Here is a 230,686-nt window from a genome sequence, read left to right as displayed (position 1 = left end):
TATTTGAAAATGGATATCATCAATTTTTTCTATTTTTTCAGGTATGAACGTACGTATACTGGCCGACAAGCACCTGTATCATGCAGAAAAAATGGCACCCACCAGTGCAGAGCTTTCCTTTTTTGAACCAGCTAACGGATTGCCTGCAGATGCGGCGGATTACGATGCATTACTGATTCGTACGGTGAGCAGGATCAATTCTGACACCCTGCCCGTTGCGGGCAACCTATCATTTATCGGAACGGCCACAGCCGGGTTCGACCACGTGGATCGGGAGCATCTGGAAAGAATCGGCGTTCGTTTTGCGCACTCTCCCGGATGTAACGCACGTGCGGTTGCCGAGTATGTTTTGACGGCAATTCTGAGATGGTCGCACATCCGTAAACAAACTACAGAAGATCTTCGTGTAGGCGTGGTGGGTTGCGGCAACACCGGCAGCGCTGTTATAGATCTGCTGTCGGCATTCGAAATAGGGTATGCAGCATACGACCCTCCCAGGGCAATATCGGAGCCCCATTTTGTCTCTGCATCAGAAGATGAGCTTCTATCGTGCAATATTCTGACATTTCACACGCCGCTTACATTAGCCGGACCACATTCCACCTTTCATATGTTAAGCAGCTCGTGGCTCCGAAGCCCCTTTCAGCTCATCATCAATGCCGCCAGGGGTGGGGTGGTAGATGAACGGGCACTTCTGGATGCGATTCACAGGGGTACTCTCAGGGATTGTGTTCTGGACGTCTGGGAACACGAACCGGCATTTTCCGACACTGTTGCACAATCGGCCTTTATTGCCACTCCCCATATAGCAGGCTATTCCCGGGAGGCTAAAACTGCTGCAACCCGAATGGTGCTCGAACAGCTCTGCGAACACTTTTCACTGGAAATGCCTGCTTCCGCAGAACCGGCCGTTCCGGACCACGCACTGCCTGTTTTTTCTGAAACTCCGGAGCTTGCCGATTTTTTATGGGAGATCAATAAGGTTGACTACTACGACAGCGAGCTCCGAAAGCTAAAGGAACATCCTGATGCCGTTAAATCTGACGGATTTAACCGCCTTCGCACATCCACACCCACACGCTTCGAGTATGCTACGCTGATTGCGCATTTTAAACGCCATGGTGTAAAGAACATTCCCGAAGAAGCAGAGCGACTGATAAAATAAACGGCAGAAAACACCTTTCAGAACAGGAGCCAGAAAAGAATAAGCACAATAAATACCCAGGCTGCAATTTGTGCAGATTTTGACTGTTCAGGAAATTCATATCCGCAAATCGGACATACCTGATCCCTGCTGTCCGTTTCCATCGCACAGCCGGGGCACTCTTTCGTATTTTGGGAAGTCTTAAACAATTTCTTCTGATTTCCGTACAGAGATACAACCGTTAATTAAAATACGATATTGTCATGAGTGGACAAGGATCAGCAGGAAACGTCATCGCAGCTCTAGCCAGTTTCTTCATCCCTGGATTGGGTCAGCTTTTGCAGGGCAGGCTCTTAATGGCCCTGGTCATGTTTGTTATGGCATCCGTACTTTGGATAGTTCTTTTGGGATGGATTATACATCTGTGGTCTATCCTGGATGCTGCCACATTCAGGCCCCGCTACAGGTAATGCAGGACAAAGCTTGCTGCGTTCTTCATAGACGGTAATCAAACATTTGAGGCTATGAATTTGTATTTTTAGCCTTCATCAATTTCAAAAAGGCTTTTGGTCTATCGTCCATGAATACACGTTTACTTAAAATCATTGGTCTCATCGCGATTCCTTTGATCATTCTATCGATTTCATCCAGCTGGATCTTTGAATGGATGTGGCTTTCCGAACTTGGCTACACCGAAATCTTCTGGACACTGAAAGGCACTCAGATCATCCTGGTACTTCTCTCTTTCCTGGTCGCTGCCGTCTACTTCATCTTCAATTTCAGATTTCTTGCCGGTCAACTGCAATATGCCAACCTGAGTGCATCCCCGCTGCAGGGATCAAATATCAACATCGGCAGCGATTTTGTTCTCAAACGTATTCGCCAGTTCTTTACGCTTGGCGCCCTGGTTTTCGCACTCTTTTTTGCGCTCAGCTTTTATCTTCGGTGGGATGAATCCCTGCGGTTTATCAGCAGCATGCCGGTTGGTGAGGCAGATCCGCTTTTTGGCAAGGACGTGGGATTTTACATGTTTCGCCTGCCATTCTGGGATATGATTCAGGGTTCACTCGTTTCCGTATCGTTTATTACCACGGCTCTTCTTGCGCTTGCCTATATCTTCTCAGGGCTTCTGATGGTCAAATCGCCAACATCATTTGATGCAAGATCATCCGTTCTCAATCACCTTAAGGTGAATATTGCCATATGGCTCCTCTTTCTGGCCTGGGGCTTCTGGCTTGCCCGCTACAAGCTGGTACTGAACACCGGAGGGCTTGTTTACGGCGCAACCTATACCGATGTAGCCATTCATCTGCCCGCGCTCTGGATTCTATTTGTGCTCACGCTGCTCATTGCAGTCGTAATGCTTGTGGGGTACAAGCTCAAGGCGAATAAGATTGTACCGATAGCAGCCGGACTGATCCTGATTGTGCTGGTTGTTGGAAGGGGCCTGCTGCCGGGAATGGTTCAGCAGTTTCAGGTTGTGCCAAACGAGCTTGAGCTCGAAACCCCTTACCTGGAATCCAATATTGAAATGACGCGGCTTGCATACAACCTCCATACTATTCGGGAAATTGATTATCAGGCAGAAGACACGCTTGGTATAGCGGATATCCGAAACAATCAGGATGCGGTTGACAATATCCGGCTGTGGGACCCCCGGCTGCTCATCAATACCTACAAGCAGCTTCAGGAAATCAGGTCGTACTATGAATTTTACAATGTGGACAACGACCGTTACACCGTAGACGGCAAAGTTACACAAATGATGCTTGCAGCAAGGGAAATTGCGCGGGAACTGCCCAGCCAGTCCGATACCTGGCAAAACCGGCATATGCAGTATACCCACGGATTCGGAATGGTGATGAGCCCTGTTACCGAAGCCAACAGCCAGGGCGAACCCAACATGATTGTGAGGAATATCCCCCCGGCCGCCGACTCACCTGAACTTGAAGTTGAAAACCCCGCGATCTACTATGGGGAAAACAGCTCGGGATACTATATTGTAAACACAGAGCTGGACGAACTCCACTATCCCGATGGCAATGAGAACGTCTATATCAATTACGACGGAACCGGCGGCATCCAGTTCAGCAGCTACTTCAGAAAACTGCTGTTTGCCTGGGAACTGGGAGACATCAACATACTGCTGACCGATGATATTCTTCCCGAGAGCCGGCTTCAGATCTGGCGCAGCGTTCAGGAGCGTGTCAACCGCATCACGCCCTTCCTGACACTTGATCGGGATCCCTATCTGGTGATGCAGGACGGACGCCTCTTCTGGATCCAGGACGCCTACACAACATCCTCATCCTTTCCCTATTCACAGCCGTACAACAACCGCTTTAACTATATCCGCAATTCGGTTAAAATTGTGATTGATGCATATAACGGATCTGTCGATTACTATATGATTGATGAGGAAGACCCCGTGCTGGAGGTGTACCGTTCTATTTTTCCTGATCTGTTCAAGCCCGCGTCAGAGATCCCGGCCGGCCTGGAAGAGCATTTTCGCTATCCGCAGGATCTTTTTGAAGTGCAGCTCGAAATATTCAACCGTTATCACATGACCCGTCCGCAGGTTTTTTACAACCAGGAGGATCTCTGGGAACGTCCCAATGAAAAGTACGGAGGGCGTCAGGTGATCATGGAGCCCTATTATGTACTGGCAAGGTTACCCGGTGAGGAGAAGCTTGAGTTTATGCTCATTTCGCCTCTCACTCCCGAAAACCGTGACAACATGATCTCATGGATTGCCGCAAAATCGGATCCGGGCAGTTACGGTGAGCTGGTTGTCTATCGTCTTCCAAAAGAGAGGCTGATCTATGGACCTGCACAGATCGATGCACGCATTGATCAGGATCCCGAAATCTCCAGACAGATCGCACTCTGGGATCAGCGCGGTTCGCGTGTGATCCGGGGTAACCTGATGGTAATACCGATTGAGGACTCCTTTCTTTATGTGGAGCCTGTATTTCTGCTTGCTGAAGGCGTAGATATTCCACAGCTTCAGCGGGTCATCGTATCAATTGGAGACAATATTTCCATGCAGCCCACCATTGAACAAGCCATTTTTGATATCTTTGGCCAGTCAGATGAATTTGTACTGCCGGGTGTTGAACCCATAGCTGCAGACTCCCTTACAGGCATTCAGTTGCCCGAACAGGCTGTATCAACCATAACCGCCCGGCAGCTGGAGGAGATTCAAACACTCTGGAGCGACATGCGCAGTGCACTTGAAGACGGCAACTGGACACGTTACGGTGAACTCCTGGCCGAACTGGACGAATTGATCAACAACCTTTGATACCGGTTACTGAAAGCAGAACTGTGGTGTGCTTCATTCTGCTTTCAATTCCGGTAGTCAGAACCGTTTCCGCATTTTTAGAACCCGATTCCGAAAAGCATATATAGATTGTCGGAATAGGGGTTGGCGATAACGGATCCGGACAGTGCAAGGGAAAAGAGGTCCGTCAGTGGCAGGTCTTTGCTTACAGTGATACCCGTATTAATTACAGCGGGGCCGTCTGTTGCATAGAGCGCGGATGCTGCAGGCGTTACACCCACAAACAGTTCCACATTGTTCACCGCATACCCAACCTCCGAGTAGATTGAATAGTCATCGTCGTTGGTGAAAAACATTCCTGTAAAGATGCTTATCGGAAATTTCTCAGTGCCGCCGTATCCTACACCGGCTTCCAGAAAGTGCGATGAAGCCTGAAAGTAGTTCCCTTCAGGAGCCTGCGGGAAGGTATAGTCGGTGAGCATCAACTGAAAACTGCCTGCATCGGTATCAAATGTGTAGGAAGCATAGAAGTCAACTTCTGTGCCTGCAGGATTCCCGTTTGTGGCAAATGCGGCCCAGGTTCCCAGCTCAAACCCTCCCGCTGAGTAGTTGATATCGGGCTGTATACTGGGTGAGTTACCAAAGTCGGCACCGCGCCATACATAACGGTTCACAAAATCGGCTCCCAGGCTTACCTGTGCATATGCCTCCTGGCCTGCAAGCGTGAAGAGCATTCCAAGGGCTAAAAGGGTTTTCAGTTTGTTGTTCATAGCAGTATATTTTATTGGTTTCTATTGGTTTTATCGATCAAGTTGGAAACTAAAAGAGCACCGGATTCCGCAATCCTCGGTGCTCTTTTTTTTCTTGTTATTCAACAAGTTCTTGTAGTCAGCTTTTATCGGCAGTTGCAGCCGCTTCGGTTTCAATTCCTGCAAAATAGGGGTAGGCACTGTTGCCGTGCTCAGAAATATCCAGTCCTGCAGCCTCCACTCCATCAGTCACCCTTACGCCTATGGCAAACTTGATCAGGCTGAACAGAGCGTAGGATAGAATAAAGGTGAACGTTATGACTGACAACGTACCAATAAGCTGGGTGAAGAAACTGTACTGAGGTACAAACAGGCCTACAGCCAGAGTTCCCCAGACTCCGCATATACCGTGAACCGATATTGCCCCGACCGGATCATCAACTTTCATGCGGTCGAAGAATGTGATGGCCAGAACCACCAGAACCCCTGCAATAGCTCCAACTGCCACCGCCGCGAGCGGTGAGATGACGTCTGCTCCGGCAGTGATGCCTACCAGGCCCGCCAGGATACCGTTAAGAGCCATCGGTGCGTCCAGGCTTCTGAATACGACCTGTGTGGTGAGCATTGATGCAATGGCACCGGCGCAGGCTGCGAGAGCCGTGGTAACAAAAACGTAGGATACGGTGGCCGGATCGGCACTCAGTACGGAACCTCCGTTAAAGCCAAACCACCCAAACCATAGAAGAAATACACCCACGGTTGCCAGCGGAATACTGTGGCCCGGTATAATGTTAACCCGTCCGCTGTCAAACTTTCCTTTTCTGGCGCCCAGTATCAGAACACAGGCCAGTCCCGCGAAACCGCCGACTGCATGTACCAGTGTTGATCCTGCAAAATCATAGAATCCAAGTTCCGACAGCCATCCGCCGCCCCACTGCCAGCTGCCCGTTATCGGGTAGATCAATGAAACAAGAATGGTTCCGAACAGCATGAACGAGATCAGCTTAACACGGCCTGTTACACAACCTGAAACGATAGTGGCCGCTGTTGCGGCAAACATAGCCTGGAAAATAAAATCACTCCAGATGGTCATATCCATGCCGTAACCTGAAGTAAGCATTCCCACAGGGTCGGATGCATCAAAACCGATGCCAAACCCTCCGAAGCCGAAGAACCCGTTAAAATCGCCCGGATACATAATCTGAAACCCTACAAATGCATAGGTCAGAATACCCATACAGAGAATAAAGACGTTCTTATAGATTACGTTCACCGAGTTTTTGGCCTGCGTGAGGCCGCTCTCAACAGAGGCAAAACCCAGGTGCATAATGAACACAAGCCCGGCGGCGATCAAAATCCAGAGGTTATCAATCATAAATTTTGGAAATCCCGGGGAGGCCATAAACTCTTCAACGGTAGCAAAACCGTCATTCTGCGATATTTCAGCTGTTTCGACGGCTATTGCCATATCAGAATTCGCCGCTTCAGCGAGTGGTTCCGAATGACCTGCGTAGGCTATATAGCCTGCAAAGAAAATAAGTGACGTAAAAAAAATGAGAGATTTAACGTTTCTGCTCATACTGGTTTTGGTTGGTTAAAATTAACGCCTAAAAATTGTATATATATAAAAGCCTTGTCAATACTATTTTAGGTTTATAATAATTATGACATAAATTATTTATACGAAAATGGAAAAGCGCTTTTACGAATGGGAGTAATTCACATCACAACCGTTCAATCAAAAATTTTTTTTTGGATACCATCATCATTTTGAGAGCGCATAAATGAAACTATCCCCTCAGAATGCTTTTCCTTATCTTATCCGCCTATACCACCATCTACCAGTCTCTTAAACTGATTAATCCCTATTTCGATGAATGATATTCGCGTTGTGGTAACCGGCATTGGCGCGGTTACGCCCCTTGGAAACAGTGCACAGGCAACCTGGAAAAATGCTGTAGAAGGATTTAGCGGAGCAGCCCCAATCACCAAGTTTAACCCCGAGAAGTTCAAGACGCATTTTGCTTGCGAGGTAAAGGATTTTGACCCGAAAAGCTGCCTCGACCGAAATGAGATCAAGCGTTCCGACCTGTTCACACAGTATGCTCTCTACGCCGCACATGAGGCATTTGGAGATTCAGGCCTGGATATGGACAGGCAGTCCCCCTTTGACGTTGGCGTAATCTGGGGTACGGGACAGGGTGGTATGGGTACCTTCGAGGATGAGATGAAAAGTTATTTTGAAAGTGATTATACGCCCAGGTTCAGCCCGTTTTTTGTACCCAGAATGATTCCGAACATGGCTTCAGGCATGATCTCCATGAAGTTTGGGCTGATGGGGGTCAACTATACCACGATTTCTGCTTGTGCCAGTTCCAATACGGCGATCATGGATGCATTCAACTACATCCGCATGGGCAAGGCCAAAGCTTTTATTGCGGGCGGCTCAGAAGCGCCGGTTACGGAAGCCACCATTGGCGGTTTTACGGCTATGAAAGCTATGAGTACTCGAAACGATTCACCCGCAACGGCATCCAGGCCGTTCGATCCCGAGCGCGACGGTTTTGTAATGGGAGAAGGCTCCTGTGCACTGGTTCTCGAAGAGTATGAGCATGCAAAAGCACGTGGGGCCACAATTTATGCGGAAGTATCGGGCGCCGCCATGACGGCCGATGCCTATCACCTTACGGCCACTCATCCGGAGGGCATTGGGGCTCTGCGCGGCATGAAGCTTGCTCTTCAGGAGGCCGGACTTGCTCCAGGCGACATCAGCGCCATCAATACTCATTCCACCTCAACCCCCGTCGGCGACATCAGTGAGATGATTGCAGTTGCAAACCTCTACAAGGAGAGCAGCAAACAGCCTGTGGTTACGGCATCCAAATCCATGACCGGACACCTGCTGGGCGCTGCCGGAGCGATGGAGGCCCTGTTGTCCATTATGAGTGTAAAAGAGGATGTACTTACACCGACCATCAATACACAGACCGTTGACCCTGAAATACCGGATGAAATCGACATCGTACTCGGCGAGGCACGTCAGACAAAAGTGAATGCCATGATGAGCAATAACTTCGGTTTCGGCGGACACAATGCGGTTGTGGTGTTCAGAAAAGTGTAGAGCTGGGTACAGGGTACAGAGTGCAGGGTGCAGGGTTCAAGGCAATCTGAGATCAGATTTCGCATACCGACAATCAGAGATCAGTGTGTTAACGTGTTAGAGTATTAAGGAAAAAAAGACATGATCAGTTGATTGTTTGGGCGGTTCCTCGGTTAACCCTGGGAATTCGCTGCCTTTTCACTTTTACCTTCTCCCTTTTGCCTTCTGTCTCTCATACTGTAATGCGGCGCAGGAAAATCTTTGTTCAATTTAGGAATTTAGAGCGCCGCACAAGTACCCCGTGCACTTGTCATCCCGACTGAGTGATCCGTCAGCCGACGGAGAACGAATGGAGGGATCCCCTCCCCCGGCATAGCAAAAAGTTTTGCCAAAGCTTGCCCCTGCGACAGGTATGGAGATGTCACCGTTCACTCTCCGCCCCGGACCGCTCGGGACGGATCGAGCAGTCGACATGACAAGCGCGGGGTGTTACAAAAGGGCGGCGCTCATGGTTTTTGGAAAGAACTTTACTCTTCCTGCGCCGCCAATGAGGGAGAAACCGGAAGAAACCAACGAACACAGAAACCGATAAAGTGCTGTTTCATTAACACCTTAACATACAAACACTTTAACACTTCCAATCCACAACTAACCAGTAACAACGAACAAGTGTCAACCCAACTCAATACTCCTTCCCCCTTTGATAAGTTTGCTGCATTCATAATATTGTAAGTACAGACATAACTCTAACCCAATAAATGTTATGAGTGCATCTCTAAACCTGGGCCGGTATGCCGGCATTAAGGTACAGATTCACTGGACCTTCTGGCTTCTTTTTCTATTCATCGGTTTTATGGTGTACAGTAACGATGGCACCCTGACGGAACTGCTCTGGAACTCGCTTTTTATATTTGCTCTCTTCTTCTGCGTTGTTTTACATGAATTTGGTCATGCCCTTACTGCAAGAAAGTTCGGAGTGGGCACGCGAAGCATTACCCTGCTGCCCATCGGGGGAGTTGCAAGCCTCAATGAGATGCCCGAAGATCCGATGCAGGAATTTGTGATTGCCATTGCGGGTCCGCTGGTAAATGTAGCGATCGCTCTCATACTCTACCTCTTCGTCCCCATCGACAATTTCCTGGTGGATGACCCGGAAGTGCTCGAAGAGCAGCTCAGCACCATCAATGCCGCCAACTTTCTATTTTATCTGTTCTCGGTGAACGTTGCCCTGGTCGTTTTCAATCTCATCCCGGCATTCCCGATGGATGGCGGCCGTATTTTCAGGGCCCTGCTTTCGACCCGGATGAGCCGTGTGCAGGCTACAAAAACAGCAGCCGGCCTGGGCAAATTTATGGCGCTTCTCTTTTTTCTCTTCGGGCTGTTTTTCAATATTATCCTCACCGTGATCGCTGTCTTCATCTACTTCGGGGCCCATTCCGAAAACATCATGATTCAGCAAATCAGTATCCTGAAGGGCAACGATATTCGTGATGCCATGATCACTGATTTCACAACCATGAAGCCCGGTGACACCCTGCAGGATGCTGTTGACCGGATTCTTGCCAGTACGGAACAGGACTTTATCATTGCCGAAAACGGCAAACCGGTCGGTATCCTGTTTATGAACGATATAGCGGAAGCCCTTCACAGCAACTCCCGCGATACGTCCATCGATGGTGTCATGAAGACGGACTTTGTGACCCTGGAAGCTGGCGACCCGCTGCCGGGCGTGTACAGACAGCTTCGCAGGGGTGACCGAAATTTCTTTCCCGTTGTTGACAATGGTGAGTTGGTGGGCGTGCTCGATATGAACAACATCAATGAATTTCTCACGCTTAGGGCTGCCTACGACTACTGAAAATAATTCAAAGCAATTCCCGGCGTCTAAAGCAGTCGACCGTATGATCGTTCACCAGTCCGCAGGCCTGCATGTACGCGTAGATGATGGTGCTTCCCACGAAATTGAATCCTCGCTTCCTGAGGTCTTTTGATATCCGGTCGGATACTTCCGTTTTTGCCGGAACTTCAGAGAGGCTTTTCCAGCAGTTGATGATCGGTTTATTATCCACAAATTGCCATATATAGGCGTCAAATGAGCCGAACCCGTCCTGAATTTTGAGGAACTCCCGTGCATTCCGAACCGCAGATTTTACCTTGAGCCGATTCCGTACGATGCCAGGATTCTGCAGCAGTTCCTCAATTTTGCTTTCGGTATAATCGGCCACAATAGCCGGATCAAATCCTGCAAACGCCTTCCGGTATCCGCTTCGTTTTTTAAGAATGGTGCTCCAGCTCAAACCGGCCTGTGCACCCTCCAGAATCAGGAACTCGAAATGGGTTCGGTCGTCATGCACCGGCACACCCCACTCTTCATCATGATAGGTAATGTACTCGTCGGAGGTATTAGCTGCCCATTTGCATCGACTTAGGTAATCACTACTCATTAAGTGGAAGTTAATGGTTAATTTGGATCATTAATTACACCATACTTAGATACCACAAAGCCTTCATATTGCTCGTTTTCCAGAATGTAGAACATGTTATCTTTTTCACTATAGAAAAAATCAATGTATCCAATTACGTTTCTGTCTCCGTCTATTAATGGATAGTTATAGCTCCTTACATGCACTAATTTTGCCTCCCGTAGTTTTAACTCTTCAATTTGTAAAAGACTATCATTGGCTAGTGACACAAAAATCCTTTCACCCGAAATAAATAATCCACCAACTCTCCCTGTTAAATCATTAACTCTCGAATCAATAAAATCACCAATTGACTCTTTATCATTTGTCTCATAATTGAGATTAGGAATTACTTCATCAAGCCGAAAAGATTTCTTCAGATCACCATTCTTGGTATAAATTTTATACTCGGGAAAAAACATAAAAACAACATGAAGCTCCCCATTTAATACAGCAGTAAAATTTTTTTGGATTATGGATGGTACAGGTTCTTTAAATTCTAAGAACTCACCAAAACCATGTTTAACGTTACCATCTGAATCATAGAGATGTAGCAATTCTTCATCTTCATAATCTGTACCAAACGGTAAAGAGTAGGAATGGCCGGTAACTAGTAAACCATTAAAGAATTGAAACTCCGTAGAATGACGTTCTTCCAGATTAAATGTATTTATTAACTCCCCATCTGAATGAAAAAGTGAAACCGTTAAATTGGTAAAATCAGTAACTAATAATGAATCACCTTTGGCATAGACATTCATGTTTCCCGAGAATTCACCGGGGCCCCTACCTCTTCTTCCGATTGATTTGACAAAATCACCATCAAGTGTGTATTGATGGACTATAGCAAGGCCTTGATCAGCTATATAGAAATATCTTTGCAAATCACTGGACACAGATCTGCTTCTTGTTATGTATGCTTCAGAACTACTGTGACCAATTGATTCAACAAATTCCAAATTACGCTGAATAGAATTTGTCTCTACCTGTGAAGAGCAACCTACAACAAAAGTAATTCCTAAAACAACAGCTAAATACCTGATTGGATAGGAAGATTTCATTAATGTGTACATCGCGATGAATCAAGTTTGATTCACATATTTAGCCTTCCAACCATTCACATCTTAATGATGCGACGGCTGAGGACAAAAAAATGTTGTAGAAACTGATAATAGCTCAATCCTGATAGGCGGCAATGGCTTCATCCAGTGTTTCGTACATGTCGAAAACCGTGAACAGCTTTGAAACTTTTAGAAGGCTTTTTATTCGGTCGGTGGCGCTGCAAAGCTTGAAGTCTCCGCCTTCTTTCCTTAACGAAATGAGCGATGAAATAAGAACTCCGAGTCCAGATGAATTCATAAAGTCCACCTCGCTCAGATCACCAATCAGGTTCGTCTCCCCTTTTTCAATCTGATCCTTAACCATTGCCTGGAAGTCGGCGCTTGCGGGACCCCCCATTAAATTCCCCTTTAAAGCTACTACAACACAGTTTTTCTTTTCAAGAGTAGAGTATTCCATAATTAATTTACCGGTTAGGTTTTGTTGAATAAATAGTACTATCTGTAATCCACAGCCTTATGGTACAGTATAATTAAAAAATGGTATGCAGGCACGGCATTGCAAATCATTTTGCAAACCGGAGTAAACCTCCCCCGGGGGTTTGGCCCATCTGCTGCAAACACCGATCTGGTAATTTACTTATGATTTATCCTTAAGCAGGTCGCGGATCTCCGTCAGAAGCACTTCCTGTGCGGGCGGCTGTGCCGGTTCAGCAGGTTTTTCATCTTCTTTTCGCTTCATTTTTTCAAATGTTTTGATCACCACAAAAATGGCGAATGCCACGATCAGAAAATTAACAATTTGCTGCACAAACACACCATAGTTGATGGTTACTGCGGCTGCACCGGCTGTGGCTTCCTGCAGGGTAATTCTGAACTCACTGAAATCAATACCGGCCAGTAATAGTCCGATTGGCGGCATAATCACGTCATCGACCAGAGAAGTAATGATGCGCCCAAAAGCTGCACCGACCACAACGGCCACGGCCAGATCAAGCACATTACCCCGCATCGCAAATTTTTTGAACTCTTCGAAAAAAGTCATCTTCATAAATACTCCAATCTGATTTGGTTTTAATCCCCGTGAGCCGAATATATTTATTTCAGATGGATTTACGAATTGGAAATACTACTGCTCACCGACACAGCCGGTTTGCTATCAGATACGTGAAATAGTCGCAATCACATTCCTTATTGAATACGACAATCATAGTTAAACCCGGCAGCAGACTTCAAATACTTTTCCTGCGCTCTTGCAGATTTCCGGCCTTGATGTAATTCGGTGTAAATAAGCTTAAATGGCCGATATGGGCGTGTAGTCTTTTCATACCCATTCTGATGCTGATCCAATCGTCTCTCAAGCTCGTCAGTCATCCCAACGTAGATATAGTTCCGGTTCAGACTTTTAATGGCATACACATGAATCATCATCCATAATAAAAAAAGCTCGTAATTTTTCAATTACGAGCTTTTTGTATGTGCCCTGGAATGGACCTGCCTGCCGTTCATAATTTGAAATAACCTGATTTCAGTCATTGATCAAAATATGACACCAGACTGAGTATTCCGTGCAGTCAGGCAGGCCTGCCTGCCGTTCATAATTATGAAAAAGCATGAACAACCATCTCACAATATAATTTAATAATCCATTCTTCCGTGCAGTCAGGCAGGGTCGAACCATCACGGCCGGTTTTTAATTTTTGATAAGTGAACGAAGAAATCGTTTCCCAGCAGCAGACTTCAAATACTTTTCCCGCGCTCTTGCAGATTTCCGGCCTTGATGTAATTCGGTGTAAATAAGCTTAAATGGCCGATATGGGCGTGTAGTCTTTTCATACCCATTCTGATGCTGATCCAATCGTCTCTCAAGCTCGTCAGTCATCCCAACGTAGATGTAGTTCCGGTTCAGACTTTTAATGGCATACACATGGATCATCATCCATAATAAAAAAAGCTCGTAATTTTTCAATTACGAGCTTTTTTGTATGTGCCCTGGAATGGAGTCGAACCATCACGGCCGTTAGGCCACACGCCCCTCAAGCGTGCGCGTCTACCAATTCCGCCACCAGGGCTTTTTGATATCGAGCTTATAAAGATAGCAGTTTTCCATTCGAAATGTAAAGAGACAGACTCCATTTTTTCACCGTAAAAAGGAATACAAACAGAATCACCTGAAACGGATTTAAGGATATCTTACTTTATATAATTCAGAAATCTTGAATATCCGTTAATTCATCCTTTTAATAACCGTAAGACCCGTGATGAAAATCATTATTCACCTCTTCCGTGCCTCCCGTGGCATACTTAATACAACCTCATAATTTTTAACGTTTATGACCAACCAGGACGTCGCCGCAAAACTTCGTGAAGTATACAACCTGATGCAGCTGGCCGGAGAAAATCGGTTCCGAGCCATTGCATTCGACCGTGCCGCACAGACAATCGAGGGACTCAACGATGACATCAATAAACATGTCGAAGAAGATACCCTGACCGGCATCAAGGGAATCGGCAAATCCATTGCGGAAGACATTAAAGCTTTTGCCGAAACCGGAACCATGCCCGTGTTGGAAGCGCTCAAAGAGCGCGTACCCAAAGGGCTCATCGAATGGCTGAATATTTCGGGACTGGGACCTAAAAATATTGTGAAAATCCACAAAGAACTGGAGATCACCGAACTCACCCAGCTTAAAGAGGCGTGCCAGAGCGGTGCGGTGGCCGATCTGCCCGGACTGGGACAAAAATCGGCCGATAAAATTCTCAAATCCATTGCATATCTGGAAAAGTACGGTGAACGGGCCCATCTGGATCAGGCACTCGAAATCGCAGAACCCGTCTTTGAATTCGTGAAAAACATCAAGGGGGTACAGCAGTGCGGGATTGCGGGGTCCCTGCGCCGGCGAAGGGAAACCATTGGTGACATCGATATTCTTGCAGCAGCAGATCAGAAAGATGCTGAATCGATTTTTGACGCATTTGTAAACCATGAACTGATCGTGGAAATTTTGGGACAAGGAGAAACCAAAAGCTCCGTGCGAACCGAAACGGGCCGACAGGTGGATCTCCGTATCGTAAAACCGGATCAATACGCCGCTGCCCTGATGTATTTCACCGGGAGCAAGGAGCACAATATTGTTCTTCGTCAGCGCGCCCGAGAGCGTGGAATGGCCCTGAATGAGTACGGCCTATTTAAACTAACCGAAGATGGCGATACCGATTTTGATCGGCCCGTGAAAACCGATTCTGAATCCGCCATTTACAAAAAACTGGATCTCCATTTTATCCCCCCGGAGCACAGGGAAGACCGCGGAGAGTTTGACTATTATGAACAGCATGAGTCAATGGATCTGGTCGAAGAAGAGAATATTAGGGGCGTTGTGCACGCGCACAGCACATGGAGCGATGGCAAGTATACCATCAGACAGATGGCGGAAGCCTGTATGGACCGCGGATATGAATATCTGGGACTTACCGACCACTCCAAAACGGCGGCCTATGCCGGCGGTCTTACCCTTGAAGATGTCAGAAAGCAGTGGGAAGAGATCGACGAACTGAACCGGGAGTATGAAGCAGATGGTAAAAACTTCAGAATCTTCAAGGGAATTGAATCCGACATTCTCAGCGACGGTTCGCTCGACTACCCCGACGAGATTCTGGCCGGCTTCGACTTTGTAATAGCCAGCGTGCACAGCGGTATGGAAATGCCCCTTGAGAAGATGATGCAGCGGTTCGAGGCAGCAATCAAGAATCCGTTTACGCGGATCGTGGGCCACCCGACCGGACGCCTGCTCCTCAAGCGCGAGGAAAGTAAGCTGGATCTCAATAAACTGATTGAACTGGCTGCAAAGCACAATACCGTGATCGAAATCAATGCCAATCCTTGGCGGCTCGATCTGGACTGGCGATACGGAAACAAGGCCGGTGAAACGGGTCTTATCACCTGCATTAACCCCGATGCGCACAGCACAGACGGAATCGATTATATCCGTTATGGTGTGATGATTGCCCGAAAAGCAAAATTCGAACCGGCACGGGTATTGAATACAAAGAGCAGGAAAGAGTTTGAGGAGTGGTGTAGGGACTCTTGAGAATTGAGTATTGAGTATTGAGTATTGAGATTTAAGACATGGTATGTCTGTCCTGCACCTTGCCTGAATCGCTTTCTAAACCATGACTCGATCCGGATTGAAAATATGCCTCAAGCAGACATACCATGTCTGTATTCGTAACGCCCCAATTACCATGACCCATGTTGAAAACAGCTTATTTTGAAGGGTGAGCTAAGGACAATCATCTGCCACGGCATCATGGTTTAAGACATGGTATGTCTGTCAGGAGCCGAACAACGCACCGGTTCGAAACCCCTATTCGAAGTTGATCGATGACATTGTATGGAACAGACATACCATGTCTGTAGAATCTAAATCCTTCTCAACACCCACGACTCAGGACTCACGACTATAATCCCTATATTCCCGAAAACCGGAATCCATCATCCTGCCACACAGCCACATGAGTCAATCCGAGAGCCTCACCTACACGTCTTATCTGAAAGTAAAGGAGCTTCTAAATCTTCAGAAGCCCGAGTCTAAACCCGCCGAGCACGATGAGATGCTTTTTATCGTCATTCACCAGGTGTATGAGCTTTGGTTCAAACAAATTCTTCATGAACTTGACAAGTTCAGGGCAGACTTGAAGTCAGGAAATACGTGGGGGGCTGCGAAAACGATGCGGCGGGTGCTTACCATTCTGAAAACCATGGTCTCCCAGGTGGATGTGCTTGAGACCATGACTCCTCTTGAGTTCAACAGTTTTCGCGGATTTCTACAGAATGCAAGCGGCTTTCAGTCCGTGCAGTTCCGAGAAATGGAGATCGTTTGCGGCATGCGTTCAAAGCATATCATTGACGTTCATAAAGACCAGCCCGACCTTCAGCAAAACCTGCTGAACCGCGAGAAGGAATACACGCTTTGGGAGAGTTTCTGTACATATCTTCAGCACAAAGAGTACAACGTGGAATGGCCGGAACGGGTAAATGATCAGGGGTTGGTTCATGAACCTTCGGAGTACAATCAAAAGCTGTTGGTCGACATCATGAACAACGATCCTGAAACGGCGCTTCTTTGCGAACTGATGATCGATTATGATGAAGGCCTCATGGAGTGGCGTTACCGTCACGTGAAAATGGTGGAACGCACAATCGGCACCAAGCGCGGGACAGGCGGGTCCGACGGAGCCAAATACCTGCGCCGAACGCTGAACAACCCTATTTTCCCTGATTTATGGGAGATCCGGTCGAAGTTTTAGCAGGGAAACTAAGTAGTGAGTAATGAGAAGGGGGTTGCTTGGGACTCAATAGAATCCCCTCTTGAGAGGGGACAGGTGGTTAAGCGTTCAGCGTACCACCAGGGGTGTGTAACCCGATCCCGGGGCATTGCGAACAAACCCCCTCTCAATACTCAATACTAAGAAATTCTCCCCAGAAGCCTTCCCAGAAACTTATTCCCGTATACTTTCCGGATGTGTCCCATATCGGCAATTACAATCAGTTCTTTGCGGCTCCTGGAAAAAGCCACGTTCAGCAGTCTGGGCACGCTCAGTCCGTTTTTCTCTTCATCAAGGGGGCGTACTGAGTAGTGGCGAACACCGCCCCGCTGTTTTTCGCCGCTCATAACCGTGTCAAAGATAATGTATTCCTTTTCCCGGCCCTGAAAGGTGTGGATGGTACCCACCTCCACATTTCGAACCCCGGCCTCATAAAGCCGGTTTCGCAGATCGTACACTACACTTCTAAACGGAACAATAATACCTACCTGTTCCATGAAAATGCCTTTCCCTTCCATGTTTTTAACCAATCGCTCAATAACCTCCTGATGAACCATGTTTACCGGCTTGAAGCCTCTTTCTCCCGATTTCTGTTCGAGATAGGGCCCGTACTTCGAGGTATCCACCAGGTGAAAGGCGCGATCGGAAAGCCGGTCGAGAGAACGGTTCTCAAGCTTTCCTGTTTTAAGGCGGCCTTCATAGAAAACCGTGCTGATTACATCAGCCAGGGAAGATTCGAGCCGGTATTGTGTATCGAAGAATGCGGTAAATTCCGGATGATCGTCATGCCACCGGAACAGTTCTTCACCCTTATCTGCAGCAGATACGGTTGTAAAAATGTCCTTTTCAAGAAAATCGCGCGCTTCTGTGTCTGCTGTAAGTGCAATGGGCGGAAGCTGCATAGGATCGCCCACCACGACCATATGCCATTTGGCATGTGATGCAAGCACCATCAGATAGGGAAGGCTTGCCATCGATCCTTCATCCACAACAACCGCATCAAACTCGATGTCGTGAAAAAGGTCTGATGTGCACACTTTTGCAAGTGTGGTAGCCACAAACTGCTTTTTCCAAAGCTCCGCACGGTCGTTAACCTGGTTCAGCTCATCCAGCTTATCCTCCAGAACTTCCAGGCCGCCCGCATCCTTAATCTTTTGATTGATCAGTTTCAGCTCAAGTTCCTGGTTGCTGGTAGGCTGTTTTCCATCGCGCAGCCTTTTTTCTACCTTGCGGAGAGCCTGCTCCCGGTTACTCATCAGTGAAATCCATTCACCGGCTTCCTGCTTTTTCCGATCACGGATCTGCTCAAGCTGTACATCGAATAGGTATACGTCCAGCTTCTCAGCATTGAGTGCGGCATCCCCAAAACGGGTTATTCGATGCTGCGGGACCTGGCAACCGATTTGCTGCATGGCGTCAAGCGCACTCAGCAAACCCACGTCCACGGCGCGGTTGGTATTGGACGCAAAAAGCACCTTTTTGCCCTGTTTCAGATAGTTGGCAATTATATATCCCAGTGTAGCGGTTTTTCCGGTTCCCGGAGGGCCCCAGATAAAAACGGTTCGGCGACTCATTGCCATATCTATGGCCTCTCGCTGAGCCTCGTTACGCAAGCCATCTTCCGCAATCTCTTTCGTAGCCGGTACAGTCTCGCCGGCCGGATCAAATAGCCTCTCAAGGCGTTTAAATTCACCGTTTTCATTTTCCTGCAGACTCATAATGCGTGAGAGTGTTCTCTTCAGTATGAAGTCGTTCTCCCACTCCACTTGCAGCTCGTCAATTCTATTGCCCGCATCCTCCGGGAAACGAAGTGTAACCACATTGTCCTCAAATGATAATGGATGAACCAGCCAGCTCTTTTCACCCGACCTGGCCTTGATCTCTTCAGCAAAACGGATGGCGGGCTGATGCGATTCAAAACGGTAATCAACCATGTCAGCCGGTCCTCCTTTAACCCTCTCCCCATTAAAAAGAATATCAGTGGAAGGCTTCTCTCTCACCGTTTCAATCTCTGCCTCGAGGGCTGAAATTGCGTTTTGAATCAGTTTTTTAATCTCTGGCATTTTGAATGAAGAGTGAAAAGGCAAATGGCAATTGGCAATTGGCAATTGGCAAAAGATAATGAAGCTTCAAACCGTTTTCATTACAGAATCTGAACGAGTGGTCAGTGGTCAGTGGTCAGTGGTCAGCAAGGGCAAAGCTTAAAAAACATCTGAGATTGCAAATCATTGTCTCCCGTTTCACGTCTGACGTTTGACGTCTCACTACTCAATACTAAAACACCTCACTGATCCCACAACTCCGACCGTATCATATCCGCACTCTTCTCAGAAAGGATATACTCCAGCCTGATTCGTTTTTTCTCGGGTACTTTCTCTTCCACAAGCCGTGCGCTTGCAGGTGTATACAGAATGAGATCCGTATTCCGCACAAATAGCGGCAGCGACTTGCCGTAGGTTGCGCCGGCCACAAAAGCACCCTCAAATTTCATGAGGGATTTAAGCTCATTGATAATTTTTGTAATCGATCCCTCCTCAGCCGTTACGAGCCCGATAGCTTCAATCGCAGCACGGTCCATGATGGACAGCAGTACGTCTGCATCATAATGAAAGACAACAGGCAGGATACGAATGGTGTCGGTCAGGCTGCGAAAGCCTCCAACAAGATGAATGGGCACAAATAGAGCGTCATAATTCACCGCTTCATCATATTCATCGGCAAGCAGCAGATCACTTTTTACCCCAACCTGTTTTTTGATGGAATCGGAAAGCAGTCTGGCAAGCTCTCTGGTTTCACCCACAGTTGCAATGCTCTGAATCCGGTCGGGCCATTCCATAAAACTCACCTGCTCTTCAAAAATCGCTTCTATCTCTGCCTCGTCAAGCCCATAGCCAATCAGCTCTTCAAGCAACGCCTGCATTTTTTCGGTACCCAATTCGATTCGTTCCGACTTATCCAGTTTTGTGCTTTGTCGGTTTACCACAAATCCGCGCCCCTGCTCTGACCGGATTAGCCCCTCAGCCGCAAGCTGGTGGTACGCTTTTCTCACAGTATGAAAACTTGCTCCAAGCTGTTTTCCCAGAACCCTGGTGGACGGAAGCAGTTCTCCAACCTGAAACTGTTTGGTGGAAATCATCAACCGGATACGGTCGGCGATATGTTTGGCAGAGTGCTGCATAGAGGCAGGTAAGGTAGGGCTTGAAAAGCTTATGTACCATCTTTTGAACAGCGAGAATGTCCAATTACGGCTCGACGTTTCCCAAAACGGGAAGCCTTGACGGTTCAGGACATATTTTCAGATATCCTTAGCACCTTTGCACCCCGTATGTCTCCATTTTTTACCTCCTGAAGAGCCTTATTGGCTGCCTCAAGCGGAAATTCCCGTACTTCCGGCCTGATGCCGTATTTTGCTGCAAGCCTCAGCATTTCCGACAGGTCCCTGCGCGTTACATTGGCAACCGATTTAATCTCTTTCTCCATCCAGAGATCGCGTTCATAGTTCAGGTTCTCCAGGTACTCTTTGTCGCCCGCCTCCTTCCGAATCGCATTAATCACAAGCCTTCCCCCGGGCTCCAGCGACTTCAGTGCCTCCACAACGGGTTTCCATGCAGGAGTGGTATCAATCACGGCATGCAGTTTTTCCGGCGGCTCCTCGTCCGTATCACCCGCCCATACCGCACCCAATTCCATTGCAAATTCGCGCTCTCGCGGATTCCGTGCAAAAACAAAGACCTCTGTGTCAGGATAATGGTGCTTTACAAGATTCAGCACCAGGTGGCCCGATGCTCCGAAACCGGTAAGGCCCAGCTTTTGTCCGTTTTCAATGCCCGTAAGCATAAGTGAGCGATACCCGATTGCCCCTGCACAGAGCAGGGGTGCGGCAGACTCATCCGACAAATCATCGGGAACCCGAACGGCATACTCTGCAGGAACGGTCATCTTTTCCGCATAGCCGCCATCTGCATCCCGGCCCGTTGCAATAAAGTTTTCGCACAAGTTTTCATTTCCGTTTCTGCAGTGCTCACACTCACCGCAGGCTGAATAGATCCACCCGACCCCTACGCGGTCGCCCTGAGAAAATCCGCTCACACCGCGGCCGGTTGTCAAAACCGTGCCTATCACCTGGTGTCCCGGTGTAACCGGCAGTTCCGGCGGCGGTGTACGGCCTTCAATTTCATCCAGCTCGGTATGGCATACCCCGCATACGGATACCTGAAGGAGAAGCTCACCGGCTTCCGGATGAGGATCCGGCACATCCTCCAGCCTGAGGGGTGAAGGCCGGTTATTCATTGTTCCGGTATGATGCAGGCGCATGGCTTTCATCTATCTATTCCTCCTCTTGTTATTGTAAACAGACTCTGCGTGTGATCAAATTTTCCAAATCAGCCTGAAAAATGTGCTGTTCCGTTTTCATGGATTCGGATAACGGTATTTTACCAAAAGGTTGTCTTCCCCATCCCGGACAAGCATGTGAATAAAATTTTCATCCGTAATAATTTTTCGGGGATAGTATTCCAGCGTGTACGTCTTCACATATCGGCCGGTCTCAGAACTGTACAGGTCAATATATTTGTAATCCTTATTCCCGTTGTGATAAGGAATCACATAAAGGTACTCTCCCTGTTGACTCACATCAATGGCTGAAAAGAGCGCATCATCGCTGAAGGTTACAATTCTGTTGTCACCCATGGTTCTCTCTTCATACTGATCTGAGGTATCAAAATTATCAATCGTTTTTCTGGAAAACAGAAGCTCCCCATTGATCGAATATTTTCTCAACAGAGGTTCTGAATAGCCGGAGAAATAAATGGATGATCCATTAGCTGAAAGATATCCGGGATACTTCATTACTTCACTGAACCCAAATTCGATCTCTTCAAAACCACTCATCGAATCCCTATACATGTCGTAAAAAGTGAATAGGTTATCCTGCTGATGGGCATCATAATTCAACAACATATCCTCACCCACATACACTAAGTTGTCTGGGGAAAAACGGGCCTCAATATCCCTGATGTGATTGCCATCCGTATCCGTCACAACGATCCTTCGCTGCCTTGGATCTCCTGCATAGAGATGTTTTTCACCCGCTGCGATAGATTGCAGCGATTGAAGTTCACCCGGACCGCTTCCCTCACGGAATAAAATTGTCTCCGGCTGCTGGAAGTTCTCTTTTGCCAATTTAATGATTGAGTAGGATCCGAAATCAATCAGGAAAAGATGTGTGCTATTTTGTTCAAGGGTGCCCGGTGAGTAGATGTCAAAATCCGAAAAGTTCAGGATATCAACCGGACTATCCAGCACTGTGACTATTCGTTCTGCCTGATCCTGGGGTTCCCCGTCTAGAAAATGCTGAAACTCCGGACGCTCTTCTGAGCAACCTGCCAGCAAAATGAAAAAAGAGACTGTAAAAAAATTTTTCATGTTATCGGGGACTTTTTTCAAAAAAGTACTATCTCTTTAGTAAAAGCATATTTTTTGGGGATTCCAAGGAGTCCGTGTCCGCGCCACCAATAGGTGCCACCGGTTACTTCGCCAATCTCTTCAGTTCACTCAAAAGCAGCAGCGCTTCAATGGGCGTCATTCTTTCCGGATCGCTGGCCTCCAGCTTGTTGATCAGGGTTTCAACGTTTGGATCCATCTGTGAACCGAACAGCGTCATCTGCGGCAGCTGGCCCTGGCTCTCTACCTGCTGCACCGTTTTACGGGCGGCATCTTTTTTCTTTGCAGTTTTTCCTATAGCACCGTTTCCGTCGTGGCTCACATCGAGACTGTGACTTTCAAGGTTGGCCAGTATCTCTTTTGCGCGGTTAATGACAACATCCGGCAGGCCCGCCATATTAGCCACCTGGATACCGTAGCTGTGATCTGCCCCTCCCCGAACCAGTTTCCTGAGAAAGATAACCTTCCCGTCATGTTCCTTTACCTGCACATTAAAATTCTTAATCCTCTCATAGCGGCTCTCCAGCTCATTCAGTTCATGGTAGTGTGTGGCAAACAGGGTTTTTGCAGCCACTTCGGGTTTATTATGGAGATATTCTGACAGAGACCATGCAATGCTGAGTCCGTCGAAAGTGCTGGTTCCACGCCCCACCTCATCAAGCAGAATCAGTGATTTTGGCGTTGCATTGTTGAGAATATTGGCCGCCTCGTTCATCTCCACCAGGAAGGTACTCTCACCGGCGGCCAGGTTATCTGACGCACCCACGCGCGTAAAGATTTTGTCTACAAGACCGATGGTTGCCTTGTCGGCCGGAACAAAGCACCCTATCTGCGCCATTAGCACCAGCAGGCCGGTCTGCCTCAGAATAATGCTTTTACCCGCCATATTGGGCCCTGTGATCATCAGGATCTGGTATTCGCTGTTATCCAGATGGATATTGTTGGGGATAAAGGGCTCACCGGGGGGAAGTGTCTTTTCAACTACGGGATGCCGGCCGCGCGATATATCGATTACATCCTCCTCATTCACGTCCGGACGCACATAGCTGTTGCGAAAAGCCACCTCTGCAAAGCTTTGAATGCAGTCGAGTTCTGCAAGGGCATGTGCGATCTGCTGTATATCATCGGTAAATTCGGACACATAGATGCGAAGCTCTTCAAAGAGTTCTCCTTCAAGCGTTTTGCTTCGGTCTTCGGCCGACAGCACCTTCTCCTCCACCTCTTTCAGCTCCGGCGTAATGTACCGCTCGGAGTTAACAAGCGTCTGTTTCCGGATAAAATGATCCGGAACTTTATCCTTATGGGTGTTGGTAACCTCAATGTAATATCCGAATACCTTATTGTATCCGATCTTGAGAGACGGAATTCCGGCCTCTTTTGCCAGTTTGTCCTTTATTTTTGCGATATAGGTCTTCCCGTTCCGCGCAATCTCCCGCAGCTCATCCAGATCCTCATGAAAACCATCGGCAAAAATACCCCCGTCGCGAATGCTCGCCGGAGGCTCTTCCACCAGTGCATGACTTATTCTCTCCTGGAGGTCCACCATCATTTTCAGCCTCTCATAAATGGAGCTGAGCAGCTGATTATCACTATTCCCGATCTGCATTTTTACTTTCGGAACCTGCTCCAGTGAAAGCTGCAGCTGCTTAAGGTCCCTGGCGTTTGTACGGCCAACGCTGATCCGGCTGATGAGCCTCTCCAGGTCTCCAATCTGCTGAAGTTCTTCCCGCAAATCCTCACGCCGCACATGATCTTTCACCAGCACATCCACAGCGTCGAGCCGCTCCTCAATCGGCCTGATCTGCTTTAGCGGACGCATAATCCATTTGCGAAGCAGGCGACCGCCCATCGCAGTACTTGTTTCATCCAGAATGGATACCAGGGTTCCGTCGGTACCTCCCTCCTGCATACTGGCAGTGAGCTCCAGGTTTCGTTTTGTGGAGCCATCGAGCGACATATAGTCTGCGTTTTCGTATGCATAAAGTCTTCGAAGGTGCCCCAGGGAAGATTTTTGTGTTTCCTGCATGTAGTGAAGAAGCGAACCCGCAGCCGTATGTGCGACCTCCAGCTCTTCCACGCCGTATCCTTTCAGCGAATGGGTTTTGAAGTGATCGGTGAGAAGTTTGTAGCCGTAATCTCCTTCGTACACCCAGTCGTCAATGAAGGTAGTATTGTAGGCATTCAGCTCATCGGACAGCTTATTCTTGTATTTTTTCTGCACCAGAATTTCGGAAGGCTGCAGCGACTGCAACAGGCTGTCAAGTTCGGGCCTGGATACCTGGCTTAGAGCAAACTCTCCGGTCGAGATATCTGAAAAAGAGATACCGGCCGTCCCCCCCGCCCAGTGTAGAGATACAATGTAATTGTTGCGCTTGTGCTGCAGCAACTTCTCAGAGAGCGTGATACCGGGGGTGGTGATTTCGGTTACCTCACGGTCCACAATTTTTTTACCGGCCTTTTTTGCAGTCTCGGGGTCTTCGGTCTGCTCACATATAGCAACCCGGAATCCCCGCTTAACCAGTTTGGGAAGGTAGGTATCGAGTGCATGATACGGAAAACCCGCAAGCGGTGTCTGATCTCCGCCATTGTTGCGTTTGGTAAGGGTGATGCCAAGTTCTTTGCTGATAAGTACGGCGTCATCCGCAAAGGTTTCATAAAAATCACCCACCCTGAACAGCAAAATGGTGCCCGGATGCTTCTCCTTGATCTCAAAATATTGCCGCATCAGCGGTGTCTGCTTCTTTTTCTTTGTCATGGCGCAGGCGGATACCTCAGAATTGTTCAATTACCCTGTTGATTGTAAAGGTATTGATTTCTCACCTTTTTTTAGAAAGCCGATTCAGTATAATGGATGAGACATGTATACAAAATTGGCTTTAACACTGCTTCCGTTTATTTTTACTTTTCATGATCGCTGATATTGACAAAAAGAAATTATCCCGATTCTGGAAGCTGGCGGGTGAGCTTGTGCTGGAAAAACATGTATTTTTCAATGCATCAGCGATTTCCTTTAATCTGTTTATTTGTGCCATCCCCTTCACGCTGATCCTGATTTCAATCCTGGGTTACATTCTATCTATTGAAGCCGCATTTGAGGAGCTGATCCGTTACGGCCGCGAACTCCTTCCAAGACTCAATTTTGAAACACAGTCGGGCGACCTGATTGAAGGTGCGGTAACGCTTGAAGATATTATTCTTCCGCTTGTGGGAGCCCGTCAAATCTTCGGAATTATCGGTCTTATCATTCTTCTGTTCTTCTCACAAGGCCTATTTCACACCATTAAACATGTGATTTTTGATGTTTTTGAAATTGAGGACCGGAAGCACCCGGCGATGGAGCTTATTCATAACTTTTTTGCTTTTGGCGTTATCGGAGGAGTGTTTCTCTTTTTTACCATGGCCATTTCCATTATTTCACTTTTTGCGTTCGACACGATTGTGATTCCTTATGCCGATATTGAGATTGAGCTGGGGTGGATATCCGACATGCTCACGTACGTGATTCCCGTTATTTTTGCCCCGCTGCTTTTCTATGCCATTTTCCGCTATATCAGTGAGCGCAGAATACACCCCCGCGTGGCCCTCGTGGGTGCGCTGACCTACACGCTCCTTTTTGAAATCGCGAAGTATGGAGTATCCGTTTATCTGGAATACGCACTTACTGCGTATAGATATTATTATCAGGGATACACCGTTATTGTAATCATCGGCATATGGGTTTTTTACTCGGCTGTACTGTTTGTGCTCACAGCCATTCTGGCAAGAGCCTACCAGGACACCTATCTGGAACCCGCGCCTGCGATTGAAAAGAACCCCTACACTGCTATTTCATAGAAAAGAAGCTATGTATGAGAAGTCCGGAGAATCTTTTGCCCGTTTCCTTCTATTCAAGATCTGACGTTACCCTGGTGAGCCGGGAACTGCTGGGAAAACGTCTCTGCACACTCATCGACGGTCATTTTACCTCGGGAATTATTATTGAAACGGAAGCTTACTGCGGGCGGGGCGACAAAGCATGCCACGCCAACAACGGAAAGCGCACACCGCGAACCGAGGTGATGTTCGGTAAACCGGGCCACGCGTATATCTATCTTTGCTACGGCATTCACCACCTGTTCAATGTTGTAACCAACCGGGAGGGGTTGGCGGATGCAGTTTTGGTGAGAGCTGTTCTACCGGAATCTGGTGTGGAACGGATGCAGCAGAGGCGTGGGGGCACAACTTTTAAGAATCTTACCAGCGGCCCCGGAAAATTCACGCAGGCACTTGGTATCACAACCCATTTCAATAAAACGTCTCTGTTTACTAAACCGGTATGGATTGAAGATACCCCCCTTATGATCTCTCCTTCCGACATTGCCCGTTCAAAACGCATTGGAATAGACTATGCCGAAGAAGACGCGCACCGGCCCTGGCGATACACTATTGATCCTGCCTCTCTAAAAGAGGAAGAGGAAGAGGAAGAGTAACAGACCCCAATACGCAGGCACCGACGGCATCCATGCTCTTGCATCATATAGCCCCATGTTAAACAATGGTTACACTTTCTTTACAGAAAGCTGAAACGATACAGGCCCGTATAGAATTATATTTCTCAAAACAATAAAGCTGGAACGGTCGATTCAATCTGATCGTTTAACATTGAAACAATTTCAACAAACTCTTAATTAGTCATGTACAATACAATTATACGAACCACCCTACTCGCCATTACATTTCTCTTCGCAGCCGCATATACCACTGTCGACAACAAAACGGCAGATGCTACGTCATGGGAAATTGACAAGGCCCACAGTGCTATAAACTTTACCATAAATCACTTTTTCACTCCGGTAGACGGAACTTTCCGGGATTATTCCGCAACGGTTAATTTTGACCCGGCAAACCTGGAAGAGAGCCGCATTGATGTAACCATTCCGGTATCCGGAATTGATACAAGGAATGAACGGCGCGACAACCACCTGATGTCGGAAGACTTTTTCAACGCTGCTCAATGGCCGAATATCCGTTTTGTGAGTAGTGAAATCGTAGAAGATGGTGAAGGTGGATTTATTGCAAAAGGGGAGATGACCATCCGCGATATTACCCGTGATTTCGAATTGCCCTTTGAACTTCTTGGCGTTATGGATCACCCGATGCAGGAGAATACCCGTGTAGCAGGTATCCGGGCCAGTGCTGAACTGATGCGGAACGACTATGGTGTAGGAACCGGCGACTGGGCGGCAACCGCAGTAGTGGGCAATCAGGTAAATATTCAGCTGAATCTTGAACTGACGACTGCTATCTGATTTCATTTTTTATCCCTTCTGGAAAAGCCCCGCCAAAACCGGGGCTTTTTCTTTTTTCTCCCCTCACACTTTTGCTCTTCATCCCTTATATTTGATATTCGAATGTATACAGCGGCGGCTATTCAGCCTTTCCCGCACATCGACCTTCAGAATGCAATAAGGCAATCAAATTTCATGAAACGTACTACTTTCTATCTCATATCAGGCTTTATCCTTTTTGCAGTGCTCTCAAGACTGCTCCCGCACGCGTACAATTTCACACCGCTCGGGGCTATTGCACTGTTCGGAATGGCCTATTTCAAGGATAAAAAATGGGCTTTGATCATCCCTCTTGCAGCCCTTTGGGCCAGCGACCTATTTCTAAACAATATGAGATATGCTGAATACTATGAAGGGTTTGCATGGTTCAGCAGCGGAGCACTCTTTATCTACGGCTCTTTTGCGATGATTGCAGTTCTGGGTTATTACCTGCTCCGAAAGGTCTCTTTTGGGCGTGTTTTGGGCGGTGCCCTTGGCGCATCCACCATCTTTTTCGTTATAAGTAATTTCGGAGTGTGGCTCAGCAGTCCGATGTACCCCCTCACTCTCGAGGGACTTGCAATGTGCTACACCGCAGCCGTTCCTTTCTTTCACTACACCTTAGCCGGAGACCTGATCTACTCAGGAGTGCTCTTTGGCGGTTTTGAATACATCACCCGCCGGTATCCCACACTGAGTCCCGTATTTCAGGACAGTTAATCAGCCAAACTCACTTGTGAGCAAACGAATCGTTATTATTGGTGCCACGTCGGGAATAGGCGAGGAGTTGGCACGCCAGGCCCGCAGGCGGGGGTACATTACAGGCGGCACCGGCCGAAGGGTTGAACGCCTGAGATCGCTGAAGGATGAACTTGGTGAGGATTTTCACCACGTGCAAATGGATGTAACCCGCTTTGAGGAAGCAAAAAAAGCTCTGCATGACCTGATTCAGGAGATGGGCGGCATGGATATTATTGTGCTGAATGCAGGCATTTCAAACTACCAGGCTTCCTCCGTCACCGGAATGGAGCAGAAAGTGATCGATGTAAACGTAAGCGGCTTTGTGCAGCTCTTCGGTGAAGCATTCCAGTATTTCAGAAAACAGGGACACGGCCAAATCGTGGGGGTATCGAGCATTGCAGGCCTCTTTGGATCTTCCCGCGCCGCACCCTACAGCGCTTCCAAGGCGTTTATCTCCACCTACATGCAGGCATACCGGCAGCGCAGCAACAAGATCCGGGAGGATATTGTTGTAACGGATGTGATTCCCGGATTCGTGGAGAGTGAAATGACGGAAGGGAAAAAAGGAATGTTCTGGGTTGCCAAAACGGAAAAAGCGGTAAGTCAGATGCTGGATGATATCGAAAAAAGAAAATCATACTCCTACATAACCAGAAGGTGGCGTCTTGTAGCCTGGCTGATCAAATTAACGCCAAACTGGATTCTGGACCGGATCTGATAAAAATGTATTGGGCTCAATTCATAAACGCCCAACAGGTGCTTGTCTTTATACAAAGATATAAAGAAGCAGCAGAACGAAAGGCAGCGTGAAGATCCAGTTGCCTGGGTAGTATGGTGAATAGCTTCTCTTCATGGGGTCTCCGTTTTAGTCACTGATATATCTACATCAAAAACTGCTGGATTGTTTCCGCCTGTCGTTTTTTAAAGGCAGAAACCTCAATTCTCTCACTGATCTATGATGGCAATCTATAAAACGGAAAGATACGTTTCACTTAGATTAAGCTAATGTAGATTAAATTGGGGCGTGTTCTGCCCCTCACCCCAGCCACCCCTCCCGGTCGAGATTCCGGTATTGAATAGCCTCTGCAATATGATTGGAGCGGATCTGTTCATTCCTGTCCAGGTCCGCAATGGTACGGGATACTTTTAATATTCTGTCGAATGCACGCGCCGAAAGACCGAAGCTATTCATTGCCTTTTTCAGCATATTCTCCCCGTCTGTATCGATTTTGCAGATCCTGCGCGCCATTTTGGTCGACATCTGTGCATTGCAGTATACATTCTCCATTCCCAGAAAGCGTCTTCCCTGAATTTCCCTCGCTTCAACAACCCGTTTCCGGATTATGGACGAGCTTTCACCCTTCGATTTGGAGGAAAGCTCATCAAAACTCACCTTTTCCACCTCCACGTGAAGGTCGATCCGGTCGAGCAGCGGACCGCTGATCTTTCCAAGATAACGCTGCATCTGTATTTGGGTTGCACCGTTCTGATCGTCTGCATCAAACCAGTCGCCCGTGGGAGAGGGATTCATTGATGCCACCAGCATAATTCTGCTGGGATAGCTTACGCTCATTCTCGCCCTGGAAATGCTCACGGATCCGTCTTCCAGCGGCTGACGCATCACCTCCAATGCACTCCTCTTGAATTCGGGTAGTTCATCCAGAAACAGTACCCCGTTGTGAGCCATGGATATTTCGCCCGGCATGGGTATGCTGCCGCCTCCCACCAGGGCTACGTCAGATACCGTATGATGGGGACTTCTGAAAGGCCGGTGGGTAACGAGGGATTTCCCGGGCTCCATAAGGCCTGCCACAGAGTGAATTTTCGTGGTTTCCAAAGCCTCATTGAGGGTAAGTGATGGTAATATGGTGGGAATGCGCCGGGCCATCATGGTTTTACCCGAACCAGGCGGGCCTACCATGATTACATTGTGTATAGTTTAATAATACTGAAAAAGCCGAAAAAGACTATTTATTGAGTTTTTTAGGGGATCCTAAGTCCGTTTATTTCTGAATAATTGACAGCCGAAAAAAGGGGGTTGGGCCTGTATAATACAGTAAGGAAACAACCAATAACCAAACCCCCAATACAATGGAAGGAACAAAATTCAATTATTATGAAGACCTCGATCGTTCTCAAAAATTGAGAATCTCAAAAATAGAACGTGATATTCAAAACGGTATCATAAATCTTAAGAAGGACTTTTTTGAGATTGGCAAGCTACTTGATGAAGCTAAAAGAATACTACCCCATGGTAGTTTTATGTCTTGGATTAAAACAACTTTTGCAGACGATCTGCCCTATACAACCGCCTACTTCTACATGCGAGTTTATAGGACCTTTAAAAACCGGACACGTATGTTAAACTGTCTTTCTATGAAAGATCTGCTTTTAATGACACGTAATGATTTCCCTGAGGATGCTCTTACAATTATGGACGAGCATGTTGAAGAAAACGGTTCAATTGATCGTAGGCAACTTGATGAGATAAGAAATTTCCATGATTTGATGATGGAAGGTACTGTAGGGGGAAACCAGTTCTTGAAAGAGGTTGAAAAAACAGTCAAAGATCGCAGGAAGCTGGATGAGGATAGCTTTATGAATCAGAATAAACATCGGATGAATATCAATGCCCGTCGGACAATGTATTTCGGGATTGGAGATATTCTTGAGAAATTGAATTCAGCCATTAAATCGGCCCGTGAAATGGCTTGGCTTATCCCGTTCGATCCTAACGATCCGGAGCACAAAAAGGTCATAAAATTCATCCAAAAGATTATTGAAAAACTCCAAGAATTAGAGAGAGAATTGTGCGGAGGAGAAGGGTTGTTTAAGCCAACATCAACGGAGGACGGTACTAAATATCTCTAAAAATTAGAGATTTCAATCTGAACATTAGAAGTTCCGTGGTTTTATAAAAAATACAAGTGAGAACTTTGTTTTTAATTTTCACAAATATTATGGTCTATGAAACTTAGACATAATCGTGAAAATATACATGGACACACTGAGAGTTGCACGGATTAAAAACGGTTGGAGTCAGGAAGACCTTGCAAGGGTATGCGGGGTTACCAATATGACCATCAGCAATATTGAAAGGGGGAAAACCATCCCCCAGGAAATAACCCGCAAGCGTATTGAATCCATCCTTGGACCCATTGACTGGCGGAAGACGGAAGACATGGCAATCATCATATCAAATGGTGTGTACCATGCGGAGTCCTAAACCCCCCAACTCGATCCTATACTGTGCAGTGCTGTTCGTGATCTTAACCCTATTGATAATCTTCTAGAAGGAGGTACATATGAACGATGGATTCAAACTTCAAATAATGCAATCCGGGTACGTAGAGCAACAGTCCAAACCCGAGGGCTCCGATCTGCTCCTGCCGGCTGGTATGCAGCTACAAACTCAGTCTGAGAGCCCGGATATGACCCGGAAAGAACCCGAAATGCTATACCCCTTAGGCATTAACCCTAAATAATGAATAGAACATGAGACGAACCAAGCATAAAGGTGATGACAGGCGATACCCGGAAGGAGTCCATCCTATCTATGACTCGGCACTACGGACGGCAATGTCTAAATCACCAGTTTTCAATAAATCCGTACGTAACCGGAGTTTCCGGGACAGCTCAATCCTGTCTAATCCCAAAGGAGCATTGGTAGAACTTGTGGGTAACCCCCTCCGTGATTACCACTACCTCTACAACGGGAAATGGAAACTGGCCCTTATTCCGGGTATGAAAAAGCAACTTTTAGAACTCCACAAACGGTTCAAAACATGGGCCAAGCAGCAAGTCAGGGATGGTAAGGTTCTGGAACCCCCAAAAGAGTGGCCTTTTGAATTACTCAAACTTAGGTTAGAGAGGGAAGCCATACTTGATGTCCGAATCCAAGAGGCCAATTACCTAAGGGAACTCATCGAAAAGGAGAAGGAGAAGAAAGCAAGGGAACGCAGTTCAATCATGCTTGAGTACGGCCCCATTGGCATGAGTGATAGAGATGGGGGGATTGACGGCCAGAAGATAAACAGGACGTCTAAGGGCGTACCCTTTATTGATGAACCAACCTCCCCCTACCACCTAATGACACTCTTTCACTACAAGCAAATGAGTGATGCTTGGAAGAAGGAACACGGACTCACTCGTCAGGCCCTAAACAATAGGCAACGAGAGTGGCATGAGGAACGGGTAAAGAAAGCAGAACAGGAAGGCACCCACGTTCCAGGCTATCCCGGGGGTGTGGATAGGAAAGGGCTTTGGCGCTGGGCGAAATTTGAATGTGAAGGATACCCCGAAAACCCCAACTGGCCTAAGGATGCCAAACCCGTAACAGAACTCCAAGAGGTCTGATAACACTCAATAAAGTGCACCCGTGTTTTTGACAGGACTGGGTTGCTTTTGTCTCCGAGGGACCACCTGACATAGTGGTTCCAATTTGTACAGGTCGGGGTTGGTATAACCTCGGCCTGTTTTTTCTACTGACACTGGTATTGGACAGGATAGGCAGTGCACGCCGAAAAGGTTGGTTGTTCTCCCCAACCCTTCCTTGTCCTTCATTAAAAGGGGAACAGTAACGCTGGAGAACACACATGAAACGCACTAAAAGAAGACCCAAATTTGACTGGTACAATGCAGTCATATCTGACGTCAAACGGCAGAAAAAAGATAGTGTCGAGAATAAGAAGCAAAAGCAGAAAGAATATTTTGCCAGTATCTATGATAGACCGAAAGAAGTACAGTTTAAGGACAAAGAGGAAATGAACATGGTAAAGCATATTTACCTTCCGAAACTTGATCAGGATTGGAATTTCGGTAGATATAAAAATGCAGTTGCAATCTATCCAGTTTTATGTTGCCGAGCCGATTTTAGGGACGATACTAAGTGGGTACGAATTTCTAGGGAGAACATTGGGAAACTTGCAGGTATATGGCCGGGTGCTGTTGACAAAGGAATCATACGTCTTGTAAATGTCATGTTTAATATAAAGGATGAGATTCCAGTTCCTTTTCTGCAGGTTCGAGAATGGAAGGATGGTAAACGTCGTGGTCATGAATATTTACCGGCATTCTACCGGTATGGATCTGAAAAACTCGACCCACATAAGTGGGCAACCGAATTTATAACCTTTCACTCCTGCATTATTGATAGCGGAGTTTGGGCCAAATTGAGCCGTAAAGCAAAGGCGTTGTATTGGGCTATGCGTTCAAAAGCATTTTTTGATCGCGATGCTTACCAGCAGATTGAAGGTATAAGGATTAAAACACTTGATGAGGTTTATGATAATGAGCTTTATAACTCTGAGACCCTAGAGTTGGACACTAAAAAGTACAGTGATCGAAAGTGGGACATTTGCAATACAACCCTCAAGGAGTTGTTCCAGTTGGCACGTACCCCCTATACAGACACAAGAGAAATAGTCAGTGAATTGGTGGACTTGGGACTGGTGGAAAGAGTCCATCAGACAAAACCAATTTTTAAAGTCTATTTGAGGCCTAAGTTTCTATATGATGGATAAACACATACTCGAAAACCAATTCCGTAATGTTCAAATCCCAATTCCGTAATCTTCATTTTCCAAATCCGTAAGGTCCAAATCCCAATTCCGTAATGCACGATTCCATAGATATACTATACACTCATATAAGCTTCGAAATAAGAACTTTTAAGATAGCGTAACGTCCTTCACTTCGTTTGGACAGCGCGATTTTTTAAACATGCAATAAATGGGAACTCTAACATGCAATGAATACCCCACTGGATACTCCGTCCACTCAGCCAAGTGCTACCTATGGACGTATCCCATGCAGTTTACACTGTGGGGTTCCCACTGGGCTGTTCCTCCACCTGCCTATACCAAAAGGGGAACCCCTTCACTACCAACCACCCACACCCAAACATGAATTAAACCCCCAAACAAATGCCACAAGTATGCCGGGTATGCAGTCACCCAGACACCAAAGACATTGAAAAGGACATCGTCGCCAACATCCCATACACCCAAATAGGTGAAAAGTACGGGTTGGACTACCAAGTCATCCGGCGCCATGCCCTTAACCACCTCCCTGAGAAACTGGTACGTACGGTCCAACAAGACGCCCAGCGCCATTCCGAGGGAATACTGGATGGGATAAAGTCCCTCCTGGACCGCACCAAAACCATCATGGACCAGGCCCAAGACAAAGGTTACGGGCGGCTGGAACTGGAGGCCATACGGGAAGCCCGTTCCACCTACGAACTATTGGCTAAGATTGCCGCCAAGCTACGGGAGTACCAAGACAGGGAAAAAGAGAGCGAGGGGTACCAAATGGAGCAGCAGATAAACGAGGGCCTACAGGCCTTGTCCACTACAGAGCTGAAGACCTACGTTGCCCTACAGGCCAAGATATACTCCGCCAGTCCTGACCACACGTTTACCCCACAAGTGCAGTCCTTCATAGACTCCCACATGGTTACCGGTGACTACACCGCAGAGGGAGTTGGTACCAATAGGGAGGGTGAGGGAGATAGAGAACCTGAGAAGACACGAATCCGCCTCAGGCAAGAAAATAATACCAAATCACAGGGGGCTGCCACCCCACCAACTGGCCCCGATTCCTTGGAACTGGAGGACTTTGACCTGTCCCTTGGCTCCCTGTCCGATGAAATACCCAGTGTGGAGACCGATCCGGCTTGGTTGCGGAAGGAGCGTTTGGGCCTTGGGTAAGTTACCCCTGCTTTGTTTATATGACCACGAGATTCCACGTCTCTCGTACTCCCTCCACTATCCCGTACACATACCCCACCTTACGACTTTGAGTTGCTTAAAATTTCGTCAAATAGGGATTATTCAAGTCTATTATTTTCAGACACTTGAATGTTGTATAAGATACATTATGTAAAGTTCGTTAGACGGAACCCTACGAATCATGCAGAAAACAAAGGTTATTACGATCAGGTGGGATAAATAAATTAGGTGATCCGCCCCATATGCCTAAATGACATTAAGTTTTAGAGGTGACGATATGGCGCAAAAGCATAAAAAAAGCGCATAATTCCTTCTAATATGGCAGGATTTAAGCGCTAGGTATAGTTTTTGCTGATACTTAAGAGGTAGGTAATCAATATCTACAGATGGCTTATTTGCTTGGCGGCTTAAGCCATGAAATATTCACATATAATCAATATTTATATGCATCAATTAAAATCTAACCAAAATACAACTAATACGCAAGGGGAGGCATCGTTCACCTCGAGCGTGTCTGGTGATTTAACTTCGCCGGAGTATGAAATGACCTTATCAGATGGTTCTGTAAGAGAAATCTACAGAACTGACGACGGTCAGAGGTTCTACCTCATAGAAAAACCGGTGGTACCTACCCGTATCATTGGTATTAAGGAAAAAGAAGAGGTGCAGATGCACCGAATTTATCTTCCGTAAACAACTATTCCCTGCTCACGTTAACTGTGGGTGGGGATTTTAAACTAAGGAAGCAGATTTTAATTTGGGTATAAACAAAAGGTTTTATTAAGATTTAGATACAATTAGATATAAAAAAATGGATACTGTATCTACAATCTTCATAGTATTGATCGTCCTTTACCTCTTGATGGTGTTTCTATTTCCAAAGAAGTCGCCCGAAGAAAAAAAGAAGTATTACGATGAGTCTAAGTCAAAAAAGTTTTATGAATGTAGTGTAGCAGGAGTACCGCACCATAGCGGTAAGGTTAGACCAGGTGATTATGTTGAACTTTTTCACGACCCAGGTAACGAGTACGATAAAAATGCAATTGAGGTTAGGAACCTTAAAGGGAAGATGGTTGGGTATATACCAAAAGATGAAAACAAGAAAGTTCTCAAGGTTTTAGAGAAGGAAGAACTTTTTGCGAAAGTACTATCCGTTTACAAGCGCCATACTGAAGTATTTATCGAAATTCGGCAGGTTGTACAATGAATTTGTTCAAACTATCTAAATATTCCTCTTAGTATCCCTTCCATCCTGATCATTTCCCAAATTTGAGGATCAAGTACCATGTACCCCAGTAATTCCGACCACTCCTCAAGTGTTATTCTCCCGTCTGCTGCTTGGGTGCAAAGATATGATAACCGGGCCTCCTCCATATAAGTAAGAACCAAAAAAGGACAATCCCTTACACAGTTTTTTCAGGGTCCGGGTAGTCTATAACAAAATTGTTACGTCCGTAACATTTCCGTTGTATCTTGGCAATCATCTTGTTTACTTGCTTATAAGACGAACTAAGTACCTACAAAACAGGTGCTTGAACAGATAACAAAACCTACCACGTTATGTCAAAAGCAAGAACCAATACCGCCAAAAAAACAACCAAAAAGAAAACTGCCAGCAGCAAAAAGCCTACCCCCAAGAAGAAACCCATGGCCGTACAGGCCCGGGAAATCCTTACTCCGCTGATCAAGAAAGGAGACAAAACCCGTAAGGAGTTGAAGAATGTGCTGATTAAGAAAGGAATCACGGAGGCCACGGCCAACGTCATCCTGTCGGATTCCAAAAACCCCAAGTACAACAAGTTTGAGAAGTTGGTACAGGAGGACAAGGAAGGAAAGTACTCATTCAAATAAACTGTCCCAGTAACCTGTGAATGGGTTACTGGCTCTTATCCATACCAACCAATCCCTAACGCCATGAAATACGTCGCATATTACAGGGTCAGTACCAAACACCAAGGAGCAGAGGGTAACGGTATAAAGGCCCAAGAGGAATCCGTCAACCAGTTCCTGAAAGGTAAAGCTGCCGAAGTCATTGACAGGTTCACGGAAGTAGAAAGCGGAACCAACGGCAACAGGCCGGTCCTTAAATCCGCAATCCAGTTGTGCAAGGATGAGGGGGCCACGTTATTGGTGGCCAAGCTGGACCGCCTGAGCAGGAACGTCAAATTCCTATTTACACTAAAGGAGGAACTGGACCAGGCCGGAGTCGGCTTCACCATCGTTGACCTGCCCGAGGCCAACAATACCATGGTGCTGGGAGTCATGGCCACTATGGCTCAGCATGAAGCAGAGATCATATCCAAACGTACCAAGGAAGGTATCCGCCAGTCTGAGAAGTACCAGTCCGGGGAATGGGGGAACCAGCAGGGCACGTTTCCCCCTGGGGCCCGGGAAAAGGCTTGGGCCGCTATTTCCCGTAAGGCCCGTACAGATACCAATACCCGCCATGCCTACCATTTCATTAGGCCCCTGCGGGAGGAGGGACAGAGTTACCAGTCCATCGCGGACAAGTTGAATGAGGAGGGATACCGTACCCGCAGAGGGAAGAAATTTCATTCGGCACAGGTTCGGAAGATTTGGTTGCGGTTTACCGATAGTGAGGGCCAGTCCAAGCCTTCCCTCAAACGCACTCCCTCCCTTCCTGAGATGCGGAAAGCGGCGGAGGAATTAAATGTGTACATGGGCCTGGAACCCCCCATTGATTCACAAGTTCTTCACAGGAAGCAGCTGCTGGCCAAACTCCGGGAGGCCAAGGAATTAATCATCCCCGGCCATGACGAGTTCACAGACCCCACCCAAGACGTGCTTGACAGACTGTGAGATTAGTGGCTCTCTGGCACGCAGAGCGGTTAACTCCATCCGGGGCCGGTGTTCGTATTACTAAATTATTCAAGTATTTTTAACTCCATATTAAACCTACCAGTCATGGAACCAATCAAACCCAAAGCGTACTCGTATATCCGGTTTTCCACACCCGAACAAGCGGAAGGAGATTCCGAGAGACGTCAAATTGAGGCCACCAACAAGTATTTAAAGCATCTAAAGGAAGAAGATGGTAAAGAATTTGAATTAGTCCCATTACGTGATCTTGGGGTTTCGGGTTATTCAGGTAAGCACATTAAACATGGTGAATTAGGTAAATTTCTTGACAAGATCGACAAAGGCCAGATACCCTCAGGTTCATTATTGATCATTGAATCTGTTGATAGGTTGACTCGACTAAAACAGTCCGAGGCCCAAAAATTGTTTATTCAGATTTTGGAAGCAGGTGTAACCATTGTTGTTCTGGATTCTACTGCCCAAGAAATAACCCTACATAAGTTTAACAATGACGCAGGTGTTATCTACAGGTTAGTTGGCGAAATACAACGAGCTTACACGGAGAGTAAACGGAAGTCTGAACTCATAACTGATAAACGGGAACAGGAAAGAAAGAGGGCGCGAGAAGGTAATGGAAAAATTTCTGGGATGACCCCAATGTGGTTAGAGAACAATAAAGATTGGGATGAGTCCAAGAGTCGTGATGAGAGATTTATTGTTAAGGATGAAAACTACAAAAATAAAAAAGGTGAGCCGGAGAATGTGGTTGGGGCTATCAGGTTAATGTTCCAAATGAAAGCAAACGGTAAAGGGACTTACCGCATTGAACGGGAGTTAAACCAAATGGAGGGCATTTACTTCCCAAAAGGTAAACGGAACAAATCCGGTAGATGGAGGAGAAGTACTATTAACAGGTACCTGAAAGACAGACGTGTTCTAGGTGAGTATCAGCCACACACAAATAGCTTCAAGGAAGATGGAACTAGAAAACGCGAACCTGTAGGTAAGCCCATCAAAAACTATTTCCCACCTATTATCGACAAGAAACTCTTTGATCGTGTCCAGTCAGTTTTTGAGATCAATCGTAAGAAGTCTGGGAGAGGAGGAGGAAAGACAGGTAAGGCCAAGAACCTGTTTGTCCATTTAGTCAAATGCGCTGCATGCGGGGATTCCATGCGGTACATTGACAAGGGGGATAACCGCCCAAAGCTCCGCTGTGATGATAATACCCGGAACTTAAACTGCACGGAAGACAGAAAGATCAGATACGATATAGTCGAACCCATTCTTCTACGCTACTGTAAAGGGCTTGATCCTTCAGACATACTACCAGGTAATGAGGCTAGAGAGACCGAACTTGTTACAGCCCAGAAAGAACTCCAAGAGGTGGACGGGGAGTTAACGCAGGTGGAGAAAGGACTCGAGAACCTTCTCGATAACATGGAACTTGGTGAGGAAGTTAAAAACAGATACAAAGAAAGGAAGGAGCAGAAGGAAGACTTAGAAAAAAGAAAATCCGACCTTGAATCCCGCATAAATGAATTAACCAATTCGGCCCAACACACCTCCCAGCGGTTAAAAGACATAAGTGATTTAATCGAGCGATTATCCAACGCAGAAGGACAAGAACGGATTAACCTACGTGTAGCATTGCGGAGTAAGTTGCAACGTCTTATCGACCAAATTCAAGTGGGGTTTTGGGTAGAAGAGGAGGAAGGTTATACCTATACCACCCTCGAAATACAATTCAGGGACGATGTACGAAGGACTTTGGTGATCATAAACGACCAACTGGATAGTGTACTTACCATCGAGGGTGGTGATGTTACCCTAGAGGACATCGCAAGGGAACGACAGAGAGTGGCCGACAGAAAAATCAAAATCCGCGCACAGAAAAGTAGCAGCTGACATTTTGACGGGTTTTAAACCATATATACTGTAATCAGGTTATGGCCTCCCGCTGCCGCCACCTCCAGTGCACGCTTTACGTTTTCCTGTCCGCGAACGTCCTCAAAGTCGAGCAGTTCCTGCTGGCCGTTTTTTTTGAACAGTGCCTTTGGATCTACATGCACAGGCTGCATGCTTTTCTCATTTTGCAGCCACTCCATTACCTGCTGGAGGGACTGAAATCCCATAACACATATTCCATCCACAACGGCTGCTTCATTTCCGTTTGCCTCCGGCACAAGCACATATTCCAGGCCGCGGTTTCTGGCTTCCACGGCCATCGGCAGCACACCTTTTACCGGACGCAGCTTTCCATCAAGCGCCAGTTCGCCCAATATCAATGATCGCTGCAGCTTGTCTGTTACAATCTGGTCTGAAACAGCCAGCAGGCTTACCGCAATGGGCAGATCAAAAGCACTTCCTTCTTTGGGCAGGTCTGCGGGTGCCATATTCACGGTAATCCGCCCCCGGGGAAAACGGGCTCCTGCATTTTTCAGAGCCGCATCGATCCGGTCTTTCGACTCGCTCACTGCACGGTCGGGCAGACCCACAAGAAAATATTTCGGCACGCCACCGCTCATGTGCACTTCCACTTCGATAAGACGCGCATCTACCCCGATGGTTGACGCGCAGTATACTCTTGACAGCATGATTTATTGAATCTTTATCTATCTCCTTTCGTAGTATGAACCATGAATACGAAATCCCTTACACATTTTTTTGAAAAAAGAGGTCATGACATGGAAAATTCCAGCAGAACGATAATGGAAGAAATTCAGGGTACCGTCAGTGAAATCATCTCCCAGATCCGGCGCCTCATCAGGGAAGGCAATGCACGCAGGGTGGTCGTTAAAAACAAGGATGGAAAGGTTCTGTTTCAGAGTCAGTTAACCGTCGGTGTAGCAGGAACCGCCTTTTTTGCATTCTACGCACCGGTTCTAACGGCCATTTCAACGCTTCTTCTTTACGCAAGCGACGTTCGCGTGTTTGTGGAAAAAGAGATCGATGAATCCACCGACGAGTATGAAGTGGAGGCGGAAATCATCGAAATTGATGAAGACGATGATGATACGGTTGAAAAAGAAGCAAAAGAGAAGGAGAAAAAAGAGTCGAAGTCAAAAAAATCCTCTTCAAAAAAGAAAGGGGAGGCCGATAAAACGGTAGGTAAAAAGAAGAAATCTTAAGATTTGGTTAATCCCGCTCGACTGACGATTGGAAGAATCCCCATCCACGAACGCCCCAATCAATCGACCGTCCGGCATCCGTCAGACAACTGATTGTTGCGTAATCTTAGCAGGGTTTCTTCCTTAGTCGTCGGACGAATAGGGGGCTACTTCCAGTGCTCCTGAGCGATTGCTTTCTCGTCTTTGTTATCAGCTAAATATCGCTCTGCATCAAGAGCAGCGCGGCAGCCGGTTCCCGCCGCAGTGACGGCCTGGCGATAGATCGGATCCATAGCGTCGCCGCTAGCAAAAATACCCGGGAGGTCGGTTTCGGTAGACTGACCTTTGGTTTTAATGTAGCCCACATCATCCATGGAGAGTACACCCTTGAACAGATCCGTATTCGGTTTGTGGCCAATCGCTATAAAAACACCCGTTACGTCCTCAAGCGTTGTGACCTCACCGGTTTTGTTGTTTTTAACTTTTACACCCTGAACGGCCTGCTCGCCCATTACTTCCTGGAGTTCAGAGTCCCACATAAACTCTATTTTCTCGTTTTCGAATGCACGGTTCTGCATCGCTTTGGAAGCGCGCAATTCATCCCTCCGATGAATCACGGTTACCTTGCTTGCAAACTTGGTGAGAAATGTTGCTTCCTCCATTGCCGTATCGCCACCACCCACAATAACAACATGTTCATTCCGGAAAAAAGCCCCATCGCACGTAGCACAGGCGCTTACTCCTTTTCCGCGTAGACGCTGTTCACTTGGCAGATCAAGCCACATTGCAGAAGCACCTGTCGCAATAATAATTGCATGAGCATAAACGGTCGCCTCTTCATCCACCGTAAGCTTGTATGGACGATTGTCAAAATCGATCCGGGTTACATATCCGTAGCGGCAGTCTGCACCGAAACGCTTTGCCTGTTGGCGGAAATCCTCCATCATTTTAGGACCCATAACGCCTTCCGGATAGCCCGGGTAGTTCTCTACGTCTGTGGTCTGCATCAGCTGTCCGCCGGGTTCAGGTCCCTCAAAAATAATTGGATTGAGATCCGCTCTGGCAGCATACAGCGCGGCAGTCAAACCTGCGGGTCCGCTGCCAACAATTACCACGTCGTATGTTTTTCCTTCAATATCTTTCATGTTCTGCAATTTTGTTTTTTTCTTATCGTGCTAAATTACGAAAATTTCCGCCCTGATACAGTTGATGTTCTTTATCAAATTGATAGAGAAACCGCGATTGAAATAAATGGATACTGTTGAATCGCTTTTCTGCCGGGATGGGTTGCAATTCATCTTTTTTTCGATAATTTAGTGCGAACAAAAGTTACGGAGGTATTCTCTTGATTGCATCAGTCTGTAAGGAAACAGAACAGCACGAAAAGCGGGTCGCCCTTACGCCGGAAGGGGTTGCAGCCCTGGTGAAGCTTGGAGTGGAAGTACACGTCGAAAGCGGCGCGGGCACAGCCTCGAGCTACACCGATCAGATGTACACAGAAGCCGGGGCCACTCTTTCGAACAGCAGGGACTCCCTTATATCAGGGTGCGATATTCTGCTGGCAGTTCAGGCACCTGCCGAGCCCGTTATACGGAAAATGAAAGCAGGCGCCACACTGGTATCGTTTATCTGGCCGCTTCAAAATGAAACATATGTGGAGCTTTTAAAACTTCAAAACATTACGGCACTGGCCATGGATACCATTCCCCGCATCAGTCGCGCTCAGTCGATGGATGCGCTCTCATCCATGAGCAACATTGCGGGATACAAGGCTGCCCTGATGGGTGCAAATCAACTTGATAGATATCTGCCCATGATGATGACCGCTGCCGGAACCATACCCCCGGCCAAGGTATTGGTACTGGGCGCCGGCGTTGCCGGTTTGCAGGCAATTGCAACAGCCAAAAGGCTGGGTGCCGTTGTAGAGGCTTTCGATATTCGCCCGGCCGTCAAGGAGCAGGTGGAAAGTCTTGGGGCTAAATTTGTCGATGTTCCGCTCGAGGAAGCATCAGAAACTGAAGGCGGATACGCAAAAGAACTATCGGAAAAAAACAAACAGAAGCAGCGCGAAGTTATTCATGATCATGTCCGCAAATCCGATATTGTTATCACAACAGCTCTTATTCCGGGAAGGCCGGCACCTTTACTGGTCACCAAAGCCATGGTTGAAGACATGAGCCCCGGCTCGGTTATCGTCGATATAGCTGCCGAACAGGGCGGAAATTGCGAAGTAACCAAACCCGGTGAGACGATTGTCCATCAAGGCGTCAGGATCGTGGCCCCATTTAACATACCCAGTTCACTGGCCTTTCATGCAAGCAAGCTTTACTCAAAAAACCTTATGTCTCTTTTGAGTCTTCTCATCAAGGAAGGTAAACCGGAATATAACTTTGAGGACCAAATCATCGTCAACGCGACCGTCACACATCAGGGTGAACTGGTTTCCCCGTTTGTGAAAGATAATTTAAACTAACTCATTAGCAGTCTGCCGGCAGATAAAACCCGGCAACTGATCAATACTGAATAAGATAGAAACCGAACCGCATGGAAGATCTCATTTTTAACCTGTTCATTTTTGTTCTGGCCTCCTTTGTAGGCTTTGAACTGATCTCCAAGGTACCCCCCACTCTGCATACGCCTCTGATGTCGGGCGCAAACGCCATCTCCGGCATCACGCTTATCGGTGCTCTCATCATTGCCGGCGGATCAGAAAGCGTCTACGCACAGTGGATTGGATTTGTGGCCATTGTTTTCGCCACCATTAACGTTGTGGGCGGATTTATGGTCACAGACCGCATGCTGGAGATGTTCAAAAAAAAGGAGGATGACAAATGAGTCAGTTTCTTCCCGATTTTATTCAAAGCTATATTCCCAACAGCATACAGCTGATCTATCTTATTGCTACCGGTTTCTTTATTGTAGGGATCAGACGTCTGGGGTCGCCTGCAACGGCACGATCAGGAAACCAGCTTGCCTCAATCGGTATGTTCATCGGGGTATTCGTAACCCTGTTCGACCGTGATATTATCTCTTTTGAGTTCATTATAGCAGGCGTCATACTGGGAGCCCTTCTGGGAGCATTTGCTGCAAAAAAAGTAAAAATGACCGCGATGCCCGAAATGGTGGCCGTTTTCAACGGATTTGGAGGCGGTGCATCCGCACTGGTTGCCTGGGGTGAGTTTAGCAGGCTCGAAACGGGGTCTTTCGAAGTGCAGGCACTGATTACAACCGGTCTCAGTATCCTGATCGGCTCCATTACATTTACCGGCTCCTTTATTGCATTCGGTAAGCTGAAAGGGTTCATCGGCGGCGGACGCATTGCTCTTCCCGGTCAGAATATTATCAATCTTGTGTTGACTGCAGCGGCCCTGGCCCTTGTGGGATGGTTTACGGTTGATCCGGAATATCAGCTGGTTTTCTGGAGCCTGTTCGGCCTCGCACTGCTTATCGGGGTTCTTACCGTATTGCCGATTGGAGGCGCGGATATGCCGGTTGTCATTTCACTGCTGAACTCATATTCCGGTATTGCTGCGTCCATGGCAGGTTTTGTTCTCGGAAACAACCTGCTCATTATCAGCGGTGCGCTGGTTGGTGCTGCAGGACTGATTCTTACCAACATTATGTGCCAGGCCATGAACCGCACGCTCTTCAATGTTCTGTTCGGAGCGTTTGGTGGTGATGAGGGCGGGCCCGGCCAGGACCTCGGCGATAAATCCGTTCAACAGACCTTTGCAGACGATGTCGCCATTCAGTGCTCCTATGCCAACAAGGTAATTGTTGTACCCGGCTATGGTCTTGCGGTGGCACAGGCACAGCATATCCTGAAAGAGGTAGCCAACCTGCTTGAGGAAAAGGGTGTTACCGTGAAGTATGGCATTCATCCGGTTGCGGGACGCATGCCGGGACACATGAACGTACTCCTTGCTGAAGCCGATGTGCCCTACGATCAGCTTTATGATATGGACGATATAAATCCGGAATTCAAATCTACCGACGTGGTTTTGATCATCGGGGCCAATGATGTGGTAAACCCTGCCGCAAAAACAAATCCGGGCAGTCCAATCTACGGAATGCCTATTCTGGATGTGGATGAGGCAAAGAGAACGATTGTGTTTAAAAGAAGTATGAACCCGGGATACGCAGGTATTGAAAACGAACTCTTCTACAGCGATAAGAACCAGATGTTTTTTGGGGATGCGAAGAAGTCGCTTCAGGACCTTGCGGTTGCCATAAAAGAGCTGGATTAAACAGCACATTCCGGCGGTCTTTGGTTTACTGAAGCGTTCAGCTCCAGGGATCCACCGCTTCCACAATCCACCCTTCCAGCGGATTTGCCGGGCATGCACTGCTGTAACGGTAATGCTCCGCTTTAACGACCCAACCCATGGCCACGGGTGCGTTCTGTATTCGCTGCGATGCGCTATCAATGCCGTCCTGTCTGAACAGGTGATTCCTCAGCACCTCCTTGTGCCAGATTCCTGACCCCGAAAGCTTTCCTCCGGGTTTATCATCCATCATAAGCGACACCATCCATGAAGATTGAAGATTCGGATTCCCATTTTTAAGCATCAGCATCACAGCTTTGGATGAAAACTCCATGAATGAATCGAGCACATCGCTTAGGTTACCCCATGCGGTATTGCCGATAATTAACAGCCGGTCGGGCAGAATGGCATAGTCGTATATCCGAAGTCCGCGGTTTTCACAGCTCCACTTAAGACCCGAGATCAACTTTTCTGCAATTACAGGCTGAACAAACAGGGGCACTTCGCGTGCCGTTCTCATTTCACTATACCATATGTCCTTCTGTCTTCGTCTTCGTTTCATGATCCCTCTCATTTTTTATTCCTCTTTGTTGTAAGAATCAAAAAACCCCAATCCCTTACAATGAATGATCCGGCGAACTTTTATTTACTTCCCGATTTGGGTATTATTGACCCGAATTTACTCTAACCTGAACACGCTGACAGAACCTGATTTATCATTATGAAAATTCATGAGTACCAAGCCAAAGAGCTTTTTAAAGAGTATGGAGTTGCTGTACCCGATGGTGTAGCCGCCACTTCAGTTGAAGAGGCTGTGGAAGCAGCCCGCGAAATGAAAGAAAGCGGTACGGACCTGTTTGTTGTAAAAGCCCAGATTCATGCCGGCGGCCGGGGAAAGGGCCGCACCAAAAAGAGCAATGCAAAGGGCGTCATTCTTTGTAAAACCATTGAAGAAGTACAAGATGCCGCTGAATCGCTGCTGGGAGATACCCTGGTAACTATACAAACCGGGGAAGAGGGTCAGGAGGTGAAAACCCTCTATGTAACGGATGGAGTGGACATTGAGAAAGAGTTTTATCTTGGAATTCTGCTCGATCGCGCAAAAAGCCAGAATGTGATTATGGTATCCACCGAAGGCGGTGTTGAAATTGAGACCGTTGCAGAGGAAACACCCGAGAAGATCGTAAAAGAGTGGGTGGAGCCGGGAATGGATCTGGCACCAAACCAGGCGCGCAGGCTGGCATTCGCCCTTGGCTTTGAGGGAGATGCTTTCAAAAAGGCCGTAAAGTTTATCAACAAGCTCTACAATTTTTATGTTGAAAAGGATGCCGACATGGTGGAGATTAACCCTCTCGTCTTAACACCCCAAGGAGACGTACTGGCACTGGACGCCAAAGTTACCTTCGACGGCAATGCGACCTATCGCCACAAGGATATTCAGGAGCTGCGCGATACATCCGAAGAAAATCCGATAGAACTGGAAGCCTCCAAATATGACCTGAACTACATCAAACTTGACGGGAATGTTGGTTGCATGGTGAACGGCGCCGGACTGGCAATGGCTACCATGGATATCATCAAGCTATCAGGCGGCGAGCCTGCAAACTTCCTCGATGTTGGCGGTGGGGCCAATGTGGAAACCGTAAAGAACGGATTCCGGATTATCCTCGAAGATCCCAACGTGCAAGCGATACTTATCAATATTTTCGGCGGCATTGTTCGCTGCGATCGGGTAGCCAATGGCGTGATTGAAGCAATCAAAGATCCTGAAATAGCCAAAAAAGTGGAAGACGTTCCCATTATTGTGCGACTGCAGGGAACCAACGCTGAAGAGGCCAAAGAGATTATTGACAACAGCGACCTGAATGTAATATCAGCCGTACTGCTCAAGGAAGCAGCGGAAGAGGTCTCCAAAGTGCTTGCAGCCTGACAGGGGAGCCTAACCTCGCACGGGTACAATACTCTAATATGTACCCGCCGGGTAGCGGCACACCCAAAAAATTGAACCAAACCAACGGCTTCAGAAAACAACAAAGCCCCGATCAATACCGGGGCTTTTTATATTTCTCACTTGCCTGACCACGACCACCGAACACCGGACGAAGTGGATGTTTAATTTCTTCGATTCTGTCTCCCGCCTTCATACAGAACCCGCGAACAGAAGCCGTACCCTAATTTATTCCAAACTCAACCGTAAAGCTTGAGCCTTCATTGCTCTCATAGTGAAGCTCTCCCTCAACCTGTTTCGTGAGCACCTCAATCAGCGTCATTCCCAGTGACTGCTGCTTCATCTCCTCAAAATTTTCCGGCAGGCCGATTCCATCGTCCTCAACCGTCAAAGCAGCTTTTTCTCCGTTAACCCTGAATACTACATTAATATTTCCGTCATCTCTGCCTTCAAAAGCATACTTATAACAGTTATTGATCATTTCGTTACAGATCAGGCCGATGGGAACCGCTCGTTTGATATTCACTGAGAGTGAATCCAGGTCCCGGTCAATGTTGACCTGTTTGTGGCCGGAATCGAATGTGAAATGAATCATGTTCAGCAAGTCGTCCAGGTAATCCGACAAATCCACCTCGGAAAATGTCTCATTCTCATAGAGTTTTTCGTGTACGAGCGCGATGGATTTAATTCTCGCCTGGATCTCATCGAAGCTTTTTTCAGAACCTGCATCCGGCGAATTCTTCTGCAGCTCTACAAGGCTTGAAACGATCGAAAGGTTATTTTTTACTCTGTGATGGATTTCGGAAAGAAGCGTCTCTTTCTCTTTGAGCGACTCATTCAATGAGTCAATTCTGTTTTTATCATCAGATATATCCCGCACATTTCCTACAATCGCAATTGGCTTGCCTTCTGATGATTTAAGAAGTGCACGCCTGTTGTTCACCCAGATATATTCACCACTCTTTTTCCGAAGTCTGAATTGAATATCCGTTTTAAGCTTATCTTCAGCATTTTCTTCACCGTAAGTAATAATATCCTCTCTGACCCGCTCCTGATCTTCAGGGTGTATCAGGCTCATAATAAAGGCCACTCCTCCGTTTTTCACCTTCTGAACATCGTACCCCAATATGCTTTTGGCCGATGGGGTCATATACCTGTATTTACCCGTTTTAATATCGAGCTGATAAATAATATCCCTGGAATGGCTCAGTACATTGCTGTAACGTTTTTTGGACGCATTCAGCTTCCTGTTCCGTCGGGCCATTTGAACGAGACGAACGGTGGTATAGCTGCCTGTAACGAGGAAAGCCAGAATTACTGCAAAGAAATTGACCCAGTATATTCGGGTACTCGTCCATTCCGCTGAATTGTGGATTGAGGCTGCAAAACCCGTTTCCGCGGCAGAAAGGCTTTCGTCGATCTCATATATCCGGCTGATATAGCGCTGCCGCATGGGTTCCGTCAGATCATCTGACGAGATTAGCTGAAATAGTTCTTCACCGGTTTGATTCAGAAACCCGATCACCACATCACCTTCTATCCAGTAATCAACGGCTCTTTGAAACTGAGGGAAGGTGGTGTAATTTTCATAGAACCAGATAAGATGCCTGATATTTTCCGGCTCATTCCCGGCTCTCAGAAAACTGTTTCTTATGAGGCCGTAGTCAGGGTTCTGAGCATTCAGTTCTGTACGGGCCATCCGGGCTCCTTCAATAACCTCAAGATGGTTCAGATAGGCCTGATATGCATCTAAATCGCCGCTCGAAGCATAGTTCACCAATGCAAGCGCAGCCTCTTTCTGAGCCTTGGTCCACTGGCTTTCACCGGCAGTGTATGCGCGTACGCCGGAATGCAGACGACTTCCAACATCATTGAGCACAAGTAATAACAGCGCCGCAATGATGAATAGAAGAATCAGCGCCAGCGTATGCCTGCTACTCCTATCCTTCAATCGTATCATTTAGTTAGCCAACTTATACAAAGCTATATTTACCCCGCATGGCAATCATTCTCTTACGTCTCTCGAAACTACCATGCCGTTTATTGACGCGCTGTGCACTCTGCTTCATACAACAGTCGCGTGCTACGCACTATCGGACAGTTCAATTCTCTATTTAATGAATATTTCTATGTGCCTGACCGACAGGCCAATCAAGTGTTTTAATATAAAATTAATTATGAGCAAACCTAAAAAATGGTTGATGAAAATTTTCTCATAATCGCCCATCAAATGATCATCTAAGCTGTTCTCCGAATACCAATTTAGCCATTTTTTCCCTCAATTCACGTAAATCCGGATACAAACCGGCGCCGTCTACGCCAACGTGCTGTCGGTTGGTGAGAAGGATATAAATACGCCCGCCATCAGGATTGGGATCCGCTACAAAATTGGTCCCCGTGAACCCGGTATGGCCGATTGCCCCTTGCGGAAGGGTTTCTGCATGCAGTGCGGAAGGTTCCATTGCCCACCCCAGTCCATTACCAAATTCGTCAGGTTCTGTAAACATACGGATGGTTTCTTCCTCAAAAATCGGGTCATTCGATCCCGAAACCGGGTTAATGACCGCTTGAAGCAGAAGCAGTAGATCTTCGGCAGTGGAAAAAAGCCCCGCATGGCCGGCCATTCCGCCGGCAGCGTGCCATGCATTCCCGTCACTCACTTCACCGCGCAAAGTATACGTCCTCCAATTTCTCCATGAATCCGGATCCACATCAATCCGATATCCAAAATCAGGCTCGTACACCATTTTGCGCTCAAAGGGGTTCCCGTGCGAGGTAGAAACGAGATCTTCCATTCCTTTATCAAGAGGATTGTAAACGGTTTTTTCAAGTCCAATCCGGCTGTAGACTCTGTCATACAGATACTCATCAAAGCTCATGCCGGTAATCGATTCTGCAATTTCAGCCAGCACAATAAAGCCCAGATCGCTATATCGCCTTGCTTCACCCGGTACCCCGGAGAGGGGCAACGAAAGAATCTCCTTTATAAGATCGTCTGAACCGGCAGCTCTGTAGTAGAGCGGATACCAGGGCATCAGCCCGGACGTGTGATTAAGGAGCTGCCTGACAGTGATTGTGCGGTGTTGCGGAGTATTGAAATCAGGCAGATACTGCGATACAGGGGCATCCGGATTGATCTTACCGTCTGTGTGCAGTGCCATAAAAGCATACGTTGTCGCAAAAACCTTGGTCAGTGAAGCCAGGTCAAACAGATGCCGGGTAGTCGTGCTGTCCGGACTGGGTACCACCCTCAGGCTCTCATCGTACAGGGTTGCGTACCCGTACGCTTTATGGTGAACAATTTCACCGGACTCTGCAATTAACAGAACAGCTCCTGTAAAAAGATCCTCGGAAAGCGCTGCCTGTATCAGTGAATCGGCCTCAGGGTAATCCGACCGCTCTTCTGAAGGCTGATTGGCACTGCACGAGATGAACAACGTGCAGCAGCAGATCCATAATGACAGGGTATATTTCGGGCTCATATCAGCTTGTACCGCTTGTATTAAGCCCCGCCTTCACCTCTTTGTAATAGTCCTCATAGCTGCTCACAATTTTGTCCATCGAAAACATTTCAGCCCGCTTTCTGGCTGCCTGAGCCATTCTGCCATGCAGCTCTTCATCTTTAAGTATGGCTGTGGCACGGCGGCCCAGGCAGTCCACATCACCCAATTCGCAAAGATATCCGGTTTCATCATGTACGTTGACTTCCGGCAAGCCTCCGATATTGGAGCTTACCACAGGCACACTGCAGCTCATTGCCTCCAGCGCGGCCAAACCGAACGTTTCACTGCCAGATGGGATCATAAACAGGTCTGAAATGGAGAGTACCTCCTCAACCTGCTCCTGTTTACCCAGAAACCGGACATGGTCGCAGGTACCCAGTTCCCTGCATTTCTGCTCTGCACGGGGTCGGTCGGGGCCATCACCCACCATGAGCAGCTTTGCCTTTACTCCGCTCTGCAGAACCTGGCTGAATGCGGAAATGACATCGGGTACGCGCTTCACTTCCCTGAAATTGGACACATGGGTAACCACTTTCTCGCCTTCCGGACAGATTGCCTTTTTAAAATGCTCTTTTTTGGATTTCTTGAAACGATTCAGATCGATAAAGTTGGGAATCACTTTGATATCCTTTTTGATATCAAAGTGCCGGTAGGTCTCCTTCTTCAGATATTCTGACACCGCTGTTACCCCGTCACTCTGATTAATAGAGAAATCGACCACCTGTTTATAACTGGGATCACTGCCAATAAGTGTGATGTCTGTACCGTGGAGAGTGGTTATTACCGGCACATGCGAAGCTTCATCCTTCAAAATTCTTTTTGCAAGATAAGCGCTTGTAGCATGGGGAATGGCATAGTGCACATGAAGCACATCCAGCTTCTCATAGTGTATCAGATTCACCATCAAATTTGCGAGCGCCAGGTCGTAAGGCGGATACTCAAACAACGGGTAGGAGCTCAAATCCACTTCATGAAACGTAATATCGGTCCGAAATGAATCAAGCCGTGCAGGGCGCGAGTAACTTAATATGTGAAGATTGTGGCCGCGGTCTGCAAGTCCTTTGGCAAGCTCTGTGGCTACCACGCCACTTCCGCCAAACGTGGGGTAACAAACAATACCGATATTCATTTTATTCATCTGATTTTTGCCAAATATACAAAACTGATCCGGGATGTCTCCACTCTGACAACCTGTGAACCTTTCTTCCCGTTCATTCACTCCCTGCCGGGTTCATCGTTTTAATCAGAAATACGCCCCGGATTAGGTGAAATTTCGCTTTTCCGTTATATTTATGGCCTGTTGAAACACTATTAATTTTATTTTTCCCCGACGTTATGGCAGGACATTCGAAATGGGCCAATATCAAGCATAAAAAAGCCCGTGAGGACGCAAAGCGAGCCAAAGCTTTCACCAAGCATATCCGGGAAATTACAGTGGCAGCCCGGGAGGGCGGAGGAGATCCAGACTCAAATCCCAGGTTGTCTCTCGCCATCGAAAACGCCAAATCGGTTAATTTACCCAAGGATAATATTGAGCGCGCCATCAAAAAGGGTACCGGAGAGCTCGATGACGGATCCGGAAATTATGAAGAGGTAACCTACGAAGGATACGGGCCGGGCGGCATTGCCTATTTCATTGAGGCAACCAGCAATAATCTGAACCGCACTGTGGGAGAAATACGACATATTTTTACAAAGCACGGCGGAAACCTGGGTACCGACGGGTCTGTTGGCTACCTCTTTGAGCAAAAAGGCTCTATCAAAGTCAAATCAGACGGACTGGATGATGAGGAATTTATGCTCGCTGCGATTGATGCAGGTGCCGAGGATGTGGTGAATGAAGAGGATTTTTTAGAGGTTATTACGACACGCGAAAATCTTATTTCCGTCAGAAAGAATCTTGAGTCGGCCGGTTTTGATATTGAAAGTGCCGAACTGGTCAGAATCCCCTCGACTGAAATTGCCGCTGACCCGGGTACCGCGCGTACAAATCTTAAAATGATGGATAAATTTGACGAGAATGATGATGTATCCAATATTTTCACCAATATGAAACTTGATGATGAGACACTCGCATTGCTGAATGACAATGACTGAGTTCTGTACATAATAACACCACAAACATACGCTCTGCGGGTTCCGTCCGTTACTCATCCTGTTCATCTCAAACAAATTCATACTTAGCCTGACATGAGAATTCCGGTCCTTATCTTTCTTTCTTTTTGGCTTATAGGTTTTGCGCCCAATGACGCCCGCAAGGCCAATGAGGCATATGAGAGGGGAGACTATGCAGAAGCCGCTGAACTCTACAGAAGCGCGATTGAACAGGATCCCGACAATCCACGCCTTTATTACAATCTGGGTAATGCGCTGGCACAGTCGGGAGATGTTGATGAGGCTGCCCGTGCATATGATCAGTACCGCAGCATGACCGAGGATGCAGCACAGGAGTCGCTTGCCGACTACAATCAGGGACGAATGCTTACCGATACCGAAAATTTCGATGAGGCACTGAACTATTTCAGGGAAGCCCTTAAAAAGAATCCCGATGACGAGGACGCCCGCTATAACTACGAGCTGGCCAGAAAGAAAATGGAACAGCAGCAGCAAGAGCAGCAGAATCAGGAGCAGAATCAGCAAAATGACGATCAGCAGCAGGATCAGCAGCAACAGCAAAACAATCAGGAACAGCAACAGGATCAGCAGCAAAACGAGCAACAGCAGAACAATCCAAACCAGGATCAGGAACAGCAACGGGATCAGCAGCAACAACAGCGACCCGAAGAACTAACCCGCGAGGAGGCTGAAAACCTGCTCGATGCCCTTGAAGAGCTCGAACGCGATCTGCTTGAGAATCAGAAAAAGGAATCAAGTCAAAGCAATACCCGAAATGAGAAAGACTGGTAGATCCATTTCATCCTTCGGTTATCGCCAAATACCCCTGCTGATACTCGCCCTTTTTTACGCGGCCGGAACGTTATTTGCGCAGGATAATGATTTTACCCTGGAAGCCACCATATCTGAGAACAAGATCTTTATCGGAGAGCAGTTCACGGTAAGCGTACAAATAGGCGGCTCATCCATGCGCGGAGTATCCCTTCCCCGGATACCGGAAATGGATGGCGTGGGCCTTTTATCTGCCACACCTTCCAGGAGCACCAGCGTGACGATTGTAAACGGGCGCACCACAACAAGCACCACGTATACGTTTTCGTTTGTGGCACGCAGCGAGGGCAGTTACACGGTACCGCCCATTTCAATTGATATTGACGGTGAAACCTACCAAACCGATCCGATTCCGTTCGATATACTGGAACGGGGCGATTTAACAGAAGAGGGTGGCCGACAATTGCCTGATATCTTCCTGGAGGTGGAACCCGATGTAACAAACCCCGTTCCCGGCCAGCAGATGGTTGCCAGCCTGGTACTCTATTTTAAGCAGGGTGTGGAGATCACATCTTTTCAGCCCTCATCCGGCTGGCGAACGGATGGTTTCTGGAAAGAAGAGCTTGAAAACATACGTCAGCCGCAGGCAGAATCCGTGATCCTGAACGGTGTGCGCTACAGAAAGGCAACCCTGCTGCGATACGCGCTCTTCCCCAGCCGCAGCGGTGAGCTGACGCTCTCAGCATTCCCGCTGAATGTGGGAATCCGCACACAGCCTTCACGTAACGATCCTTTTGGCAGCTTTTTCGGTTCCGGTGGGAATCAGCGCAGAATATCCATTGAATCCGAACCGGTAACCATAACCGTAGATCCTCTGGCATCACCGGCTTCCGGGCTGTCAATAAATGCAGTGGGTGATCTTACTGTTGAGCGGCGCATCAACAGATCAACTGTTGAAACGGGTGAAACCCTGGAGCTGATTACAACGATTGAAGGCACAGGGAATATCCCGCTGATCAGGCGGCCTGAATACAGCTTGCCCGACGGGTTCGACCTTTATACACCGCAGGAAACCACCGACATTCAGAGACGCGGGCTCAGCATCAGGGGAACCAAAACCTACACCGAACTGCTGGTTCCGCGTGCTCCAGGCCGTTTTGAACTTCCAGAAGAACGGATCGCTGTGTACGACCCCAACAGGGATCTTTATCGCTATACAACGCTTCCCTCCCTCTCTTTTGAAGTGCAGCCGGCTTCCGGTTCACCTATAGCGTCGAGCGGGCAGCGCATGCCGGATCTTCGTCCGGTACAGGGGCTCGCCGTATGGCAGAGGCAATCTTCCGGGGTATTTTACCTCACGCCGGTTTTCTGGATTCTCCTTCTTATACCGGCAGCAGCTATTCTGATTGGCCTCAGGCAAAAAAAATACTATCACCGTCTACAGTCCGACCGCTCATTCGCACGGTCGCAGAGCGCATATGATACTGCGCTTGACCGAATTGATTCAGCTAAAAATGCAGTTCAAAAGAATGAAGTAAAAGAGTGCTACAACCTGCAGCGCCATGCACTCGCCGGTTTCATCTCCGACAAGCTTGCCCTCCCCGAAGCAGGACTCTCAGATAAAGAGCTTATAGAGAACGTAAGGGAAACAACCGATGACCGCCAGCTGGCCAGATCGCTGCATACCATGCTTGAAAAGTGCGCTACCATCAGTTATGCGCCTATTTCTGACAGCGATGATCAGCTCGCTGATATTGAAAAAACAGAGCAGCTGCTGCTGGAACTGAAAAAAAAGCTTTAGGAAATGAAACACTTCTTCAAACTTGCTCTGCTCCTCTGGCTCGTTCCTGCCGCACTCTATTCACAACAAGCGCGATTTGATGAAGCAACTTTTCTGCTTGAGCAAAATGAATACCGCAAAGCGCTGGATATCTACAAAACGATTGCAGATGACGGATTTCAGTCGGGGAGTCTTTGGCTCAATATGGGAATTGCCTATACCGCACTCGACTCCCTTGGCATGGCAAAATACTACTTCCTGCAGGCCGAAAACCTGGATGAAACAGAATCTGCAGCGTCTGAAGCTCTTGCCTATGTCAATGAGCGGTTTGAGCGTCGTTCTGCTGTGCTTCCGCAACTGCCCTGGGACCGTTTTTTCAATTTTCTTGCAAACCGCCTTGGAACCGGACTTCTTTTCACCTTTGCATTTATACTGCTGTATGGCGGCACCGCAGGAATCATAGCCGGCTGGTTCTATCCTGTCAGGAGTACCCTTTTGAAATATCTATGGACGGGAATGCTGATTTCTTCCGGACTCGTTTTTGCCGCAGCTTTCTACACGGATTATCTTGAGACCCGTTATGGAACCGGTGTGATTATTGAAAGGGAACAGCCCGTATATCAGGCACCAAACACGGATACCGCAACAGTAAGCACCGCCTATGAGGGCTACGTAATGAGAGTGGACCTGGCCGAAAGTGAAAGCACGGAAGGGTGGAGCTATGTACGGCTTGAAAACGGAATGTATGGCTGGCTACAAACCGAGTCCATGAAGGTATTTTGATAGCCCGGACCTGCAGTCAATTATGATTCCGCGACCAGGAATGATATTGAACCCTTAATATTCTATCTTTGGAGGATATTAAAATATCACAAGGGGTACGTGCCAACTGAACATTTTACGGGGGCATGACCAAAAAACAAACCTACAGTCTGCATGAGCGCACCACAGAGCTATATCGACCAGCATATAAACACATTTCAGGATCAGCTTTTTGAATTTTTGCGAATTCCAAGTGTAAGCACCGATTCACGGCATAAGGGATATGTGATGAATGCCGCCAAATTTCTGATTCACCAGCTCGAAAACGCAGGGCTTGAAAAAGTGACCCTTCATGAAACAGGCGGCCACCCGATTGTCACTGCCGAAAAATGTCCCTACGAAGATCGGCCAACCGTTTTGGTTTACGGCCACTACGATGTACAGCCGTCCGATCCGGATGATCTGTGGAACACACCTCCATTCGAGCCTACAGTAAAAGACGGACGGGTCTATGCAAGGGGGGCAAGCGATGATAAAGGCCAGTCCTTCACACATATCAAAGCGGTGGAGTCGTATTTGAAAACCGACACCGAGCTGCCTGTCAACGTCAAGTTCATACTGGAAGGTGAAGAGGAGATCGGTTCGCCGCATCTGATCCCGTTTATCAAAAAACACAAGGATCTTTTAGCCTGCGACATGGTTCTCATTTCGGATACCGCGATGTTCGGTGAAGATCAGCCTTCCATAACCTATGGCCTGCGCGGGCTTGCCTACATGGAAATCAACATCGTGGGACCCAACCGTGATTTGCATAGCGGGGTCTACGGTGGAACGGTTGAGAATCCTGCCAATGTGCTTTGTGAGATCATAGCTAAATTGAAGGATTCCAACGGTGTGATTCAAATTCCGGGCTTTTATGACGCCGTTCAGCCGCTTACAGCAGAGATGCGCGATGCCTATAAAGAGCTTCCATTTAATGAGGAAGAGTACAAAAGCGGCCTGGACCTGAAGGAGCTGGACGGTGAGAAAGGATACACGACACTTGAAAGATCATCAGCCCGCCCCACACTTGATGTAAACGGACTCTGGAGCGGATACCAGGGAGAGGGTGCCAAAACCGTGCTTCCCGCAGCAGCAGGAGCAAAAGTTAGCATGCGCCTCGTTCCGGACCAGGAACCCGACAAAATTGCTGAACTTTTCACTGATTACGTCCAGTCACTTGCACCTGATACGGTAACAGTGGAAGTGAAAGCGCACCACGGTGGGTACCCGATAGTTATTGATCTTGATTTTTACGGGCTGAAAGCAGCGGCACAGGCATTCAGGGACGTGTACGAAAAAGATGTGCTTTTTTCCCGCGAAGGCGGATCCATCCCGATTGTTGCTGATTTCAAGAAGGTGCTAGGAGTAAATTCTATCCTGATGGGCTTCGGGCTTACACGCGACGCACTGCACTCCCCAAATGAAAGCTTCTCACTGAAGGATTTTCACCGGGGCATCAAGACGTCCGCACGGTTTATGGAACTGCTGCCGGATTTTGTAGAGTAGCGGGCAGTTGGCGTTGCTCTGCGGCCGGGAGGAGTGATTGATTGGCAGGGAGATGTACATTAAGCGCCGGAGGGTGAGACTAAACTGTATCAAGTAACCCGGCACTGCCTTCTGTAATTTTTTTCCCGGATCCGGAATTACGATCCTGCCAACTGCCCGGCCGGGTCTGAGCAACCCTGACCCTATCTCTTTCGATTAATCGGGGTTCTCGATCAATCCGTTCTCCAGTCCGTATTTTTTTCCGTGGGTTACCTCATCCAGAATATCCTTGGGCTCATTATTCTCATCCACGATAACTACGGTGGGCTTGTAATTTCGGGCTTCTTCAGCATCCATGTGCGCATAAGCCATCACAATAACGCGGTCGTCGACTTGTGTAAGGCGCGCAGCGGCACCGTTCAGGCAACATACACGGCTGCCCCTCTCTCCCGGAATGGTATAGGTTTCGAGCCGTGAACCGTTTGTGATATTCACAACCTGCACCTTTTCGTAGGGCAGAATATTGGCCATGTCAAGCAGATCCTCATCAATGGTAATGCTTCCCTCATACATCAGGTTTGCTTCCGTAACCCGCATCTGATGAAGTTTGGATTTAAACATCTCGAGTTTCATATCAATTCAATCAAAAATCTTAGTAGTCAATCAAAATATTATCAATCAGCCGGGTTTTGCCCAGCCAGGCAGCACCAGCAAGAATATATTGCCCGCTATTGGATAACGTTTCTACGGGTGCCAGCGTTTTTCGCGAAAACACATTAAGATAATCAATTTTCAACCCTTTTGCCTCAAGCTCACTTTTCTGATGTTCAATCAGCAGACCGGGGGTATCAACTCCTTCACGAATCTGCCTTTCGATATACTGCAGGCTTCTGTACAGTGACGGAGCGGCTTCACGTTCCTCTGGGCTCAGGTAGGCATTCCGGGAACTGAGTGCCAGACCATCATTGGCTCTTGAGATGGGCACCATTACCATCTTTATATCATGGTTGAACTCTTTTACCATCCGGCTTAAAATCAGAAACTGCTGTATGTCTTTCTGTCCAAAAAGGGCTGCATCCGGTTCCACGATATTGAACAGTTTGTTTACCACAAGCAGTATACCCTCAAAAAATCCCGGACGGCTTGCACCGCACATATGCCTGTTCAGGTCGTCAATTTCAATTCTGAGAAACTTCTCTTCGGGGTACAGCTCCCTGCGATCGGGCAGAAAAACGATGGAAACACCCTCTTCCCTGCATTTTTGAAGATCGGATTCCGTTTCGCGGGGATAGGTATCAAAATCCTCGTTCGGGCCAAACTGCTCGGGGTTCACAAAAATCGAGACAACCACCAGGTCGGCGTGCTTTTTTGCCTCGCGTATCAGGGAGAGGTGACCTTCGTGGAGTGCACCCATGGTGGGTACAAAAGAGATGGTTTTTCCCTCCTGTTTTTGCTTCCCCGTTTCTTTTCGGATTTCCTGAATCGTTCTGCAGACGATCATGACAGCCCCTTATTTATCTGTCCCCTTATGAGAGAAGCGGCAAAAGGTTGTAGTGCCGCTAATGGTGATTGAATGAATGCTCCCGGTTGCGATCCTTGCTGATTCAGAATGCCCGTTTCGGATCAAAATTTTCGAGAAGTTCCTTCACGCGGCTGGTAAATGCACCGCCGTGCGCTCCATCGATAATCCTGTGGTCATAACTCATGGTGAGATACATGATATGACGGATTGCAATCACATCGCCCTGTTCGGTCTCCATCACAACGGGGCGTTTCTCTATCACACCGGTTCCCAGGATGGCTACCTGCGGCTGGTTGATGATCGGAGTGCCCATCAGGTTGCCCACACTACCGTAATTTGTAAGGGTTATGGTTCCGCCTACCAGGTCATCGGGGCTCAGCTCCTTATTGCGTGCTTTATGAGCCAGCTCAGCAACCGATTTGGCCAGTCCTATCAGGTTCTTGTCCTGTGCCTGCTTAATAACGGGCACAATGAGACCGCCCTTGCCGCCCTCGCCGAGCGCCACGGCCAGGCCGAAGTTGATATCTTTTTTCAGAATAATCTCATCGCCGTCAACGGAACTGTTGATGAGCGGAAATTCTCCAATCGCTTTGATGAATGCTTCAATAAAGATTGGCGTAAAGGTGAGACGAATACCGGTTTGTTCCTCGAACTTTTTCTTATTGGCATTTCGCCAGTTCACGATATTGGTTACATCTACCTCGCTGAAGGTGCTTACGTGCGCGGATGTCTGCTTTGAACGCACCATATGCTCGGCGATCATCTTGCGCATGCGGTCCATTTTGATGATTTCCACATTCTCGTGCGGACGCTTCACATTCAGCTCGCCTGCAGAGATTTTGCCCTGCTCGCCGCCTTTTTGCTTCGGCTCGGAGGTAGGCTTGGTTAGCCCACTGCCTTCTGATCTGGCCGCCGGCTTACTAACTTTCCCTGACTTGCGATCCTCAACATACTGGAGTATGTCGCTTTTTGATACGCGGCCCTCTTTGCCGCTGCCTTCAATTGTTTCAAGCTCTTCCTGGCTGATTCCTTCTTCTTTGGCGATTGAACGCACAAGCGGTGAATAAAATCTGCCGTCACTGCCCATTCGCTGCGGTTCACTTCCTGAAGAAGCTGCTTCAGCGGGTTCTTTCGTTTTCTCTTCTTTTCCGTTACCGGATGTGTCCTTGGCAGATTTCCCGGTTTTCTCTTCAGATGCTTCTTTGGTTTTTTTGCCGGCTGACTCGCCTGACGCTGCCTTGCCTGTAGCAATCACCGCAATCGGCTGGCCCACCTCAACTGTTTCGCCGGCTTCAACCAAAATTTCAATGAGCGTTCCGCCTTCCGGGGACGGCACCTCCGTATCTACCTTATCGGTGGCAATTTCGAGCAGGGGCTCGTCCACTTCAACCGTGTCGCCAACGCTCTTCAGCCACTCCAGAACTTCGCCTTCCATCACCGATTCACCCATCTGAGGCATTACAACCTCAATCTTTTCACCGTCGGCGTCATCGCCGCCCTGGTCTGACGATTGGGATTCGGTCGTTTCCTCAGCTTGTTTTTCTTCAGATTCGGACCCGCCCTGCTCTTCCTCTTCACCATTTTCTTTATCACCGTCACTTTCGCTCTCGCTCTCCGACCCGGATGAATCATCTGAAGGAGCAGAAGCCTCTCCATCGGTATCAATGATGGCAATGGGCTGCCCCACCTCTACGGTTTCATCGGCTTCTACAAGTATTTCCACAAGAACGCCGGCTTCGGGGGAGGGTACTTCGGTATCGACCTTATCCGTGGCAATTTCAAGAAGGGTTTCGTCTACTTCCACTTTATCGCCAACACTTTTGGCCCACTCAATAACGGTACCTTCCATCACGGATTCGCCCATTTGGGGCATCACTACTTCAACCTTTGCCATGCTGATATACGCTGATCTTTCTGGTTTTGAATATGGTTTTACACGGTATTTTGCCGGACTCCAAAGATCAGAATAATCGGTATCAGATCAAAATGCACCCTGCAACTTCAACGCATCCAAAGTGGCGGCATTCCAATCGAAAACCGCTTCCAGTTATTCTGTGCCCTGGACCTGCTGCATTGCTGACTCCCTCATAAATCATTCACTTTTTGCAGAGGTGCAGATGTACTCAATTTGTGCTATTTCGGTTTTTCCGTCAAAACACTATACTCACTACCATTCAATATTCATGATTCACACGATCGGTATATCTGATGAGACCCTTTTCAGTCATTCTTATCCTGACCTGGTTTCTGAACCTTTTTATGCCCTGGTGGTCGGCCCTTCTGCCTGCCCTTGCTGTTGGAATGTGGATGCTCAATAGTGCATCCAAAGCCTTTTTCACAGGGCTTGCAGCGGGAGGCGCCGCCTGGCTGATTCAGGCATTGTATGTACATATAGCAAACGACGGTATTTTGACAAGCCGCATCGCAGACGTCATGCAGATCGGTTCTCCGATACTCGTTCTGCTTCTCACATTTGTTATCGGCGGGCTTGTCAGCGGTACCGGAACTTTGGTCGGATACCAGTTTCGCACCATTTTTCGGTCCGCATCGCCGGGATCCAAATCCTGATAAAAACAGACAACATTAAGCCAGCAGTACCTATCACAACCTGATCTATGAGCGAATATCCAAAAACCGACGATCCCAAGGTGCCCGGGCAAACGGGCAAAAAGAAGAGCCTCTTTACGCGATTTCTTGACTTCGTAGAGTGGCTGGGCAACCTTCTCCCCCACCCGGTAACCCTTTTCGCCCTGTTTGCCTTTGGCGTGGTTCTGCTAAGCGGTTTGGCTGAGTGGCTTGACTGGAGCGCTCCCGATCCGCGTCCGGAGGGGTCGCGCGGACGTGCACCGGACGGTATCATCCGCCCGATAAGCCTTCTTAATGCGGAGGGCCTGCGCATGATCGTTCAGAATATGGTTAGCAATTTTACAAGCTTTGCACCACTGGGAGTGGTTCTTGTTGCACTCCTTGGCGTGGGAGTTGCGGAACACTCGGGACTTATAAGCGCCGTAATACGCGGTATAGTTTTAAAAGCCGCTTCCTTCCAGCCAAAAGAGAGCTCGGCTTCCGGCCTGGCTGCTATTCCGCGCCGAATGATCAACTTCATTCTGACTCCAAAAAACCTGGTCACCATTGCCATCTGTTTTTCCGCTGTGATATCCAATACTGCTTCCGAAATGGGATATGTGGTGTTGGTGCCCCTGGCTGCCGTTATCTTTCATTCCATGGGGCGGCACCCGCTGGCAGGCCTGGCTTGTGCTTTTGCCTGTGTTTCAGGAGGGTACAGTGCCAATCTGCTGCTCGGAACCATCGATCCGCTTCTTGCAGGGCTCACTCAGGAAGCCGCACAGCTGATCGATCCCAATTACGAGGTGGTGGCAACGGCAAATTACTACTTCATGTTTGCCAGCACATTTCTCATCACGGCAATGGGCGCATTTGTTACGTTACGGATTGTGGAACCCAAACTTGGCGCATACGATGAAAACATGGCAATGGAAGACTTGTCCGATGAAACGTCCATGGAGCCGCTTACGGATAAGGAGAAGAGAGCACTCAAGATCACCGGGGTTTCCATACTCATCATGTTCGGTATACTGGCGTTAACAATCGTGCCTGAAAATGGGATTCTTCGAAATCCCGAAACAGGCGACTGGAAAGATTCCCCATTCCTAAGGGGAATTGTGACGTTCATTTTTATCTGTTTTCTGATACCCGGCTTTGTATATGGGCGTGTCGTCGGAACCATGAAAGACGACCGGGATGTCATCAAAGGCATGTCACAGGCCATGTCAACGCTTGGCCTCTACATAGTCATCGTTTTCTTTGCGGCACAGTTTGTGGCCTATTTCGGTTGGAGTAACCTGGGGCAGATTTTTGCCGTTAAAGGAGCTCAGTTTTTGCAGGACATGGGCGCTACGGGGCCGATTATCTTTATAGGTTTCATTATCGTATCCGGATCGGTTAACCTGATGCTTGGATCGGCTTCCGCACAGTGGGCGGTAACCGCACCTATTTTTGTTCCGATGCTGATGCTGATCGGTTACACGCCCGAGGTCATTCAGGCGGCCTACCGAATCGGTGACTCCGTTACCAACATTATCACACCCATGATGAGCTATTTCGGACTCATCCTGGCGTTTGCCAACAAATATGATAAAGATCTGGGCATTGGAACCATTATCGCAATGATGCTGCCCTACAGTATCTTTTTTCTTATCGGGTGGATAATTCTTTTTTACCTGATGGTATTCGGCCTCGGCATCCCGGTAGGTCCCGGTGAAGAGATCTATTATATGATGGGGAATTGACAGGTGCTGGGTGCCCCGAAGGGTCGGGACTGCGAAAAGCACACTGCAGGGTGGTTAATTCTACTGAGATTGCCAATCTCAAATCACTCATCGCCAGTCGACGATCGCTTGTTTGACGTCTGACGTCGTCCCTCCCAAGACTCAAGCCCTCCTTTTCGCTTCGCGGTTCTACGCTTCGCTTCGAATCACTTTTCACTTCTGCCTTTTTACTTCTGCCCTTTGCCTTTTCATCACGGGGTCCTTAACTTATCGAAACTTTAAACCAAGCTGATGAAGTCGTTCTACCCGAACTGCTGCAACTACGAAATTTCACTTCATGCATCCGACACGGATTCCGTAGTCGGATTTTTTTTGGGCTTTTTTCAGCACTTTCCCGCCTCTGTTCACCATATAACTGCAGACCATGGGGAAAGTATGTTTTCGCTAATTCAAGACTCACAATTACATGAATCCCACCACACCTGACCATAAGCCAGCCATACTTGCTCTCTCAGATGGAACCGTGGTTCGAGGCCGCGCAATAGGCATAACCGGTACAACCGGCGGCGAACTCTGTTTCAACACCAGCATGACAGGCTACCAGGAAATTTTTACCGATCCGAGTTATTACGGTCAGCTCATGATGATGACCTATCCTCATATCGGCAATTACGGAACCATGAGCCGCGATGATGAAGCCAGAAGGGTGATGATTGCCGGATTAATCGTACGATCATTTTCTGATGACTACAGCAATCCCATCGCTGATGGCTCCCTGCAGGAATACCTGGAACGCAACAACGTTGTCGGTATTTCGGGTGTGGATACACGCATGCTGGTTCGACACATCCGCACAAAAGGTGTCATGAATGCTGTAATCAGCTCTGAAACCACTGATGGAAATGAATTGGTTGAAAAAGCGAAAAACTGGGACAATATGGTTGGCCTGGAACTTGCCACAAAAGTGACTCGATCTGAGGCGCAAACAATTCCGTCCGACGGCCCCTATCGCATCGCCATGATGGACTACGGAGTCAAGCAGAATATCATCAATAATTTTGTTCAGCGCGGGTGCACCCTTCGGGTATTTCCGGCTGAAACACCCGCAGAAGAGGTTATGGCATGGGAAGCTGACGGATACTTTTTCAGCAATGGGCCCGGTGACCCGAACGCATCATCACGGTACGGCCTGCCTGTAGTGGAAGCTGCAAAAAAATCAGGTAAACCTCTGTTTGGCATCTGCCTTGGCCATCAGCTGATGGCGCTTTCGGAAGATATTCCCGTAAAAAAAATGTTTGTGGGTCACCGGGGGGCCAACCAGCCAGTTATGAATCTGAATACAGGCCTGGTTGAGATCTCTACTCAGAACCACGGCTTTGCCGTTGATGAAGATAAAATTGACGATACCAAAGTGGATGTAACCCACATCAACCTGAATGACCGGACTATTGAAGGACTTCGGTTCAAAAATTTTCCGGGTATGTCGGTTCAATATCACCCTGAAGCTTCCCCCGGCCCTCATGATTCTTCCTATTTGTTCGATAGTTTCATGGAGATGGTTGAACAAAGTGCAGGCAGCAAGGAAAAAAGTCCCTCTATGAAGGGGTAATCCCGACAATTAGCAATCAATAATCACAAATCTTAAATCCATAGAATGCCCCGTCGCGACGATATTCATAAAATTCTGATCATTGGCTCCGGTCCCATTGTAATTGGCCAGGCCTGCGAATTTGACTACTCAGGAACCCAGGCATGCCGCTCTCTGAAAGAGGAGGGATATGAAGTGGTTCTGATCAATTCCAATCCTGCAACCATCATGACTGATCCTATGATGGCCGACGCAATCTACCTGAAGCCCCTCACCACAGATTCCATCAAAGAGATCGTGGAAAAAGAGAAGCCAGACGCTGTGCTTCCCACAATGGGAGGACAAACAGCGCTGAATCTAGCACGCGATCTTCAGCATGAAGGGTACTGGCGCGATAACGATATGCAGATCATCGGAGTTAATATGGACGCCGTCGATATAACTGAAGACCGGCAGCTCTTCCGAGACCTGATGGAAAAAATTGGTATTGAGCAATGCCGGAGCCGAACCGCAAACTCCCTGCTCGACGCTAAAGAGATTGTGGAAGAGCTGGGTGGCTTGCCGATTGTGATACGCCCGTCATTTACGCTTGGGGGTACAGGCGGGGGAATTGTCTGGAATGAGGATGAGTTTGAACGCAAGGTTCTGCGCGGTCTCGAAATGAGCCCCGTCCACCAGGTGCTTATCGAAGAGAGCATTTTTGGCTGGAAAGAGTTTGAGCTGGAACTGCTCCGCGACAAGAATGACAATGTGGTCATTGTCTGCCCGATCGAAAATCTTGATCCGATGGGCGTACACACGGGCGACTCGGTTACCGTTGCTCCCACACAGACGCTTACCGATAAACAGTATCAGCACCTGAGGGATGCAGCCATTAAAATGATGCGCTCGATCGGTGATTTTGCAGGCGGATGCAATGTGCAGTTCGCCGTTGAGCCGGGCAGCGACAGGCTGGTTGCCATTGAGATTAATCCCAGGGTGAGCCGCTCATCCGCCCTTGCCTCCAAAGCTACCGGGTACCCGATTGCAAAGATCGCCACCAAACTGGCTGTGGGTTATACACTCGATGAACTTCCAAACCCGATTACACAGGTCTCCTCAGCATGTTTTGAGCCATCCATTGACTATGTGGTTGTTAAGATTCCGAGATTTAATTTTGACAAATTTTCAGGAGTGGACGAAGAGCTCACCACTCAGATGAAAGCGGTCGGGGAAGTAATGTCAATAGGACGCAACTTTCCAGAGGCGATGAACAAGGCATGGCAGTCGCTCGAGATCGGCCGGTCGGGCCTGGGGGCAGACGGCTACGACGACCCCGACCGCAAAACCATTCGGGAGAGACTGGTTCGTCCATACTGGGATCGCACGCTTCAGATACGCAATGCATTCAAAATGGGTGCCTCCGTCGAGGAAATTGCGGACATTACCAAAGTAGATCCATGGTTTCTGCAGCAGATACGCTACATGGTAAGCCTGGAAAATCGCACGGAGGGTCAGGAGCTTGATACGATTCCGGAAGAAGATCTTTATGAGTTAAAGCAGGCCGGATTTTCGGACGTGCAGATTGCATGGCTCCTGAGCAGAAGCGGGCCCGAGGTAAACGAGGAGGATGTGCGAAAGAAACGGCTCGACTGGAACATGAAGCCAAGCTTCAAACTTGTTGACACCTGCGCGGCCGAATTCCCAGCTGAAACGCCGTATTACTACTCCTCATACGAAACCGAAAATGAGAGTGAAGTTACCGACCGCAAAAAAGTGATGATTCTGGGCAGCGGGCCAAACCGGATCGGCCAGGGTATCGAATTTGACTACTCCTGCGTTCATGCGGTGATTGCGGCACAGGAGATGGGATACGAAGCCATTATGGTTAACTGTAATCCCGAAACCGTCTCCACAGATTTCGACATTGCCGATAAACTCTACTTTGAGCCGGTATTCTGGGAAAGGGTGATTGATATTTTTGAGCATGAAAAGCCTGAAGGAGTGATTCTGCAGGTCGGCGGCCAGACCGCCCTGAAACTGGGCAAGCGTTTCGTGGAAGCCGGCATCAAAATATTCGGCACTGAATTTGAAAAAATCGACTTCGCTGAAGACAGGGGAGAATTTTCCCGCTTTCTGAAACGCCTCCATATTCCCTTTCCTGATTATGGGGCAGCCAGGGATGCAGAAGGCGCGGTTGAGATCGCAAAGCGGGTGGGATATCCTGTTCTAATCAGGCCCAGTTATGTTCTGGGTGGACAAGGCATGCGCATTGCAGTGAAAGAGGAGGAACTCCGTGTCTATGTGGAGCGAATTCTTCAAACGCATCCGGAAAACGACTTCCTGATTGATAAATATCTCGACAAAGCCATTGAAGTGGACGTAGACTCAGTATATGACGGTGAACAGCTTCATATTGCGGGAATCATGCAGCATATTGAGCCGGCCGGTGTTCACTCAGGTGATTCAACAGCCGTACTCCCACCCTATTCACTCAGCAAAGTAGTTATCGAAACCATTGAAAATTATCAGTATAAAATTGCAAAGGAGATGGGAATCGTCGGGTTCCTCAACGTACAGTACGCGGTAAAAGGTGAAGATGTGTTTGTATTGGAAGCCAATCCGCGCTCAACCCGCACCATTCCTTTCCTGGCAAAAGCGACACAGCGTCCGGAGGCTAAAATAGGGGTTAAAGTTATGCTTGGAGCCAAACTGAGCGAGTTTGACCTCACTTCCAAACTGAAACACTGGGCGATTAAAGAGCCCGTATTTCCATTCGACAAATTCCCTGAAGTGAAGAAAGAACTTGGCCCGGAGATGAAGTCAACCGGCGAAAGTATCTACTTCATGGAGAATTTCAATGATGAACGCTTCAGAAAACCATACGAGTTTAAGAATCTGTACCTATCTAAATAGGGACGCGGGTTTAGCAGGTTTCACTGATTACGCAGATTTCACTGATAGGTGGCGGGAAAGTGGAATGAATAGAATGATTATTACCGTAGCGGGATGGATTTCAATTTTCTGGATGGCTATGATGTAATCTTGATCCCATGTTCTCGCTTGCGTATAAGTAAGAACATCAAAAACGCATCCCCTTACAGAAAATCTTTGAACAATCGTTCGAATCTCATATCTGCGTCTACCCAAAGAACAACCACCAGCGAAATCTGCACCATCTGCTAAATCCGCGGCTCAATCCGCATCTAAAAGGCCCCGGTTCTGGTCATCTCTCCCCATGATTTATTGCCGCGGAAAAAATCGATGAGGCCCCGCAGGCGCCACCAGGCGTGTATCTGGCGAAAACCCAGGTTTTCAACAAAGGCGTACACAATCAGGATGATCACATCCCTGATTCCTGAATATCTTCTGAACGTCAGCTCCTCCATCAGGATGGATAGAACAGAAAGGATCATTCCAAGCAAAACAGCAGCCGTTAAAAAGAGAAGTGCAAACCCGATATTGATCACACCAAGCCAAAGTGATATCCCAAAGAGCAGGTACCCTCCAATTTCTATGACGGGCGATAGAAGCTCAACAAAAAGGAAGAACGGCATTGCGGTAAATCCAAGCCTCCCATACTTCGGATTGAACAGCATGCTGCGGTGTCTCCAGAGTGTATCGGCCAAACCCCTGTGCCACCTGTTTCGCTGGCGCCCCAGGATTTTCCACGATTCAGGCACTTCCGTCCAGCAGACAGGTTCGGGCAGAAAACGGATTCTGTACCGCTGCTTTCGTTCACGATAATGTCGGTGAAGCCGCACCACAAGCTCCATATCCTCTCCAACCGTATCATGAAGATAGCCTCCAACCCTGATCACGGATTCGCGATCGAAAACACCAAATGCCCCGGATATAATGAGCAGGCTGTCAAGAAAGTCCCAGCCTGTGCGCCCAAACAGAAATGCCCTGAGATATTCTACGGCCTGAATACGCCCGATGGTGGTCCGGGGAACATGCACATCCTTCACCTCTCCCAGTTTAAATGTGCATCCGTTGGCTACACGCACAACGCCACCCACGGCTATTGTATCCGGATCTGCAACAAAGGCCATCAGCATTTGCTGGAGCACTACCGGCTCAAGCAGCGTATCCGAATCCACCGCGCAGATAAGATCCTTGCGCGACACATTGATCCCCGCATTCAGTGCATCTGCTTTCCGGCCATTCTCTTTGTCGATCACAAAAAGATTGGGAAAGCGGCTGGTTCCGTAAACAGCACGAATCTCCTCGGTTTTCAGACTCTTCGGCACATACCGGTCTATTTTTTTAAGGCCGAAGTTTTCTTTCAGAGCTTTCAGGGTGTCATCCTTGCTACCGTCATTGATAACGATCACTTCATAATCCGCAAACTTAAGGTTCAGTAGCGCCCTGGTCGATTCAACTATGGTTTTCTCCTCGTTATAAGCGGGTGCGAGAATGCTGATGGATTTGTAAAGCCTTGTATCAAACAGTCCGCTCAGCTGAAATATCTCAGATTCTTTCCTTGAGCGCTGTGTCTGAATGTAGGAAAGCACTATCAGCGAGATATACGAAAGGTTAACAACAACAAAATAGATGAAGATGAACACATTCACCCCTACCAGTACGGTAATTATCCAGTCTGTTTGTTCCATATCAACTTACCGTTTCAATTTCACCAATCATCTCTTCCAGTTCTTCACTGCTCATTGTGGGAACAGGTACATCTTTCAAGTCAACACCGGAATATCCGGAAAGCGACTTTGCCGCATAGTAGCGTACATAGTACCCCTTATCGGCCATAAGCCATTTTAAAAAAGGAATATTTTCCTCTTCCCGAAGGTTTTCCATTGCGCGGGCCACTGCAAGCCTCACATCACTGTTGTCAGATAGGATAAAATCGCTTCGCAGCCTGTCCAGAATTTGAGTCATTCCAAATTGTGCAAGTGTCTCAATCAGTGAGATCAGTACTCCTGCATTGAAACCTTTTTCGGGGAGTGCATAAAACTCATTCAGAAGAAAGTCTGCGCTCTCATAGTATCCAAGTTCACCCAGCGTCCGAATCATCAGTGCTCTGCGATCTTGATTGTAGCAGCCTGAGTGGATCAGCTCCATGAGAAACTCTGCCTCAGACGTGCTCTCCTGCTCCGACCGCTCCCTTAACGCGACAAAAATGTCATTGAGAGCCTGATTCGAAAGACCGCGGTTTTTCAGTGCATTCCGGATAGCCGTTGCTGCTTGTTCGTCATTACCGTGTTTAAGGATGGCCAGACATGCAGAATAAGCCAGCATCGGGTGCTCATCTGCGGTCAGTTTCATGATTCTGGGGAGGTCAAATTTCTTTATAACATCCTTTCTCGCCATGTAGAGGCAGGCCTTTGCTTTCTCCAGCGGATTTGGGGAATGAAAGCGTTCCGCATAATAGCTGCGTATTTCAGGCAGATTGAGAAGCTTCTTTAACCTGGACTCTTCATCACCTTCCAGTGATTTATCGAGCTCTCCGGCCAGTTCAAGCAGAATGGGAAACTCCATATTGCCCGAAAGGCCTGATGTAAACCCCGAGAAATTCAGGTCTCCGCTCACATACCGGATCAGCCTGTCTGAGAGCTCCCGGCGGATGTTTACTTTTCTGTTCTCATACTTATTGATTCGCCAGCGGCTGTAAACGGCACCTGCAAATACCACGGCACTCAGGAGACCGAGAAAGAGTACGACGCCCAGTACGATGGTATCTGAATGTATTTGGAGAATTTCCTTCAAACTAAAATCCTATTGGTTAAGTACTCTGTTTAACCGCAGCAGAAATTCATCCATCTTAAACGGCTTGGGAACATATTCCATGGCTCCCAGATTAAACCCTCTTGAAACATCCTCGACGCGCTTCTTATTCGATAGCATGATCACTTTAATGCTCCTTTCGTCAATAAAATCATCCTCCTGCAGTTCCTGTAAAATTTCAAAACCAGATTTTCCGGGCAGCATTACATCCAGAACCACCAGGTCCGGCTGTAATTCACGGATTTTTTTCAGCCCGTTCACACCATCTTTTGAATGGAATGCTTCATATCCCAGTGATTTCAGCCGGTATATAATTAACCGTGCCGTCATCTCTTCGTCTTCAACAAGTAATATTTTCTTTGCCTGTGCAGACATGAATTTATGCGGATCCTATTGGAAAACGGGCTTTCAATGCTGTTGGAATCTGAGATTCACAGCACCGGCCCTTCAATTTAATATGCTAGCTGCCTCTACTTATCGGCAATGATCTGTCAATTAAAAAGTGATATTTGTATCATCTTGTAAACAATTAATAATTTGTCATGTCTCAAAAAAATCTGATCGTCGCTTTTGGGGGTATGTCTCCCGAGCATGAGGTATCCGTTCTTACGGCTCTACAGGCTGTTGCCGCTCTTGAAGAATCACACTACACCCTTATTCCGCTCTACATAACCAAATCTGGTAACTGGCTCACAGGCAAATCACTACTGAAACTTGAAAGTTTCAAAGACCTTAAAAAAGTGGCCTCGGAGTCGATTCCCTGTACGTTTTCCCACAATGATCTGGGCCAGCCGGTTCTGCTCGAACTCAGGCAGGGATGGTTTTCAAAAGAAGTGGCTCATCCAATCCACGCACTTCTGACTGCTTTTCACGGATCAGACGGTGAAAACGGCTCATTTCAGGGAATTTGTGAGCTGTATCACATTCCCTACACCGGCAGCGGTGTACTGGCTTCTGCATTGGGCATGGACAAGCTGAGAGCAAAAGAATTTTGCAAAAACCATGACCTGCCGGTTGTGGACGGGATCGGATTTCATGAATCTGAGTGGGTTGACAGCAGGGATTCACTGATTGCGAAAGCCGAATCAATACGATACCCCCTGATAGTGAAACCAGTTCACCTGGGTAGCTCCATTGGTGTTGAAATGGTTGAACACAGAGAAGACCTGATACGCTCCGTTGAAACGGCCTTTCGGTATGATGCCCGTCTGCTGATTGAAAAAGCCGTGAAACCACTTACTGAAGTCAACTGTTCTGTGCTGGGTTCTTCCGATAAAAACAGGGCAAGTGTTTGTGAGCGGCCGATTGGCAAGGAAGAGCTTCTGTCATTCACGGATAAATACATGCGTGATGAAGCAGGTTCAAAAGGAATGGCATCGGCAGACAGGGTGATACCCGCCGATATTGATGATGACCTCACCCGTGCCATTCAGGAAACATCCAGAACCATTTTCAGCCTTCTGGGGTGCAGCGGACTGGCTCGTCTCGATTTTCTCGTGAACAGTAATACGGGTGATTACTATTTTAATGAGATCAACACCATCCCCGGCTCTTTCTCTTTTTATCTCTGGAAGGAGTCAGGCATAGAATATCCGCAGCTTCTTGAAGAGTTGATCAAACTGGCACTGGATCGCCACAGCCAAAAAAACGGCCGTATTCAGAGCTACGAAACAAACTTACTGAGCGAGAAAGCCGTTAAAGGGATCAAAGGACTTAAAACAAGCAAATAATTGATGATATCATGATCACTGCCCGACAATTTCTCCTCAGCCTGATTCCAATTTTGATGCTGCTGCAGGCATGCGGTTCAAGCAGTGAGGTGGTGGTGGTTCGTGATGCACCCCGCACCGGCAGTACGGATACAACCGAAACGGCTGAAGATGACACATTCACCAGTCTGTCCATCGGCCTGATTGAACCGGTTACCAATATGGACCCCCTGTTTGCCCAAGACCTTAGCACAATGAGGGTTCTTTCCGCCGTTTATCAGACACTCTATACCATCGACCCAGAGGGAGACGTACAGCCACTGCTTGCAGATCAGACAGCTGTAAGTCCCGACAGTCTTGAATACACCATCACGCTGAAGGAGGATGTATTTTATCATGACAGCGAAGTTTTTAATGCAGGAGTGGGGCGGGAACTTCATGCAAGAGATGTGAAATGGGCCTTCGAAAGGGCTGCCCGGAATAATGTACCTCCGCATGCAGCGGAATTGCTTAAGAATATCCGCGGCTTCAGAAGCTTTTTTATGGAACAAAGAGAGGTTTTTGATCCCGCAAAACGGGTTTTGGAGGGTGTTACAGGAATAGAGGTGCAAAATGCACGAACACTCAAAATAAGCCTGCGGGAGAAAGATCATGAATTTACAAGTAAACTGGCCTCTCCGCTGCTCTCCATCTATCCCTCAGAATCGATTCTGCGTCCGCAGCAGGCTCTTTCGGAAAAACCGGTTGGAACAGGACCCTATTCCTTCAGATCTGCTGACAGCACCGCGATTGTACTGGCTCTAAACGACCCTGACAATCAGCGCGATGAGATGATCAACCGGATAGACTTTATTCATGGAAGGTCAGAAGGACAGTTATTCCAGGAGTTTGCACGGAACAGGATAGACTGGATTCCTGAAATGGGTCCGCAAATGATGGAACAGATTATACTGAACGGTGATTTAAGAGAGTCTTATGCGGATGAGTACAACCTGACTATGCAGCCTGCGTCAAGAATCACTTCAATATATCTCAACCGGGAGTCAGATTTCAGTTTGGCCGAACTTTCCGACCGGATTGCATCTTTTCAGGAATACCGGTTTTCAGTGGAAGGAACCTCCTATTTTAATATTGAGGGCTTAACAGTTTCGGGTCCTGACACCTCTGCGGCAGCCGATTCGGCAAGATATCTTGTTGTCCATACCGACAATCCCTTTGCCAGGTGGCTGTTTGCGGAAATCAACCGGGAATGGATGAATCCGGAAGCCGGACTCGCCTATCTGAATATTCGGGTACCCATACCCGAGGCATCCTTTTACAGCCGCATGCATGACACATTCCATGACAGGTATCTACCTGACCCGGCCAAGACCCCCTGGCTGCGATTTGAATCCCCCGTGTACGGTATCTATCATGAAAATGTACAGATTGATGACATACCTGCCACTCCCTGGGCTCTGCCCATCGATAGCATTCAACTGAATAACCGCTGATAAAACCACGGAATTTATGACATTCAGCCTTATCGCCAATCCGGATAAATATTCTGTGGAAGAACCCATCAGGCAGGTATTGGAATGGTGCAGGGCAGAAGGTGTCTCTGTTTTTGTGTCAGAAACACTTGCCGGCCACTATCCCGAAATGTCTGACCACAAATCGGTTAACATACTTGAGGAGGAACAAAAGTGCGTTGATTCCTGCGATGTGGTAATTGCAATAGGAGGTGACGGAACCATTCTTCACACGGCGCAGCTTGTCCGTAAGAAACAAACACCGGTTCTTGGCATTAATACGGGAAAACTGGGTTTTATGGCCAATATTCAGCCTGAAAACATTGAATATTGCCTTCGACAGGTTATCGATGAGAACTACTCTCTTGATAGCAGAACCTTTTTAAAAGCTGAACTTCCGGGAGGCAAACGCTATGATGCACTGAATGAGTTTCTTTTTACAAAGAAAGATACCTCGTCGATGATCACCCTTCATGCTGATTATGACGGCGTTTTCATTAATAATTACTGGGCAGACGGGCTGATCGTTTCCACACCCACCGGATCCACTGCATACAATCTCTCAGCGGGCGGGCCAATCATCATGCCCAATACGCCGGTTATGGTGCTTACACCCATCAATCCGCACACACTTACTACAAGGCCGCTGGTTCTGCCCTCCGGCAAGCCGCTCAGAATCAGAAGCCTGAATTCCTCGGAGCATACGCTTTTTACGTACGATGGGATGTCGCATCAGGTTGAGTCGGATCTTAATGTAACCATCAGCCAGAGTGAATACAGCATCCACCTTATTCAGCTTCCCGGTCAAAATTATTTTGAGACACTTCGCAATAAATTGATGTGGGGACTTGATCGCAGAAAGAGTTGAGTTCCGGCGAACTCTGTTTCAATCCCTCTCAGATTTCCTCTATCTTTAGAGTATATAAAAAATTGATGTCAGCGTGTTGTAAGCTGTGCACGCAACCCATCCGAAATCCAAACTTAAAAACCACAAATTCATGAAAGTTACCGTTGTAGGAGCAGGTGGAAATGTGGGCTCAACAGTGGCCCTCGCCATCGCAGAACGCGACTATGCAAAGGAAGTAGTCATGGTCGATATTGAAAAGGAAGAAGGAGATAAAACGTTTTATCCCTCTAAAGGCCGCGCATTAGACCAATGGGAAACGGCTCCCATTTTGGGCTTTGATACGCGCCTTGTAGGTACTGTAAATTATGAAGACACCAAAGGCTCAGACGTATGCGTAATTACAGCCGGCGTTCCCAGAAAACCTGGCATGAGCCGTGATGACCTTCTTGAAATCAACAGCAATATTGTACGAACCGTAACCGAAGAACTTGTAAAGTATTCGCCTGATACCATCATCGTAGTGGTTTCCAATCCGCTCGACGTCATGACCTACGTAGCTCATGCCACCAGCGGGTTCGATTCCAGCCGTGTTATGGGTATGGCGGGTATCCTGGACACCGCCCGGTTCCGTGCTTTTCTGGCCGAAGAACTGAATGTATCACCCAAGGATATTCAATCGCTGCTGATGGGCGGTCACGGCGACACCATGGTGCCCCTGCCCCGATACACTACGGTTTCCGGAATTCCCGTAACTCAGCTTATTGATTCGGATAAACTTGACGCCATTGTTGACCGTACCAAGAAAGGAGGGGGCGAACTTGTAGGCCTCATGGGAACATCCGCATGGTATGCACCCGGTGCAGCGGCCGCACAAATGGTAGAGGCAATAATACTGGATCAGAATCGTATTTTCCCGTGCGCCGTGCAGTTAAACGGAGAGTATGGGATCAATGACCTGTTTTTAGGTGTACCCGTGAAGCTCGGCAAGGGCGGCATCAAGGAAATTATTGAAGTTGATCTTGACGATTCAGAAACCGAACTTCTAAGAGCATCAGAAAAAGCAGTCCGTTCCACTTTGGAGGACTTCAAAAAGCTGATGGATAAATAAACAAACCGCAAATAAAGAAGACCTGGCTCTTCACTACTTGCATTTAAGACCTCAATCTGCCTTTTAAAGGGCCAGATTGGGGTTTTTTAATATTGAGAAATCAAATTAAGAAAGATGTAACGATATGTTACGTTTAGCGTCTTTATTATTGAGTCAGGTGTCAACCCCAGGAAGCTTTACCAGCTGACAACTGGCTTAGCAACAAAATTAATAATAAAAGATAGAGCGAGAGGCACCATCTTTATCCTTTCAATTACGAATTGAACCATGATAGGATATTCTGAAGTAATACAGACCATGGCGGCTATGATCATATTTTCTATGATCCTATTGAGCGCCAACAGCATGATACACCGCAATTCTATGCTCCAGATCGACGGGGAGCTTGAACAGGAGGTTATCTCACTGGGCCAGGAAATAATTGAAGAGGCCCGGTCGAAGAGCTTTGATAATGTTACGGTTAACTCCTCTGCACCCCCCGCCATCATTCCGGGAGGATTCACCGCGGCCGGCAGCCTTGGCGCGGACTCCGGAGAAGGCACACGAACCGCATTCGATGATTTTGACGATTATGACGGCTGGAGTACCGTCATGACGACAACCCATGGAGATTTTGATATAAGCGTGGATGTTTTCTACGTGGATGGCACCAACTTTCAGCCGCTTGGAGCACCCTCTACATTCAAAAAAATTGAGGTTACTGTAACAAGTGCCTTTCTCAGAGAAGACGATGCACCCAGACAGTATGTTCTGGAATTTATACGAAATTATTACGCCGACTAACTTCAGGCAGGAGAAAAGATTATGAACATTGGAATGGTTACCAGTTACGTTATCGCAGGCATGCTGCTTCTCGGGATCGCAATGATGAACATCCGGGTGCAGAACAGCAGTGCGGAGCTGACCATTTCGCAGATGGTTCGTGAGTATGTGGTCAATATTACCGATTTGCTCAATGATGATATTCCCAACATGGGTTATCATGTTGACCGGACCACGGCGGATGTCACATCAACGGGCAATCGTATTCTCGTGGAGGCCGACTCCTCCAAGATCAGTTTTTTTCGGAATTTAACCGACGATCCCACACGGACGCCCGATTTTATTACGTGGGAACTGAAGCAGGATACCGTCTTTACGGGAAACCCTGACATCAAGACCCTGACACGATCCGTGCAATTTCAGTCTACCGGCACCCCTGTTGAAAATGACATTCAGGTGGGCGTCACCAATTTTGAAATACGATACTACGATACGGTTGGCGCGCCACTGGGCAGCAACATGGCCACACCGCTGTCGGCAGCACAGATGCAGGATGTGGAACAGGTATATATTATAATGGAAGTACAAAGCAGAGAGCCTGTTTTTGAGAGGGCAACGGGAGACGGACGGTTTGTCCGTACAGTATGGGAAAAGCGGTTTACACCCATGAATTTACAATAAATAAGATACAGCAATCCAAACCTGACAGGTACCTATTATGGGACGAGCAATGTTAATTATATGCGCCGGAGTATTGATTTCGCTGGGATTTGTAGCCCTCAGCACATCCAATACCGGCATGATGCTCACAGAAAAAAATGTGAACTACGCTGAATATACAATGGCCAAGAATGCGGCCCACACTGCGATTCAGATGGCGATGCAGGAGATCAACCAGGATAATAACTGGCCAAACGATCACGACATCAATAATCCATGGACAATAACCGTTCAGGATCGCGATATCGCCCTTTATACGGATTACTACCAAAATCCAAATTACTGGGACCCGGATTCTCTATGGCTCTATTCGAATGCGGATTATCTGAATGAGTTTGTTCAAGTACGAACACTTTATTTAAAACAGCCTTTCAGCTCCCTGGTACCTGATTTTGAGGGTGCACTGACCGTAGCTGCGGAAGCGCACAAATTTAATTTCACAATGGGTGGTTCCTCTTTTATTAACGGTGACGGGCCAACAGGTTGTGAAAACAAACCCGCCATTACCACGATGACCGGATCGGGCGACAACTTCTCTGTGACCGAAGCAAAAGGGAAAAAAGGTGTACAAGGCGATCCTATGGTTTATGAGAATCCGGATCTGTCTTATCAGCCTACGGATGAAATGATTGCACGACTGGCCAGCACTGATGGAGTGCAGTATATCAGCGGAAACTATAAAGGATCTATGGGAACCCAGGAAAATCCCGGAGTTTTCTTTGTGGAAGATAATGCAAGACTTACAGGTGGTATCTCCGAAGGTTATGGGATTCTCGTAATCCGTTCTGATGGCTACATGGAATATGAGGGTGAAGATGGTGCCACCCTTGATATTGCGGGTAATTTTACCTTTAACGGACTGATTGTATTTGAAAATGCCTACAACTTTACAGGAAGGGGAACCCCGACTATTAATGGCAACATTTTAGTGGGACATACCGAAGATCACCCCGATCATCTTCAGGTCGATATTGATGTGAGCGGTAACATTGCCATTCAGTATGACTGTAATGCTGAACAGTATGCTAAAATGGCCGCCGCGAACGCCGTAAAACAGAACAAGTATACGCAAGTCGTTACGTCCGAAAACGTACGAATTCCACCCTCAGGATCCACAGGCGAGACCCTGATTGAAAAAGTTAAAAGCCTTTTGTAACGGGAAGCACTCCCTTTATTCTTAGCGCTTTGATAACGATACCGGAACTCCGCAAGCTGATTGCGGAGTTCTGTAGTTTTTGGCCGCTGTCATCGCCTTTTGGCCCATAAATGGGATCATCTGCAACAGGAAATCCTGCCTCTCTGAGGTGCAGGCGGATCTGATGAGTTCTTCCCGTTTCCGGGATGCACCGAACCAGCGTTTTACCGCCGGGCAGTACTTTTTCAGGAATGAATCGGGTCAATGCCGGTTTTGCATTCTCCAATCCGTTGCCGCATTCGAAAACAAATCCCCTTCTTCTGCGAATCGGCTGATCCACAGCCAGATTTCCGGTCATCTCCCCCTCTACTATTGCATGGTACCACTTCTCCACACGGTTCTCGTCAAACTCTTTCCGGATTTGAATGGCCCACTTGCGATTTTTTGCAAAAAGCACGAGCCCTGAGGTCACCGCATCCAGGCGGTGCACGGGATTCAGATCGCTGTATCCCATCTCTTTAAGAAGGTATGCGAGTGTATTTTTGTAATACCGTCCGCCCTGATGCATGGGAAGAGGTGCCGGTTTACACACAATCAGCCAGTTCTTTGTCTCTTTCACTACGGTTATATTGCCGGATACGGAGGGTTCACTTACCGCAGGTGAATAGTGGGTAAGTACCTGGTGTGCGGAGAGGCAAGTGCCGGCACTGACGGGCAATCCGTTACTGCGAATCCACCCCGACTCCAGCCGCTGAAGCCATTTTTCTTCCGAAAGGTAGGGAAACCGGTTTCTGAAGAAATGAAGCGCACTCTCACCGGCTTCGCGGGGTTTGACGGTAATCGTACGGGTGAGCTCATAGGGAGCCCTGATAATAACCCTACTGCTCCTGGAGCTCACGCTGCTTGAAATCGTCATCAAAGTAGTTATACCATTTGCGGAAAGGCCGGAATGCATTTTCAGGATCGAAGGGGCGCTTGTACTCACTCTTTCCGCACTCCTCACTGCAGCAGCCTTTCATCATCCGTGCTCCCTCCTCAGAGCAGACAAAGAGCTTGTTGCACTCCATATTCGCACAGTTGATGTAGCTGTCGGCCGGTTTACCCGTAATTTCGCACCGCGCAATCGGCTCCAGGTTTTCCTTGTCAATGGGTACGACCAGACGGTCGTCAAATACAAAGCACTTGCCCCTGAAGTGTTTGCCCTCCTCCTCCCTGGCGTAGTTCAAAATACCTCCGTGAAGCTGGTTTACGTCATCCCAGCCCTTCTTTTTCATCAGCACGGAAAACTTCTCGCAGCGGATGCCTCCCGTACAGTACATGAGTACTTTTTTGTCTTTGGGGATCTTCTTTTCCGCTTCCTCCAGCCACTCCGGAAAGTCGTAAAAGTTCTCCACAGGCGGTTTCAGGGCTCCCTCAAAATGGCCAACCCTGGATTCATAGTCATTTCGTACATCGATCATCACATACTCTTCGCCCGATTCCATGGTTTTGCGCCACTCAGCCGGAGGCATATGGTAGCCGCCTTCCTTCGGATCGAGTCCGTCAACATGCAGTGCCACAATCTCATCGCGCACCTTGCAGGTTAGCTTTGCAAACGGAATGTCGTCATGAAGGTCGGTTTTAAACTCTGTCTCCTCAAATCCTTCAATACCCTGAAGATACTCTTTATAGGCCTGCATCTGATCGGGAGTGCCGCCCAGCGTACCGTTAATTCCTTCCCGGCTTATATACACCCTGCCCAGAACTCCAAGCTCTTTTAGCTTTTCCTTGTGAAGCTTGCAAAACCCTTCAGGATCTTTAATTTCTGAAAATTTATAGTAGAGGATGACTTCGTTATTCATTCCCGGTATGCGATTTTTCGTTATTCTGCGTTTGAAATCAGGAGACGATACTCCGGCCAATTGGCGTGTGATGGAAAACGGGTACTCCTTTGTGATTGTTTTCCCTGTTTTGCCAAAAGAGCCCGTATTTTTCAAATCAACCTGTAATTTACGATCTTTTCAGATCAATGTAATAGTGATATCCGCATACAATGAGAGATCTCTTCTACAGCCTTTTGCTTCCTTTCTGCCTGATTGCAGCGGCCCTTTTCCCGGCTGCGGCAACTGCACAGTCGCAATCTGGCATTCATCTCCACCCGCATGATCCCAATCGGGTATTCGCGGAAATTGAACTGGCTGAAAAATACGGCACCATTACAGCTGAAGAAGCTCTTCTTGAAAAATATCGGTATGTATTCAATCCGGACGCAATGACGCTACCCACCGTTACCGAAAGCAGGTCTCCGGTAAAGTGCCTTCTCCCGCTCGAGCTCGATTACCATCGCCTTAAAACCCGGAACAGGTTGTCACCCTCATCGGTAGATGAAATTGAACGGTACACCAACTATCCTCAAACCAATCATCAGCAAAGCTACCTGTCCGATTCGGGTAACTTCATTTTTTACTATGAAACTGACGGGGTTCATGCCGTGCCTTCTGATGACCTGAACACAAACGGTATTCCCGACTATGTGGAACAGGCCGCTTTTGCCGCCGATTCATCCTATCGGTATCAGGTTGAACAGGCAGGATTTGTTGATTTCCTCAAAACCGATCCCTACGAAATCTATTTTGAGAACTTCAATTTTTACGGTGTTACCAACTCCAGCGGCTCCACTTCCTTTATACGTATTCACAATAACTTTGACGGCTTTCCGCCGAACGCCCATCCCGAGGGCGACAGAATCGGTTCTCTCTATGTGACCATCGCCCATGAGATCAAACACGCCATACAGTATGAAACCAACCGGTGGGATGGCGATGCAGGCAGTTTCGACTGGATTGAGATGGATGCCACCATGATGGAAGAGGTGGTATTCGACAACGTGAACGACTACTATAACTACATCAAATTTGATTTTGATTCTGATCAGCCCAGCTCCCAGTCAATATTCGGCAATACACGTACAGCCACTCCCGGAGCCTATTGGCACGTTTCATGGATGCTCTACTTCTATGAGGCACTCGGCATCGATTTTTGGGTATCGCTGTGGGAGCAGTTCATCCCCGACCGAACCAAACCGTTTCTGGATGCGGTTGCCGATGAGCTGGACAGCCGCGGTCTCTCCCTGGGACTGGAGCATATCAAAAACCATACCTGGCACATGACCGCCGGACCCGATAACTCAGCCGTGAACTTCGGTTTTGAAGAGCGTTTTGACTATCCCAACTCCACGTTCTATTCGGAAGAGCTTAACTTTCTGCCGGATATCGTTGAAGGATTTACGCTGAATCCTTATGCCGCACAGTATATTCGCGCCATACCCGCCTCATTTGCTGATGGACAGCCCAGTTTCCGTCTTGAATCTACCCGGCCGGGCGTAGGGTTGGGTGTAATGGGATACTTCAGGGACGGCTCCGTACTCCGGGAGCTTGCACTGAATCCCGTCTCCACCGAACAGTCCGTCCAGACTGCATGGAATTGGAACGAACTTGACAGGATTGCCATAGCGGTGGTAAATACCAATCCGGATGAGGTTGCAAACTATACCCTTGAAATGACCTCAACGGCTCCCGAAGAGGACCTGATTGCTCAAAACTATCCCAATCCTTTCAATAACTCCACACGCATAACCTTTGCATTGACGGAGAGCCGGACAGTAAAGCTCGATATATACGACTCCCTTGGCAGAAGAGTTCAAACACTGCTCGATGAGCAGCTGAATGCGGGCTATCACACGGTACCCTTCAATGCCTCCGGATTGGCATCAGGCGTCTATTTCTACAGGATCACCTCAGACAATTTTGCCTCCTCCAAAAAGATGATCCTGGTGAAATGAAATCCCGGTTCGAATAAGTGATCGATTCAGGAGAGGGTTCAAGGCTTCAGAAAGCCACGGAAACACGGAGCGGGTTTGATACAATTTAATTCCTGCTCAATAAATCGACCGTTAAAAGGTCCGCTATTCTAAAACCCTGTTTCGTCAGAGTGAGAGTGTATTTATTGAGCACCAGATTGCCTGCGCCGGACTGGATCTCAATCCACTCTGTTTGGGAGCTGTTCAGCTCATATCCGTACCGGCTCTTCAACCGTTCAAGGTTCACGCCCCACACCGTACGCAGGCCGAGCATGAGCCGCTCTTCGGCAAGCGAGTGCAGGTCGAGCACCTCATGATCTTCCCTGATCCCGCTGAAATCCATCTCCAGGTAGGCTTTCAGATCGGGTTTGTTCTTCCATCGTACCGCTCCGTGCCCGTCCCAGTGAAAAGAGTGGGCCGATGGGCCGAAGCCGATGTAGTTCTCATGGCGCCAGTAGTTGCTGTTATGAACCGCCTCTTTGCCCGGAATGGCAAAATTGCTGATTTCGTACTGCCTCAGCCCTGCTTTGCCCAGTTCTTCCGTTACGATATCAAAATGAACCGACACCTCCTCATCGTCTGGCGGGCTGATCCTTCCCAGGTCCACCTGTTTTCCAAGCCGGGTGTTGGGTTCCACGGTCAGTGAATAGGCCGAGATGTGGGGAGGGTTATATTCGAGAAGCTGCCGGATGTCGCGCCGGAGCATTTCCTGAGTCTGGCCCGGATTACCGTAAATCAGGTCGGCGGTATAGGTGGAAAACCCGGTTTTTTGAAGAGCATCCAGCGCACGCATCGCCTCCTCCCTTGTATGGGCCCGATGCATAAACTGCAGGATCTCCGGATGAAATGACTGAACCCCCATGCTTGCGCGGTTGATGCCAAGGTTTCTCAGCTGCCGCAGATAATCAATGGTTACATCGTCCGGGTTCAGCTCCATGGTTACCTCTTCCGCCTGAATGTCAAACACATGGCGAAGCGCATCAAAAATACGTGAAAGCTGATTTTCGGTGAGGAGCGAGGGCGTCCCTCCGCCGATGTAGACAGTCTTTACAGGTTCTTCCGTATACCCTTCACCTCTGCTGTTCTCTATTTCCCTGACCAATGAATCTACAAACGGCTCCCTGAGCTGCTGTCGCGTCAAAAAATAGAAATCGCAGTAGCTGCAAGCCTGCTTACAAAACGGTATATGGATATAGAGGCCGGACATCCCAAAATTTCTGATGGTTTCAGTTTCCTGCTGCGGACTGCCGGCGGATTGATTGCCGATCTCAGCTCTTTCGATTGTCTGTATAGAAGGGGTTCTCGTCGTACTGATCAACCTGCCGGTAGGTGCGCTGATACTTCACATAATTGGCCGCATACGCGCGAATCGATTCAATCTCCTCTTCACTCAGCTTTCGGCTCTTTTTTACCGGTGAACCCATGTACATATAGCCGCTTTCCAGGCGTTTGCCCGGCGGGACCAGGCTGCCCGCCGCAACAATCACATCACTTTCAACCACGGCCCTGTCGAGTACGGTGGCATGAATTCCGATGAGAACGCGGTCGTGTATGGTGCATCCGTGAATCATGGCGTTGTGCCCCACCGTAACCTCGTTTCCTATTCGTGTGGGACAGGTCTGATGGGTAACATGAACCGAGGCGTTGTCCTGAATATTGCTTCTCTCGCCTATTTCAATCCAATTCACGTCGCCGCGGATTGTTGCATTAAACCAGACCGAACTGTCACTTCCTAGTTTTACATCCCCGATTAGATCGGCGCTGGGTGCTACAAAGACGGTATCGTCAAAACGCGGCGACTTATTGAGAAATTCATAGATCATGCCGTTGATCAGCTTGCGCGATACATATAGAGTTCCACGACCGACTTGAACTGCTCATAGCTTTGCGGGTTCTGACGCAGTTTCTGTCCATTTATGAAAAACGTTGGTGTGGCGTTTACCTGACGCCTCAGGCCTTCCTGCCTTTGCCGCTCAACCAGATCAATGATCTCCTGGGATTGGAGGTCTGCCTCAAACTGCTCCATATCCAGTTCAAGCTGATTGGCAAAATCCATGAAGTGATCGCGGGCATCTCCCTGAGACCATACCTCCTGGTACTCAAAAATGAGATCGTGCATCTCCTCGTATTTACCCTGGTTTCGAGCCGCTTCAGCTGTGCGTGAAGCCAGTTCGGCGAATTGATGTCCGCTAAGCGGAAAGTGCCGGTACTCGATCTTAATAAGATCTCCGTACTCTGCCTTCAGCTGTTCTTGAAGAGGCACATATGCTTTGCAGGCAGGACACTGATAGTCGCTGTATTTCAGAATGCTGACGGGCTGAGGGTCTGCACTTCTGTTTACGGCTTCTGAAGAATCATCATTTCCTGAAAGTCCGTAATAGAGAGCGACCCCTCCCACTGCGAGGAAAGTCCAAAGGGCAATGATCTGGATTGTTTTGGTATTCATGGTCAGTTCAGATAAATATCATTGGTTGATAGCGTTTGTAAACAGGAAAGATACGAATTGTGATGAATAGAAATGGCAACAGTTCAGTTATTTGCCGGTTCCTGTTCCATTTTGGCTTTGTAGGCCATGGCATAAATTTTCATCTGTTTTACCATGGAGGCGAGGCCGTTTGAACGGGTTGGGGAGAGATGATCCTGCATACCGATTTTTTTTATAAAATCCGGATTCACAGAGAGAATCGTGTCGGGAGTTTCACCGGAGTAAAAACGAACCATCAAAGCAACCAGCCCCTTGGTGATTGCAGCATCACTGTCGGCCTTGAAAATAATCTTGTCACCCTCCGTTTCTGTGTGAAGCCATACCTGCGACTGGCAGCCTCTTACGATATTCTCCTCCACTTTGTACTTCTCATCGAGCGGCTCCAGTTTTTGACCGAGCTTGATGATGTACTTATATCGCTCTGGCCAGTCGCCCAGCAGCTCAAATTCCCTGACTATGCGTTGCTGTTTTTCGTCTATCGTCATGTTTTCTGATTCATCAGCCATTTCTTGCCTGCATTAAACATACGAAATCAGGCCGAAAACATTGTGCCGGACTCTGTCGGTAATCAGGCTTTTTGTTCTGAAGAAATCTCCGTGGACACGGCTCCCTTGATAGCGACCACATTGCTGCGATCGGCATCCCAATCCGGCTTGGCGTAATCGATAACCTCTACGTATCCTCCATCGCGGCTTTGTATTCTGAACTGCTCGGTATTGGGCTTACCTTCCATTACCGTTTCGAAATGTTCTGTCACTTTTTTACGATCGTCCTCATGTACAAAATCTTCAATACTCATAGTCACAGCCTCATCAGCCGTTATACCGGTAACTTTGCTAAAGGTCTCCGAAACGTATTCAAAGCGATATACACCGGATTGATCGGTCTTTATTTTGTAGTTGAACTCCCTGGATCGGTCGAAGGCACGTTCAAATTCAGCATTTCGCTTTGAAAGCATGGCCATGATGCGTTTCTGGAGAGACTTATTCTCAAATGCAATCCTGGCAATTGTCTGTCCGCTTGCCTGGAGCAGACGGGCATTGGCTTTTACCTCAATCTCAGCACCTTTTTTATTGATAAAGACAAGCTCAAAAGAGCGATTATCAAAGTCGCTTGGTTTAAATGTGTCAAATTTGTGCCGAAAACTCTCAACATACTCATCTGAGAGAAGGTCCCATACTTTTGTTCTCTTCAGCTCTTCGTCATCATATCCGATCAGATCACGAAATGCTTTATTCGACGTGACAATATTTCCCTGCTCATCTACATCAATGAGAGTTTTCTTGCTCTCCTCGGCCAGCTCATCGAACTCCATACTGCTGTCGACCACCATCTGCTCAGAGCGTTTACGCTCGGTAATGTCGTGCTGGTACGATACCCAGTGGGTTATCTCACCCTTTTCATTTGTAAGAGGGTGAATGTCCCACTGATTGATAAATTCAGTTCCGTCCTTTCTGTAGTTGACGGTGTGCCCGAAGAAAGACTGCCCTTCACGAAGGCGTTCACGCAATTTGTCAAGAACAGCGCGATCGGTTTTTGGCCCCTGCAGAATGCGAGGGCTCTTCCCTATTACCTCTTCGCGGGAGTATCCGGTCATTCGTGTAAATCCATCATTTGCATAGACAATGACGGGTCCCGGTTTTTCGAGATCGAGCGTTGTTATGATGATGGAATCGTAATCACTCTTGATGGCTCGCTCGAGCAGATCGAGGTGCATCGCTTTTTGATCGGCTTCGGCCTTAAGATTTCCAAAGACTGTCTTTAATTTCTTGAATGACTCTTCATCTTTAGAGCATTTTTTCAGGATATCGTCAATATTGTCCATAACAACTGTTTTTTTCTTGTACCGGCCCGATAAAGAGACATTTCCGGTTTTGATATAATTATTGGGGTCACATTTGTCTGCTTAACATCCTGACTCAACACAAAGTTCTTCCCTCAGCATTCCATTTTATGCAAATTAATTGAAAATGGCGTTCAGGCGCTTCAGACCCGCATTATCCTTCCTTAAGAAGAATTTTGGCGATGGTTTGGAGCTGCATATTGGACGTACCTTCGTAGATTTTGCCAATCTTTGAGTCTCTGTAGAACTTCTCTACAGGATACTCTTTCACGTACCCGTAACCGCCAAACAGGTCAATTGCCTTCGAGCTAATATTTTCCGCAACTTCTGAACTGTAGTATTTAGCCATTGCAGCCTCTTTCAAAAAAGGCTGACCTGCCTCTTTGAGCCTTGCTGCGTTGTACACCAGAAGACGGGCCATTTCCAGTTCAGTTGCCATTTTTGCAAGCTGAAACTGCACACCCTGGAAATCTGCAACAGCTTTGCCAAACTGCTTGCGTTCTTTTGTATAAGCTACTGCGGCATCGAGTGCACCCTGTGCGATGCCAATCATCTGTGCACCTATTCCGATACGCCCTTCATTCAGTGTCTCTATCGCCACTTTATATCCTTTTCCTACTTCTCCAAGCACATTTTCTTCGGGTACCTTAACATCTTCAAGAAGCAATTCGCATGTGGAACTTGCCCGGATTCCGAGCTTGTTTTCTTTTTTAGAAACGGAAAAGCCCTCCATACCGCGTTCAACAATAAATGCAGTAATGCCCTTATACCCTGCGTCCGGATTTATATTGGCAAAGACAAGAAAAATATCCGCTTCATTCGCATTGGTAATCCAAAGCTTGGTGCCATTTAAAACATAGTGGTCGCCATCCTTTTTTGCAGCACACTTAAGTGCAAAAGCATCGCTTCCTGATCCGGCTTCCGAAAGGCAGTATGCACCAACTTTTTCGGTGGCCAGCAACGGCAAAAACTTCTCTTTAACCTCATCACTTCCCCATCTAAGAAAAGCATTGTTCACCAGGGTGTTCTGAACATCCATAAATACTCCGACGGAGGCATCAACACGGGATATCTGCTCAATCGCCACAATGCTCATCATAAAAGATCCGCCACCCCCCTGGTATTTTTCCGGGATTTCGATCCCCATTAAACCCATTTCAAAGAACTCCCGGATCAGCTGCGGGTCCAGTTTTCCGGCCTCGTCCATTTCATGCACTTTATGCTTGATGGCCGATTCGGCAAAATCCGCTGCTGCTTCCTTCAGCATCTGTTCGTCTTCTGTAAGCTGTGTAAGCGGAGGAATAGTTTGTGTCGTTTCTATCATAATCGTTCCTTTTCAATTCCTGAGTAAATTTTTAAATACATTTCATTGCCGGCATATGAGCCTGAAAATACTTTTCAGAGCCCGAATATTCCAACTAACGGCCATGCGCGCTGATTATAAACAAAACCTGAATATATCCAAATGGTAGCGCTTTTTTACGTCTAAATTAAACTCTCCAAAGTTAGGGAAGTTTTCAGGCCATCGCTATTTTTAATATAGTTAAACGCATAAAAAACTGACGACCGTGAAGAATATACAAACTGAAGAAAAATTGTTTTCAGATTTCCCGACAGTCAGCCGAAAGGAATGGGAAGAGAAAATCACATCCGATCTTGGGGGTGCTGATTATACGGAGAAGCTGAAATGGGAAACGCTGGAGGGGCTTGAGCCACTTCCGTTTTATATGCGCGAAGACGTTCAAAGTCCCCCGTCATTACCCTCGGGCAAAGGCTGGACTTACTGTGAGCCGGTTTTTGGCCTTCATCCGGCAGAGATCAGGGATTCGATTGCAAGTGCTTATTCCCGTGGAGCACGTACGTTCCTTTTAACGAGCCGCCCACGCCCTGCAAACGGTTCCGAAAACATTCACCTGCACGGCTCCAACATTCCGGACCAGGATGCCTTTGACGGCATTTTTGAGGAGATGAACACAGAAGAGATCTCTCTGTTCGTTGATGCAGGCATCTCCGCTCCTGTTTTCTCTGCAATGACCCGAAACCATCCCAAACCGTTTCGTAAAGCCACATTCATATTTGATCCAATAACCGAATCTGCAGCTGCCGGAAAAACTCTCTGGTCGTCGCAGGATCAGCTGAAAAACTTTGTGCGCAGTGCAGATTCGCTGGCTGCTGACGCACTCTTTTACCACAAAGCCGGATGCACAATCGTTTCAGAGGCCGCCATAGCCATCTCGCTGGCAAGCGAATACTTCTCGATGCTGGAACCGGAAAACCGGGAATCGGCGGCTGCATCTTTTCTGATACGCGTATCCGCAGGACCGCTCTATTTTCCGGAAATTGCAAAATTCAGGGCACTTCGCATTCTGTGGAAAAACCTGCTTGATGCCTATGGCATGGATCCCTCCATTCCTGCTTTTATCCACGCCGAAACTACGTTTCAAAACAAGACGATCAGCGACCCTCATAACAACATGCTGCGCGCCACTGCGGAAGCCATGGCTGCGGTTACAGGAGGCGCGGATTCCCTGGTCGTCTTCCCTTACGATATTTCTTTCCGCACACCGGATACGTTTTCACGGCGCATAGCCGGAAATGTGCACCACATTCTGGGTGAAGAGGCTCATCTGGGCAAAACGGGAGATCCATCGGCTGGCGCGTACTACATTGAAAATCTGACACAAGACATTGCTCAAAAAGCATGGACACTCTTTACCGAATCGGAATCGAGAGGCGGATTGTTGCACGATCTCATGAGCGGCTCCCTTCAACAGAAGATCCGGGAGTCGCGGTCAGTGAAACAAAACGCGTACGCCACAAGAAGGCGGGTATTGACGGGCACAAATAACTATCCCGACACCGGCAAGGAGTTACCCGATGTATCAGAGGGTGGACATCCGTTTCCCGTTCAGACCCTGGCTCCTTCATCAGCCCGGCTCCGGGTAGGCAGTGAGAATCCAGGCGCAGAACTGCAGCACTTACTGAAAGAAGGAAAATCATTGCCTGAACTGATTCTGAGCATGATTCCCCGCGAAACAAGTTCAATCGAATCGATAAAAGAGTTTCATGCGGGCGATATATTCGACTCCATTCGAAAAGAGACTGAAGAACTTGCAGAGAAAACCGGCATCCAGCCTGACGTGCTTATCCTGCCGGTTGGCAACCTCAAATGGCGAAATGCACGTGCGTCCTTTGCACAAAACCTGCTGGGATGTGCCGGCTTCCGAATAAACATGGCCGATGGGGGTGACAGCCTGGAAGATGCAGTTGACAAACTCGAAGACAAAAAATTTGATGCAGTGGTTCTTTGCGGATCGGACAAAGAGTACCCCGATCTGGTGCCACTATTTTGTGAGCGAATGGGAGACCGCCCTCTTCTTGTAGTTGCCGGGCACCCGGGCACCAATGAACCCCTTTACAGGGATGCAGGGATTGATGAATTTATCTGGGCAGGAATGAACGCAGCCGGTTTTCTCAGGAAAGTGCAGTCGGAACTGTTTAAAAAGTACACCGTATCATGAAAAAGCGACCCGATTTTTCGTCCTTTAAACCTGATTTTCAATCATTCGGAGCAAACGGCTCTCATGCAGGCACTGACGGCGTTTGGGAAACTCCCGAGAAAATTCATGTAAAGCCCGTCTTTTCACCTGATGATATTGAGGAAGCGGAACATCTCGATTTTGCAGCAGGAATTCCGCCCTATCTGCGGGGCCCCTACTCAACGATGTACACCCTGCGGCCCTGGACTATACGCCAGTATGCAGGTTTTTCCACTGCTGAAGAGTCGAATGCTTTTTACAGAAGAAATCTTGCGGCGGGGCAGAAAGGGCTGTCTGTAGCCTTCGATCTTGCAACCCATCGCGGATACGATTCGGATCACCCCAGGGTATCCGGCGATGTAGGAAAAGCAGGTGTGGCAATCGACTCAATCCTCGACATGAAAATACTGTTCGACAGCATTCCGCTGGATGAGATGTCGGTTTCCATGACCATGAACGGAGCCGTTATCCCGGTGATGGCCTTCTATATCGTTGCCGCCGAGGAGCAGGGCGTTCCGCCTGAAAAACTGAGCGGTACCATTCAGAACGATATTCTGAAAGAGTTCATGGTTCGCAACACCTACATTTATCCGCCCGAGCCCTCCATGAAAATTATCGGTGATATTTTTGAGTACACGTCAAAATATATGCCGCGCTTCAACTCCATCAGCATCAGCGGGTACCATATGCACGAAGCCGGGGCCACTGCCGACCTGGAACTGGCCTACACGCTTGCCGATGGCCTGGAATACGTTCGGCAGGGCATTGAATCGGGTCTGAAGATCGATGAGTTTGCCCCCCGCCTCTCCTTTTTCTGGGCAATCGGTATGAATCATTTTATGGAAATTGCCAAGCTTCGGGCCGGCAGGCTTCTCTGGGCCAGGCTGATGAAGCCTTTTGATCCTAAAAACCCGAAGTCGCTCTCACTCAGAGCGCATTCGCAGACTTCCGGCTACAGCCTTACGGAGCAGGACCCGTTCAATAATGTTACCCGAACCTGTATTGAAGCAATGGCCGCTGCGCTTGGTCACACGCAATCTCTTCATACCAATGCACTGGATGAAGCGATCGCCCTTCCCACCGACTTCTCAGCCCGTATTGCACGCAATACACAGATTTTTCTCCAGGAAGAGACCGGCATTACAAAGGCCATCGATCCCTGGGCCGGGTCCTATTACGTGGAATACCTGACAGATCGCCTGGTTCGGCGAGCCTGGAAGCTGATTCAGGAAGTTGAAGAGATGGGAGGGATGGCCAAAGCCATTGAATCGGGACTTCCTAAAATGCGGATCGAAGAGGCTGCCGCCCGCAAACAGGCCCGTATCGACAGCGGAAAGGAAACCATTGTGGGTGTCAATAAATACAGGTTGGAAAAGGAAGATCCGATTGATATTCTGGAAGTGGACAACGAAAAGGTTCTTCGTTCACAGATTGAGCGCCTGGAAAGGCTCCGGAAAGAGCGTGATTCCGAAGCCGTTCAGGAAGCACTCCAGAAACTGACCGTAAGTGCGGAAACCGGCAAAGGCAATCTGCTGGAGCTGGCCGTTGATGCTGCACGAAAAAGGGCCTCACTCGGTGAAATTTCGGACGCCATGGAGAAAGCATTCGGGCGGTACCGTGCAACTATAAAATCAATATCAGGTGTGTATTCATCCGAATCAGATCACAATGAAGAGTTTGAAAAAGCCAAAGAGCTGGCTGACCGTTTTGAACGCCAGGAAGGCCGAAGGCCTCGTATCATGGTTGCCAAAATGGGGCAGGATGGTCACGACCGGGGAGCCAAGGTAATCGCCACCAGCTTTGCAGACCTCGGTTTTGACGTAGACATCGGCCCGCTCTTTCAGACTCCGGAAGAGGCTGCCAAACAGGCGGTTGAAAATGACGTACACATCCTTGGTGTGTCAAGCCTCGCTGCAGGCCACAAAAGCCTCGTGCCAAAAGTGATTGACGAACTCAAACAGCTCGGACGGGAAGATATCATGGTTATTGTCGGAGGTGTAATCCCCAACCAGGATTATTCGTTTCTGTATGAACACGGAGTAGCGGCTGTTTTTGGTCCGGGTACCGTAATCCCCGAAGCTGCCCAGAAAATACTTCACATCCTCATCGATAAGGAGTGAGCAACTATGTCTGACCCGGAAAACAGTTCGCTTCATATCAATCCCGGAAGTCAGAATGAGTCCGTAAATCCGTCATTCAGGGCAAAACGTACACCTCTCAGGAAAACGAAGGATTATGTTGAGGGAGTTCTCTCCGGCGACCGCACCATCCTTTCACAGGCCATCACGCTTATCGAAAGCAGGCGCGACGAGCACCGTGAACTTGGCCGGGATATCCTGGAAGCGTGCCTGCCGCACGCAGGTAAATCCGTGCGAATCGGTATTACCGGTGTGCCCGGAGCGGGCAAAAGCACCTTCATCGAATCATTGGGACGCCACCTTATCGAGAAGAAAGGAAAAAGGCTTGCGGTTCTGACCGTCGATCCCAGCAGCAGCCGATCGAAAGGCAGCATTCTGGGAGACAAAACCAGAATGCCGGTGCTTTCCACCAGCCAGAAGGCTTTTATCCGGCCATCACCCTCGTCCGGTTCTCTGGGGGGCGTGGCACGGCAAACACGTGAAACCATGCTTCTTTGTGAAGCGGCCGGCTATGATACCGTCTTTGTGGAAACCGTGGGTGTGGGCCAGTCTGAAATTACGGTGCACTCGATGACCGACTTTTTTCTGCTTATCCTGATCGCCGGCGCAGGAGACGAGCTGCAGGGCATTAAACGCGGGGTTATGGAAATGGCCGACCTGATCGCAATCAATAAATCGGAGGGCGATAACCGGCAGGCGGCCAACCGCGCCCGGCTAGACTATCAGAATGCGCTGTCTCTTTTTCCGGAACCCCCGTCCGGAAAACGTGCGGAAGTGATGACCTGCTCGGCACTGAACAACAAAGGGATCGTGGAAATCTGGGAACAGATAGAAGAGTACCTGGAATATGTTAAGCAAACGGGCTTTTTCTCAGAAAACAGAAGCGATCAGTCGGTTCACTGGATGTATGAAACCATCCACGAACAGCTGAAAAAAATCTTCTATGGCAATGAAGAAGTGAAGGCTTCTCTTCAGGAAATAAGAGAAAAAGTGCGTTCCGGAGAGATTTCATCCACCAGGGCCGCAGACGACCTGATCCGGCTGTTTAAAAGCTCGTGAACAGTACGTAATCAGGATCGATTTATTAAGAAACCTGAGTTGGACATAAAATCGATGAATTTGACAACGTGATAAATCCCCTCCTTTTCCCCCGTTGGGATCCCAATGGGACAAGGTGGAGATATAGGGGTGGTTCAATAAGGCTAATAAGTTAGTTTCAAAATTTTTAATCCGTTATACGATCTGAAACCACCCCCGGCCCCTCCTTAAAAAGGAGGGGAGTTTCTACTGCCTGATTGATTCCTATTTTGCCACAACGTCGTTTCCGGTTGAAAACCCAACTTCCCCGACGTTTTTCAGTTCATCTCCAGCTCTGCTTTTTCTGCGCTGAACCCCATCTCTTCCTCTTTGTCCTCACCGAGTGATTTTTCCATCTCCGCACGCAGCTTTTGAATAGACAGGCCGCTGGTGAGTCCGCCGTTTTTGGCCACGGATATCCGGCCGGTCTCTTCCGACACAATCACCACAAATACGTTGTTTGTTTCGCTCACGCCAACCGCCGCCCTGTGGCGGGTTCCGAATACGGATGAAATATTCGGATTCTGGGAAATGGGCAGATAGCAGCTTGCGGCCACAATGCGTCCGCTTCGAATAACGATCGCACCGTCATGAAGGGGGGTGTCTTTTTGAAATATGGTCTGTATAAGCTGCGCGTTCACCTGTGCATCAATGCGAACGCCGACATCCACCAGATCCTGAAGGGAGGAGCTTCGTGCAAAGACGATGAGGGCACCGGTTTTGGTCTGTGCCATATTCTTGACCGCAGCAATCACCTCTTCCACAACTCCTTCCGAGCCGCTTCTCCCAAAAAGCCTGTCGAAAGAGGTGTTCTGGCCAAGGCTGTAGAGAAGCTTCCGGATTTCAGGCTGAAAAATGATAAATACCGCAAGCACCCCAACATCTACGACGCTTCGCAGCATAAAGTTAAGGGTGGTGAATCCCAGCAGGCTTACAACGGCGTTCACCACAATGATAAAGACCAGTCCCAGGGCAGCCTGAATAGCAAACGTACCGCGAATCCACCTGTACAGGTAGTACAGCATGGTGGCAATGACCAGCGTTTCAAGCAGGTCCTTAAGGCCGTATTCCAAAAATGCTATAGGTATCAATGGATCTGGTTTGAATATGTGCGGTGAGTACGGCAGAGATAACCAGCCGGTTTATGGCCGGTATAGTGCCCTTTTCTACCTGTTCGTTAAAGCGGTAAATACACTGATTGAATCGGCAGCCTCCTGCACGTCATGTACCCGCAGAATATTTGCTCCGTTCATCAGTGAATGATAATGTACAGCCAATGTTCCTGCAAGCCTACCGTCAACCGGCCTGTCGTTTAATAACCCTCCAATCATGGATTTACGAGAGGCACCCATCAAAACGGGGTAGCCAAATTTACTGAATTTTTGAAGCTCTGCAACAATGGTACAATTATGAGCCAGTGTTTTACCAAAACCAATTCCCGGATCGATGATTATTGCATCATTTCCGTCACTTTCCAATGTGTGAATACCCTCTTCGAAAAACCGGATCAGCTCTCCTGTTACATCGTCATTTTTATACTCCGGGTTCAGTTGCATGGTTTTGGGAGCTGCGCTTGAGTGCATCAGCACGTACCCGGCTCCAGACTCAGCACAAAGTGAAGAGAACCGGGGTTCTTTCCTGAGCCCGCTTACATCATTCACGATATGCGTGCCTGTATCCAGTGCCGCTTTTGCAACTTCGTATTTGGTGGTATCAATCGAAAAAAGAGCATCACTATACATCGGGATTGCCTTTTCCAGAATGGGAAGAACCCGGTCCATCTCCTCCTGCAGCGATACAGGATCTGATCCCGGCCGGGTGGACTCCCCGCCCACATCAATGATATCGGCTCCCTCCTCAAGCATACGGCCGATCCGGTCTGTAGCCCTGTTTATATTCAGATATTCCCCGCCGTCAGAAAAGGAGTCGGGAGTGGCATTGAGAATTCCCATCACCCTTGGTCGGTCAAATTCAAGGATACGATTCCTAACGGTAAGTGACCTGTTGACAGTCAAGAACAGCCGTTTTTAGATGCAAATGGTATATGTTGTAAAGCCATCATTAAATGATGGTTTGAAGATGGCGGCCCGAAAAATTATGAAACCTGTCGGATGTCAGGCAGAATCAGTCCCACTCTTCCTGGAGCAAGTCCAGTTTGTCCGTTTTTTCCGCCCACTCGTCTGCATCGGGAAGTGCATCAAAGGTTTCATTGATGACACGGTCTTCCCACTTCTCTGCAAGGCGTTCATTCAGTTCTATGTAGTGCTCCCACTCTTCAGGCACTTCATCATCAGGAAAGATCGCTTCAACCGGACATTCAGAAACGCATGCATCACAGTCGATACACTCAATGGGATCGATGGTAAGAAAGTTGGGGCCCTCCCGAAATGCGTCGACAGGACATACAGCAGCACAGTTTGTGTACTTACAGTTAATACAGGGTTCAGTTACAATGTATGCCATGTTATCTAGTGAAAAATTTTTGATTGCATAATTTTGCGAGCTCTGAAAACCAATGGTATTCCATAACGGATTAAGATGCAATCCAAATTGCCTCAGATTATTCAATCAATTTTAAAAGTGATTCGTTTCAACCTGTCAGGGTTCACGGAGAACATGCCGAAGCGAATCAAGTGACCCATCGTTTGGAGCAGGATTCACATCAAGGAGATGAGCCATCATATCGTACAGGTGAATGCTCTGGAATGGGCCTGATACAAAACCCTGCCTCAGTGCGGGCCCGAAAGCCAGGAAAAAGCTTCTCATCTCCGGAGCACGGTGGTCATATCCGTGTGTAGCTCCCGTTATGTCCCGTGTTACCATATACTCATTGGTGGTGATGGTATATCCCACATCTGCGATCATCATAATTTCCGGTACGCGAATGCTATTTTTTATGTGATATACGGCCGGTATTTCCTCTTTTTTGTACACACTGTAGTTATTCTCAGCCTCTTTCAGCTGTTGATATACGTTTTCCTTTTCCCCTTCTAAAGGCTGTATCATGGCCACCGGGGTCCAGTCAATCACGTTTACTTTATCCATATCGATGATGTCGTCCAGAACGATAACGCGATCGGACGATAAATCCGCCATTCCATGATCTGAGGTGATGATAATGTTAAGCTCATCATCGGCCCCGATCCGCTCTATCTCATCCAGTAAATACCCGATATGGCCGTCAACTTCACGAACCGCGGCCCGAACCGAGTCCGACTCCGTGCCATAGCGGTGTCCGTATGAATCCACCTTGCTGAAGTAGAGAGTGAGAAACCGGGGTTCGGTATCGTCATCCACCTGAAGCCACGACACAATGGTATCCACGCGCGCCTTGTACGGCATATCATCATCATACGGCATCCATCTTGTAGGTCGAACGCCGTTAATCTCGGCCTCAGAGCCCGGCCAGAACATTGTAGCCGTTGACACTCCCTGGGTCTCCGCTGTTACCCAGATCGGTTCACCTCCGTACCACTCACCGTTAGATACTGCATCACGGTTACCCAGGCTGAACCGGGCATCCATCACAGGATCGTACATGTTATTGGCAATAACCCCGGTATTTTCCGTGTAGAGGCCGGTTACGATGGAATAGTGATTCGGAAACGTTTTGGTTGGGAAAACGGGAATCATGTGGTCTGCAAGAACGCCGGAGGAAGCCAGGCGGTCAAGCGCCGGTGTATCAAAATCTGTGAAGTAGTCCGGCATAAAACCGTCAATGGAGATGAGCAGCACTTTTTGATCTTCGAACGCCTGCCTTTCAGGTGTCGTACAGGCTTGAATGAAAAGGATTCCTGTAATAACAGAGAGCAGAAACAGGCTGACAGGTGATTTATTCATAAAGAAAGCAAGTAAATAAGATGTTATAGGGTGCGTATATGCCAAGATAATGAAAAACTGATTCAGCAGCCCAGAAGCGGTTTATTGCTTCCCATTGGCTGAGCCGTCATAACCGCTTGAAGGCTTTTATGAACCCGTACTCCTAGCATCTGAACAAAAAAAAAGGAGAAGCGAAACGCTTCTCCTTTGTAAGAATTATATCAGTTACCGCAGGATATTAAAATTTATACCGAACAGTAAACTGCATTTGCCATCTTGAACCGAAGTCACTTACGTTGAAGATCTCTTCATCGGTAACTTCATCAGGGTCAAAGCTGATTACCGGTTTGCCGATATCGCCTGCACCGAGCCCAAGAGCGGGATTGTCGTCGATGAAATCCTGATCTACATACTGCTGGAAGTTGTAGGCGCGATAGTTGTTAAAACTTACGCCTTCCCTTACTCCCCACTCGTTATTCAGGAAATTAAGCACATTAATCATACTTGCGCTGAACTCTACCGACTGACCGTTAAAGGTCTGTACTTCCTGAGTTACTTTAAAGTCCAGGAAGTTGGTCCATGGCTCACGGGCTGTGTTTCGATCCACAAAATCACCCCGGTAGTCGCTCACAGAGCTCTCACTGTTAATCCAGTCGTTGAACTCATTCCAGTTTCCGCTTGTGATAACCACTTCATCTTCAGAAGCCGGTACGTAAATCAGGTCATTATCAAAACGACCGTCACCGTTGGCATCTCCGTTGTAGATCCAGCTGAACGGTTCACCTGACCGACCGTCATAGATGAGTGAGAATGATGTTGCAAATCGGTCGCCATCTCCATAATCGAGGCGATACGATGCAATACCGAGAAACCGGTGCCGGCGCTCAAAATCAGCGGTACCCAGTTCCGGGCTGTTCACATCCACGTTCTCATTGAACTGCCAGTTGGAGATCGCACGGCTTGATGTACCGTTATTCACGTTCTCCGCACGGTTGTACGTGTAGGCAAATTTGGTATAGAGACCTGAGTCGAAACGTTTCTCCAGCTCAGCTGTGATGCTGTACTGGTACCCTTTGTTGCTGTTTTTGAGAAGCAGCGCATTGGTAAATCGTGGATCCTGTCTTGAAAGTCGTCCCGAGGCATTTCCGAACCTGGAGTTGAAGAAAATATCTCCGTAGATCGGACGGCCGTAAGGTGAGGTTCCTTCTCGTACCGCGTTTATATTCTCAAATACCACGTCGTTGATGGCGCTTGAATAGACACCTTCAAGAGTACCGCGGAAGCCGAATGGCAGCTCCTGGTCAACGGCAAGGTTAACCTTCAGAGACTGTGGGTACTTAAAGTCATCCGCAAGCAGGTTAATCTCTGTCGTTTCAACGGGATTCAGCGAGTTGCCCTGTCCAGGAATTGGCTGGTTGTCAGGGTCTGGTGAGAAAAGACCATCGAATCGGCCAAAGCTGAATTCATCAACCCGTCCGTAATCCACACCGGTGTTGCTGTACTGGTTGGAGATCCATACAAACGGAGGTGTTCCGGAAAAGATACCGATACCACCACGAATCTGTGTTGTTCTCATACCGCGGCTGGCGTCCCAGTTGAAACCAAGTCGTGGCGCCCAGAGAACCTGACCGCTAGCAACTCTATCCGTTGAGAAGCCGGGGAAAGCATCCGGAACGTCCGGATTGAAAGAAGGATCATCCGGCAACACCGGAATGTCAACACGCAGACCGTAGGTTACTTTCAGGTAGTTGGTAACGGACCATTTGTCCTGCGCATAGAATCCGAACTGCATACCTGTAAAGTTAGCAGTAGGGCTTCCGCCGGGAAGAAGGTAGCTGTGCCTGTATTCAACAGGATCACCCGCTTCCAGGTCTGCAATATCAAAGAATGTGTAGGTACCGAAAGCATCCTGCACAAAAAGGTTGTCGAATGTGAAGATCTGGTTGCTTGTACCCACCGTAAATTCATGCGCACCGCGGATGAATGTAAAGTTGTTGGTAAACTCAAGCAGATCCTGATCAAGTGCATTCGCCTGTGAGAATCGCTCCACACCTGCATTGATCGCACCAAAACCGCTGCGATCCGAATCGTACGGGATACTAACCGTCACGCTTGGGAATCGCTGAGATGGAGTGTCCCGAGAGTCACGAATTCGTGTATAAACCACACGAGCCTCATTGTAGGCGCTGTTGCCGAAGCTGCTGGTCAATTCTGCCACAACAGAATTCTGTGTACTGTTGAAGTTGTACTGACGGTTGCTGAATGTGTAGCTGTTGTTACCACGGCTGATTCCACGATTTGCAATCGCATCCACATAATTGTACCGGAAGCTCAGGTTGTGATTCTGGTTGATGTTCCAGTCAATCTTGGCCAGCACCTTGTCATTGTCGGTGTCGCTGTCAAGCGGCGAGGTGTATTCTCCGGGATCATATCCATACTCTGTCTGAAGAATATTGCTGATCTGATCGAAGGTGGCCGCCTCAAAGTCAATCACGTTGGGCGCGCCGCTTCCCAGGATACCGTTGGTAATCGGGCTGGTTTCACGCTTAAATTCCGCATTCACAAAGAAGAAAAGCTTGTCTTCGATGATCGGGCCGCCAACATTCAGACCGATATATCGCTCGGTAAAGTCGGGGAAGTCGCCGGATTCCACATCTTCACCGCCTTCCTGAAACACGTAGTTACCTACAAGGTTTTCGTTTCGTGTCTGAAAGTAAACCGAACCGGTATAGGTGTTGGTTCCGCTCTTCGTCACTGCATTCACCTGACCGCCGGTAAAACCGTTGTTGGTGACGTCGAAGGGAGCAATGTCCACGTTAAATTCCGCGATGGCATCGATACTGAGGGGAGAACCAACGCCGGCCTGTGAACCGGGAGTTGCATCACCCAACCCAAAAATATCGTTCAGTGTTGCACCGTCAACCAGAATGTTATTGTATCGGTCGTTGGCACCACCGAAACTGTTTCCGCTGGTAACCTGGGGCGTAAGCCTTGTAAAGTCGCCAAGGGAACGGAACACGCTCGGTGTTCTTTCGATGTCTTCGCTTGTAATATTGGTTCTGGCGCCCGTACGATCGGAGTTGAAAACCTGATCGGCGACAGCGGTCACGGAGATTTCATCCAGTTCAAGAGATCCCTGTTCGAGCTGGAAATCCAGCAGTACCCTTTCGCCAAGCTCAATGCGTGTAATTCCCTTAATCTGGGAATTGAACCCGATAAAGGTAACACGAACCTCATATGGCCCCCCAATACGGACGTTTCGTATTGTATATCGCCCGTCTGCCCGGCTCGACGTACCATATTCCGTTCCGGTAGGCAGGTGAACGGCTACAACCGTAGCGCCCGGCAAAAAGTCGCCTTCATCATCTGTAATCGTACCCTCAATAGAACCGGTTGTGGTTGCCTGAGAGAACGCTGTAAACGGCAGAAAAGCAACTGTAGCAAGAAGTAGTATATATCTTTTCAAATAGTGCATTATTTAAGCGTTTTTATTTGGTTTTGAATTGGCTCGCATGATAACAAGCCTTTGTTAACTGACTATTAACAAAACGTCTTAAAATTACTGAAAAATCCGGGAGGATTACAGTGCAGGCAAGCGATTATAATACTCCCCTGCAAAAGAGTACTCAGGATATTGATAATCAGTATGTTATTGCACTCGAACACTCCATGCTTTCCTACGATCTGATCAGCGAATTATAGAGTTCCACAAGCCCTGCCTGAGGCACGCCCAGATAGTACAGAAACCAAATCAATGTAAAGGCCAACTGCAGCCTGATCACCCCGTTTTCTTTGTACCTTCTGGCTGACGTAATCACTTCCCTTTCAGAGATATAAAAGGGGGTCCGTTTTCTAAGATCACGTACAATTTTCTGGTCCTCCATCACCGTTAATAAATCATCAAAGCCGCCAATTTTCTCAAATACGTCTCTTTCTGCATACAGGCTTTGGTCACCGAACCGTAGCAGGGTTGATTTGAACCGGGTAAAAAAGGCATAAAATCTGAGCAGTGCGTGATCCATATCGAATCTGAGCCGAAAACACCCGGCCCCGTATCCTTTCTTTACGGCTGAGAGTATCTCCCGGTCAAATTGATTTGGCGGCAGGGTGTCAGCGTGCAGAAAGTAGAGCAGTTCTCCCTTCGCCGCTGCAGCTCCCTCATTCATCTGGCGCGCACGCCCTCTCTTCTTGGCTGTGATCACGATCGCCCCTCTCTCTTCCGCAACCTGAACTGTTCTATCCCTGCTTCCGCCGTCAACCACAATCATTTCGCATACGGATCCACCCTCAGCTCTTTTGATATGGTCAATCAGGAATCCGATTTGCTTCTCCTCGTTAATCACCGGAATGATAACGGATATGCGGGGTTGATCATCCACTGCTAAGCCGGCTTCGTTTCAAATCCTCTTCTGTATCGATATCATTCAGTTCTTCCAGAACCGCAACCGACAGCCCCTTCTTTTTCAGTATACTAAGGGTGGCCGGGTAAACCTCCGGCGTGCTCCAGGCGATATCCTTGAAAACTTCCGGTTCAAACACAGAGACTCCAATAAGGTAGTATCCTCCGTCTGCAGATGGCCCGATCACCGAGTCCGCTTTGTTCAATGAGGAGAACGCCTGTTCCAGAAGCTCTCCCGTTATGTCCGGGCAGTCGCTCCCGATTACCACCACCTGTTCATAGCCTGAATCGAATCCGTTTGCAACAGAATAAAGCATCCGCTCGCCCAGGTCTTCTCCCTGCTGTACCTCTTTTTTAAACAGCGCATCATCAAAATGATCATTTTGGCAGACGGCATCGGAGTACAGTACTATACGGTTGGCCTGCACGTTAACTGCCGCTGCGGCCGTGAGCTTCAGCAAATGATCATATACCTTCAGCGCACGCTGATCGCCGACCGCTGCGGCAAGACGGGTTTTAACTCTGCCCATGCGCGGATTTTTTACAAACACATTAATCAGCCGGTTCTTATTCATTATCTTCAATCATATAAAATTTGATCCATCTGAAATTCAGCAGATGTAAAAGCAGGATCCGCTGAGATGAGAACAGATCATATTCAATGAAACAAAATGTTTCAATGCGCTGTAGAAACAGGATCCAAACTTACAGATCTGATTCATCAAAACAATAACCAACCTATAACGAAATTCATTTATGAGTAAACGATACTTCATTGGCATAGCTCTCACTTTTATTCTCACAATGGGATCTCTAACCCTGGCTGAAGCACAATCCCGGCCCGGAGATACAGAACTGGGCATTATTCTCGGAGAGCCTACCGGCATCAGCCTGAAAGTATGGCAGTCTGATCGTGCAGCATTTGATGCAGCGGCGGCATGGTCATTCGACAACGATGAATCTTTCCATATCCACGCCGATTATCTGCTGCACAGCTGGCTTGAAGTCGACAAGGGAAGCATGGCGGTATATTACGGCCTTGGTGCAAGAGCCCTTCTTTCCGGTGAAGCCCGATTCGGGGCGCGAATTCCTGTAGGGCTGGAGTATATTTTTCAGGATCAGCCGCTCGGGCTGTTTTTTGAAGTGGCTCCGCTTCTAGACCTTGCACCTTCAACGGAATTTGGTGTAAACGGAGGAATCGGAATACGCTACTTTCTGTAAGACTGCAGGAAGCGACAGGACATTCGATTTAAAGCGGGGGATTCAGTGAACTCCCGCTTTTTCTATTTACGCTTCGTCCTGATTACTTCTCAACAAGTTCATTGAGCGTAACGGGCATTCTCACTTCCATACCCTCCTTGGCTAGACACGCCATTTCGAATGGCGAACCGATGTATTTGCTGAGGTTGGCGTCCAGACCTTCAAGGTAGTCGTCGTTTGAGTCGGGATCGTGGTGTGTGAGGAAAAGATTTTTCACACCGGCTCGTTTTGCAACCTCCACAACCCGCTCCCATGCGGAGTGCCCCCAGCCGATACGCTCTTCATACTGCTTCATCGAAAATTGCCCGTCATGAATCAGAAGATCGCAATCGCGGATAAACTCGGTAAAATTATCCAGAAATCGAATGGGCGATGTTTTTAGCGGAATTTCGTTATCCGGCGCATACACAATGACCAGCCCACCGATATGAATCTTGTATATCGCCGTCTTGGTCGGGTGGTTTGCTACAAGATATTCAATTTTATAGTGTGAGAAGGATTGCAGCTCCTCGGATTGCGTAACATAGTCAAGCTTAGCGGCAAGCATATTCAGTGTTACGGGGAAAAAGGTCTTTGTAAGATGGCCTGACAGAATCTCCTGTGCGCCCCCGCGGTACTGTTCCGGCATATGAATACTGAAACTGTTGTCTGCGGAGTAGAACGGTTTAAAAAACGGAAAGCCCTGAATATGATCCCAGTGCGGGTGGGTGATAAATATATGTCCCTCGTAACCGGTCTGGTTCTTTCTTTCCAGATAGTTGCCCAGGTTACGGATTCCGGTGCCGCTGTCCATAATCATGAGCTCCTTCATACCGGGATATTCAATTTCAACACAGCTTGTATTCCCGCCGTACTCAATATTCTCATAGTTGGCGCATGGCGTGGAGCCCCTCACGCCCCAGAACCTGAGCCGCACGGAGGGGCTGAGGTGCTGTTTTGCACGCTCTACAACCTCTTCATAATCCGTGCCGTCATAACAGTCGATCAGTCGGAAATGAACCAATGCGGAAAAGCCGGGGTCATCGATCGTACCGATGTAGATGAGCGGAATAAATTTAATTCCGATGTAGTGTTTTGAGATCTTCTCAAATTTCTCTGCATTTCCCGACAGAAAAGAGCCGTGAACAATGATCAAATCGGGCTGGGAGCCTATGAGGTAGGAGTCAACTTCATGAATGCTTTTGGCAAAAATGACTTTTGAGCGCACTGCACCCAGTTGATTCCTCAACAGGTCAATAGCCGTCTGATCCGCCAGTACGTAAGTCGTATTTGAGTACACGTTATCCAATTCCCAATTTATATTAGGATAGCGCAGCCCGATATTCGTTACCGAAAAAGATTCAGGGAACGGATAAACTGCAGAATCTATTCCACTTCGTTTTTCAGCTTATCAATCTCCGTTTCGAGTTCTGCCAGCCGTGTTTCTTTTTCGCTGAGATCTTTCTCAGCATTTTCTATTCGTTTTTTAACATCATCAAGCAGACTGCTGCCGCTTCCGGAAGGCTTGAAGTAGCTCAATGATTCCTTCATCTGTATGAGCTCTCCATTCAGCTTGCTGATCTGCTTGCGCAGTTTATTCGCTTCATTCTGTTTGTCCCGAATGCCTGCTATATCATCAGCGGAAAACTGGTCCAGATTCTTGCGTCCCACCACGTCCACAGCTGCTTTTGCAGCCCTGAATCGATCATATATTACATCGCAGCATTCGCGGTACTCTTTCCACAATCTGTTCTTATGCTTGATTGGTACATAGCCCGCCTTTTTAAACTCTTCCTGAAGCGGTTTGGCAAGTTCAACAGCTTCAATAGGATCATCATGTGTCTTAAGTTCAGACAGACTGGCGAGAACTTGTTCTTTTTCTTTTAGGTTGTCTTTTCTCTCTTCCTTAACCTCTTTAAAATGATCTCTTCTTCGGTCATAGAAGTAGTCCATTGCTCCCTTGAACTTCTTCCAGATCTTTCCTGATTTTCGCTTGGGTACCGGACCAATCTCTTTCCAGCGATCCATCAGTTTCTGAAACTTCTTGTGGGCTGTATCCCACTCTTCCGACTCTTTCAGCGTATCAGCTTCATCAATCAGCTTAAGTTTCTCACGATAATTCTCTTCCTCCTGTTCTTTGAGAAGGTCTGCATTATCCGTCTTCTTCTGATTGAATGCATCAGTGGCCGCCTTAAAACGGTCCCACATCTCATTTTCATCTTTCTGCGGAAGGTTTCCAACTTTTTTCCATCTTCGATGAAGCTTGTTCACCTTACGTGCTGCTTCAGCAAGGTCATCTGAATCGAGCAGGGCTTCGGCCTCGTCAATCAGTTTTTTCTTCTTGGAAAGAAATTTTTCTATTTCATTTCTGTACGCTGAATCGTGCTTGAAACGAAGAGAGTGAAAGGTATCCTGTGCCGTATGGTAACGGTCCCAAACGTCCTGATTCTTATCGGAGGGAACACGGCCAATTTTCCTGAACTGACGTGTCAGATCATTGAATTTTTTATCAAGTTCTTTCCAGTCCGGTTTTTCATCCAGCTCAACGGCAAAGCCTTCCATTTTTTCCAGGATAACCAGTTTCCCGGTCAGGTTATCCTCTTCCTGCTGCTTTTGTTTCACGAGGCGATCCACCTTGTGTTCATCAAATGTGGCCAGCAGTGTATCAAATCGTGGCTGAAGTTTTTCGGCTTCACCTGATGGAAGCGGCTTCAGGTGTTCCCATCGTCCGCGTATTTTCCCTACTTCACGGGTCTTGGTCCACTCTTTATTGTCAACAATCTCTGAAAGCTGCCGCAGCAGATCCTTTTTCTTCTCAAGATTTGCGAGTCTGAGCTTTTTCTGCTCTTCGTAGTGGGCTCTTTTTTTCTCTTCAAACGATTCACGAAGCTCATCTATCGTTGCTCGGAATTTACTGATATCCGCATCTTCCGTATCCGGGCCCTCCTGCCACTGGTTTTCGATCATATCGAACTCCATCGACACGTACGCCCAATCATCTACCTGGGAGATCTCCTCCGCTTTCTCCGCCAGCTTTCTGTAGTAATCTTCCGGGGCTTCATCCGTTACTTCCCCGGCGGATTCCTCTGATTCCGCATTCTCAGGTTTCTTCCCTGAATCCTTCTCAGCAGGTTCGGATTCCGCAACAGGTACCATTTCCTTATCGCTCTCTTCATTTTCTGCCTCAGCCTCCTTTTCCGGGCCGGCTGACACGGCGTTTTCCGCACGCTCTACCGTTTCATCAAATTTGCTCCTGGCATCAGACAGCAGCTTCTCAAAATCGCCAATTGCAGACGAATTGCTTATCTCTTCGAGAAGTGATTCAAAAGAGGCTTTCGCTTTTTCGGGCTGTTCTGACAGCTCTTCCTCTACATCATCCAGAAATGACCCCACTTTGCCGGTCAGATCCTCAAATGCGTTTTCCATTTCACTTACCTGTTCTTCAACTTTTTCAGGATCGATAGTGGCAATTTTCCTGTCGTCAAAGAAGCTGGTCTTTTTGAGATGTACGTCTCCCCCGGACGTTATATAGGCGAAATCATTTTCAAAAATGGTTTCCTTCTCAGGGTTGGACACAGAGGATTTTTCAGTCAAAACAAAGTAACCTTAAGTTGCAAAATTTACGGCTCGAAGCCTGCTATGTGAGCCTAACAGTTTAACCAAGTTTCAATATGGAATCAACTTTGGTCACATGCTCCGTAATCAGGAAAATGGAATGTGAACTTTGTTCACTTCACTGTTTTATAAACGCACCCAGTGCAACTATGGTACACGGCTTGTGCTCTGCAGAGACCAATATCCACAGAAATAAAAAACCCCGCTCAGAGGCAGGGTTTTTGTTGATCAATTGTTACTTCTCGTTGAAGACGTGAATGTCTCTTTGGGGAAACGGAATCGAGAGACCCTCGTTTTCGAATGTCTTGTACACTTCCTCATTCATTCTGAAAAATACCGGCCAGTAATCGCCTGCATTTACCCAGGCCCTGACTGTGATATTAACAGAACTGTCTGCGAGTTCACCCAGCGCCATGAATGGTTCCGGATCGTTTAAAACCCTGTCATCTTCAGACAGAAGCCGCTTTATCACATCATAGGCTTTGTCAAGATCGTCACCATATCCGATACCGAACGACCAGTCGACCCGCCGTTTTTCTTCGCGGGAATAGTTAACGAGCGAACCCGTCGCCAGCGGGCCATTTGGAATAATAATGGTTTTATTATCAGGTGTTGTTAAAACAGTGACAAAAATCTGTATCTCTTTAACCGATCCTGAGTGGCCTTGTGCATCGATAAAGTCGCCCGCCTTGAACGGCTTGAAAAAGAGTATCATCACACCTCCCGCGAAATTCTGCAGGGTTCCCGATAACGCCAGGCCAACCGCTAAACCTGCGGCACCCAAAATGGCAATAAAGGAGGTCATCTCCACTCCAAGCATTCCAAGAGCGGTTATGTAGACCATAATTTTAAGAAGTACCGAAACCAGACTGACGATGAATCCCCTGAGAGTTGTTTCAGTATCTCCCTTTTCGAGGGCTTTCCGTACTCCGGCTACAATTAACTTAACGACCCATAAACCGAGTACCAGTGTTAAAATGGCCCAAAGCAGATTGGGACCGTATGTCATCACAATATCCATGATGTCAATGTTTTGTATTGCTTCCATATTCTCCATAGTCACTTTTTATTGGTTGGTTAGTTTTTTGTGATTTTTTTGCATTGGTACATGTCTGTCGGGAATTCGACTTCGTAACAATTTCTTTAACCTACCTGATAAGAATGTCTACACCGTATTCCCCAAAAACACAGTTCCCCATCTGTCTATGTTACTCAATTTTTTAACGTAATGCACCATTTGAACTGACTCAAATCAGCATCACCCGAACATAAAAAAACCCGGCTGGTGCCGGGTTTTGAAATTACTGATGTGAATATCCTGATTATTCAAGGTGACTTCTAAGCATCCAGGCTGTTTTGGAATGCACATCCAGTCTTTGTGTGATCAGATCAATTGTGGCCTCGTCACCTGCTTCCTCGCAGGCCGGCAGTACAGACCTTGCCGTTCTAAGAATCGCTTCATTGTCGAGTGCCAGTCGTTTAACCATCTCCAGAGCATTTGGATCGTCTGTATCCTCCTCGATAGATGTGATTTCGCTGAATTCCATAAACGATCCCGGTGCCCTGTACCCAATCGACCGTATGCGTTCTGCAATTACGTCAATTGCCTCTGCAAGCTCAGTATACTGCTCTTCAAACTGCTCGTGCAGGGAATGGAACAATTCACCGGTTACATTCCAATGGTAATTATGCGTTTTCAGATAAACCATATAGCTGTCGGCCAATACTTTTGCCAACCCTTCAGCAATAGCTTTTCTGTGCTCGTTTGAAATTCCAATATTGATTTCCATTGTATCTTTCCCGTTTAGTGTTTGTACGTCAGGCATTCTGATATCTCCTGTCTGTTTTCATTTCTGTTACTGCTTCTCCTATACACACAAAATTAAGCGATTTTTCATTCCTTTTTTGTGGGGCAAAACCCTATAAACAAAAAAGCCCCTGCATTAAACAGGGGCTTTTTGAATGGATAACAGAGCAAGAAAAACAGATCAGCTTTCGATCTGGTGCACCTCTTTCAGGATGGCTTTTGCATTCTTATCGTCTTTTTGCATCACTCTGTGCTGAAGGTTGGTGATGATTTCAGGCTCAGCTTTTTCGAATGCATCCTCTTTTGCCTCTTTCTCCGTGCCTGTGCGCACCAGTTCATAGATGTCGTCAGCGCGAACAATGCTGTAAAGATTGTCTTCATTAAAAGCATGCGAACGCAGATCTTCATACTTTTTGAAAAGTGAAGGAAACTGATTGCTGTCGTCAGCACGATCAATTACTTCAACGTCTTCCGGCCCTTCTGCGCTCAGAGGGGTTTTGCAGAGGTAATAAAATTTTTGTTTATAGATCATCTGTTTGAGCGATATCTTTTTATTTTAGACAAATATAGTGCTTTTTTGGTGCAGTTGGAACTGATTCAGACAGAATAGTCATCATTCTTCGTCAACCAAAACCAACATCTGATAAAATACAGAATTCATGAAACTGACATACCGGGGATTTTTCTTTTTCGGACTTTTAGCCTCTGTTCTGACGGGTTGTTCTGCAACCGGTCAGGAAATGCTGCAGGACACACCTGCCAGATATACCGTTCAGCCCGATGCACCGTCTCCCGACCATTCCGGTATGTGGCTCCTTCCCCAGGTAGACGGTGCCCTGTATGAACAGATGACAGAAATGGGCCTCAATCTTCCACCGGAAGAACTCTACAATGATCAAATTGATAACTCCTCACTGAATCATGCAGTGCTCAGAATTAATGTTGGAGAGGGAGGCGGAGGTACCGGTTCATTTGTATCCGGTGAGGGCCTTATCCTGACCAACCATCATGTAGCTTACGATGGAATTGCGGGTGTATCCGGAACGGAACAGAACTACCTGCAAACAGGCTTCTATGCCGAAAACTATCGTGATGAACTTCCGCTGACCAACTATTCACTGTACATACCCATTGAGCAGACAGAAGTTACCGGGCAAATCGAATCAGCAATTCCCAAAAATGCAGGCAACCGGCTGCGGGCGGAAATCAAGGCAACCGTATCCTCTGAAATCATAGAAGCCAGGCGTGACGGAAATGAAGATCTGATGGTGGAAATCAATGATTTCTGGTCCGGCAACCGTCAATTTATGTCGGTATACAAAATCATCCGTGACGTGAGACTGGTGTATGCACCGGAACAAGCCATCGGCAAGTTCGGTGGAGACATTGACAACTGGATGTGGCCGAGACACACGGGTGATTACGCTTTTTTGCGGGCCTATGTCTCGGAAGATGGAGTCTCAGCACCTTATCAGCCCGGCAACGTGCCTTACACCCCGGAACGTCACCTGAAAGTGAACGAGAGAGCTCTAAGCCCGGGCGACTTTACCATGACGCTTGGTTTTCCGGGCAGCACATACCGTTTTGAAAGCAGTCCCGCATTCAGTTTTTATCAGGACCAGCAATTCCCGGTTCTTTACAGTGCGTTTAAAGCCTATCTGAACGGCCTGGAGATGCAGGCAGCAAACAACCCGGAAACCGCCGCTTCAAATGCAGCGGAGAGAGCATCCATTGCGAATGCGCTGAAATATTACGAAGGCCTGATTGAGGGTTTTCAGGATTACGATGTGGTATCCAGAAAAATTGCAGAAGATCAGGAGTTTGTGCGATGGGCCGAATCCGATTCCCTGCGGAAGAGTGAGTTCGGCAGAGTGATGCCGCAGCTTGAGCAGGCGTATCAGATAGCAAGGCAGTCCGGTGATGTGCTTTACCTTACGTTTTACTCCCTGCAGTTTAGCAACCTGTTGCAAATGGGCAGCCTGTTCAACGATTTTTATGAGTATTCACAGGCGCCCGACTCTGTTTTCTACTCTTCCGATGAGCGGCAGCAGCTTTACGATCAGGTGAGAACCTGGCAGGCAGCCATTGACATGGAAGCGGAACTGCTTATGCTCACTGAGATGTTGCAGGCGATGGCGGAATTACCCGAAGAGCGGCGGCCCCTGATTCTCTACAGATTTTTTGGATCGCCTGAATCTGAAACCCTCAAACAGGAAATCCAGAAATTTATTACACGACAGGCATCAGGCTCCGTACTCACCGATACGACAATAGCCGCATCCTGGATCTTTTCCGAACTACAGTTCAGCGACGAAGCGTTTACCGATAGTCTGTACCTGGTATCCAGAGACATTTTTGAAACCTTCGAGTTAAGCAGGGAAAACTACTCCCAGCATTTTCAATATCTGCAGCCGGCCCAAAAACGGTATGCGGAAGGCATGATTCAGATGACCGGGGCGCCCAGCGTTTATGCTGATGCAAACTTTACGCTGCGCCTGAGCGCAGGGCAAATTATGGGGTACGTTCCCGCCGATGGAGTGTATTATACCCCCTTTACAACGTACTCAGGAATGCTTGCAAAACATACCGGAGACAGTCCGTTCGACGTTCCCGAACAGCTTCAGTACTTTTCAGACAGCGAGCTGACGGCCGACAGCTCCATGTATCTTAACTTCCTTTCCACAAACGATATCACGGGCGGAAATTCGGGAAGCCCTGTTCTCGACGGCAACGGTGAACTTATTGGGCTCGCTTTCGACGGCAACATCGAGGGCATTGTAAGCGACTACTATGTAGTACCCGATGCAGCACGAACCATCAGCGTGGATATTCGATATATACTGTTTGTGATGAGGCACATTCACCAAACCGAACGCCTGCTTTTGGAAATGGAGGCAGGCTAACGGTATTTACGGCCCGCTGACGAAACAGGCAGATCTGATCTGTCATCCGAAATAAATGGAGGTAAAAATCAGAGATCTTTGGGTCTTTTTATCCACACCAAAGTACAGCAGCCGAGTACCAGCTCATCCCACGAACCTACATTCACGTCAAGGCAAATGACTGCTGCCGTAGGCACCGAATACGGGTTCTGCCTGCCGGTTAGGAGGGCAATGGTGTTTTCCGTCATGGGGTTATGGCCAACAGTCATAATCCGTTTTAGCCCGGACTCAGTCCCCGCTTGTTTGATAGCTTCAACGTAAGCATCAGGTCCATCAAAATAGAGTTTATCGTTCCATAAAATACGCTCATGGTCAAAATCCATCTCCTCAGCCGCCATCAGCGACGTTGTTTTGGCCCGCAGAGCGGGTGAACTGATGATTAGATCGGGCGTTCTTCCCGCATTTTTAAGAAACAGACCCATTGCAGGAGCATCCCTATTCCCCCGTTTGTTGAGCGGACGGTCGTAATCTCTCAGTCTCCTGTCTTTCCAGGATGACTTGGCATGCCTCATCAGCAGAATATTCAGTTGATCATCCATAGTTCGTTTTATCTACCATGTGTATTGGGAACCATCAGTTTTCTATATCCAGAATTCTCCCGGGCAGGTAAAAGCCTAGCGCTGCACCCCTGGTAACCATGAACAATACCATGGCAACCCAGAGGCCATGAACACCAAAGAGCGAATTGCCTGCATAATAGGCCGGCAGAAAAATGGCAAATGTTGCAATCAGCATTGTGTTTCGCATTGGTGCCGTTTCGGTTGCACCAATAAACACACCATCCAGAATATAGCAAAAGCTGGATACCAGAGGAGCAAGAATTGTCCATATCATGACCGACATCGCAAGGGCGATCACATCCGTTTTGTCGGTAAACAAAAACAGAATAGCTTCATCAAACAGAAGATATATAAGTGACCCAGTAACTCCCAGAAAAAGGCCCCATCCCAGATTGTAATACACCGCTTTCCTGAGTTTTTCACTATTGTTGCCTCCCTTGAAGCGTCCTATCAGGCTCTCCGCCGCATAGGCAAATCCATCGATACCGTATGATGCCACCATCCAGAGCTGCAGCAGTATGGTATTGGCTGCGAGAACCAGATCACCCTGCGCGGCGCTTTTTGCAGTAAAGAAAGAAAATGTGAAAATCAGGCATAGTGTTCGGATAAATATATCGCGGTTTACCGAAAAGTACCGCTTCAGCTCATCCCTGTTTACAAGTTCGGACTGTTTATAATGGCCTGTGTACCGTTTGTATTTTCTGAAAAACAGCCATACACCCAACCCAAGTGCAAGCCATGTTGAGATCAGTGTTCCCCATGCCACTCCATCCACGTGCATGTCCATTACCTGAATAAAAAAGATATTCAAAACAATATTCAGCAGATTGTGGACAATGGTGATGATCATCGGGTACTTTGCATTCTGCATTCCAAGAAACCATCCCTGAAGCCCATAAAGGGCAAGCATGGCTGGAGCTGTATAAATACGTATGTCGTAATACACCTGTGTAAAGTGAGCAACCTCCTCGCTGCTCTCAATAATCCAGAGGCTGAACCTAATCAGAGGGGTTTGCATCAGAATGATAGCCAGTCCAAATGACCAGGCGATAAGCTGAACCCTGGCCATCGTCATCATCATGCTTTGCCTGTTCCGCGCTCCGTATTCCTGCGCGGTTATACCGGTGGTTCCCATCCGCAGAAAACCGAAACCCCAGAACAGAAAGTTGAATATCATCCCACCCACAGCAAGCGCGCCAAGGTAATACACTTCATCCAGGTGTCCCACCAGCGCTGTATCCACAACACCAAGCAGCGGCACGGAAAGGTTGCTGATGATATTGGGAATTGCGAGTTTGAGTATGGTGCGGTTCAATATGTGCCGTTCCGTTTGCAGGTTCTGAAGAAGCTCCAAAAGTATCGCATAATTTTAACGATTAAAACCATTCATGGAACTGAGTTACTGGCGAAGCAGGTGGAACAAGGGCAATGTTGGCTTTCACATGCCGGGCGGTTATCCCGGCCTCTCCAAATACTGGCACTCTTTACCCATACCGCAGCCGCCCACCGTGCTTGTGCCGTTATGCGGAAAAAGTGAGGATCTTGACTTTTTAACCCACAATGCATCTCAAGTAACAGGAGTTGAGATATCTGAAACAGCGGTAAGAAGCTACTTTGACGAACGCGGTATCGTTCCTGAAGAGAGTTGTTCGCACGGTTTTTCAATCTTGTCACACGAAAACCTGCAGATATGGATCGGTGATTTTTTCCGCTTTCCGGAAACAACCGGGAAGAAATTCGACCTGATCTACGACAAGGCCGCACTGATCGCACTGCCGGATGCCGCCCGGACACGATATGCAAAAAAAATCGAAGCTCTCATCGCGGAGCACCCGAAGCCCCACGGCCTGTTGCATCACTTTGAGTACAATCAGGAGGAAATGAACGGCCCTCCCTTCTCGGTGCCGCTTACCGAAATTGACTCTCTTTTCGGGTCCCTATTTACCATCACCATTCTGGAAGAGGTTGAACCGGAACCCGGCAAATATGAAAAATTCAGGCGCAGAGGATTGATAAGCACATTAAAAGAGAGATTTCTGTTCCTTCATCCTAAATGTTAATATTCATCATTCAGACGATTAGAAAGTTGCATATCAAATCGTCTGCGATTATTTTCTGTTTCGCAAAATATTACTCTATCGCAAACCAAGACACACTCTCACATGGATTTAACAACCCGCAATAACATTTTGACGATCGTACTGGGCATTCTCATCATTGCGCTGTCCTATTTCCTGTATCGTTCAATTGTAGACCCCTACCAGCAGGTTCTGGAAGAAGAAGAGATGGTTGAGCGTGAGAGGCACAGAATGTTGATGGTTCGCGATGCACTTGTACAGTACAGAAACCGCCGCGGAAACTTTCCACCCAGTGATGGGGGCCTCGACAGTCTTGTTCAGTTTGTGAAAACGAATGAGTTCATTTCAGAAAGAGCGGATTCACTTTTCGCTTTTCGTCCGCCGTCAGTTTACAACCCCGACTCACTGATCTTTTCCCCGCGGCCACCGCACAACAGATTTGAATATACCCTTAACGATACGATCCGCCCGCCGCTCTATCTGCTTGAAAACCCCGGCACGGGTGATGTTATCGGCGATCTTGAAAGAACCACTCTGCTGAACGCGCCAAGCTGGAACTGATAGCCTATGGGATTGGATGAGTCATGCCTGGGTATCTGTTATGCCGATAATTACCTTTTCTACTCGGTAAACAGCCCCGGACAGGACGGCCATTTGAAGCATATTGGCAGCTTTGAATTTAATTTCGATGTAAAAAATTCAATTATCAGCGGGGATGAGTATGGCTTTCCAGCCCTGAAAACAGCCCTTTCAAATCTTAAAGAGTTCCACGACTGTAAATCCGTAAAGATTCTGGCCCCTGCCACAGAGGAGTGCTGGACGGTGGTTCCCCGATCAGTTTATGAGGATGCCTCCGAAAGGGAATCACATATCTCCCTTTTGATGCACGGTACCGACAGAAGTGATATTGAAGCTACCTGGCAACCGTTAAGCAATGTGGATTATAAGCTACTGCTTTTACGAAACCGTGCATCAATGCAGGGTTTCAATCAGCTTCTGGGGTCCTTTTCCAATTCAGAATATGTCTCAGAATTTGAAGTGGGTGCAGACTGGCAGGCGCACAGCAACACGAACGGCTCATTTCTGATGGTAAACTGCCTTTCTTCGTATATATCCGTCTCATCCTTTTTACTTGGCAAGCTAAGGGCGTGTACCTACTTGCATTATGACAACCCTTCCGACCTGCCATATCTCTGGACGCTTTATTCCGGAAATTTAACCTGGATGAACGGAATCCACGAAAAAATTTATGCTTTTGGCCACCAAAGCCGCATAATTTCAGAAATTCTGACGCCGTACTGGGACGATTCGGGCACCGTTCACGTAATGAATACACTTCAGGAAATGGGCGTTAATGCGAGGGAAAAAACATATGGGTTTCCGCTGGAAAGTGCTTTTCCTGCAATTATGATGAGCCTGAACCTTGACTCCCACGCAGGGCAGCCGGCATGAGAATTATTACAGGCAAACTGAAAGGACGCACTATCCCCGTTCCAAAATCCGGCCTGCTGCGGCCTACCTCCGACCGGGCAAAAGAGGGAATTTTCTCCATAATCGCAGCCAGAACCTACTTTGATAACACGCGGGTGCTTGACCTTTTTGCAGGGAGCGGCAATCTGGGTTTTGAGGCAATTTCAAGAGGTGCTGAAAATTGTCTTTTTGTGGACCGTGAACACCAGCATATCCGTCATATTGAAAAGCTGGCAAAACAGTTTCAGGTAGAGACGCAAATACAAACCATTGCCATGGATGTGGAGACTTTTCTGGAGAGAAGCACACACGGGTCATACGATTTCATTTTTGCAGATCCTCCTTACGACTATCACAGGATGGAGGAGATGACGGAGAGCATTCTGAATAATGACTGGCTTAACAAAGATGGCTGGTACATCCTGGAGCACGATAAGCGGCATGATTTTTCCGGACACTCCGCCTGCATCCACTGCAAATCTTACGGACGAACCACCGCATCCATATTCAGGCCGGATGCATCAGGTTGAAAAAGATAAAGATAAGATCCTTTTTTTTAAGTAGCGGCAAATATGTACATTTTCTTAAATCAAATGCTGCAAACCTCCTTCTGACATGACGCGTACCGCACTCTATCCGGGATCATTCGACCCCCTTACCAACGGCCACCTCGACATTCTTGAACGCGCCGTTAGAATGTTCGACAAGGTTATTGTTACCGTTGCTGTAAACAAGAGAAAGAACGCTGTGTTTACGGGTGATGAACGTGTAGACCTTATCAAGGAGGCTATTGGGAGTTATGACTGGGCCGATAATGTTGAAGTGGAGCAGTTCACCGGGCTATTGATTGATTTTGCCCGGAAAAAAAACGTGCATGTACTTCTCCGGGGTGTACGTCAAATCTCGGATTTCGAGTATGAATTCCGAATGGCCCTTACAAACCGGCGCCTGGCACCCGAAGTGGATACCATCTTTATGATGCCCGACGAACAGCTTACCTTTATCTCCGCAACCATTGTAAAAGAGGTGGCTGAATGGGGGGGAGACCTGAGCAGTTTCGTGCCTGCCAACGTTGCCAGGGCCCTTCATGCAAAATTCAGCAGCAACAGTTAGAAATATCTTTTTATCCCCTTTCTGAAGGCCCGTGGCACCGATAATCGTATGACAGGCAAAAGACTGTTGCTACAAGATATTTAGAATGTGTATACTAAAAGTCTTTCGGTAGCAGTGGGCATTGGTTCAAATCAGAACGATTTACTCGCCAAATCGGGTTAGGTCTCAACACATACAACCCAAACAAACTGAATAAGAGGTATGATTTCCACAGGAGAAAAAATTGATACTAATTTCACTCTCAGCATCGTACAGAATGGTGAGGAAAAAGAAGTACGGTTTGATGAACTGCTCGACCGGCCGGCCATTGTTTCCGTTTATATGCGAAACAATACCAGCGGATGCGACAAGCAAAACAGAAGCCTTGCAGAACACGCCGAATGGTTTGACGAACAAGGGTACAACCTGATCGCACTCAGCAAGGACACCTGTGGTTCTCATCAAAAATATGCCGACAAACTGGGCATCCCGTACGTTCTTGCATCCGATCCCGATTTTGCCTTTGCAGAGGCTACCGATTCTATCGTTGAAAAGAAGATGTATGGCAAAACGTATGATGCTCCATCGCGGTCTGCCTTTGTCATCGACACCAACGGAACAGTGAAAGCCGTTATAGAAAAGGTGAATACAAAAGCACACGCAGAAGAGTTAAAAGAGCTGATTCGTTCGTTATCCTGATCAAACAGGTACTGAGTCTGTTCACTGAATAAGAATTCGTTATTGTTTTATGAAATCATTAGTTATTGTCGAGTCGCCCACAAAAACCAAAACGATTAAAAAGTATCTTCCCAAGGGGTATATAGTAGACTCATCGATGGGGCATATACGCGACCTTCCCTCATCTGCCAAAGAAATCCCTGCAAAGTACAAGAAGGAGTCCTGGTCTAATCTGGGCATCAATGTTGACGATCGCTACGATCCCCTTTACGTTGTTCCTGCCAGCAAGAAGAAAATTGTTAAAAAGCTGAAGGATCAGCTGAAGGACGCAGATGAGCTTATCCTGGCGACTGACGAAGATCGTGAAGGAGAGGCCATTTCATGGCACCTTACCGAACTGTTGAATCCGAAAGTGCCCGTGAAGAGGATGGTGTTCCGGGAGATTACGGAAGAAGCCGTGAAGAACGCTCTTGAGAATTTCAGGAATATTGATATGAACCTGGTACATGCACAGGAGACACGGCGTATACTGGACCGGCTCGCCGGTTACACAATCTCCCCGCTTCTCTGGAAAAAGATCTCTCCCGGTTTATCTGCCGGACGTGTACAGTCGGTTGCCGTTGAGTTTCTTGTAGAGCGGGAACGCGAGCGGATGAAATTTAAGAGCGGCACCTATTTTGATCTCAAAGCATCCGTTTCAAAAGAGGGTGATAAACATACATTCACCGCAGACCTTTCTCACCTGAACGGCAAAAGGCTGGCCAGCGGGAAAGATTTTGATGAAAACACGGGTAAACTGAAAAAGCCTGATAATGTCGTTTTACTGGACGAAAAGGCGTCAAATGATCTGCGCGATATGCTCAGGGAAGCTGACTGGTCGGTTTCTGCCATAGATGTAAAGACCCAGAAACGAAATCCCTCCGCTCCTTTCATCACCTCGACCCTTCAGCAGGAAGCCAACCGTAAATTCGGATTTTCTGCCCGTGATACAATGAGTATTGCTCAAAAACTCTACGAGAACGGTCATATCACCTATATGAGAACCGATTCCACGAGGCTATCGGGTCAGGCAATCAATGCGGCACGCAATGCGGTAGAGCAGCAGTACGGAGAGGAATATCTTTTTGAAAGAGTTCGCAATTTCGGCAAGGCAAAAGGTGCACAGGAAGCACACGAAGCCATTCGACCCGCCGGCTCAAGCTTTACCATGCCTGGAAAAACAGGGCTTAGCGGCCGTGAACTCAAACTGTACGACCTGATATGGAAACGTACCATTGCCACACAGATGGCAGAGGCCGTACTTGAATTTACCAACGCCACAATTGCTGCGGACCAAAACGGCACCCGTGCGGAGTTCAAGACAACCGGAAAGAAAATCCTCTTCCCGGGGTTCTTCAGGGCATATGTAGAAGGAAGCGATGACCCTGATGCCGCTCTCGAAAATCAGGAAATTTTTCTTCCCGAACTGTCAGAGGGTGAAGGTATTGACCTCCATGAGCTGGAATCCATTTCTCATGAGACCAAACCACCTGCCCGCTTTACAGAGGCCACACTGGTCAAGGAGCTCGAAAAGCGTGGCGTAGGGCGACCGAGTACCTATGCAACGATTATCAGCACAATTCAGGATCGCGGTTATGCACGCAGCGATGGGAAAACACTGATCCCATCCTATACGGCCTTTGCGGTAACCGAACTTCTGGAAAAACACATTCCGCACGTTGTTGACAGTGAATTTACCTCTAAACTTGAGGATAAACTGGACGAGATTGCAAAGGGCAAATACGATCCCGTTAAGTACCTTGACGAGTACTACAAAGGTGATGATGGGCTAAAAAATCAGGTAGACCAGCAGGAGGACAAGATTGATCCCCAGGAAGCGAAACTGCTCGACCTGCCGATCGATGACCTGAACGGTATGCAGGTTCATGTTGGCAGGTTTGGTCCCTATGTAAAAACAAAGAGCGACGGTGAAGAGATAACCACGTCGCTGCCCGTTGATCTCGATCCGGGAGAACTCAATGCAGAAAAAATCAAAGAGCTTCTTGCCGCCGAAAAAGACGGACCCAAATCTCTCGGCAAGCATCCGGAAACGGGCGAGGATGTTTATGTGCTAACCGGACGTTTCGGTCCCTATGTACAGCTGGGTGAAGTGTCGGATGACAACAAGAAACCCAAAAGGGTATCGCTGCTAAAGGGGATGAATCCTTCGGATGTTGATTTGGAAACCGCATTAGATCTGCTGAGCCTGCCCCGTACGCTGGGAGAACATCCCGATACCGGTAAAGTAGTAAAAGCGGGGGTCGGCCGGTATGGACCGTTTGTGCTTCATGACGGATCGTTCAAGTCGCTTAAGAAAACCGATAATGTGCTCACTGTAGACCTGAACCGGGCCGTGGAACTTCTGAAAGAGAAGGGCAAGGGGCGCGGAAGTTCAGCGATTGCCGACCTGGGCAAACACCCTGAAACGGATCAGCCAATCAAGGTTCTGGATGGGCGATATGGCCCTTACATCAAGTACGGGCGAAAAAATATCTCCCTGCCGAAAGGAACGGACCCTGAGAAGTTTACAATGGGTGATGCCGTGAGACTGATTGACGAAAAAGGCAAGAAGTAGATATAATCCAGCAGGTTTTCAGAATAGGTTTCATCCGGCTACAAACTATTTACAGAATAGTTTTCTGTTGCACCCAACCGCCTAAGAGTGGTACAGTCATCCTTTGTGATACAGTTATTCCCGGTTAACCTTTACCTGAACAGGTATGAGCAGTAAATCCGTACAACGTCTGCTCTCCGAGCTTAAAGAGCTGGCCAACCCTGAGATCGCCAGACACTCACAGCGATTTTTTAAATCCGGTCCGGGTGAATATGGTGAAGGAGATCAATTTCTCGGCATTCGGGTTCCGCCCCAAAGAAAGGTTGCAGGCAGATACAGCCATCTGTCGCTCGATGAGATTGGTGAATTGCTCCAATCGCCCTGGCATGAGGTACGGTTAACAGCGCTGTTCGTACTTGTTCAGCAGTATAAAAAAGCAGGCGAACCTGAACGCGAAGAGATTTTCCGTTTTTATATCAGGAATCTTGACAGAGTAAATAATTGGGATCTGGTGGATTCCTCTGCGGATAAAATTGCAGGAAAGCATCTCTTCAGGCGCGACCGGTCCCTTTTATTCGAGCTTGCGAGGTCGCAAAATCTCTGGAAACGCTGAACATCCATCATCGCTACACACTACTTTATCGGTCAGGGCGACCTTGAAGATACCTTTCGAATTGCCCTCATTCTGATCGATGACAAAGAGGATCTCATGCACAAAGCTGCCGGCTGGATGATCAGGGAAGCGGGGCGTCGCGACAGGCAGCGGATGGAACGGTTTCTCAGTTCACATTATCGCAACATGCCCAGAACCATGCTCCGGTATGCCATAGAGCATCTCCCTGAAGACCGGCGGCAACAATACCTGAAAGGTACAGCGTGAACCAATCTGACCCGATGAATCGGGCGCCGGAATGTGCTGCATAATTTCTCTCTTTTCCTTTTTTTGATCCGGAGAATGACGCAAACTCTTCACAGAAATCGCAGAAATTTTTGTATATATCATTTTGTTAACAGACGTGATCATGCAGAAAAAAACAGATTTCTATTTTACGTATCCGCCGAACCTTCAGGAGCTGGATCTCGCCACAATGGTAAGCATGTACCGCGACCGGGGTGAGCCCAGGAAGGCCGCCCCCGGCAAATACCTGGCCTGCGCCGTTACACACAAACTGCTCAAGGAGGCTAAGTGGTGGTTCGGGCTTTACTATAGCCAGGCTGCCTGGGATGAACTACTTACCAAAGGCTCTGAAGGATATCCGCTAACCGAGGCAGAGCTGAATCTGCTGGGACTGGTACTCTCATCCGAGACCCCGCCGCATCGTGAATATGTCGAGAAAAATATCGGAACTCTTCCAAAATTGGCCTATCTCATCGTCAATGACATCAAACAGTTTGGCTTTCTTCAGGAGGATGAACACGGATATCTGAGAATTACCCCCCGCGGCGAAAGGGCATTACAGGGTATTTCGCGCAGAATCTATCAAAAACGATTTACCGCGGAAATGCTGGTTGTATATCATGAAAGTGAAGAGCTGCACCGCGACGATGATCAGCGAAACGATCAGGCCACGCTGTTTTAAACTTTCGGGTCACATCCTTTTATCGTTCATGAATTACACATCGAAAGCCTTATCTTAACTGCTCAGTTTTTTTGAACGACAGTTAATTCTCTATTCATGGATACATACCTGCAGAGTGCCATCCGGAATGCCCTTACAAAAATGGGCCTGGATCAATCTGAGATTCCTTCAATCAAAATAGAAACACCGCGCGATCCGTCTCACGGAGATGCAGCTACAAATGCTGCCATGATGCTGGCGGGTACCATGAAAAAAAATCCGCGGAAAATCGCGGAAGAGCTTGTCACTGCGCTGGAAACCGACCCCTCAAAAATCGCTTCTGTTGAGATTGCAGGGCCGGGATTTATTAATTTCAGATATGCATCCGACTATATTTATGATGAGCTTTCCTCTCTCCTGAAATCCGGTACCGGGTATGGAAGAACGGCCGACAACAGCGGAGTTCGTGCGCTGGTAGAATTTGTAAGCGCCAACCCAACGGGCCCGCTCACCGTGGGACACGGCCGTAACGCCGTACTTGGCGACACTGTTGCACGTCTGCTGGAATGGACAGGCGCTGATGTTCAAAGAGAGTACTACTTTAACAACGCAGGACGCCAGATGCGCGTACTGGGACAAAGCGTTCAGGCTCGATATCTTCAGGAGCTGGGCGAAGATGCCGATATTCCCGAGGGCGGCTATGAAGGGGAGTACATCCGTGATATTGCAAAAGAGCTAATTGAAGAATCGGGGGATGCACTGCGTGAAGAGAGTGACGAAAAAGTATTCAAAGAGCGTGCAGAAGAGGCCATTTTCAGAGAGATTCGTGCCACGCTGGAGCGCATGAATATACAAATGGACTCATTTTTTAATGAAAACTCACTTTACGAAGACGGATCAATCGATGAGGTGATAGACGCTTTTCGTGAAAAAGGTCTGGCGTATGATAAAGACGGCGCCGTTTGGTTCAAAACCACCGAATTTGGAAAAGATAAGGATACCGTGCTGGTAAAAAGCACCGGTGAGCCCACCTACCGACTGCCCGACATCGCCTACCATGCCAATAAGCTCGACCGCGGATTCAATCTTTGTCTTGATGTATTCGGGGCGGATCACATCGATACTTATCCGGATGTACTGAACGGCATTGAGGTACTGGGTTACGACAAAACGAAAGTAGATGTGCTGGTGTATCAATTCGTTACACTCGTCAAGGACGGTAAGCCGTTCAAGATGAGTACCCGAAAAGCTAATTTTGTAACTCTCGATGAGCTAATGGATGAAGTGGGCGAAGACGTAACCCGTTTCTTCTTTTTGATGAGATCACCCAATACCCATCTTGAGTTTGACGTGGCCCAGGCCAAGGAAGCCGGTGAAAAAAATCCTGTGTTCTATTTACAGTATGCACACGCGCGAATTCAGTCAATTTTACGAAAGGTTGACGAGCTTACCGGACCCGGATCAACAACGGGTTCCGATCTCACCGTGCTGACTCATGAGACGGAAATCACGCTCATTAAAAAGCTTCTCGCCTTCCCTGATGCGGTTGCACTTGCAGCATCGCATCGGGAGCCCCACCGCGTAATCACCTACCTGAATGAGCTGGCGTCAGACTTCACATCATTTTATCACGATTGCCGCATTGTTGGAGAGGAAGAATCCGTGATGGGTGCAAGAAGCGAACTGGCCAGGGCATCCGCAACCGTACTCAGAAACGGCCTGGGTATCCTTGGAATCAATGCACCCGACAGAATGTGACAGGTTCGCCGCAGAGCCGCAAAGAGCGAGGAAAAGGGCATTAGTTTTTAATTGGGCTAAGTGGTGAAAATTAAACTAATTTTCACACTTCCTCAGCGGCCTTAGCACCTCTGCGGTGAATCTTCTTTGATACAAATACCAGACATACTATGTCTGAGCCGATTCAACCTGACCACTGACAAGACATGGTAAGTCTGTCCAACCCACATTCACGACCAATACCTTTAACAGATTCGAGAATACAACCCTTTTCCTCATCGAATAGACATGCCATGTCTGTTGGATAACTGAGGAATCTTATCTCAGTTTGGTGAAGCAGACGATGCCTTTCGTAAACTGATCTTCTACCTTGAATCCGGCGCGTTCAAACATTTTGTTGCTCTCATCGACGCTCCAGAACTTGATGCCGCTCCATTCGGCGGGCTCCTGAAGGAGTCGTCCGGCCCAGTGATCCGCCTTGATCAGGTGCATCATGAACATTACCCCGTTCGGTTTCAATACGCGGCGGCACTCAAACAGCACTTTCAATTCGTCGGTTAGCTCATTGAGTGTGCCACCCATTACCACTCCGTCGAATGTTTTACCAAAAAACGGCATCTCTCGCGCATCTGCGCGGATAAAGAGCAGATCGGTTTGATCGGCCTCTGCCTTTAAACGAGCTTCCAGAAGCATCGCATTGGAGAAATCGATTGCAACCTGGTTGCTTTCAGGTTCCGCCTTTTTGAGTGACCGGGCATAAAGCGCAGTGGAGCACCCAACGTCCAGATACCAGCCTCCTGATCGGGGCTGCACCCACTCATAGAGAAGCTCCTTTTCCTTTTCGATAGGAAAATCCTCACCCGTTAAAAAAGAGAGTGAGCGCTTGCGCCAAAGATCTTCATAGATACTGGCTGTCAGCTTCCATTGATTGGTAGACTGAGCCAGTGAATACTCCTTCTCAACCGGAAGCAGGTCCACAATGTTGTTTCGGATGGGATATTCATCACCCATGCCTGAACTAACCGTTCCGTTGAATGATCTGGACAGGTCGGATACGTTTGAAGGGATCTCTATCACTTCCCTGTCATGGAGCGGAGATTTAACCTGAATGGCCATACACGATAACTTTATTTCCGTTTACCTCAGATTTCTCAACATCTGTACCTGTCTTTACGGCAATACTTCAGTCGTGTTTCGCTACTTCTGAATGAAGATTGAGATCTGAGCTCCTTTTTGAACACCCAGCATCTCTTTAGCGTTGCCTTTGTTGATGGCAATTTCAAGAGTTCCGGAACTCCCGATATAGGCAACAGGCTCTCCGTCGGGTACCGAATCAAACGTAGTCACAATTTCATTCAGAATGGTATTACCCACGTAGATTCTGAACCTTGACTGACCGATGGTATCCCGTATCATCTCTTCCGGTATGTTTGAGACCAGGTTGCCAAACCGGTCAATATGTATAATCCAGCCCTGTACACCATCGCTGTCTGTGATCGGAACAGCCCACCTGTAGGTTACCAGCTTCGTAATTCGCTCTCCCAGTTTATTGAGCGGCACACCATTGGCAATATGAGCCGCAACAGGAGAAAAAAGGTCTCTGCCGTGAAAGGTGTTGGATGGATTTCTGGCCCAATAGTCCTGGTTAGTCAGTTTCCAGGCCTCGTAATCAAATTCATCTGCGATCAGCGAGAAGATGCCGTTATCGGGTCCGACAAAAATCTGGTTTTTGATCTTTAAAGCCACCGGATCACGGTTCGTGCCTACTCCGGGATCCACAACCACCAGATGTATGGTACCGGAAGGAAAATAAACCGAAGAGTTGCGTACCACCCAGGCTGCAGCCATGATATCCTGTGGAGGAATTTGGTGGGAAACGTCCACAAATCGGACATTTTCGGAAATGCTCAGTATAACCCCCTTCATTGCACTTACATAGTGATCCTGCAGCCCAAAGTCTGTTGTAAGTGTAATAATGGATGAGTGCTGCATTTGTCAGGCATAGCTGTTGAGCATGACCGGCATCACAAGCATCAGCATCTCCTCACCTTCTTCTGCCTCTGCAGGTTTCACAATTCCTGCGCGGTTTGGAGATGAAAATTCAAATTTGGCTTCCTCGCCGTCTACATTGTTCAGCACATCCGCAAGATATTTGGCATTAAATCCAATCTCCATCTCACCTGAATCATACTCGCACGCAATCGTCTCTTTTGCCTCGCTGCTCATATCGAGATCTTCTGCACGAATAGTGAGCTTGTCGCTGCCCAGCTGAAGCCGTATCTGCCGGGTTGTTGTGCTCGAAAATACGGATACACGCCGTACGGTGGCCAGCATCTGGTTTTTGTCGATCAGAAGCTCCTTGTCATTGTCGCGCGGGATTACAGATTCGTAATTTGGGTACTGTTCGTTGATGAGCCGTGTGATAATGATGGTATTGCCGCTTTTGAACTGCGCATGATCGTTTGAGACGGTCATGTCACAATCCCCTCCGTCAAGCGCCTTGTTGACCAGGTTGAGAGCTTTATCCGGAACGATAAAATTAAGCGGCTGCTCGGAGGTAAGATTTTTATTGACAAACTTGACAAGACGATGACCATCGGTGGCAACAAACTTGCTCTCTTCTCCCCCGATATCAAAGTAAACTCCCATCATGGCCGGGCGAAGATCGTCGGTTGAAACAGCGAACATGGTTTTGCCAATGGCTTTCTGTACCAGTTTCGTATCTGTAGAAAGCGTAACCCCCTCTTTCATATCGGGAATCTCCGGAAACTCATCAGATTCTTCTCCAACCAGTTTGTAATTCCCCTTATCTGTCCTGAAACGGACATTCTGAGTCTCATCCACTTCAAAAAATACATTGATATCGGGAAGCTGACGGAGTGTTTCAAGCAGTCGCCTGGCCGGTACGGCAACCGCTCCCTCCTCCTCAATTTCAGCATCGATATATTCAATAATAGAGATTTCAAGATCGGTAGCTGAAAGTTTGAGCCTGCCCTCTTCCGATTCAAACAGAATGGTTTCAAGAATGGGAAGCGTTGCCTTTGTCGGAACCGCACCAATTACGGCCGACAACCCCTGGTTGAGGTCGCTGCTTGATACATTAAATTTCATAGTAAGATGTCAATAGTTAGTAAGTCGGGGGACCTAAAAATCGTTAATTTTTGTCCGGTTTCAAGACAACTTATACTAACAAATCCTGCCTCTTACCGCAACAATAAAAGAGGACCTGTATTATCAAAAACAATGTATTTCTCCCATTCGGGGCGAATCATCGAACGGGCCCGATTCCCTCTTTGTGCGTTGGTCAATTCCCTTATCTTTACAGCATGAGTATGAGAATAATCATAGCCGGCCCTACTGCCTCCGGAAAGAGCTCACTTGCCATGCGTATTGCAAGACTTCTCGACGGTGAGATTGTATCTGTCGATTCCAGGCAGTGTTACCGAATGCTCGATATCGGTACAGCCAAACCCCCGGAAGAGGATTTATCCGAAGTTCCCCATCACAACATTTCCATTCTTGATCTTACCGAAAACGACACGGCAGCCTCTTTTCGGATACGGGCACTCAAAGCTGCAGAGGAGATAGAGCGGCGCAACCATACCGTAATCTTTTGCGGGGGGAGCACGCTGCATCTGCAGTCTCTGATACAGCCTTTGGACGACCTTCCGGGAGCAAATGAACAAAATCTCAGCACGCTGAAAGAGTGGGAGCAGAAAAAGGGTATTGAATATCTATACGGCATGCTGCAGGAGCACGACCCCGACTATGCAGCATCAATGGACGGAATGAACCGTCAGCGCATTTACCGCGCACTCGACGTCTGGATGCAGACCGGAAAGCCGTTCAGCAGCTTTCACACCCATGAGAAACCCACCCTGCCCGAAAATTACATTTTGTTCGCCCTCCATCATCCCAGAAAGGTTCTTCATGACCGTATCTCTATGAGAACCGACAGAATGCTTGAGGAGGGGCTTGTTGAGGAGACAGAAGCCATCCTTTCGCAGGGGTACAGCCCCGAACTTCAGTCACTGCAAACGGTGGGGTACAGGCAGGTCATTGACTATCTCAACGGCAGCATCGGCTACGATAAAATGGCAGAAGATATTAAAACGGCAACGCGTCGATATGCAAAACGACAGATCACCTGGCTGAGGAGATGGGACTTTGTTAATTGGCTGGACATGAGCCGATTAAGCAAACAGGAAGCTGCCGATTATATCTGCGCTCAGGTAGCGGCTGACACTAATAAAGGTTAACTTTAATGCTTTGATCAAAACAAGAAATTTGAGCATGTATAAAGCGAAAATCAACATTACCCTTCGAAAATCCATCCTTGATCCAAAAGGCAAGGCTGCACGCAGTGCATTGCACAATCTTGGCCTTGACGAAGCCAGGGATGTCAGGATTGGAAAATTCGTGGAAATGGACATTGAAGCCGCTAACGATGATGAAGCGTACAAGCTGGCTGATGAAGCCTGTTCAAAACTCCTCGCAAATGAAGTGATGGAGGACTATCGGATTCTTATCGAAAAAGCTTAACCGCTTATGCCAGATCCCTACTCAGACTTCTATATCATTAACGCGCTGCCGGAACCGGTTAAAACACCGGATGTGGACGTTCTTGAGGAGACCGAAGAGAAAGACTCTGTTGATACACCGTGGAAGCTCATTTTGTATGATGACGACATTCATACATTCGATGAGGTGATAGATCAGCTCATCAAGGCACTGGGATGCAGTACGGCAAAAGCTGAAGAGCTCACACTGAAAGTTCACAATGACGGCAAAGCCGTTGTATTTGAGGGTAGCTTTGAAGAGTGTCTGAAAATCAACTCTGTTTTACAGGAAATTCAACTTATTACTGAAATTAAAGGATAGAAGAGTGTCAAAAAGAATTGGTGTAATCGTTTTTCCGGGTTCAAATTGCGACCATGACGCATACCACGCCATGAAGCATGTGATGGATGCTGATACGGAGTTTCTCTGGCACAAGGATTCCGACCTTTCAGGCATCGATCTGCTGATTGTACCCGGCGGTTTCTCATACGGCGACTATCTGCGTTCAGGGGCAATTGCCAGATTTTCCCCGATCATGAATGCCGTTATGGATTTTGCAAAAAAAGGAAACCCGGTTCTGGGAATTTGCAACGGTTTCCAGATTCTCCTTGAAGCGGGTCTGCTTCCCGGGGCAATGCTGCACAATGAAGATCTGAGATTTGTATGCAAACAGGTTCACATTCGGGTTGAAAGCAACCGGTCTCTCTTTACCTCAGGTATGGAAACAGGCCAGGTGATCCGCGTTCCCGTGTCGCACGGGGAAGGTAATTACTTTATTGATGAAGAGGGTCTGGCCAGGCTGGAAGACCAGGATCAAATCGCATTCCGGTATTGTGATGAAAATGGGCAGTTGACGGAAGAGAGTAATTTTAACGGGTCCGTCTCCGCCATCGCGGGGATCACAAACCCGTCAGGCAATGTGCTTGGAATGATGCCGCACCCCGAACGGGCCATGGAAAGTGTACTGGGTTCCGACGACGGTAAACTCTTTTTTGAATCGGTTTTCAATTCACTTCATATCGCCTGATCAATGAACCACGAACTGCTTGCTTCCATCACAGAGGCTCCCGGAGCTCCGGGACATGAAAAACCTGTCCGCGACCTCGTAATGAATGTACTGGAACCACATGTTGACGAGATCTACACGGACCGGATGGGTAATCTGATCGCACGCAAAAAGGGTACCGGGCCAAGGGTAATGATGGCCGCTCATCTGGATGAAATTTCATTGATCACCACCAAGGTGGACAAAGAGGGGTTTATCCGGTTTTCAACCCTCGGAGGCTTCGACGCTGAAACCCTGGTTACCCAGCGGGTGGTAATCCACGGCAAAGAAACACTGCGTGGTGTGATCGGCAGCAAACCCATTCATATACAGTCGGATTCTGAGAAAAAAGAGAAATCAAAACTTGAGAATCTCTACATAGACACCGGTATCCTGGATCACGAAAAGGTAAAAGAACTGGTTCCCGACGGAACTCCGGTTACACGGGAAAAGAATCTCGTTCAAATGGGTGATTGCGTCACCTCAAAATCTCTTGACAACCGGGTATCCGTTTACATCCTGGCAGAAGCACTGATGCAGGCCGGTTCCACAAATTGTGACCTTTATGCAGTTTTTACAGTTCAGGAAGAGGTGGGAGTGCGCGGCGCACGAGTCGCTTCAAATGCCATTCAGCCCGAAATAGGCATTGCCCTCGATATTACCCTCGCAAATGATTTGCCCGGCGTAAGCGATCATCAGAAATGTACCACATTGGGGGAAGGAATCGGGATCAAGGTGATGGATAAAAGTATCATCTGTACACCCTCTTTGGTTCAGCATCTCGAGAAGCTTGCAGAAGATAATTCTATACCGGTTCAGCGTGAGGTGCTCACGGCCGGAGGCACCGATACATCCGCCATGCAGTATCTCATGGGCATCGGAAGCCATGTCACATCCATCTCCTGCCCTACAAGGTATGTTCACAGCATGGTTGAAACCTGCGCAGTAAAAGATATTGAGGCAGGTATCCGTCTTACACGAACTTGTATTGAGCAGATCGGAAACTATTCATTCGAATGACAGCACCTGATTCACAACCCATGAAACTGCACAGCAGCGAACTTGTGAAAAGTTACCGCAAGCGCACCGTTGTGGACCATGTATCGATCAATGTGAACCAGGGCGAAATTGTGGGATTACTCGGCCCCAACGGCGCAGGGAAAACCACCACTTTTTACATGTTTACCGGTATTGTAAAGCCCAACTCCGGACGGGTGTTTTTGGATGATAAAAATATTACCCGTAAACCGATGTATCAACGGGCTCGTATGGGTATCGGATACCTGGCTCAGGAGGCCAGCGTGTTCCGCAACCTCACCGTAAGGCAAAACCTACAGGCCGTACTCGAATTCCACGGACTGTCCAAAAAAGAGATTAACGAACGTGTTGACCATCTTATCGAAGAGTTTGGTCTCCAGAAAGTAGTAAACACCAAAGGGTACAGCCTCTCGGGCGGAGAGCGCCGCAGAACGGAAATCGCCAGGGCACTTGTAACGGATCCCAAATTTTTCTTGCTTGACGAACCCTTTGCCGGTGTGGACCCGATTGCGGTTGAGGATATTCAGGAAATTGTAGCTGATCTGAAAAACCGTAATATCGGAATCTTTATCACAGACCATAACGTGCATGAAACTCTCGCCATCACCGATCGTGCTTACCTGATGTTTGAGGGAAGAATTTTACGGGAAGGAACAGCGGAGGAGCTTGCAGATGATGAGGAAGCCCGCCAGCTGTACCTGGGCCGGCAGTTTAAACTCGACCGTTACAGGTGATTAACCTGCCAGAACATTACTATCAATCCGCATAACAGACTACACCACATAATACAACAGGATGAAAGAAACGACCGCAGAAGAATTAAAAGAGCGAATGGATAGCGGAGATGACTTTACTCTTCTTGATGTACGTGAACCGCACGAATACTACATGGCAGATCTTGAGGGCACCACCCGCATTCCGTTTGATGAGCTGAACAGCCGTATGGATGAGCTTAACAAAAAGCAGGAGATTATTGTACTCTGCCGTTCCGGAAGTTCCGCAGGAGATGCGGTTGAACTGCTTACCGAAAACGGTTTTGTAAAATCTTCGCGCCTGAAGGGAGGTATTAACGAGTGGGCCGCAAAAATTGATCCCTCAATTCCGCAGTACTAAACCTCACCGCTTTATACAGACAGAGACTCTGTACGTGTATTGAGTCTGTTTAATCAGGTTGTGGCTGCGATCTGCTTAAAGATTTCGTCATTGCTCTCGGTGCGCCGCATAACCTGAAGCAGCATCTGCATGGACTCTTTGGGTGCTTTTTTGAGCAGAAATCTGCGAACCATATTTCTCTCCTCAAGGGAGTCGGTGATGAATTTATCTTCATTCCGCGTTCCGGAAGCCGCAATATTGATAGCGGGATAAATACGATCGTTTGCTATTTCGCGGTCCAGTACCAGTTCCATATTACCGGTACCCTTAAACTCTTCAAAGATGAGGTCATCCATCCGGGAGTTGGTTTCGACCAGGCATGTAGCAATAATCGTCAGTGATCCGCCACCCTCTATTTTTCGGGCTGACCCGAATATTTTCTTGGGAATCTCCAGGGCGCGGATATCCAGTCCACCGGATAGTGTTCGTCCGCTGTTTGTCTGAGCGGCGTTATAAGCACGTCCCAGTCGCGTCAGTGAATCGATAAGAAGCACAGCGTGCTCTCCGAATTCGGCTTTGCGCTTCACATAGCCAAGGGCCATTTCAGAAATGCGCACGTGGCTTTCAGTGGGTTTATCGTTGGATGAGGCAAATACTTCAGCATTGGTTGATCTAAGAAAGTCCGTTACTTCCTCAGGCCGCTCATCCACCAGCAGTATGCCCGTATGGATATTCGGATGGTTATCGGTTAAACTCTTTGCAATTTTCTTCAACAAAACGGTTTTACCCGTGCGCGGAGGCGCCACGATCAGCGCGCGCTGACCTTTTCCAATAGGTGCAACGAGATCAATAACCCGAAGTTCGATATCGTCCGGATTATGTCCGAGTTGTATGTATTGATCCGGCATGATGGGCGTTTGCAGTTCAAACCGGTTTATTTTTTGCCATTCAGCTGCCGGGCGGCCATTGATTACATCAATTGAGTGAACGTGGCGATTTCCGCTCTGATCCTGCTCAAACTCTCCTTCCAACACCAATCCGGATCTGAGGTCATGATGCTTAACCTCTTCAGGTTTCAGAAACGGATCTTTTGGATCGTAACTGAACTCAAAGTCTATTCTCCTGATAAATCCATATCCCTTCTGATTGATCTCCAGAATTCCGTTATATCTGCCGCCTATACGGGTTTGCTGATTATGGTGGAATTGTGGTACAAATCCGCTTTTCTTTTTTCCCTTTTGCTTGCCTTTCCCTTTTCCTTTGCCTTTGCCTTTTTGAGAACGGCCTTTGTGTTTATGTGATCGTGCCATGCACCAATGGTTAATGAATTAGTTGTCTTTGTCTTTATTTCAGCTGTCTGAAAGTATTGCTTGTGATATCGTTCTTTAAGAAAGAAGAGCATTAAAAATTCCGCCTGGATAGCAGAACCGGAGAGAAGAATTGTGGTGCTCATCGGTAATGAGCACCACATAACACCAAGATAAGGAAGGAAATCGGTTATAAAAAATCAGCGAACTGTTGTTGTTTCGTTGATCCAGGCGTAACAGTCGCGCAGGCTTCCATCTATCTCTATTTCATCACCCGGTTCCCAGCCTCTGAAAAATTTATCCTCGGATGATGGAAGTACGGGCTCATACGTTCTGTATTGGCGCTGTACCGTACTGGCTACAGAAGAGTCCACATTTCGGGCCTGGTCGAGATAGTCGAGTACCAGCCAGTAGACCACGCGGTCGTCACGGTCGATCTGGCGTCCGGACGTACACTGTGTGACTGCCGCCGCATAGATGGATGCAATACGAATATACGGCTCTCCCCAGCTGCGGTCGAGCTGGCTTGCAGCCCGTGCATATCTTCTTGCTTCCTGAAGGTTACCGGTATTTTGATATGTTTCGGCAATCTCAAGGTTCACGCGTTTCTTCTCATCAGCGTCATCCGTAAGGTTGAGTGCTTCGCGAAGGTACCGGATTGCTTCCTGGTACTGCGCATCGGAAAGATCATACTCGGCAAGGCGTCTTGCATTTTCGTACGTCTTGTTCAGTTCGTAGAGGCGTTCCGCATACCTGATTGCTTCAGCGCGGTTGCCCTGATCTTCATTCAGCTCTGCAAGCTCCTGTATAAGTTCAAGATTACCGGGATCCTCTTCGAGCTGTGATTCAAGGAATGTAATTCTCTCCTCAGGATCGGAAAACAGCTCATTTCTGAATTCATCAAATGCCGATTGCAAAGACTCTCCGGCCATCGGCTCCACTTCCTCCATCATTGAAAGAGCTTTATCCCTTTCATCCTTGTTTACGTAATTCGACACAAGAATTTGAATGTAGTATCCGTCTCCGGCCTGTACCAGACGCTCGGGATCAAGCTCGTAAGCTTTTTCATAGTCGGAGTATGCTTTCTGCAAACCGTCACTGATCTGGCTTTGATGCTCCTGATGAAAACGACCACGGTTAAAGTACCAGTCATAGTAATCGATATTCTCTTCATCAAACGTGGCAAATGCATCGTCATAAATAGCGAGAGCGGTATCGATATAAGCCGAACGCATGGTAGGGTCGTTTGCCTGTTTTGAGAGTTCAGCATATACGTCAATCATCCGTTCAAACTGCTTCGGAAGGCTAAAACGGTTAGCTCCCTCAATTTCCATGGGTTTTTTCTCAAGCATCCACTTACCAAACTGCAGGGCCATATCATAGTTGCCGGTTCTGTAATTTTCGTAGAAAATTGAGTATGCCTGAATCTCGCTCATGCCGTAGGGAGGTTCGCTTTGCGAAAAAGCCTCTGTGGAATAAGCGAATAAAAGTGCGAATACTGCGATGTATTTTTTCATGGTTCTGATGTTGGTTACTGACGTATATAAAACTGTTTATAAGGAGATTTTATTACACTTCGCCAAGTTTTACTGGAATTTAGGCCTTACAAACATAAATTCGGCTAAATTCAGTGAAAGTGTAAATCCCCATATATTCTCTTTAACTAAATCTGACGATTGTGTTCCCCGGATCCCATAATGAAAGTTTAAATCAATGGATGACGAGGATCTTGTGGAGATCACTCCGATACCCGCATTAAAAAGGATTGTCTCAATATCATTGCCGTTAATCGACAGGTGCCCCGTATCGTAGCTTGTTCCGAAACTGTACTTGAGCCCCGACAATAAGCCATCGGCCTGCTCATCCCTGTAAGGATGGTATTGTACCCCCAATCCGGTCTTAACCCGGTTTTTGTAATATGCCTCCTGCTGTGCACTGTAGCTGTAGCGGGCTTCATCCCACTCCTGCATCAGCATTTCAGCGGTAACATTTACAAAGCGACTTAAATTATACGTAAGGCCTGCGTTAAATTCCAATGGTAATGTTACAGTTCCGTTGCGGTCGGGTGAACCTTCATTCAGCTCTATCAGGGTCCGCTGATTTTCGACGGTCCTGAATGTTGAAATTGTGCGTGTCGCATCAATAGTGACAGGCAAATTGACGGAAGCCCCCACTGACAGCTGATCATCTTCGTTAAACAGGTCTTCTTTAAACATGAATAGTCCAAAGCGGTGGCCGTACCCATATCCGCTGAGGTCCCTGTTCGTCAGGATGGAGGCATATCGTGCATCAGAAAATGCAACGGTACTTTCCTGCTGCTGTGCCAGCAGGTTTGCTGAAAAGCCATAACCGGCCGACAGATTTTCGGTCAGCCGGAGCCCCATTCCAATTTCAAACCGGTTTATTCCTCCGGTTCCCGCAATATTTGAGATAAAGTTAACATCGTCCGTTTGGGATGATACATCGAGCGGATCAAAGTTTCCTTCCTCAAAAACCTCGAAATTTGAACGGGTTAATGGTGTAAATGAAGCTGAAACACCCAGTCTGTTCCGAAGCACAGGAATTACCAGCTGAAAGTTCTTGAATGCCAGAAGTGCGTTTTCGGCGGACGAATTCCTGTCAGTTGCACGGAAACCATTCATTGACAGGGTCAGATTTCCCTGTGTAAATCCGATCAAGCCCCAATGCGCCGGATTGGCCGTGCTGGTGGTCATATTTGTAAATGTGGAAACTCCTGCAACCCCCATTCCATCAGTGTAGGGGGATTTTACATCAACAGGAAGCCCGAACCCAAAGCCTGAGTAGAATGAACCGGAGCTTGCAAGATCACGCGCCTGAGCCGAAGAGTTTTCAGGCAGGAGGAAGGATGCAATTACAACTGTAAAAAAGAATATGGCGGATATTAATCTCATCTGACCTGTATTAATCGACTGATGTTATCACAATGCGCGGGCGGAGGTCTTCGGCTGCCGTCTCGTCATAGAACGTAGCTGAATATAGCAGGCCGTTTACGGCCTGAAGCGATATGAACAGCGGCCCCTCTCCCTCATCGCCGAACACCTCATTAAGTACATACCGCGTAATATCGAGCCGGTATGTGTTTTCACCTTCATCCACCAGCCCGTTATAGGCTGCAGATGTAATAAACATTTCAGAAGTAATGTCGGATGGCACAGGATCGAATTCATGCGCCCTGATTGAAAACAGTTCGGGACGTTCAAACGAGGGATAGAGATCTTCCTGCATGGTGTTTTTGGTAAGCACCAGGGATGCATTCACGATGTTCTTGTTTCTGAGTTCTTCCCGGGTAAACTCAGGATCGACCCTCAGAATCCGCTCGCTGTTATGCAGTACGATACCGCTGTCATAGTCGGGCTCATTCGTCCGTATCACCGATGCGCCCCAGTCTCTCAGCGTAAGAGGCTGTGCAATCGGATCGGGTTCTTCTTCATCGCTGTCGTCCGGATTTACCGTGTATACAATGAATTCAGTTTCCCGCTCTTCTTCATCTGTTTGCTGAAGGTGTCTGAAAAAGTGGATTCTGGAATTGGCAGGTGAAGGAACGATGGCAAGACCGGGAAACTCGTTGATGTAGGTAGAGTCGCGCGAGCTTGAGATTGAGTTGAAGTAAGATTTGAATTTATCGGTCCATTCAGCGCTCAGTTCAACCTCTATACTGTCTTCATTGGCCATTTGAAATGTCGCTACGGGGGTGCTCTGATCGATACTTATCTCCTGATTGTATCGAAGTTCATTTCCCCTCCAAAGCTCTCCGGCCTCATATATGGTGAAATCTGATACTGACGTGGTATCCCCGTAATCAACCACACTCTGAGAGAGTTTCAGGGTTATGTAATCCCCTTCAAAAATCGAATCGACCGTAGCCCTGGATATGCTCGGCTTAAACAGGGAAACAGCACGTATTGTGCCGTATACGGGATCTTCAAAATAACCGGCAGCAGACTGCTGAAGGCGTCCGGAAAATGTATTTTCAACAATTACTTCAAGGCCACCGCCGTCGATATTCTCAACGGTTTTGACGATATCATTGTCATCCGGCCTTAACCCATCTCCCACCGTTCCCGAAGACTCGCAACCGGCAGCAATCACGCCCAGAAGAAGAAAGGCAGCGATTGACCATCGACTGCCTTTTATAGCAAGCTTTTGCCCGATTGACCGGGCTGTTTTCAGGATTTCCCGATTATTCATCTTCTCCGGCAATCTCCCGGTAGTATTCAGCAAATTTCTTAGATACATCTTCGGGCGAACCCTGTATTTTAGTTGGTTTGATATTTAATTCCTTGAACAGGTCATCGAACTGATCAGAAAGGTGATTGCCGGTAACAACGTGATCACTGTATCTGAGCCCTGCCTTAAGAAGATTCACTTTTCCGTCTTCAACAAATGAATCCAGATCCACGCTTTCGGGCAGTCCAAGAAGCTCCAGAATCCTGGTCCCCTCAAAAAATCCTTTATTTTCAGGATGGTGCAGATTATAAACAATGCTGGTGTTCTTAAAAATATCCTCGTTATTGTACTTTTCACGAACAAGCAGCGGGATTAGTCCTGCAGGCCAGTCGTGGCAGTGGATGATGTCCGGCTCCCATCCGAGACTAATAACTGTTTCGATCACACCTTTATTGTAGAACGCCAGGCGTTCGTCATTGTCATCGTAGAATTCATCTGTTTTGGGGTTTGTAAACATCCCCTTTCTCTTGAAATACTTGTCGTTATCGAGAAAGTAGACCTGCAGTTTTGCATTGGGAATACTGGCAACTTTGATCTTCATGCTCTCAACATTTTCGCCAACTTCCACTTCAATGCCTGAAAGGCGAATAACTTCGTGAAGCCTGTTGCGCCTGTCGTTAATCGTGCCAAACTTTGGGAGCAGTATTCTGATTTCAAATCCCTGGTCCTGAAGTGATGCAGGCAGGAAACGAAGCAGGTCTGCGGTGTGCGTCATTCGGGCAAAAGGTGCGATTTCGGTAGCTGCGTAAAGTATTTTCATAGATGTAAGTTGAATTGCTTTATTTCTGTTCTGATAACCCCTGACTTCCATTGCCCGGATAGAAGTCTCTGAACTGTTCGTCTTCTATTGAATAAAAGTCGAAAAGTGTGTCGCTTCGAAGGCCCAGGCGAAGCGTTTCAACAGAAATTACCTCTGAAGGATTGATATTCCCCAGGTTTACATTGCTGCCAAATTTTCTGATAAACCAAACCTGCTGTTCTTTCTGAGGTGCTTCGAAGAGCAGATTTTCAACAGGAACCTGATCGGCAATTTCATCAATTAACCCGGACCGGATTTCACCGTTTGGCCTGAATACACCAACTGTTCCGCTTTCACGGGCTTCGCAAATTACTTTCCACGCACCTGCATTCATTTCATTCCGGATCATTTTTACCCACTTGTAGGGTGGAATGATATCATTCGGATTTTTACTGCCCACTTCAGACAGAACGGTAAAATCCTTGCTGAGTTGTTCAATAATGTCGAGCTTGCGCTTTTCGGAAAGCAAAATAGTACCATTAGAAACCTCTACGTAGCGCAAACCATACCGTTTTAACAGCTCAACATAAGCGTCAAGCTGATCTCTGAGCACATAGGCTTCAAAAAGGGTTCCTCCGAAATAAACCGGAATATCGTTACGGTTGTAAACGTCTATTTTTTCTTCCAGGTTTTGGGTCACATATGATGTGCCCCATCCCAGCTTAACAATATCGGTGTAGAGAGCCGAGGATTCGCAAAAATCTTCAGCCTGGCGAATGCTGTAACCTTTGTCAAGTGCAAGTGTTATCCCCTTGTTGCGGGGCTTGGCCGTTCGAGCCGGCAGATGATTTAAATGAAATGACATTCAACGTTTTTCTTCATTAACGGAACGGCTAAAGATACGAAACGGTGCTTTTCAATAAAAGCCTGCCTTCATTCCGATTATTAGCCTTCAGACTGCTTTGCTATACGATTGCCCATATCTACCAACTTTTTAATTCTGGCTTCGTCGATATTGTGGAGCATCCCGGCAGTGTATCTCCAAAGCCAGTTATCGCCAACCGTGGCAGGAAGGTTCATCCGGTGTTCGGTACCCAGGCTCATATAGTCCTGAAGCGGGAATATGGCCTGATCGGCCACCGACAGCATTCCCAGCCTGATCAGCTCCCATTCGGGCTGTGATCCGTCAGAACGGGTGTACTCTCTCATTCTGTGTTTTTCAACTTCAGGTGCGGATTCATACCAGCCAACGGTTGTATCATTATCGTGGGTACCGGTATAGGTCACACTGTTTTGCGAATAGTTGTGCGGGAGAAAAGCGTTTTCAGAGTCTGAATCAAAAGCAAACTGAAGTATTTTCATGCCGGGGAAATGAAAACTGTCGCGCAGTTCCTCAACAGAAGGCGTCATAACTCCAAGGTCTTCTGCAATGATCGGAAGCTCGCCCAGCTTGTCATGAATGGTCTTGAACAGTTCACGTCCCGGAGCTTTAACCCATTTTCCGTTTATAGCCGTTTTTTCGCTGGCTGGAACTTCCCAATAGGCATCAAATCCCCTGAAATGGTCTACCCGGATCGCGTCATAAAGTTCAAACATCTGCTTGAATCGCTCAATCCACCAGGAAAAGCCATCCTTTTTCATTACCTCCCAGTTGTAGAGGGGGTTTCCCCAAAGCTGGCCTGTTTCACTGAAATAGTCGGGCGGTACACCTGCCACCAGCTTCCGGTTACCCTGTTTATCGACTGCAAAATAGGAGGGGTTTGACCATACATCCGCACTGTTGTGATCTACAAAAATTGGAATGTCGCCAATAACCCGAATGCCGCGATCGTTCGCATATTTTTTGAGATCGGCCCACTGACTAAAGAATTCGTACTGATACCAGAGCTGGTAACGAAGCTCATCCTCATATTTTTCGCGAATCTTCTCAATCGTTTCAGGATCGCGCTGCGCCAGTTTTTTATCCCAAAGGTTCCATGGCTTTCTGCTGTTGGCTTTTGAACAAGCCATAAAAAGACAGTAGTCATCCAGCCAGTATTCGTTCTGCTTTCTGAATCTGTCCAGATTTTTTTTCTCCTCCCCGTTCATTTGCTCATAGTAACGGTCGGCTGCGGTTTTATAGAGAGTATCCTTTGCCTCGTACGACCCTTCGTAATCGGCGCGCAGAGTAACGGGGAGTTCTGCTTCAGCAGCTTCGGCAGGTTTCAGCAAACCTTTTTCCACCAGGCGGTCCGGGCTAATCAGGTAGTGATTGCCCGCAAATGCCGAATAACTTGCGTAGGGTGAGTTTCCATAACCGGTTGGCCCCAGCGGTAGCACCTGCCAAATACTCTGGTTGGTTCGGACTAAAAACTGAATAAATTCCCTGGCCTCACTGCCAAGGTCGCCCATACCATATTTCGATGGAAAAGAAGTGGGATGCACAAGCGTCCCGCAAGATCTCGGAAATCTCATTTTATATCTGTCTGAATTAATAAATTTCTGCCGATTAGCCTTAGTTGAAGCGGCAGGACTCTGCTGCGTCTGTGAATGAAGGTGCTTACTGCGCTCAGACCGGTTTTAAAACCACTCCCGCAAGAGGCGGAACATCCACCACAATATGGTTCGGCTGACTGTGCCAGGGACCTTTCTTACCCTGAACTTTTGTAGGCCCCGCATTGCTGCCTCCGTAAAATTCCGAATCACTGTTTAAAATTACCCGGTACTCGCACGCTTCCGGCACCCCGAATTTATATTCTTTATGAACTGAGGGCGTGAAATTTAACAGAAATACCAAAAAATCATCCGGATTTCTGCCTCTGCGCACAAACGACAGCAAACTGTTATCGGCATCGCTGATATCGATCCACTCAAAACCCTCCCAGCTTGAATCAATTTCGTGGCATGCCCCCTCATCTACATAGAGCCGGTTCAGGTCTTTAACAATATTCTTGATACCCTGATGGCTTTCCCACTCCAGCAAGTGCCAGTCGATGGAGTGTGCCTCGGTCCACTCACTCCACTGGCCTATTTCATCTCCCATAAAGAGCAGCTTTTTTCCTGGATGGCCATACATATATGTATAAAGAAGACGGAGGTTGGCAAATTTCTGCCAGTCATCACCCGGCATTTTAGAGAGCAGCGACTGTTTCATGTGAACCACTTCATCATGCGACAGCGGCAAAATAAACTGTTCCGAAAAAGCATATATAAGTGAAAAGGAGAGCTGGTCCTGATGATACTTTCTGTATATGGGATCTTTTTCCATGTAAGCAAGCGTGTCGTTCATCCACCCCATATTCCACTTAAAGTCAAATCCAAGCCCCCCGGATGATGTGGGCCGGGATACGCCCTGCCATGAGGTTGACTCCTCGGCAAATGTAAGTATACCCGGGAAGTACTCATGTATTACCTCATTAAATCTCCGCAAAAAGTGTATCGCTTCCAGATTCTCCCTGCCGCCATACTGATTCGGAATCCATTCCCCCTCATCCCTTGAATAGTCAAGATAGAGCATCGATGCAACGGCATCTACCCTCAGCCCGTCAATATGAAATTCTTCAGCCCAATAAACCGCATTGGATATCAGAAAATTCATCACTTCGGTTCGCCCGTAGTTGAAAATGCAGGTGCCCCAGTCTGTGTGCTCTCCCAGCCTGGGATCCTCATGTTCGTACATTGCCGTACCATCAAAGCGGCGCAAACCGTGGTCATCTTTAGTAAAGTGTGCCGGAACCCAGTCCAGGATTACGCCTATGCCCGCCTTGTGACACTCATCAACAAAATAACGGAAGTCATCGGGGTTGCCGAAGCGGCTGGTAGGCGCAAAATAGCCCGTTATCTGGTATCCCCATGAAGGATCATACGGATGTTCGGCCACAGGCATCAGTTCAACATGGGTAAATCCCATTTCACTGACGTAGGGTACCAGGTCCTCCGCCAGCTCACGATAACTTAGAAAACCGGGTGTTTCTCCTACTTTTCTTTTCCACGAACCGGCATGAATTTCATAAATACTGACGGGCCGGTTAAAGTGCTGATGCTCCTTACGGTTGTCCATCCAGTTGTGGTCGCCCCAGTCATACGATTCAACCCACACCCGCGACGCGGTTCCGGGCCGCAATTCTGAAGAAGCCGCATATGGATCCGCCTTCTTCAGCGGAGCGTCAGTCATATGGGATTTAATCTCATATTTATAGAGATCGCCTTTGGCAACGTGGGGAATGAAGGTTTCCCATATACCCTGATCATGGTACTTTCTCATACCATGAATGCGGCCGTCCCAGCCGTTAAATGAACCGATTACACTAACCCGTCCCGCACTGGGTGCAGATACCACAAAATGGGTTCCCTCGACGCCATCCACCGTTTTGTGATGGGCTCCCATCAGCCGGTATGCATGGTGATGGTTGCCTTCTCCCCAAAGCTGCAAATCAAAATCTGAAATGAGCGGGCCGAATCTGTATGCGTCCTCAATTTCATACGCTTCCCCCTCATAGGGAATCACCCTGATTTTGTACGCAAACCTTTTTTTTCTGCGTGCAAACAGGTGTTCAAAAAAACCTGCGTCATTTACCCTGGAAACCTCCACCGGTTTTTTTACGCCGTCCAGAAGCAGGTGAAGCTCTTTCGCATCAGGCCGAAAAGCTCTGAAAACCAATTTTTCTTTCCCATCAACGTTCACAGTGTGTAATCCCAATACCCCGAAAAGGTCCCCGTGATCTCCATTGGATATTGCATCAATTTCTTCGATTTTAAGCGTCATGTCTTTCTATCCCAAAAGTTGAACTGGCAGGCCGCAAAGATATAAATAATAATATTGCCATTTAATCGATATCAGCAAATGAACTGTTAAAAGGGGATAAATACAAATTCAGGAATGAATATCATTCGTTTTATATCCAGACGCTATCTGTTCTCAAGAAAGCATGTTTCGCTTATCTCGGTTTTAACGGGTATAAGCATCGCCGGCATTACATTAGGCACAGCACTGCTGATTATTGTGCTTTCTGTGTTTAACGGCTTTTTTGATGTGATCAGAGGCTTCCTGCTCTCTTTCGATCCTGATATCCGCATTGAACAAAAGGGAGCTGCAGCCATGCCTTACGACCCCGCCTTGGTTGACAAGATTCTTGAGCACCCCGAAGTTGTTAACCTGGCTCCTTACATTGAGGGACGAGCCATGCTGATCTCCAGTGAACGCGAAAATGAAGTGGTTATGGTTCGGGGCGTCGAGAGAGGATCCTACATTCGTATCACCGAGCTTGAGCAGAGCGTTCGCAACGGAATTTTTGACCTGTCGGTACAGAACAACCGTCCCGGAATCGTTATCGGGGATATGCTTGTAAACCGCTATGGGCTGAGCCCGGGAGATGAAATTGCACTGCTCAGCCCTTCGGGTATGCGGCGTGCGCTCACACAATTTTCGGTACCTCGTGTGAGCCGGTTTTCAGTACGTGGCAGCTACACCATTCAGCAGATTATTGATGATGAAGTGGTCTACGCCGACCTTCAGGCTGCCCAGCGTCTTTTCAACATGAGAAATGAAGTAACGGGATTTGATCTGCAGCTTGATGATCTTGAACGCGCTGAAATCGTAAAGGCCGATCTGAACCGGATGCTTGGAGATGAGTACAGCGTGCAGAGCTGGTACGATTTGCAGAAACCGCTTTACGATGTCATGTATATAGAAAAGTGGGGGTCCTATTTTATTCTTATGATCATCGTCCTGGTCGCTGCGCTGAACATTGTTGGATCACTGACTATGATTGTGATCCAGAAAAAGAAAGATATCGGCGTTTTGCTTGCGATGGGAATGACACCCAAAACCATCAAGAAAATTTTTATCAGCCAGGGGCTTCAAATCGGATTGATCGGGTGCGGTATCGGGGGTATTGTCGGTATAGCGATCAGCCTGGCCCAGAAAGAGTACGGATTGCTGAAGCTTACATCCTCTTTTATCATCGATGCCTATCCGGTGATGATTCAGCCTCTCGACATTCTTCTTGTGGCAGGGGGCAGCCTGTTGCTTTGCATTACAGCAAGCTGGTACCCCGCACTCCGCGCATCCGCGGTACAGCCTGCGGATGCCGTTCGCGGAGAGTAAACAGACAGCCTTCGCTTCGTTTTCAGCTTCAGCCCCTGATTAATACCGCATTATGCGGCACATAGCGGCGAAGTACACGGCAAGATCCGGGAGGTGGCTGATGCCCCGGCGGGCGATGCACATACCATATCCTGCACTCTCCCCTGCGCGGCATGTGTCCGGGCGGTACCCTGAACGTCTTATTGCCATATGCAAAGGTAACATAACCTTTTCGGTGGTTCCTTCCTGAATAGCGCCTTTCAGACTTCTTATGATAGATCCTTTCGCTTCTATATTCGGGAGGCGGAGGATTTCCGATCACAACCGGTTCAGGGTAGATGATAAGTCCGCCGGTTGCCGTACATCCTGCCAAAGCATAAGAGATGATTATCAGTCCGAGCAGTTTAAATACATGTGATTTCATGGTTTCCTCCGTTTTCTGAGTAGCCGCAATCTGCAGAGCATATCTGCCGATGGCGCGTGCATGTAGCATAGAAAACCAATGCTGTACCGCGATGTTTCGCAAAAATGGCAAAATCACATCAACATGCGATCCGGGAAGGCGCAAAATTTGAGATCAGACAGATTAAAGAGACGAAATTGCCGTCAGTTGAGATAAGAGCATAGGAATATCAATCCTCTCTAACACTGAGAGACCCTTCCCCGGAAACTTATCCGGGGCCTTGGGCTGACTCACTCGTTATATGTATCGGGCAGATCGTTTTCATAGAGCACCACATCGCCGGTCTGTGCATACTCCTGCAGTATGTCGTTGGCCTCAAAAAGGGATTTTACAATCCGGACTGATTCATTGGTTTCGCCGTTCACCGATGCAATTCCTTCTGCAATGGCTTTTGTCTGTTCCCTGCCTACCAGTATGACCAGGTCGAGTCCTGCCCTGGCGATATGCTCTCCAAATTTTCTGTTCTCCTCGTCTTCAAGCTCACCCAGCTCAATCATACCGGGCGTGATCAGAATTTTGCGCCCCGATCCGAATGACGCGAGTATATCCACGGCATTTTTGGCCCCCACGGGGTTGGAGTTAAAGGCATCGTCGATGATGGTGAGGCCGTTTCGCTGTTTGAGCTCCAGCCTGTGCTCAACCGGTTCAAGCCTGGAGGCGGCCAGGGCCACCGTTTTGAGCCGTATACCAAACTCACGCGCAATGGCAGCACCCAAGAGTACATTCTGAATATTATGGAATCCAAGCAGAGGTGTCTGAACTCTCTCCTGGGCTTCAACAACTCCGTCGCTGTCGAGCCAGCTCATCGTAAAATGCGTTCCTTCGGGTGAAACAGATATATCGGCAGCCCTTACAGACCCCTCCTGCCCTGTGAAAACGATCTTCACGTCATCTCGATACTCTGCCATAGCCCTCACGCGCTCGTCGTCACCGTTCAGGACGAGGACCCCTCCCGGTTTAAGCTCCCTTGCAAGGGTTCCCTTTTCGTAGGCAATGACATCCTGAGAGCCAAACGTTTCGAGGTGCGCAAGCCCCACGTTGGTTATAACGGATATATCCGGCCTCGCTATTCTGCAAAGTTCCAGAATATTGCCTCGATACCGCGCCCCCATTTCCAGAATCAAAACCTGATGAGTAGCATCCAGCTCATTGTTGATCACCTTGCAAATTCCCATCGGCGTATTGAAGCTTCCGGGAGTAACACAAACATTCATCCGCTCTTTCAAAAAAGAGTTAATCACAAACTTGGTGCTGGTTTTACCGTAACTGCCCGTTATGGCGATTACTTTCAGGTTGGGAAGAGAGGAAAGTTTATTCCTGGCCTGCTTTTTGAATCCGTTCTGTATTATGTTTTCAACGGGTTTCATCAGCCAGGCTGCGGCCATCAGTATCAGGGGCACAAACATATCTACGATGATCATACCGAATCCGAGAAAGTAGGGATCCGTACTGATAAAAGGAGCGGCAAAATCTCTCAATTGCAGACCGCGGTAGGCAAAATCAATCAGAATAAACCAGCTTATGCCCATCAGGACCAAAGCTGTGATTCCAAGCCTCTTCATTCTTGCAGTGTAGACCAGCGGCTTTTTCTCTTTCTCCTCCTGATAGCGGGAAATACCAACAAACCAGAAAAGCGCAAAAACAAACATAACCAGCGCTCCTGCAGTCAGTGTAACCCTGTCTGCGAATAGATAAATCATCAGTAGTATGATGATATTGTAGAAGATGTGTTCGGGTGTAACGGCATGGGAGTAAAAATGACTGCCCAGCCATTTTCTGTACTCACCTGTTTTGTAACCCAGCTGCTGAAACATGTGAGAGAAGAAGCGAAGCCTGTACAGAGAGTGGCGTATGAAAATCGCAATCAGCAGTATCACGATTCCGTTCATTGTAAGTGAATAAAGGTCCAATTTATCCCGTTTTGATGATCACGATTTTTCAACAGGCCGTTAACGGCCGGCCCCTGCCGGTTGTGAACTATACCATGGCATTGAGATCTATTTAAAGATTCTCATTCGATAATGGATTCATCAACCTGTATATTTCCGTCCGATAAAATAAAGATTTACATTCACAAGAAAGAAGAAATCATTTTTAAAAAATAACTGTCAAAAGGGCGGCAAAGCAGCATCGTCATCCGGAATTAAAAAATCCAGACCAAGACATGAAACTTATCATACCTATGGCGGGAAGGGGAACCCGTGTACGACCCCATTCACACACTACACCTAAACCTCTGCTTCCTGTTGCAGGCACTATGATTGTTGAACGAATAGTGGAGACCTTTGCCCGAACACTCGACCGAACCATTGATGAGATCGTTTATATTCTCGGGCCTGATTTCGGCCGTGAAATCAAGGAAACTCTTAAAGAGATGAGCACGCGTCACGATGCCAAAGCCACGTTCCGGGTCCAGGATAGAGCCCTCGGCACGGCTCATGCGGTATCATGTGCTGAAGAAGATCTGAGCGGTGAGGTAATCATTGTATTTGCCGATACCCTGTTTGATTCCAAGGAGAAGGTAACGGTTGATGATGCCGACAGCGTTATCTGGCTTAAGGAGGTTGAAGATCCTTCACGGTTCGGTGTAGCGGTTCATGAGGGCGATACCATTACCGATTTTGTTGAAAAGCCAAGTGAGCCTATCTCAAACCTTGCCATTATAGGAGTTTACTATTTTAAAAAGGGTGAAGACCTGAAAAGGGAGATTCAGTACCTGCTGGACAACGATATTACGGGTCATGGCAATGAATATCAGCTTACCGACGCGCTCGACCGTCTTCTCAAGGACGGAAAGGTGTTTAAGAAGGCCACTGTTGATGAATGGCTTGACTGCGGTACCCTGCCGGCCTGGCTGGAAACCACCGGTGAAATACTGGCCAAGGAGAACCATGCTTATGACGAGTATCCGGATACAACCATACACCCCCCTGTATTCATCGGGGACAATGCAACCATAACGGGAAGTGAAATTGGTCCGTATGTAAGCATCGAAGCAGATACCGTAATCAAAAATAGCCGGATAAAGAACAGCATTGTTCAGAAAAATGCCGCACTGGCCGATTGCACCCTTGAGGATTCCACAATCGGAAACCACACAGAACTGACCGGCGCGACCGGCGAAGTGCATGTGGGCGATCATTCGATTTTGAAGCAGGGCTGATTAAGCAGATAGAAGCTGTTTAACTCAGGGCTTGTACTCTCTTTGCAGATAGCGGAACCTATGCTTCTCGCCACCAATGTGAATGATAACCTCGTATTCTGTGGCGTTTTCAATCAGGGGAATACTGATTTCCCCGGCAACCGACTCATCCGGGAGCAGGTCTGTTGTCCGTAAGCTGCGGGTTTCCCAATATGTTCTTTGATTATTTAGTGACGCTATATTTTGGTAATAATAATCGCGTCTTTCGGTCCTGTATATGGCATCGCGGATTCTGCGATTCTCCCGTTTACGCAATTCATTGCGGGTTAGATTCCCCGCATCGGAGATGTCTGAAGCAAGATCAAGCGTTGCTGATATGCCGTCCAAAAGCAATGCGGTACGTTCCTGAGCCTCTTCCCGCGAAGCAGCCATGTCGATATCAAGCATCGTTTTTTCAGGATCAATGGCAGATCCTTCCTCAATCACATGTTGAAACCACTCCAGTTCACCATTCGCATTTTGCTTGAAATCACGGCTTCGGGCCACATAATGTACATCTGAGGGGGCAAATCGAACCACTTCATCAGAGTAATTGAATACTTCAAGGTCCATCACGATTCGATCGCCTATGTGCCTGTAATAGGCCAGTACAGCTCCGGACTGATCCAGATCGCTGATCAGGTACTCCATCCCGTTTTGCATCACACTGTTATGGTCATCCGCGTTTTCATCATCGCTTTGCAGCCTGAAAACGGGATCCGGCGCACAGGATGAAAGGATCACGATCATCCCGGCACTGATACATAGCAAGATCTGCTTAAGATCAAACATCAGCTATACCAACAGGTTTTTATTTGAATGAAATTCTCATGAATTTTATTCTGACTTTTGAAAAAAATGTATAACATATTCATGCGAATAATCCTGAATCTGAGCGGTAAGGACCGCTGGTGCGTCAACTCTCCGACGGGGTGCGAAACAAATATCTGTAAAAGCGACTACAATTGAATGTCCGCAATTTTATGACAAATATACGTTGGTCCTGCGGAGCCTTTTAACCCTAAAAACAAGTTTATAAGAATGAATAAATTCACATTGGTATTCACCCTCGTTTTGTCAGCAGCATTGTTGATTTCGGGCTGCTCAAACTGGAGCAATACAGCCAAAGGTACCGTGATTGGAAGCGGCGCCGGAGCTGCTGCGGGAGCCGTAATCGGCAAGACTCTGGGAAGTACGGCAGGCGGTGCCATTGCCGGAGCTGCAGTGGGCGGAACGGTAGGCGCCATTATCGGACGAAATATGGACCGTAAGGCACGCGAAATGCAGGAAGAGATGGAGGGCGTAACCATTCAGCGAGTTGAGGAGGGAATTGCCGTCAGCTTCGACAGCGGTATTCTTTTTTCTTTCGATTCGGCTGCTCTTCGACAGGAATCGATCGATAATCTGCAGAAGCTTACTGAAATCATAAACCGCGATGACAATACCATTCTTCTGATAGTGGGACACACCGATTCAGTAGGTGATGAGATGTATAACCTGGGCCTCAGCGAGCGCCGCGCGCAGTCTGCCGCTGAATATATGATCGAACAGGGCCTTGCCCCATCGCGCATTGAGATTGAGGGAAGAGGAGAGTACGAACCGATCGCAGACAATGATACGGATGCAGGAAGGCAGGAAAACCGCCGGGTTGAGGTGGCGATCTATGCCAGTCCGGAATATGTGGAACAGCTGCAAACTGCCAATTAAATCAGATCCGTTTACAAGCCCCGGTCAGTATGATGGCCGGGGTTTTTTTGTTTGATATTACAATTCCTCCCGAAACGACCATATCATGCTGATTGCTAAGCCAATAGTTTTTATTTTAGGCCTTCATTTAATGAATTAATTGTTGTGCTTGATATCCCTTCAGAACATAAATCTCTTTTTCAACTTATCGGCGAGGCGGCAGAATCCATTGATCAGCAGGCGTATGTAGTTGGCGGTTACGTTCGTGACCATTACCTCGGGCGTCTGGATGAAACGGAGATTACAGATATTGATTTCGTTACGGTTGGCTCGGGTATCCGGCTGGCCCAAAAGGTAGCTGAAAAACTTCAAACCGATCAGGTTACCATCTTCAAACAGTTCGGAACCGCGCAGGTTAAGCACAGTGAATTCGATCTTGAATTTGTGGGAGCGCGGAAAGAGAGCTACAGGCGCCAATCCAGAAAGCCCATTGTGGAAGACGGCTCCCTAAAAGACGATCAGCTCCGCCGTGACCTGACCATCAATGCACTTTCATGGAGCCTTAACCCAAACACATTTGGCGTTCTGCACGACCCTTTTCACGGTATTCGTGATCTGGAAAAGATGATAATCAGAACCCCCATTGATCCTGAAAAAACCTTCGATGATGACCCTCTGCGGATGATGAGGGCGGTTCGCTTTGCAACACAGCTGAACTTCACAATTGAACCAAAAACCAGGGCAGCCATAAAAAAAATGGCTCACAGGCTTTCCATTATCTCCAGGGAGCGCATTCTGGATGAGCTCAATAAGATTGTGATGAGCCCAAAACCATCAACAGGGTTTAAACATCTCTTTGAAACAGGCTTATTGAACGAGTTTTTTCCCGAAATGGTAAACCTGGCCGGTGTAGATGAGAAAAACGGACAGCGTCACAAGGATAATTTCTGGCATACCCTGAAGGTGCTCGATAACACCGCGCAAAAGAGCGACAATCTCTGGCTTCGATGGGCCGCCATCATGCACGATATTGCCAAGCCTCCAACAAAAAAGTTTGTCAAAGGCGTAGGTTGGACTTTTCACGGTCATGATGCAATTGGCGCAAAATGGGTGCCCCGCATATTTAAACGCCTCGGTTTGCCGATGGATGAACGAATGCGATATGTTCAGAAACTGGTAGCTCTTCATCTCAGGCCGATTGCGCTTGTTTCTGAAGAGGTGAGTGACAGTGCGGTTCGCCGATTAATATTTGAGGCCGGTGACGATATTGATGACCTGATGACGCTTTGCAGGGCCGATATTACCAGTAAGAATGAATGGAGGGTAAAGAAATACCGCAACAATTTTGACAAAGTAGAAAAGAAAATTGCAGAGGTAGAAGAGAAAGACCGGATCAGGAACTGGAAAAATCCGATCAGCGGCGAGGAAGTGATGAACGTACTGGATATTCGTCCGGGACCAATGGTGGGTCGTGTCAAAGACCGCATTAAAGACGCTATTCTCGACGGCAAGATTTCCAACAACTATGAAGAGGCATACGATTTGCTTCTGAGAATCAAGTCAGAAATGGAAAAGCAGAACTGAACGTGCTGACTGCGCACTCAACAAACAACGATATTTTTCTATGGAATCCGTTACCCTAATAGGTCTCGCTGCCGGTTTTTGCACCACGATCGCTTTTCTTCCACAGGTTATCAAAACGTGGAGATCCCGGTCTGCAAAAGATCTTTCACTCGGTATGTACACAATATTTTGTACCGGTGTGGCACTTTGGCTGACATACGGCCTGCTTATTTCCGATTTACCAATTATTCTCACAAATCTGGCGACACTTGTTCTTGCCCTGAGTATTCTCTTTTTTAAACTAACATTCAGGGAATCCGTTTCTCCCGTTCCCTCTGCTGCCGGAAAAAACATTGGTCCCGATTCAGAGTAACCTGACCTGCAGATACTAACGATCTGACTTCCCGAAAAACTATGAATGATTTATGGATCGCTGATTCATTTGGAAAGATAAACCTTGGCCTTCATGTGTTGGAAAAGCTCCCAACGGGGTATCATCGGATAGAAACAGGGTTCTGTTTCATTGAGTGGAGCGATCGTTTCGAGGTATCGGCATCCGATGCCTATGTACTTGAATTTTCCAACCCGGACATACCGGCCGATGAGTCAAACCTGGTAACACGTGCTTACAGAATGTTCGATCAATATGTGGGGCTTAAAAACGAGTACACGTTCCGCATCGATAAAAAAATCCCTGCAGGCGCCGGTCTTGGGGGCGGCAGCAGTAATGCTGCGCTCACGTTTCGCATGCTTAATAAACTGGAAAATGCCGGGCTGAGCGACGAAGAGTTGATTGATTTGAGCCGTTCGCTGGGAGCTGATGTTCCCTTTTTTATTAAAGGTACCCCCGGAATAGGCACGGGACTCGGGCAGGATATTGAGCCTGCCGACATCCAGCCGGATGCATGGATTGTTACTGTATGGCCAGGCTTTGAAAGTTCAACCCCGGAAGCTTATGCCGGATGTATACCTAACCCCGAGCCCGATTTTTCTATAAAAGGCGTGCTTTTGGAGGAGGATTTGGAGGAGTGGCGCTACCTGCTGGTTAACGACCTTGAGGGACCTGTAATTGCCCGTCACGAGCTTATAGGCAATATAAAAGACCAGCTTTATGACTTTGGCGCATCCTACTCTGCCATGAGCGGAAGCGGTTCCACGGTATTTGGTATTTTCGATCAGGATTTTGTTGCAATTAATGCATACGAGTCGTTTCATAAGCTTGGATTTTCCGTACATATTACACGGCCGGGATTTAAGCCGGATTATGGCATTTATTTGAAGGGTTAGATCAGGGCGTTGGAGTAAAAAGGCAAAAGTGAAAAGGCAGAGGCCGTCAGCTTTCAGACATCAGCCAGCGCCTTTTGCCTTTATGCAATTAACAATTACGATTTTACACAATAAATCCATCACAATATGAGCAGCAAGAAAACAATACATCCCCGCAGCGGAATGAACAAAGATGACCTGCGAGAAGACATCAGGCAGCATCTTCGTTATACGCTTGCCAAAGACGAGTACTCTTCCACCAACTGGGACAACTACCGCAGTGTTGTACTTTCTGTAATGGATCGCCTTCACGACCGGTGGATTGAGACGCAGCAGGGCTACTATAAAAATGAGTCCAAACGCGTTTATTACCTGTCCATGGAGTATCTCATCGGCCGGCTGCTCGACAATATGCTGGTTAACCTGGGCGTGCAGGATGAAGCGGCCGAGGCCATGGAAGAGGCCGGCCTGGATTATGACAAGGTCCGTAATGCGGAATGGGATGCAGGATTAGGGAACGGCGGCCTGGGCCGCCTTGCAGCCTGCTTTCTCGACTCAATGGCCACTCTTGGTATCCCGGCGATAGGATACGGCATTCGCTATGATTTTGGCATTTTCTACCAGCAAATCGAGAACGGCTACCAGGTTGAAAAACCCGATCTCTGGTTGCGTTATGGCAATCCGTGGGATGTAGTTCGGTCAAAAACTCAGTACAATGTCCCTTTTTACGGGCATTCACGGGCTTACAATGACGGCAACGGTGACCTGAAATTTAAATGGGAGAATACCCACGATGTTCTGGCGGTAGCCTACGATACACCGATACCCGGATTCAAAAATGATGTAGTGAACAATTTGCGTCTCTGGAAAGCTTCGTCATCGTCATCGATCGATCTGAAAAGCTTTAACCAGGGGCAGTATATCGATGCCGTACGCGACACCCAACTGAATGAAAATATATCGAGGGTTCTCTATCCCAATGACAAGATGTTTCGCGGACAGGAGCTTCGCCTCAAACAGGAGTTCTTTTTGGTGATGGCCTCAATGAAGGATATCCTGCGCAGGTTCCGTAAAACAAACGATGACTGGCGCAAACTGCCTGAAAAAGTGGCCATTCAGTGCAATGATACACACCCCAATCTCGCCATACCGGAACTGATGCGAGTACTTGTTGACGAAGAGGGGCTCTCCTGGGACCAGGCCTGGGACATCACGGTTAAAACGATGGCCTACACCAACCATACCCTCCTTCCAGAAGCTTTGGAGAAATGGCCGGTATCGCTGCTGCGAAACCTTTTACCGCGCCACCTTCAAATCATCTATGAAATCAACAGGCGTTTTCTGCAGCATGTGCAGGAGAAAATCGGTGATGACCGGGGTAAAATCAGCAGGCTTTCTATTGTGGGGGAGGGTGAAGATCCGGTTGTTCACATGGCATCGCTTGGAATTGTGGGATCTCACAAAACCAACGGCGTAGCAGCACTTCACAGCGATTTGCTGAAGAAGACGCTCTTTCGGGATTTTTATGAAATCTTCCCCGAACGGTTCACCAACAAGACCAACGGCATTACACCAAGGCGATGGCTCCGTCAGTGTAACCGGGAACTGTCTGCTCTCATTACGGACAAAATTGGTGAGGAGTGGGTTACTCATCTCGATCAGCTTAAAAAGCTTGAGTCGTACACTGATGACAAGGCTTTCATGAAGAAGTTTGCTGCCATCAAGCAGAGCAATAAGAAAAAGATGGCCGAGTATATACATGACAAGCGTGGCATTAAGATCAACACCTCGTCCATGTTTGATATTCAGATCAAGCGAATTCATGAATACAAGCGTCAGCTTATGTTCACGCTTTACGCCATCACCCAATACAACCGAATCAAGGCTAATCCGGATGGAGATTTTGTTCCGCGAACACTTCTGGTTGCCGGCAAAGCTGCACCGGGCTACACCATGGCCAAACTATTCATCAAACTGATGAATGACGTGGGTGAAAAAATTAATAATGACCCGGATGTTGGTGACAAGCTGAAATTCCTTTTTCTGGAAAATTACAGCGTAACCCTTGCCGAGAAAATGATTCCGTCCGCCAACCTCTCGGAGCAGATTTCTACGGCCGGTTTTGAGGCATCAGGCACGGGTAATATGAAGTTTGCCCTCAACGGTGCGCTCACCATAGGCACCCTTGACGGCGCAAATGTTGAGATCAAGGAAGAAGTAGGCGATGAAAATATATTCATCTTCGGTAACACCGTAGACGATGTGGACCGCCTCAGGCACGAGGGATACAACCCCTGGACCTATTATGAGAAAAACGAGGAGCTGAAACAGGCAGTAGACCAGATCCGTGACGGATTTTTCAATGAAGACAAGGAACTGTATCAGCCTATCATTGACTCTCTGCTGCACAAGGGCGACTACTTTCTGGTACTTGCAGATTACGAGGAGTATGTTAAAACCCAGGAAAAAGTGGATGATCTCTTCAGAAATCAGGATGAGTGGAACCGAAAAGCGCTGCTCAATACCGCACGTGTGGGTAAATTCTCATCCGACCGCACCATCCGGGATTATGCGGAAGAAATCTGGAATGTGAAGGTAGCAGATTAGTTTCTGCTCTTTGGGTATTGTCCGTAGAACTCTCATTAGCCGGATGCATCGGTTTCATGGCTTCCATCTTTGTTTCTGTGATATTTGAAGTAGTACCCCGTGATACCCGCAGCACCCAGATCGGCAATGGGGAAAGCATACCAGATACCGTCAATTCCAAACTCCAGCGGCAGTAATAGGATCAACGGAATAAGTAAAAAGCCCTGTTTGGAAAGCGATAGAATAAAAGCCGGCTTTGCCCGTCCAACAGCCTGGAAATAGGCTCCGCCTAACAGGTTAATTGCAAGAAGAGGGGTGGCCAGAAAAACCTTGCGAAGTGAGGGTATTGTTTGCTCTATCAGAGCGGGGTCATTTGTAAAGACCGATACAATATAGGGTGCAAAGATCATGATAACGGCAAAGATGGCAAAAGAAATCAGGGTGGCGGACGTCATTGAGAGGCGAATCAGCCGGTTAACACGCTCCATCAGACCCGCTCCATAATTATATCCCACAATCGGTATGAATCCCTGCGTTATCCCCAAAACCGGAAAGTTTGTGAACATTAGCAGACGGCCGATGATACCGTAAATCGAAAGACCCAGTTCGCCGCCATACACAAAAAGGGAGTTGTTCAGAATAATGGAGAGTATGCTGATGGTTCCCTGCCTTGCAAATGTCACCGATCCTAACGAAAACATCTCTTTGAGTATGGGTACATCCGGCCGGAGCGATTTCAGGTCAAGGCTCATCTGGGAACCTCCCCTTCTGAAGAACCATGTTGAAAAGGCTGCACTTGCAATGTAGGACAAAGTTGTGGCCCAGGCCGCACCGGCAATCCCCATGTCGAGCCAGATGATAAACACGGGGTCCAGAACTATGTTGACGATAGCGGGAACCACCAGCACCATCATGGCCACCCTTGGATAGCCTTCAGCCCGGATCACGTTGTTGCTCATCATCGCCCAGGCCAGGAACGGCACTCCCAGAAGTACAATCTCAAAATACTCACGGGCAGGCCCGGTAACTTCGCCGCGTCCGCCAAACAGACTTAGTACAGGTTCAATAAACAGAAAACCTATCAGTACAAAAAGAATGCCGAACGTCAGGGTCATTCCCACCTGGTTGCCAAATGTGCGGAATGCACGGCCGTCATTACCTTCTCCGAATGCTCTGGATATGATGGATGCCCCGCCCACTCCGATAGCCATACCGATACTTGCGATAAAAAAAGTAATCGGCTGTACAACCGTAATGGCTGCAATACCCAGAGATCCTACCCATAGGCCGACAAAAATCGTATCCACGATTCCATATATCGACATCACCAGAATACCGGCCGAAGCGGGTATTGCCTGTTGGCGAAGCAGCTGCCCCAAAGGCTCGGTTCCGAATGCACTCCTTTTATTCTCTTTCAAAGACAACCTTATCTGGATTTGTTATTAAGGAACTGATAATAAGCTATTATTTTGATACCGGGTTCCCCTGATCCTGCAATACGTATCCAACCGTATACTTAAGCAAACCGAAAATTGATTCAATTGGAAGCTGCCTTCATGGGCATTGCTATCGCAGATGGAACACCCATGATATGACCGTCCTGATCACCATTTTGATCTTTCAGAATCTTTAGATAGACTTATCACCCTATCAAACCTGCTCTCTGCATATGGAATTAGACTGGAACACAATTTTTGCCTCTATTCAGGATTTTCTGAACATGAGGCTCTTCAGCCTTAAGGATACCCCTGTAACAATCCTCTCTTTGGTCATATTTATAGTATTCCTGACCGTATTCATGTTCCTGGGCGGGATGACCCGCCGCTTTCTACAGGGTAAATTTCTTGACAAGTTTGAAATCGACCCCGGCCTCAAGTACACCCTATCCCGGGTAGGGCAGTATATCGTTGTAATCCTGGGTATTCTTATCTCCTTTCAGTTTGTTGGTATAGATCTTACCAGCCTGGCCGTTGTCTTCGGCCTCCTTTCCGTTGGTATCGGTTTTGGACTTCAAAACGTCACCTCCAACTTCATTTCAGGACTCATAATCATGTTCGAGCGGCCCATCAGCGTGGGCGACCGCGTGGAGGTGGATGATATTGAAGGAGACATAACCGAAATCAGCATTCGCTCCACCAAAGTCAGGACGATTAACAACATTTCCATCATTGTGCCCAACTCCAAGTTTGTGGAGAACAATGTGGTGAACTATTCTCACGGAGACTCCACTTTTCGTCTTGATGTAAGCGTGGGTGTGTCCTACTCTTCCGATCTGGACAAGGTCCTGAAGGCATTGAACGAAGTGGCTGAGGAGCATTCCGATGTGATGAAAAATCCAAAACATCAGGTGCATCTTGTAGAGTTCGGCGATTCCGCATGGGATATGCAGCTGCGCGTATGGGTAGCGAATGTGAAAGACCGGTACCGGATGCGTAACGAACTGAATCAGGCCATTGTGAGAAAGTTTGAAGAGTATGAAATTGAGATCCCGTTTCCCCAACGGGATCTGCATGTCCGGTCTTCGGTTGATGTGCCGATTAAGAGTTGATCGGAGGCAGAGTTACAGCTCTCAGGGGCTCTTGTGCCATAGGCATCCCTACGGGGCTGATTTAGGCAGAAAAGTCGAACAATGGCGCAAAAACACTTTGTGAAACTCTGCACTTATTTGCGAGAACTCTGCTGCATTACATCCGCCTCAACATCCCTTATAACCTCCAAAATCCACTCCACATCTTTCTTAGTTGTTCGCGGATTGATAAAACAGGTACGCAGGGCTGTTTTGCCGCTTATTTTTGTAGCCGTCAGAAATATGCGTCCGTCCTGTTCGATGGCGTGAGCCAGTTTGCGGTTCATGAGCTCAGCATCCTCATCATTCATTCCCTCAGGCCTGTACCTGAAGCAGGTGATCGATAGAGGCACCGGGGCCATCTGTTCAAAATCATCTGAATCTTGCACCAATCGGGCAAGATACCCGGCATTTTCAATATCACCCTGAATGGTATCGCGCAGACGTTTTGCACCGTAGGCTTTCAGCGTCATCCACACCTTCAGGGCCTTAAAACTTTTTGTAAGCGGAAGCTGGTACTCCATCAGATCGGTCCGTCCGCCTCCGTCCTCATTCGAACGCAGGTAATCCGGAATGAGGCTGAACGTTTTTCTCAGTTTTTCCGGCTCCTTCACCAATATGCACGCAGCCTCGAATGGAACATAAAGCCATTTGTGCGGATTGATGACCACGGAGTCTGCCATTTCCATTCCTTCAAACAGATATCCTACGCTGTCGAGTGCTGCAGCGGGCCCGCCGTACGCAGCGTCCACGTGGTACCAGATGCCGTAATCCTTCGCAATTTCTGCTAATTCTGTCAGATCGTCCACGGCTCCGGAGTTTGTGGTGCCGGCTATGCCGATGATGCAAATGGGCCGAAAACCCTTTGAAAGGTCATCATCAACCTGCTTCTTCAAAAGATCGGTACGGATCCGGAACCTGTCGTCGACCGGAATTTTCCGAAGGTTGTCAAGGCCGATACCCAGCATATCCGCTGCTTTATCGAAGCTGGAGTGCCCCTCGGCGGACACATATACCGTCATCGGCGGCATGCCGGAAAGTCCCTTGCGGCTCATGTGGTCCGGCATCATATTTTTTCGCGCCACAGCCAGGCAGTTGAAGTTGGCGGTTGAGCCGCCGTCCAGAATGGCGCCTGCAGCCGAGTCCGGATAGCCGATGAACTGCGATACCCAGCGAATCACAAGCTTTTCCAGTTCCGTGCTCACAGGTGAGGAGTGCCACTTCAGGTTGTTCTGATTGAGTGCTGCGCTGAGCATTTCGGCCAGGATTGCAACCTGGTTGCCTCCGCCTGTGATGTATCCGTAGTAGTGCGGGCCAATGTTCATGGTGGCAGCCCCAACCACATCCGTTCGTACCTTTTCGAGAAGGTCCGAAATATCGAAGCCCTCTTCAGGAAGTTGTTCCCTGAAAAGCCCCATCACCTTGTCCGGTTCCATACCCGGGAAAACACGCCTTTCCAGTTTTTCGGAGTAGAGCTCACGAATAACCTTGCCTGCATGACGGATGTATACCTCAAGCTGTTCCGGAGTAAAGTCGAGATTCTTTTCAGCCATTCATACCTCTTTGAAAGGTGATTAATCGCCAAACGAACCGATGGGGCCCGGAAATACAATCGGACTCTCATACCCCTCTTCCGATACGCTGGCCACTCCAAAGAAATAATTGTCGATGACGATATTCTCCAGTGTAAACTCGGTTACATTGCCCGTCAGGCGCCCATATGTCCAGACCGGGGATGTGGTCAGCCGCCAGTACACTTTATATCCCTCCAGCTGCGGATTTTGCTCCGGATTGAGTGCATCCCAGCTCAGCGTGGTGCTTGGCCGCACCGCACCGCTGATCTCCACGCCGGAGGGAGGCGCCGGTGCTTTGGCCATGCCGGCCAGCGACACCACATTCAGGGCAGTTAGCTTGGCAGCGTAGTCAAAGTCGACGTGCTCGATCACATCACCGTACTCAATCCCGTTTTCCGTACGGATGTCCTGGTGCTGCCAGTTATAATTTTCATTGGTTTCCATGATACGGACCGCCGGCAGACCTACGTCATTGAAAGGCCGGTGGTGTCCGCCCCGGCCAAAGCGGTCGAGCCGGTAGATCATCATTACATCCAGATTGTCGATATACTGCTCGCCCATCACGTGGATATAGCGCGCCAGGTTTCGTGAAGGCGAATCGACCTCTCCGCCCGTGAAGCGCCGGATGCGGGCTTCACGATCCGTTTCCGTTGGACGCGTTCCCTCCGAAAAAACCCTTGCCGTGGTATTGTTGATCACGCCGTTGATCCCCACAATGTTCCCGATCATATCGTTGTTCAGCACCGCTTTGATACGCCAATTGTTTTCAAGCGCATAGTCTGCAACAATCTCTCCGCCAAACAGGCCCTGTTCCTCACCCGAGAGGCCCGCGTAGACAATGGTACCCGGAAACTGATGCTTTGAAAGTACCCTCGCCGCTTCGATGGTGCCTGCCATGCCTGAAGCGTTGTCGTTGGCGCCCGGTGAGTCGGTTTCCGCATCCATCACATTCGACGCCCGGGAGTCGATGTCCCCGGTCATCATCACCACCCGGTTTGGGTCGGCCGTTCCGCGCTGAACCGCCACCACGTTCACAATTTGAACCGGTTCGGGGATGCGGTTCTCACCGCCCACGGTGCCGTTCACATAAAACACCTCCAGGCACCCGCCGCACTCTTCGGAGATCTTTTCGAACTCCCGCTTGATCCATCGCCGTGCAGCACCGATTCCTTTGGTGTCGGAAGTGGTATCGGACAGCGTATGGCGGTTTTCAAATCCTGCCAGAATCCGGATGTCGGTTTCCAGGCGATCGGCCGAAACACCGTCAGCCAGTTGCTTGAGAAACGGCTGGTAAACCGGCGCGGATGAAGCACCCGTGCTTGCGTGCGACTGTGCGAATGTTTCAGATGAAAACATCAGAAAAGAGAAACAGATGAGTACAGTAAGAATCGATTTCATGAGATTGGATTGGTTGATGAAAAGGATTCTGAACTTAATGAAATAGGCCGTGATCGGAAAGGTCAGCGTGAAGGGCTTATATTTTTTAACGAATTTCACATAGCCTTGGCAAAAAGAAATGATACAATTCATTCATGATCTTTTATTTTAAACGCTCGAACCAGTTAAATACACTATTTTTTTCATGAAAAAAGAGTTTGAACGGTCAAAGCTGCTATGGCAGAATCCCGAAACGAGACGTAAAATCTATTTCGGTGCCTTTATCGCGCTCGTAATTGCGGGGATATACCATGCAACGGCATTCGGCAGTTTTCCCGAACAGGGTGACCATTACGGGTTCTGGTCGGTGATGCCTCCGCTGGTCGCAATTGTTCTCGCATTCTGGACGCGCGAAGTGGTGAGTGCACTGTTTATAGGGGTTTGTCTTGGCGGCGTGATCGCCGGAGATTTAAATGTTGTGCAGGTATATTTGATTCCCTCGATCGGCACAGAGAGCTTTGCCCTGATTCTGCTTGTCTATCTCTGGGCATTGGGCGGGCTCATTGGTATCTGGACCCGTACCGGAGGAGCCGAACGGTTTGCGGTTTGGGCAAGCGACTTGATGGTAAGAGGTCCGCGGTCCGCCAAATTTTTTACATGGATGATGGGCCTCATTTTCCATCAGGGCGGAACCATAAGCACAGTTTTGACCGGCGCAACCGTCAGGCCCGTCGCCGACAAGCACAAGGTATCGCACGAAGAACTCGCGTATATGGTCGACAGCACCGCATCCCCCGCCGCAACACTCATTCCCTTCAATGTGTGGCCGATTTATGTGAGCGGACTGGTGATTGGTACACTTGCCATTTTTGAAACACCCCAGGACGGTATCAATTTCTTCTTTGCCTCCCTGCCTTATAATTTTTACGCCATTTTTGCCATCTTGATCACCCTGGGATTTGCACTTGAGGTTCTTCCATGGGTGCCCGGAAAGAAGATGCGCAAAGCAGTGGAGAGATCCAGAACCACCGGACTCCTCGACCGGAAGGGATCCACCCCCATGGCAGCAGATGAGCTGGTACAGAGCAAGGTGCCCGACAGCTATCATCCCGGATTGATCGATTTCTTTGGACCAATCGGCGCTCTTCTGGGTGTCGCCATTATCCCTTATGCATATACGTTCTTCATCCTGGGATCAGATGAGCCGCTGCTGCTGATTGCGGAAGCCTTTGTGCTCGCCGTTTTAGCCGGAATTTTTATCGCCATTGCAAAAGGAATGCCGCTGCAGATAGCGATAAACGGATTTATTGACGGGTGCAAGGGAGTCACGATAGGTGCAATTATCCTGGCTCTGGCTGTAACCCTGAAAGAAGTGGCCGACGCCGTAGGAACGGCCGCATATGTTGTGGAGATGATCGGCGACCTGGTAATCCCATCCCTGCTGCCGGGCGTTCTGATGATTCTCTGCATGATTATCGCATTTTCAACCGGAACCTCCTGGGGCACCTATGCTGTGGTCTTTCCCATAGCTGTTCCGCTTGCTTGGGCCGTTGTCCCCGATGTCTTCTTTCTTCAGCTCTCTTTTGCTGCGGTAATCGGGGGGAGCGTCATGGGAGACCAGTGCTCGCCTATATCGGATACCACCATACTTAGCTCCCTGTCTACCGGATGCGACCTGATGGATCACGTTACCACTCAGCTTCCGCTTGCGCTCACGGCCGGGTTTTTTGCGGCCATTCTCTACGCTCTGCTCGTTGTCACATTGGTGTGATCTATCTGTGACTGCCGGAGTACCTGATCCCCTCAATATTATGTTCTCATTCCCGGACCGGAAGTTCTACATGTAGATGATCGGCCGTTCCGGTGTGTCGCAATGTTTGAAATCCCATACTGCTGAAAGCAAGCTCCAGCAGACCGTTTCTGATCAATCCCCTGTCAATTGTCCGGATATCGACCGCATGATAATATCCGTTTTCCTGGCGGTAGTGCAACGATCGCGGATTCACCGGTAAACCCATTCTGCTGTAGTCCGACTCTTCACGACCGATATCCGTGAGAACCAGTTTACCATCGGCGAGTGTCGTGGTGCTTACAGCCACCCTCAATATCGGGTGCATCGATCGATACAAACTCTGTACGTCCTCGCTTTTGGCATGCACTCCCGACAAGTAGAAAAGTGAAAACAGGCTGAATCCGGAGACGATAAAAAGCGTACTCAGATAACTGATTTTAAGGACCCGTTTTCTGTTGTTTATTTTTCGAAATAACACCATCAGGTAGATTGAAAAAATACCCGCTGTCAACGCTGTCCCGCCTGCCAGTGACACCCATCCGTGCAGCCCATGGACCGTATTGAGGTACACCGACACCCTGACTAAAAGAATAAAAGGCAGAATGATAAAAAACAGCAGCGCTGCAATGGATAAAACAAAACCCAGCAGCCAGATTTTCAGCGGTTTCTTTGACCGGACAGGCTGTGTTCCCTTTTTGCGTCCGACCCCCACCGCATTCCCGGTATCCAGGTTTAGAAGCCAGTCAATATCTTTTTGGGTGATCTTTTCCATACCTTTACAACGATATTGCCGCCCTGCGGTTTCAGATAATTTTCCTGCTTTACCACATAAAATCTATCATCATGACCCCCGATGAACACGCAGAAATAAAACGGATCATTAACGACCATAAAGCAAACATCCAAGATGAGATAATAGAGTTGATAGAACTGACCAAATCTGTATCCCTTGATGCATCGATCGGCCGCCTCTCAAGAATGGATGCAATCAACAATAAAGCCATCAATGAGAAAGCCCTGCGGGATAAAAAACAGATTTTGAAAAAGCTTGAGAGAGCCCATGAAAGAGCGGAGAATGGAGAGACAGGAACCTGCCTCCGCTGCGGGGGTGAGATCCCGTTTGGCCGTTTGAAAATAATGCCCTACACCACGAAATGCGTAAAATGCGCCTGACCGCAATACCCAATCATTGCGAATCCCATTTAAACCAAGCCATTTTCGCTGACGCATTCAAAAAATGAGCACTTTTCACTTAATAAATAATCAGTCAGCAGACCGGGTCCCGGGTGCTTCCCCCGATTCCATCTCCATATAAATTCTCTGTTTCACGGCATCGGCGACATAACTGATTCCCGCGTTGATGGAAACCAGGCCGAAGAGGCCGATCCAGAACCATAGCGCTGCATGCCCCAGATCAAAGGTCTCCGGGCCATTGCCTTTGATAATGGTAGCCTCAGCCACCAGGTTGATTCCAAGCCCGACCAGGGTTACACCGATTACCGAATGGCGCCACCATTTCTTCTCGTAATTCATTGCATGATTGTTGATTTTCGATTTCTGTGACTATGCTATTACAATGAAACAGTGCTGAACCGTTCAGTCAGGGTGGCAAAAAATCCTGCAAGGGGATGTGCGGCAGCGGTCTGACCGGGGATCAAATTACAGGCCAATTATTTTTTTGAATTGCAATCTGCTTACGAAAGCACCACTTTTTTTACATTTGAGGCCATTTCCATTTGATTAAGTGTTACAAATACTCTAATGAGAAAGTGGGGCAAAAAGATTCATTGCTTCAATATTAAACTATTTTACATTAAACTGTAAATGCCCTATATTACTTCTGTCACGAAGTGAATACGTGCCGGTTTAAGATTTCGGGAGTGCCAGGCAACGATACTTTTTCCGGTTTTGCAACAAACTGAAACAGACTATGGTGAAAAATTATGGAAGCATCAAACTATTGGCCGAAACTTCCCAGCCCTGATGAGTGGGCAGATACACTCAACACAGTTCACATGTGGACACAGGTAATCGGCAAAATCAGGCTGGAACTGAATCCATGGATCAATCACTCGTGGGGTTCGACACTCTATGTGTCGGCAAGAGGTTTATCGACACATGCCATTCCCTTTCAGAACAATCAGCTGGAAATAGAATTCAATTTTCTGGAACACAAAATGGAGTTTTATACCTCTGATGGTAAAAGCGCAAATTTTGACCTTAAGCCCCTGAGTGTTGCTTCCTTTTATGAAAAAACCATGTCGGCCCTAAATGATCTGAACATAGATGTAAAGATTTTTACCCGTCCTGTGGAAGTAGAGGAGGCCATTCTTTTTGAAGAAGACAGGAAACACAAAAGTTACGATCGGGAGTTTGTTACTCTGTTCTGGAAGGCTCTTGTGCAGATTAACCGGGTTTTTGAACAATTCAGAGCCCGCTTCACGGGCAAATCGAGCCCGTCCCACTTTTTCTGGGGTGCCTTCGATCTCGCTGTAACCCGATTTTCGGGGAGAGCGGCTCCCAAACACCCCGGGGGTGCGCCCAACTGCGCTGATTGGGTTATGGAAGAAGCCTATTCACGGGAATTGTCCAGCGCCGGGTTCTGGCCCGGACAGGGCCTTGGGGAGCCTGCGTTTTACTCCTATTCCTATCCGGCTCCCGATGGGTTCACTTCAGCCGGGGTCCAGCCAGATGAAGCCTATTATCATGATGATTTGGGTGAGTTTATTTTGCCTTACAAGGCCGTTCAATCTGCAAAAAATCCGGATGCACTATTACTGGAGTTCCTTCAATCGACCTATGAGGCTGCAGCCGATCATGGTAACTGGGACCGCACGATGCTGGAGGAACGTCACCCGAAACTATCATAAATCAGGGTTCACGGTCTGTTCAGCTCTCGTTGCACATGGTTATCAACTCAACATAAAATGACACCTGCACTATGAATATTCTTGCATTTGCCGGAAGCCTGAGAAAAGGCTCATATAATAAATCCCTGCTTCGGGCAGCCCGTGACCTGGCGCCCGACGGGATGAACATTGAGCTCTTTGACCTGGAAGGTATTCCGCTTTTCAATGCCGACACAGAGAAAAAAGGGGACCCTAAACGTGTGGCCGAATTCAAAAAAGCAATTATTGAGGCCAACGGACTCCTGATCGCTTCACCCGAATACAACCACGGAATGAGCGGAGTAACTAAAAACGCCATCGACTGGTCATCACGCCCCCCGAAAGAGATGCCCATAAGCGGAAAACCCGTTGGTATATTGGGAGCCTCACCTGGAACAACCGGTACGGCACGAAGCCAGGACCAGCTTCGACAATCTTTGAAATCAGTAAATGCACCCTGCATGACAAAGCCTGAATTCCTGCTTAGCCGCGCGCATGAAAAATTCGGCAGTGACGGAACACTCACGGATGAGAAGACCCGTGAGTTTCTGAAAAAGTATCTCGACAGTTTTGCCGGCTGGATAAAAACATTTCAATAATCAGCTTGAACAATCAATGACGGTCAAAAACGAAAAAGGACTTCATCACATCACTGTTTTAGGAGGTGATGCGCAACGGACAACCGATTTCTACACGAAAACCCTGGGCCTGCGGCTGATGATGAAAACAGTAAATCAGGATGATCCCTCTACCTACCACCTGTTTTTCACAAACGGTACGTCTCAGGCCGGATCCAGCCTCACCTTTTTCCCATGGCCGATGACCGTCCAGGGAAAGCCGGGCAGTGGTGAAGCCGTCACGGTCTCCTTTTTGGTTCCGCCAGATTCGATAGGGTACTGGGCAGAACGCTTTGGTAAGAACGGGATAGATTTTAACGGCCCGTTTGAGCGATTTGGAAGACAGGTAGTCTCTTTCCGTGATCCCGACCGTCTGAGATTGGAACTGGTCTTTGATGAAGAGGCCGGAAATATCTCCGCATGGACACAAGGCACGGTTCCGAAAGAGCACGGCATTCGAGGATTCTGGAGTACAACACTGATGCTTGAAGAGATCGCTTCAACCGGGGAGCTGCTGACCGATATCCTGGGTTTTGAAAAGGCTGCAGAACAGGATGGTCAGGTTTTATACAGCGCTTCCAGCACACCGGGAGGGCATATTATTCTTGAAACCGCTGCGCCGAAACAAGGTAAAACCGGCCGCGGAACGGTGCACCATATCGCTTTCCGTGCAAAAGATCGCAGGGAGCTTGAAGAGATGCGGCAGCAAGTCGATCAACGGGGCCTGGATCCTACTGAAGTGATCGACCGTCACTTTTTCAGATCGGTCTACTTCAAATCTCCGGGCGGTGTTCTTTTTGAAATTGCGACCGATGGGCCGGGATACAGCGCCGTTCAAAATGAAAAGGAACTGGGAAAAAAACTTTGGCTGCCGCAGCATCTGGAGGGGCGCAGGGATATGATTGAAAAGCGTCTTCCCGACATTCACGCTTAATCTGCATGGGAGGATCCCCGAATCGGGCAGAAATAAGCCAAAGTCCGGGTTGCAGTTTTCGGGGACTTACTACGTGTACGTGTGGAAGAAAAAGTGAAGTGTATGCGAAACGTGCTCTTCCCGGGCTGAATTAATGAAGAAACGATTACAAAAAAGTTCTGCCCGGCTGAATCAGACTCAACCAGTATAGCCAGAATCGCCTCTTTGTTTTCAGAAAAATCATCGAGAGGAAAACTCTGTTTTGGGATCATTCGCAATTCACGCATATTTCAAATAGGGCTGTGCGGACAGAGTACCGTTAGCTAAGATCAAAAACGGCACGGTACATCCCCGTTACACAATCTTGATACTCCCAAATCACACATTCAATGAAAAATATACTTCAGATAGGCGTTGGAGCACTTGGGCAACAGGTACTTCGATATTTGCTGGAACGCGATGGCATCCGGATAACGGGTGTTGCGGACCTTAATCCTGAACTGACAGGCAGGGATATCGGCAGTTTCTTCGATAAACCGCATACAGGCGTGACCGTCAGCAGATCCCTTGAAGATGCCATCCATGCCTCAGACAGCAAACCCGAAGTGGCGGTCATCACAACGGTTTCATCCATCGAAAAACTTGTACCCCAGATTCGGGAAGCGGCCGAAGCGGGCCTTCACATCGTGTCGACCTGCGAAGAACTGATCTTCCCATGGAACCGGCACCCCGGTGCGGCTGAAAAAATTGATTCAATATGTAAAGAGCATGGTGTTGCCTGTCTGGGAACCGGTGTCAACCCCGGTTTTTTAATGGATTACCTTCCCTCCGTGTTTACTTCCGTATGCCAGAACGTGGATTCAATATATGTTGAACGGGTACAGGATGCTTCGGAGCGCCGAGTTCCCTTTCAGCAAAAAATCGGGGCCGGCCTGACGCATGACCAATTTGAAGCCAAAAAGGAAGACGGATCCCTCCGTCACGTGGGTCTGCCCGAGTCTGTTGACCTGATCGCTCACGCCATGAACTGGCCGCTGGACGATAACCGGGAAACACTGGAACCCGTACTTGCTGAGAAGGAAATCTCATCGGGCTACAAAAAGATCAAAAAGGGAGAGCCCAGCGGTGTTGAACAGGTTGGTTCGGGCTTTGTGGGGGGCAGGGAAGTGATCCGCCTTAGATTCAGGGCCGCCGTCGGGGAGGAGAGATCATACGACCGGATCACCGTTAGCGGCACCCCAACCATCACCACAGAGATTGAAGGGGGACTGAACGGCGATACGGCAACCTGTGCCATCACCGTCAATGCAATACGGTCGGTAACCAAATGCTCCCCCGGGCTTAAAACGATGCTCAACGTTCCTGTTCCGGCGTTTTATAGCCGGGTTTGAAGTTCCCTGTTTCGGGTTGAGATGCCTCTTGGGTTCTCTCGGAGTATCGCGGATACAGCTGTGCACGGACCGGCACTCGTCTGACGACTTTTCCCAAAACCACACCCTCGACCCACAATCCCTCAGTCGTCTGACGAGTTCGCTCCCACTCTGCGGAAACCAGCGAGGCATCCGCGAAAATCTGCGAGAAACAGCTAAGGGGAAAGGCAGTCTACTAATTCATCAGACGACTTGATAAATGCCGGCAGATATCAAAATAGGTATTTGAAAATCGTCAGATGAATGGGCTACGGATTTGTAAGTACGTAGGTAAGCACATTCACCCCAAACCGGAGTGCTGCCCGGGTTACCTCTTCCGGGTTGCTGTGTTCATCGTACGCCCAGCCGTCACTCGGATTTGATTCGTAAGTATATAAAACAGCCATTCTGCCGTTTCGATAGATGCCAAACGCCTGAGGCGGTTTGCCGTCGTGCTCATGCACCTTGGGCGGACGTCCGTCCGGAAACGGATAGACAATGCTGTACACAGGGTGACCGGCAGGCAGTTCTATCAGCTCTTCATCCGGATAAAGCCGCTGCAGCAGCGGACGGACATATTCATCCATCCCATAGTCGTCATCGATCATCAAAAACCCTCCGTTATCAAGATACTGACGCAGATTATCCATTTCAGGATTGGTGAGGCTGATATTGCCATGACCGGTGGCAAACAGAAACGGATAGTTAAAGATATCGCGGCTCCCGATCTGCACATCCTCGTACGTTTCACTGACAGGTATAGGTACCTGTCCGCGTGCAAATGAGAGCAGATTGGTGAGGGCAGTCGGTGAATTGTACCAATCTCCGCCCCCGCTGTACTGCACGCGTGCGATGGAAAAAGCACCCTCGCCGCGCTGTTGCGCAGACAGGATGACCGGATTCAGGAGCAGAACAACGGCCGAAAAAACAAAAAGCTTAAATAAATGCCTCAAAACGAATCTCATGGTTTACAATGCATACCCGATGCTTACCTAACGAATGCTGCAGGAAACAGGTATGTATTCGTGTAAAATATCATTTCATTGACAGCTTTTGTCATCTTTGCAGCCTTCTCATTCTCCTACAGGCTCTTTTCAAATCTCTAACATTTTTAAATTCAACTTTCATAAGACTTCCGGATACCTCTGACCATCAGATGCTATTTTAGGCAAATTCATCCAGACCTTTCTGCTTATTGGCTCCTTCCAGGATGATGTGCGACTCATCGTGCGCATCATGAGGTTCCAGATGAAGAGTGATGACTGCATCGGTTTTGAGCGAATCGATCAATTTTCTCTCCAAAATTGTCGCCTCATCGTGTGCTTTCTTCAGGCTGATATCGTCATCAAAAAAAAGATGGAGTTCAACCCAGGTAGTATTACCCGATGTTCTGTGTCTGAGCTGATGCCAGCCCTTAATGCCGGCAGGCAGATCATTTTTCAGTACTTTTTTAAGGGCGGCATCCACCGCTGGATTCCGTGTATCCATCAAACCCCGTACGGAATATCTTATCAGCTTATATGCTTCATAGCTGATCACCGCGGCCACGCCAAGACTCACCACAATATCAATAAATAACCAGCCGGTGTAATGTATCAAAATCAGTGCCGCAATCACACCTCCGCTGGTCCAGACATCGGTCAGAATATGCTTCCCGTTGCTTACGGCAATCATATTACCGGCTTTTCTGCCTGTTTTCAGCACATAGAGACCCAGTAAAAGGTTGATGACACCCGCACCTGAAAGGAGGGCAATACCGGTTGCCGTATTTACGATCTCAATGCCGTAAATAGCGCTGTGAATTGCATGGTAGAGAATGGTTATACCGGCCGCAATGATAATGGCTCCTTCTACGCCGATTGAGAAAAACTCAATGCGTTCGTGCCCGTAATGGTGATCGTCATCGGCCGGCTTTCTGCTCAAATAGTATCCGTAAACCACAAAAGCTACGGCAAAAATATGAACCACCGATTCGGCCGCATCCGATAGAGCCGCCGTTGAGTCCGTTACAAAAAATGCTCCCGTTTTTATCAGCAGAATCAAAAGCGAAACAAACAAGCTGATCTTAAGGGCTTTTTGAACCGGATCGTGTGGTATGCTGGATGTTTGGATTATATTCGAACTATTTTGTTTTGATCAGGCTGAAAGGTAAGAATTTATCAGCCTTGTTTTGTGGATATCTGCCAAGCCGTGCAACTGCACATTTTGCATTGTATCTTCGTCCTGAAACCCATACACCCCATGAGTCAAATTATATTTGTTGCTGCGGGCGGTGCTGCCGGAGCCGTTTGCAGATACCTCATCACGATACTTATTTCTCGTTTATCGGGGCACTCACCGGTATACACAGGTACCGTCGCGGTAAATTTATCAGGAAGTTTTGCAATGGGTATTATCTTCGGTTATTTGCTGCAAAATCCGGTGATTCCCGAAACCGTTGTTCTCACTTTTTCGACCGGCTTTCTTGGATCTTTTACTACGTTCTCAACATTTGCCCTTGAAGTTCAGAACCTATTGCAAAAGCCGCTCAAAGACATGCTCACGTACCTTATTCTTCAGTTGGCTGCTGCCTTGTTACTGGCCGCCGCGGGAATGATGGCAGGCATAACCGCTGCAGGAGGCTCTATTGGCTAGAAATCTCCTTTGGATAGCATCCGGTGGTATGATCGGATCTCTGCTGCGTTACGGTGTAGACATTCTGCCTTTACTTTTTCTTGTTTTACCCGATCCGATTCTGACAACTGCCCTGGTAAACATGACGGGTTGTTTATTCATGGGAATTGCAGTGGTAAGGCTTCAGATCAATAAAGAAGCTGCGGACAGGGCAAGGCTTTTTCTGCTGACCGGCATTCTGGGAAGTTTCACTACGTTTTCCGGGTACACAATCCAGTCGCTTGAACTTTTTAAACAATCTTCAGTCCTCTTCCTTCTTTACTTTTTCGGACAGGTGATTCTGGGAGTGCTTCTGCTCTTTGCAGGAGCAAAAGTATCGGGGCAGAGAACGAGAGGGCAAAAACCATGAAAATGAATTGTGAACGCCTGCCTCAGCGCATTCTCCATGATCACAGCGGTTAAAAAGTCCGTTTGAGACAAAGAGAGTGACCGTTCACAATTAAAATATCTCCAAATCCGCCCTAATTTGATGAATATCGAACCGGTTGAGGCAAACATTAACGAGATATAAGTTTCATCAAACCAGGGCTGCAGATGAAAATTATTTGATCTGTGTAATTTTACCGTGCCAAGAAGATAATGAGTTGTGGTTCCGGTATTGCATACGGAATCAACTACCACATACAATGGAAACCTTATTCCTCCTGATCCTGAAGGTTCCAGCTTCGTTTTACATCTTTGATGATTTCCCTGTATCGTTTATCGTTTCTAATTTCACGTAACATATCGGGATAAAAGTAACGGATAGTTACCGCCGGAAATGCTTTCCATTTAACGAGCTTTAAGAATTCATCAAATGCTTTATCCGTCTGATTCATACTGGCATAGAGAAGGCCGGAAAAGACATACTCTTTTTTCTTTTTGAACTGTTCATGCAGACGTCTCATTTCTGCCGTTCTACCCTGCTTTTGGAATACCAAAGCCAAAACACATTCCACATCTTCTTTCGCAAGGGCGCCCTGGGGGTTCAATAATTTCATGGACTCCCTCAGTGCAATCTCTGACTTTTCATACTGTTTTAAGTGATACAGAATTAAGCCCTCAACATAATATGAGACACCGTACTCCGGCTCTATGGTACGTGCTGCATGGATTTCTTCAAGAGCTTCGTCGTATTTTCCGGCAGCAAGATATATAACGCTTAGATAGGCTCGCGTATACGTTGAATAGGGGTCCAGCTTTACAGACCTTTCAGATACACCTATAGCTCTGTCCAATTCGCCAATGATCGCCAGCAGCCAGCCAAGCCAACTGAATGCTTCTGCAAAGCTCGGCTGCAGTCTGACGGCTGTTTCAAGTTCACGCTTTGCTTCGGGACCGTTCAAAAGCCGTGTAAGTAAAATGCCCATCGATGCATGGGCTTCACCCAATTCAGGGTTGAGTGATAGTGCCTTAACCGCCGCTTCCATTGCGCTTACATTGGTTTCCGGTACATTGTAATTATACCACGCAGCCAATGTAAGCGCCTCTGCGAGACCAGCCCATGCCTGTGCATACTGATTGTCATTTTTAATGGAATTGAGGAAATTTCTGATCGAAAGTGCCAGGCTTTTTTCCGTTCTATGATTGAGATGAGTTCTGCCCTCTGTGTACAGTAAATACGCTTCAAGATTATGGGTGGGAGTATTCTTTAACTGCTTTACCTCCGTCGGCGTAAGTTCTTCTTTTAGTCTGTGCGAAATTTTCGATGCAAGCTCTGTTTGAACATCAAAAATTTTGTCTCCGGAAAAGCCGGTATTATAGGAAATGGCGGTATGATGACCCTCACTTTTTGCGTCAATAACCTGAACGTGCAGCCTCATCAGACCGCCAGACTCCTGAATCGCACCTTCAACTATATAATCTGCATTTAAATCCTCTGATATTTGTTTTATTGTTGATTGACCATCCTTGTATCGAAGTACAGAAGTTCTGGAAATAACTTTTAAACCCGCAATAACGGCTAATCTTGAAAGAAGATCGTGATGTAATCCGTTTGCAAAATTAGACACGCTCGGGCTGGTGCCTATCTCTTCGAACGGCAACACTGCTATTGCTTTTACGTTCTGACTTTCTGGATGCATTTCCGTCGGGTTTTTTATATATGATTCATATCCCAACTCTATTCCGGATCTAAGCCTTTTGATGATTTTTTTTGCATCCTCACCCATCTCTTTTGCCAAGAGGTATGCATGATTTTCAGCTGCCCGCAATGCACGTGTCTTTTTTCCCGATTTTGCCAGTGCAACTACCCATTTTTCTGCTTTTGATGTATCAAAGGGATCTTCAGAGTTCCATTTTTCCCACCAATACGCCGACTTATCAAACAGTTCATTCTGATCCGCCTGACGTGCCAGGTGTTCAACTGCACGTAAATATTCCCGCTGAAAATATTCACGCTCCCTGTCGAGCCAATGCTCCATATCATTGGCAGCATCATTCACAAAAAAGCCATCCAGCAATTTTCCCTTATAGTACTTAACAGCTTTTTCCCATGATTTGTCGTCTATAGCATTTCTAAACTCTAACGCATCACAAGTTATTACATCATAATTGATAGAGATTTCTTCTGTCCCACGGGTATGAATTGCATTTTTCCCCAAACTCTTCCGGATATGGAAAAGCATATTGCTGAGTGCATTTCGAGCTTTTTTTTGACCGCTATCAGGCCAGAGAAGTGGTAAAATTTTATCCCTTCGCTGAAAACCGAACGGACGATTGAGGGTCAGATATACCAACAGAGCAAGCCTTTTTGGACCCGCGATGAACGAATGGTCCAAATTTCCATCCCGGTTCCGCAACTCCGCTCTGCCAAATAGCTTTAACTGTATCATACCGTACCCCCTCTTAGATGGGAATCTAAGATTTAAATAAGACTAAACAAAGAGCACAGGCATATGTTGCAGTTGAACTATAAACCATAACAAAACCAAGAGTGGATATGATCTTATTTAATAAACCAAAAAAATACAGTATAAAGCCGCTTTATATAATTTTGGCCGGAGTGCTAATTTTCAGTGCATGCAATGAAAGCACAGGTATTATTGATGGGAAAAATGCAGCAGAAATTGCTCCGGGAAATTCGCAGGCGTCAAAGTCGGACCTGGATGCGACTTATGAATTTGACGGACCGGTATTCGATATTTCCTCCCTACCAAATGGCGGAATTCTTGTCGCTGATTTCGGCACGATAAAAGAAATTGGGAAAAACGGAGTACGTGAAGTCACAACACTACCCCTTATAACAGGTCCCGGAGCCGGTGGTGCCATAGAAAGCACCTTCATCAACGGCCTGGAACCTATTGGCAACGGGAATTTCTTTGCAACCCGGTCAGGTCTGGATCTTGCATTGGGTGCTGCACTTTTCAGGGCAACCCGGAACAACACACGTCTGGTCGCCGACATAGAAAATTTTACTCTGGGCGCCTGGGCTGATGGTGGTGAACCGGGTCAGGCTGCATCATGGAAAAGCTTTGCCTGCGAAACACCCGGTGGTTATACGCCAGGACCTCAAACCAACCCGTACCATTTAACAGCTCTTTCAGGCAGTGACGTTCTAATAGCGGATGCAGCAGGAAATTCTCTTCTTCATGCAAGCACCAACGGCGATATTGAAGTATTAGCCACATTCGGCCCGGTCACAGAACCTGCAACAGGTGATCCTATTGTTCAATTTCCGCTTGAAGACGGAACGCCTTGCTACGTCGAGCCTGTACCCACAGCTGTTTCAGTGGGAGCGGATGGCGCTTACTATGTGGGCGAGCTGAACGGCGCTCATCCCGCAAACTTTACCGGTGAGGCAACACCCGACGGACTTGCAAGCGTCTGGCGTATAGAGCCGGGTTCACGGAATGTTGACTGCCCGTCTGACAAATGCGAGAAAGTCATAACAGGCCTGAATTCGGTTATTGATATTGAATTCGGCTCTGACGGCTATCTTTATGTTGTTGAATATGAACAGAATGGATTTCTGGCTACTGTAGCCCCCGCACTGGGCATTCCCCTGGCCGGAGGCACAGTTCAAAAATGTGACGTTTCATCCGGAACGTGTGAAATTATTGAAGGTGAAGACGGCGATTTGTTCCTGCCCGGAGCAATCACATTCGACAAATGGGATAACCTCTGGCTTTTAGATAATGTATTTGACCCTGTTGTCCGCCGGATTGCCCTCAATTGAGATACACCCTTTTATTTAAAATTCAAATGATACTAAATGAAGCCGGCTAAAACCGGCTTCATCTATTTAAAATGTCGGGCTTATCTATCAACAGTGAAATACCACGCTTCTTGCTATTCAGGATATACATCCGTAATTAAAAAGATGAATATCCGAGATGTTTTCTGCATAAATCAAACAGTTACTAAACTACATTAAGCTACCTATGAAATTACTGAATGTTCTTCCGGTTCTTTTCTTTTTACTTTTTACTTCATGCAGCTCCGGTTCCGACAGCCCGGCTGATGAAGACATGCAGAGTCAGACGGAAATGTCGGAGGCGGATACTACGGATGAGCAGGAGGTGCTTAGTCCGCCGCGGGAGGTTTCAGCTGAAATAGGGAATACAGAAATAACCATCGATTACAGTGCGCCTTCCGTCAGGGAACGCGTGATCTGGGGCGAACTGGTTCCCTACAACGAAATCTGGGTCAGCGGTGCGCACATGGCAACGTCCATTGAGTTTGAAAATGATGTGCTTGTTGACGGAAATCAGGTTCCTGCCGGCAAATATGCCTTTTTTACGATTCCTGGTGAAGAAGACTGGACCGTAATCCTGAATGAAAACTGGGACCAGCATCAGGCAGGCGAATATGATGAAGCTCTCGATGTTACGCGGATTACCGTGGTTCCTTCAGAATCAGAATTTACCGAACAGCTTGCCTATTCAGTGGTTCCCCAAACCGATAACAGCGGCGTTATCGAACTGGTCTGGGAAGAGCTGAAAATCAGTGTGCCGGTCAGCGTGAACCGATAAATGGACAGTTAACAAGCTTTTTTAGGTACGGAACCCTCTCACAGTTCTATTCTGGATCCGGTGCGTGAGGATTCCATGATAGCCCGAACGATCCGTATATCGGCCAGGCCGTCTTCACCGGGCACAATGGGAGCGCGATTCTCCTTAATAGCGAGCGCATCATTATCCATTTGCCGGGCCTGCTGGTGATTGGGATCGGGCGGAAGCTGCGTGCCGTCACTTGTTTCGCCCTGCACGCCGCTGTATGATTGAAAGGGCCTTAGCCTGTACCAGCCATCCGAGCAGTCTATATCCAGATAGTTGGTAGATTTCCCAAAACTTGTTTCACCTGCGGCTACCACGCCATTTGGGAATTCGAGTGTAAACTCGGTGAACTCATCCACATCACTGTACATCTCCTCCCTCACGGACCATTGGCGTCCCGAAACCGCTATAGGTTCCATTCCGGTTGCGTAACGGGCCCCGTTTATAGGGTACACTCCCATATCGTATAGCGCACCCCCTCCCATGCGGCCGATTCTGCGCCAGTTATCAGGGTCAGGGTGTGCACCGCTGTAGCCCGCACCTGTGCTCACACTTGTTATCGCGCCATATGTTTCTTCACGGCCGTATCGGATAATGGTCTGTGTATTCGGCTCATGCTGCATGCGGTAGCCGATCGTTAGCTGTACACGGTTCTTTTCTGCAGCATCTATAATCGACAGACACTCCTGCTCATCCATAGCCATCGGTTTCTCACACCAGACGTGTTTACCGGCCTCGGCACCGATAATGGAATATCGCGCATGGAGTGCCGGAGGCGTAACCACGTAAATGATATCAATTTCTTCATTATTGGCTACCTCATGCATGGTCTCATACGAATATACATTTCGGTCAGGGATCTGATAGCGCTGTTGCCATAGCGGAATTTTTTCCGGCGAACCTGTCACGATTCCGCGAAGTTCGCAGTGTTCGGTAAGCTGAAGTCCCGGAGCCAGACGGCCGGTGGCATACCCTCCAAGCCCAACCAGCGCCACGCCAAGCTTTTCTCTTTTTTTAGGGATCAGAATGTTCGGGAAACCTATAGCTGCAAGTGTAGCTGCGGAGCCGGCCTGCTTAAGAAATCGTCGTCTGTTCATAAGATGAGCTGTACTATTCAGTTTCTGTTAACGGATTGAATCATATGCATCTTCCTGAAATAAAGAAAAAGTTTCAAGGGTTCCGAATAGGCAGCTGTTTGTTTTTTTGTAAGGGATTCCGGTTTTCCGGTTCATACAATCAGATACATAAAACAAGATAAGGAGAGAAATATGGACAGAATTATACACCGTTCCTACGTACACTTCCTGTTTGGAACACGCGATAATAAACCTTTTATACTTCAGCCCATGCAAAAAAGGCTCTGGAGTTATATGGGAGGCATTTGCAGGCGAATGAAAATGGACGTGCACGAAATCGGGGGGGAGGAAAACCACGCACACCTGCTGCTCTCCCTTTCACCACACATTTCCGTAAGCATGACAATGCAAAATGTAAAAAGTATCTCATCGAGGTGGATGAATGATACCTTTTATCCTGAAAAAAGGATCTTCAGATGGCAATCCGGTTACCTGGCACACACGATTCACCAATCTGAACTTTCCCTCTACAGGTCCTACATTCGCAATCAGAAAGAGCTTCACGAAAAAACGGCATTTGAAACTGAGTACAGCAGGCTCAAAAACGTAATACGGGAATCAAATCATGAGATTGAAACCCGTTTTATGAAATTCAACGGAGAGCCAATTCTCTGAACCGGAGCCGGCTGCGGCGGTTATTCGTCCTGCCAGATCATGACCGTACGGTTGCCATCCGCATCGAGAGAGGCGCGGAACATTCCCGCTGTGTTCATTTGCATGGAAATGTTTCCAAGGCTGTCCACTCCAATGAATCCTGCATCGCCCGGATTTAAACGTTCGGTAACCACAAAATTCATGGCTTCTTCGAGTGAGGAGCCGGTAAACTCCATATGGTTGGCGATGGTGTTAGCCGACACATTGCGCATAATCTGTTCGCCCCATCCGGTTGCGGATACGGCGGCTACATGATTGGCAAATGTACCGGAACCGATTATAGGCACATCACCGACTCTTCCGAACTGTTTGTTGGTCATACCCCCGGTGGATGTTGCTGCAGCCAGGCGTCCCTCTGAGTCGAGCGCAACGGCTCCCACTGTGCCAAACTTGGAGTCTTCAATCCACTTTTCCATGGTCATTGGAGTTGACTCTGCTGAAGCCTGCTCCTGCGAACGCTGCCACTGCTCATAGCGGTTCTGCGTATGAAAATAGTCGTTATCTACCCTCTCCACGGATGTTTGATCGGCATACTCCTCAGCACCGACACCGGAGAAGAAAATATGGCGCGACTCCTGCATGACAATCCTGGCCAGGCTTACCGGGTTTTTCACTGTGGTAAGTCCTGTAACCGCACCGGCTGCAAGTGTGCTGCCGTCCATAATGGCAGCGTCAAGCTCATGCCGGCCTTCTGCGGTAAAAACGGCACCACGACCTGCATTGAATAGCGGATTGTCTTCAAGTGTGTTAACCACATTTTCAACTGCGTCAAGGGCGGTGCCTCCGTCACGCAGCACAAGCTCACCGACCCGAAGGGCCTCTTCCAGGCCTGCATAGTAGCGTGCTTTAACGGAATCAGGCAGATCCTGTGAAATGGTGCCCGCGCCACCGTGCAGTGCAATGGCCCACTCCTTCTGGGCAGGTTGCGGTTCGCTCTGCTGGCAGGAGGCCGTTACTATCAAAAGAAGGGTAAAAAGTGATAACAGTGACAAAATTCTGTTCATGAATCCATCGTTTTGGTTAAGCATTGTGCAAAAAACATATCGTATAAATGTACATAAAAAAACCCGGGCTGTTGGCAACCCGGGTTTTAAATCATGTTAACGAGGAGAATCTATTCCTTTTTCTTTGGCCTGAACGATTCCAGAAAGTCCATCGGCAGCGGAAGGAATGCAAATGTTGCATTCTCTTCACTGATCTCATTCATGGTTTGCAGGAATCGGAGCTGCAGTGCGGTAGGCGTTTTCTCAATCATTTCACCGGCTTCAACCAGTTTTGTGGCAGCCTCATATTCACCCTGTGCATTAATGATTTTAGCACGTCTGTCACGTTCACTTTCAGCCTGCCGCGCCATGGCTCTCTTCATGCTTTCCGGGAGAATAACGTCTTTTACCTCAACAGAAACCACTTTAATTCCCCATGGATCGGTTTGGCGGTCAATAATGGTCTGAATTTTCTTATTGATCTTATCGCGTTCAGCCAGCAGTTCATCAAGCTCAAACTGTCCTAGAACACTCCGAAGGGTCGTTTGTGCAAGCATGGATGTGGCGGCAATGTAGCGCTCAACCTGAATGACTGCTTTTTCGGCATCCACAACCCGGAAAAATGTTATGGCATCCACATTAACCGTCACGTTGTCTTTGGTGATCACTTCCTGCCGCTCCACATTGATGGTGAGAACGCGTAAATCCACTCTTTCAACCTTATCAATAAATGGAATCAGTACAATAAGCCCGGGCCCTTTGGTGCTTTGAAACTTACCGAGCCGGAATACCACTCCGCGTTCATATTCCCGCATAATTTTGAACATCTGCGGTAAAAACACAGAGAGAAAAATGACTACTGTAATAACCCATACAAGCAGGTTTGTTAATTGACCAGCATCTTCCATAGTAATTGTTTCTTTTAGTTATTATTTCAAATTGGTTTCCGCGATTACCGGAATCTTATGATCCGATAATTGTCTTTCAGTGTATTACCGGGAGGTCAATCGGTCTGTTGTCCGGCATTTTCTTTTTCAGCTTCCACATTATCAACTGACCTCACAACCACTTTTAATCCATTGTACCTGACGATTTCACAAACATCACCCTCATTCAGAACCTCATCGCTCTCGGCAGTCCAGAATTCACCGTCAAAAAAGACACGTCCCTCCTGTCCGGGCAGTATCGGATCTGTGACCTCAGCGCGCTTGCCTATTGTAGATTCAATTCCGGTTCTGGCCGGATTAAATAGCGATTTTATCCCATACGTGACAATCCATCCGAAAAATGCCGCCGTGAGCAGCGTAGCCGGAATTAGCCAGTAGAGCGAAATCTGAATTTCGTCCGGCAGATCCTGAAATAACATCAATGCACCCAAAAAGAAAGCCACGGCTCCTCCTGTTATCAATAGGCCAAAAGCAGGGGTGAACGCTTCAGCGACAAAAAGAATAATCGCCAATCCGATCAGCAGAAAACCCGCCAGATTTACCGGCATGGCGGCAACGCCGTAAAGCAGCAGTATAAGCGCAATCACACCTGCAACACCGGGCACGATAGCGCCGGGATTCGTTACTTCACCTATAATTCCATAAATCGCCACCAAAGTCAAGATCAGCATAACTTCGGGCCGGATCAGAAAGCTGAAAAATATCTCCGCAAGGTTTCTGGGAATTCTATTTTGCTCAGCATCCCTTGTGTTAAGGGTGTCTCCTTCAACTTCCATCCCGTCGATCTGGTTCAGAAGATCATCCATTCCATCGGCAATCAGGTCGATAACATTTATTTCAAGCGCCTCCGTAGATGTTATGGATGCACCGTCGCGCACAGCCGACTTCGCCCATTCTACATTCCGGTCGCGCTGCTCGGCAATCGATTCAATGTAGCTTTCCGAATAGTTGAATATTTTGGTCTGGGCCACCGTATCCATTTCACCGCCGCCCATCGATACCGGCGATGCCGCTCCGATGTTTGTCCCGGGAGCCATTACAGCAATATGGGCAGCAAGTGTAATAAAGGTACCTGCACTTCCGGCATTGGCACCCTGTGGCGAAACATAAACCACGATGGGGTGTTCGGACCCCAGCATGGCCTGAACAATATCCTGGGTGGAATCAAGAAGCCCCCCGGGTGTATCCAGTTCGATAATGAGTGCCTCATCACCTGCCTCTATAGACTGGCGCAGACCACGTTCGATATATTGGGTGGCCGTGGGACCGATAATTCCTTCAACCCGGATAATACTGACCGAATTGCCATCATTTTGTGGCGCAGTTCCGCTGACGGTAAGCGTATCGTCCTGCAAAACAAAAGCTGAGCCGCTTATAAAGAGTATGAATGCAGTAATCAGATTTTTACTCATGGTACCTTAAAAATCGGTTTTTGCATGAATTGGTTCCAATTCATGCATATACATTCGCAATATAGCAATTCTTTTATGATAGGCGTGCATAAGGCTGCAACTACATCCTTATGCAAGTCGCAAGAAAAGAAGATTCTTGTCTCCTCTTGTGGTAAAATCCGGCTCCTGCCCGGGCCGCTATTTTTTCTTTTTACCCTTTTTAAGTTTTTTCTCAGCCGAGGTTTGTGCTTTTTCAAGCTCTTCGGGCTTCTTCCCGGATATCTGTTTGTTGATAACCAACTGCTGTACTACCGAAAGCACATTATAGACCAGGTAGTAGAGACTCAGACCCGCCGCAAAATTGTTAAAGATAAAAAGCAGCATGAACGGCATGATATAGGTAAAGGCCTTCATGTTGGGCCCGCCGCTTGGTGCGGCACCTCCGCTCATACCCCCGCTCACTTTAGTCTGCATAAACATAGCGGCCGACATCAGCAGCACAAAGCCTGCCAGCTGATCACCCAGAAACGGAATGCTGAAAGGCAGAGACAAAATATAATCGGGAGCAGAAAGGTCGCTTGCCCATAAAAACGACTCCTGACGCATCAGCATCGAATTCTGAAAAAAGAAGAACATGGTAATCAGAATTGGAAACTGCAGCAGCATAGGCAGACAGCCACCCAGCGGATTTACTTTTGCTTTTTTATAGAGCGCGATGGTCTCTTTCTGCTGCTTCTGGGGATCGTCCTTGTATTTTTCCTGGATCTCTTTCATCTGGGGCTGCAGTTCACGCATTGCCGCCATACTTTTAAAACTTTTTTGCGTAAGCGGAAAGAGTATCAGCTTCACCATGAACCCAAATATGATGACCAGAATACCGTAGTTGGAGATGAGTGTGCTTCCCAGGGCAAAAAACGGGATAATCACGTAGCGTACCAGCGGATCGGCAAACCAGCGAATGAGTGCATATCCGATTTCAACCACATCGTAGGCGTGCTCATGAAACTCTTTCAGGTCGTAGTACTTCAGCGGTCCATTGTAAAGCTCGTAAGACAGCGTCGGATTACCGCTGATGCTGGACTGAACCCTGGACTGGTAGTAGTGCGTGGAACCGGGCTCTCCAGGCTCACCGGTCACCTCTCCAATCATTACGGCCGCATTTGAATCTGTAACCGGCTTAATATACTGACCAAAAAAACGGGTACGCGTCGACACCCAATCGATAGTTCCGTTAATGGTTTGCTCATTTCTTCCCGGAGCTTCAAGCTGGAATTTCTCGAGCACACCGCCTGCATAGGTGTAGGCCGCAGTATTTATTTTGTCCTGGGAAAGGTCGCGTTCGGTATAGTTGAGCGCCGATTTCCAGCCAAAATCCACAATGGTGCCGCTGATCAGCGGACTCATGTTCTCAAATGTAATGTCCAGGTCGTATATGTAGGAATTGCCGTAAAATGTATAGGTAAACAGAAGTGCCGACGTTTCGTTTACTTCCAGGCGATAACTGAGTTGTGCAGATTCATCTTCCGTAATATCAATAGATCCGGCGTCAGTGAGAGGTTCAAAGAAGAGCCGGTCTGTTTCAATATTGAGGTTTTCGGTTGACAGAAAACCGAGAGAATACGCGGAACGGGTGGTATTCCGGATCATTTGTACGGGGTTGTGATCCCACGTTTCATGGTCCTGCAGGATGACGCGTGCGGGTCCCGCACCCAGATTTGTGAACTCCAGTTCAAAAAGAGGCGTCTTTACAACCGTATAAATCGTATCCCCAACACCCGTTTCCTGTGAAAAAAGGCCCAGGGATGTATCACCGGGCTCTCGCAGCACAGGCATCTGAGCGTCCTGCAGAGGGCTTTCTTCAGCTTGTTGATCCTGAAACTGCTCCTGCCGGCGGGCATCTTCGCTGGCGTCGGCAGAGAGCGTATCTCCTGCATCGGGCTGCTGAAGCGCTGCAAGACTGTCTCTGAGCATCTGTTCCTGGCGCTGCTGTTCCAGCTCCTCTTCACTCGGCATGGTATACCAGGCCCACGCCATGGTGATCATAAAAATGAGAAGCAGACCTGTAACCGTATTCTTGTCCAAGGTAAGTACTTATTACGTTGTTGTTTCAGATTGACCTGCATTCTTGCACAGATATGCTTCCAGAATTTTCCTGGCCTGGAGCATAAGCGTCTCCATTTCGGCGGCTATTTCATGATACGAAAGCCCGCTTTTTCTTGCCATAATCAGGCCGTGGAATCCAAATGAACCGGAATTGAACAGATCGGAAAGGTGTGACTGGTTAGTTCTGTAGACTTCCCTCAGCAATCTCTTCGTCCTGTTTCGTTTTGTAGCCTTAGAAATAATTTTCTTCGGAGCGCTGAATCCGATTTTACAGCCCTCATCGGGATTGTCATAAATTCGGAATCGAAACTGAATAGAGTTGGAGTTCAAAACGGTTGACTTTTCGAACAGGCGCCGGAAATTGTTCCTGCCCCGAAGAATGTTTGATCTTGGAAGCGATTGATCAGGATAGAGCGGCTCGGGCCTATTTCGGTCCTTTTTCATCGCTCACGGTAAGCTTGTGCCTTCCTTTGGCACGCCGGCGCTTGAGTACATTGCGGCCATCAGCCGAACTCATTCGCTTGCGAAATCCATGCTTGTTGGCTCTCTTACGCTTGCTTGGTTGATACGTACGTTTCATGACTTAAATTTACTGGGTGAAAATATTCAAACTCGTGTTTTTGATAGACCCCAAAAATAAGAAGAAATATCATAAAACCGAACCTATTCTTCCTTCTTCAATCAATGACGGGACGCGATCCCCGCTTCATGACAATATTACCGCAAAACAGCACGTATGTATCATGGTATCATTATTGCTTATATAATATTGAATGTGGTTGAACAGCCACTGCTGAACCCGTACCTTACTTAATTAATTTTAATCTCGTTTTTTCAACTTCATGTTAGAACAAATTTCCAAGCTTCTCACCAAAGTTTTCGGGACCAAGAGCTCCAAAGACCTGAAAAAAATCTGGCCCATTGTAGAAGAGATCAACAGCTTTGAGGAGGAGATGAAAACCCTTTCCGAAGATGAGCTGAAAGAAAAAACCGAGTCGTTTAAATCTCTGATCAAAGAGAGGAACGAAGAGGTATCCGCTCAAATCGCGAACATCAAAGAGAAGATGGATTCAAGTGATGAATCGATTACCCTTGAAGAGAGGCGCGAATTTTCCGACCAGCTCGCAGAACTTGAAGATCAATGGCTTGACAATCTCGAAGACACCCTCGATGAAATTCTTCCCGAGGCCTACGCCGTGCTTAAAGAGACCTGCCGCCGTTTTGTCGGAAAATCGTGGAAAGTGGCAGGCAGCGAGATTACGTGGGAAATGGTCCCTTATGATGTCCAGCTGGTTGGTGCGGTTTCCATGCATAATGCCTCTATTGCTGAAATGAAAACGGGTGAGGGTAAAACCCTGGCCGCCATTTTTCCTGCTTATCTGAATGCGCTAGCCGGGCGCGGCGTACACGTGGTTACCGTGAACACCTACCTTGCTCAGCGTGACGCAGAGTGGAACGAACCGATATTCAACTTTCACGGCCTCACCGTTGACTGCGTTGACCGGTATGAACCCAATTCCGAGCCCCGCCGAAAAGCCTACAGGGCCGACATCACCTATGGAACCAACAATGAATTCGGATTTGATTACCTGCGCGACAATATGGTGATTGAAGAGGATCAGCTTGTGCAGCAGCACCACCATTATGCCATTATAGATGAGGTTGACTCCATTCTTATTGATGAAGCGAGAACTCCGCTTATTATTTCAGGACCGGTTCCCCAATCGAACAGCCAGCAGAAGTATGAAGAGATGAAACCCCGGATGGAGGCGCTTGTCAAAGCCCAGCAGAGCCTTGTGGCTTCGCTCGTAAATGATGCCGAGCGGCTTGTGGAAGAAGAAAAAATGGATGAAGCGGGGCTTGCCATGTTTCGTGCCGAACGCGGTTTTCCCAAAAACAGAAAGTTTCGAAAGCTGATGCAGGAAGCCACCTACCAGAGGCTGGTGCAGGAGACGGAACGAATTTATCTCGCCGACAATGCAAAGAATATGCCCATTGTCGATGAATATCTCTACTACGCAGTCGACATGAAGCAGAAGACGATTGAGATGACTGAGAAAGGGCGTGAGTTTATCACCCGAAAGGACGAGGATCCCGATTTCTTTGTAATTCCCGATCTCGGAACGGAGACGTCTGAAATCGAAGAGGAGATGGAAGAGCTGACCCGTGAGAAAGTAAGCGAGATTGAGCAAAATGATGAGTTCAGCGATGACTATAAAGAGAAAAAAATCGCTGAAATTAAAGATGAGATGAAGCAGGAGCGTGAAAAGAGGTTCAACGAGCTTCACAGGCTTTTTGCCGAACGCGGTGACCGCATTCATACCGTCAATCAGCTTTTAAAAGCCTACACCCTGTTCGAGCGCGAGGAGGAGTACATTGTGCAGGACGGTAAAGTACAGATTGTGGATGAGCATACAGGACGGGTGTTGTCCGGACGGCGATATTCCGATGGCCTGCATCAGGCTATTGAGGCCAAAGAGAATGTAAAAGTAGAGGCCGCCACACAAACTTACGCCACCATTACCCTTCAGAACTACTTCAGGATGTATCATAAACTCTCCGGAATGACCGGTACAGCGGCCACCGAGGAGGGTGAGTTCAATGAGATCTACAATCTGGATGTAACCGTAATACCGACAAACCGTCCGATTATCCGCGACGACAAGGAAGATCTTATTTTCAGAACCAAGCGCGAGAAATACAACGCTGCCATCAATAAGATCCGTGAATATCATGAAAAGGGTCAGCCTGTTCTGGTAGGTACAACCAGTGTGGATGTATCGGAAACTCTGAGCCGGATGCTGAAGCGGGGTAAAATCCCACACAATGTGCTGAATGCAAAACAGCATGCCCATGAGAGTGAAATTGTTGCCCAGGCCGGAAAGCCGGGAGCAGTTACGGTTGCCACCAACATGGCCGGCCGCGGAACCGATATCAAACTCACACAGGAAACCAAAGACCTTGGCGGGCTGGCCATTTTAGGCACCGAACGTCATGAATCACGCCGAATTGATCTCCAGCTGCGCGGACGCTCCGGACGACAGGGAGATCCCGGGGAAAGCCAGTTTTTTGTCTCTCTTGAAGATGACCTGATGTCGCTCTTCGGCGGTACCGACCGAATCGCCAACATAATGGACAAGCTTAATTTTGACGAGGGCGAGGTTATACAGCATCCGTGGGTCAGTAAATCACTGGAACGCGCCCAGAAAAAAGTGGAGCAGAATAACTTCAGCATCCGTAAACGGCAGCTAGAGTATGATGATGTGCTGAACAATCAGCGGGAAGTCGTTTATACGCGCAGACGTAACGCCCTTGAGGGAGACCAGCTCCAAAACGACATCTTCGATATGCTTGAAGACCTGGTTGAAGGACTTGTTGCAGATTACTATCCACAGGGTGAATTTGAGCAGCTGCGCGATGAAATCCTTCGGCATCTGGCCGTTGAGGTCGAAATTGATCTCGATAAATGGGCTATCATGGGAGAAGACGGGCTGATCGACCACATCATAGAAAAGGCTTTTGAGGTATATCGCAAAAAAGAGCGAATGATTGCCGAACCTCTCTATCGCATCATTCAGCAAATCCAGAAATCGGACGCCGATCGCAAGCCCACCAAAATACAGGTGATTTTCAGTGATGGGATACGCCGTATGAGAATTGTTGTGGATGTTGCAAGAGCTGAAAAAAATGAGGGAAGGGAAGTGGCGCGGTCGCTTGAACGGTCTGCCATCCTCTCAACCATTGACAATAAATGGATGGAGCACCTTCGCGAGCTCGATTCTGTGAAGGAAGGAATCGGCCTGCGCTCTTTCGGCCAGAAAGATCCGCTTCTGGAGTACAAGCGGGAGGCATTTGAGATGTTCAAGGTGCTGATCGACGAGATCAACAAAGAGACCATTTCCCTGATCTGGAAAGCCATGCCGGAAATGCAGGCTGACCCGAACCGTCTGGAGCAGGCTCAGAAGGCCAAGTCAAAATACGATATGAGCAAGGCTCAGTCGCAGCACGCCGATTCAACGAATATGGGATTCCGGGGTGCACAGCAGGAAGACGGCCAGCAGCAGCGACAGGCTTCCGCGCCGGGTGAAAAACGACAGCCGGTCACGGTTGAAGATGAACCCGGAAGAAATGACTTTGTGAAAGTTCAGAATATGAATACACAGGAGATAAAGGAAGTGAAGTGGAAGTACGCCAAGAAGATGGTAAATGAAGAGGGCTGGATTCTGATTGAGAAGTAGTTTCCGGCCTGTTAGTTACCGGATGAGTCTCCACGTAATTCATCTCATCTGCCGGGATGCCTGCCGCTTCCGGAAATTAATCATCCGGTGACACCATTTTCCTGGTCAGACATCTCAAATCAACAGCTTGATGTTTTCAATTCACAATCGCCAATTTTGTGGAGGCGAGAACAACGGATGAATGTTCCGACATGGAATTATAGTAATCCACAAATTTATTGGTCTCTGCCGCATCGTAGGAATCGAGATTCCGGGCCCACCTGTAGGCAATAGGCTGATAGTACAGTTCAGCCTTAACCCTGAGCGTTCCATTCAAATCCTGTAGCTTCACGCGGTATCGAACCCGGTCACTGCCACCGGTAAAATCACTGTCATCATCTGCAGATCCTTTAACGGCAATATCTTCACCTGCAGTAAATTTGTCGAAACCCTTAGGCAGAATTCGATTGTCCTTGATATACCGAATACCGGTCAGTAATCCGGTAGTTACCTGGTCTTCCGGGTCCACCAATATCGCTTCGTAGATCTGGACCTGATTCTCTTCTGTAATTTCACTGTAATGCTGTTCATAGTAGTTGCCGGCACGGTCATTATCATTTCCGTTGATTGAACCATCTGGCATTACCTTACCCGATTCGAATACAACGCGACCCTCCGGGCCAGTAACTGAGAAACGAATCCAAACACGCCCTGAAGGGTAGGCTGTAGGCAGCTTATGACCTGCAAGGTTTTCAATTTCAACATCAGCTATCAGTTCGTTCCCAACCACTTCTGCACTTGTGATTGAGATGTAGCTTGACTTTGTTTGAAGATGTTCGATTGTTCGATTAACTGCAGCATCCATCTCCTGCGGCAATGCCTCAACACCCAATTCATCCCTGTAACGATTCAGCATGCGTTGCATGAAGAAGTTGCCTCCCCTGAATGAGTGCCTTGAAACATTTTCCCTGGGTTGACCCCATACCGATGAAATAGGAGTGCTCTCCTTTACTTCCGGCATATGGCAGGACTGACAGCTCTGATCATTCACAAAACTGCTGTGTTTCCATTCAAGGTAGGGTACCTGTTCAGGGAGTTCACCGATCACTTCACCGTCAGGTCCCAATGTGTGGGTATAAAGCGTATGGCAGGTTGCGCATAGCTCAGATTCTATGAGATGTTTTGATTCAACCTGCAAAAAGCCCGATGAAGAGTGCATAATTTTTGAGCGTCCCTGATCGACGGCATATGGGCCATAAATTTCCCTCTGGCCCATCGGTTTATCAGTATCAATTACAAATCCGCCAACAAAGCTTTCCCTTTCACCAAAATTATCACTTTTTATTTGATGGCATGTGGTACAAGACACTCCATCTGCCGCAAGTCTGTTTTGTTGAGTCAAAGCCTTATTAACCGGGAGATTGGCAAAAACACGGCTCATTTGCCCCTGGCTCTTTGCCTGGAAGTGAGCCATCGGCATATGGCAGGTTGAGCATTCATTTTCGATGGCAGCTTTTGATTCAGGATGATCCATCACTTCCCTTCGAACAGCCGCATGCCAATAGGGATCACGAGCTGAATTGGCCATCATACTTTTACGCCAATCGATACCAAATGAAATATTTTCTCCGGATGGCGTAACCAGATTGTTATGGCAGTTCATACAGTTCGATGCAGTCGAAAAAAGCATCTTTTTAGCCGTGTCAGCTTCCATTCCGTGAATGAGAGGTACAGACTCCGTTTTTTCTGCACGATAGTTATTAATACTAATTCCTAAAACCATCGTCAAAATTGGAAGTGATATAATGATCATCAGATGTTTATACATCATGTTCTCCCATTCATTGAAAATTAACGATACATATTGAATCCAATCTGCATTACCATCCTTCAAAAAAACCGCCATCAAACCAATCCCATAAAACATATATCATGATTTGAGAATCTCTGCCGGCATCATCCACGGGTATCCTGTATCCTACATTCAGCATAACATGTTGACGTTTATTAAGAGTTATCTGCATCTGGGGCACAAGATCCCAGTGAACCCGGGTTCCGGATTCCAGCTCTTTGGATCCAAGCATCTCAACCATAGGTGACCATGTTCTCCCCCAGGGATCCGGATTAATGCTTTTACCGAGGGCAGCTCGCCAAAAAGCTTCATTTCCAGCTTTATCCTGCAGCATAGGATATTCGAGGCCTGTCTGAACATGTAAGAAACCACCGGCCGGCAATAGTTGACCAAAGGAGGCAAACGGTTCTAAAACTGTTGTACCCTTTCCAAATGCGGTTGCAGAATCGCCCGTAGGTACAATTACTTCACCGGTTAAACTGAAGATTGTACCGCTATTGTAATTGTGATAAAAAACACGCTTTACACCAACCGCCAGATCTCCCAGATGTCCGCCATTCCAACCACCGCCGGGCATTTGGCTGTAACCGAACGGGAGAACAATTTCTATCTGATTCCTCATACCAAAGCGTTGTTCATAGACAATTTCATTGATAACCGCACCCTCGTTTTCCACATCAATAAATGACGAAACTACGACTTCGTCCTCCGGATATGCCTTTTCAGTGACCAATGCCCTTGGCAAGTTGAGTTCACCACGCGGCCAGTTTTTATTTGTGCAAAACGTACGCACGTGATCCATGATTTTTTGGAGCTCACCGACCGACAGAGCTTCTCCAAATGCAGGCATTTCTGTAGAGAACCCTCTAACCGGCCCTCCCTGATGCGCAACGGCAATCCAATCACCATCAGGTTCACGGTTCGCGAAATTACAGTCCGTAAAATCAGCAGGAGGTGTTTGAAGGCCGAGCTGTTTGACTGACCCTCCCTTTCCGTCCATTCCATGACAGTTTGAACAGGCTTGTACGTAGAGCTCTTTACCTGACATCGGAGATTCGGTCATGGTTGTATCCAGTGGCTGCTCAAAGCCAGAATGACCTGTTTTCAGGCGATCGAATTGATCAGATCCATCTACCGAACTGAAAGCAAAAAACACAAGCGTAGAAATGAGAATGGCTAAAAAAGAGTGAGTGCTTTTATGAGGATACCTTTTTTCCATGGCTCTTCCCTCTAGTAATTGATCTCTATTAATTTAACCTAATCAATTAAACTCTAAGATCAATTTTAAATAATACAATCCTCAGTGGCGACACGCACCATAAAAGTCATCGGATGAGTCACCACGATATTCATCCTATTCTTCAGACTCCCGGCCTGTTCGGAATAAACTCATCCGATGACTCTCATGGGCTATTATCTAAGGGCAAGGCCAAGCAGGAAATACCACACCGTCAGTGCGGCTAGACGGATCGTTTGATCATCCCGGTCAAATGCAGGGTTTACTTCACAAAGGTCGAATGAAGCGACGTTCCCTTGCCGGCCGCAATAGAATGCAATCTCAAGCCAGAAGCCGCTGTCGATTCCGGACGCATTTGGTGCACTGACGCCCGGTGCCTGCGACTGATCCACTGCATCCATATCCATTGTCAGCATAACAGGGTCAGAATCTGAATTGCTTCTCAGATCACTGAAATAGTCCTGAACCGTTTTCATTTTCAGGTCATCAGCCAGTACCGCCTTTCCATTCTCGTTCACGTACGAAAGATGGTCCCGTGCTACGGAGGAAGGCTGCAACCCCATTACGGTATAGGACCTGCAGCACCCGGACTGGTCTTCTATCGCCTGCATGAAGGGAGAACCGGAGTGGGGCCGCCCCTCCTTCAGGGGCCTTACATCGGTGTGTGCATCGATATTCAGAATGTGGACCGGTTTGTTTGTCTCTGAATAGCCCAGGTAGTGCCCAAACGCCGTTTCATGTCCGCCTCCCATAATGACCGGAACCGATCCGTTTTTCAGCGATTCAGCAACCGTCATTCCCAGATTTTGCTGATCCGCCGCAACATTGCCGGTGCAGTGAAGCATATGCGGATGTGAGACATGCCGCAGGAGGACGGTGTGTAACTCATTATGTTGAGGGTGCAGGGTGAGCTGCATGAGCCTGTTGAATATTTGTTCCGGGGCTTTGGCTGCTCCGGTCCTGCCACCGTTGATACGCACACCTTTGTCAGAGGGGAACCCAATCAGTGAAGCTTTCTCAGCCCCTGAGGTATTCGTACCGATTACTTCGTTGATTCGCAGATCACTCGTTGCCATTTGTTTCATCCTTCCTGGCAGCGCCAAAGCCTCTGAAATGCCTGAACCGCCACCGTTTTTTAAACTCATAAGCCAAAATCACCACAACCGTCATCACGGTAAGCGGGATTACAAAATAGAGCATCACGCTGTTGTAGGTGTCGAGCGCGTCGTGCTGAGCCGAAGAGAGAAAAAGATAGATCATATAGGCAATGTAGTACCCAAGGAAGACAACACCCTCCCACCGTGCAATTTTGTTCCCAGTAAAAAAGATCGGCAAACAGGCAAAGCTAACTGCCAGCATAATCCACAGGTCGAAACTGATCAGGGAAGGCTGTACGTTGATCTCAGGGATAAAGAGCCCCGATACTCCCAGTACAGCCAGAATATTCAGTATATTGCTGCCGATTACGCTCCCAACCGCGATATCCCTTTCACCCTTTACCGCCGCGACCAATGAGGTGACAACCTCGGGAAGAGAGGTACCCAATGCCACTATGGTGAGGCCGATCACCAATTCACTTACACCAGCCATTTCCGCCAGAACAACAGCGCTTTCCACCAGCCAGCCGGCTCCATTTATCAGCAGAATAAGACCGGCTACTCCCAATATCAGGTACAGCAAAATCAGTACGGGCGTCCTTTTCTGTTTTTCGGCATCAGAGGGTACCGATGGATTTTTTCCCTGGAATCCAAGGTACAGCAGGTAAACCAGCAGCAGAAATGCCAGAACTCCGCTTTCCGCCAGCGTGATTGCGCCGCTCAGTGCAAAAAAGAAAAGCAGGATGGAGATGCCAATCATTACCGGCACGTCAAACCGTATCAGGCTGGTATGTACCTTAAGGGGCATTACCAGCGCCGTAATGCCTAAGATGAGCAGAATATTTGTGATGTTGCTGCCTACAATATTTCCCATCATCAGGTCGGTTTGCCCAACAAGCCCTGCCTTCAGGCTGATAGCCAGCTCCGGGGCGCTGGTTCCGAATGCCACAATGGTTAGGCCAATCACGAGCCGTGACACGCCAAAGAACCCGGCCAGCCTCGAAGCTGCTCTCACGACAAACTCGGCACCGCTGATCAGCGCAGCCAGCCCTGCAATAAACCAGAAAATTGTTTCAGCCAACGGGATAGATTTTTACGTTCTTTTAATCTCAGTTCCGGATGCAAAGGTACGAATAGGAGGCTTACGTTTGAAATGATAGATCCAGTGATTGATGTCCGGAGCAGCCAGAATATTGAAGTCGGCTCGTTTTCCGGTTTCCAGCGAACCGGTAATGCTTTCCAGGCCGATTGCCTTTGCTGCATAAATAGTTGCTCCCTTCAGCGACTCTGCCGGTGTGAGGCGCCCATGGTTGCAGGCCAGCATCATGGCAAGGGGCAGATCGTAGCAGGGTGCTGAACCGGGATTGAAGTCAGTTGCAACAGCCACGGCAACACCCGCATCTGCCAATCGGCGGCAATTCAGGTATGGCTGCCAGGTGTAGAGTGAAGCGATGGGAAGGGATACGGCCACCACATCCGCCTCCTGCATTCTGCGGATCCCCTTATCGGATACCCGTTCGAGGTGGTCGGCACTAACTGCACCCAGGTCGGCTGCAAGCTCCGCTCCTCCGCCTGTTGTAAGCTGATCGGCATGAACTTTCAGCTTCAGTCCTGCGCTTTTTGCGTTTTCAAGTATTCTCCTCGCTTCGGGGATTGTGAATGCTGAATCTTCAACAAAGATGTCACAAAATGCAGCCAGTTTTTGACCGGCCACTGCGGGAATCATTTCATTGATGAGCAGGTCTACATAGGCTTTTCTGTCATCCCTGTACTCGGGAGGTATCGTGTGCGCTCCCAGAAAGGTAGAAACAATCGACACAGATTTTTCCTCTGCAAGGCGTCTGTAAACCCGGAGCTGCTTAAGCTCCTCTTCTGTTGAAAGCCCGTACCCGCTTTTGCACTCTACAGACGTTACGCCGCTCTCGATCATTTCATCAAGCATGGCGGATGCTTTTATATAGAGTTCATCTTCTGTCGCATGCCTTGTCTCTTTAACCGTAGAGAGGATACCGCCTCCCGCTTTAGCTATCTCCAGATACGACACCCCGCTCAGCCGTTTCTCATACTCATCTGCACGCCACCCTCCAAAACAGAGGTGAGTGTGGCAGTCGATCAGCCCCGGTATCACAATGTTTCCGCCCGCATCGATTACCTCATTTGACGAACTGTACTCTGCAGGAAGGTCGCTCTCTTCCCCGACCCATTCAATCCGTGAGTCATTCCAAACAAGTGCGGCACGGTGAAGTGGATGTATATCAGCCTGCTTTCCCATTAAGCTGCAACTATACAGAGTAGAGATATTTTTAAGTACCGGCATGGTTCAGATTAAAAGAGTCGTCGTTTAATTCAATGCTATATGTTCACGGTCCATCATCTCAATAATTTCGGATCTTCTGATCTCAGCCACTGCCTTGCTGATATCGTCTCTGAAATATTGGTCTTTTACGGCATGAGGGATCTGCTGCCGGATGTAGTTATGGGCAATTTCAACGCCCCGGCCGGGCCTGAGCGGCTTCCTGAAATCGAGGGCCTGTGAAGCCGTAAAAAGTTCTATACCCAGAACCTGCTCCAGATTTTCAAATACCCTTAGCAGGTGGATGGCACTGATGCTGCCCATACTCACGTGGTCTTCCTGGCCCAGGCTGGTGGGTATGGAATCTACGGATGAGGGATGGCACAGCACCTTATTTTCGGATACGAGAGCAGCCGCGGTGTATTGTGGAATCATGAATCCGCTGTTGATACCCGTTTCCTGCATCAGCAGCTCCGGAAGCCCATCGTGCCCCTCCAGAAGCAAATAGGTCCGTCGTTCGGAAATACTTGCAATTTCAGCAAGTGCAATCTTTGCAAAGTCGAGTACCAGCGCCAGGGGCTGACCGTGAAAATTACCGCCGCTCAGAATATCTCCGTCCGGAAAAATCAGCGGATTGTCCGTTACGGAATTGATTTCCCTCTCTATTACCTCAGCTGCATAATCAATGGCATCACGACTGGCGCCGTGTACCTGCGGTATGCACCTCAGGCAGTACGGATCCTGCACCTTTCCGCAATGGCGGTGAGACTCCAGGATCTCACTCTTCAGAAGCAGGCTGCGTACATTTTCAGCTACAATTTTTTGCCCCGGATGCGGACGAACGTCATGTATGCGCTGATCGAAAGGAGTAATACTACCCTGGAGCGCTTCAAGACTCATCGCCGCGACAAGGTCCGCCATTTTGAGCAGGTGAAAAGACTTCTCCGCGACATACGCACCATATGCGCTCATCAGCTGGGTGCCGTTGATGAGTGAAAGACCGTCCTTTGGCTGAAGCTCCACGGGATCCAGTCCGTACCGGGCCAGAACCGTTTCCGCATGTTCGGTACCCGAACCATCTGTGGTCCAGAACTCCCCGAGTCCGATCAGGGGCAGCGACATATGGGCCAGAGGCGCAAGATCGCCGGATGCACCTACGCTGCCTTTTTCAGGGATTACAGGGATTAAGTCATGTTCCAGGAGTTGAAGCAGGCGGTTAAAAGTTTTTCCGGAGATTCCCGAATAACCCAGAGAGAGGGCATGCACCTTAAGCTGAAGCATCAGGCGGCTAATCTCCTTTGGAACAGGGTTGCCAACCCCAACCGAATGAGAAAGCAGCAGATTCCGCTGAAGCTGTTTCAGATCCTCGCCATTTACCCGTTTACCTGCCAACGCTCCGAACCCCGTATTGATACCATAGTAGGTATTGCCGTCTTCAAGGGCTTTTTCCACCACGGTTCTTGAATCCCTCACTTTTTCGGAATTCTCTCTGAGGTACCCAACCGATGCTGACAAATCCTTGTAGAGCGATCTGATATGAACCCTGATATCCATGGATATATTTGGTTGAAACGTTTGTCCGCAAGTGATTTACGGCATGGTGTAAATGTGATTCACTATAATCAAAAGTATATAATGTGGAATGCGATAGCAATGCACTCCTTAATTGCCGGGCGTCGAATCAAAAAGGGTCATGTAAAAAATTCATTTTCCTGCAGACAATACCGATTAGTCCAATTCCGGACTTGTAATTTAATCTCTTCCCGCTTTAATTACTTTGATAGTAAAAAACACGTATTCCTTTATCTTAACTGACCCGGATTACCGCCCGGGCATGTACCGGTTGCTGCCGCTGCTAACTATTTATTAACACTTAAATCGATTAATCTTATGGCTAATGTAAATACCAAAAAAGGTGTAATAGGAATTTTAACAGGCGGCGGAGACGTACCGGGATTAAATCCCGCAATTCGGGCAGTCACCATACGTGCGATTCGTGAAGGATACAAAGTTATCGGCATTCGCCGGGGCTGGGGCGGTATGATTGATATCATCCGCGACAAGAATGCTGACAACAGCCTGAATTATATAGAACTGAACACTGATATCGTTAATAAAGCGGGCCGTACAGGAGGCACCTTTCTGCATACCTCGCGAACCAATCCAAGCCGGGTGAGAAAAGATAATGTGCCCGATCATCTGAAGGATTCTTATTCCGATGAAGTGAACGACCTGACACCGGACGTTCTGAAAAATCTTGAATTCCTCGGCATCGACACGCTGATACCCATCGGCGGTGACGACACATTGAGTTATGCTGTTCGCCTTCATGAAGAGGGAGCCAATGTTGTTGCCATCCCCAAAACCATGGATAATGATGTGCCAGGCACCGACTACTGTATCGGATTCAGTACCTGCGTAACACGTACCATTCACCTTGCCAACATCCTCCGCACTCCCGCAGGATCGCACGAACGGTTTTTGGTTATGGAAGTATTCGGACGATACGCCGGCTTCACCGCAATGCTGCCAACGATGGCCGGAGCCGCACACAGATGCGTTATACCTGAGTACAAGTTTGATATGGAACACCTTACGGAGGTGCTCACTGAAGACCGAAACCAGAATCCGAGTAAGTACTCCATGGTGCTTGTATCGGAAGGCGCCATGTTTGACGGGGGTGAAATGATCTTTGAAAACAGCAAAACGGATGCCTATGGCCATAAAAAACTGGGCGGTATCGGTGATCTGGTGTCTGAAGAGCTGCAGCGCCTTTCACCGAAATTCAACAATGGTCATGAGATTCGTATCGTAAACCAGAAACTGGGCTACATGGTGCGTGGAGGTGATCCCGACGCCATTGACTCGATCGTGCCTATGGCGTTTGGAAACCTGGCTCTCGACCTTATCCTGGCCGGTGTATACGGACGCCTCGTGGTACTGAGCAACGGACGATACAGCAATATTCCGATTGAAATTGTGACCAGCCGGAATAAAGTGGTCAATGTGGAGAAACACTACAATACGGAACGTCTGCGGCCATTCTATAACAGCTTTGAAAATCAGCCGCTCTTCATCATGGCAAGCGAGATGGCAAAAAACTGACCTGCCTGTAAAAGTACAAGACATGGTATGTCTGTTCAACCTCCGCACGGTGCACATTTAAGCATCACGGTTAGGGACAGATTCACACCCCGTTTCCATCAGACATACCATGTTTATGTTTCAGTGCTCGGTCAGGGGAGGTTCGTGAAGAAATACCAGGCCATAATAAGTGCGGTAACCACCTTGATTACCGTACCTACAAAAAAGCCGATAAATGAACCTATTGCTGACTGCAGCGCCATATTAGAGGTCTTGCCGGTTGTGAGCTCTCCCAGGAAGGCGCCTACAATCGGTCCGATAACGATACCAAAAGGCGGGAAAAAGAAAAGCCCGACCACTGCACCGGCCAGACATCCGATAATCCCCTCCCTGGAGCCGCCAAACCGCCTGGCACCCACTGCAGGCATGATATTTTCCAGGCTCATAACAACCACGACCACCAATGCCCAGTAAACAAAAAACATCACGCCAAAAGGATGGGCTGACGAAAACTGAAGGACCAGAAGTCCCAGATAGCTAAAAGGCAGTCCCGGTACGACCGGCAAAAATGCCCCGGCTATTCCGAACAGGATCAGAACAGCGCCAATGATGACAAGTATGATATCCATGGTTAATCCGTTTTGAGGGCGGTTTTTTATGTTTTGGGCAGGTTTGCCGGATGGATCATACGAAAATCCGGCAAAAAGGTTATGTGATGACAGTTCGAGATACGGAATTGAACCGAAAAAGTCCCCCTTTCCCGTAGGGATCCCTATGGGAAAGGGGAAGAGTCCATCCCGGAGGTCGTGAGGGACACTCTTCAACGTGCTCTTAAATAGTACTGAAATTATTTATCCTCTTTCATAGGCAGATCGACACCCCTCTCCCGCGCCACCTGTCCGGCAAGTTCATATCCCGCATCAGCATGCCTCATCACACCTGTCCCCGGGTCGTTGGTCAGTACCCGTTCCAGCCGGCGTCCGGCCATATCGGTACCATCAGCCACGCAGACCATCCCGGCGTGAATACTGTAGCCGATACCCACACCGCCGCCGTGGTGCAGGCTCACCCAGCTGGCTCCGCTTGCGGTATTGAGCATGGCGTTCAGAAGCGGCCAGTCGGCAATAGCGTCGGAGCCGTCTTTCATTGCTTCCGTTTCGCGGTTTGGTGACGCTACGGATCCTGTGTCAAGATGGTCGCGACCGATGACAATGGGAGCTTTTACTTTTCCTTTTTTCACAAGCCAATTGAACCTGAGGCCCATTTCGGCACGCTCGCCATACTCCAGCCAGCAAATACGCGCCGGAAGGCCCTGAAAATGAATTTTCTCCTGAGCCTGGCGTATCCATCGCCTGAGAGCTTCTTTCTCCGGGAAAGTTTCGAGAATGGCCTTATCGGTAACGGCGATATCCTCCGGGTCGCCCGATAAGGCAGCCCAGCGAAATGGTCCTGAGCCCCTGCAAAACAGCGGCCGAATATAAGCCGGCACAAATCCCGGAAAATCGAACGCCTCTTGCATCCCGCGCCGGTCGGCTACCTGTCCGCGCAGATTATTGCCATAATCAAAAGTAACAGCACCCTTTTCCTGCATTTTGAGCATGGTTCGAACGTGAACCTCCATCGAGTCGAGCACGTCACTTTCATAACCTTCCGGATCATTTTCGCGCTTTTCAGCTGCCTCCTGCAACGAATAACCGGCCGGGATATACCCCAGACGCAGGTCGTGGGCCGATGTCTGGTCGGTGAGAACATCGGGTATGACTTCCCTCTCCATCAATTCAGGCAGAACCTCTGCTACGTTTCCGAGCAGACCGACAGACAGGGCTTCACCCTTTTCCTTCGCCTCAACCACCTTCTCAATCGCCTCATCCAGGCTTGTGCATTTCACATCACAGTACCCGGTATTGATCCGCATATCGATGCGAGACTCATCCACCTCGATTCCCAGGAATGCGGCTCCGTTCATCGTGGCCGCCAGCGGCTGTGCACCCCCCATACCGCCCAGGCCGGCAGAAACCACCAGCTTCCCCCTCAATGAACCGTCAAAATGCTGTCGCGCGCACTCTGCAAAGGTTTCATAGGTACCCTGCACAATGCCCTGCGAACCGATGTAGATCCACGATCCGGCCGTCATTTGGCCATACATGGTGAGGCCCATTTTATCCAGCTTCCTGAACTCCTCCCACGTTGCCCAGCGCGGCACCAGGTGTGCATTGGCAATCAAAACCCGCGGTGCCTCTTCGTGAGTGCGAAAAACACCAACCGGTTTCCCGCTCTGGATCAGGAGCGTTTCGTCATTCTCAAGGCGTTTAAGCGTTTCTGTTATTCGGTGGTAGCACTCCCAGTTCCTTGCCGCCTTGCCGCCGCCTCCGTATACAATCAGCTCTTCCGGACGCTCTGCCACATCAGGGTCCAGATTGTTCATGAGCATTCTGAGAGCTGCTTCCTGGTGCCATCCTTTGCAGTGAAGCTGTTTTCCGGTATATGCCCGGATATTTTTCATCGGCTTATTCATACAAACCCTCCTATCTGACAGATCGAAATTAGAAACTCCAAATGTGGATTTTGTCCGCTTTTGAGTACTTTAAGGTAGACTATTGACAGAGAAACCAGGTTCAGCGGCCAAAAGGCCACAGAGATACAGTTAACTGCCGGCACAAGATAACCGGCCCGAGAGACACTACAAGATGGTAAAAAAGTATAGTACAGACAAAGCGCTGGCCGCCGTTTTTGCGGTATGTTCATTTCTGCTAATTCCGGCAATTTCAGGAGCACAATACAGTTCCGATTACAGCCGGTTCAGCATTTCGCTGCAGGGAGGCGTTACGCTTGGCTACCCGGAAGACGTGAATCGCGTATTTGGCAGCAACTACAACCTGTTCACGCAGCCCAGCAACAATTTCGGCGCCGATATTCAATATGCTATCTCACCACTCTGGACTACCGGCTTCGGATATCGCTTTAATTCAGTTGAAGGACTGGAAGATGGCGGGTTCAATACCAGGATTCACTCGGTAGTTTTCAAAAACATACTTAATTTCAATCGTATCTTCCGGCGGAACCGGGCTTCCGAGTGGCTGAACCCTTACCTGATTCTGGGCCTGGAACATGATTTTTTTCAATACCGGCTGGATGATACGCGGATATCGGGAAACGAATCGGCACTCCTGGGCGGTCTCGGGCTGTCGGCCCGCTTGCACCACAGATTTGAGCTCTTCTCACAGTACGAAGTCAAGCTGTCGAATAATAAGCTCGACAACATGAATCAGGGTTTCCCATTCGACCAGGTTGGGATGGTTACCGCTGGAATCCGCATCAAGCTGGGAAGCCGTGATTCCAAACCCTTGCGGCTTGCTCCACCCGTCAAATTCCTGACCGATGCGGAATACGAACACTTTCTGATGCAAAGCGAACAGTTCTTTGCCGCCAATGAAGAGATTGAAGCACAGCGCAGAAAACTGGAAGCGCTCGAAGCCTCATTCGCTGAAAACGACCAATCCTTTGAACAGCGATTGAATGAACAGCAAGCGTTCGCTCTTTACCTTGAAGAACGGATCAACGGGCTGGATCAGCGGGTTACACAGCTGGAAAACAGACCTTCAGAAGATGCCATTGCGCTAGAGCGCGGATTGCGAAACCAGGTTCCGGCCGGCCACTATGTTCAGGTATTCGCCTCCAGAAGTGAGCAGTCAGCGTTCAGGGTGAAAGAGCAATTTCATGATCTTATCAGGGAAGCGGTGGAAAATCCTGATGAAAGCGTGTTTGTGATCAGGCGTGGCAACTATCATGAAGTCCTGATCGGCACATTTTACCGGTTTGAGGATGCCGCTGTTGTTCACAGGATTGCAGTAAACAGATTTGATGATGCATTTGTGATTACCTTTCCGCGGCCGCTGCACCTTAAAGACGCCTACGAGGGAACTGAAATCGTTTGGGATACGCAGAGTATTTCTTCCCTCAGCCGATAGTTTTCCCGGAATCAAAATCTACAGGAACAGGCAGCATCCCGGCCTGCCTCAGGCATCCGGTAATTGTATTTTAATGTGTTCTACGTTTACTGTACCCTGCCGGATGTATTGCTTACCAAAGCCATTAACCCGATATGCAATTCTGCTGCATCCTGGAAGGTCTTCACCAGGAACAGAGATTGAATCGGGACTTTTAAAACTTCTTTTAAGGCTATTAATAAATTTCTCAATTGACTGCCGCGCAAAGCCTGCCTCCGGTGAATGGCAATAAACTCATTCACAATCAACGGGTAGCCGTTTCTTTTTTGGCTTTATTTTATATATTGGTCATCTGTGTCACTCATCAGTAAATTGCCTTTCGGAATTTGAGTGAATAAGGGGTTATCAACTAATAATTAAGGGGTAAAAAACGGGGATTATATCTATGAAAGTGAGGGGAATCTTTGCATTTATGGCACTCATCATATCTGCAACAATATTTATTACAGCCTGTGAGAGCTCTGTAGATGCAGGATTTGAGGAGTCTATAGCACCATATCTTGAACTTGAGGCGATTGAAGGAGCGAACAATACAACCATTACCATTCGGAGAGGAACCTCAGCGGGTATGGACAGTTATTTCGCATTCGACATCAGCAACGTAAGCGGAAATTCTACAGTTAGTGAGGGTTTAACAGAGGGCTGGTGCATGGAGTGGCAAAAACCGATTCAATCCAATGGAGATACACATGTCGGGATTGAAGCATTCTCCACCTACGGAAGTGAAGAGTGGAAACCGGTAAACTACCTGATGTCCATAAAAAACAAACTGCAACGTGAAGACCCGACTCTGACATACCGTGAAATCCAGGTATCTCTGTGGTCATTGATAGAAAATCCCAAATTTGATCTGGATCAGGTGTTGGCAGATGGAAGAATGCCATCCGATATGATGACCGACGGCCAGCCCAATTTCAGTATTGAAAAGGTAAAATCGATTGTTAACCATGTAAGATCAAACTACACAAGCTATACTTATTCGGAAAACGCGCCCTATCTGGTATACGCCAGAACGGACGACAGCAGCCAGAATGGAGGATTTCTTACCTGTGATAATCCCGATACTGAATTCTGTGAAGGATTTTATACCATTTCCGGTAATGTTTTCATCGATGCGAATGAGGATAAGGTTAAAAATACACTGGAGTCGGGAGCTCAAAATGTCACGGTTTCAATTACCGACTCTCACGGAAATAGAATCGGCCAGACTACATCTTCAACCGGAGATTATTCATTCGCCGTATACACGGGTGAAACTGATACCGAATACACAATTGAAGTACTGGAAATGACGGATGATCCGGATGATTTTAACGAAGGGCTCTTTACCAACTACACGCCCACCACTCCGATTGTCACCACCGTTACCATTAGCAGTGAGAACATATCCGATATCAATTTCGGTTTTTCACCACAGATTGAGAAAATGATTGAGCAATTTGAGGATGAAACCATTTTGCTTGATACAAAAAGTCCTGAATTTTGGAGAAAACAGATGCTTCTGGCCAGAAATTCGGTTCGAGTCCCCGGCAGAGGCAACACAGGGCGGGATATTCCTGCCATGGAAATTTCATCAGAAGAATTGTTCAGTTATCTGATCGAGATAGAAAATCTTCTGCTTGAAAAACCCTTTCAGTTTGGTGCGAACCGTTTTCAGGCAGCGTTTGATATATTGAATTTGCCTGAAAATTCCATAGACAACCGCTTACTGATTGAGCTGCTTACAGCTGAATTGAATATTGTGAGTGGCAGGGGGTCGGGCAATCCTGACTTTGACCTTGCGCTTATAGCTTTTGGCGAATCCGTTGCAGCAGAACTTTTCACTTCACCCGAAGACGGTATCTTAAGGCCGAACAGCGTATCGGAAATTTTGAAGATCACTTCCGTCGCATCGCTATCGAGCACCGAGGATACCGTAAATCTCCTTTCATCATTTAACAGATCCGGAACCGGAGGGGGCGGAGTAGGAACGAATTAACCCTGAATGCAGCCGAAGGTCTGAAGTATTCATGAAACAACTCCTGCTTTTCATCGCAGCATTTCTATTCCTATTGCCTAATGTGGCGGAAGGGCAGGTACTTCCGTTTACACATTATACTCCGGGAAATGAGTTAAATCCGCTCCCATCTGCTGAGGTAACGCAGGTTTACCAGGATAGCCAGGGCTATATCTGGTTTGCTATTTATTCATCGGGTGTTGCCCGTTACGACGGAGTAAGCCTGGAAACGTATGGATTGGATGATGGTCTCGCCGATTTATATGCATGGGACATTACAGAGGATCCCGCCGGCAGGCTCTGGGTAAGTTCCAATGCGGGAATCGTGGTAACTGAAAAGCCGATAGGAAGCTATGAAACCGGAGAAAAAGTCCATTTCACCCGGAAAATAGGTGATACAGAGCTGGTGAATGTTGCTGTAAACCACAACCGGCTTACTTCTGATAATGACGGGGCCATTTGGGTGGGTACGGAAAGCCTGGGATTGATACGTTATCAATTTGCCTCTTCAGAACGTGTGGTATCGGATACCATATCGACAACAGGGAATCATTCCGATCAAAACCTTGCGGTCCGTTCACTTGTTGCAAGAAGTGACGGTTCCGTATGGGCAGCTATACTGGGCGGGGAATTATTAAAAATCCGCGACGGCGAAGTTACCGATATTTACTCAACGGGTTCACCATTAAACATTAACTCCCTTTTTGAAAGTCCGGATGGAACCCTTTGGGGTGGAGAACAGTCTGGAAGTGTTTGGAAATTGAATGAAGACCCTGAAGAGCCTGAGTTCATTTTTTCAAACTCAATTTCCACAAGCAATATTCCCGGCATCACCTCGGCTTCAGACGGCACGCTCTGGATATCTTCAGAAGGCTCCGGATTACAGAATATTGACCCTGTAACAGGACAATTAATCGCATCCTATACCCGGGCCAATGGCCTTCTTAGTGAGGTTATCTACAATGTAATTGAAGACCGGGAAAATAATATCTGGGTTGCACAGTCCGGCGGGGTTTCAAAACTCAGATATAATTACAAAGCGTTTAAAAACTTCACCGCCATATCCTATGCCGGTGAAAGACCTGTGCTTCCGTCTGCATCCGTAAACAGCGTTCTTCCATCATCAGACCAATCCAATCCATGCCGTATCTGGGCAGGCACCTCTGAAGGAGGGGTAGCCTGTATCGATGAAAATTTTTCTTCGCAATATATCCAGCTCGAGGACGGGCTATCCGGAAGCTGGGTAAACGGCCTGGCGTATGACCCGTCCGGCAGGGTCTGGATGGGAACAAACAGGGGCCTGAACAGCCTCTCATTCCCGGGTACAAGCCCGCTTGAAGAGGCTGTATCAAGCAATGAAATCTCTGTTTTTGACACACCATCAGTGATGTCGTCTTACCGGGCGAACAGTATTCTGGCCGTAGATAAACTTTTAATCCGTGAGAAACCTGGAGAAGAAGCGACTATTGAAAGTATCTGGTTCCCTGCCTATCAGGCCGTTTACAGCGTGATTGGTGACAAGCTTTATGCCCTGGACATGGAATCCGGCTTGCCTCCGGCCATATTCCATTCCACTGCTTTTGACGATGAAGGATTTCTGTGGGTTGGCACAAGAGATCGGGGTATTTATCGGAGTATTGAACCTCTTACGCTGGAAACACTGGTTCAAAATGAGAGATCAGATCAGCCAACCATACTTTTTGAACCGTGGTGGTCTGCTGATACAGGTGCACCATCGAACCAGATTGAAAAAATGCTTTGGCATTCAGGATCTATGTGGGTAGGCACTCCCGTGGGATTGGCCGTTGTTGATGCCAAAACAAAGAATATAAATCGGCTTATTACAACAGCCAACGGGCTCAGCGCAAATAATGTCACCAGTTTTGCTGAGTCTCCTGTTACAGGCAATATCTGGGCCGGCACCAACCAGGGCCTTGCCGAAATTGAAAGTCAGTCAGGCAGGGTATTGGATACCGTTACCCGGCTTGACGGACTGGTAGATAATGAAGTTTGGTATTACGGATCTGTTCAATTCGATTCAGATGGAAACCTCTATTTTGGAACCGCCAAAGGAATCTCCCGGTACAACCCTGCCGCCGATATAAAAAACGATATGCCACCGGGACTCAAGCTGACCAATTTCACATCAGAAAATATTGAGGGGGAAAAAAATGAATTTGTTTTTGAGTATGCAGCACTCAGTTTCAGCAATGAGAGGCAGATCCGGTATCAGACCCGGCTGCTTGGTTTTTACAACGAGTGGTCTCCTTTAAAATCCGATACAAGAATCAATTACACGAATCTCTCTGCTTACTTTTTCCCAAAAGCCTATACCTTCGAGGCCGTTGCAGTAAACGAAAATGGTGTCCGTTCGGCCGAACCGCTCTCCTATACGTTTATGGTAAACCCTCCCGCGGCATTAAGCTGGTGGGCGTTCCTGATCTATTTTACCGTAATTGGCCTTGGCATATTCGGTGTTGACCGTGTACAGCGTGCTCGCCTGCTCAAAAAGGAGAGGGAAGCAGCTTATATACGGGAAACCGAATTGAAGGCTGAAGCCGCTATTGCCAAATCCAATGCCGCTGAATCTCAGGCTAAAGCCCTTCAGGCCGAGAATGATCTAAAAGCTGCAGAACTTGAAAAAGCACGTGAACTTGAAATCGCCTATCATGAACTGAAATCGACCCAAAAGCGTCTCATCCAGGCCGAAAAAATGGCCTCATTGGGCAGGTTGTCAACCGGTATAGCTCATGAAATCAAAAACCCGCTAAACTTTATAAATAATTTCTCCGAAATATCGAGAGAACTTGTTGACGAGTTAAAAACCGCGATTGAAAATAGTGACCAGGATGAAATAGAATACATTCTGAAGAGCCTATCGTTTAACACCCAGAAGATAGATGAACATGGAAAACGGGCTGACTCTATAGTAAAATCCATGATGCAGCATTCACGCGGAGGCAAGGGTGAGTTTGAAAATTCAGATCTGAACCAGATTATTCAGAAGTTTACTGAACTGGCCTATCATGGGAAGAAATCTCAAATCTCAGGCCTGGATGTTGTCATTCACACAGAGCTCGATCATTCTATTCCACCTGTATCCATAATCCCTCAAAAAATAGGTCAGGTACTTCAGAATATCCTTGAAAATGCGATTGACTCCACCTGGACACACCGGAAGAACCTGAACGGTGAATACACACCGGAAATCCATGTGCTGAGCCGCAGTAACGACACACATGTCGAAATCGTTATTTCAGATAACGGACCGGGAATATCGGGCACCATTCGCGAGAAAATTTTTGAGCCCTTTTTTACAACCAAGCCAACCGGTGAGGGGACCGGCCTGGGCTTAAGCCTGAGCTATAATTTTATTACAGAAATCCATAATGGAAAACTTGAACTGGCTGAATCTGATCTCGGAGGAGCAGCATTTATAATCAGTTTACCGATCGGCAATAAAAATATCGGTGCTTGATCAGCAACATCCAAAATCTCACAGATTATGCACTAAAGCTCATATAAACAGCATTCCTGAATTTATACGAGCCTTCCTATAAGATCTATGCTCTGCAATAAAAAGCTGCACCCAAACTGCCGGTAATCCTAACAACACCTATTGCTCATGACGGATGAAGTACTGAATTTTGCAAACATTCATTCTAAACAAGGTATTACATCAGTCAATTTTACCTATCACTTCACTGTAGTAAGAACAAATTTTTTCAGAGTACTTCTATTCAGTGTGTTTCTTTCATTATTTCCGCGAATATCTGCTTATGCAAGGCAAACCATAACCATACCTGAAGTTGTCGATGCTGAAATCACGCTCGATGGCGTCATTGAAGAAGCCGCATGGTCGAAAGCAGCGCAGTTTCGGCTACTCATGCATACACCCCAGAATAATGTGGATGCCAGTGAAGCAACCGACGCCTATATTATGTACGATGCAGAATACCTCTACGTTGCCGGCTTCATGGCCGACAGCGAACCGGACAAAATCCAGGCGCCGACTAAAAGAAGGGACGACCTGGGGCTGGATAACGACTGGTTCGGTATTTTTCTGGATACATTCAATGACAAGGAAAATGCCCTCGCTTTTTTTGTTACGCCCTCCGGTCTGAGGACCGACTATCAGACCTTTAACGATGCACAGGGCTCTTTTCCCATCAATGCAGACTGGAATACGTTTTGGGACGTAACTGTAAATCAGAACGGTGAAGGCTGGTCGGCCGAGATGCGGATTCCCATATCCAGCCTCCGGTTTCAGGATGATGAAGGAAAAGTAAAAATGGGAATGACGGTGATTCGCTATGTTTCACGGAAAGTAGAATGGAGCACCTATCCGAACATCTCCAATCAGTGGGGGTTTTGGAGCCCGTTTAAGCCTTCTCAGTTTGCAGAAGCTTCTTTTAACAATCTGAATAGCCGAAAGCCCTTCTATGTTGCCCCCTACCTTCTGGGCGGTATCACCCAGAGAAACCTGCTCAATGGAACTGAAACAGAATACGAAATTGAGAACACAACCGAACTGGAACCCGGACTGGATGTGAAATTCGGACTGACCAGTAATCTGACTGCCGATGTTACACTGAATACCGACTTTGCCCAGGTGGAGGCTGACAATCAGCAGGTAAACCTGACCCGTTTTTCGTTGTTCTTTCCTGAAAAGCGCCTCTTTTTCCTTGAACGCGCAAGCACGTTTGATTTCGGTTTTGGCCAGCAGGACAGGCTTTTCTACAGCCGGCGAATTGGCATTCAGAACGGTGAACCGTCACGGATTTATGGCGGCGCCCGCGTTGTGGGGCGGGCCGGCTCCTGGGATGTCGGATTTCTGACCATGCAGACAGCGCCTGCAGGTGAGCTCAGCAGCCGAAACAATGGCGTACTGCGGCTCCGCAGGCAGGTGATCAATGAAAATACCTATGTGGGCGGAATGATGACGTCACTCCTGGGAACTGATGGATCACAAAACATCGCATACGGGTTTGACGGTGTTTTCAGACTGTTCAGCCAGAACTATCTCACCGCAGCATGGGCACAGACCTTTGACGATGACAGCAATTCGGATATGCTTTCAACACAGCCTTCCAGGATACGATTAAACCTGGAAAACAGGGATTATTCAGGCTTTATATACAACCTCGACTACTCCTATTCGGGAGCACTGTACAATCCGGGGCTTGGATTTCAGAACAGGTCCGATTTCACCCGTCTGGGCAGCAGTATCGGATTTGGATGGATCCCGGAGGATCACCCGGTCATAAACCGTCACCAGGTGCGCACGGAAGGTTTCTTATTTATCAATAATGCGACCGGTTCTGCTGAGACTGCAGAGGCCGGCCCAAGCTACAATCTGTCTACAAAAAAATCCCAGTCCCTGAACATTGATCTGAAATATATCTATGAGGATATTCCGTTCAGCTTCAGTCTGGGGGATAATGTATCCGTTCCATCAGGAGCCTATGAATTTTTTGGCAGCAATTTCTCGTACGAAACCTCCACATCCAGACTTTATGGAGCTACTATCAGCGGATACACGGGCACGTTCTTCGACGGCTGGAGGCACACCGTCGGCTTGTCGCCCAGATGGGGGGTATCCTCCAGCCTGAGCCTTTCAGGGCTTTTGCAGGTCAACTACATCACTTTTCCCGATCGTGATCAGCGGCTGACCGCCACCGTAGCCAGACTGCGGGCTCTCTACATGCTGAATACAACGTTCTCCGTATCTGCATTTACCCAATACAACAGCCAGGCAAAAGGGATCGTGTCCAACATCAGAATTCGCTACAATCCCCGCGAAGGAAATGACTTGTATATCGTATTCAATGAAGCAACAAACACTCAGCGGGACCGCCTGAATCCGATTCTGCCTTTGCTCAATAACCGTACGCTTCTTCTGAAGTATACCTACACATTTACTCTTTGATTACCGTAATAAATAAAAACACCAGGTTCACCAATCCTGCAAAAACAACCATACAATCAACCATCCAACACCTATGAAACGACGTGAATTTATTAAAAAATCAGCCTTCTCTGCATTCGCGGTGAGCACATTTGGGTTTGTACGATTTAACGGGAAAAACTATATCGGCGACTGTGCAACTACCTCCGACATACTGGGGCCTTTTTATCGCCCCGACAGCCCGGTCCGGAATAATCTGATCATTGCGGGCGAGAGTGGAAAAGCAGTGGAGCTTTCGGGTACCGTCAGGCATCAGGACTGTATCACTCCTTACAAAAATGCAAAGGTAGAATTATGGCACTGTGATAATAACGGCATCTATGACAACTCCTCGGATGACTTCAGATACCGGGGCACAACGTTCACCAATGATCATGGCGAATATTCTTTCACTACTGTACTGCCGGTACCCTATGACGTGGGTAACGGTATGATTCGCCCTGCACATTTTCATATGATGATCACAACGGAGGACTATCAGCCGCTGGTCACACAGCTTTATTTCACGGGTGACAAGTACATTGAATCGGATACGTGGGCGGCAAATGCAACCGGCAGGGTTCTGGACATTGAAGAGTTATCGGATGGCACAGCCAGGGTTTATTTCCCTGTAAACATGGCTAAAACTCTTTCAGCAGAACCCGCATCCATCGATAAACTGATCGGTGAGTATATTCACGAAACCAATCCCGGCTCTTCCATGGTGTTCTTCAAAAATGAGAACAAGCTTTGGGTGAAAAACGAGGTATTTGGGACCCGATATGAGTATAAAGGAAATAATACATTTACGTACCCGGGCACTCCTGAGGGTCATTACCGAAACCTGTATTTTGAACTGCTCCCGTCCGGGTCCGTAAAATGTACATTAACTTTCACAGATGCCGAAACCAACGAACAGCAGCAGATTTTTATAAAAAGCAGTTAAACCACAATCCGAAAACCATGAAAACAGCAAGGATTAAACTGGATTATAATAAATCCGGCCTTTGGATCAGCGGCCTTTTACTGATTTCATTTATCGCATTCTGGCCAACCTATTATGCCGTGCTTTCGGATAGCGGCTTTTTCGTGCATTTCCATGCGGCTACGGCGATAATCTGGTTTGCGCTGCTGATCATACAGCCTGCCCTGATCAGAAAGAGAAAGCTAAAGCTGCACCGGCTGCTTGGAAATATGTCATACCCCGTTGCCGGATTGGTTCTGATCAGCATCCTGCTGCTTGCGCACAACAAGATCAGCACGGCTCCGGAGAGCTTCTATGCCATCAGGACCTATCTTCTTTACCTGCAGATCTCACTGGCCTTCGTGTTTGCTGTAACATACGCCTTTGCGATCCTGTATCGCAAAACCAAACCCGTCCATGCACGATTGATGGTGGCTACGTCATTTACCTTCATAGATCCGGTATTTGCCCGGCTGATCAACTCATATCTGCCCGATATTGCTATCAGCGGGCAATTTATTACATTCGGCTTGATTAATATGACCCTGATTGCACTGTCCATTATTGATCGTAATCACAGCAAAGCCAGATGGGTCTTTCCGGGGCTTTTAATCCTCTACCTGGTCATCGAAATACCGATCTTTTTTGACCTTACCGGACTTCCCTGGTGGCAATCCTTTGCGGCCTGGTTTGCGTCCATCTAATTCAAATCAGAATCCATGACATATACACATCAATTTTTTGCAACTTTTACCCTGTTGCTGTTCCTGGTATCGGGCTGCAATCGGATGCAGAAAGCCGATAATACGCCTTCACAGCCCAACATTCTGCTCATCGTAGCCGATGATTTCGGCTACACCGACCTGAGTGCATTTGGTGGCGACATTGATACCCCGAACCTGGATGCTTTGATTGAAAACGGTATCACGTTCAGCGGGTTTCATACGGCCCCTTTTTGTGCGGTGACCCGCGCGATGCTTCTGTCGGGCAACGACAATCACATAGCAGGGATGGGCAGCCAGGATTTGCGGACCGGCGTTTTCGGGTATGAAGGGCATCTCTCCGACCGCATTGTACCTGTTCCGCAGCTGCTCAAAGATGCGGGGTACTCCACCGGCATGGCCGGAAAATGGCATCTGGGCAAACGGCCTGCAGATGATCCAAGCCGGAAAGGGTTCGGTTACTCCTTTATCCTGCAGGATGGCGGCGGCAATCACTACAGCGACCGCGGAATCTTTCCAACCGTGCCGGTCTCCGTTTACACGGAAAATGGTGATTCAGCCGGCTGGCCCGAAGGAGCCTACTCCACCGATCTTTATACCGACAAGCTGATCAGCTATATCAATGAAGCCGCTGAGCGTAACCGGCCCTTTTTCAGCTTTGCGGCCTACACTACCCCACACTGGCCGCTGCAGGTAGATCCCGAGTACTGGAAAAAGTATGAAGGGCAATATGATGACGGCTACGAGGCGTTGCGCCTGAAGCGGTTCAACCGAATGAAAGAGCTTGGGTTTTTACCTGAAGATGAAGAATTACCTGAACTGCATCCGCGCGTGGAGCCCTGGGACAGTCTCACGGCCGAAGAACAGCGAGCCGAAGCCCGGAAGATGGAATTGTATGCAGGCATGGTGGACAATATGGACCATAACATTGGCAGGTTGATCGACCACCTTAAAGAGATTGGTGAATATGATAACACACTCATCCTCTTCCTTTCCGACAACGGAGCTGCCGCTGAGGATTTCTATCACCACACCTATTTCGGTCCTTTTTTGAAAGAGCATTACACGGAAGAGTACTCTATGATGGGAATGGAGGAATCCTTTATCTCCTATGGTCCGCAATGGGCAGAAGCCGGTGCCTCACCGTTTAAATACTTCAAGGGGTACACAACACAGGGCGGCATGAACACGCCATTGGTTATTTCAGGGCCCGGTGTGGGGCAGAAAGGAGAAGTGGTGCATGCCTTTACAACACTGATGGATCTGGCTCCGACGTTTTACGAGTACGCAGGAGTTGAGTACCCCGAATCGTACGGCGGTCGTGAGGTTTACCCGCTTCGGGGGGCATCGCTGATGCCGCTTCTGTCCGGCGAGAGGGAATCGGTGCATACGGATGATTATGTGTTTCCGCTGGAGCATCGCGGTTTTGTGCAAATCCGCAAGGGCAACTGGAAACTGGTAAACATTGAGAGGCCGTTCGACGAGGCCAACTTTGAGCTTTATGATCTTTCGAATGACCGGGGCGAACAGAACGATGTAAAAGATCTTCACCCTGATGTGTACAGGGATCTTTTGAATGAATGGTACGCATACAGGGATGAGGTGCAGGTGCGAATTCCCACCCCGGAGCCCGGTGAGGGGCTGTAAGATGGACGATGGACGATGGACGATGGACGATGGACGATTAAAGGTTTGTTTTTTCCAGCCAACACGCAACTCTGCCATAGGCATGCCTTCGGCGAAAACTTAAAACTAAACACTCAAAACTAATCCATGGTTACCCTTTTCCGACGCATCCGCCAGAAACTGATCGACTCAGGGTCAGTTACCAAATACCTCCTCTACGCTATCGGTGAGATCCTGCTGGTTGTGATCGGGATCCTGATCGCCCTGCAGGTGAACAACTGGAATGAAAACCGAATCAATAAGATCAACGAATCATTGATCCTTAACGACCTCCAAAAGGAGTTCCGGATGAATCAGGTGAAACTCGATTCAACAATATCCTATCACCGGGTTTTACTCGGGGCTACAAATGAGGTTTTAGACCTGATTAATGAACCCGAGGAAGTTATTATCCAACATAATCCTGACAGTCTCATCTATCTTACGCTTAATTACTTTGATTATAGTCCCAGTCGGTCTGTTATTTCAGAGTTAATCTCATCCGGCAAACTGAGCCTGATCTCATCTGATTCCCTGCGCATGTTAATTTTTGATTGGGATAGTGCGTTGGGGGAAAATGAAGAAGCATATGATACGATGGATGAGATGAGCCAAAACCTGACCCTCCCGTATTTAACGAATAATGGCTCGATGAAAGAAATCGACCAGTACGGAATTCTGATGGGGAACGGGGGTTCTAAATTCGAATCCCGGAATTATCTTCTTTTTCAGGAGTTGGAATTTGAAAATCATATGGATAATCAGGCCTGGGGAATAACCAATTATCTGGATAAGCTACACCGGTTGGAGAATGTTATTAACCTCATTTTAAAGCATACTGACACTCAAGCCAACCAGCCCTAAATGCTTCGCTTCTTCCGACATATCCGAAAACCACTTATGGAACAGAACAAAGTTCGAAAATATACACTCTATGCCCTGGGCGAGATCCTGCTGGTTGTGGTGGGTATCCTGATTGCTCTGCAAATCAATAACTGGAATGAAGAGAGGATCAATGCGCAACAGGAAAAGATCATTCTTCAGAATCTTCGAAGTGATCTGATACTGGAGCAGCAAAATTTACTATCACACATTGATGCACAGAATATATGGGTAGATGGCGGAGTATATATACTCAGGCATTTTGATGATCATTCCGGATTTGAGATTGATACAGAGCTGCTGAAGAGATTGAATGACCTGTTTGCCCGGGCCGGCTATGTTCCGGTTATCACTACCTTCGAAACGCTGGAAAACACAGGAAATATTGACCTTATCCAAAATGAAGAACTTAAGAGTGAGATCGTTAATTACTACCAATCGATCATAACCTTTGCCACCAATACGCAAAACAACAATGCAGATCTGGTGGACGGGCTTGTCAACCATGTATTGATCGAACTCACGTTTCTTAAACCCAATTTATTTACCGATTCATCCAAGGATTGGTTTCCGGTATTTGATCAGGTAGATTACGAACTGCAATCAAATCAGATGTTTTTGGATCATCTCCAAACCAAACTGTCCGATCTGGATAATGCGGCCAGGATGATCAATGTGGTTAATTTCAGGATCCTTCTGGCTAACATTCAGCTTTCATTTGCCGGAGAGTACCTTGAGAGAACCGCAGATTTACTTGAGTTAATAGAAGTGGAGTTAGACAAATAGAACCATCCCGGACGCAGAGCCATGAAACCATTCTTTAGAAAAATCCGACAGAAACTCATTTCATCCGGATCAATCTCCAAATACTTGTTGTATGCAACAGGTGAAATAGCACTGGTTATGATAGGAATCCTGCTGGCTTTACAGGTAAATAACTGGAATGAAGAACGAAAACAGTCAGCAGCAGAAGAGACCTTTATGACCGGGGTTAAAAACGATCTGTCTCAGGATCAGCAGTACATCAACTTAATAGTGGAGTCTGCGGAAAAAAAGTTAGCCCTCTTTGATCAACTGGAAGATCGGGCGATTGAACTCTATCAAAACGACCGGCAGGCCTTAGATTCGCTGGTGATGGCATACTTCAACCCTCCCCGCACATTTTATCCTATCTTTGGATCTTATGAGTCGGCTGTTTCCGGAAACGAAATCAGCAGATTTAATAATAAAGAATTTATGTCTGCAGCCACCCGATTATATAATTCCATTTATGCACGTTTAATGGATAATGCAGAAGAGCACGATGTCCGCTGGTTTTACAATACTAAAAAATATTCCAGGGTTCGCCGTACGGGTAACCTGCCGGACATGAGTCGGGAGGATTTACAGGTCTTTCTGGATGATATTTACAATTATCACATAATGCTGGAGTATTATAAAAATCTTCTGCTAGATGCGAACAGCGAAATTGAGAAAATCCTGATCATTAACTAAGTGCACGCCATCCATCTTTAAATGCTTCGCTTTTTCCGTCACATACGAAAAACCCTCATGGAACAGAATAAAGTCCGTACCTACATCCTGTATGCAGTGGGTGAGATCCTGCTTGTAATGATCGGCATCCTGCTGGCACTTCAGGTGAATAACTGGAATGAAAAGAGAAATTCAGAGCTCAAGACTCAGGAATATTATTCACAGCTTCTGGATGACCTGAAAAGTGATCGGGAGTTTATCACTCTAACGATCGGCGACTTAAGCAGAAAACTGTCAGATTATGAAATGTATATCAGCTTGTACAGCAGTGAAGCGGCTCTGACCCCCGATCAGGTGTACAAACAGATTTCGCAACTCACTTTGATTTCCAATGCTTTAACTTTCAACACAAGCACGATTGAATCCCTTCAGAACAGCGGTGATATCAGGCTGATTCCCTCAACGATCAGAAACCGGCTGATTGACCTGAAACGACTTCAAAACCTTACCATCACTCGCTTTGAGGACATTGATGATGGGGCAAATAGGGTTACTCAAAAATTATCCACGTTAATAGGCGCTACAACTCTGCCTGCCAGACTTGAAAGACAAACCACAATGAAGGAGTTCTTAAGTATTGACGAAAATTTAAAAGAGCTCATCCTGGTCTATGAAGGGATCCATCGCTGGAAGGAGGTGTCATTCAGGGAAACCATAGGCAGGCTGGAAGAGATGACTGAAGATATTGATGGGATTGTAGAACTCATCAACATGGAATTAGACAAATAAGAAATGATTCAACTGCTGACCCGTGAAATCATTCTTTAGAAAAATCCGCCAGTAGCTGTTTGATTCGGGATCAGTATCTGAATATCTGCTATATGCTATCGGCGAAATCCTGCAGGTGGTCATAGGCATTCTGATCGCTCTGCAGGTAAAAAACTGGAAACAATAGCTCCGCAGACTCAGAAATATCAAAGCTATCTGAGGATATCATCGGATTTTTTGCTTAATTAAGGCTTTTGAAAGGCATTTTTAAGAACTATGCAATTCACTAAGTTTTTTAATGAACTGAAGCGCCGAAACGTAGTCAGGGTGGCTACGGTCTATGCAATCACTGCCTGGCTGGTGATTCAGATCATTGATACGGTCTTCCCCATTCTGGCACTGCCTGAATGGACCGTCACCCTTTTAACGGTGCTCATTCTGATCGGTTTTCCTTTTGCCCTGATCTTCGCATGGGCTTTTGAGATGACACCAGAAGGCCTGAAAAGAAGTGAAGATGTCGATGAAGAACGGTCCATCACCGATCAAACCGGTAAAAAGATTAATAAGTTTATTATAGCCTCTCTTTCACTGATCATTGTTTTCCTGGTCACGGAAAGAATCTTTTTTGCTGGAAGTGGTGCCTCACAGGCAGATGCCGGTATCGCCGCTGAGGCCTCCATTGCCGTGCTTCCGTTTGTAAACATGAGCGCCGATCCGGATAATGAATATTTCTCAGACGGCCTCTCCGAAGAACTGCTTAATTCCCTTGCCCAGGAGGAAAACCTGAAAGTGGCCGGGCGTACCTCTTCATTCAAGTTCAAGGATGTAAATGACGATCTCAGAACCATCGGTCAGGAGCTGGGTGTGGATCATATTCTGGAAGGCAGTGTGCGAAAGTCGGGTGAGAATATCCGCATCACCGTTCAGCTTATTAAAACAGACGACGGCTATCATATGTGGTCTGAAACCTATGACCGTCAACTTTCGGATATTTTTGAGATTCAGGATGAAATATCGCGAAAGGTGCTGGATGAACTCAGAGTCCGCCTCCTCGACGAGGATGGTTCGCCTGAACCGGAGATCCCCACTCAGAACCTGGAGGCTTATCAGATATACCTGAGGGCCAATCACCTTATGCTGGACCGGCAGATTGAAAAAATGCAGACTGCGATCGGTCTGTACGAAGATGCGGTCAGCCTGGACCCCTTCTTTGCCGAAGCCTACGCCCGGCTGGCCATTGCTCACCACCTTATGGGATTTTACGGAGCTGCGGACTTTGGAGAGGCTCAGGTTAAATTAAAGGAATATTCAGAAAGGGCACTATCCCTGAACAATGAGCTGGGAACAGCCTATGCCGGATTGGGTCTTTTCTATTCTACAATCGATCAGGAGCAATCTACGGAGTACTATCTGCAAAGCCTGGGTCTTAATGACAATCAGCCGGACGTCTATAACTGGCTTGGAAACAACTATACAACACAGGGAGAGTTCAGTCTCAGAGACGAAGCCTATATCAATGCGTATGAACTGGATCGACTCGCTCCTCTTTCAATGTACAACCGGGCGAGGGTTCATACGGATCAGGGTGAACTCGACGAAGCAGAAGCATTGCTCAGAAAGAACCTGAGACTGAACCCGGGCTTTACGCAATCTATGCGTCTTATCGGTCTTATCGTTCTGGAAAGAGAGGGGCGATTTGATGAGGCAATGATTACCGTACATGAGTGGATGGAAACCAATTCTTACAATGCAATTCACATGTTCGATATGGTTTTATATGCATTTGAGCTGGATATGCCAGAACTTGTATTTGAATACCAGGCCAGGATTGCCAGTGAACTTCCTCAGAGCCGGGAGGTTGCCATTTCCACTTCATTATATGCCCTATTGAGAGAGAATCCGGATCTTTTTGAGAATTCATTATTAAGTTTTGTGGAGCAATTCAACATTACGGTCCCTGAACCGGAGTTTTACGGATCATTATACGGATACGTTGAGATCGGAGGTGACCCTGAAAGAGCGATCGCTCAATTCAGAAAGTATGATCCCTCACTGTTGTCTGATACACTATCCATCATAAGTCCTCTGGGGTACCAGGTTGCAGCCCCTCTGCTGGGAATATTATATCATATGAACGATCAGGAACAACTGAAGCGGCTGAACGATGCTTACTGCAATTATGGGAAGCAGCTGGAAACAACCGGCACTACCGGCTTAGGCTACAGGAGATTCATCAGAAATCGTATGCTCTGCCACCTTTTTGAAGGAGAAACGGACCGGGCATATCCTTTTTTCAGAACATATTATACAGAGTTATCACCCATCTTCTTCGATTACTTCATACTGCAAAATTCAGTGGTATTTATGGATGCGATGAACGATCCCCGGTTTGCTGAAATCAGAGACGAAATCAGGGCCAGCATGGAAAATCAGAGAGAGAGTTTGAGGCGATATTTTTCCAACCTCGAGCAGAATTAGATGTCGATGGACGATGGACGATGGACGATGGACGATGGACGATGGACGATGGACGATGGACGATGGACGATGGACGATGGACGATGGACGATGGACGATGGACGATGGACGATGGACGATGGACGATGGACGATTAAAATATGTCTGTTTTTGATTCAACTCAAAACTTAAAACTAAACACTCAAAACTAATCCATGGTTACCCTCTTCCGCCGCATCCGCCAGAAACTGATTGACTCAGGCTCCGCTACTAAATTCCTGCTTTATGCATTCGGTGAGATCCTTCTGGTAGTCATCGGTATCCTGATCGCATTGCAGGTGAACAACTGGAATGAAGAGAGAGTGCTGAAAAACAAACTGAACGGGTATTATGAACAGATTCATCAGGAAATATCCGCCAGTTTACCTCAGCTGGAAAGATATATCGCGGCACAGCAGGAGCTGGCTGACCTGAACCGGCGCAGTCTTCAACTGTTGAATACATCTGACCCCGATTCTCTGCAACTTCTTGAATCAACTCTGGGTGCCCTTGGAACTGCCTGGATTATCACCCATTCATACCCTGTATTATACGAGTTTCTGGACAGTGAATTGCTGACAACCGTTGAAGATTCACCACTGAAGCACTCTTTTCAGGAGCTAAGCTGGTGGTTTGAACGCCATAGAAATATCAACGAAGCTGTGAATAATCAGTATAACCAAACCATTGAACCCTATATGATTCGGCGCTTTAACTACCAATCCGTAGCTCTTGATCGCTATCAGGATCTTCTGGTAGAGGGAGGACCGCAGATCGATTATACTCAGTTTGCCGGTGACCTGGAGTTATGGAACATGCTGACCCTTAAGCTTGAGATGGTTGGTCTCTATTTAAACTATCAACAATCCATACAGGAGAAGCTCATCAGACTATTGGATGAAATCGAACGGGTTACAGGATAATGCTTCGCTTCTTTCGCCAACTTCGAAAACAGCTTATGGAACAGAACAAAGTCCGCACCTATCTCCTCTACGCCATCGGCGAGATTCTACTGGTTGTAATTGGGATATTGATCGCCCTGCAGGTGAATAATTGGAATGAAGAGAGGAAAGAAGAAGCGATTGCGATGGAAGTCAGATCTTCTATTGTCAAGGATCTGCATAGTGACATTGCATCGATTGATACATTTATAACTCGAATTAAAAGAGAAATTGAAATATATGACTCCCTTCAGCTTCAATTGATCGACCCGGAGGTCACGGAAGATGAAGTCATAAGGCTCATCAAAGACGAGTTTTCGCCATTTCATCTAAACTTTGAAGGGTTCAACGACAACAGTTACAGGACAGCTCTTTCGAGCGGCAATATCAATTTCCTTTCAGAAGCACAGCGAACCATTCTATACCAACTAGCCACAAAGCAATCCGACATTCTAAGAACCAATCAGAACTATGAGCAGCTCTATCTGGATGCAATCTCTGAATTCAATAAAAGCTATCCGCTGCAGATACCCTTTGCAACATTCAAATCGGGTCCCGTTTTTGATCGCAAATGGATAGATCCGGACTTTGACGATTTAACGTCAAAGTTCAATAACGTCGGTACAGGTAAAAGGAATTATTACCGAATCACTCTTCAGGACATGAATGAGGTGAATGAACTAAACCGGCAAACGGTGGCTATGTTGGAGGATAAACCTTAATGCTTCGCTTTTTTCGGCATATAAGAAAATCACTTATGGAACAGAACAAAGTCCGCACCTATCTCCTCTACGCAATCGGCGAGATACTTTTGGTTGTTATCGGGATTCTTATTGCACTGCAGGTGAATAATTGGAATGAGAACAGAATCGCTCTCAATCAGGAGCAGCAAACAGTGGCTGCCCTTCACAGCGAGTTTTCGGATAACCTGAAGGAGCTGAAATTCGATATTGCCCGGCTGGATACGACCATTCATAATATGGAGGTATTAATGGACCTGACGCTGCTTGATGAGATTCCTGATGAGACAAACATTGACAGCCTGATCTCGCTTTCCCTTACAAACCCGACATGGAATCCCAGTTCCTACGTTCTCAACGATCTTAAAAACTCGGGAAGCATTTCGCGTCTGTCCAACTCGGAGCTTCAATCAAAGCTATTTGCCTGGGAACGTCATTTTGAAAATTTGAATGAGCTGGTTGACATCTTTAAAATCAGTACGTACGAGATGATCCGCTTTCTTCGGGATGAATCTTCCCTGAGAGATATTGACTCATATGCAGGTATTGGCAACATACAGCCCTCAAAAATTGGCTTTAATAACAAAGAGTTGTTAGAGAATCTAAGGTTTGAGAACTATGTAGACGACAAGCTGATCACGGCATATCAGCTCAGAAATGAATATCTGGAATCCATCACCATTATAGAAGATCTGTTAACAACGATAAGGATATAATTAACTGAAACTTTTTCCTTATAAACGCTCAAATACGATTGACCATCGGGTTCCATCCATAAACAATCTCAATCTATATGCTCTCATTTTTTCACTCCATTCATAAACCGGTCTTAAAACCAACCTTATTTCATAAAGCCCTTGCCTGCATCGTCACTGCAGTACTAATGGGACTTTTGGCGGTACCCGATGCACATGCCCAGTGGACCCATCACTATCCGAAACTGGACGATTTCGGTCACCACGTCTATCTGGAGCAGCATGAACTTCCGGTATTGTCATACGGCATTACGGACCCTGCGCCGGCTCCCGATGGACAAACACTGGCATTTTCCTCCAAAGGGTGGATCTGGCTGATGGATCTCGAAAAGGGTGAAGCAACACGTTTGACTGACGGATCCGGCGTGGATGGCAGGCCCAGATGGTCGGCAGACGGGGCTCTTCTTACATTTGTCCGCGACCACGGGGATGACACGTCGATTGTGATTCTGGAACTCGACAGCGGAGATGAGCAGATCATCAACACGCCGGCGATTGAGCTGGACCCGGAATTCTCTACTGACGGACAATATCTGTTTTATACTTCAGGCCAAAACGGTAGCCTTGAGTTGTATAGGCGTCATCTGGAAGCCGGCACTGACGAACTGTTGACTGAACTGAGCCAAGTCGTACGGAACACCCGTCGATTGGCTGACGGTTCAGGTATTCTCTACCTGCACGGCAGCGGCGCTCATCGCGTTTTAAGGGAACGCAATTTTGTAGCCGGCTATGACCGGATTGCCCATTCAGAAACACTCACCTATCACCTGTCTGCCGATACATACCCAACCGAACGGCTGATCGTTTACAGCGCACCGATTGACAATGACTACCACCTCTGGACGATGGACCTGGACGATCCGAGAGTAACCCATCGATTGACAGATGGACATCCATACGCGATGACACCCTCTTTCAGTGCCGACGGCGGTGAGATCTACTACACCGAACTGGATGAAAACCGACAGTTCCAATTGATGCGAATCCCAACATACGGCGGCACACCGGAGTCTGTAACAGTAACAAGCTGGGATTATGGCGTGCCCACTGGTACTCTTTTACTATCTGTGGAGAATTCTGATGGCGATCCTATTACAGCCCGGGTCTCCATAACACGCGATAACGGGCATCCTGTTTCATTTTCCGAAGACGCAACCTATGTGGATCCACAGACCGGGCGAACCTACTTTTATGTGGATGGAAGCTCAGAGTTTATGTTACCGCCCGGACGATACACGGTGCTGGCAGCGCGCGGCCACATGACTCCGGTCGTTGAAATTCAGGTTCTGGTTGAACCGGGCGAAAACGCTGAGACTAACCTGGCTCTATCAGAAATCTGGGATGCGGCAGCTGAAGGGTATGTGTCGGCCGACCACCATATTCATCTCAATGGTGACGGTCACCACCGTGCAAGTCACGAAAATGCGCTGCGCCTGATGGCGGGTGAGTCGCTGGATCAGCTGGCACCGATGTCGTGGAACCGCTGGGAACGCCGTATCGACCGGGGCATTCTGGGGCTCGAAACTACTCAGGACGGCCATACCGTGCACCAGGGACAGGAAGTGCGCTCCCATTTTCACGGACATATCGGATTACTCAATGTTGAAACTCCGTTTGCACCGTGGTTCTTTGGTCCGTATAACCCGACTCTGGGCGATCCGGATCTGACCAACGGAGATGTGTTTGAGTTTGCGGATGAGCACGGATCGTTTGCCACCTATGTACACCCGATCGGTTCGGATCAGGACCCATTTACCCATCTTCACGAAGGGCCGATCCCGCTTGAGCTCATTTCAGACGGAGTATTGGAAGAGCGGATGGGGCTGGAGCTTGTTTGCGCCTGGACCAGTCCGATAGGCAACGCCCACGTCTGGTATCGCCTGCTCAATATCGGCCGCCCGGTTGCCGCCATGTCGGGCACGGACGGCTGGGTGGATTTCCACAGAACACCGGCCGTTGGAACCGGTCGGAACTATGTACGGACAGAAAATTCAGATACTTCAACGGATGCGGTGATCGAAGCCGCAGCGGCCGGAAAAGGATTTCTGACCACAGGTCCGGCACTGATCCTGGAATTGGGCGACGGCGCCCGTCCCGGTGACGTCACCTCTTCCGGCAGCCAAACCTGGCAGGTAACCCTGGCCAGCACTACCCAAATCGATTCACTCCAGATTGTCGTCAATGGCAGCGTTGTGGAGCGTCTGGGTGGAGTAGATGCCGGAGAGACGCGAACCTATACCGGCAGCATCGATCTTCCCGATGGCGGCTGGATGGCAGCAAGGGCTTATGCCGGTGAACAGCGAGGAGATTCCTGGCCGACCATGCATGCACGACCATTTGCGCATACATCGCCTGTCTGGATTGGTGAGGTCGGTTCAACAGATCCTCAAGCGCGTTCAGATGCCGCCCGGGACCTGATACGCGCGATCAATGCAGCGGAGATGATAGCCCGCGAAGCATATGGAGAGGTTGAGACACCCCGGATGCAGGCCCGATTTGATGAAGCACGGGCGTTGCTCAGGGAGATGATTGACTGACTTGGCGACTGGCGACTGGCGACTGGCGACTGGCGACTTAAAAGAGTGGATTTTATCAGAAACTCAAAACTAAACACTCAACACTCAACACTATAATGATCACCCTCTTCAGAAAAATCCGGCAAAAACTGATCGACGACGGAAATGTCCGCCGTTATTTAATTTATGCTATCGGTGAGATTCTACTGGTCGTAATCGGTATCCTGATCGCCCTTCAGATCAACAACTGGAACGAAGACCGTAAACTGAGAAGTCAGGAGCTGGAAATGCTCCATAGCCTGAAGGCCAGTCTGGAAAACGATGCTGATGACCGGGAAGATAGCAGAGAAAGAAATGAGGTTGCCCGGAATTCCATGGAAACGATCATTAATCACATGGAGGCAGATCTTCCCTATGTGGATTCATTGAAATATCACTTCCAAAATATCATTTCTGACTGGGGTCTGCAGTTTGACTATTCAGCCTATGAAGCTCTGAAGGCAAACAATATCAACCTGATCAGTAATGACTCACTCCGGAACAGTATTGTAGATTATTACAGCTACGCAGAAGGGTATGGAACGAGTTTACCAAACAGGTATACAAATATTTTAGAAGAAGCTTCCAGGAATATTTTCATTAAACATTTCGACCAAATGTGGTCTTCCCGAATAGTTGATGGAATATATGTTCAGGGTGAAATGGTGCCCATCGATTATGAAGCTTTAAAAGAGGACCAGGAATACAATTATTTTTTGAAAACCCTTAGAAATCAGAATTACTGGCTGAGCTACCGGCCCTTAAATGCAGCCGAACAGAGGTCAAATGATATCTTGCCGCTGCTGGACAGTGAAATTGCAAGATTGTCCGGTAACTAAATAATCACGATGCTTCGATTCTTCCGTCAAATCCGAAAAGCTCTCATGGAACAGAATAAAATTCGCACCTACCTTTTATATGCTCTGGGAGAAATTATCCTTGTTGTACTGGGTATTATCATTGCCATCCAAGTCAGTAACTGGAACGAAGACCGGATACTGAAAGAGTCTGCTACATACCATTTGAGCTTGTTGTCGCAGGATCTGAATGAAGACAAAGAACTACTCACTAATTTGATCGGAATTTTTGAACAAAATGAAATCAGTATCCAGCGGTTGCTCAACACATTGAAAAGACTGGAGCCGGTTCGGCGGGTACTGCATGAAGATATGATTCGGCTGCAGCTTGAATATAACTTCAAACCCAGAAACAGCGCATTAAGCGTGTTGGTAAACACCGGAGAGATCGGGGCTTTAGATATTGAATCACAGAATTTGATTTCAAAATATTACCGATCCGTGGATGCCATTGAGGAAAGAGACATGATTACTAACGCATATATACAGACAAAGCTGGAGCCACATATATTTGATGAGTACAACTATTTATACGGAATCGGAAATAGCTTTCCAATGCTGCAGGAGATCTACCAGGATGACACCAGAGATCCGGTAAATATGGATGCTGAGCAGTTTCTTTCAGATAAAAAACTGGAAGCATTATTAGTGGCAAGGATGTATCAAAATCGAACTTTACTTGAACTCTACAATACATCACTTGGTCACCTGCATGAATTACAGAATCATATTGAAGACTAAGCATGCTTCGATTCTTCCGCCAAATCCGAAAAACCCTTATGGAACAGAATAAGGCACGTACATACCTGCTCTACGCGATCGGAGAGATCCTTCTCGTCGTGATCGGAATATTAATTGCGATTCAAATCAATACCGCCTTTGATAACCGGGCGAAAGCTGAAAAGCATCAGCGTCTGGTCAACGATCTTTATTCGGAATATGCCGAAAACCTGGATCAACTGAATACAGTAATATATTATCATCAGTTGGTCTATGATTCGGGATTAAGACTCCTTGAGCTGATATTAGTGGGCGGTGAAGGATCCACCCAAAACGAAATAAGACAGCTGCTTTATGAGAACAGCTACCGTTGGACATTTGACCCGCTGAATGGCGTTCTGGCAAGCAGTATCTCCTCCGGGGATATTCACCTCTTGAAAAACGATTCCTTAAAAGTCATGCTCTTTTCGTGGGAAGACCGGGTTTTGGATGCCCGGGAAGAACAAGATCGTGCAAATGCGGACTATAACGGGATAAATAGTTATCTGAATGATCATGTCATGGTCGCTGATGTGTTGATGCACGATCCATCCGGATATGGGGTTCGCGAAAGTCCTTTCCAGTCTAATTATTGGCAAATTTTTAAAGATCGTACCTATGAAAACCTTATTTCAAACAGGGTAACCTATACAGCAGATGTTTTAACCGAACTGGAGCCTCTGAGAGAGATGAATATGCAGGTATTACAACTTCTGGAAGAGGAGCGTGGTGATTTGTGATTGGCGATGGTCGATTGGCGATTAAACACATACGGATCTAAATACTCAATACTCATGACTCACTTCTCAATACTACCATGATCTCCTTATTTCGACGCATCCGGCAGAAACTGATTGGTGACTGGAATGTTCGCCGATATCTCCTCTACGCCATCGGGGAAATTCTCTTGGTCGTAATTGGAATCCTTATAGCCCTGCAGGTGAACAACTGGAATGAACACCGGAAAAGCCTCGACAAAGAACGGTACTACCTGAACAGCATCAAGGCCAGTATCGAGCTCTCGCAGGACGAACTGAACCGCGTTATTCATGATGCAGAATCGATTGTAAACAGTGCTGACACCCTTTTTATTATTCTTTCTTATGAACTGCAAGATCAGTATGAGCCTCTTTTTATCGACTCGCTTCTTTTCAATGTCAGAGACTACAGCCTTATCTCTTTAAACGACGGAGGAATTCAGGAAATACTGAATACCGGATCGATGGATATTATACAGGATGAAGAGATCCGGGTCATTCTTGCATCATGGAATGAACGAATTCATCAAATCAGAAAATTCGAAGACGAAACGCTATACTCCTCACGCAGATATAGTGAATACATATCAAAATATTTTGATATATCCAGATACCTAATCTACGATGATTCGGTAAGTGGCATTATCCCCGAAAAACGAGAAGATTTTCTTACGGATCCGGTACTTGTCAATCATTTAAGCGAAATCTGGAATAACAATATGGTAATGGGTGACATTTATAAGCAGGAAAAAGCGGATCTGGACTCGTTGAATACCCTTATTGATGAATACTTGCAGGATTGATTTCGGAAGCCGTAAGAAGTAGAAGTTCAGATGTTTGCGAAGCATCTACTCAGCTAGAAGACCAGATGATAAATTTTGGTCGAAGACCGATGACCGATGACCGATGACCGATGACCGATGACCGATGACCGATGACCGATGACCGATGACCGATGAATGGTTTGTCTTTTTCAGATAACTCACAACTAAAAACTAATCACTCAACACTACCTACTCAATACTCATGACTCACTACTCAATACTATCATGATAACTCTCTTCCGACGCATCCGCCAGAAACTGATTGACTCGGGCTCTGTACCAAAATATTTGCTTTATGCTACCGGCGAGATCCTTCTGGTAGTAATCGGCATCCTGATCGCACTGCAGGTAAATAACTGGAATGAGGATAGAATTCTGCAAAATGAGCTGAATAGCTATCTGACTAAGAAAATGGATAATCTTTATGAAGACCAAAGAAAGCTTCAGGATCTTCGTGAGTATCGGGAAGAGGCAAGTGCTCTGTGTGCAAACGTTCTGGAATCAGGAGTATTGAATATTCCAGGCATTGAGCTGGTTGATACCGTGCTCTTAATAACCGTTGAACGCAGATTCATCTCTTCAGTTCAAAACGAGCAGTCAGCAGAATCCAATAGTTATTTTAATAACATCAAAGAAGCACAGATTGTTGATCTCGAGACAGAATATCAGAACTTGATTAACCTGATTACCTTTGATGAAACCAGGTTAAATAATTTCAGTGAAAATATGGAAGCAGACTTATGGAGAAATGGTTTCTTTAATGACAATCGTGAGCTGTTCATCTATGTTGAAAATGCCATCGGAGACCCTGAGGATATCGTAATTTCTGATGCGACTGGTTTGAAATCGCTGGAAGCAATTCTGAGAAGAAACGAGATTACAAATTTGAGGTTAGCCGATCGCTACTCTGATGCACTCAATCTGAATCAATTGCTGGTAGCTGCCATTGAGAATTATCTGAATAGTCAATAATACGGTGAATAAGATGAATAAAATCTTTCCATGATTGGAAGAGGTTTTGGCATCACATCACCCAATAAATCAGTCATTAATTTCACATTGTTTAAATAAATAAATCAACAAGGCCTGCAGCAGACTCTGTATCACAAACAACTACAGATTCTTGAAATCTCTAACCTAATTAACCGTAGATGCCATGTATACAAAAGATGACTTTATGAACCGGATCAGAGAAATGAATCCGGCTGAAACCGAGTATCATCAGGCTGTTGAAGAGGTTATGAATCATGTAATTCCTTTTGTGAATGACAATCCCGATTACGGTAAAGCGGCTATTCTCGAACGTATTTGCGAACCCGACCGTATTATCAGTTTCCGTGTAACGTGGATGGATGACGATAAAAATGTTCATGTAAACCGCGCGTGGAGAGTACAGTTCAACAATGCCATCGGCCCTTACAAAGGCGGTCTGCGGTTTCATCCAACGGTAAATCAGGGCATCCTGAAATTTCTTGGATTTGAACAGTGCTTTAAAAATGCTCTCACAACACTTCCCATGGGCGGCGCCAAGGGCGGCTCCAATTTTGATCCCAAAGGGAAAAGCAATGAAGAGGTATTTCGGTTTTGTCAGAGTTTTATGGCGGAGCTGCATCGCCACATTGGAGATGAACGCGACATCCCTGCAGGCGATATAGGGGTTGGCGACAGGGAAATCAGCTACCTTTTCGGTAATTACAAAAAGATCAATAACATATTTGAGGGAACGCTTACCGGTAAAGGTGTCAGTTTCGGAGGGTCACCAATTCGTACGGAAGCGACAGGCTATGGACTGGTCTACTTTGCCCAGGATATGCTGAACCATCACGACAATTCGATGGAGGGAAAAACCGTGCTGATCTCAGGCTCGGGCAATGTAGCCCTTTATGCCGCTGAAAAGGCTATTCAGTCAGGTTTGAAAGTCCTGACCATGTCCGATTCATCCGGAACCATCTACGACAAAGATGGCATCACTGAAGAAAAACTGGCCTACATCAAAGAGCTGAAGAAGGTGAAAAGAGGCCGCATTCATGAATATACCGATGAATACAGCTGTGAATATTTTGACGGAGGCAAGCCCTGGCATATTCCGGCTGACCTCGCGTTTCCATGTGCAACGGAAAATGAGCTCAATGCAGACGATGCACAAAATCTTATTGACAACGGTTTGATGCTGCTGGCCGAAGGCGCGAATATGCCCTGCACCAATGAGGCCGTTCACCTCCTGAAAAATGCAGATGTACTGTACGGTCCCGGCAAAGCCTCCAATGCGGGTGGTGTGTCGGTGTCCGGGCTTGAAATCTCGCAGAACCGGCAGCGCATGAAATGGACCGCCGAAAAAGTAGATGAAAAACTGTACAGCATTATGAAAGACATTCATGAGAAATGCGTAGAATACGGTGATAACGGAAACGGCATTATAGACTACTCCAAAGGCGCCAATATCGCCGGTTTTGTGAAACTGGCGGATGCAATGCTGGCTTATGGACCCATCTGAGCGCGGTTTAGGAGATTTCGCGTATTTTAAACGACCAGGTCGTGTGGTTGGCAGGTGGGCGATGGGCGATGGGCGATGGGCGATGGACGATGGACGATGGACGATGGACGATGGACGATGGACGATGGACGATGGACGATGGACGATGGACGATGGACGATGGACGATGGACGATGGACGATGGACGATTAAAAATGTTTGTTTTCTGATCCAACTCAAAACTCAACACTAAAAACTCAAAACTAATCCATGGTTACCCTCTTTCGCCGCATCCGTGAAAAGCTGGTTCAGTCCGGATCTCTTACCAAATACCTGCTTTACGCCACCGGCGAGATCCTTCTTGTTGTGGTCGGAATCCTCATCGCCTTGCAGGTAAACAACTGGAATGAAAACAGAAAAACGGCCACGGAGGAGCAGACCCTTCTGGCACAGCTCCTCGAGGACCTGGAGTTCGCCAGGATTCAGTCGCAGCAGTTTATACAACTGGAGAAACAGAACATCGACAGGCTACGGCTGGCTCTCGGAGGCGAAGAGTCCCTTGTCCGGATCTCTCAGCTCCCGAATCGGGAGCTCTTTTTTTTCGAAGTACTCTGGAACCTTTCACACGACATTCCGGTCATCGTTTCGTACGCAGACCTGAAAAATTCTGGGAATACCTGAAAGATTACGAATCCCCGCTTGAGAAGCAGCCTTTCTGAGATGGAGCTCAGAAATCAGATGCTTGCATCTATGATCAGCGACAGGCTTACCGTACACCAAATCCGTATCGATGATATCGTTGAAGAGGAGATGAACTATCTTCCCCTTATGGCCGCTAAAAGGAATCTGACCAGTCTGGAAATCGGAAACCAAAATGATTACGGCCTCCTGCTGAAGAAACAAAACGTCAGAAACCTGCTGGGGGTTAAGCTCGACCTGACATACGAAGTACTAACCATCCGCGAAGAACTGGACCATACCCTGAATCAGGTAATTGAACTTGTGCAATCGGAAATCAAAACTCCATAAAACTATCATCCTCTGCCCTGCTCTCAAAAAAAGATATCCTCAAATCCTTTTTCCTGATTCCAACATTTTTTCATCAATACGTTGCATCTGAATCATATCAGGCTATCTTTGAATCGGCTACACGGTAAAAAAAGCAATACAGAACGTGCAGCTTGTGAGAACTGCTCTGTTAACTCACCTAACCTAATCGGAGGATAGCACTATGGGGATATTCTGGGAATTGATGCAGCAGGAAGAGCTGGAAGAGCAAAGATCTAAAGCAAAAACGCTGGAAGACCGGGTGGAGCAGCTGGAACAGGACCTGGGTAAAACACGAAAACTACTCCGAAAAACGCTGGAGGCGCTGGAGCACCACATTCAGAAAGACGTGGATGGAGACGGGACATACTGATTGTCATAATTTCATGTTGAAAAGATCTCTAACCTAGTTTAAAAAAGTGAAAGAACCATTGGAGGGCTTATCATTGTATTTCCAAAAACGACATGTCTTCATAGCTGCTTTTTGTTGGATTTTCATTAACCCGGTATCCGCTGAGAATATTTTAGCCCAGTCGAGTGAACAACAGATCCGTGCTGTTCGCGAAGCATCCAATGCCGCATTGAAAGCGCTCGATGAAGAAGCAAACTCCGAATTTCTGACCGACGACGTTCTGATTACCACCGGCAACGGAACCCTGATATCCGGAAAAGATAAACTCAGGGACTATATTGCAGACGCATCAGATGCACAGCCGATGTATTGGGTCCGCACACCGGATGAGATTATTGTAAATGATGTACGTGGTCTGGCATGGGAGGCAGGTGTATGGCATGGATATCACGCAGATGACATTAACGGGGAAACCTCCGTATTTCACGGCAACTACGCAGCTCAGTGGATTCGTAAATCGGGTGAATGGAAAATCCAGTCGCAGCTTTTTGTCACGCTGAATTAGCGGGTGTAGTGGGATTGTCCTGGCAGAGGGACAATAGGCAATGGTCAATAGTAGATCGGCGATGGGCGATGGGCGATGGGCGATTAAAATGATATTTCTCTACTTACAACTCAACACTAGTAACTCCTAACTAATTACTCAATACTCATGACTCAATACTCAATACTACCATGATTACCCTCTTCCGCCGTATCCGCCAGAAACTGATCGATTCGGGATCCTTTACAAAGTATCTGCTCTATGCCATCGGCGAAATCCTGCTGGTCGTGATCGGGATTCTTATCGCCCTGCAGGTGAACAACTGGAACATCTACAGACTGGAACGAGCAGAAGAGCGTCAGATCCTGGTGAATCTTCGTACTGAATTTGATCAGGCTATTACACAATTAAACTATCTGAATGGTCTCAGGGATAATTCCTTATCATCCGCGGATTCCCTGATTTCCCTGTCGAATGCAAATGGCCCGTTTGTCGAGGATACGCTGGATAGCTTATTAATGTGGCAATCCTATACACCTACGTTTAATGATCCGACCGGCAGCCTGAGTTCTCTAATTTCATCCAATAAAATTAACTTGATTTCCGACAATGAGCTAAAGCTTGAATTACTTTCCTGGCCCAGAGAGTCAGAAGATATGATTGAAGATGAAACGCGCGCTGTTATAATACATGATGATTTATTTCGGCCATTTACCCATAAATACATATCAATGGCAAATATGATTGAAAAGTATCAAATGCCGGATAACCGGTTTGGCCTGGTAGATGAGGAGATGGTAGGATTGGTTCCTTCCAGGTACGTACAAAGTGATTACCAGTCATTGCTTCGCAATCCCGAATTCATCAATACTCTGCATACGAAGGTCATATTTGCGAATTTGTCGAAGAATGAATCCATTAATTTGATCTCCAAAGCGGAAGGAATCATTGATATGATCAACCAGACTTTAGATGAGTAAATGGATGAAATCAAGCTGGCCGCCTGCATCACTTCACTCCCATTCAACCCAGACCCAAATTCTTTCAAAACCCCGTCTTGTAGATGCCTGAATATGGTTGACGTTTTTAGTTAACATATAACATTTTGGTCGAAGTTAACTTCGACCAAATGTTGACGCGATAATCAGGGTGTAACCCCTGATTGAGCTCTTTGACAAATTGATC

At 47.7% G+C, this 230,686-nt stretch carries 200 protein-coding genes, 1 tRNA gene and 3 pseudogenes; 117 read left to right on the top strand and 87 right to left on the bottom strand.

Features of this window, described 5'->3' with window-relative positions; translation table 11 throughout:
• Positions 1-43 precede the first annotated feature (43 nt).
• The 3 genes from DDZ15_RS13830 to DDZ15_RS13820 all read left to right on the top strand — a co-directional run bounded on the left by DDZ15_RS13830 (position 44) and on the right by DDZ15_RS13820 (position 4,448).
• Positions 44-1,165 carry a 4-phosphoerythronate dehydrogenase gene (locus tag DDZ15_RS13830; RefSeq protein WP_109647691.1) on the top strand — a complete coding sequence of 374 codons (1,122 nt, stop codon included), beginning with the start codon at positions 44-46 and terminating at the stop codon, positions 1,163-1,165.
• A gap of 242 nt (positions 1,166-1,407) precedes the next feature.
• Positions 1,408-1,614 carry a hypothetical protein gene (locus DDZ15_RS13825; protein ID WP_109647690.1) on the top strand — a complete coding sequence of 69 codons (207 nt, stop codon included), beginning with the start codon at positions 1,408-1,410 and terminating at the stop codon, positions 1,612-1,614.
• A gap of 110 nt (positions 1,615-1,724) precedes the next feature.
• Positions 1,725-4,448 (top strand): UPF0182 family membrane protein, encoded by a 2,724-nt coding sequence (locus DDZ15_RS13820; RefSeq protein WP_109647689.1) that lies wholly within the window; start codon positions 1,725-1,727, stop codon positions 4,446-4,448.
• A 77-nt stretch (positions 4,449-4,525) separates the two neighbouring features.
• On the opposite strand, the gene DDZ15_RS13815 is transcribed toward DDZ15_RS13820, so the two are convergent.
• A complete protein-coding gene (locus tag DDZ15_RS13815; RefSeq protein WP_109647688.1) occupies positions 4,526-5,197 on the bottom strand; it encodes a TorF family putative porin in 672 nt (223 codons plus the stop codon).
• 118 nt (positions 5,198-5,315) lie between these two features.
• Positions 5,316-6,755 (bottom strand): ammonium transporter, encoded by a 1,440-nt coding sequence (locus DDZ15_RS13810; RefSeq protein ID WP_199222977.1) that lies wholly within the window; start codon positions 6,753-6,755, stop codon positions 5,316-5,318.
• A 294-nt stretch (positions 6,756-7,049) separates the two neighbouring features.
• On the opposite strand from DDZ15_RS13810, the gene fabF reads away from it, so the two are divergent.
• Both fabF and DDZ15_RS13795 read left to right on the top strand, forming a co-directional pair.
• Positions 7,050-8,297, top strand: a complete 1,248-nt coding sequence (gene fabF, locus DDZ15_RS13805) for a beta-ketoacyl-ACP synthase II (protein ID WP_109647687.1) — start codon at positions 7,050-7,052, stop codon at positions 8,295-8,297.
• A gap of 742 nt (positions 8,298-9,039) precedes the next feature.
• On the top strand, positions 9,040-10,134 hold the full coding sequence (locus DDZ15_RS13795) for a site-2 protease family protein (RefSeq protein WP_109647685.1): 1,095 nt from the start codon (positions 9,040-9,042) through the stop codon (positions 10,132-10,134).
• Positions 10,135-10,141: 7 nt separating this feature from the next.
• Here DDZ15_RS13795 and DDZ15_RS13790 read toward each other — a convergent pair whose 3' ends face one another.
• The 7 genes from DDZ15_RS13790 to DDZ15_RS13760 all read right to left on the bottom strand — a co-directional run bounded on the left by DDZ15_RS13790 (position 10,142) and on the right by DDZ15_RS13760 (position 13,868).
• A complete protein-coding gene (locus tag DDZ15_RS13790) occupies positions 10,142-10,720 on the bottom strand; it encodes a DNA-3-methyladenine glycosylase I (RefSeq protein WP_109647684.1) in 579 nt (192 codons plus the stop codon).
• Between the two features lie 17 nt (positions 10,721-10,737).
• On the bottom strand, positions 10,738-11,799 hold the full coding sequence (locus DDZ15_RS13785) for an NHL repeat-containing protein (protein WP_146198599.1): 1,062 nt from the start codon (positions 11,797-11,799) through the stop codon (positions 10,738-10,740).
• A gap of 115 nt (positions 11,800-11,914) precedes the next feature.
• Entirely contained in the window at positions 11,915-12,256 is a 342-nt protein-coding gene (locus DDZ15_RS13780) for an STAS domain-containing protein (RefSeq protein WP_109647682.1), read from the bottom strand.
• A gap of 180 nt (positions 12,257-12,436) precedes the next feature.
• Entirely contained in the window at positions 12,437-12,841 is a 405-nt protein-coding gene (gene mscL / locus DDZ15_RS13775; protein ID WP_109647785.1) for a large-conductance mechanosensitive channel protein MscL, read from the bottom strand.
• A gap of 146 nt (positions 12,842-12,987) precedes the next feature.
• Positions 12,988-13,224 carry a GIY-YIG nuclease family protein gene (locus DDZ15_RS17090; protein WP_109647784.1) on the bottom strand — a complete coding sequence of 79 codons (237 nt, stop codon included), beginning with the start codon at positions 13,222-13,224 and terminating at the stop codon, positions 12,988-12,990.
• Between the two features lie 265 nt (positions 13,225-13,489).
• Entirely contained in the window at positions 13,490-13,732 is a 243-nt protein-coding gene (locus tag DDZ15_RS17085) for a GIY-YIG nuclease family protein (protein ID WP_109647783.1), read from the bottom strand.
• A gap of 52 nt (positions 13,733-13,784) precedes the next feature.
• Positions 13,785-13,868: transfer RNA gene (locus DDZ15_RS13760), tRNA-Leu, on the bottom strand.
• A gap of 261 nt (positions 13,869-14,129) precedes the next feature.
• Between DDZ15_RS13760 and polX the strand changes: the two genes are divergently transcribed.
• Together polX and DDZ15_RS13750 are read left to right on the top strand one after the other, a co-directional pair.
• Positions 14,130-15,884, top strand: coding sequence for a DNA polymerase/3'-5' exonuclease PolX (gene polX, locus DDZ15_RS13755; protein WP_109647681.1), 1,755 nt, complete (start codon positions 14,130-14,132; stop codon positions 15,882-15,884).
• A 424-nt stretch (positions 15,885-16,308) separates the two neighbouring features.
• Positions 16,309-17,103 carry a tryptophan 2,3-dioxygenase gene (locus tag DDZ15_RS13750; RefSeq protein WP_109647680.1) on the top strand — a complete coding sequence of 265 codons (795 nt, stop codon included), beginning with the start codon at positions 16,309-16,311 and terminating at the stop codon, positions 17,101-17,103.
• 158 nt (positions 17,104-17,261) lie between these two features.
• Here the strand turns inward: DDZ15_RS13750 and DDZ15_RS13745 are convergent, their stop codons facing one another.
• The 5 genes from DDZ15_RS13745 to mutS form a co-directional block, all read right to left on the bottom strand.
• Positions 17,262-19,184: a DEAD/DEAH box helicase gene (locus DDZ15_RS13745; RefSeq protein WP_109647679.1), complete on the bottom strand. Its 1,923-nt coding sequence runs from the start codon at positions 19,182-19,184 to the stop codon at positions 17,262-17,264.
• A 221-nt stretch (positions 19,185-19,405) separates the two neighbouring features.
• The gene (locus DDZ15_RS13740; protein ID WP_109647678.1) at positions 19,406-20,299 is read right to left on the bottom strand and encodes a GntR family transcriptional regulator; all 894 of its coding nucleotides are present in this window, start codon (positions 20,297-20,299) and stop codon (positions 19,406-19,408) included.
• A 104-nt stretch (positions 20,300-20,403) separates the two neighbouring features.
• Complete coding sequence (locus DDZ15_RS13735) at positions 20,404-21,444, bottom strand: zinc-dependent alcohol dehydrogenase family protein (protein ID WP_109647677.1); 1,041 nt, start codon at positions 21,442-21,444, stop codon at positions 20,404-20,406.
• Between the two features lie 87 nt (positions 21,445-21,531).
• Entirely contained in the window at positions 21,532-22,545 is a 1,014-nt protein-coding gene (locus DDZ15_RS13730; RefSeq protein WP_109647676.1) for an NHL repeat-containing protein, read from the bottom strand.
• Between the two features lie 103 nt (positions 22,546-22,648).
• Positions 22,649-25,318, bottom strand: a complete 2,670-nt coding sequence (mutS, locus tag DDZ15_RS13725) for a DNA mismatch repair protein MutS (protein WP_109647782.1) — start codon at positions 25,316-25,318, stop codon at positions 22,649-22,651.
• Positions 25,319-25,470: 152 nt separating this feature from the next.
• Between mutS and DDZ15_RS13720 the strand changes: the two genes are divergently transcribed.
• The 5 genes from DDZ15_RS13720 (at position 25,471) to DDZ15_RS13700 (ending at position 29,328) form a co-directional block, all read left to right on the top strand.
• Positions 25,471-26,397: a YihY/virulence factor BrkB family protein gene (locus tag DDZ15_RS13720; protein ID WP_242979046.1), complete on the top strand. Its 927-nt coding sequence runs from the start codon at positions 25,471-25,473 to the stop codon at positions 26,395-26,397.
• Between the two features lie 14 nt (positions 26,398-26,411).
• Positions 26,412-27,032, top strand: coding sequence for a DNA-3-methyladenine glycosylase (locus DDZ15_RS13715; RefSeq protein ID WP_109647675.1), 621 nt, complete (start codon positions 26,412-26,414; stop codon positions 27,030-27,032).
• A 204-nt stretch (positions 27,033-27,236) separates the two neighbouring features.
• Positions 27,237-27,851, top strand: coding sequence for a YceI family protein (locus tag DDZ15_RS13710; RefSeq protein ID WP_109647674.1), 615 nt, complete (start codon positions 27,237-27,239; stop codon positions 27,849-27,851).
• A 174-nt stretch (positions 27,852-28,025) separates the two neighbouring features.
• Positions 28,026-28,589, top strand: a complete 564-nt coding sequence (locus DDZ15_RS13705; RefSeq protein ID WP_109647780.1) for a DUF6580 family putative transport protein — start codon at positions 28,026-28,028, stop codon at positions 28,587-28,589.
• Between the two features lie 16 nt (positions 28,590-28,605).
• A complete protein-coding gene (locus tag DDZ15_RS13700; protein ID WP_109647673.1) occupies positions 28,606-29,328 on the top strand; it encodes an SDR family NAD(P)-dependent oxidoreductase in 723 nt (240 codons plus the stop codon).
• A 318-nt stretch (positions 29,329-29,646) separates the two neighbouring features.
• On the opposite strand, the pseudogene DDZ15_RS13695 reads toward DDZ15_RS13700, so the two are convergent.
• Positions 29,647-30,543 (bottom strand): annotated as a pseudogene (locus tag DDZ15_RS13695) (YifB family Mg chelatase-like AAA ATPase); the annotation flags it as partial.
• A gap of 158 nt (positions 30,544-30,701) precedes the next feature.
• Between DDZ15_RS13695 and DDZ15_RS13690 the strand changes: the two are divergent.
• The 10 genes from DDZ15_RS13690 to DDZ15_RS13640 all read left to right on the top strand — a co-directional run bounded on the left by DDZ15_RS13690 (position 30,702) and on the right by DDZ15_RS13640 (position 40,069).
• Positions 30,702-31,481 (top strand): DUF3102 domain-containing protein, encoded by a 780-nt coding sequence (locus tag DDZ15_RS13690; RefSeq protein WP_109647672.1) that lies wholly within the window; start codon positions 30,702-30,704, stop codon positions 31,479-31,481.
• 127 nt (positions 31,482-31,608) lie between these two features.
• Positions 31,609-31,836, top strand: coding sequence for a helix-turn-helix domain-containing protein (locus DDZ15_RS13685; protein WP_109647671.1), 228 nt, complete (start codon positions 31,609-31,611; stop codon positions 31,834-31,836).
• Between the two features lie 437 nt (positions 31,837-32,273).
• Entirely contained in the window at positions 32,274-32,966 is a 693-nt protein-coding gene (locus tag DDZ15_RS13675; protein WP_146198598.1) for a hypothetical protein, read from the top strand.
• A 239-nt stretch (positions 32,967-33,205) separates the two neighbouring features.
• Positions 33,206-34,132: a hypothetical protein gene (locus tag DDZ15_RS13670; RefSeq protein ID WP_109647668.1), complete on the top strand. Its 927-nt coding sequence runs from the start codon at positions 33,206-33,208 to the stop codon at positions 34,130-34,132.
• A 402-nt stretch (positions 34,133-34,534) separates the two neighbouring features.
• The gene (locus DDZ15_RS13665) at positions 34,535-35,320 is read left to right on the top strand and encodes a hypothetical protein (protein WP_109647667.1); all 786 of its coding nucleotides are present in this window, start codon (positions 34,535-34,537) and stop codon (positions 35,318-35,320) included.
• Positions 35,321-35,785: 465 nt separating this feature from the next.
• The gene (locus DDZ15_RS13660; protein ID WP_109647666.1) at positions 35,786-36,034 is read left to right on the top strand and encodes a hypothetical protein; all 249 of its coding nucleotides are present in this window, start codon (positions 35,786-35,788) and stop codon (positions 36,032-36,034) included.
• 118 nt (positions 36,035-36,152) lie between these two features.
• A complete protein-coding gene (locus DDZ15_RS13655; RefSeq protein ID WP_109647665.1) occupies positions 36,153-36,548 on the top strand; it encodes an HIRAN domain-containing protein in 396 nt (131 codons plus the stop codon).
• A 353-nt stretch (positions 36,549-36,901) separates the two neighbouring features.
• The gene (locus DDZ15_RS13650; protein ID WP_109647664.1) at positions 36,902-37,192 is read left to right on the top strand and encodes a hypothetical protein; all 291 of its coding nucleotides are present in this window, start codon (positions 36,902-36,904) and stop codon (positions 37,190-37,192) included.
• A 63-nt stretch (positions 37,193-37,255) separates the two neighbouring features.
• Complete coding sequence (locus DDZ15_RS13645; protein ID WP_109647663.1) at positions 37,256-38,161, top strand: recombinase family protein; 906 nt, start codon at positions 37,256-37,258, stop codon at positions 38,159-38,161.
• Positions 38,162-38,266: 105 nt separating this feature from the next.
• A complete protein-coding gene (locus DDZ15_RS13640) occupies positions 38,267-40,069 on the top strand; it encodes a recombinase family protein (RefSeq protein ID WP_109647662.1) in 1,803 nt (600 codons plus the stop codon).
• Between the two features lie 14 nt (positions 40,070-40,083).
• Here DDZ15_RS13640 and DDZ15_RS13635 read toward each other — a convergent pair whose 3' ends face one another.
• A complete protein-coding gene (locus DDZ15_RS13635; RefSeq protein ID WP_109647661.1) occupies positions 40,084-40,758 on the bottom strand; it encodes a magnesium chelatase domain-containing protein in 675 nt (224 codons plus the stop codon).
• A 90-nt stretch (positions 40,759-40,848) separates the two neighbouring features.
• Here DDZ15_RS13635 and DDZ15_RS13630 point away from each other — a divergent pair, with 90 nt between their 5' ends.
• Entirely contained in the window at positions 40,849-41,292 is a 444-nt protein-coding gene (locus tag DDZ15_RS13630; RefSeq protein ID WP_158278722.1) for a DUF4342 domain-containing protein, read from the top strand.
• 146 nt (positions 41,293-41,438) lie between these two features.
• Here DDZ15_RS13630 and trxB read toward each other — a convergent pair whose 3' ends face one another.
• On the bottom strand, positions 41,439-42,416 hold the full coding sequence (trxB, locus tag DDZ15_RS13625) for a thioredoxin-disulfide reductase (protein WP_109647659.1): 978 nt from the start codon (positions 42,414-42,416) through the stop codon (positions 41,439-41,441).
• A gap of 200 nt (positions 42,417-42,616) precedes the next feature.
• On the opposite strand from trxB, the gene DDZ15_RS13620 reads away from it, so the two are divergent.
• From DDZ15_RS13620 to DDZ15_RS13610, 3 genes are all read left to right on the top strand, one after another.
• Positions 42,617-43,744, top strand: a complete 1,128-nt coding sequence (locus tag DDZ15_RS13620) for a Re/Si-specific NAD(P)(+) transhydrogenase subunit alpha (protein ID WP_109647658.1) — start codon at positions 42,617-42,619, stop codon at positions 43,742-43,744.
• A 71-nt stretch (positions 43,745-43,815) separates the two neighbouring features.
• Positions 43,816-44,106, top strand: coding sequence for an NAD(P) transhydrogenase subunit alpha part 2 (locus DDZ15_RS13615; RefSeq protein ID WP_109647657.1), 291 nt, complete (start codon positions 43,816-43,818; stop codon positions 44,104-44,106).
• Positions 44,103-45,518: an NAD(P)(+) transhydrogenase (Re/Si-specific) subunit beta gene (locus DDZ15_RS13610; RefSeq protein ID WP_109647656.1), complete on the top strand. Its 1,416-nt coding sequence runs from the start codon at positions 44,103-44,105 to the stop codon at positions 45,516-45,518. Before DDZ15_RS13615 ends, DDZ15_RS13610 begins: the two co-directional genes overlap by 4 nt.
• A 37-nt stretch (positions 45,519-45,555) precedes the next feature.
• Here the strand turns inward: DDZ15_RS13610 and DDZ15_RS13605 are convergent, their stop codons facing one another.
• The gene (locus DDZ15_RS13605) at positions 45,556-46,098 is read right to left on the bottom strand and encodes a hypothetical protein (protein WP_109647655.1); all 543 of its coding nucleotides are present in this window, start codon (positions 46,096-46,098) and stop codon (positions 45,556-45,558) included.
• 159 nt (positions 46,099-46,257) lie between these two features.
• Here DDZ15_RS13605 and sucC point away from each other — a divergent pair, with 159 nt between their 5' ends.
• Entirely contained in the window at positions 46,258-47,466 is a 1,209-nt protein-coding gene (gene sucC, locus DDZ15_RS13600) for an ADP-forming succinate--CoA ligase subunit beta (RefSeq protein ID WP_109647654.1), read from the top strand.
• Positions 47,467-47,707: 241 nt separating this feature from the next.
• Here sucC and DDZ15_RS13595 read toward each other — a convergent pair whose 3' ends face one another.
• The 3 genes from DDZ15_RS13595 to bshA form a co-directional block, all read right to left on the bottom strand.
• The gene (locus DDZ15_RS13595; protein WP_158278721.1) at positions 47,708-49,435 is read right to left on the bottom strand and encodes a sensor histidine kinase; all 1,728 of its coding nucleotides are present in this window, start codon (positions 49,433-49,435) and stop codon (positions 47,708-47,710) included.
• A gap of 283 nt (positions 49,436-49,718) precedes the next feature.
• Positions 49,719-50,966, bottom strand: a complete 1,248-nt coding sequence (locus DDZ15_RS13590) for a serine hydrolase domain-containing protein (protein ID WP_109647652.1) — start codon at positions 50,964-50,966, stop codon at positions 49,719-49,721.
• 1 nt (position 50,967) lies between these two features.
• Complete coding sequence (bshA, locus tag DDZ15_RS13585; protein ID WP_109647779.1) at positions 50,968-52,116, bottom strand: N-acetyl-alpha-D-glucosaminyl L-malate synthase BshA; 1,149 nt, start codon at positions 52,114-52,116, stop codon at positions 50,968-50,970.
• Between the two features lie 206 nt (positions 52,117-52,322).
• Here bshA and DDZ15_RS13580 point away from each other — a divergent pair, with 206 nt between their 5' ends.
• The 5 genes from DDZ15_RS13580 to DDZ15_RS13560 all read left to right on the top strand — a co-directional run bounded on the left by DDZ15_RS13580 (position 52,323) and on the right by DDZ15_RS13560 (position 57,963).
• Positions 52,323-53,084, top strand: coding sequence for a YebC/PmpR family DNA-binding transcriptional regulator (locus DDZ15_RS13580; RefSeq protein WP_109647651.1), 762 nt, complete (start codon positions 52,323-52,325; stop codon positions 53,082-53,084).
• 93 nt (positions 53,085-53,177) lie between these two features.
• Entirely contained in the window at positions 53,178-53,894 is a 717-nt protein-coding gene (locus DDZ15_RS13575; RefSeq protein WP_109647650.1) for a tetratricopeptide repeat protein, read from the top strand.
• Positions 53,878-55,674, top strand: coding sequence for a BatD family protein (locus tag DDZ15_RS13570; protein WP_158278720.1), 1,797 nt, complete (start codon positions 53,878-53,880; stop codon positions 55,672-55,674). The genes DDZ15_RS13575 and DDZ15_RS13570 overlap by 17 nt, the downstream gene beginning before the upstream one ends.
• A gap of 3 nt (positions 55,675-55,677) precedes the next feature.
• Positions 55,678-56,436: a hypothetical protein gene (locus DDZ15_RS13565; RefSeq protein ID WP_109647648.1), complete on the top strand. Its 759-nt coding sequence runs from the start codon at positions 55,678-55,680 to the stop codon at positions 56,434-56,436.
• 153 nt (positions 56,437-56,589) lie between these two features.
• Positions 56,590-57,963 (top strand): dipeptidase, encoded by a 1,374-nt coding sequence (locus DDZ15_RS13560; protein WP_109647647.1) that lies wholly within the window; start codon positions 56,590-56,592, stop codon positions 57,961-57,963.
• Between the two features lie 195 nt (positions 57,964-58,158).
• On the opposite strand, the gene panD is transcribed toward DDZ15_RS13560, so the two are convergent.
• From panD to sucB, 3 genes are all read right to left on the bottom strand, one after another.
• Positions 58,159-58,575 (bottom strand): aspartate 1-decarboxylase, encoded by a 417-nt coding sequence (gene panD / locus DDZ15_RS13555; RefSeq protein WP_109647646.1) that lies wholly within the window; start codon positions 58,573-58,575, stop codon positions 58,159-58,161.
• 19 nt (positions 58,576-58,594) lie between these two features.
• Positions 58,595-59,443: a pantoate--beta-alanine ligase gene (gene panC, locus DDZ15_RS13550; RefSeq protein WP_109647645.1), complete on the bottom strand. Its 849-nt coding sequence runs from the start codon at positions 59,441-59,443 to the stop codon at positions 58,595-58,597.
• Positions 59,444-59,546: 103 nt separating this feature from the next.
• Complete coding sequence (gene sucB / locus DDZ15_RS13545; protein WP_109647644.1) at positions 59,547-61,358, bottom strand: 2-oxoglutarate dehydrogenase, E2 component, dihydrolipoamide succinyltransferase; 1,812 nt, start codon at positions 61,356-61,358, stop codon at positions 59,547-59,549.
• A gap of 314 nt (positions 61,359-61,672) precedes the next feature.
• Here sucB and DDZ15_RS13540 point away from each other — a divergent pair, with 314 nt between their 5' ends.
• The 4 genes from DDZ15_RS13540 (at position 61,673) to carB (ending at position 68,236) form a co-directional block, all read left to right on the top strand.
• Positions 61,673-62,032: a hypothetical protein gene (locus DDZ15_RS13540; RefSeq protein ID WP_109647643.1), complete on the top strand. Its 360-nt coding sequence runs from the start codon at positions 61,673-61,675 to the stop codon at positions 62,030-62,032.
• A 47-nt stretch (positions 62,033-62,079) separates the two neighbouring features.
• Positions 62,080-63,774, top strand: coding sequence for an AbgT family transporter (locus tag DDZ15_RS13535; RefSeq protein ID WP_109647642.1), 1,695 nt, complete (start codon positions 62,080-62,082; stop codon positions 63,772-63,774).
• 445 nt (positions 63,775-64,219) lie between these two features.
• On the top strand, positions 64,220-65,362 hold the full coding sequence (gene carA, locus DDZ15_RS13530; RefSeq protein ID WP_109647641.1) for a glutamine-hydrolyzing carbamoyl-phosphate synthase small subunit: 1,143 nt from the start codon (positions 64,220-64,222) through the stop codon (positions 65,360-65,362).
• A gap of 45 nt (positions 65,363-65,407) precedes the next feature.
• Positions 65,408-68,236: a carbamoyl-phosphate synthase large subunit gene (carB, locus tag DDZ15_RS13525; protein WP_109647640.1), complete on the top strand. Its 2,829-nt coding sequence runs from the start codon at positions 65,408-65,410 to the stop codon at positions 68,234-68,236.
• 290 nt (positions 68,237-68,526) lie between these two features.
• On the opposite strand, the gene DDZ15_RS13520 is transcribed toward carB, so the two are convergent.
• Genes DDZ15_RS13520 through DDZ15_RS13510 form a run of 3 tightly spaced genes read right to left on the bottom strand, consistent with a single transcriptional unit; the run spans position 68,527 to position 71,434 of the window.
• Positions 68,527-69,936, bottom strand: a complete 1,410-nt coding sequence (locus tag DDZ15_RS13520; protein WP_109647639.1) for a glycosyltransferase family 2 protein — start codon at positions 69,934-69,936, stop codon at positions 68,527-68,529.
• 1 nt (position 69,937) lies between these two features.
• A complete protein-coding gene (locus DDZ15_RS13515) occupies positions 69,938-71,041 on the bottom strand; it encodes a HEAT repeat domain-containing protein (RefSeq protein WP_109647638.1) in 1,104 nt (367 codons plus the stop codon).
• 9 nt (positions 71,042-71,050) lie between these two features.
• Entirely contained in the window at positions 71,051-71,434 is a 384-nt protein-coding gene (locus DDZ15_RS13510; RefSeq protein ID WP_109647637.1) for a response regulator transcription factor, read from the bottom strand.
• Between the two features lie 167 nt (positions 71,435-71,601).
• Between DDZ15_RS13510 and DDZ15_RS13505 the strand changes: the two genes are divergently transcribed.
• The 7 genes from DDZ15_RS13505 (at position 71,602) to DDZ15_RS13475 (ending at position 78,872) form a co-directional block, all read left to right on the top strand.
• Entirely contained in the window at positions 71,602-72,789 is a 1,188-nt protein-coding gene (locus DDZ15_RS13505) for a D-alanine--D-alanine ligase family protein (RefSeq protein WP_109647636.1), read from the top strand.
• An 11-nt stretch (positions 72,790-72,800) separates the two neighbouring features.
• A complete protein-coding gene (locus DDZ15_RS13500; RefSeq protein WP_109647635.1) occupies positions 72,801-74,261 on the top strand; it encodes an ABC transporter substrate-binding protein in 1,461 nt (486 codons plus the stop codon).
• Between the two features lie 16 nt (positions 74,262-74,277).
• On the top strand, positions 74,278-75,147 hold the full coding sequence (locus tag DDZ15_RS13495) for an NAD(+)/NADH kinase (RefSeq protein ID WP_109647634.1): 870 nt from the start codon (positions 74,278-74,280) through the stop codon (positions 75,145-75,147).
• 130 nt (positions 75,148-75,277) lie between these two features.
• On the top strand, positions 75,278-76,234 hold the full coding sequence (gene mdh / locus DDZ15_RS13490; protein WP_109647633.1) for a malate dehydrogenase: 957 nt from the start codon (positions 75,278-75,280) through the stop codon (positions 76,232-76,234).
• Between the two features lie 267 nt (positions 76,235-76,501).
• On the top strand, positions 76,502-77,017 hold the full coding sequence (locus DDZ15_RS13485; protein ID WP_146198597.1) for a hypothetical protein: 516 nt from the start codon (positions 76,502-76,504) through the stop codon (positions 77,015-77,017).
• Positions 77,018-77,038: 21 nt separating this feature from the next.
• Positions 77,039-77,677, top strand: a complete 639-nt coding sequence (locus tag DDZ15_RS13480) for a hypothetical protein (protein WP_109647631.1) — start codon at positions 77,039-77,041, stop codon at positions 77,675-77,677.
• A 37-nt stretch (positions 77,678-77,714) separates the two neighbouring features.
• Positions 77,715-78,872, top strand: a complete 1,158-nt coding sequence (locus tag DDZ15_RS13475) for a hypothetical protein (RefSeq protein ID WP_146198596.1) — start codon at positions 77,715-77,717, stop codon at positions 78,870-78,872.
• On the opposite strand, the gene DDZ15_RS13470 is transcribed toward DDZ15_RS13475, so the two are convergent.
• Positions 78,856-79,767 carry a pseudouridine synthase gene (locus DDZ15_RS13470; RefSeq protein ID WP_158278719.1) on the bottom strand — a complete coding sequence of 304 codons (912 nt, stop codon included), beginning with the start codon at positions 79,765-79,767 and terminating at the stop codon, positions 78,856-78,858. The genes DDZ15_RS13475 and DDZ15_RS13470 overlap by 17 nt on opposite strands.
• The gene (trhO, locus tag DDZ15_RS13465; protein WP_109647778.1) at positions 79,730-80,692 is read right to left on the bottom strand and encodes an oxygen-dependent tRNA uridine(34) hydroxylase TrhO; all 963 of its coding nucleotides are present in this window, start codon (positions 80,690-80,692) and stop codon (positions 79,730-79,732) included. The genes DDZ15_RS13470 and trhO overlap by 38 nt, the downstream gene beginning before the upstream one ends.
• Before the next feature lie 191 nt (positions 80,693-80,883).
• Here trhO and DDZ15_RS13460 point away from each other — a divergent pair, with 191 nt between their 5' ends.
• Positions 80,884-82,671 (top strand): T9SS type A sorting domain-containing protein, encoded by a 1,788-nt coding sequence (locus DDZ15_RS13460; RefSeq protein WP_109647628.1) that lies wholly within the window; start codon positions 80,884-80,886, stop codon positions 82,669-82,671.
• 85 nt (positions 82,672-82,756) lie between these two features.
• Here DDZ15_RS13460 and hemW read toward each other — a convergent pair whose 3' ends face one another.
• The 6 genes from hemW to DDZ15_RS13430 form a co-directional block, all read right to left on the bottom strand.
• Positions 82,757-84,007 (bottom strand): radical SAM family heme chaperone HemW, encoded by a 1,251-nt coding sequence (gene hemW / locus DDZ15_RS13455; protein WP_242979042.1) that lies wholly within the window; start codon positions 84,005-84,007, stop codon positions 82,757-82,759.
• Entirely contained in the window at positions 83,958-84,512 is a 555-nt protein-coding gene (locus DDZ15_RS13450; RefSeq protein ID WP_109647626.1) for a gamma carbonic anhydrase family protein, read from the bottom strand. The genes hemW and DDZ15_RS13450 overlap by 50 nt, the downstream gene beginning before the upstream one ends.
• An 8-nt stretch (positions 84,513-84,520) precedes the next feature.
• Entirely contained in the window at positions 84,521-85,135 is a 615-nt protein-coding gene (locus DDZ15_RS13445) for a DsbA family protein (protein ID WP_109647625.1), read from the bottom strand.
• Between the two features lie 83 nt (positions 85,136-85,218).
• Complete coding sequence (locus tag DDZ15_RS13440) at positions 85,219-85,659, bottom strand: SufE family protein (RefSeq protein WP_109647624.1); 441 nt, start codon at positions 85,657-85,659, stop codon at positions 85,219-85,221.
• A gap of 83 nt (positions 85,660-85,742) precedes the next feature.
• Positions 85,743-86,999, bottom strand: a complete 1,257-nt coding sequence (locus DDZ15_RS13435; protein WP_109647623.1) for a PAS domain-containing protein — start codon at positions 86,997-86,999, stop codon at positions 85,743-85,745.
• Positions 87,000-87,171: 172 nt separating this feature from the next.
• Positions 87,172-88,341, bottom strand: coding sequence for an acyl-CoA dehydrogenase (locus DDZ15_RS13430; RefSeq protein WP_109647622.1), 1,170 nt, complete (start codon positions 88,339-88,341; stop codon positions 87,172-87,174).
• 244 nt (positions 88,342-88,585) lie between these two features.
• On the opposite strand from DDZ15_RS13430, the gene DDZ15_RS13425 reads away from it, so the two are divergent.
• The 3 genes from DDZ15_RS13425 to meaB are packed head-to-tail and all read left to right on the top strand — an operon-like array spanning position 88,586 to position 93,753.
• Complete coding sequence (locus DDZ15_RS13425; RefSeq protein ID WP_109647621.1) at positions 88,586-90,538, top strand: methylmalonyl-CoA mutase family protein; 1,953 nt, start codon at positions 88,586-88,588, stop codon at positions 90,536-90,538.
• The gene (scpA, locus tag DDZ15_RS13420; RefSeq protein ID WP_109647620.1) at positions 90,535-92,676 is read left to right on the top strand and encodes a methylmalonyl-CoA mutase; all 2,142 of its coding nucleotides are present in this window, start codon (positions 90,535-90,537) and stop codon (positions 92,674-92,676) included. Before DDZ15_RS13425 ends, scpA begins: the two co-directional genes overlap by 4 nt.
• A 6-nt stretch (positions 92,677-92,682) precedes the next feature.
• The gene (gene meaB, locus DDZ15_RS13415) at positions 92,683-93,753 is read left to right on the top strand and encodes a methylmalonyl Co-A mutase-associated GTPase MeaB (protein ID WP_109647619.1); all 1,071 of its coding nucleotides are present in this window, start codon (positions 92,683-92,685) and stop codon (positions 93,751-93,753) included.
• Between the two features lie 296 nt (positions 93,754-94,049).
• Here the strand turns inward: meaB and cdaA are convergent, their stop codons facing one another.
• The 7 genes from cdaA to DDZ15_RS13380 all read right to left on the bottom strand — a co-directional run bounded on the left by cdaA (position 94,050) and on the right by DDZ15_RS13380 (position 102,564).
• The gene (gene cdaA, locus DDZ15_RS13410) at positions 94,050-94,862 is read right to left on the bottom strand and encodes a diadenylate cyclase CdaA (RefSeq protein ID WP_109647618.1); all 813 of its coding nucleotides are present in this window, start codon (positions 94,860-94,862) and stop codon (positions 94,050-94,052) included.
• Positions 94,863-94,937: 75 nt separating this feature from the next.
• Entirely contained in the window at positions 94,938-95,786 is an 849-nt protein-coding gene (folP, locus tag DDZ15_RS13405) for a dihydropteroate synthase (RefSeq protein ID WP_242979040.1), read from the bottom strand.
• A gap of 109 nt (positions 95,787-95,895) precedes the next feature.
• Positions 95,896-96,234 carry a DUF3470 domain-containing protein gene (locus DDZ15_RS13400; RefSeq protein WP_109647777.1) on the bottom strand — a complete coding sequence of 113 codons (339 nt, stop codon included), beginning with the start codon at positions 96,232-96,234 and terminating at the stop codon, positions 95,896-95,898.
• Positions 96,235-96,369: 135 nt separating this feature from the next.
• Positions 96,370-97,611, bottom strand: coding sequence for an alkaline phosphatase family protein (locus DDZ15_RS13395; RefSeq protein ID WP_109647616.1), 1,242 nt, complete (start codon positions 97,609-97,611; stop codon positions 96,370-96,372).
• 217 nt (positions 97,612-97,828) lie between these two features.
• On the bottom strand, positions 97,829-101,065 hold the full coding sequence (locus DDZ15_RS13390; RefSeq protein WP_109647615.1) for a TonB-dependent receptor: 3,237 nt from the start codon (positions 101,063-101,065) through the stop codon (positions 97,829-97,831).
• Positions 101,066-101,267: 202 nt separating this feature from the next.
• Positions 101,268-101,969 carry a TIGR04283 family arsenosugar biosynthesis glycosyltransferase gene (locus DDZ15_RS13385; RefSeq protein WP_242979039.1) on the bottom strand — a complete coding sequence of 234 codons (702 nt, stop codon included), beginning with the start codon at positions 101,967-101,969 and terminating at the stop codon, positions 101,268-101,270.
• On the bottom strand, positions 101,962-102,564 hold the full coding sequence (locus tag DDZ15_RS13380; RefSeq protein ID WP_109647614.1) for a TIGR04282 family arsenosugar biosynthesis glycosyltransferase: 603 nt from the start codon (positions 102,562-102,564) through the stop codon (positions 101,962-101,964). The genes DDZ15_RS13385 and DDZ15_RS13380 overlap by 8 nt, the downstream gene beginning before the upstream one ends.
• 181 nt (positions 102,565-102,745) lie before the next feature.
• Between DDZ15_RS13380 and DDZ15_RS13375 the strand changes: the two genes are divergently transcribed.
• A complete protein-coding gene (locus tag DDZ15_RS13375) occupies positions 102,746-103,210 on the top strand; it encodes a hypothetical protein (RefSeq protein WP_242979037.1) in 465 nt (154 codons plus the stop codon).
• Between the two features lie 82 nt (positions 103,211-103,292).
• On the opposite strand, the gene DDZ15_RS13370 is transcribed toward DDZ15_RS13375, so the two are convergent.
• The 5 genes from DDZ15_RS13370 to DDZ15_RS13350 all read right to left on the bottom strand — a co-directional run bounded on the left by DDZ15_RS13370 (position 103,293) and on the right by DDZ15_RS13350 (position 109,182).
• Entirely contained in the window at positions 103,293-104,528 is a 1,236-nt protein-coding gene (locus tag DDZ15_RS13370) for an MBL fold metallo-hydrolase (RefSeq protein WP_242979055.1), read from the bottom strand.
• Positions 104,529-104,614: 86 nt separating this feature from the next.
• On the bottom strand, positions 104,615-106,822 hold the full coding sequence (locus DDZ15_RS13365) for a DUF349 domain-containing protein (protein ID WP_146198594.1): 2,208 nt from the start codon (positions 106,820-106,822) through the stop codon (positions 104,615-104,617).
• 256 nt (positions 106,823-107,078) lie between these two features.
• Entirely contained in the window at positions 107,079-107,900 is an 822-nt protein-coding gene (locus DDZ15_RS13360) for a mechanosensitive ion channel family protein (protein WP_109647611.1), read from the bottom strand.
• Positions 107,901-108,165: 265 nt separating this feature from the next.
• Positions 108,166-108,669, bottom strand: a complete 504-nt coding sequence (locus DDZ15_RS13355) for a Dps family protein (protein WP_242979035.1) — start codon at positions 108,667-108,669, stop codon at positions 108,166-108,168.
• A gap of 162 nt (positions 108,670-108,831) precedes the next feature.
• Entirely contained in the window at positions 108,832-109,182 is a 351-nt protein-coding gene (locus tag DDZ15_RS13350) for a hypothetical protein (RefSeq protein WP_109647610.1), read from the bottom strand.
• 127 nt (positions 109,183-109,309) lie between these two features.
• Here DDZ15_RS13350 and DDZ15_RS13345 point away from each other — a divergent pair, with 127 nt between their 5' ends.
• The gene (locus DDZ15_RS13345; protein ID WP_109647609.1) at positions 109,310-111,553 is read left to right on the top strand and encodes a S46 family peptidase; all 2,244 of its coding nucleotides are present in this window, start codon (positions 109,310-109,312) and stop codon (positions 111,551-111,553) included.
• 68 nt (positions 111,554-111,621) lie between these two features.
• Here the strand turns inward: DDZ15_RS13345 and DDZ15_RS13340 are convergent, their stop codons facing one another.
• Complete coding sequence (locus DDZ15_RS13340; protein ID WP_109647608.1) at positions 111,622-112,131, bottom strand: SixA phosphatase family protein; 510 nt, start codon at positions 112,129-112,131, stop codon at positions 111,622-111,624.
• A gap of 34 nt (positions 112,132-112,165) precedes the next feature.
• Positions 112,166-113,506 carry an MATE family efflux transporter gene (locus tag DDZ15_RS13335; RefSeq protein ID WP_242979033.1) on the bottom strand — a complete coding sequence of 447 codons (1,341 nt, stop codon included), beginning with the start codon at positions 113,504-113,506 and terminating at the stop codon, positions 112,166-112,168.
• Between the two features lie 34 nt (positions 113,507-113,540).
• Here DDZ15_RS13335 and DDZ15_RS13330 point away from each other — a divergent pair, with 34 nt between their 5' ends.
• The 10 genes and pseudogenes from DDZ15_RS13330 (at position 113,541) to argS (ending at position 123,380) form a co-directional block, all read left to right on the top strand.
• Positions 113,541-114,212: a class I SAM-dependent methyltransferase gene (locus DDZ15_RS13330; RefSeq protein WP_109647607.1), complete on the top strand. Its 672-nt coding sequence runs from the start codon at positions 113,541-113,543 to the stop codon at positions 114,210-114,212.
• Between the two features lie 102 nt (positions 114,213-114,314).
• A complete protein-coding gene (locus DDZ15_RS13325; protein ID WP_109647606.1) occupies positions 114,315-114,791 on the top strand; it encodes a hypothetical protein in 477 nt (158 codons plus the stop codon).
• Positions 114,792-114,797: 6 nt separating this feature from the next.
• Entirely contained in the window at positions 114,798-115,682 is an 885-nt protein-coding gene (locus tag DDZ15_RS13320) for a hypothetical protein (protein ID WP_109647605.1), read from the top strand.
• A complete protein-coding gene (rsmD, locus tag DDZ15_RS13315) occupies positions 115,679-116,230 on the top strand; it encodes a 16S rRNA (guanine(966)-N(2))-methyltransferase RsmD (protein ID WP_109647604.1) in 552 nt (183 codons plus the stop codon). Before DDZ15_RS13320 ends, rsmD begins: the two co-directional genes overlap by 4 nt.
• Positions 116,231-116,315: 85 nt before the next feature.
• Positions 116,316-116,813, top strand: a complete 498-nt coding sequence (gene coaD / locus DDZ15_RS13310; protein ID WP_109647603.1) for a pantetheine-phosphate adenylyltransferase — start codon at positions 116,316-116,318, stop codon at positions 116,811-116,813.
• 201 nt (positions 116,814-117,014) lie between these two features.
• Positions 117,015-117,491, top strand: a complete 477-nt coding sequence (locus tag DDZ15_RS13305; protein ID WP_109647602.1) for a peroxiredoxin — start codon at positions 117,015-117,017, stop codon at positions 117,489-117,491.
• Positions 117,492-117,540: 49 nt separating this feature from the next.
• On the top strand, positions 117,541-120,084 hold the full coding sequence (topA, locus tag DDZ15_RS13300) for a type I DNA topoisomerase (RefSeq protein WP_109647601.1): 2,544 nt from the start codon (positions 117,541-117,543) through the stop codon (positions 120,082-120,084).
• A 145-nt stretch (positions 120,085-120,229) separates the two neighbouring features.
• Positions 120,230-120,943 (top strand): annotated as a pseudogene (locus DDZ15_RS16975) (DNA alkylation repair protein).
• 142 nt (positions 120,944-121,085) lie between these two features.
• Positions 121,086-121,643, top strand: a complete 558-nt coding sequence (locus DDZ15_RS13290) for a hypothetical protein (protein ID WP_199222973.1) — start codon at positions 121,086-121,088, stop codon at positions 121,641-121,643.
• 96 nt (positions 121,644-121,739) lie between these two features.
• On the top strand, positions 121,740-123,380 hold the full coding sequence (argS, locus tag DDZ15_RS13285; protein ID WP_109647600.1) for an arginine--tRNA ligase: 1,641 nt from the start codon (positions 121,740-121,742) through the stop codon (positions 123,378-123,380).
• 297 nt (positions 123,381-123,677) lie between these two features.
• Here the strand turns inward: argS and DDZ15_RS13280 are convergent, their stop codons facing one another.
• The 3 genes from DDZ15_RS13280 to dnaN all read right to left on the bottom strand — a co-directional run bounded on the left by DDZ15_RS13280 (position 123,678) and on the right by dnaN (position 126,470).
• A complete protein-coding gene (locus tag DDZ15_RS13280; RefSeq protein ID WP_109647599.1) occupies positions 123,678-124,475 on the bottom strand; it encodes a class I SAM-dependent methyltransferase in 798 nt (265 codons plus the stop codon).
• Positions 124,476-124,556: 81 nt separating this feature from the next.
• On the bottom strand, positions 124,557-125,351 hold the full coding sequence (locus tag DDZ15_RS13275; protein ID WP_109647598.1) for an SAM hydrolase/SAM-dependent halogenase family protein: 795 nt from the start codon (positions 125,349-125,351) through the stop codon (positions 124,557-124,559).
• 3 nt (positions 125,352-125,354) lie between these two features.
• A complete protein-coding gene (gene dnaN, locus DDZ15_RS13270) occupies positions 125,355-126,470 on the bottom strand; it encodes a DNA polymerase III subunit beta (protein WP_109647597.1) in 1,116 nt (371 codons plus the stop codon).
• Positions 126,471-126,685: 215 nt separating this feature from the next.
• Between dnaN and miaA the strand changes: the two genes are divergently transcribed.
• The 7 genes from miaA (at position 126,686) to DDZ15_RS13235 (ending at position 131,115) form a co-directional block, all read left to right on the top strand.
• The gene (gene miaA / locus DDZ15_RS13265; RefSeq protein ID WP_242979031.1) at positions 126,686-127,618 is read left to right on the top strand and encodes a tRNA (adenosine(37)-N6)-dimethylallyltransferase MiaA; all 933 of its coding nucleotides are present in this window, start codon (positions 126,686-126,688) and stop codon (positions 127,616-127,618) included.
• Between the two features lie 34 nt (positions 127,619-127,652).
• Positions 127,653-127,901, top strand: a complete 249-nt coding sequence (gene purS / locus DDZ15_RS13260) for a phosphoribosylformylglycinamidine synthase subunit PurS (RefSeq protein WP_109647595.1) — start codon at positions 127,653-127,655, stop codon at positions 127,899-127,901.
• Between the two features lie 6 nt (positions 127,902-127,907).
• Positions 127,908-128,240: an ATP-dependent Clp protease adaptor ClpS gene (locus DDZ15_RS13255; RefSeq protein WP_109647594.1), complete on the top strand. Its 333-nt coding sequence runs from the start codon at positions 127,908-127,910 to the stop codon at positions 128,238-128,240.
• Positions 128,241-128,244: 4 nt separating this feature from the next.
• Complete coding sequence (purQ, locus tag DDZ15_RS13250; protein WP_109647593.1) at positions 128,245-128,946, top strand: phosphoribosylformylglycinamidine synthase subunit PurQ; 702 nt, start codon at positions 128,245-128,247, stop codon at positions 128,944-128,946.
• 3 nt (positions 128,947-128,949) lie between these two features.
• Positions 128,950-129,984, top strand: coding sequence for a M42 family metallopeptidase (locus tag DDZ15_RS13245; RefSeq protein ID WP_109647592.1), 1,035 nt, complete (start codon positions 128,950-128,952; stop codon positions 129,982-129,984).
• Positions 129,981-130,736, top strand: coding sequence for an LPS export ABC transporter ATP-binding protein (gene lptB, locus DDZ15_RS13240; RefSeq protein ID WP_109647591.1), 756 nt, complete (start codon positions 129,981-129,983; stop codon positions 130,734-130,736). The genes DDZ15_RS13245 and lptB overlap by 4 nt, the downstream gene beginning before the upstream one ends.
• 61 nt (positions 130,737-130,797) lie before the next feature.
• Positions 130,798-131,115 carry a rhodanese-like domain-containing protein gene (locus DDZ15_RS13235; RefSeq protein WP_109647590.1) on the top strand — a complete coding sequence of 106 codons (318 nt, stop codon included), beginning with the start codon at positions 130,798-130,800 and terminating at the stop codon, positions 131,113-131,115.
• A gap of 53 nt (positions 131,116-131,168) precedes the next feature.
• On the opposite strand, the gene rho is transcribed toward DDZ15_RS13235, so the two are convergent.
• From rho to glgB, 8 genes are all read right to left on the bottom strand, one after another.
• On the bottom strand, positions 131,169-132,404 hold the full coding sequence (gene rho, locus DDZ15_RS13230) for a transcription termination factor Rho (protein WP_109647589.1): 1,236 nt from the start codon (positions 132,402-132,404) through the stop codon (positions 131,169-131,171).
• A 197-nt stretch (positions 132,405-132,601) separates the two neighbouring features.
• On the bottom strand, positions 132,602-133,918 hold the full coding sequence (locus DDZ15_RS13225; protein WP_109647588.1) for a tetratricopeptide repeat protein: 1,317 nt from the start codon (positions 133,916-133,918) through the stop codon (positions 132,602-132,604).
• A gap of 69 nt (positions 133,919-133,987) precedes the next feature.
• The gene (locus tag DDZ15_RS13220) at positions 133,988-135,313 is read right to left on the bottom strand and encodes a hypothetical protein (RefSeq protein ID WP_109647587.1); all 1,326 of its coding nucleotides are present in this window, start codon (positions 135,311-135,313) and stop codon (positions 133,988-133,990) included.
• Between the two features lie 10 nt (positions 135,314-135,323).
• Positions 135,324-136,610 carry a hypothetical protein gene (locus tag DDZ15_RS13215; RefSeq protein WP_109647586.1) on the bottom strand — a complete coding sequence of 429 codons (1,287 nt, stop codon included), beginning with the start codon at positions 136,608-136,610 and terminating at the stop codon, positions 135,324-135,326.
• A complete protein-coding gene (locus tag DDZ15_RS13210) occupies positions 136,603-137,409 on the bottom strand; it encodes a glycogen/starch synthase (protein ID WP_109647772.1) in 807 nt (268 codons plus the stop codon). The genes DDZ15_RS13215 and DDZ15_RS13210 overlap by 8 nt, the downstream gene beginning before the upstream one ends.
• A 19-nt stretch (positions 137,410-137,428) precedes the next feature.
• Positions 137,429-138,253: a phosphosulfolactate synthase gene (locus DDZ15_RS13205; RefSeq protein ID WP_109647585.1), complete on the bottom strand. Its 825-nt coding sequence runs from the start codon at positions 138,251-138,253 to the stop codon at positions 137,429-137,431.
• A gap of 80 nt (positions 138,254-138,333) precedes the next feature.
• Positions 138,334-139,842 (bottom strand): 4-alpha-glucanotransferase, encoded by a 1,509-nt coding sequence (gene malQ / locus DDZ15_RS13200; protein ID WP_109647584.1) that lies wholly within the window; start codon positions 139,840-139,842, stop codon positions 138,334-138,336.
• Between the two features lie 94 nt (positions 139,843-139,936).
• The gene (gene glgB, locus DDZ15_RS13195; protein ID WP_109647583.1) at positions 139,937-142,132 is read right to left on the bottom strand and encodes a 1,4-alpha-glucan branching protein GlgB; all 2,196 of its coding nucleotides are present in this window, start codon (positions 142,130-142,132) and stop codon (positions 139,937-139,939) included.
• A gap of 114 nt (positions 142,133-142,246) precedes the next feature.
• Between glgB and DDZ15_RS13190 the strand changes: the two genes are divergently transcribed.
• On the top strand, positions 142,247-143,473 hold the full coding sequence (locus DDZ15_RS13190) for an FtsX-like permease family protein (protein ID WP_109647582.1): 1,227 nt from the start codon (positions 142,247-142,249) through the stop codon (positions 143,471-143,473).
• Positions 143,474-143,501: 28 nt separating this feature from the next.
• Here DDZ15_RS13190 and DDZ15_RS13185 read toward each other — a convergent pair whose 3' ends face one another.
• Positions 143,502-143,876, bottom strand: coding sequence for a hypothetical protein (locus tag DDZ15_RS13185; RefSeq protein WP_146198593.1), 375 nt, complete (start codon positions 143,874-143,876; stop codon positions 143,502-143,504).
• 269 nt (positions 143,877-144,145) lie between these two features.
• Positions 144,146-145,825, bottom strand: a complete 1,680-nt coding sequence (locus DDZ15_RS13180) for a UDP-N-acetylmuramoyl-tripeptide--D-alanyl-D-alanine ligase (RefSeq protein ID WP_242979029.1) — start codon at positions 145,823-145,825, stop codon at positions 144,146-144,148.
• A 254-nt stretch (positions 145,826-146,079) separates the two neighbouring features.
• Between DDZ15_RS13180 and DDZ15_RS13175 the strand changes: the two genes are divergently transcribed.
• Positions 146,080-147,078, top strand: coding sequence for a sugar nucleotidyltransferase (locus DDZ15_RS13175; RefSeq protein ID WP_109647579.1), 999 nt, complete (start codon positions 146,080-146,082; stop codon positions 147,076-147,078).
• 24 nt (positions 147,079-147,102) lie between these two features.
• Here the strand turns inward: DDZ15_RS13175 and DDZ15_RS13170 are convergent, their stop codons facing one another.
• The gene (locus DDZ15_RS13170) at positions 147,103-147,888 is read right to left on the bottom strand and encodes a hypothetical protein (protein ID WP_109647578.1); all 786 of its coding nucleotides are present in this window, start codon (positions 147,886-147,888) and stop codon (positions 147,103-147,105) included.
• Between the two features lie 249 nt (positions 147,889-148,137).
• On the opposite strand from DDZ15_RS13170, the gene DDZ15_RS13165 reads away from it, so the two are divergent.
• The 5 genes from DDZ15_RS13165 to DDZ15_RS13145 all read left to right on the top strand — a co-directional run bounded on the left by DDZ15_RS13165 (position 148,138) and on the right by DDZ15_RS13145 (position 154,218).
• Positions 148,138-148,803 (top strand): YiaD family glycine zipper/OmpA-like lipoprotein, encoded by a 666-nt coding sequence (locus DDZ15_RS13165; RefSeq protein WP_109647577.1) that lies wholly within the window; start codon positions 148,138-148,140, stop codon positions 148,801-148,803.
• Positions 148,804-148,947: 144 nt separating this feature from the next.
• Positions 148,948-150,366 (top strand): CCA tRNA nucleotidyltransferase, encoded by a 1,419-nt coding sequence (locus DDZ15_RS13160; protein WP_109647576.1) that lies wholly within the window; start codon positions 148,948-148,950, stop codon positions 150,364-150,366.
• A 40-nt stretch (positions 150,367-150,406) separates the two neighbouring features.
• Positions 150,407-150,718: a SemiSWEET transporter gene (locus tag DDZ15_RS13155; protein WP_109647575.1), complete on the top strand. Its 312-nt coding sequence runs from the start codon at positions 150,407-150,409 to the stop codon at positions 150,716-150,718.
• 41 nt (positions 150,719-150,759) lie between these two features.
• Positions 150,760-151,632 carry a 4-(cytidine 5'-diphospho)-2-C-methyl-D-erythritol kinase gene (ispE, locus tag DDZ15_RS13150; protein ID WP_109647574.1) on the top strand — a complete coding sequence of 291 codons (873 nt, stop codon included), beginning with the start codon at positions 150,760-150,762 and terminating at the stop codon, positions 151,630-151,632.
• Between the two features lie 126 nt (positions 151,633-151,758).
• Positions 151,759-154,218 carry a glycogen/starch/alpha-glucan phosphorylase gene (locus DDZ15_RS13145; RefSeq protein ID WP_109647573.1) on the top strand — a complete coding sequence of 820 codons (2,460 nt, stop codon included), beginning with the start codon at positions 151,759-151,761 and terminating at the stop codon, positions 154,216-154,218.
• Between the two features lie 35 nt (positions 154,219-154,253).
• On the opposite strand, the gene DDZ15_RS13140 is transcribed toward DDZ15_RS13145, so the two are convergent.
• Positions 154,254-155,621, bottom strand: coding sequence for an MATE family efflux transporter (locus DDZ15_RS13140; RefSeq protein ID WP_199222972.1), 1,368 nt, complete (start codon positions 155,619-155,621; stop codon positions 154,254-154,256).
• A gap of 245 nt (positions 155,622-155,866) precedes the next feature.
• Between DDZ15_RS13140 and DDZ15_RS13135 the strand changes: the two genes are divergently transcribed.
• Positions 155,867-156,745: a mechanosensitive ion channel family protein gene (locus tag DDZ15_RS13135; RefSeq protein WP_109647571.1), complete on the top strand. Its 879-nt coding sequence runs from the start codon at positions 155,867-155,869 to the stop codon at positions 156,743-156,745.
• A gap of 113 nt (positions 156,746-156,858) precedes the next feature.
• Here the strand turns inward: DDZ15_RS13135 and DDZ15_RS13130 are convergent, their stop codons facing one another.
• Together DDZ15_RS13130 and DDZ15_RS13125 are read right to left on the bottom strand one after the other, a co-directional pair.
• Positions 156,859-158,316, bottom strand: a complete 1,458-nt coding sequence (locus DDZ15_RS13130; RefSeq protein ID WP_109647570.1) for a pyridoxal phosphate-dependent decarboxylase family protein — start codon at positions 158,314-158,316, stop codon at positions 156,859-156,861.
• A 21-nt stretch (positions 158,317-158,337) separates the two neighbouring features.
• Positions 158,338-159,735, bottom strand: a complete 1,398-nt coding sequence (locus tag DDZ15_RS13125; protein WP_242979028.1) for a M28 family metallopeptidase — start codon at positions 159,733-159,735, stop codon at positions 158,338-158,340.
• Between the two features lie 184 nt (positions 159,736-159,919).
• Here DDZ15_RS13125 and DDZ15_RS13120 point away from each other — a divergent pair, with 184 nt between their 5' ends.
• On the top strand, positions 159,920-161,485 hold the full coding sequence (locus DDZ15_RS13120) for a Na+/H+ antiporter NhaC family protein (protein ID WP_109647569.1): 1,566 nt from the start codon (positions 159,920-159,922) through the stop codon (positions 161,483-161,485).
• Between the two features lie 46 nt (positions 161,486-161,531).
• Here DDZ15_RS13120 and DDZ15_RS13115 read toward each other — a convergent pair whose 3' ends face one another.
• On the bottom strand, positions 161,532-162,278 hold the full coding sequence (locus DDZ15_RS13115) for an MFS transporter (protein ID WP_109647568.1): 747 nt from the start codon (positions 162,276-162,278) through the stop codon (positions 161,532-161,534).
• A gap of 71 nt (positions 162,279-162,349) precedes the next feature.
• Between DDZ15_RS13115 and DDZ15_RS13110 the strand changes: the two genes are divergently transcribed.
• Positions 162,350-162,679, top strand: coding sequence for a TraR/DksA family transcriptional regulator (locus DDZ15_RS13110; protein WP_109647567.1), 330 nt, complete (start codon positions 162,350-162,352; stop codon positions 162,677-162,679).
• 90 nt (positions 162,680-162,769) lie between these two features.
• On the opposite strand, the gene DDZ15_RS13105 is transcribed toward DDZ15_RS13110, so the two are convergent.
• A complete protein-coding gene (locus tag DDZ15_RS13105; protein ID WP_109647566.1) occupies positions 162,770-163,039 on the bottom strand; it encodes a hypothetical protein in 270 nt (89 codons plus the stop codon).
• Positions 163,040-163,449: 410 nt separating this feature from the next.
• On the opposite strand from DDZ15_RS13105, the gene DDZ15_RS13100 reads away from it, so the two are divergent.
• From DDZ15_RS13100 to DDZ15_RS13085, 4 genes are all read left to right on the top strand, one after another.
• Positions 163,450-164,376, top strand: coding sequence for a DUF5996 family protein (locus DDZ15_RS13100; protein WP_109647565.1), 927 nt, complete (start codon positions 163,450-163,452; stop codon positions 164,374-164,376).
• A gap of 71 nt (positions 164,377-164,447) precedes the next feature.
• A complete protein-coding gene (locus DDZ15_RS13095; protein ID WP_109647564.1) occupies positions 164,448-164,993 on the top strand; it encodes an NADPH-dependent FMN reductase in 546 nt (181 codons plus the stop codon).
• Positions 164,994-165,009: 16 nt separating this feature from the next.
• Positions 165,010-165,945: a VOC family protein gene (locus tag DDZ15_RS13090; protein ID WP_109647563.1), complete on the top strand. Its 936-nt coding sequence runs from the start codon at positions 165,010-165,012 to the stop codon at positions 165,943-165,945.
• Positions 165,946-166,313: 368 nt separating this feature from the next.
• The gene (locus DDZ15_RS13085) at positions 166,314-167,315 is read left to right on the top strand and encodes an NAD(P)H-dependent amine dehydrogenase family protein (RefSeq protein ID WP_109647562.1); all 1,002 of its coding nucleotides are present in this window, start codon (positions 166,314-166,316) and stop codon (positions 167,313-167,315) included.
• A 287-nt stretch (positions 167,316-167,602) separates the two neighbouring features.
• On the opposite strand, the gene DDZ15_RS13080 is transcribed toward DDZ15_RS13085, so the two are convergent.
• Together DDZ15_RS13080 and DDZ15_RS13075 are read right to left on the bottom strand one after the other, a co-directional pair.
• Positions 167,603-168,286 carry a DUF4159 domain-containing protein gene (locus DDZ15_RS13080; protein ID WP_199222971.1) on the bottom strand — a complete coding sequence of 228 codons (684 nt, stop codon included), beginning with the start codon at positions 168,284-168,286 and terminating at the stop codon, positions 167,603-167,605.
• A gap of 211 nt (positions 168,287-168,497) precedes the next feature.
• Complete coding sequence (locus DDZ15_RS13075; RefSeq protein ID WP_278336131.1) at positions 168,498-169,430, bottom strand: cation diffusion facilitator family transporter; 933 nt, start codon at positions 169,428-169,430, stop codon at positions 168,498-168,500.
• A gap of 144 nt (positions 169,431-169,574) precedes the next feature.
• On the opposite strand from DDZ15_RS13075, the gene crcB reads away from it, so the two are divergent.
• Positions 169,575-169,967: a fluoride efflux transporter CrcB gene (gene crcB, locus DDZ15_RS13070; RefSeq protein ID WP_109647559.1), complete on the top strand. Its 393-nt coding sequence runs from the start codon at positions 169,575-169,577 to the stop codon at positions 169,965-169,967.
• Positions 169,960-170,355, top strand: a complete 396-nt coding sequence (locus DDZ15_RS13065) for a fluoride efflux transporter FluC (RefSeq protein ID WP_146198592.1) — start codon at positions 169,960-169,962, stop codon at positions 170,353-170,355. The genes crcB and DDZ15_RS13065 overlap by 8 nt, the downstream gene beginning before the upstream one ends.
• 286 nt (positions 170,356-170,641) lie before the next feature.
• Here DDZ15_RS13065 and DDZ15_RS13060 read toward each other — a convergent pair whose 3' ends face one another.
• Positions 170,642-172,612: a BTAD domain-containing putative transcriptional regulator gene (locus DDZ15_RS13060; protein WP_158278717.1), complete on the bottom strand. Its 1,971-nt coding sequence runs from the start codon at positions 172,610-172,612 to the stop codon at positions 170,642-170,644.
• A gap of 314 nt (positions 172,613-172,926) precedes the next feature.
• Here DDZ15_RS13060 and DDZ15_RS13055 point away from each other — a divergent pair, with 314 nt between their 5' ends.
• Positions 172,927-174,162 carry a ScyD/ScyE family protein gene (locus DDZ15_RS13055; protein WP_109647556.1) on the top strand — a complete coding sequence of 412 codons (1,236 nt, stop codon included), beginning with the start codon at positions 172,927-172,929 and terminating at the stop codon, positions 174,160-174,162.
• A gap of 205 nt (positions 174,163-174,367) precedes the next feature.
• The gene (locus DDZ15_RS13050; RefSeq protein ID WP_109647555.1) at positions 174,368-174,958 is read left to right on the top strand and encodes a DUF2911 domain-containing protein; all 591 of its coding nucleotides are present in this window, start codon (positions 174,368-174,370) and stop codon (positions 174,956-174,958) included.
• A 38-nt stretch (positions 174,959-174,996) separates the two neighbouring features.
• On the opposite strand, the gene DDZ15_RS13045 is transcribed toward DDZ15_RS13050, so the two are convergent.
• Positions 174,997-176,079 (bottom strand): Gfo/Idh/MocA family protein, encoded by a 1,083-nt coding sequence (locus DDZ15_RS13045; protein WP_109647554.1) that lies wholly within the window; start codon positions 176,077-176,079, stop codon positions 174,997-174,999.
• Positions 176,080-176,250: 171 nt separating this feature from the next.
• Between DDZ15_RS13045 and tnpA the strand changes: the two genes are divergently transcribed.
• Complete coding sequence (tnpA, locus tag DDZ15_RS13040; protein WP_109647553.1) at positions 176,251-176,733, top strand: IS200/IS605 family transposase; 483 nt, start codon at positions 176,251-176,253, stop codon at positions 176,731-176,733.
• 20 nt (positions 176,734-176,753) lie between these two features.
• Here the strand turns inward: tnpA and DDZ15_RS13035 are convergent, their stop codons facing one another.
• From DDZ15_RS13035 to rpmH, 6 genes are all read right to left on the bottom strand, one after another.
• A complete protein-coding gene (locus tag DDZ15_RS13035) occupies positions 176,754-177,776 on the bottom strand; it encodes an isoaspartyl peptidase/L-asparaginase family protein (RefSeq protein WP_109647770.1) in 1,023 nt (340 codons plus the stop codon).
• A gap of 110 nt (positions 177,777-177,886) precedes the next feature.
• On the bottom strand, positions 177,887-178,663 hold the full coding sequence (locus DDZ15_RS13030) for a slipin family protein (protein ID WP_109647552.1): 777 nt from the start codon (positions 178,661-178,663) through the stop codon (positions 177,887-177,889).
• Between the two features lie 95 nt (positions 178,664-178,758).
• The gene (locus tag DDZ15_RS13025) at positions 178,759-180,114 is read right to left on the bottom strand and encodes an NfeD family protein (RefSeq protein WP_109647551.1); all 1,356 of its coding nucleotides are present in this window, start codon (positions 180,112-180,114) and stop codon (positions 178,759-178,761) included.
• 177 nt (positions 180,115-180,291) lie between these two features.
• Positions 180,292-182,175, bottom strand: coding sequence for a membrane protein insertase YidC (yidC, locus tag DDZ15_RS13020; protein WP_109647550.1), 1,884 nt, complete (start codon positions 182,173-182,175; stop codon positions 180,292-180,294).
• Positions 182,176-182,187: 12 nt separating this feature from the next.
• Positions 182,188-182,640 carry a ribonuclease P protein component gene (locus DDZ15_RS13015; RefSeq protein WP_109647549.1) on the bottom strand — a complete coding sequence of 151 codons (453 nt, stop codon included), beginning with the start codon at positions 182,638-182,640 and terminating at the stop codon, positions 182,188-182,190.
• Entirely contained in the window at positions 182,621-182,776 is a 156-nt protein-coding gene (rpmH, locus tag DDZ15_RS13010; RefSeq protein WP_109647548.1) for a 50S ribosomal protein L34, read from the bottom strand. The genes DDZ15_RS13015 and rpmH overlap by 20 nt, the downstream gene beginning before the upstream one ends.
• A 262-nt stretch (positions 182,777-183,038) precedes the next feature.
• On the opposite strand from rpmH, the gene DDZ15_RS13005 reads away from it, so the two are divergent.
• Positions 183,039-186,434, top strand: coding sequence for a preprotein translocase subunit SecA (locus tag DDZ15_RS13005; protein WP_199222970.1), 3,396 nt, complete (start codon positions 183,039-183,041; stop codon positions 186,432-186,434).
• Positions 186,435-186,570: 136 nt separating this feature from the next.
• Here DDZ15_RS13005 and DDZ15_RS13000 read toward each other — a convergent pair whose 3' ends face one another.
• From DDZ15_RS13000 to hutH, 6 genes are all read right to left on the bottom strand, one after another.
• Positions 186,571-188,196, bottom strand: coding sequence for a hypothetical protein (locus DDZ15_RS13000; protein ID WP_146198591.1), 1,626 nt, complete (start codon positions 188,194-188,196; stop codon positions 186,571-186,573).
• A gap of 97 nt (positions 188,197-188,293) precedes the next feature.
• Positions 188,294-189,484: a c-type cytochrome gene (locus DDZ15_RS12995; protein ID WP_109647546.1), complete on the bottom strand. Its 1,191-nt coding sequence runs from the start codon at positions 189,482-189,484 to the stop codon at positions 188,294-188,296.
• Positions 189,485-189,678: 194 nt separating this feature from the next.
• Positions 189,679-190,578: a formimidoylglutamase gene (locus tag DDZ15_RS12990; protein WP_158278716.1), complete on the bottom strand. Its 900-nt coding sequence runs from the start codon at positions 190,576-190,578 to the stop codon at positions 189,679-189,681.
• Entirely contained in the window at positions 190,565-191,680 is a 1,116-nt protein-coding gene (locus tag DDZ15_RS12985; RefSeq protein WP_199222969.1) for a calcium/sodium antiporter, read from the bottom strand. The genes DDZ15_RS12990 and DDZ15_RS12985 overlap by 14 nt, the downstream gene beginning before the upstream one ends.
• Positions 191,681-191,692: 12 nt before the next feature.
• Positions 191,693-192,916 carry an imidazolonepropionase gene (gene hutI / locus DDZ15_RS12980; RefSeq protein WP_109647543.1) on the bottom strand — a complete coding sequence of 408 codons (1,224 nt, stop codon included), beginning with the start codon at positions 192,914-192,916 and terminating at the stop codon, positions 191,693-191,695.
• 24 nt (positions 192,917-192,940) lie between these two features.
• Entirely contained in the window at positions 192,941-194,446 is a 1,506-nt protein-coding gene (gene hutH, locus DDZ15_RS12975) for a histidine ammonia-lyase (protein ID WP_109647542.1), read from the bottom strand.
• Between the two features lie 336 nt (positions 194,447-194,782).
• On the opposite strand from hutH, the gene DDZ15_RS12970 reads away from it, so the two are divergent.
• Positions 194,783-195,997: a 6-phosphofructokinase gene (locus DDZ15_RS12970; RefSeq protein WP_109647541.1), complete on the top strand. Its 1,215-nt coding sequence runs from the start codon at positions 194,783-194,785 to the stop codon at positions 195,995-195,997.
• Positions 195,998-196,128: 131 nt separating this feature from the next.
• Here the strand turns inward: DDZ15_RS12970 and DDZ15_RS12965 are convergent, their stop codons facing one another.
• Together DDZ15_RS12965 and hutU are read right to left on the bottom strand one after the other, a co-directional pair.
• Complete coding sequence (locus DDZ15_RS12965) at positions 196,129-196,605, bottom strand: DUF456 domain-containing protein (protein ID WP_109647768.1); 477 nt, start codon at positions 196,603-196,605, stop codon at positions 196,129-196,131.
• A 218-nt stretch (positions 196,606-196,823) separates the two neighbouring features.
• Positions 196,824-198,491 (bottom strand): urocanate hydratase, encoded by a 1,668-nt coding sequence (hutU, locus tag DDZ15_RS12960; protein ID WP_109647540.1) that lies wholly within the window; start codon positions 198,489-198,491, stop codon positions 196,824-196,826.
• Between the two features lie 172 nt (positions 198,492-198,663).
• Between hutU and DDZ15_RS12955 the strand changes: the two genes are divergently transcribed.
• Entirely contained in the window at positions 198,664-199,944 is a 1,281-nt protein-coding gene (locus DDZ15_RS12955) for an SPOR domain-containing protein (protein ID WP_109647539.1), read from the top strand.
• Between the two features lie 86 nt (positions 199,945-200,030).
• Here the strand turns inward: DDZ15_RS12955 and DDZ15_RS12950 are convergent, their stop codons facing one another.
• Positions 200,031-200,225: a hypothetical protein gene (locus DDZ15_RS12950; RefSeq protein WP_146198590.1), complete on the bottom strand. Its 195-nt coding sequence runs from the start codon at positions 200,223-200,225 to the stop codon at positions 200,031-200,033.
• A gap of 143 nt (positions 200,226-200,368) precedes the next feature.
• On the opposite strand from DDZ15_RS12950, the gene DDZ15_RS12945 reads away from it, so the two are divergent.
• The 29 genes and pseudogenes from DDZ15_RS12945 to DDZ15_RS12810 all read left to right on the top strand — a co-directional run bounded on the left by DDZ15_RS12945 (position 200,369) and on the right by DDZ15_RS12810 (position 230,481).
• On the top strand, positions 200,369-201,961 hold the full coding sequence (locus DDZ15_RS12945) for a hypothetical protein (protein ID WP_109647537.1): 1,593 nt from the start codon (positions 200,369-200,371) through the stop codon (positions 201,959-201,961).
• A gap of 31 nt (positions 201,962-201,992) precedes the next feature.
• Positions 201,993-205,457 (top strand): sensor histidine kinase, encoded by a 3,465-nt coding sequence (locus tag DDZ15_RS12940; protein ID WP_109647536.1) that lies wholly within the window; start codon positions 201,993-201,995, stop codon positions 205,455-205,457.
• Positions 205,458-205,604: 147 nt separating this feature from the next.
• Complete coding sequence (locus tag DDZ15_RS12935; RefSeq protein ID WP_109647535.1) at positions 205,605-207,908, top strand: carbohydrate binding family 9 domain-containing protein; 2,304 nt, start codon at positions 205,605-205,607, stop codon at positions 207,906-207,908.
• A 73-nt stretch (positions 207,909-207,981) separates the two neighbouring features.
• A complete protein-coding gene (locus DDZ15_RS12930; protein ID WP_109647534.1) occupies positions 207,982-208,872 on the top strand; it encodes a dioxygenase family protein in 891 nt (296 codons plus the stop codon).
• A gap of 17 nt (positions 208,873-208,889) precedes the next feature.
• Positions 208,890-209,594, top strand: coding sequence for a hypothetical protein (locus tag DDZ15_RS12925; protein WP_109647533.1), 705 nt, complete (start codon positions 208,890-208,892; stop codon positions 209,592-209,594).
• A gap of 15 nt (positions 209,595-209,609) precedes the next feature.
• Positions 209,610-211,259 (top strand): arylsulfatase, encoded by a 1,650-nt coding sequence (locus DDZ15_RS12920; RefSeq protein WP_109647532.1) that lies wholly within the window; start codon positions 209,610-209,612, stop codon positions 211,257-211,259.
• Between the two features lie 126 nt (positions 211,260-211,385).
• Positions 211,386-212,141 (top strand): DUF6090 family protein, encoded by a 756-nt coding sequence (locus tag DDZ15_RS12915; RefSeq protein ID WP_109647531.1) that lies wholly within the window; start codon positions 211,386-211,388, stop codon positions 212,139-212,141.
• A gap of 36 nt (positions 212,142-212,177) precedes the next feature.
• Positions 212,178-212,945, top strand: coding sequence for a DUF6090 family protein (locus DDZ15_RS12910; protein WP_199222968.1), 768 nt, complete (start codon positions 212,178-212,180; stop codon positions 212,943-212,945).
• 21 nt (positions 212,946-212,966) lie between these two features.
• On the top strand, positions 212,967-213,653 hold the full coding sequence (locus DDZ15_RS12905) for a DUF6090 family protein (RefSeq protein WP_109647529.1): 687 nt from the start codon (positions 212,967-212,969) through the stop codon (positions 213,651-213,653).
• A gap of 57 nt (positions 213,654-213,710) precedes the next feature.
• Positions 213,711-214,421 (top strand): DUF6090 family protein, encoded by a 711-nt coding sequence (locus DDZ15_RS12900; protein ID WP_146198588.1) that lies wholly within the window; start codon positions 213,711-213,713, stop codon positions 214,419-214,421.
• A gap of 255 nt (positions 214,422-214,676) precedes the next feature.
• Positions 214,677-216,878, top strand: coding sequence for a hypothetical protein (locus DDZ15_RS12895; RefSeq protein WP_109647527.1), 2,202 nt, complete (start codon positions 214,677-214,679; stop codon positions 216,876-216,878).
• Complete coding sequence (locus DDZ15_RS12890) at positions 216,879-217,049, top strand: YXWGXW repeat-containing protein (protein WP_109647526.1); 171 nt, start codon at positions 216,879-216,881, stop codon at positions 217,047-217,049.
• Positions 217,050-217,072: 23 nt separating this feature from the next.
• The gene (locus tag DDZ15_RS12885; RefSeq protein WP_109647525.1) at positions 217,073-217,819 is read left to right on the top strand and encodes a DUF6090 family protein; all 747 of its coding nucleotides are present in this window, start codon (positions 217,073-217,075) and stop codon (positions 217,817-217,819) included.
• Between the two features lie 35 nt (positions 217,820-217,854).
• Positions 217,855-218,559: a DUF6090 family protein gene (locus DDZ15_RS12880; protein ID WP_109647524.1), complete on the top strand. Its 705-nt coding sequence runs from the start codon at positions 217,855-217,857 to the stop codon at positions 218,557-218,559.
• Positions 218,560-218,594: 35 nt separating this feature from the next.
• On the top strand, positions 218,595-219,293 hold the full coding sequence (locus tag DDZ15_RS12875; protein ID WP_146198587.1) for a DUF6090 family protein: 699 nt from the start codon (positions 218,595-218,597) through the stop codon (positions 219,291-219,293).
• A 77-nt stretch (positions 219,294-219,370) separates the two neighbouring features.
• Positions 219,371-221,869 carry a CehA/McbA family metallohydrolase gene (locus DDZ15_RS12870; protein ID WP_199222967.1) on the top strand — a complete coding sequence of 833 codons (2,499 nt, stop codon included), beginning with the start codon at positions 219,371-219,373 and terminating at the stop codon, positions 221,867-221,869.
• Between the two features lie 95 nt (positions 221,870-221,964).
• Positions 221,965-222,726: a DUF6090 family protein gene (locus DDZ15_RS12865; RefSeq protein WP_109647522.1), complete on the top strand. Its 762-nt coding sequence runs from the start codon at positions 221,965-221,967 to the stop codon at positions 222,724-222,726.
• Between the two features lie 45 nt (positions 222,727-222,771).
• On the top strand, positions 222,772-223,485 hold the full coding sequence (locus DDZ15_RS12860; RefSeq protein ID WP_109647521.1) for a DUF6090 family protein: 714 nt from the start codon (positions 222,772-222,774) through the stop codon (positions 223,483-223,485).
• A gap of 38 nt (positions 223,486-223,523) precedes the next feature.
• Positions 223,524-224,243, top strand: coding sequence for a DUF6090 family protein (locus DDZ15_RS12855; protein WP_146198586.1), 720 nt, complete (start codon positions 223,524-223,526; stop codon positions 224,241-224,243).
• 77 nt (positions 224,244-224,320) lie between these two features.
• Entirely contained in the window at positions 224,321-225,064 is a 744-nt protein-coding gene (locus tag DDZ15_RS12850) for a DUF6090 family protein (protein ID WP_109647519.1), read from the top strand.
• 246 nt (positions 225,065-225,310) lie between these two features.
• Positions 225,311-226,057, top strand: coding sequence for a DUF6090 family protein (locus tag DDZ15_RS12845; protein WP_109647518.1), 747 nt, complete (start codon positions 225,311-225,313; stop codon positions 226,055-226,057).
• 184 nt (positions 226,058-226,241) lie between these two features.
• Positions 226,242-227,579 carry an NADP-specific glutamate dehydrogenase gene (gene gdhA / locus DDZ15_RS12840; protein ID WP_109647517.1) on the top strand — a complete coding sequence of 446 codons (1,338 nt, stop codon included), beginning with the start codon at positions 226,242-226,244 and terminating at the stop codon, positions 227,577-227,579.
• A 68-nt stretch (positions 227,580-227,647) separates the two neighbouring features.
• Positions 227,648-227,728, top strand: a pseudogene (locus DDZ15_RS17130) (hypothetical protein); the annotation flags it as partial.
• Positions 227,697-227,771: a hypothetical protein gene (locus tag DDZ15_RS17125; protein ID WP_479725184.1), complete on the top strand. Its 75-nt coding sequence runs from the start codon at positions 227,697-227,699 to the stop codon at positions 227,769-227,771. The pseudogene DDZ15_RS17130 and the gene DDZ15_RS17125, both read left to right, overlap by 32 nt.
• Before the next feature lie 57 nt (positions 227,772-227,828).
• Positions 227,829-228,239: a DUF6090 family protein gene (locus DDZ15_RS12830; protein WP_109647516.1), complete on the top strand. Its 411-nt coding sequence runs from the start codon at positions 227,829-227,831 to the stop codon at positions 228,237-228,239.
• A 39-nt stretch (positions 228,240-228,278) separates the two neighbouring features.
• Entirely contained in the window at positions 228,279-228,587 is a 309-nt protein-coding gene (locus DDZ15_RS12825) for a hypothetical protein (RefSeq protein WP_109647515.1), read from the top strand.
• A 202-nt stretch (positions 228,588-228,789) separates the two neighbouring features.
• Positions 228,790-228,978, top strand: a complete 189-nt coding sequence (locus tag DDZ15_RS12820; RefSeq protein ID WP_109647514.1) for a hypothetical protein — start codon at positions 228,790-228,792, stop codon at positions 228,976-228,978.
• A 46-nt stretch (positions 228,979-229,024) separates the two neighbouring features.
• Positions 229,025-229,522 carry a YybH family protein gene (locus DDZ15_RS12815; protein WP_199222966.1) on the top strand — a complete coding sequence of 166 codons (498 nt, stop codon included), beginning with the start codon at positions 229,025-229,027 and terminating at the stop codon, positions 229,520-229,522.
• A gap of 170 nt (positions 229,523-229,692) precedes the next feature.
• Positions 229,693-230,481 carry a DUF6090 family protein gene (locus DDZ15_RS12810; protein WP_109647513.1) on the top strand — a complete coding sequence of 263 codons (789 nt, stop codon included), beginning with the start codon at positions 229,693-229,695 and terminating at the stop codon, positions 230,479-230,481.
• The last annotated feature ends 205 nt before the right edge of the window (positions 230,482-230,686 follow it).

Origin of the sequence: Rhodohalobacter mucosus, assembly GCF_003150675.1 — a bacterium.
In the GTDB taxonomy this organism is placed as follows: Bacteria; Bacteroidota; Rhodothermia; order Balneolales; family Balneolaceae; genus Rhodohalobacter; species Rhodohalobacter mucosus.
The sequence above is the reverse complement of the archived record's forward strand: the minus strand, read 5'-3'. Positions and strand labels throughout refer to the sequence as shown.

Excerpts from the sequence above, each read along its gene's own strand:
- DDZ15_RS12895 (WP_109647527.1), top strand. The coding sequence starts at position 214,677 with ATGCAATTCACTAAGTTTTTTAATGAACTGAAGCGCCGAAACGTAGTC.
- DDZ15_RS12890 (WP_109647526.1), top strand. The coding sequence starts at position 216,879 with ATGTCGATGGACGATGGACGATGGACGATGGACGATGGACGATGGACG.
- DDZ15_RS13670 (WP_109647668.1), top strand. The coding sequence starts at position 33,206 with ATGAAACGCACTAAAAGAAGACCCAAATTTGACTGGTACAATGCAGTC.
- DDZ15_RS13685 (WP_109647671.1), top strand. The coding sequence starts at position 31,609 with ATGGACACACTGAGAGTTGCACGGATTAAAAACGGTTGGAGTCAGGAA.
- DDZ15_RS12875 (WP_146198587.1), top strand. The coding sequence starts at position 218,595 with ATGGAACAGAACAAAGTCCGCACCTATCTCCTCTACGCAATCGGCGAG.
- DDZ15_RS13215 (WP_109647586.1), bottom strand. The coding sequence starts at position 136,610 with ATGAATAATCGGGAAATCCTGAAAACAGCCCGGTCAATCGGGCAAAAG.
- DDZ15_RS12900 (WP_146198588.1), top strand. The coding sequence starts at position 213,711 with ATGGAACAGAATAAAGTCCGTACCTACATCCTGTATGCAGTGGGTGAG.
- DDZ15_RS13325 (WP_109647606.1), top strand. The coding sequence starts at position 114,315 with ATGGATTTAACAACCCGCAATAACATTTTGACGATCGTACTGGGCATT.
- carB (WP_109647640.1), top strand. The coding sequence starts at position 65,408 with ATGCCCCGTCGCGACGATATTCATAAAATTCTGATCATTGGCTCCGGT.
- lptB (WP_109647591.1), top strand. The coding sequence starts at position 129,981 with ATGACAGCACCTGATTCACAACCCATGAAACTGCACAGCAGCGAACTT.
- DDZ15_RS13395 (WP_109647616.1), bottom strand. The coding sequence starts at position 97,611 with ATGAATAAATCACCTGTCAGCCTGTTTCTGCTCTCTGTTATTACAGGA.
- DDZ15_RS12995 (WP_109647546.1), bottom strand. The coding sequence starts at position 189,484 with ATGGAAAAAAGGTATCCTCATAAAAGCACTCACTCTTTTTTAGCCATT.
- DDZ15_RS13470 (WP_158278719.1), bottom strand. The coding sequence starts at position 79,767 with ATGACGATTTCAAGCAGCGTGAGCTCCAGGAGCAGTAGGGTTATTATC.
- panC (WP_109647645.1), bottom strand. The coding sequence starts at position 59,443 with ATGATCGTCTGCAGAACGATTCAGGAAATCCGAAAAGAAACGGGGAAG.
- DDZ15_RS13505 (WP_109647636.1), top strand. The coding sequence starts at position 71,602 with ATGTCTCAAAAAAATCTGATCGTCGCTTTTGGGGGTATGTCTCCCGAG.
- DDZ15_RS13255 (WP_109647594.1), top strand. The coding sequence starts at position 127,908 with ATGCCAGATCCCTACTCAGACTTCTATATCATTAACGCGCTGCCGGAA.
- DDZ15_RS13155 (WP_109647575.1), top strand. The coding sequence starts at position 150,407 with ATGGAATCCGTTACCCTAATAGGTCTCGCTGCCGGTTTTTGCACCACG.
- DDZ15_RS13810 (WP_199222977.1), bottom strand. The coding sequence starts at position 6,755 with ATGAGCAGAAACGTTAAATCTCTCATTTTTTTTACGTCACTTATTTTC.
- hutI (WP_109647543.1), bottom strand. The coding sequence starts at position 192,916 with ATGCCGGTACTTAAAAATATCTCTACTCTGTATAGTTGCAGCTTAATG.
- DDZ15_RS13575 (WP_109647650.1), top strand. The coding sequence starts at position 53,178 with ATGAGAATTCCGGTCCTTATCTTTCTTTCTTTTTGGCTTATAGGTTTT.
- DDZ15_RS12910 (WP_199222968.1), top strand. The coding sequence starts at position 212,178 with ATGGAACAGAACAAAGTTCGAAAATATACACTCTATGCCCTGGGCGAG.
- DDZ15_RS13640 (WP_109647662.1), top strand. The coding sequence starts at position 38,267 with ATGGAACCAATCAAACCCAAAGCGTACTCGTATATCCGGTTTTCCACA.
- DDZ15_RS13145 (WP_109647573.1), top strand. The coding sequence starts at position 151,759 with ATGAGCAGCAAGAAAACAATACATCCCCGCAGCGGAATGAACAAAGAT.
- DDZ15_RS13510 (WP_109647637.1), bottom strand. The coding sequence starts at position 71,434 with ATGTCTGCACAGGCAAAGAAAATATTACTTGTTGAAGACGAAGAGATG.
- DDZ15_RS13480 (WP_109647631.1), top strand. The coding sequence starts at position 77,039 with ATGAACATTGGAATGGTTACCAGTTACGTTATCGCAGGCATGCTGCTT.
- DDZ15_RS13500 (WP_109647635.1), top strand. The coding sequence starts at position 72,801 with ATGATCACTGCCCGACAATTTCTCCTCAGCCTGATTCCAATTTTGATG.
- DDZ15_RS13790 (WP_109647684.1), bottom strand. The coding sequence starts at position 10,720 with ATGAGTAGTGATTACCTAAGTCGATGCAAATGGGCAGCTAATACCTCC.
- DDZ15_RS13590 (WP_109647652.1), bottom strand. The coding sequence starts at position 50,966 with ATGAGCCCGAAATATACCCTGTCATTATGGATCTGCTGCTGCACGTTG.
- DDZ15_RS12865 (WP_109647522.1), top strand. The coding sequence starts at position 221,965 with ATGATCACCCTCTTCAGAAAAATCCGGCAAAAACTGATCGACGACGGA.
- argS (WP_109647600.1), top strand. The coding sequence starts at position 121,740 with ATGGATACATACCTGCAGAGTGCCATCCGGAATGCCCTTACAAAAATG.
- DDZ15_RS13105 (WP_109647566.1), bottom strand. The coding sequence starts at position 163,039 with ATGAATTACGAGAAGAAATGGTGGCGCCATTCGGTAATCGGTGTAACC.
- DDZ15_RS13015 (WP_109647549.1), bottom strand. The coding sequence starts at position 182,640 with ATGAAAAAGGACCGAAATAGGCCCGAGCCGCTCTATCCTGATCAATCG.
- DDZ15_RS13645 (WP_109647663.1), top strand. The coding sequence starts at position 37,256 with ATGAAATACGTCGCATATTACAGGGTCAGTACCAAACACCAAGGAGCA.
- DDZ15_RS13610 (WP_109647656.1), top strand. The coding sequence starts at position 44,103 with ATGAGTCAGTTTCTTCCCGATTTTATTCAAAGCTATATTCCCAACAGC.
- DDZ15_RS12825 (WP_109647515.1), top strand. The coding sequence starts at position 228,279 with ATGGAGCTCAGAAATCAGATGCTTGCATCTATGATCAGCGACAGGCTT.
- DDZ15_RS13740 (WP_109647678.1), bottom strand. The coding sequence starts at position 20,299 with ATGCAGCACTCTGCCAAACATATCGCCGACCGTATCCGGTTGATGATT.
- DDZ15_RS13630 (WP_158278722.1), top strand. The coding sequence starts at position 40,849 with ATGGAAAATTCCAGCAGAACGATAATGGAAGAAATTCAGGGTACCGTC.
- DDZ15_RS13655 (WP_109647665.1), top strand. The coding sequence starts at position 36,153 with ATGGATACTGTATCTACAATCTTCATAGTATTGATCGTCCTTTACCTC.
- DDZ15_RS13360 (WP_109647611.1), bottom strand. The coding sequence starts at position 107,900 with ATGGAGAATATGGAAGCAATACAAAACATTGACATCATGGATATTGTG.
- DDZ15_RS12830 (WP_109647516.1), top strand. The coding sequence starts at position 227,829 with ATGGTTACCCTCTTTCGCCGCATCCGTGAAAAGCTGGTTCAGTCCGGA.
- DDZ15_RS13175 (WP_109647579.1), top strand. The coding sequence starts at position 146,080 with ATGAAACTTATCATACCTATGGCGGGAAGGGGAACCCGTGTACGACCC.
- DDZ15_RS13340 (WP_109647608.1), bottom strand. The coding sequence starts at position 112,131 with ATGGATGATCAACTGAATATTCTGCTGATGAGGCATGCCAAGTCATCC.
- sucC (WP_109647654.1), top strand. The coding sequence starts at position 46,258 with ATGAAAATTCATGAGTACCAAGCCAAAGAGCTTTTTAAAGAGTATGGA.
- DDZ15_RS17085 (WP_109647783.1), bottom strand. The coding sequence starts at position 13,732 with ATGATCCATGTGTATGCCATTAAAAGTCTGAACCGGAACTACATCTAC.
- miaA (WP_242979031.1), top strand. The coding sequence starts at position 126,686 with ATGAGTATGAGAATAATCATAGCCGGCCCTACTGCCTCCGGAAAGAGC.
- DDZ15_RS13495 (WP_109647634.1), top strand. The coding sequence starts at position 74,278 with ATGACATTCAGCCTTATCGCCAATCCGGATAAATATTCTGTGGAAGAA.
- DDZ15_RS13570 (WP_158278720.1), top strand. The coding sequence starts at position 53,878 with ATGAGAAAGACTGGTAGATCCATTTCATCCTTCGGTTATCGCCAAATA.
- DDZ15_RS13615 (WP_109647657.1), top strand. The coding sequence starts at position 43,816 with ATGGAAGATCTCATTTTTAACCTGTTCATTTTTGTTCTGGCCTCCTTT.
- DDZ15_RS12845 (WP_109647518.1), top strand. The coding sequence starts at position 225,311 with ATGATAACTCTCTTCCGACGCATCCGCCAGAAACTGATTGACTCGGGC.
- DDZ15_RS13650 (WP_109647664.1), top strand. The coding sequence starts at position 36,902 with ATGTCAAAAGCAAGAACCAATACCGCCAAAAAAACAACCAAAAAGAAA.
- DDZ15_RS12810 (WP_109647513.1), top strand. The coding sequence starts at position 229,693 with ATGATTACCCTCTTCCGCCGTATCCGCCAGAAACTGATCGATTCGGGA.
- DDZ15_RS12880 (WP_109647524.1), top strand. The coding sequence starts at position 217,855 with ATGGAACAGAACAAAGTCCGCACCTATCTCCTCTACGCCATCGGCGAG.
- DDZ15_RS13275 (WP_109647598.1), bottom strand. The coding sequence starts at position 125,351 with ATGCAGCACTCATCCATTATTACACTTACAACAGACTTTGGGCTGCAG.
- dnaN (WP_109647597.1), bottom strand. The coding sequence starts at position 126,470 with ATGAAATTTAATGTATCAAGCAGCGACCTCAACCAGGGGTTGTCGGCC.
- carA (WP_109647641.1), top strand. The coding sequence starts at position 64,220 with ATGAATCCCACCACACCTGACCATAAGCCAGCCATACTTGCTCTCTCA.
- purS (WP_109647595.1), top strand. The coding sequence starts at position 127,653 with ATGTATAAAGCGAAAATCAACATTACCCTTCGAAAATCCATCCTTGAT.
- DDZ15_RS13050 (WP_109647555.1), top strand. The coding sequence starts at position 174,368 with ATGAAATTACTGAATGTTCTTCCGGTTCTTTTCTTTTTACTTTTTACT.
- DDZ15_RS13815 (WP_109647688.1), bottom strand. The coding sequence starts at position 5,197 with ATGAACAACAAACTGAAAACCCTTTTAGCCCTTGGAATGCTCTTCACG.
- hutH (WP_109647542.1), bottom strand. The coding sequence starts at position 194,446 with ATGGATATCAGGGTTCATATCAGATCGCTCTACAAGGATTTGTCAGCA.
- DDZ15_RS13400 (WP_109647777.1), bottom strand. The coding sequence starts at position 96,234 with ATGGCATACATTGTAACTGAACCCTGTATTAACTGTAAGTACACAAAC.
- DDZ15_RS13435 (WP_109647623.1), bottom strand. The coding sequence starts at position 86,999 with ATGGACAATATTGACGATATCCTGAAAAAATGCTCTAAAGATGAAGAG.
- scpA (WP_109647620.1), top strand. The coding sequence starts at position 90,535 with ATGAAAAAGCGACCCGATTTTTCGTCCTTTAAACCTGATTTTCAATCA.
- DDZ15_RS13580 (WP_109647651.1), top strand. The coding sequence starts at position 52,323 with ATGGCAGGACATTCGAAATGGGCCAATATCAAGCATAAAAAAGCCCGT.
- DDZ15_RS13035 (WP_109647770.1), bottom strand. The coding sequence starts at position 177,776 with ATGAACAGAATTTTGTCACTGTTATCACTTTTTACCCTTCTTTTGATA.
- DDZ15_RS13350 (WP_109647610.1), bottom strand. The coding sequence starts at position 109,182 with ATGATCTATAAACAAAAATTTTATTACCTCTGCAAAACCCCTCTGAGC.
- DDZ15_RS13210 (WP_109647772.1), bottom strand. The coding sequence starts at position 137,409 with ATGAAAATACTTTACGCAGCTACCGAAATCGCACCTTTTGCCCGAATG.
- DDZ15_RS13605 (WP_109647655.1), bottom strand. The coding sequence starts at position 46,098 with ATGAAACGAAGACGAAGACAGAAGGACATATGGTATAGTGAAATGAGA.
- meaB (WP_109647619.1), top strand. The coding sequence starts at position 92,683 with ATGTCTGACCCGGAAAACAGTTCGCTTCATATCAATCCCGGAAGTCAG.
- DDZ15_RS13060 (WP_158278717.1), bottom strand. The coding sequence starts at position 172,612 with ATGCTTTTCCATATCCGGAAGAGTTTGGGGAAAAATGCAATTCATACC.
- DDZ15_RS13735 (WP_109647677.1), bottom strand. The coding sequence starts at position 21,444 with ATGAAAGCCATGCGCCTGCATCATACCGGAACAATGAATAACCGGCCT.
- DDZ15_RS13690 (WP_109647672.1), top strand. The coding sequence starts at position 30,702 with ATGGAAGGAACAAAATTCAATTATTATGAAGACCTCGATCGTTCTCAA.
- DDZ15_RS13245 (WP_109647592.1), top strand. The coding sequence starts at position 128,950 with ATGAACCACGAACTGCTTGCTTCCATCACAGAGGCTCCCGGAGCTCCG.
- gdhA (WP_109647517.1), top strand. The coding sequence starts at position 226,242 with ATGTATACAAAAGATGACTTTATGAACCGGATCAGAGAAATGAATCCG.
- DDZ15_RS13785 (WP_146198599.1), bottom strand. The coding sequence starts at position 11,799 with ATGAAATCTTCCTATCCAATCAGGTATTTAGCTGTTGTTTTAGGAATT.
- DDZ15_RS13170 (WP_109647578.1), bottom strand. The coding sequence starts at position 147,888 with ATGTTTGATCTTAAGCAGATCTTGCTATGTATCAGTGCCGGGATGATC.
- DDZ15_RS12955 (WP_109647539.1), top strand. The coding sequence starts at position 198,664 with ATGGTAAAAAAGTATAGTACAGACAAAGCGCTGGCCGCCGTTTTTGCG.
- DDZ15_RS12885 (WP_109647525.1), top strand. The coding sequence starts at position 217,073 with ATGGTTACCCTCTTCCGCCGCATCCGCCAGAAACTGATTGACTCAGGC.
- ispE (WP_109647574.1), top strand. The coding sequence starts at position 150,760 with ATGAATGATTTATGGATCGCTGATTCATTTGGAAAGATAAACCTTGGC.
- DDZ15_RS13205 (WP_109647585.1), bottom strand. The coding sequence starts at position 138,253 with ATGTCATTTCATTTAAATCATCTGCCGGCTCGAACGGCCAAGCCCCGC.
- mscL (WP_109647785.1), bottom strand. The coding sequence starts at position 12,841 with ATGACTTTTTTCGAAGAGTTCAAAAAATTTGCGATGCGGGGTAATGTG.
- DDZ15_RS12855 (WP_146198586.1), top strand. The coding sequence starts at position 223,524 with ATGGAACAGAATAAGGCACGTACATACCTGCTCTACGCGATCGGAGAG.
- DDZ15_RS13660 (WP_109647666.1), top strand. The coding sequence starts at position 35,786 with ATGCATCAATTAAAATCTAACCAAAATACAACTAATACGCAAGGGGAG.
- glgB (WP_109647583.1), bottom strand. The coding sequence starts at position 142,132 with ATGACGCTTAAAATCGAAGAAATTGATGCAATATCCAATGGAGATCAC.
- DDZ15_RS13540 (WP_109647643.1), top strand. The coding sequence starts at position 61,673 with ATGAGACCCTTTTCAGTCATTCTTATCCTGACCTGGTTTCTGAACCTT.
- DDZ15_RS12970 (WP_109647541.1), top strand. The coding sequence starts at position 194,783 with ATGGCTAATGTAAATACCAAAAAAGGTGTAATAGGAATTTTAACAGGC.
- DDZ15_RS13730 (WP_109647676.1), bottom strand. The coding sequence starts at position 22,545 with ATGAAAAATTTTTTTACAGTCTCTTTTTTCATTTTGCTGGCAGGTTGC.
- DDZ15_RS12915 (WP_109647531.1), top strand. The coding sequence starts at position 211,386 with ATGGTTACCCTTTTCCGACGCATCCGCCAGAAACTGATCGACTCAGGG.
- DDZ15_RS13000 (WP_146198591.1), bottom strand. The coding sequence starts at position 188,196 with ATGGTTTTAGGAATTAGTATTAATAACTATCGTGCAGAAAAAACGGAG.
- DDZ15_RS13795 (WP_109647685.1), top strand. The coding sequence starts at position 9,040 with ATGAGTGCATCTCTAAACCTGGGCCGGTATGCCGGCATTAAGGTACAG.
- trxB (WP_109647659.1), bottom strand. The coding sequence starts at position 42,416 with ATGAAAGATATTGAAGGAAAAACATACGACGTGGTAATTGTTGGCAGC.
- trhO (WP_109647778.1), bottom strand. The coding sequence starts at position 80,692 with ATGAATAACGAAGTCATCCTCTACTATAAATTTTCAGAAATTAAAGAT.
- rsmD (WP_109647604.1), top strand. The coding sequence starts at position 115,679 with ATGAGAATTATTACAGGCAAACTGAAAGGACGCACTATCCCCGTTCCA.
- DDZ15_RS13330 (WP_109647607.1), top strand. The coding sequence starts at position 113,541 with ATGGAACTGAGTTACTGGCGAAGCAGGTGGAACAAGGGCAATGTTGGC.
- DDZ15_RS13535 (WP_109647642.1), top strand. The coding sequence starts at position 62,080 with ATGAGCGAATATCCAAAAACCGACGATCCCAAGGTGCCCGGGCAAACG.
- DDZ15_RS13290 (WP_199222973.1), top strand. The coding sequence starts at position 121,086 with ATGCAGAAAAAAACAGATTTCTATTTTACGTATCCGCCGAACCTTCAG.
- DDZ15_RS13715 (WP_109647675.1), top strand. The coding sequence starts at position 26,412 with ATGAGAAGTCCGGAGAATCTTTTGCCCGTTTCCTTCTATTCAAGATCT.
- DDZ15_RS13720 (WP_242979046.1), top strand. The coding sequence starts at position 25,471 with ATGATCGCTGATATTGACAAAAAGAAATTATCCCGATTCTGGAAGCTG.
- DDZ15_RS13220 (WP_109647587.1), bottom strand. The coding sequence starts at position 135,313 with ATGAGATTAATATCCGCCATATTCTTTTTTACAGTTGTAATTGCATCC.
- hutU (WP_109647540.1), bottom strand. The coding sequence starts at position 198,491 with ATGAATAAGCCGATGAAAAATATCCGGGCATATACCGGAAAACAGCTT.
- DDZ15_RS13380 (WP_109647614.1), bottom strand. The coding sequence starts at position 102,564 with ATGAATAAGAACCGGCTGATTAATGTGTTTGTAAAAAATCCGCGCATG.
- crcB (WP_109647559.1), top strand. The coding sequence starts at position 169,575 with ATGAGTCAAATTATATTTGTTGCTGCGGGCGGTGCTGCCGGAGCCGTT.
- DDZ15_RS13165 (WP_109647577.1), top strand. The coding sequence starts at position 148,138 with ATGAATAAATTCACATTGGTATTCACCCTCGTTTTGTCAGCAGCATTG.
- DDZ15_RS12945 (WP_109647537.1), top strand. The coding sequence starts at position 200,369 with ATGAAAGTGAGGGGAATCTTTGCATTTATGGCACTCATCATATCTGCA.
- DDZ15_RS13635 (WP_109647661.1), bottom strand. The coding sequence starts at position 40,758 with ATGCTGTCAAGAGTATACTGCGCGTCAACCATCGGGGTAGATGCGCGT.
- DDZ15_RS13055 (WP_109647556.1), top strand. The coding sequence starts at position 172,927 with ATGATCTTATTTAATAAACCAAAAAAATACAGTATAAAGCCGCTTTAT.
- malQ (WP_109647584.1), bottom strand. The coding sequence starts at position 139,842 with ATGAGATTTCCGAGATCTTGCGGGACGCTTGTGCATCCCACTTCTTTT.
- DDZ15_RS13320 (WP_109647605.1), top strand. The coding sequence starts at position 114,798 with ATGGGATTGGATGAGTCATGCCTGGGTATCTGTTATGCCGATAATTAC.
- DDZ15_RS13665 (WP_109647667.1), top strand. The coding sequence starts at position 34,535 with ATGCCACAAGTATGCCGGGTATGCAGTCACCCAGACACCAAAGACATT.
- tnpA (WP_109647553.1), top strand. The coding sequence starts at position 176,251 with ATGGACAGAATTATACACCGTTCCTACGTACACTTCCTGTTTGGAACA.
- DDZ15_RS13440 (WP_109647624.1), bottom strand. The coding sequence starts at position 85,659 with ATGACGATAGACGAAAAACAGCAACGCATAGTCAGGGAATTTGAGCTG.
- DDZ15_RS13185 (WP_146198593.1), bottom strand. The coding sequence starts at position 143,876 with ATGAAATCACATGTATTTAAACTGCTCGGACTGATAATCATCTCTTAT.
- DDZ15_RS13710 (WP_109647674.1), top strand. The coding sequence starts at position 27,237 with ATGTACAATACAATTATACGAACCACCCTACTCGCCATTACATTTCTC.
- DDZ15_RS17090 (WP_109647784.1), bottom strand. The coding sequence starts at position 13,224 with ATGATTCATGTGTATGCCATTAAAAGTCTGAACCGGAACTATATCTAC.
- DDZ15_RS12965 (WP_109647768.1), bottom strand. The coding sequence starts at position 196,605 with ATGGATATCATACTTGTCATCATTGGCGCTGTTCTGATCCTGTTCGGA.
- DDZ15_RS13460 (WP_109647628.1), top strand. The coding sequence starts at position 80,884 with ATGAGAGATCTCTTCTACAGCCTTTTGCTTCCTTTCTGCCTGATTGCA.
- DDZ15_RS13520 (WP_109647639.1), bottom strand. The coding sequence starts at position 69,936 with ATGGAACAAACAGACTGGATAATTACCGTACTGGTAGGGGTGAATGTG.
- sucB (WP_109647644.1), bottom strand. The coding sequence starts at position 61,358 with ATGGCAAAGGTTGAAGTAGTGATGCCCCAAATGGGCGAATCCGTGATG.
- DDZ15_RS12905 (WP_109647529.1), top strand. The coding sequence starts at position 212,967 with ATGAAACCATTCTTTAGAAAAATCCGACAGAAACTCATTTCATCCGGA.
- DDZ15_RS13115 (WP_109647568.1), bottom strand. The coding sequence starts at position 162,278 with ATGGAAAAGATCACCCAAAAAGATATTGACTGGCTTCTAAACCTGGAT.
- DDZ15_RS13345 (WP_109647609.1), top strand. The coding sequence starts at position 109,310 with ATGAAACTGACATACCGGGGATTTTTCTTTTTCGGACTTTTAGCCTCT.
- DDZ15_RS12990 (WP_158278716.1), bottom strand. The coding sequence starts at position 190,578 with ATGGCAACGAGTGATCTGCGAATCAACGAAGTAATCGGTACGAATACC.
- DDZ15_RS12870 (WP_199222967.1), top strand. The coding sequence starts at position 219,371 with ATGCTCTCATTTTTTCACTCCATTCATAAACCGGTCTTAAAACCAACC.
- DDZ15_RS13045 (WP_109647554.1), bottom strand. The coding sequence starts at position 176,079 with ATGAACAGACGACGATTTCTTAAGCAGGCCGGCTCCGCAGCTACACTT.
- rpmH (WP_109647548.1), bottom strand. The coding sequence starts at position 182,776 with ATGAAACGTACGTATCAACCAAGCAAGCGTAAGAGAGCCAACAAGCAT.
- DDZ15_RS13375 (WP_242979037.1), top strand. The coding sequence starts at position 102,746 with ATGAGTAAACGATACTTCATTGGCATAGCTCTCACTTTTATTCTCACA.
- DDZ15_RS13305 (WP_109647602.1), top strand. The coding sequence starts at position 117,015 with ATGATTTCCACAGGAGAAAAAATTGATACTAATTTCACTCTCAGCATC.
- DDZ15_RS13100 (WP_109647565.1), top strand. The coding sequence starts at position 163,450 with ATGGAAGCATCAAACTATTGGCCGAAACTTCCCAGCCCTGATGAGTGG.
- DDZ15_RS13830 (WP_109647691.1), top strand. The coding sequence starts at position 44 with ATGAACGTACGTATACTGGCCGACAAGCACCTGTATCATGCAGAAAAA.
- polX (WP_109647681.1), top strand. The coding sequence starts at position 14,130 with ATGACCAACCAGGACGTCGCCGCAAAACTTCGTGAAGTATACAACCTG.
- DDZ15_RS13780 (WP_109647682.1), bottom strand. The coding sequence starts at position 12,256 with ATGGAATACTCTACTCTTGAAAAGAAAAACTGTGTTGTAGTAGCTTTA.
- DDZ15_RS13390 (WP_109647615.1), bottom strand. The coding sequence starts at position 101,065 with ATGCACTATTTGAAAAGATATATACTACTTCTTGCTACAGTTGCTTTT.
- rho (WP_109647589.1), bottom strand. The coding sequence starts at position 132,404 with ATGGCACGATCACATAAACACAAAGGCCGTTCTCAAAAAGGCAAAGGC.
- DDZ15_RS13745 (WP_109647679.1), bottom strand. The coding sequence starts at position 19,184 with ATGCCAGAGATTAAAAAACTGATTCAAAACGCAATTTCAGCCCTCGAG.
- DDZ15_RS12820 (WP_109647514.1), top strand. The coding sequence starts at position 228,790 with ATGGGGATATTCTGGGAATTGATGCAGCAGGAAGAGCTGGAAGAGCAA.
- bshA (WP_109647779.1), bottom strand. The coding sequence starts at position 52,116 with ATGAATATCGGTATTGTTTGTTACCCCACGTTTGGCGGAAGTGGCGTG.
- DDZ15_RS13025 (WP_109647551.1), bottom strand. The coding sequence starts at position 180,114 with ATGAGTAAAAATCTGATTACTGCATTCATACTCTTTATAAGCGGCTCA.
- coaD (WP_109647603.1), top strand. The coding sequence starts at position 116,316 with ATGACGCGTACCGCACTCTATCCGGGATCATTCGACCCCCTTACCAAC.
- DDZ15_RS13190 (WP_109647582.1), top strand. The coding sequence starts at position 142,247 with ATGAATATCATTCGTTTTATATCCAGACGCTATCTGTTCTCAAGAAAG.
- DDZ15_RS13225 (WP_109647588.1), bottom strand. The coding sequence starts at position 133,918 with ATGAAAAAATACATCGCAGTATTCGCACTTTTATTCGCTTATTCCACA.
- panD (WP_109647646.1), bottom strand. The coding sequence starts at position 58,575 with ATGAAACTCGAGATGTTTAAATCCAAACTTCATCAGATGCGGGTTACG.
- DDZ15_RS13825 (WP_109647690.1), top strand. The coding sequence starts at position 1,408 with ATGAGTGGACAAGGATCAGCAGGAAACGTCATCGCAGCTCTAGCCAGT.
- DDZ15_RS13475 (WP_146198596.1), top strand. The coding sequence starts at position 77,715 with ATGGGACGAGCAATGTTAATTATATGCGCCGGAGTATTGATTTCGCTG.
- DDZ15_RS13280 (WP_109647599.1), bottom strand. The coding sequence starts at position 124,475 with ATGGCCATTCAGGTTAAATCTCCGCTCCATGACAGGGAAGTGATAGAG.
- DDZ15_RS12920 (WP_109647532.1), top strand. The coding sequence starts at position 209,610 with ATGACATATACACATCAATTTTTTGCAACTTTTACCCTGTTGCTGTTC.
- DDZ15_RS13450 (WP_109647626.1), bottom strand. The coding sequence starts at position 84,512 with ATGATCTATGAATTTCTCAATAAGTCGCCGCGTTTTGACGATACCGTC.
- DDZ15_RS13135 (WP_109647571.1), top strand. The coding sequence starts at position 155,867 with ATGGAATTAGACTGGAACACAATTTTTGCCTCTATTCAGGATTTTCTG.
- DDZ15_RS12930 (WP_109647534.1), top strand. The coding sequence starts at position 207,982 with ATGAAACGACGTGAATTTATTAAAAAATCAGCCTTCTCTGCATTCGCG.
- DDZ15_RS13090 (WP_109647563.1), top strand. The coding sequence starts at position 165,010 with ATGACGGTCAAAAACGAAAAAGGACTTCATCACATCACTGTTTTAGGA.
- DDZ15_RS13085 (WP_109647562.1), top strand. The coding sequence starts at position 166,314 with ATGAAAAATATACTTCAGATAGGCGTTGGAGCACTTGGGCAACAGGTA.
- mdh (WP_109647633.1), top strand. The coding sequence starts at position 75,278 with ATGAAAGTTACCGTTGTAGGAGCAGGTGGAAATGTGGGCTCAACAGTG.
- DDZ15_RS12935 (WP_109647535.1), top strand. The coding sequence starts at position 205,605 with ATGACGGATGAAGTACTGAATTTTGCAAACATTCATTCTAAACAAGGT.
- DDZ15_RS13750 (WP_109647680.1), top strand. The coding sequence starts at position 16,309 with ATGAGTCAATCCGAGAGCCTCACCTACACGTCTTATCTGAAAGTAAAG.
- DDZ15_RS13430 (WP_109647622.1), bottom strand. The coding sequence starts at position 88,341 with ATGATAGAAACGACACAAACTATTCCTCCGCTTACACAGCTTACAGAA.
- DDZ15_RS13030 (WP_109647552.1), bottom strand. The coding sequence starts at position 178,663 with ATGGAAGATGCTGGTCAATTAACAAACCTGCTTGTATGGGTTATTACA.
- DDZ15_RS13820 (WP_109647689.1), top strand. The coding sequence starts at position 1,725 with ATGAATACACGTTTACTTAAAATCATTGGTCTCATCGCGATTCCTTTG.
- DDZ15_RS12925 (WP_109647533.1), top strand. The coding sequence starts at position 208,890 with ATGAAAACAGCAAGGATTAAACTGGATTATAATAAATCCGGCCTTTGG.
- DDZ15_RS13130 (WP_109647570.1), bottom strand. The coding sequence starts at position 158,316 with ATGGCTGAAAAGAATCTCGACTTTACTCCGGAACAGCTTGAGGTATAC.
- DDZ15_RS13005 (WP_199222970.1), top strand. The coding sequence starts at position 183,039 with ATGTTAGAACAAATTTCCAAGCTTCTCACCAAAGTTTTCGGGACCAAG.
- DDZ15_RS13120 (WP_109647569.1), top strand. The coding sequence starts at position 159,920 with ATGAAAAAAGAGTTTGAACGGTCAAAGCTGCTATGGCAGAATCCCGAA.
- mutS (WP_109647782.1), bottom strand. The coding sequence starts at position 25,318 with ATGACAAAGAAAAAGAAGCAGACACCGCTGATGCGGCAATATTTTGAG.
- DDZ15_RS13125 (WP_242979028.1), bottom strand. The coding sequence starts at position 159,735 with ATGAAATCGATTCTTACTGTACTCATCTGTTTCTCTTTTCTGATGTTT.
- DDZ15_RS13095 (WP_109647564.1), top strand. The coding sequence starts at position 164,448 with ATGAATATTCTTGCATTTGCCGGAAGCCTGAGAAAAGGCTCATATAAT.
- DDZ15_RS13485 (WP_146198597.1), top strand. The coding sequence starts at position 76,502 with ATGATAGGATATTCTGAAGTAATACAGACCATGGCGGCTATGATCATA.
- DDZ15_RS13565 (WP_109647648.1), top strand. The coding sequence starts at position 55,678 with ATGAAACACTTCTTCAAACTTGCTCTGCTCCTCTGGCTCGTTCCTGCC.
- topA (WP_109647601.1), top strand. The coding sequence starts at position 117,541 with ATGAAATCATTAGTTATTGTCGAGTCGCCCACAAAAACCAAAACGATT.
- DDZ15_RS12850 (WP_109647519.1), top strand. The coding sequence starts at position 224,321 with ATGATCTCCTTATTTCGACGCATCCGGCAGAAACTGATTGGTGACTGG.
- DDZ15_RS13445 (WP_109647625.1), bottom strand. The coding sequence starts at position 85,135 with ATGAATACCAAAACAATCCAGATCATTGCCCTTTGGACTTTCCTCGCA.
- DDZ15_RS12940 (WP_109647536.1), top strand. The coding sequence starts at position 201,993 with ATGAAACAACTCCTGCTTTTCATCGCAGCATTTCTATTCCTATTGCCT.
- DDZ15_RS13235 (WP_109647590.1), top strand. The coding sequence starts at position 130,798 with ATGAAAGAAACGACCGCAGAAGAATTAAAAGAGCGAATGGATAGCGGA.
- DDZ15_RS13560 (WP_109647647.1), top strand. The coding sequence starts at position 56,590 with ATGAGCGCACCACAGAGCTATATCGACCAGCATATAAACACATTTCAG.
- fabF (WP_109647687.1), top strand. The coding sequence starts at position 7,050 with ATGAATGATATTCGCGTTGTGGTAACCGGCATTGGCGCGGTTACGCCC.
- DDZ15_RS12860 (WP_109647521.1), top strand. The coding sequence starts at position 222,772 with ATGGAACAGAATAAAATTCGCACCTACCTTTTATATGCTCTGGGAGAA.
- DDZ15_RS13705 (WP_109647780.1), top strand. The coding sequence starts at position 28,026 with ATGAAACGTACTACTTTCTATCTCATATCAGGCTTTATCCTTTTTGCA.
- DDZ15_RS13355 (WP_242979035.1), bottom strand. The coding sequence starts at position 108,669 with ATGCCTGACGTACAAACACTAAACGGGAAAGATACAATGGAAATCAAT.
- DDZ15_RS13110 (WP_109647567.1), top strand. The coding sequence starts at position 162,350 with ATGACCCCCGATGAACACGCAGAAATAAAACGGATCATTAACGACCAT.